Genomic DNA, 230,686 nt, shown 5'->3' on the forward strand with positions numbered 1-230,686 from the left:
GGTGCTGTTTACGCAGAACGGTTTGCCAGCCGGGGCCACGACCTGGTGCTGGTCGCGCGCGACAAAACGAAGTTAGAAACACTGGCCGCGCGTCTGCGACAGGAAAATGGCATTTCTGTCGACGTTCTGCCTGCCGACCTCACGCAAACGCGTGATTTAGCCGCGGTCGAATCCCGTCTGCGTGAAGACACACGGATTGGCACCCTTATCAATAACGCGGGTATCGCGCAGTCTGGCAGTTTTACAGAGCAGACGCCTGATTCGATAGAAAGCCTTATCGCGCTTAACGTCACCGCCCTGACCAGACTGGCCAGTGCCGTGGTGCCACGCTTTGTGCAAACGGGCGAAGGATCGATCGTCAATATCAGTTCCATCGTCGGACTCGCCCCGGAATTTGCCATGACGGTTTACGGAGCAACCAAAGCCTTTGTGCTTTTCCTGTCTCAGGGAATGAATGTCGAGCTGTCATCTAAAGGCATTTATATCCAGGCGGTGCTTCCTGCCGGCACTTATACGGAAATCTGGGACCGCGCAGGTATCGACATCAGTAACTCGGCAAATTTCATGGAAGTGGGCGAGTTAGTGGATGCCGCATTGGTGGGCTTTGACCGCCGTGAACTCGTCACCATCCCGCCTTTACGTAATGCTGCCCACTGGGACACCCTTGATGCTTCGCGTCAGGCGCTGCTTACAGACATCAAACAGGATGAAGCCGCTGAACGATATAAAACACGGTAATCAATGAGGTGCACTGTGCAGAACGGTCTTCCGGCTGTTCTGCGCAGCGGTAAATCCGACATAAATCCCTTACAGCCTGTCGTCTCATCCGCGATGAGAAACCTCAAACACATCATTAAGGTCTTATTCAGCATGATAAAAAAACGTGTTGCACTGGTTACCGGTGCGTCCTCGGGTATCGGCGAAGCGACTGCCCGTAAACTTTTAGCCGCTGGATTTACTGTATATGGCACAAGCCGGCGTGGTTCACAGGCGGGAAAACAATCGTTTCCGTTACTTACGCTGGATGTGACCGACGACGCCTCTGTCGGGGCCGCCATTGAGGAGTTACTGGGTCTGGAAGGGCGTATCGATGTTCTGGTGAACAATGCGGGCTTTGGGGTCGCTCCGGCGGCGGCGGAAGAAAGTTCTGTTGATCAGGCCAGGCACATTTTCGACACCAATTTTCTGGGCATCGTCAGGTTGAGCCGGGCAGTAATCCCTCATATGCGCCGTCAGGGCAGCGGGCGTATCATCAATATTGGTTCGATACTCGGCATCGTTCCGTTGCCGTATGTGGCACTTTATGCGGCCAGTAAGCATGCGGTCGAAGGGTATTCGGGCGCACTGGATCATGAACTGCGCACGCAGGGCATCAGAGTTTCTGTCATCGAACCGGCTTACATGAAAACACAGTTTGAAGCCAATAATATCGAGCCGGACGTCAGGCTTCAGGAGTATGACCAGATTCGGGCTAAGCTGACGAAAGTAGTGAACAAGGCAATGGCTGAGGCGGAAAGTCCAGAGGTGGTGGCTGACGTGGTGGTTAAAGCCGCACAGACTTCACGTCCAAAGATTCGCTATACGGCAGGAAAGCTGGCTGGTCAGTTGAATTTTATTCTCAGGTTCGCCCCTGCGTCATTCCTGGATAAGGTGGTGCGCAAAAGTCTTCAGCTTGATGCAAAACAATAAATGAAGAATAAGACGATGAAAGCATTTACGTTTAAACGCTACGGTAAATCCCCTGAGCTGGGATTTGAAAACATCGATTATCCAGCCCCTGCTGCTGATGAAATCCTGGTTAAAGTTTACGCCGTGGGTCTGAACCCGATTGATAACTTGATCCCAACCGGAATATTCAAGCCGGTTTTGCATTTCAAGCTCCCCGCCACATTGGGTAGCGACTTAGCTGGGGTTGTGATCGCAGCGGGGAGTCGCGTGACGCGTTTCAAGCCAGGCGACGAAATTTTCGCCAGCATTTTCGACACGGGAACGGGTTCTCTTGCTGAATTTGCTTTAGTGACTGAAAGCGCTGCGGCCATGAAACCCGTAAACCTGGATTTCGTCCAGGCGGCTTCGCTCCCGATGGTGAGCCTCACATCCTGGCAGGCGCTGACAGATCGAGCCGGGTTGCAGCCAGGCCAGAAGGTTTTCATCCCGGCAGGTTCCGGGGGGATTGGCAGTTTTGCTATCCAGCTGGCCAGACAATTTGGTGCAAAGGTGGGAACGACTACCAGTACAGACAATGTCGAATGGGTAAGTCATCTTGGCGCAGATGAAGTTGTTGATTATAAAAAACAAGATTTTGAAAAACAGTTGAGTGACTACGATGTGGTTCTCGGCACTATCAGAGGCGACTCAATTGAAAAGTCTGCCCAAATTCTCAGGCCGGGCGGGAAGATTGTTTCTCTTGTCGGCCCGTTAGATACTGCGTTCGCCCGGACTCGGGGACTAAACTTTCTCCTGCGTTTTGTGTTCGGGCTGATGAGCCGCAGGATTTTGCGTCTTACCAGAAAGCGAGGCCTGACCTATTCATTTCTTTTTGTCCGGCCTGATGGCGATCAGCTTACTCAAATCTGTAAACTCGTAGAAACTGAACAAATCAAGCCTGTGATCGACAAGGTATTTACTTTCGCGGAAACAAAAGAAGCTCTTGCCTACCTTGGGCAGGGACATGCGAAAGGCAAAGTCGTCGTTAAGATACCGAGTGACAGCAACTGAGGTCTGCATCTGCTTAAGGAAAATCGCCAGAGTCTCTTGCTTCGGACAAGAAGCGCAGCATGAGCGCATTTCTCTCACAGCGTACCTTGCCACGCGCGCACATAGGTTCTGTGTCAGAGGCATCAAAAACGAGGCGCAGGGGCTGCTTTTGCTGGATGCGTATAGTGCGACGCGCAAGTCCATTCTGTGCCAGAAGCGGACATTGGTCAGTCGGCATTGAAGTAAATACCCCACATTGCCCAGCCCTCTGTCCGGGCTGGCAGTCGTGAATCATCGAGCGCTTTAAAAACAGCGTCATCAAAGTCCGCGGATCGCTGAAGGTCATTTGTACCAATCGTGATATACGTCAGCACTTGATTACAACCTCTCGCCGTTTGTCTGAACAGATATTATACCGTTCATAGCAGCGATGAAGATTTACCTGATGCGCTAATTTCCGTTTCAAATCATCGCACCGGCCATCAAAAGCACCTTATTAATGGCTGCCGCTGGCATGCCTCTGTTAATCAATAAGCAACTTCGCTGACGGTTACGCTCTCTGCAGGGGAACAACGACCGAAGCCCGCTTCTCGATCAAAACAACCGTAACCGCTGGCACATTCTCCAGGCAAAAAGCCCGCTGTGTGAACACAGCTATTCAGCCACATTTTTCCCTTTCCCAAACCTGACACTATCCGCACCGAGGCGTCTTTTTAACATTCTGATACGTCTGTTCGATGGGAAAAATCACAGGAAATTTAAAAAACCGCCGGACTCTGCCGATAACCTCAGATATCGAAACTCTGTCCGCAGGAAAAACATTCATGTCACCATCCGACACCCATAGTAAGCAGCAGGAAATTAGCGAAATCACGGCGCGTGCTGGCTCCATCCTGCGGCAGCTTCGCGACAGTCTGCAACAGCTAGGGCTTGATAAAACCATTGCAGAGGTGGCGGGAAGTATCCCCAATGCCCGTGAAAGACTGGGTTATGTGGTCACTATGACCCGTGAAGCCGCAGAGGGCGTCATCAACAGCGTGGAGATCACGCAGCCTCTGCAAACCGAACTGGGCGAAAAAGCGGAGAAGCTCACTCAACGCTGGGATGCCACTTCCGGGAATCCGTCGGACAAAGAACAGGATCAGGCATTAGCTGCTGATACTGTTGCCTTACTGGATGAGGTCCCCCGCATCACGGGTCTGACACAACAGCAGTTGCACGCGATTATGATGTCACAGGGCTTCCAGGATCTTACCGGACAGATAGTCCAGGCGATGATGGCCGTGCTGAATCAGGCTGAGCAGCAGCTGATACAGGTCATCCGTGATAACACTGGTTCACATGGCACGACCGAGCGCGCAGCGCCGTCTAAACCCGCTTCCTCATCAGAAACCCCTGCCAGCCAGGATGATGTAGACGACCTGCTGGCCAGTCTGGGAATGTAAGCAGATATAAAAAAGCAAGGCTGAGAACGCATGATTGAGAAGAGGAAGGTCGGCGGCAAGTCAATCTGACTGAAAGCCAAAAATCCTCTTCATGCTCAACACCCGCTTATCTGCCATAAAACCGGCAACAGTTTTCACCCGGAATGACCTTATGCCTGAGCGGCTTTATAACGTTTTTCCAGCTTGTTCAGAAATTCAAAGAGTACCTGATTCCTTTCGCTGTAATCATGCGCCCGAAGTTTTTCCGGCGTATCAACGAAGCGGTATTCTGCAGCACGGCTCAGATCTTTGTCAGGATGCGCGATCAGCAGCTCAACAACATCCGGCGTCAGTTCCATATGGCACTGGAACCCAAACACATGGTCGTAATATGAAACGATCTGGCGCGGGCAGCCTTCGCTGAAAGCAATCATTTTTGCTTCCGGAGTAAGACCCGGCATGCCGTTATGCCAGTGGCGACATCAAGCGATTTCGTAAAATGAGAGAACAACGCATCCCTTCTGCCCTCTTCAGTCAGGGTAATCGGAAATTTGCCAATCTCTTTTTCCGGGCTATGGGCGAACGGCGCATCGAGCGCTTCACCGGTCAACTGTGATCCCAGGCAGATACCAATCACAGCCTTACCGGTTTTAACAGCGGAGGCAATCAGCGCCTGCTCACCTTTTGAATCGAAGTGCGGGCACGCTTCAGATGTTGTGGCTGGATCTTGTGGACCGCCCATAATGATTAGAAAATCGATGCCCTGAGCGTTGGCTGACAACGCATCACCTGCGTATCAGTGTGAGTAAGTCACATCATGACCCTGATTTCTCGCCCATGTTTCTTATGCCCTGGTGCTTCGAAACGTTCATGTAAGTAAAGTGTACCCGCATTAAGACAGGCTCCTGTTATACCTGGGATAATCTGGCGATAAACATTCTCTATCCCGTGAACTCGCACGCCGGATGATTCCGATTTAAGTATCATAGTGGCAGGGTCTGAATCTGAAATGCCAGGTAGTATAGATAAAGCGCCGGGACATGAAGACTTTACTGGCTGGTCTGGCACGGCTATAAGCTATCAACGTGGATAAATCGATCCTCCCCAACATCATCTTGAGTGGCAATAACGCTATGCCGTCAGGAGGTCATGCTGGTTGAAACGGAAAACAACCGATGGGTTATCCCCCTCAGCGTGCATTGTGGCTGCCACCTCTGCAGATCCATAGTTACAATTTGCTGTCTCATACCGATCTGAGGGCTGTCTGTTTTAGTTGCAGCCTTTTCGCAGAATGCACCAATTTTACGAAGAGTGACCCGGTACACGTCATTACGGCGCTGCCCCTGGTGAAAGAACTGATAACAGGTCTGTTCAGTGAGAACGACAACAGACCGAGTCAGCGCAATATGGCCCTGTTGCTTCTGGAAATACTCAGCGAAACTCAACCATTAACTGCAGTACTTCCAATGCCAAATGATGAGCGATTATTCTCTGCTGTCAGGGAACTACTGGTTAACCAACGCTGAGAAGCATCGATGAGTTTTCTCGCTTTTATAGCGGCGATGTCAGAGCGTACCTTTTCGCGATTGTTTATTAAAGGTACGGGCTGTAGTTTCAACACCTGAAAACAAAGAGCAATGATTTACGTTTCGCTGGATCAACTCGCGAATGGCATTCCAATCAAAAAGGCCGCTTATGAGCCTGGCATTTCATGTCCGGCGTCCTATAGCGCTGCTTTCCGTTCCATTCTGAGTTCAACACCGCGTGATTTTTTGCCTTAATCTGTGAATCAATTTCCGCCTTTCAATTAAAACAGACGCAGGTAAAAGACAGTCTGTTTACGCTGAAAATGCACTTCGGTTAAAACAGGGGCGTTCCTGAACGGCTCTCGCTTCACTGACGGTGAAGAGACGCACGCTGGCGCTTTTTTTGAATATCCTGATACGTCTGACAGAAGGAAATTACGCCGGGCTTCGCGACAGTCTGCAACACACGGGGCTTGATAAAACCCTTACTGATGTAGCCGGATGTACGTGAACGCCCGTGTAAGGCTGGGTAATATGATCGCTATAACCCGTGCAGCAGCAGCGTCATCAACAGCGTGGAGATCATGCAGCCCCCGCCACCAGGAATCTGCGCTGGGGGAACGGGTTGTTCTGGCTGTGAGCAAACCTATTATTCAAGGTCAGCTTTGTGCCAGTAGGAGGTGTAAAAAAACAGGATTGTTTTGAGCGGTCATAGAAGGTCACCGTATTACATTTTTATGTGGTGACGGAATGCCCCGCCTGAGTCCGATGGAATCATTGCTGCCTCACAGGGATTCTGCTTTTTTAACAGTTATTTTATTCATTCAGGCTAGCGAGTATCTGCAGATAAAGTGCGTGCTGTTCGGCAGGAACCGGAGTGATGAACTCTCTCAGCCATGTTCTGGCTACAAAAATTTTATTGAGGCGCTCGTCGTGGCAGTTATCTGTTGCCATGTGTCCCAGTTCAATCAAAAGGGAATTAATATTTATCTCTTTTTCAGCGAGGGCCAGACGTAGTGCGGCCTCGCTAATAATTGTCTGCCCTTTATCTTCATCTCGTAGTGGCATAGTCTCCTCCTCAGGTTAAATTCATTAATACATTTCCAATCCACATGCCACACAAAATATCATTTTACTAAACATTCAGAGATTGATTGAAGTTGAGGATTCCAGCATATTACCTGTCCTGTGTTTGCAGCTAATCTGTTTAGCTGATTTATTTCTTCAGGACTACTGCTGCAGGCCTGCCTGTGACAGTTTATCGTCATAATCGCACCATACTTTAAGATAAAACCGGCGTTTTTTAATTTTTACAATAAAATATTTATACGTTCTTAAAAAGCGAAATTATCACGGTAAAAGTGTGATTGAAGCCTTCACAGGTTTAATCTCATTCTGCTATCGATAATGGGTAGCCCAATACAAGATTTATGATATTTAGCTATATTTATCATAAGCTTGCGTGGTTTATTTTGGATGCACACTGTGGGTGAGCATGATGAATGCAAACGTGCGCATTTCTCTACACGCACTTATTTACATTTCCTTTCATGCACAAGTAAAGATGCTTATTAATTGTCTGTCCGCTAAAACAAGGTTGATACCAAACCATAACCGCAATGACAATCAATCCAGGTAGTGTCCAGCACTAACCAAAGCGGGATGACTCATTAAATCCTTCCTGAAAACATCTTTTTAAATGCATTCAAAAAAGGTGTAAACAAAGCATCTTTTTTACCGATACCGTATTGAAGCCTGAGGTTATTTCAGGAGCAGGGTATTATTTAACACTGGGATTATTAAAATGAATATTATAAAAAAAGTTACGGATTTAAAAATAGGGGGCAAACTGGCACTGGGATTCACACTGGTCATCCTGGCCTCTGTTATCATAGCGGCGCTCGCGTTTCGCTGTTTTTTAAGTATTCAGGAAAACTCAGCCAAGCGGGATGTTACCGTTCAGATGCTGGACACGCTGGCAAAAGCCAGGCTTAACCGCACGCTTTTTCAGTACACCCGGGATAAAAAGTTTATCGAGATTAACGGCGAGGCGATGAATCAGCTGTTTGCTTTACGAACCAGTCTCGATAAGTACTCGTGGTCAGCCGAAGGAAGTGAGAGGCTTTCTCTCCTGGGCGTGGTTCTGGCGCAGTATCAGGAAAAACGTCGGGCCTTTCTTGAGAGCAGTGACAGGGCTGCACTCGCGTTTAGTCAGATAAACACGATGGATCTGGCCTCACTGGCTGAAAAACTGGCTTCCAGTCAGGCTTCTGTCCCCGCAGGGATTGCTGCGCCCCTGCTTTCTCTCAGTTTCAAAACAGAGCAGGCAGCGTTTTATATCCAGGCCTTTATCAGAAAGCCAGAGTCTGTCGCGCTGGATAAATTCACTGGGATCAGGGACACGATTGCTCTGCTTGTTAACCAGCTCAAAGGCGATTCTGACAATGCGCTCGCTGAAATACTGGCGGAAGTGGACCAGAAAACTTTATCGGGTTCCGCCCTGTTAAATAATTATCTCCTTTCGGTGCGGGCAGAAAGCCTGGCTTCAGAGGAAATGACCGCAGCGGCAGGCAAACTGAATAGCGCCATCACAGGACTCGCGTTCTTTCAGTCAGAGATGGCTCAGAAGTATATCCACACCGCAATCTGGCAGATTGGTTTGGCTACCCTCGCCTGTATTATTCTCAGCCTCATTATTGCCTGGCGAATGACGCGGAGCATCACCATCCCGCTGAGAGAAACGCTGTCGTCTGCAAAACGTATTGCTGAAGGTGACCTGACGTCAGAAATAACCAGCTCCCGCACTGATGAGCTTGGCGAGCTGATGACTGCCGTGGGCACCATGAACCAGAGCCTGCGTAACATCATCTCGCGGGTCAGGGACGGCGTGAATAACGTTGCCCGCGCCTCCTCTGAAATTGCGGCCGGTAACACCGATTTGTCGTCACGTACCGAACAGCAGTCGGCTGCAGTGGTCGAGACGGCTGCCAGCATGGAAGAACTGACATCCACGGTTAAGCAAAATGCGGAGAACGCGCATCACGCCAGCCAGCTGGCTACCGACGCGTCACACAATGCCAGCCGCGGCGGGAATATCATCAGCGACGTGATTAGCACCATGGGGGGAATAAGTCAGAGTTCAGGCAAGATTGGGGAAATCATCTCCGTTATTAACGGCATCGCTTTCCAGACGAACATTCTTGCGCTAAACGCCGCAGTCGAGGCGGCCCGGGCTGGCGAGCAGGGGCGCGGATTCGCTGTGGTTGCCGGTGAAGTCCGCAACCTTGCGCAGCGCAGTTCGCTTGCTGCAAAAGAAATTGAGACGCTGATAAGTGAGTCTCTAAGCCGGGTAAGTAACGGTACCGAGCTGGTTAACCGTGCTGGCAATACGATGGAGGATATCGTCAGGTCTGTATCGCAGGTCAGGGACATCATGGGTGAAATTGCCGCTGCGTCGGACGAACAGAACCGCGGGATCACGCAGATTGCGCAGGCCATGACGGAAATGGATACAACTACTCAGCAGAACGCTGCGCTGGTTGAAGAGTCATCCGCAGCGGCCAGCAGCCTCGAAGAGCAGGCGCTCGAGCTTGAGAGAACCGTTGCCGTGTTCCGTGTGCCTTCTTCCGGATTGCTGACGCCGAAGGTTCAGGCGGTCACGCCTGTGTTAAAACCTCAGTCGTCCTTCAGGACATCAGAAACCAACTGGGAAACTTTCTGATATCCATCCGGCAGCCAGAGGTGGGTTTAACCTCATCTGGCTGTTTCCTTCCGTAAATTATATCGGTAAGGTGACAAGCCTTTTTATGACGCTGAGTCAGTCTGGGCTGCGCCCTGCTGACTAATACGCACTGATATCAGCCGACACATCTGCTTGTTACCTATGATTTCTTCCGAATGTTCGCTTCTGGCACGAAGCGGACGTTGTGCAGGCCAATGTCCGCTTTGAGCGAGGAGCGGACGTTTCACTTTTGACAGCTTAAGGTTTCCAATAGGTTGAACATAACTTCACATGTGCAACTTCCGCTTCTGGCACAAAACAAACTATGAGCAGACTGATGCCAGCTGAAAGTAAGAAGCTTATAAAGCCACTCCCGATATCACCTAAAGTGTTTACTTTACTTTCTGTATCGAAGCGCATCGATAAGTAGGGCGAACGCAGGCGTCTGCTGTCGCCGGCTGGGATAGTAGAGGTGATACCCGGGCCAAATGGGACACCAATCTTCCAGCACTCTGATAAGACGTCCTGTGACGATTTCTTCCTCGACCTCATCTTCAGGACAGTAACCCAAACCTAGTCCGCCCATTACCGCCTGGAGACCAAGGCTATTGGTATTGAAAATAAGCTGGCCTTCCGCGCTGATGCTAACTTCCTTCCCGCCCTTCTGAAATTCCCATGGGAGCAGGTTGCCGTAAGTGGGAAGGCGCAAAGTGATGCAATTGTGTCGGGCCAAATCGCTGGGCGTTTGTGGCTCTGGATGGGCAGCAAAATAGGAACGTGTACCGACCACCGCCATCCGCAGGCCGGGCGCGATAGGCACCGCGATCATGTCGGATGCGACCTGATCACCCAGGCGAATACCCGCGTCAAAGCGGTCGGCAACAATATCGATGAGCGCGTGATCAACACTGATTTCGACGCAAATGTCAGGATATTCGGAAACGACCCGAGCTACTGCTGCATAGACGATCGTGCGTGCCGCATGTTCAGGAGCGGACAATCGGATGGTGCCCGAAGGTTGATCTCGTGAAATGACGATTGATGCTACCTCCATTTCGATCTCTTCCAGTCGAGGGGCAAGCGAACGGAGTAGTCGTTCGCCAGCTTCAGTAGGCGATACGCTCCTGGTGCTTCGTGCAAGGAGGCGCACACCAAGCCGCTCCTCCAGTCCCCGCATCGCGTGACTCAAGGCCGATTGAGAAACCCCCAATTGGGCGCCTGCTTTCGTGAAGCTACGCGCCCGGGCGACGGCGACGAATAAGGCCAAATCGTTCAAATTCAGGCGAGGCATTAATGAGATTTCCTCATAGGTCTTAGCATATAACACCGTATTATAATGAACCCATTCGCGCCATATAATTAACGTGGACAGATACTTTCGTTGATTATAATAAGGTTTTAGAATGAAAAAGCCCTTACTTGGCCGAAATGGCCCTGAGGTTTCAGAACTGGGCTTTGGTTGTATGAACCTGAGCCGGGTATATGGTCCTGAGACTGATCGCAAAGAAGCGATAGCGTTAATCCGTGCCGCGCATGAGCATGGGATTACGCTCTTCGACACTGCCGAGTTCTATGGCCCATACACCAACGAGGAGGTCGTTGGCGAGGCGCTGGCACCAATCCGTGACAAAGTAGTGATCGCCACGAAATTCGGTTTCGATCTTGCACCCGATGGCTCTGTTCGAGGCCTCAATAGCCGTCCAGACCATATTCGGGAGGTCGCAGAAGCGTCGCTTCGTCGGTTAAAGACTGATCGTATTGACGTGTTTTACCAGCATCGGCTCGATCCTGCAGTCCCAATCGAAGAGGTCGCAGGAACACTCAAGGATCTCGTCGAGGAGGGCAAGATACTTCACTACGGGCTATCCGAAGTCGACGGCGAAACCATTCGCCGCGCGCATGCCGTTCATCCCCCTGCAGTCGTCCAAAACGAATATTCAATCTGGACCCGCGATCCTGAACCCGATGTGCTGCCGACCTGCGAAGAGCTCGGCATCGGATTCGTGCCCTGGAGCCCGCTGGGTATGGGCTTTTTTGGCGGTCAGATCAGCGAAGACACACCTACCAAAGAAGGCGACATGCGCGCAGGCTTTGCGCGATTCACTCCGGAAGCACGCTCACATAATCGTCAATTATTTGATGTCGTGCAGACTGTAGCGACACGAAAAGACGCAACGACAGCGCAGGTTGCGTTGGCATGGCTGCTGGCGCAGCGTCCCTGGATCGTGCCTATCCCCGGCACCACCAAGCTCAAGCACTTCCAGGATAATTTAGGCGCGATCCGGTTGACCCTGACCGATCAGGACATCCGTGAAATCGACGAGGGCTTCCATTCCCTTGGAGTACATGGCGAACGAACTGCGTAAGGATAAAACAATGCAAAAGCGTGTACTTGGATCAAGTGGCCTTGAGGTCAGCATCATTGGCTTCGGCTGCATGGGGCTGAGCCCTACCTATGCAGACTTTCTGCCGCTGGCGGCGGGAGTCTCGCTCATTCGTCAGGCGGTCGAACGGGGCGTCACTCTCTTTGATACAGCTGAGGTCTATGGTGGGTCCGAAAATGAGAAGATGGTGGGAAAAGCACTTGCTCCTGTTCGCGATCAGGTGGTTATCGCTACCAAGTTCGGGTTCGACATCGATCCTCATACCCGCCAGATCCAGGGCCTCAACAGCCGGCCAGATAATATCCGCAAGGTTGCGGAAGCCTCGCTGAAGCGACTCGGTGTCGATGTTATCGACCTGTTCTATCAGCATCGTGTTGATCCAAACGTTCCGATCGAGGAGGTAGCCGGCGCAGTCAGGGACCTCATCGCTGAAGGAAAAGTCAGGCATTTCGGTCTGTCTGAACCCAGCATTCAGACGCTTCGTCGCGCGCATGCAGTGCAGCCGATTACGGCGCTACAGAATGAGTTTTCGCTCTGGACTCGCGATCCAGAGACGAACGGTATTCTCGACGCTTGTGACGAGCTCGGCATCGGTTTTGTGCCCTACAGCCCATTAGGAAGAGGGTTCCTGACCGGCGCCATGGGGAAAGAAACGCAACTCGCTGACAGCGACTTCCGTAAAGCTCTGCCGCGTTTCACAGCAGAAGCAATGGAGAAAAATCAGGCTATTGTTGATCTACTCAAACGGATTGCTGCCGATAAAAACAGTACACCGGCACAGATAGCGCTCGCATGGCTCCTTGCCAGGCGGCCATATATCGTTCCGATCCCCGGTACGACCAAGCTGCACAGGCTGGAAGAAAATATTGCTGCCGCCGAGGTAAAACTGACGCAATCTGAGTTGACTGAGATCAAACGAGCGGCGGCTCTTGTTTCAGTTGAAGGCGAACGCTGGGCTCCGCTAATGATGGATTGGGTCGATAAGGATACGCCACTAACCAATGCAGATAAAAAAAACTGAGTAAGTAAGCTTCACTATTTTTTCACTGTGTAGCATGTCAACGTCCGCTTCTGGCACAAAGCGGACATTAACATGCGCATCTGTCCGCTTTGTGCCAAAAACGAACGTTAACGTTTTACTCCTTTGAATCTTATTTCAGCGATTCCGCCAGCGTAACAACCCACAACTCACTGTCCGACTCCGGTTTCTTCAGTGGCTTCAGGCTAATGGTCGTGGCAACCGGCTTGTCATCAACCTTAAGCGTCCCCTGCTCCGTCACCCGATAATCCTTACGCTTCTTACCTTCAACCGGATCCTGCATCACCGCTTTCACGCCAAAGTCATTATCATTAGTGATCGCCAGCGTTTTATCGTCGATCAGCGCCAGCCCTTCGGCTTTCTCCTGTTGCCAGCCGAGCTGACGTAAATCAACCACCCGCTTTTTAGCGGCAAACTTAATGCCGCGTTTCAGCAGCGTTTTCCCGTCGTCAAACTCCGGGTATTCACCGGGCTTATCAAATGCTGAAAGCTCGGTAGCCGGGCTAAGATCCACCTTATAGACAAGGTTGCGCATCGCATCGTTTTTATCGGTGCCCTGTTCTATCAGCAGGATATGCTGATTGTCGATCGCCACGATATCGCCAATTTTTGCGTCACTGTTTTTACTGTAAGCCTCGCTGTCGATAGGGTAACCATACATCGCGGTTTTCCCGGTCGCCGGATCGAAACTCACCAGGCGGGTAAAGCGCGCCTGCTTTTTGCTTTTACCGTCGATATTAAGCGTGCTCTGCACCGCGGCAATGATACGCCCATCGGGCATGCGGGTGATCCCCTCAAAGCCACGGTTTGGCTGACGCCATTTGAGTATGTTCGGCAGACCGCCTGCGATGGATTTCTCCCCTTCGGCTGCCTGCGGCCCGTGAATGGCCAGGATTTTACCGCGCTCATCTACGTTAATCAGGAACGGACCATACTCATCGCATAGCCAGTATCCGCCCTTGCCATCCGGCGTAATACCTTCTGTATCCAGACCACGGTTGTCACCCTGCAGCGCTTTCAGCGTATCGCTTAGCGCGACTTCATTAGTTGATCCAATGACGCCATCCTGCAACGGCAAGCCGTTTATATTGCCCTTATCGTCATGCAATGGTCGGGCATCCGTGGCCTCGGCTTTGCCGTTCTGCACCCGAATATTCATCAGCAGTGGAGCGAAGTCCGGCGTGACGAATATTTTTGATTCTTTCTTACCGACATCAGGTGAGTCGGCATTGGGTCCGCGATCGGTGACGGTAACAAAGGTCAGCGCCTCCCCCTGCTTACCGGTAAACAGCAAACCGGAACCAATACCCACCGGCAGACCCTGAGGAAATGCGCTGGCGAATGCCCCGTTGTAGCTCACGCGCGTTCCTTCAGGGAAACTGACGACGTAGCTTTCAACTTTCGGCTGTGCCGCTAATGTTGATAAAGAGAGTGCGCAACCGATAAGCAGAGAAATCGCTTTTATTTTCATATTTTTATATCCGTTAAGGAAAGCCACGAGCCTAAAGAATAAAAGTGACAGAAAAATGAAATCACCGGGAAACATTGGCGGTTAACAGAGTGATTATTTTCCCGTGAGCTCAGTGGGATGGACCTGTCTGTTCAGACAAAACGATCAGGATTATGACATCAGTAAACGCAGGTGCTCTGGTCAGCGATGCTCATATTCAAAAGAGTGTGGCGGATCGCGCAGCGTTCCCCCCTCGTATTAGATTGACACTGTTATATCCCGCAAAAGATGTTTACATTTGTTCAGCAAAATTATCGGCCGCTCAGCAAAGCGTGAGCGTAGGGAAGAATCGTGGTTATCGTCATCAAACTCACACCGCAAACAGAGGCAGAGATTGTATGAGGGAGATTGCACCTGATGGAATAACCGGGATGCCATCACGAACGGCAGCGTATCTTTGCCGTCAGATTGCTGGTCTGGTCAACGTCGGAAGACTGAGCCCGGAAACCTGCCAGCGCATCTTTGTTTTCTGTGGTATCAGGCCGTCACATGCGCAATGGCGTCAGTTTCTTATCCCGATGCTTAGCTTTCTGGGGTTGCTGTCACTGGTTGCCGGGTCGGTATTTTTTATTGCCTGGAACTGGGCCTGGCTGCCGAAGATGGCGAAATTCGCCCTGACCGAACTGCTGATCGTCGCGCTGGCGGTAGTGGTCTGGTGGCGCTGGTACAGCACGCTGGCACGCAGCGCATTGCTGGCAGCAGGATTAAGTTTCGGTGCTCTCTTTGCGCTTTACGGACAGATTTATCAGACGGGTGCGGATAGCTGGGAGCTATTCCGGGCCTGGTTATGCATTCTTCTGCCGCTGGCGCTGATTGCCCGGCAAAACAGCCTGTGGTTTTGCAGCTGGCTGGTCGCTAACCTGGCGTTCCAGCTCTATTACACCGCCACGTTGCCGACGTCACTGCTGGAGCTCGCCGTGTCTGACAGCTTCTTCTGGCTCCCGACGACAGTGCTGCACGTCTATCTGGCACTGCTGGCAGCCTGCCTGATTATCAGGGAATTTCTGGCCTGTCGGGCAATAACGCATCATCCTGAGAGCTGGCTGGCAAGCCGCTGGTTCTCACGCGTCATGGCCGGATTTTTACTGCTGCTGCTGACCGGCATCGTGGCCGGAAATATCTCTGACGGGCACGGTGCTAACCACTTTACGTTAGTCACGGGCGGCTGGGTGGCCACCCTGCTGGCAGGCTATTACCTGTACCATTATCGCCATGTTGATCTCTGTATGCTGACGCTGGGCATCGCCAGTCTGACGATTGTGGGCTGCGCACTGATCATGCAGTTATTCCTTGTGGCCTATGTTACGGCTGACCTGTATCTGACCGGCGTCCTGATGATTTTCTGGGTGGCGGCAAATGGTTCGATCCTGCTGAAGTGGCAGCGCAAACTGGCTGAAAAGGGACCGCTCGATCAGGCTCCGGCCAGGCTGACCTTCCTGGAAGATGCCCTGCGTCATCAGGGCCTGCTGAGCGACGCACAGATTAGGGAGATTCAGCAACGCGGTCACGCATCCAATCTGCCCTGGTATCTGAGGCTGGCGCTGAGCGTCGGAGGCTGGGTCGCCGCGCTCATCACTCTGTTACTGATGGCGCTGGTGCTCTATAGCACTGACCTGCTCGACGACCCGAATGCTGTGACCCTTATCGTGCCTTCACTGGTCCTCGCCGTGATTGCCCGCGGCCTGTTACGCAGCGATCGTGACGGTAAGTATCACCTTGGGCTGGCATGGGCCATTGCGGCGACGTGTGGGCTGGTTATCGGCGTTGTGTTACAAATCCAGAGCGATGACGTCAGCTTTATGATGCTGAGCTCACTGTGCGCATTACCGATTCTCGCGGCGATGGCGGTGGCGATGCCGGACCGCACTTACCGCTTTATGGCCATCACTGCCCTGACTTTTTTTCTGGTGCTGGCGGGCTATTTACTTTCCCTGCTCTACCTGTCGCCAACGGCAGGCCACGTTGCTGTTTCCCTGCTGGTGGCAGCGGTGATGTTTTTGTGGCTGTGGATTGTCAGTCATCAACTGAGATTACTGGCAGGACCCTATGCTGACGCCGTGCATCCCCTGCTGTATGGCATCCCGGCGGGTCTGATGGTGCTGAGTTCACTTGGCATAAACGCGGCGGTTCTCATGAATTTACTCTGGTCTTCTGCGCAGTTTTCTATGCTTCAGCCTGCGACAGGCACCGGTATTGCGGCAGGCTTAGTGCTGAGTGCGCTCAGTCAGAAAAAGAGCAGTCAGCCGCTGTTTTCGATCATCACGCTGCCCGCCGCCGTTATCTGCGGGGCTGCCGCCCTTTATGCGCCGGGTATCGGGCTGGGATTGTGGTTAATTCTGATGGCACGTTATCAGGGAAGTCCGGGATTGCTGGTGGTCAGTGGCGGGTTCATGGTGCTGTATGTCATTGGCTGGTATTACTTCCTGGAAGTGCTGCTGCTGCATAAAGCGCTGTTGCTGCTGGCTGGTGGTCTGATTTTGCTGGGGCTGGCGTGGGTCGTCACAAAAGTGTTACCCGCACAGATCGGAGGTACGAGTGAGAACGCGTAAAAAGAGCCGATGGCTGACAGGCGCGGTGATAGCGCTGGCGCTGGTGACCGTTAATGTCAGCATCTGGCAAAAAGAGCAGTTGCTGAAACAGGGCGCGGTCATGATATTACCCCTTGCGCCGGTTGACCCGCGCTCCCTGATGCAGGGTGATTACATGGCGCTGAATTATGCCCTCACCCGACCGCTGGAGCAGAACCTGTATCAACAGGCGGTGGCCTGCGGCGCAACCCGGTCAGCGCCATGCCTGCCCACCAGCGGAACTCTGATTGTGGACCTCGATGCGCAGCGTCATGCAACTCAGGCCCGGTTTGATCAGGGTGAGCCGCTACAGACGAATCAGCTACGGGTAAAATACCATCAACACGCCGGCTCGCTGACCGTCGGCACCAACGCTTATTTCTTTCAGGAAGGTCATGGCGAGCGTTTCACGCAGGCACGATACGGGGCATTTCGCGTGGGGAGCGACGGCACAGCACTTCTGACGGATCTGCTTGATGAACAGGGAAAGGTGATTCAGCCTTAGCTATGCAAGACGCTCACTGAACAGCACAAAACAGGCTGGCAGACGGCCTTGATAGCTTTTACTAAAAGGGTTTCTGTAACAGCGCATCACGATGCCTTCGCAGGTCTGCGGCCATCGGATTAATCAGGTAGCCTGAAACGTCAGTCAGAAATACCCTTAGCGATAAACAGATTTAAATGGCAAAAGGTCTGATATGAAGTCGATAAATCTGCACAACATTTACCGTTCTGCAAATGAGAATACCGTTGGGATGTGGCGGGAAAATGCAGGCATTGGCGATATCAGGCAAGGAAACTACTACGATCCGGTAAAACTCGCTCTCGCAGCAGGCAGTCAGCCGTCTGTATCCTCTGATGTCTCACGTCTGCTGCGTGAACTGCAGCAACTCACCCGAGATGATCAGCTTGCCGATGTTCTGCCAGCAGACGGTTTTCATTTTACCTTCTTACCTCTGACCCTGCCGCTCTATCACGAAAACGCGCCGTTGCCTGAAAAAGTGGATCAGCTGACGGCTATCTGGAGCGGATTTGAGGCGAAGAAAATCGTTATCAGGGATCTCCGGCTCGTTGCGTTGCCCGGTCAGTTGTTGCTCGCAGGGATCCCTGAACGTCCTGCCGTAGCCATGCGTCAGTCATTCTGCGAAAAGGTGCTCGATTCTGACTGGAAAAATGAGCTGATGATGCGTCATTCGGGCAGCCCATTACCGGCCCCCTTCTGGCATAGCACCCTGCTGCGCTACAACGCGGCTTTTTTACCCGCAACCTTACGTCACTATTTTCTGGAACGTCAGGCCGTTGATTTTGGGGAGGTAGCCGGAGAACTGACGCTGGCAAAGATCAACTACAACTGGACCAAATGTTATCCATTACGGGTTAACTGATGCGATGTGATTCCCTGTCAGAAACGATTTTTAGCCTGCATCTATGTGAGCTTACTTATAGCCGCATACGTTCAGGTCCGTTTTTCTCTCAAACCCTCCGTCAGCAGACTAAATCAGGATCTTTTCGTTTACCTGGCTGTTCCCGTAAACTACAGGACGCAGGTTTTAATTCATGAGCACGAAAAGAGGATGATAAAGCCTGCCAGGCAGAGCCGTTCCATTATTGTCTGTGACTACTCCTCGATTCTGTTCTCGCAACCAGGGCTGACGGCTCAGGAAAATACCCGCTTATCACACCAGGAAATAACATGCTTTTAGCGAATGTACCTTTTACTGCAATCCTGACTCAATCGTCATTCCGGGCATGAGTCGTCAGCTGTTTGTTTCTCTGGATGGCCCCAAGGGAGCCGGTAAAACCACGCTGCTGGAGGCCATCACGCAAGTGCTCAGGGCAGACAACCTGAAAGTGATCCGACTCAGCGAGAAAAAGAGCGATCCTTTCAGGTCGGAATCCATGGCGCTGGTTAACCGGCTCGCCAGAGATCCCTCGGCAGATCTGGAATGGGAAATCTGTCAGCGCTTTGCTGTCAGCCGCGCCTGGATTTCACAGAACGTACTGGCTAAACAGCCGCAGGACAGCGTTATCCTGATGGATCGCTGGTATCCATCGGATGCCGCGTTTCGCCGGATGGTTCCGTTTACAGAGATTCTGCAGCTAAACCGTGAGCACAACGTCCGCGCGCCAGATCTGCATGTCGGGGTGGTCACTGCGCCCGAGGTATCCTGGGAAAGAGCCGCAGCACGATCGCGTGGCCTGGGAAGTACGGTAATTCACCGGCTGGAAGAACATATCGCCTGCACCCGCGCGTTTGAGCAGGAAGTTGCGAATAACGGCTGGTTTTTATGCCGCAATGAAGGGAGCATTGATGAGGCAACGATGCAGGTGGTGGCTGAAATTAACAGCATGCTTTACCGCTCCTGAATAGCAAAACATAAAACTCTGTGGGCGCGTTATCCTCTTTCCTCCGCAAATCCGCGCGCATCGGGTTGTGCAGAAAAAACCCTTTATTTTACTTGTCTGTAATCAAGATAAGTCAGATTACCGCTGGCACTGGCATCCCGCTTTCCCCTATAAAATTGCTTTATTTTTTATATAAGGCACAGGGAATTGCGCTACGCATCAATACCATTCAATCATAATCAACCGGGCTGGCCTGCGGGTGAGCACAGTTTTTCGCCACAGCCAGCGTTGCAGGGCGATATCTCTGCAGACTGGGTCATCGTCGGGGCAGGATTTGCAGGCGTCGCCTTTGCGCGCCGTCTGGCAGAAATCAATCCGAACCTGAAAATCATTATCGTCGAAGCTCATAGCACGCAGCAAAGCGCATCGGCACGTAATTCCGGCTTCGTTATCGGCCTGCCGCATAATATTGGCAGTTCAACTGCTGAATTAAAGAAGGCAAACGCATACCGGAACTTGCTTCAGGAAGGCATTCGTCAGCTGGAGCAGGTTATTTCGCAGCATCATCTTCAGTGCGACTGGGAACGGGTCGGCAAATATCACTGTCAGGCTGAACATGGTAATGACGCTATTTTAAAGGAGTATGCCAGCCATCTCGATCTGATGAACGAGCCGTGGCAGATGTCAGACAGTGAGGAGCTGTATCATAAACTCGGTACGCGCTTTTACAGCAAAGGGATTTATACACCGGGCTGCGTGCTGGTTAATCCAGCACAGCTGATTGCTGGCCTGAACGCGTGTTTACCTGAGAATGTTCAGCGCTTCGATAACACACCCGTGCTGGGGATCCGTTACGGCAGCACGGCTGAAGTGCTGACACCTTTTGGGGTGATTAAATCGCCAAAAGTGATGCTGGCCACCAACGCACTATCACCGGAGCTGCGTCCGGGACTTTCGCGTCAGGCTGCCATGGCTACCTTCGCCAGCATCACCGATCCATTGACGGACGAACAACTGGTTACCCTGCCCCCCATGCAGAGCTGGGGACTCACGCCGGTTAACGCCATTGCCGGAGCGACCTTTCGTTTTACCTCAGATCGCCGTTTCCTGATTCGCCAGCATGTCATACCCGCGCTCAGGGGACAGGTAAATGCGGCCCGGACTTATGAGGCGACCCAACTGCATGAGCACTTATTTAAGAAAGTCTATCCAACGCTGGGCAGTGTGAAGATAACCCATACCTGGTCTGGCACCATCAGCGTCACGCGTAACGGCGCGCCGGAATGGGGTATGCTGAACAAATTTATTTGCACGGCGTGCGGCTGTAACGGCGCAGGCATTTCAAAGCAGACCGTGGCAGGCACGCTGCTGGCGGATTTCATGATGAAACAGGATAACCCGCATATTGCAGATATGCTGTCGCTGGGCAAAGCCAATGTCATGCCACCCTCGCCAGCGCTGGATATCGGCATTGCCCTGTCGCTGATGAAAGAGCGATATCTGGGCCGTAAGGAAGTTTGATTTTTATAAAAACGGGCCTGAACAGACCGCTTATGAGGATATTTATTCAGGCCCGCCTTTTCGTTAAACGGTAGAAGATCTGCAGCATCATCAGGCTATTAACTGGATTAATAGCAGCAGCCGACAAATTATGCCCTGGACATTCCCTATTCCCGGAGGTATCGCTGAAATCAGCCCATCGGGTAAGCTTGTTGTTGGTAACTCAGAAGCTTACGTTGCTGCAGGCCTTGCCGGCCTGGGAATCATGCAGGGAATGAATGTCTTCCTGCAACCTTATATCGACCGCGGGCTGTTAACAGAGGTGTTACCTGACAATCCTTCTCCTGAACGCAAATTGTCGCTTCTTTATCCGCATCGCCACCTCTCCCATAAAGTGCGTGTCTTTACCGAGTGGCTTGAAAACCTGTTGTAAGAGATCGCTTAAGGGGAAACGGCTGAAGTCTTTAGCAAACTGATACGCTGACCACAAAAGTGGCAGCCAGAGATAGTAATCACAGGTTTAAGCACAAGCCTGCTCATACTGAGGGGATTGTCAAATTCACTACTTTTAATCTGGCACACCCGCACGCATTGATTTTGCAAAAGAGAATAAACAAGCACTGACGCTATTTTTTCTATAAGTTCCGATTCACATCCATGGCAGCTATCCAATCGTTAAGTAACACGACCCAGTCAGGTTTAAAATCGCGTTTTCTTAAACGAACCGGCGTGATCGGCATCACAAATTAACCACATAAACCGCACAAAGTGTAGCAAAAAGTTCATTTTTACTTAACATTGTCAGGGGTGAAAATGAGCCTCTCGTAAAATAATCAGGTTATTAACGGTATTAGACAGATGTTTTAAAGCAGTTATTTACATTATCACGGTCATCAACTACTTAATTCAGAGTTGCTGGCATATAAATTTTATTAACGCTTACTGATTATTTCAGAAAGAACTTTTTTGGCTTATTCCCGCAAGGTTATGGAATACCTTTATGCCACGATTTAATGTCAGTCAGCCCGTATTGCCCCGCGCCGCGTTCATACTGCTATTCTCGCTTTATATCGCTGTTTTCCTCAATTTCCCTTTTTACAAACAGGCCTGGTCACTTATCGCGCCAGACAGGATAGGCAATATTCTGTTTTTCCTTTCCATGCCGATTGTCGCGTTGTGTGTGATAAATAGTGTGGTAACGCTGGCCTCCTTTTTCTGGCTGGACAGAATAACCCTTGCGTTATTTATCGTTGTCGCTGCCATAGCCCAGTACTTTATTCAGCACTATGGCATCGTTCTTGATCGTTCAATGATTACCAATATGGTGGACACCACACCCGCTGAAAGCCTGGCACTGCTGACGCCGAAGATGATATTAGTCATTTTCTTTACCGGCTTCTTTATGGCCGCACTCACCTTCTGGCCTGCTTTTAGAAAGTCGGTACCGGTGTGGAAGGGATTACTTCAGCGCGGATTAAGCCTGGTTATTTCAGTTGCATTAATAGCGCTGATAGCGATGTTTTTTTATAAAGACTATGCATCACTGATTCGCAATAACCACGAGCTGTTGAAATCCCTGAGCCCCTCTAATTTTATTGCTGCCTCGCTCTCTTACTATAATCATCGCGAGCGGGCGAATCTTCCTCTGGTGAAAATAGGTGAAGATGCGCATCAACGCCCCCAGATGCTTAACGGCCCGAAAAAGAACCTGACGATTCTGGTCGTAGGCGAAACGTCCCGCGCCGCTAATTTTTCTCTGGGCGGTTACCCGCGCCCTACCAACCCTTTGCTGACAGAAGAAGATGTTGTCTATTTTCCTGACGTCGCATCCTGTGGCACCTCTACGGCGGTCTCTGTCCCCTGCATGTTCTCAAATATGCCGCGCAGGCACTACGATGATGCGCTGGCCAGTCATCAGGAGGGATTACTGGATATTATTCAGCGAGCTGGCCTGAGCGTTTTGTGGCATGAGAACGATGCAGGATGTAAAGGTGCCTGCGACCGGGTGCCTAATCAGGATATGACAGCGCTCAATCTTCCGGAAATGTGCATCAAAGGCGAGTGCTATGATGAGGTGCTTTTTCATGGGCTGGAAGCCTATATCAATCAGCTTAAGGGTAATGGCGTGATTGTGCTGCATACGATTGGCAGCCATGGGCCGACCTATTATCACCGTTATCCGCCGGCGTTTCGCAAATTTACGCCGACCTGTGAGACGAAACAGATTCAGGAGTGCTCTCAGGAGCAACTGATTAATACGTACGACAATACCCTTCTCTATGCGGACTATATTGTCGATAAAGCGATTGAATTACTCAAAGCCCATCAGGAGAAGTTTACAACCAGTCTGGTTTATCTGTCAGATCATGGTGAGTCACTGGGCGAGAAAGGCGTCTATCTGCATGGCCTGCCCTATGCTATCGCACCTGAATTTCAGACTCGCGTGCCGCTGCTGATCTGGCTGTCACCCGATTACCAGCAGCGTTATGGCGTGGACTACACATGCCTGAACCGGCTGGCGACTTCGCAAAAACATTCTCAGGATAATCTTTTTTCAACCATGCTGGGCATGACCGGCGTTCAGACCCGCGAATATGTCGCAGCAGACGATATACTGGCGACATGCCGGAATCAGCTCGCCCAAAACAAAAGTGATAAAGCCCCTGACAGGGCGCTGAAACAATGATTATTTCCGTGATATCACCTCGCACTGAGCAGACGTTCCTGACTATCTCTGCCAGGCAAAAGAGCAGGATACGTAATGCCGTCATTCCTGTGCTTACAGCATGAGCGTCTCAGCGCAATGTCCGAACCGGCAGTCATGGCGGATAAGCGGCCCTGCATTAATGAATGTCAAGGCTATCCGGGCTATCCTGACGGCCGGACGGCCGGACGGACCACCATATTTCAGTCAGCTTTAGAGGCGGTGGTTCAGTCATAAAGTGATCACAATATGAAAACACGGCCCCAGGCCGGGGCACGCATGAATGGCCTTGCAGCAGGGGGTTACCCTGCTGATAAAGGTTAAAGCAGCGTGACTTTGCCCTGGAAAATCACCGGCCCGGACGGCCCGCTGAGTTTAGAACCACCCACCGGTTCCAGACTTACCGCCAGTATGGTCTTATTATCCAGCTCCCCGGAAGGCAACTTAAAGGCGTTACTGTCACGGTGATCGATCAGTCCCAGTGATTGTGGCGGAGCACTGCCCTCAATCAGCCACAGCTGTAAGTTTTTATTTTCGGGCAGCGTGACGTTCAGTGCAGAAACCTGAATTAATGACGCGCTCTTGTCCAGACTCACGACAAACTGTGTATCTGGCTGCGCGCCGCTGAGTACCGCAATCGGCTGCAGCGCGTGTGTGGCATCGGGCTTCGTCACCCAGCTAAAAACGAGGATGCCGGTCATTGCCGCGGCGAGGCCCCAGCCGAGCCATAATCCGGGATGCTGCTGTTTGCGTTTTTTTCCGGGGAGGCCAGGTTTCCGCTCAAGATCCTGCGCAATCTGCTGCCAGAGTTCAGAAGGCGGTGCGACCTCCTGAGTCGTCTGGTCAATGCCACTGAACGCGTTCTGCCAGCGCACCACCTCAGCGGCAAAGGCTGCATCGTCATTAAAGCGTTTATCCAGCCGTTGCCGGGTGTCAGCGTCCGTTAGCCCAAGCACATATTCCGCGGCAGTGAGATCATCATTTTCCTGACCAGTCATAAGCCTATGCACTCCCGAAGATGGGTTAACGCGCGACGGATCCAGCTTTTTACCGTGCCTTCGGGCTGGCTCATGGAGAGTGCGATCTCACTCTGTGACAGGCCACGATAATAGGCGAGCGAAAGGCTTTGTCGCTGTTCTGACGGTAACTGCGCCATACAGTGCTGAAGGCGGCGCGCCTCTGCAGGACTGTCGTCAGAGAGACGTGAACGCTCAAAGCCCGCTTCCGCTTCGCTGATTTCCTCTATCGAACAGCATCTGTTCTCGTGTTTACGCAGAAAATCGATCGCCTTGTTTCTTGCAATGTGACTGAGCCAGATGAGCGGTTCACTGCGCTTGTGGTCGTAGTCGTTTGCCGACTGCCAGATTTGAATAAAGGTGTCGTGGAGGATCTCTTCTGCCCAGTCGCGCCGTCTGACCATACGCAGAATAATGCCGTAAAGCCGGGGTGAGAGGACGTGATAGAGGTGCGCCAGCGCAGATTTATCGCCGCAGGCAATCTGGTTCATTAAGTCAGCCTGAATATGAGGCACAGTTTTTGTCATCGGCTTCCCTGTTAAAGGTGTAGCCACAGTATCAGTGGCTACACACAGTATAGGTAACGCTTTACGGCATCAGCACGGTATCGATAACGTCAATGACGCCGTTACTCTGATTCACATCATAAGTGGTAATGTTAGCGACATTGCCCTGAGCATCTTTAAGCTGAATGTTGTGCGGGCCGTTTGCCATCACCCACAGGGATGCGCCATTTACCGTTTTCAGCTCCGCTTTGCCTCCACCCGATTTGATTTTTTTCTCCAGTGCTTTCATATCCAGTTTTCCTGCGACCACGTGATAGGTCAGAACGCTGGTGAGCTTCTGTTTGTTCTCTGGCTTGAGCAGAGAGTCGACGGTGCCCTGCGGCAATTTTGCAAAGGCGGCATTGGTCGGCGCGAAAACGGTAAATGGCCCCTTCCCTTCAAGTGTCGGAACCAGACCGGCAGCCTTAACAGCTGCGACCAGCGTGGTGTGATCTTTCGAGTTAACAGCATTCTCAACAATATTTTTTGACGGGTACATGGCAGCGCCACCGACCATGACCGTATCGCTGTCCATGGATGCCGCATAGGTGGTACCGCTGAAAACTAATGCAGAAAAAAGCAGAGTTGGCAGGAATGGTTTCATTTTCACTTCCCTCATTGAGTTTGCAGACAGGGCCGATGTGCCCTTATCTGTTAATACGAATGAGTGAAGAAAACGGATGCAAAAATTTTTAATTATTTTCTTCCGGCATCCGTTTACGGCACGAACAGATTATTTTTGTTGTGGCGGAATGCGGGCAATCACCTTGATTTCAAAATCAAATCCCGCCAGCCAGGTGACCCCTACCGCTGTCCAGTTAGGATAAGGCGGCTGCGGAAAAATGCGCTGCTTCACCTGCATGATGGTTTCAAACTGGTTCTCCGGATCGGTGTGGAACGTGGTGACATCGACCAGGTCGTCAAAAGTGCAGCCTGCCGCAGCGAGCGTGGCCGCCAGATTTTCAAACGCCCGTTCAACCTGAGCAGCAAAATCGGGTTCGGGCGTGCCGTCAGCACGACTGCCCACCTGACCGGAGACAAACAGCAGATCGCCTGAGCGGATGGCAGCAGAATAACCATGCTGCTCATACAGGGCATGACGGTTAGCGGGGAAAACAGGTTCGCGCGTAATCATAGTGGTTCCTTTCATAGCGTCAGTCTGGAAAGCAGGATGCGGCGTACACAGGATTGATTTAATATACGCGGCGTATGTCACATTAATCATGCATACGCCTCGTATGTCAAATAATATACGAGGCGTATGTGAAAGGAGAGCTTATGGCCGCTAAACGTCGCGCTGAAACAATGGAAGAGAACCGTGCAAAGCTGATTGCAGCAGCACGCACCGCATTTGCTGAAAAAGGGTTTGTGGCGGCATCAATGGATGAACTGACGGCCAGCGTGGGCCTGACCCGTGGTGCGCTTTACCACAATTTCGGCGATAAAAAGGGACTGCTGGCGGCGGTCGTGGCACAGGTTGATGGTGAGATGGCGCAGCGGGCTAAAGCAGCCGCATCTGGCGTGGCAGATGAGTGGGAGAAGCTGGTGGCAGAAGGCATTGCCTATATTCAGTTAGCCATGGAGGCCGAAGTGCAGCGTATTGTGCTGCGCGATGGCCCGGCGTTTCTGGGCGATCCCGCGCATTGGCCCAGCCAGAACAGCTGTCTGGCAGCCACGCGCGAAACGATTGTGAAGCTGATCGAAAGCGGAACGATCAAGCCGGTAGACGCCGATGCCGCCGCGCATCTGCTGAACAGCGCAGCGCTGAATGCCGCACTCTGGGTCGGCTCCAGCCGTGACCCGGAAAAGGCACTGCCGAAGATGATCGAGGTGTTTATCCAGCTGACGGGCGGCCTGCGCCAGAGTGATTAATCCTGAACATGGCTTCAAACAATAGCCATCAGTGCTGAAGCCAGATTGCATCATCCCGGTTGCTTTAGCCTGCATTGCGCTCAAAGTGGCTGTTCACAAAGGCACGACAGCGCGGCGAGATCGGATCGAGGAACACCTGTTCCGGTGAGCCCGACTCCTCAATCATCCCCTGATGCAGAAACACCGCTTTGTTCGATACGTCACGCGCAAAGCCCATTTCATGAGTCACGATAATCATGGTGCGCCCTTCTTCTGCCAGACTGCGGATCACCCGCAGTACTTCACCCACCAGCTCCGGATCCAGCGCAGAGGTCGGCTCATCAAACAGGATCGCTTTCGGCTGCTGCGCCAGCGCCCGGGCAATCGCCACGCGCTGCTGCTGTCCGCCGGAAAGCTGCGACGGCCAGGCGTCGCGTTTTGCATAGAGTCCCACTTTATGGAGCAGCGCTTCTGCTTCTTCAATCGCCTCTTTATGGCTGCGCTTCTGCACATGAACCGGTGCTTCAATGATGTTCTGCATCACCGTTTTATGCGGCCACAGGTTGAAGCTCTGAAATACAAAGCCGAGCTGCATTCGCATCAGCTTGATGCGACGGCGCTGCTCGCGGCTCAGTTTTTCGTCGGCGTTATCCAGCGTGACGTTCACCTCGCCGACCGCAATTTCGCCTGCCTGTGGCACTTCAAGAAACGGAATGCAGCGTAGCAGCGTACTTTTGCCTGAGCCGCTGGCACCGATCAGCGAAATCACATCGCCATCCTGCGCAGTCAGGCTGATGTCGTGCAGCACTTCGTGTCCCGCATAACTCTTTCTGAGATGACTCAGCATGATGGTGGGTGCGGTCATGAGCGTGCTCCAAAATAGTAAGGTGATAAGCGTCGTTCCAGCATCGATACGCCTTTGCTGACCAGCATGGTGAGTATCAGATAGATCACCGCTGCGCTCAGGAACACCTCCAGCGCCCGGAAAGTGGAAGAGACTATCGAGTCGGCAATGCCAGTCATCTCCATCAGGCTGATAGTGCTGACCAGCGACGTCGCTTTGATCATCGAGATGATCTCATTGCTGTAAGCCGGCAATGCCTGCCGAATCGCAATCGGTAAAGTGATGCGAGTAAAGATTTTATACGACGACATGCCCGAGACTTTAGCGGCCTCCAGCGACTGCTGACTGACGGCACGCAGCCCGCCGCGCAGGATCTCCGAGGTGTAGGCGGCATCATTCAGAATCAGCGCCAGCAAGCCGCACCAGTAGGGATCGCGCAGCAGCGGCCAGAACAGGCTTTCCCGCACCGCCGGTAAACTGCCAAGACCGTAATAGACCATAAAGATCTGTATCAGCAGCGGCGTACCACGAAACAGCCAGACGTAGAAGCGACAGAAAACGCTGCCGACACGCGTCATGCGCAGCAGGTTAAGCAGCAGCGCCAGCACGCCGCCGCCAGACAGTGAGAGCAGCGCCAGGTTGATGGTCAGCGGCAATCCTTTCAGCAGCGCCAGCAGCGTCTGCTGTAAAAACATGATATCCACGTGGACTCCTTATCCCTTCACGCGCTGTTGACCGCGCATCGCAAACTTTTCCACGTAGCGGAAAACCATATCGGAACAGGTGGTGATAATCAGGTAGATCACCGCACCCACGCTGTAGAAGAAAAAGGACATCTGGGTGGAGTTGGCTGCGGTGGAGACCTGGTTCATCGTTTCCACCAGTCCGGTGACCGAGACCAGCGCCGACTCTTTGATCACCGATTGCCACTGGTTGCCCATGCCGGGCAGCGCAGTGCGTAACGCCTGCGGCACGATAATGCGGCGAAACATCATCAGCCGCCCCATGCCGGTCACGGTCGCCGCTTCCAGCGTTCCGCCGGGAATGGCGTAGAAGGCGCCACGGAATACCCCGCTCTGATAGGCACCAGAGATCAGCCCGATGGCAATCGCGCCCGCCACAAAGCCGTTCACATCGAACGGTCCCTGGAAGCCCAGCGCGGTGCCCACGGTTGAGACCACCTGTCGTCCACCGAAGTAGAAGAGGTAGATCACCAGCAGTTCCGGCACGCCGCGAAACAGTGTGATATAGCCTGCCGCCAGTCGCTGCTGCCAGCGCGAACCGGCAATCTGTATCCAGCAGAGCACGCTGCCCAGCAACGCACCCAGCAGCCAGGCGCATATCGATACGCTGACGGTAACGGCGGCGGCATTAAGCAGCACGCCACCCCAGCCCTCATCCCCGAAGCCCAGTATCTGCCAGTCAATATTCATCAGCATCAGCGGTTACGCTTTCGGCGCGACATCTTCGCCAAACCATTTGATCGACAGTTTGCTCAGCGTCCCATCTTTGATCATGGCGTCCAGCGCCTGATTCAGCACCTGCTGCAGCTCACTGTTGCCTTTACGCAGACCAATCGCCGAGCCTGCGCCCAGCACGCCACCGGAGAAGCCATAGCCGCTGCTGCTGATCGACTCAGCATGTTTTTTCACAAAGGCGTTGAGGTTGGTACGAGACGCCATGACGGCATCCACCCGGCCATTCATCAGGTCGGCGAAGGTTTCAGGACCCGCCTGATAGGTGCGGATAGTGGCAACATCGCCCAGGTATTTTTGAAGGAAATCCGCCTGAATGGTGGCGACCTGCACCGCAATGGTTTTGCCTTTGAACGTGGTTTTCAGATCGTCGATTGCTTTTTTCATGCCGGCGTCATCATTCGCCGTCACAATCGTGCCGCTGCCTGGCAGCGTGGCCAGCGGGCTTTTTTTCGCAGTCACAAAGCTGGAGACGCTGACGGTGTACTGATGGGTAAAATCGATCGCTTCAGCACGTTTTGGCGTTACGGTCACCGCATCGATCACCGCATCATATTTACCGTCGATAAGACCTGGGATCATGCCCGACCATTTCTGGGCGATGATTTCATATTTAAAGCCAGCACGTTTAGCCAGTTCCGCCACCATATCCGGCTCATAGCCGACGATTTTGCCGCTCGGTGTGGTCTGGTTGAACGGAGGATAAGCCGCTTCAGTCGCAAACTTAAGGGTGCCGAAATCTTTCGCCTGGCTGAACGCGGAAGTGGCGAGCAGCGCCACGGTCAGAGAAGCCGTGAACAGGCGGTTACGCATCATCATATAAACCTCATTTATTTATTATTAAGAGAGTAAATCAATTGCAAGGCGGGTCAGCGCCTGCGTCCCGGCGGTAATGCTGCGTTCGTCCGGCTGATAGTCGGAGTTATGCAGGTGATCGTCACGGCCCGGCGTGGCCGATCCAATATGAATCTGGCAGCCCGGTACCCGTTCCGTGAACAGTGAAAAATCTTCGGCACCAAAGCTGGCGCTGGGCTGCGCAATGATGGGCTTATCAAACTGATGCGACAGAATCTGTTCCAGTGAATCGATCAAACGATCGTCATTCATCAGAGGCGGCACGCCGCGCTGGAAGTTAACCTCCACCCGTACGTTTTGCGCCAGCGCCACCCCTTCGCACATCCGTTTAAACGAGGCTTCCATAGCAGCGCGTACTTCCGGCGACTTAGTCCGGATGGTGCCCTGAAACAGGCAGCTATCGGGAATGATATTGTGGGTGGTACCACCCTGAATGTGCCCGATGGTTAGTACGGCGGAGTAAGCGGGATCGCGTTCACGTGAGATGAGGGTCTGTAGCTGGCTGATGAGATGCACGGTCGCGATAATCGGATCGGTGCCCATGTGAGGACGTGCCGCGTGGGTCGATACGCCATGTACCGTAACGTCGAATTCATCACTGGAGGCGGTGCTGGCCCCGCGCGTCAGGGCGACTTCCCCCGCAGCCAGTTCAGGCTTGTTATGCAGGGTCACGGCCCAGTCGATGCCATCTGCCGCGCCGTCCGCAATCATCGCCTCAGCGCCACTTTCTGGCGTCTCCTCCGCGGGCTGGAATATCAGCCGGACCCGGCCTTTGAGCTGCTGACGATAGTGCGGCAGGATCGTTGCCACACCCAGCATCGTTGCGGTGTGAATATCATGCCCACAGGCATGCATTTTTCCGGGATAGCGGCTGGCAAACGGTAAACCGGTCTGCTCATGGATTGGCAACGCGTCCATGTCGGCGCGCAACAGCAGCGTCTTACCCGGCTCTGCGCCGTCGATATCCACCACAACACCGCTGCGACCAACGCCGGTGCGGGGATTGAGTCCCAGCGCCTGCAGATACTCTGTGACCAGGCTGGCGGTACGCAGCGTATCAAAGCCTAATTCCGGATGCGCATGGATATCACGTCGAATCGCCACTAACTGCGATTCAAGTTCATTAACTCTGGCTTTTATTTCCCCGGCCAGTCGTGCTTTTTCCTGATTCATAGCAGCCCCGGCAATATGCGAGCGGCACTTTGCTGCCGACCGCTATTTTAATCTTATCCTGATGGCGGACGTTGATGACCGTTTATTTATTCACAGCACGCGACAGAAAGCAACGCGCAACAGCCTGCTCTACATGCTTAAAAAATCAATAAGATAGTGTTATTTATTGGAAACCTGTATGAGATAATAGCGGAGCAGCAATAATATTAATAATCCGCCACACGACATTACTTTCCCTACTGTCACTGAGGTGATATTGCGCTTTTATCCGGAGAGGGAACAAAGAAGTCTGCCAGTATTTCCGCTAATTTCTCGGGTTGTTCGTCGGGAATAAAATGGCCGCAGTTGAGAACAGTTTCACTGCTTACCTGATGCGCTACGGTGCGCAGCGGGGTGGCCATATCGGGTATCGATCCCTGGTCGGCACTGACAGCCAGCAGCGGTAAAGCCAGTTTGCCTGTTAACGCGCGCTGTCGATTCTGTTCTGCCGACTGTGCAAAAGCGCGGTAAAAAGCCAGTCCGGCCCGCAAGGCTCCGGGCTGCTGAAAAACGCGCAGATATTCACGACGGGCTGCCGCATCGATGCGATGTGGATTAGCTGACTTACGGTTAAAAAACCAGTCCAGGTAGATCGCCTCTCTGCCAGTGATCAGCGCTTCCGGTAAATCATCCACACAGTGAAATCCAAAATGCCAGGTTTTCCAGGCGCTATCACCCACCATTGGCAGTAAGTCAGGCAGTGTGATGCCGGGAATGCCGCCATCCAGCAGCGCGAGACGCCTGACCTTTTCGGGATGGCCTGCCGCCAGTGACCAGGCTACCCACGCCCCGATATCATGCCCGGCCAGATGAAAGCGTTCGATACCCAGCAGGTCCAGCAGCGCCAGTATGCGCTCTGCCACGCTGTCAGTGTCGTAACCACTGGCTGGAAAGTCAGAATCACCCTGCCCTGGCAGGTCGGGTGCGATCACGTGAAAGCGGCTGGCAAGCAAGGGAATAACCTCCCGCCAGGCATAACTGCTTTGCGGGAAACCCGCGAGCAAAACCACAGTCTCAGCGTGTTCACTGCCTGAGCTGAGGTAGTGCAGCCGCTGCGCGTCAATATTAATGAAGTGGTGCTGGTAGAGTGGATATACGTGCATAAAACCTCCGGAAAATAAGGAAACGATCACTTCCTTAATGAATAAAAAATTTAGTCGAGTAATTTCAGCGCCAGGGGGATGATGCTGACATCGGGCCGGGTCGCAGCAACTTTACCGGCTACCCGCATCCCCAGCACGATGCAAAGCATTAACGAAGCGGTGGCCTCTCTGTCCAGTGCGGGATTGATCGAACCATCCTGCTGACCCAGGCTGATTATCTGCTGCAGATTCTGCTGGTTGCGTATTAGCGCCGCGCTGACGGCTCCGGCAAGTTTCTCATCCAGAGTTTGCAGCTCCACGGCGCTGACAGCGACCAGACAGCCGCGCTCACCTTCGACATCGCGCACTGAATCCACATAAAAATTGAGTAGCGCCGCCAGTTTCTCACGGCCATTTTCACATTGCGCCAGCCGCGCGGCTAAACTGCTGTTACGCATTGAGAGATAGCGAGCAAAGACGCTTGCAAACAGCGTGCGCTTGTCGGTAAAAGCTTTATAGATGCTGCCGGTAGTGAGTTGCATTGCCTGGCCCAAATCGCCTATCGAGGTGGCGTGATAGCCCTTTTGCCGGAATACCAGCATTGCGCTGTCCAGTGCCGCATCGGTATCAAACGCCCGCGGTCGTCCCCGTTCTTTAAAACGGTTATCGTTCATCGCAAACACCATTAGAGAATGATCATTTCCTTTAAGATAGACTGATTTGTCCCGCAATGAAAATCTTTTTCCCAGCCGCTAAACAATGCATTATGACGCTGATACGCATTTCATAACCTTTCTCCAGCCCTTCCCCCCTCTGACCTGACGCAAGGCACTGAAGCTTAAGCCTCATCTATACTGCAGCTTATCTTTGCTGAAGGAGCCCAATCATGGGACTGAGCTGGTTTACCCTGTGGCCGCCACTGGCACGCGTGCTGTTTATCCTCGCCTGTCTGACCATTATTCTCACCGGCCTTTATCTGGCAGCACCGCTGATCAATCAGGTTCTGCTGGCGATGTTACTGGCCATCATGCTTGATCCCCTGATTACCCGGCTGGAAAACAAACGCATACCGCGCATCGTCTCGTCACTACTGGTGATTATGCTGATGCTGTTGATCATGGTGGTCACTATCCTCAAGTTAACCGTGCTGACCCCCGATTTGATGCAGCTCAGCCGCCAGGCGCCCGTGCTGCTGGCGGCCCGGCTTGAACAGCTGACGCTGGCCTTTGCCCGCCTCGATATCGGTATGACGCCCGACCAGTTGCTGACCTTTGTGGATGCGGGGGCAATAGTGCGCATCGTCACTGCATTTCTGACGCAAATTCCCGGCGTCATCTCCTGGTGGATCATGGTGTTCCTGATGCTGTTGTTCATGCTCTATGAGATGCCGCTGCTGAAAGCGGCGCTTCAGCAGCGGGTCAGCGGAAAAAATCAGGCCTTTTATCTGGCGCTGCAGGAGGGAATTGAGAGCGTTATTGTTTATGCCAGGGTGAAAACATTGACCAGTATTCTTGGCGGGATCATCGTGGGTTTAGGTGCACACCTGATCGGACTGAAGTTTGCCTTTTTCTGGGGCGTGTTAATGTTTATTTTTAACTACGTGCCGGTGCTGGGTTCTTTCCTGGCCGCAATTCCGCCAGTGATCCAGAGCTACATCATGTTTGATTTACAGGTTGCGCTGGCGGTCTCAGGCTTCTTTATGGTGCTGAACCTCTGCCTGAGTTCGGTGATTGAACCTCTGCTGATTGGTAAACGACTCAATCTGGCGCTCACCACACAGCTGCTGGCGTTTCTCTTCTGGCAGGCATTACTGGGGATTACGGGCGGGATACTGGCTATTCCTCTGACCTATCTGATTAAGAAGGTCCTGCTGGCGAGCAATCCGCAGCAGGACCCGGAGTCAGAGTTAACTCAGTGACGCCGTCTTCACCCGCCATGCGCGGGTGAGGCGTTTCTCAATCTCAACCACAATGAAGATCGCGATGCTGACAATTAGCGAAATCAGCCAGTAGTTAATTGACAGTGGGCGCGTACCAAACAGCGTATTCATTAATGGCACATAGATAATGATCGCCTGAAGAACAATCAGTACCAGCGTCACCAGCCAGATTCCGCGGTTTTTCAGCAGACCGCGATCCAGTGAGAAGCCATCAGAATTACGGCAGTTAAGCATGTAAGCCCATTGCGCGGTGACCAGCATCTGCAGGAGGACGGTGCGGATAAACTCAGCGCTGTAGCCGCGCGGTTGCAGCCAGGCCTCCAGCACAAAGGCACTGATGGAGATTAGCAGGCCGACAAACACCACGCGCCAGATAGCATAAGCATCCATTACATGCGCTTTCACATTACGCGGTGGCCGGCGCATCGCATTGGCTTCAGCAGGTTCAAACGCCAGACCAAACGACAGCGTGGCCGACGTCGCCATGTTCATCCACAGGATCTGTACCGGAGTCAACGGCAGCAGATTGCCCATCAGAATCGCGATAATAATCAGCAGGCCCTGCGCCAGGTTTGTTGGCATGATAAACAGAATGGTTTTCCTGAGGTTGTCGTAAACGCGACGTCCTTCTTTCACCGCCGCAGCGATAGTGGCGAAGTTATCGTCGGCCAGAATCATATCGGCCGCCTCTTTTGTCACCTCGGTGCCTTTGATGCCCATCGCAATGCCGACGTTGGCCTGTTTCAGCGCCGGTGCGTCATTCACACCGTCGCCGGTCATGCCGACGATCTCACCGCTCGCTTCCAGCGCTTTCACCAGACGCAGTTTATGTTCCGGGCTGGTTCGGGCGAAGATGTCATAGGTTTTTGCGGCGTCGGCCAGTTCGGCATCGCTCATGTGTTCAAGCTGGTAGCCGGTGATGGCGGCCTGACTGTTGCCAATACCCAGCATCTGACCAATCGCCATCGCGGTTTCCTGATGGTCGCCGGTGATCATTTTGACGCGAATACCCGCTTTCTGACACTCGTCGATGGCGGCAATCGCTTCCGGGCGTGGGGGATCCATCATGCAGGCAAGACCCAGCAGCACCATGTCACTTTTCAGATCGGCATGGTCCAGCGCGGTAACGGGTGCAGATGTTCGCTTCCAGGCGGCGGCTACGGTGCGCAGCCCTTCGCTGGCGTAAGTGGTGATGGCGGCATCCCAGTAAGCGCGATCAATCGGCTCGGCGCCCTCCGGTGTTTGCTGCTGCTGACACAGCGTCAGCAGTACATCTGGCGCACCGGTCAGCAGCACATAAGATTCGCCGCTGGCATCACAACTGACCGCCATATATTTATAGAGGGAATCGAACGGCAGCTTGCTCACCACCTCAACCGGCTGAGGTGTCGTCTGGCCCTTCGCCGCCAGCACCTTCAGCGCGCCTTCAGTCGGGCCGCCAACAATCGTCCAGTGACCCTGACTTTCCTGACGCAGCTGGCTTTCATTACAGGTGTCTACCGCATGCAGGAACTGCTGAAACAGCGGATCCTGGGCCGCAGAGAGTCCACTTGCGTCGCCCTGCTCAGCAACAATCTCCCCTTTGGGTTCATAGCTGTTTCCGCTGACGCGCCAGCGGCTCTTCGCCAGCACTACGGCTTTCACCGTCATCTCATTCATGGTGAGCGTGCCGGTTTTATCGGAACAGATCACGGACATCGCGCCCAGTGTTTCGACAGTCGGCAGCTTACGGATAATCGCTTTAGTGCGCGCCATCGACTGCACGCCCAGCGACAGGATGATGGAGATGATAGCGGGAAGACCTTCCGGCACGGCCGCAACCGCCAGGCTGATCACGGAAAGAGACAGCTCACCCAATGGAATGTCACGCAGCAGGTAACCGAAGATAAACAGAGCGACCATCATCAGCAGGATGATGAAAAAGATCGCTTTACCCAGTTTGTCGATCTGCACCAGCAGCGGGGTTTTAGCCTCTTTTATGCCGCTGATCATTTCGTTGATATGGCCCAGTTCCGTGTCACCCCCACTGGCGATGACCACACCTGAGGCGGTGCCGGAACTGACTGTGGTGCCGGAAAACGCCAGATTCAGACGGTCCCCCAGCGATTTTTCACCGCTCAGCGTGTCGATTTTCTTCGACACCACCGTTGATTCGCCGGTAAGTATCGCCTCTTCAACCCGCAGGTTATTAACTTCAAACAGTCTCAGGTCAGCCGGGATTTTGTCGCCGGGTCGTAACATCACCACGTCACCGACCACAATATCGCGTGTTGCGACGGTGACCTGTTTGCCGTCCCGCACCAGCATCGCTTCACTGGCGAGCATGTTCTGAATGCTTTTCAGCGATTTCTCGGCATTGCTCTCCTGAATAAAGCCGATTAGGGCATTGATAACGGCCACGCCGATAATGACAAAGGTATCAACCCAGTGGCCCATAAGCGCGGTGATCACCGCTGCGGCCAGCAGAATATAAATCAGCACATCTTTAAAATGGGCGATAAATTTGAGCAGCGCTGATTTATCCGCTTTTTGCGGCAGCGCGTTTGGCCCCTGTTTATGCAGACGTTCCTGTGCGTCAGCAGTCGATAATCCTGCTGGAGAGCTTTGCAGGTCAGAAAATATCTCGACTACACTACGCTGATACCAGGGGCGCTCAGATAAAGCTAACGCTTTATCCTGCTTATCATTATTTAGCATATATAAACCTCGTGCCATTTAGCGATGAATTAAAGGCGCAATTAAAAGACATGCATTTTGCGGGGAGCCGCTCCCGCAGGTAATGACCGATATCATATTTAGGTAAGAAACGTCTGATGAATAACATAAAATGGCTAAATTAAATCTAACCTATATTATGAGAATAACAACGTTGTTTTTGTTTAGGTAAGGTTTAAGTATGCTGATGCAGTGTGCTTCGGCTTGTACTCTGGCTCGCAAAAGGAAACTCTGATGAAAAAACAGAGCATTATCATGCTTTGCGGTTTCGTTATTCTCGCGGTCACCGCAACCACATTAGTCGGCTTACTGACCTGGCTGGTGGTCTCTCATATGGCAGCGTAACCCGATCCAGGCGAAGCGGCCCTGCCGTCTCGTTAAAATAAGATTACGAATATTAAAAAATATTTTTATCCCGGTGGCGATAAGCACCAGGCTAATGACGCCTTAACGCTTATTAAACCGCAGTGAAATAGCTGATGTTAAGGCGAATAAAATGATTAAACGCAAGGTTATTCCTGTTTTTCTCTGTTGCTTATTTATGACAGCATGCGATGAAAAAAAAGAACCGGACGTGCCACCACCCCGCGTAATAAAAGTTTTTACCCTTGAGCCGGACATTGCGCAGAATATCCGGGTATTTCCTGCCCGTATTCAGGCTGGAGATAATACCGACCTGGCTTTCAAAAGGGCGGGCCAGCTGGTACAGCTCGACATCCGTGACGGAACGCCCGTGAAAGCGGGTCAAATTCTTGCCACCCTGAACGACACGGATGCGACACTGCGGGTGCGCGATCGTCAGACCGCGCTACAGCTGGCGGAGCGGCAATTTCAGCGCTTTAACACGCTGGCCCAGCGCAGCGCCGTTTCAAAATCGGAAATGGATGTGCAGCGTGCTAACCGTGATGCCGCCGCTACCGCACTGAAAATCGCGCAGGAAGAGTTACAGTTCCTGACCCTGCGCGCGCCGTTTGATGGGGTGATTGCCAGAGTACAGGCGCGTAATCATCAGGTCGTAGCCGCCGGACAGCCGATTGCGCTGCTGACCCGGGCCGATCTGCTCGATGTTATCTTCACGCTGCCTGAAACCCTCTTTACCAGCCTGGACATCCAGAATATTCACTATCAGCCGGAGGTGCAGTTTAACGCCCTGCCAGGCCGCTTTTTCAACGCGCAATATAAAGAGCACACCAGCCAGACCGACGCTGCCACGCTGACGTACCAGGTGGTGCTGACCATGCTGCGTCCCGATGATCTGCCTGGCGTTGCCGGCCTTAGCGGCTCAGTGCGCGTTAAGCTGCATAACCTGCCGAATGCCCCAGCGCAGCCGCGGCTGGTGGTACCGGCGGCTGCGGTGTTCAATCCCGATCGCAGCCCCACTAATCAGCCGCACGTCTGGCTGGTTGAGCAGGATGGCGAGGCTCTGCGCATTAAAGATCGCCCTGTCGAAGTAGGTCGTCTTACCGCGCAGGGCATTGAAATTATCAGCGGGCTGCAGCCGGGCGACCGCATTGTTGCTGCCGGTGTGGGTGAGCTGCGTGACGGTGAGGCGGTGCGCATCTGGCAGCGTGAGCGGGGGTTATAATGCGTATTCAGGAGCACTTTCTTGATAAACCCATTCGCATCTGGATGGTTATTCTGCTGCTGGGCGTGGGCGGCATTTATGCCCTGCTGAACATTGGCCGCCTTGAGGATCCGCTGTTTACCATCAAGTCGGCGGTGATTGTCACCCACTATCCTGGCGCGTCAGCCCAGCAGGTCGAAGAAGAGGTGACCCTGCCGCTGGAGAATGCGCTGCAGCGCCTGCCATCACTGGACAATGTCACGTCTATTTCAGGCAACGGCTTGTCGCAGATTACCGTCAATATCCACACCCGCTATCTTGCCGATCAGCTGCCGCAAATCTGGGATGAGCTACGTCGCCGCGTCGGCGATGCGGCCCGGCAGTTTCCTCCAGGCGTGCAGGCTCCACTGGTGAACGACGACTTCGGCGATGTGTATGGCTATTTCTTCGTTATCCACGGCAAAGACTTTACGAACAGCGAACTGCGTAACTATGCCGATCAGCTGCGGCGCGATCTCGTACTGGTGCCGGGCGTGGCGAAAGTCGCGGTAGCGGGCGTTGAGCAGGAGGAGGTCCGCATTGCCCTTTCCGCCAGCAAAATGACCGCCTATGGTATGACGCCGCAGCGCATCGCCGATCTGCTGAACCGGAATAACAGTGTTGCCAGTGCCGGCACGCTGCGGGTCGATAGCGAATCCATCCGTTTTCACCCTACCGGCGAGCTAAAGACACTCGACGACCTGGCGAATCTGCCCATTCTGCCTGCGGGCAGCGCGCAGAACGTGCATCTGCGCGATATCGCCACCCTGACACGTGGCGTGACCGATAATCCGGCCAATATCTACTTTGCCGATGGTGAAGCGGCACTGGCAATCGGCATTTCGTTTGCGCCTGGCGTCAACGTGATTGATGTTGGCGACGCGCTCTCCGCCCGGATAGCGCACTATCAGCAGGATACCCCCGCCGGGATCAGCCTGAAGGTGTTCTACAATCAGGCGCACGAGGTGAAACAGTCTGTTGATGGCTTTATCCTCAACTTTCTGATGGCGTTGGCAATTGTAGTGGGAACGCTGCTGCTGTTTATGGGCCTGCGCAGCGGCATGGTGATTGCCGCATCACTGGCGCTTAACGTGCTCGGCACACTACTGATCATGTACCTGTTTAAACTGGAACTGCAGCGGGTATCGCTGGGCGCGCTGATTATTTCGCTCAGCATGCTGGTGGATAATGCCATCGTCGTCGTCGAAGGGGTGAAGATCGATCATCAGCGCGGACATCCTTTGCAGCAGGCGATTTCCCGCATGGTACGCCGTACAGCCCTGCCCCTGCTGGGTGCCACGATTATCGCGATACTTGCCTTCGCACCGATTGGCCTGTCGCAGGACTCAACCGGCGAATATTGTAAATCGCTGTTCCAGGTGCTGCTGATTTCGCTGATGCTGAGCTGGGTAACCGCGCTGACACTGACCCCGGTATTTATTAACTGGAGCGAGAAACGTCGTGGCGCAGCAAAGCCCGCCAAAACTGACCTCTCCGATCCTTACCAGGGCATCGTTTTTCGGCTCTACCGCCAGGCGCTGGGCGGCCTTTTGCGTTTTCGCTTGATCACGCTGGCGACGATGGTCGCGCTGCTGGCACTGTCGCTGTATGGCTTTACTCTGGTGAAGCAGAACTTTTTCCCCTCATCCAGCACGCCGGTCTTTTTTACCGATCTCTGGCTGCCCTATGGCACCGATATTCACTACACCGCAGATACTGCGGGGGAAATAGCCCGGTTTATTAATCAGGATCCGGCTGTTACGGCAACGGTGACCACAGTGGGTCAGGGTGCACTGCGTTTTACCCTGACGTATGACGCGGCGCGCCAGTACAGCAACTTCGCACAGATTATGGTGCGGGTTAAGGATGCCCGGCAGCTGGATGCACTGGCGCTGAAGACCGAGCATTATATTCAGCAGAACTTCCCGCAGGTGAATCAGCGCATCAAGCGCATTCAGTTTGGCAGCGCCAGTGACAGCGCGATTGCCCTGAGAGTAACCGGCCCGGATCCGGAAGTGCTGCGTCACATCGGCAGCCAGCTGGATGCGATTTTTCTGGCGGATGGATCGACGTTCCCGGTACGTAATGACTGGCAGGAGCGCAGCAAAGTGATCCGCCCGGTCTATTCGGCACTGCGTGGTCAGGAGCTGGGCATTGATAAGCGCGATATCGATCAGGCGCTGAGAATGAATTTCAGCGGCGATGCCGTGGGCATTTTCCGGGACGGATCGCGGCTGATGCCGGTGATGCTCTATCCGGCTGATGAAGAGCGGCAGAGTGTTGATCACATCGAAAACATTCAGCTCTGGAGCGCTGCCCTGCAGCACTTTGTGCCGCTGAGCAATGTGATTTCTGACTTCCGGCTGGAGTGGGAAAACCCGCTGATTATGCGTCGTGACCGTACGCGCGTGCTGACGGTGCAGACGGATCCCGATCCCGCCTCAGGCTTAACATCCGCGCAGGTAGTGGCACGGGTTCAGCCGCAGATCGATCAGCTTAAACTCCCGGCGGGCTATCGACTGGATTGGGGTGGCGAACTTGAGAGCTCACGAGAAGCACAAAGTGGTCTGCTGAGTTCGCTGCCGGTAGGCTTTCTGGCCATGTTCATCATTACCGTGCTGATGTTCAACTCGCTGCGTGACGCCGTCGCAATCTGGATCACCGTGCCGCTGGCGATGATTGGTGTGACCTGTGGCTTTTTGATCACCGGTATTCCCTTTGGCTTTATGGCGCTGATCGGGCTGCTCAGCCTGTCAGGGATGTTGCTCCGCAACGGGATCGTGCTGATTGAGGAGATCCGGCTGTTCCGGCAGGAGAAGCCGTTGCAGCTCGCGATTATTGATGCGGCGACGTCGCGCCTCCGCCCTATCCTGCTGACGGCCTTTACTACCGTACTTGGCCTGCTGCCGCTGTTGCGCGACGTTTTCTTCCAGAGCATGGCGGTGGTGATTATTTTTGGTCTGGGATTTGCAACGGTGCTGACCCTGCTGGTGCTGCCGGTGATCTATCGCTGCTTCCACGGACGGGAGGCGCACGGTGAATAAGACCGGGCTGGCAATGCTGAAGACGCTGGCCTGCATCACCGCCGTGTCGTTTTTCACGCTGTATCAGAGTTACGACAGCTACCATTACGACGTTAATCTGACGCTGAATGTGCTGAGTTTTATCTCGACCATTGCTACGCCGCTCTATTTTCTGCTGAGCGGCTATCTCGACGCGGGCGAGCTGCACACACCCGCATGGCAGCTTGGCAAAATTCGCCGCATTATGCTGATTTTTATCTTCTGGTTCAGCTTTTTCTGGTTTGCCGGGATGCACCACAAAGGCTACCTGATCCAGCCGTGGTTTGTGATTGCACTGATTGTCATTTACATCTCGCATCCGCTAATCGACTGGCTGATTCAGCGGCCTGGCGCAATGGCAGCAGGGATTTTATTGTTGCTGGTGCTGGCCTTTGCTTATGACCTGCTCGCCAGCCTCTATCCGGACCAGCGGGCCTTTTCGCTGCTGCCACAGTACCGAATCTGGACCTGGGTACTTTATTACCTTACGGGCCGACTGATGGCTGCGCCACGGGTGATGCAGTTACTGACATCACCCAGAGTCATAAAGGTGAGCCTTCTACTGCTGCCCGCGGTGTATCTCTTTACCTGGCTGTATGAGCGCTATTACTTTATCGCGCGCTTTCTGGCGACCCACAATGATGTGGTGCTGACCGGCTCACAGGTTTATCTGCTGGTGGTGCTGATCGTGATCAGCGTTAACGCTATCCGGCTGCCGGATAAAGCCCAATGGCTGACCTCATTTCTGACCACACTCGGCAAGACCATGACCGGTGTTTATATCCTGCATTACCTGATTTTTGGTGTGCTGGCAGCCGCTATCCGCATTCAGACTCTGGGCGATAAACTGCTGGTCATCGCCCTGACGCTGATCATCTCGATGGCGCTGTCACTTCTGCTGTTGCGCATCCCCGGCGTCCGTAAGCTGATCAGCCTGTAGTCGCCGCGCGGCCCGCTCAGTTGCTGCACGGCGCGTAGCAATGAACTCAGCCATTTTCGCCCGTGCCTGCGCCACCTCCGCGGTCTGCGCGGTCTGCGGCGAGCCGGAGGAAAACGGTGGTTCGGGGTCATATTCCATCTGCAGCTGAACGGCTCTGGCGACGGCGTCTCCTGCGATTTCCGCCACCAGCGTCAGGGCAAAATCGATGCCGGAGGTGACGCCTGCGCCGCTGATACGGTTGCGGTCACGCACCACCCGCTGATTCACTGGCTCCGCGCCCAGCAAAGCTAGTTGATCGATGGAACTCCAGTGTGAGGTCGCTCGGTATCCTTTCAGCAATCCGGCAGCGCCCAGCATCAGCGAACCGGTACAGACCGAAGTGACCCATTGCGCCTGGTCAGCCTGCCGTCGCAGAAAATTCAGCGTTTCATCATCCGACATCAGGGCAATCTGTCCTGGCCCGCCCGGTACGCAGATCACATTCAGTAATGGACAATCGTCCAAGGTGGTAGTCGGTAATATCGACAGGCCGCGATCGGAGCGTACCGGCTGACGATTTTTCCAGATCAGATGGCACTCCACGCCGGGCGTGCGTGCAAATACCTCCCACGGGCCGGTTAAATCGAGCTGGGTAACATCAGGGAAAAGTAACAGACCAATCTGTAGCGGACGATTCATGCGTAAACTCCGGCGGGTGATGAGTGACCATCATGCCGTGATGCCCGGTCAGATAGCAATCCTGGGCGCTGGAGGCGCTTTACAGTGATGTCCGGGGAAGTCGTGTAAAGCAGCATCAGGCCACGCCGAGAAAACGCAACAGCGCGGTCATCGCTGCCGCCCCCAGAATAATGACAATCAGTGGAGCCCGACGCCAGGCCAGCAACAGGGCAAACCCCACGCCCGCCACCCGTGCCACACCGGCAAAATGCTGGCCTTCAAACAGCGTGGTGGTCGCCGCGACGGCCAGCAGTAACACCGTGGCAGCGTCGGAGAGCATCTGCTGAGTGCGCTCGCTGATAGGCAGACGATTTCCCAGCCTGACACCGGCAAAGCGCATCAGATACGTTCCGGCGGCCAGCATGGCGATGCCGGCAATGATCATTCCCTGATGCGTCATTTGCGCGATCTCCATGTCAGCAGGCCAAGCAGCGAGAACAGTACTGGCATGCCCGCCGGAACCAGCGGCGTCGCCAGTAAGGAGAGCAGCGCGCCGACGGTGGCGGGGATTCTGGTTCGCCGCTGGCGCAGCGCCGGGAAGATCAGAGCAATCAGGATCGCCGGAAACACCGCATCCAGCCCAATCATTGAGACATCAGGAATAAACTGACCAATCGCCGCCCCGGTCATAACACTCACCGGCCAGATTAAGCCGATACCGAGGCCGCACAGCCAGTACGCGCTGCGACGCTGGGCAAGCTGTGGTTGTGAGATACCAAACACCACGCTTTCATCATTCATAATGTGACAGCCAAACCAGCCCAGGGAACCCTTTCCCACCAGATCTTTGACCGCAATGCCAAAAGGGAGATGACGTGCATTCACCAGCAGGCCCGCAGCGGCCGCGGTAAAGGGACTGCCGCCGCCAGCCACAATGCCGATAAACAGAAACTCAGACGCACCTGCCAGCACCAGCGTTGACAGTGCCAGCGGTACCCAGAGCGGAAACCCGTCGGCGGAGGCCAGCGAGCCATAGGATAAACCGACAATTCCATCAGCCAGGCAGACCAGAAAAATCGCTTTGATCACCCCTTTGTCCAGCAACTGCATTTGCGGAAAAAGCATTTCTCTGTCTCATAATGAACGTATAATCCGATATAATGAACACTGCAGCGGCGTTTTACAAGCCGAACAATTCGTTCGTTATAAAAAACTTTTCGTTTATCAGGAGTGCGTTTGAATACCCCTATCAGCATCATTGCCAATGCCTTAGTGCGTGAACGTCAGCGAGCCGGCCTGTCACTGGCCGAAGTCGCGCGCCGCGCCGGTATCGCCAAATCAACGCTCTCACAGCTGGAGGCGGGTAATGGCAATCCGGGCATTGAGACGCTGTGGTCACTGTGCGTAACGCTGAATATTCCGTTTTCACGGCTGCTGGAGCCGGATGCGCGTCGTCTGCAGGTGATCCGCCGTGGAGAGGGCCTGACAGTAACCGCCGATCTGGCAGACTATCAGGCGGTTCTGCTGGCATCCTGCCCGCCTGGCGTCCGGCGTGATATCTATCTGCTGGAGGTTCAGCCTGGCAGTGAGCGCATATCGCAGCCCCATATTCCCAATACTATAGAGCATATTATTATTGCTAAAGGTCGGGCGCTGGTGGGGCCGGTGGAAAGCGCCGTAGAGCTGGATGTGGGTGATTACATTACCTATCCGGGCGACGAGCTGCATATCTTTCGGGCGCTGGAAGCCGATACGATGGCGCTGCTGGTGATTGAGCACAGCTGATCACTATTCAGGGAGCTTCTGCAGGGTTTCTGCGGGCGTGAGGTGAGTGATTAGCTGCACCTCACTGCTCAGCCTGATCTCCGGATAGTGCTCGCGCATCCCTTCCAGCAGCACCTCATCAGGCCATTTCTCCTGTTTTCCCAGCATTGCGGCGACTTCGCTTAAGCGCAGCGTGTCGACCTGCGTCACCGACACGATTACCGCGTCATTTTCATCCTGCTGATTCACCAGTCTCAGCGGGCCAATGGTGATATGGCCCTCCTGCCAGCGAATCGTCGAGGTTTTCTCTCCGCACCTGACGGCTGGCATCAGACGCGGAACAAGCGTGAGTTGTTGCATTTCCGCTCCTTTTAAACGCTCTTTGATACCCGAAACAAAAGCACAAATCCGGGTTGAAAACAAATATATTAATGTTATGTTATAACATATCTTTAATTGCGTTCTTACAGGTAACACCATGACACTCTCTGCTCTGCCATCAGACGATCCCCGTCTGCCGGTTGCCGTTCTCTCTGGCTTTCTCGGTGCCGGTAAAACTACCCTGCTTAATCATATTCTGAACAACCGCGAAGGACGTCGCATCGCGGTGATCGTCAATGATATGTCTGAAATTAATATTGATGCTGCGCTGGTGCGCGATGGCGGTGCGCAGCTCTCCCGCACCGACGAAAAGCTGGTCGAAATGAGTAACGGCTGCATCTGCTGCACGTTGCGAGAAGATCTGCTGCTGGAGGTAAAACGTCTGGCTCAGGCCGGGCGTTTCGATCACCTGGTGATTGAGTCTACCGGTATTTCTGAACCGCTGCCGGTCGCCGAAACCTTTACGTTTGAAGATGAAGCGGGTGAAAGTCTTTCAGCCTATGCCCGGCTGGATAGCATGATTACCGTGGTGGATGGCTTTAACTTCCTGCGCGATTACCGTTCAGTCGATGATCTTCAGTCGCGCGGTGAGTCGCTGGGCGAGCAGGATGAGCGATCCGTGGTTGATCTGCTGGTGGATCAGATTGAGTTTTGTGATTTGCTGGTGCTGAACAAAACGGACCTGCTCAGCCCGGCGCAGCTGCACCAGTTGAAGGGCATGCTGCAGGCGCTTAATCCGCATGCGCTTATTGTGAACAGTGAGTTTGGGCAGGTTCCGCTGGATTGCCTGCTGAATACCGGCCGGTTTGATTTTGACCGGGCAGCGCAGGCACCCGGCTGGCTGCAGACCCTGCGCGGTGAGCATCAGCCGGAATCGGAGGAGTATGGCATTCGTAACTTTGTCTATCGCGCCCGTCGTCCGTTCCATCCGCAGCGTTTCTGGCATGCAGTAAACCACCAGCTTGATGGCGTTATCCGCTCTAAAGGCTACTTCTGGCTGGCCAGTCGGCCGGAATATGCCGCGATGTGGTCGCAGGCGGGCGCAGTGGCACGTCAGGGTTATGCCGGGCGCTGGTGGGTCAGCGTGCCGAGAACTGAATGGCCACAGGATGCGGATTCGCTCAACTTTATCGCTGAACAGTGGCAGGAAGGTACCGGCGACGCGCGCCAGGAGCTGGTCTTTATCGGCATTGAGATGGACGAGAAGAGCGTCCGTGCCGCGCTGGATCATGCGTTGCTGACACCACAGGAGATGGCTGCGGGGCCTGAACAGTGGATCACTCTGGCCGATCCGGTGCCCGCGTGGTTCGATGAAACCACCGCCTGACGTAGCGGTTGACGTACTTCTTTGACTTCGCAATAGTAAGCGAACCGGCGGGTAGCAGTTTTTCACTAATCCCTGTTCAGGAGAGACCAGATATGCCACAACGTATTGCTGTAATCGGTGCAGGCGTGCTGGGTTTAGCCGTCGCGCAGTCATTGTCGCGACGGGGCGCACAGGTCACCGTCTTCGATAAAAACTATCCTGGCAACGGAACCAGTCAGATCAGCTACGCCTGGGTCAATGCCAACGGCAAAGAACCCACCAGCTACCATGATCTTAATGCCCATGCGATAGAAGAGCATAAGCGCTGGCAGGCCAGTCATCCTGCATCGCCCCGATGGCTGCTGGAAACCGGCACGCTGGAGTGGGCAGCCGATGAATTATCTCTGCGTCAGCTGGCGCAGCGCGCAGCAAAGCTTACGACGCTCGATTATCCCGTAGAGAAACGTAGCCGCGCCGCACTTTTGGGAGCAATGCCTGAGTTGCGGCTCGATCCCCGCGTTCAGCACGCCTGGTCTTTCCCTTCGGAGTGCCTGCTCTATCCCAGCCTGTTTATCGCCTCTCTGCTGGCTGATCTGCGTACCAGTGGCGGGCAGCTGGTCTGCAATAATGAAGTGACGACGCTGACTGAATCGGCGCAGGATGTCCATCTTACGCTGGCCAGTGGGGATGAATGGCGCGGCGATCAGTTGGTGCTGGCAACCGGCCGTTGGGCGCCGGAACTGATAAGTCAGTGCGGGCTTGAACTGGCGATGACCGATGCGAACCGCGCCGATCCTGTTGCCTGCAGTTTTCTGGCGCAGACGCAGCCTTTGCCGATCCCACTTAGATGCAATCTGATTACCCCGGAACTGAATGTGCGGCCGGATGGCGGTGGTCGCCTGATGCTGCAGGCGCTGGATCTGGATCAGCACGCCGATCCGGCGCGGCCGGTCTCGCCGGATGGACTGATTGGCAAAGAGATGTTGCGTCGGTTGCGGCGGCTGTTTAAAAACACCGAAGGCGCGAGAATTGAGCGGATTGAAACAGGACAGCGATCGCGCCCGGCAGATGGATTGCCCGCACTGGGCTACATCAGTGAGTCAGCACGCGTTTATCTGATGGTCAGTCATAGTGGCATGACCCTTGCCCCCTTACTGGGCAGACTGGTGGCTGAGGAGATGCTGAGCGGTACACCTTCACCGATGCTGAGTGGGTTTGCCCCGCATCGGTTGCTGCGTCCGCTCAGTGAGGTCGCTAAAACTGCGCCTGCCTATCTTCCGGCAGCGCAGTAAAAACTAGCGGCGGTTTTTCCACACGGTCTGCACGTTACAGAATTCGTGCACACCAAAGTGTGACAGCTCACGACCATAGCCACTCTTCTTGACGCCACCAATGGTAACGCGCGGATCGGACGCGCCGTTGCCATTAATAAACACGGCACCGACTTCCAGCTGCAGTGCCAGCCGATCGGCAGCTTCTTCGTTACCGCTCCAGACGGTAGCACTGAGGCCAAATTCGCTGTCATTGGCAATCTCCAGCGCATGCTGAGGATCCCGTGCTACGGCAATGGCCGCGACCGGACCAAACAGCTCCTGCCTGAACGCGGTCATGGTGCTGGTAACATCAGCGAGAATGGTTGGCGCATAGTAATTACCCTGCCCTGCCACCTTCTCGCCACCCAGCACCAGACGCGCACCTTCACGTAGTGTTGCTTTCACCTGTCCATCCAGTTCATCGCGGAGATCGGCGCGTGCCATCGGACCCAGAAAAGTGCTTTCATCCAGCGGATCGCCCATGGTGAGTACCTGGACCGCGGCAGTGAAGCGTTTTTCAAATTCTTCAGCGATTGGAGCTTCAACAATAAAGCGTTTGGCAGCCATACACACCTGCCCGGTATTCTGGAAACGTCCAATAACGGCAGATTTAACCGCTTCATCAAGATCGGCATCCGCCAGCACGATAAAGGGATCGGATCCACCCAGTTCCAGTACCGTTTTCTTGAGCGCTGCACCTGCCTGAGCCGCGATGGCTGCACCTGCCCGTACGCTGCCGGTAACCGCGACGGCAGCAATGCGGTCATCTTTAATCGCGACGGAGACACCGTCGTTGTCGACGTTTATCAGGTTAAAGCCGCCAGCAGGCAGATCGGTTGCCCTGAACAGTTCAGCCATCAGTGTGGCGCTTCCCATGACGTTAGGCGCGTGTTTAAGCAGATAGGTGTTGCCAGCCAGCAACATACTGACTGCGCCCCGCAGAACCTGCCACAGGGGGAAATTCCATGGCATGACAGCCAGGATCACCCCAATGGGACGGAATCGCTGCCACGCATCGGTAATCTGAGTGGGCTGATCGGCCAGCATTGCCGGGCCATATTCTGCATACCAGTCGCACAAATTTGCACATTTCAGTACTTCAGCGCGAGCCTGTGCAATGGGTTTACCCATTTCCAGCGTAATCATGCGAGAAAGATCCTGTTCTCTCAGACGGATCTGTTCGCCGAGCTGACGTAATACGCGCACCCGGTCACTCATACTGCTGTGCTGCCATGCTGCAAAAGCGGAAGTGCTTTCTGTCAGTGTCTGTTCCAGTTCGGTGCTGTTCTGCAGAGGATAGCGTGCCAGAATTTCACCTGTTGCCGGGTTACGTGATAGAGCATGTTCAGTCATGGTGCTGTATTCCTCATTCGTTCAGTAATTGAGAAACGATACACGCTGTAGTTAATGATGAAAAATGAATAATAGTGAGGAAGTTGTTTATCGATTGAGAATGTTGGAATTGCACAGGCGATGTTCAGGAAGTGTGAAGGGGTTGCGAAGATGGGGCTATTACGCAACCTGTCTGTGAGTCTGAAAATCATACCTGCCAGTCAGTTATCCACTTATACACTGACCCGATCCTAAAAAACGATCCTTAATAGATCATAGAGAGATCCTAAGAGATCCCCGATCGTCGCAGGCCGCACCCCGCAAGGGCTCAAAGGGTGATCGCGTTCACTATAATCAGTAAAGTGTTCACTGTAATCAGTACTTTATTCACTGTACCAGGTAGAATGTTCACTGTAAACAGTGCTAATGTTCACTGTAGTCAGAAAACGATCCCTTTCATCCACAGAATGAAGATCCTAAGCCATGGCAGATAAAGACAACGAAAACAAAGCGTTACTTGAACCTTTTCTGTCAGTGACCAAAAACAGTGGCGAAGTTATTCAGCTTCATCCCAACAAGAATAATACCGTTCAGCCGGTGGCATTGATGCGTCTTGGACTGTTCGTGCCGACGCTGAAATCAACCGCACGTGGTAAATCCGGCGCTATGGCATCAACGGATGCGACGAAAGAGCTGAAGAATCTGACGCTGGTGAAAGCGGAAGGCTACGAAAAGATTACCATTACCGGCGCACGGCTGGATATGGATAACGATTTCAAAACCTGGGCAGGCATTATTCAGTCCTTTTCGCGCTATCCGACCAAAGGCGATACCGTCACACTGCCGTTTATCGACTTTGTGAAGATGTGCGGCATTCCCTCTGCCAACTCGTCTGCCGCGCTGCGTAAGCGCCTGGATGCCTCTCTGCGCCGCATTGCGACCAATACGCTCTCATTTGAAGGCAACGGCAAGGCGTATCATACCCACCTTGTTCAGTCTGCTTATTATGACCGTGAAAAAGATATTGTGCGGATTCAGGCCGACCCTAAGTTGTTCGAACTCTACAACTTCGACCACAAGGTGCTGCTTCAGCTCCGGGCAATCTCCCGCCTCAAGCGTAAAGAGTCTGCACAGGCGCTCTACACCTTCCTTGAGAGCCTGCCGACCAATCCGGCACCGATATCGTTGGCACGCTTGCGTATGCGTCTTAATCTCGGCTCAAAGACCACCACGCAGAATCATGTGGTGCGGCGTGCGATGGAGCAACTGAAAGAGATTGGTTATCTGGATTATTCAGAAGTGAAGCGTGGCCGCTCAGTCTTTTTCATTATTCATAGCCGCACACCTAAACTTGATGGCATCGGTAATCTGGAGAGCATCGATTCACTGGATGAGATTGAGTTTGAGGATTAATTCCTGACGTTCACTGTAATCAGCATTTCTGCGTGGCAGTGTCACTTTTATCGTGGCCGGTGACATTGCATCCTTCCTCTCACATTCACTGTAATCAGTACTCCACTTCTGTTCACTGCAATCAGTAACGTTCACTGTAATCAGTAAAACGGGCACGTTTCAAATCATGTCCTCCTCCCCTCTTTTCCTGTCGTGCTTTGCCATAAGGTTTAAGAAGTAAGTGTGTGCTTACATACTAATCGATTAGTTCCTTCCTGAATCGGCTTTGCTGATTACAGTGAACGTTCTGATTCAGGCAGGACAGCGCCTCTTTTTGCTGATTCCCGTTGAGCAGCTTACTGATTACAGTGAATGTCAGCACTCATGTTCATCACGGCTGACGTGCGTCCTGTATGGAGGGCTTTAACTTATCGTTACTGCAAGCGTGACACTGTTACTGATTACAGTGAATGTTTGCCGACTGGCATCGTCGTAGCACCGACGTGCTGCGTATTCCCCTGTCGGTTACTCATTACAGTGAATGTTGTAGCGCGGAGCTGTCTTCTCCACGATTAAACTCAGGAATGCTGCTTTACTGATTACAGTGAATACTTTGCTGAATATAGTGAATGTTAGCTTAAATTTGACGCAACGCTTTGCTGTTTCTACTGTTTATAGTGAATATTTGTGGGATAGCAGTGATGACATAATCAAGTGCAGGTGTTGATGTCTGCTGGCCTGAGCGTTACCAGAAGCAATGTCCACGGAGGTATCCATTTCCGAATCGCAGCCTTACTATCCTCAATTCCGGTCGAACTGAACTGACGCTTCTGCTGATTACAGTGAATGTACGGTGGCAAGGTTCCTTTTCTACTGATTATAGTGAATGTTCGCTATCCCCTGGGTTACTGATTACAGTGAACGTTATCGTACAGACTTTTACATCCCCGCTGATCCATTGGGGCTCCCGGACTGCAGTTGTCTGTTATCTCATCAGCTTCCGATGCTTTAATGAACCAGACAGAATTTACCCGCTCCCCACCCCTGACTACAGTGAACGTTTATTCGGTTCAGCTTCCTGTCCTGCTATTTCATGCGCAACTTTACTGATTACAGTGAATGTGATTTCTGCATGGGTATTTGAAATGACCCTACTGATTACAGTGAACGTTTGGCTCGTTCAGCGCCAGGCATCAGCCCGGCTTTACCGCATGGGCTTTTGAATGCGGTTTGTCTTTTACACCACTACCATAAGTCCTCCGGTAAGCCACCTGATACAGAACTGACTTTACTGATTACAGTGAACATTCAGACGCATCAATGCGCTTTGTACAATCCATTTTCCCTGCTCTCTCTGCGGATCGATTTCTACTGATTACAGTGAATGTTCTGCTGATTATAGTGAACGCTGTTCGCATTTGAATTGCGTAAATTGGCAGGCCAGAAGTAATAGTGTGATGAACCGCAACAAAAACCGTGGTGTTACATAAAAACGAAGATTATGTGGAAAAGATAATTTATTGCCTCACGTGCAGGAATTCTGTATAAAGTCATAAATCCTACATGTTTGGAGCAACGATGGCTAACGATGACAAGCAGGTGATGAAAGTTGCACAGCGTTCTGAACGCATGCTACTAAGCCTTACCGACCAGATTCAGGCGCAAAAGCAGGAATTGCATGAAAATACGTACTATCAGGTTTACGCCAAAGCGGCGTTAGCAAAGTTGCCCAAACTGACACGAGCCAGCGTTGATTATGCTGTAAATGAGATGGAAGAAAGTGGTTATCAGTTTGATAAACGTGCGGCCGGATCTTCTGTTAAATATGCGATGTCGATTCAGAACATTATTGATATCTATCATCATCGAGGCGTGCCGAAATATCGCGATCGCCACAGTGATGCTTACACCATTTTTGTTGGTAATCTGAAGGGCGGCGTGTCTAAAACGGTTTCTACCGTTTCGCTGGCTCATGCACTTCGTGCCCATCCTCATCTGCTGTTTGAAGATTTACGTATTTTAGTGATTGACCTTGATCCACAGTCCTCAGCAACCATGTTTTTAAACCATGAACGTTCAGTAGGGCTGGTGGAAGCGACAGCGGCACAGGCAATGCTGCAGAATGTCACCCGTGATGAGCTTGTGAACGAATTTATCGTTCCGTCGATTATTCCGGGTGTCGATGTGCTGCCTGCCTCAATTGATGACGCCTTTATCGCCTCAAGCTGGGACCAGCTTTGCGCTGAACATTTGCCGCAGCAAAATGTTCATGCCGTGCTGTATGACAACGTCATTGCCAAACTGAAGAAAGATTATGACTTTATCTTTATCGACAGCGGCCCGCATCTTGATGCTTTCCTGAAGAACGCCATTGCGGCCTCTGATCTGCTGATGACGCCGGTACCACCGGCTCAGGTCGACTTTCATTCCACGCTTAAATACCTGACGCGTCTGCCGGAACTGATTGCGATCATTGAGGATTCCGGCGCCACCTGTCGCCTGCAGGGCAACATTGGCTTCATGTCTAAGCTATCGAATAAAGCAGACCATAAGCTCTGTCATAGCCTGGCAAAAGAGATTTTTGGTGGTGACATGCTTGATGCAGCCCTTCCCCGCCTTGATGGCTTCGAACGTTGCGGCGAATCCTTTGATACGGTCATCTCCGCGAATCCTTCGACTTACGTCGGCAGCAGTGAAGCGTTGAAAAATGCAAGATCTGCTGCAGAGGACTTTGCAAAAGCCGTCTTTGACCGTATCGAATTTATTCGCCTGAACTGAGGTTTGTATGAGCGCAAAAAGAATCACGATTGGCAGAACCTTCAGCCAGACTCCGCTGGAAAAAGAGACGCCAGATAGTCAGCATAATCAGACATTCGTTCTGGCTACGGGCAAGCGCGCCCTGTTTCGTTTTGAACGCATTCCCGCCAGTGATATTGAAAACAAGACATTCGTCACAATGGAAACCAATGGTCGCGATCAGGCCGGGCTGACACCCGATTCACTGCGGGATATTATCCGCACCATTAAGCTTCAGCAGTTCTTCCCGGCCATTGGCGTAATGCGCGATGACCGCATTGAGATTCTTGACGGTTCACGTCGGCGTGCGGCTGCGCTTTACTGCAAAACCGGGCTGGACGTACTGGTCACTGATGCCGCTATTACTGCCGATGAAGCCCGCAGACTGGCGCAGGATATTCAGACGGCACGCGAACACAATCTGCGGGAAGTAGGAATGCGCCTGCTGGCGTTAAAAGATGGTGGTCTGTCGCAAAAAGAGATCGCTGAAAATCAGGGATTATCGCAGGCGAAGGTCACACGTGCTCTTCAGGCAGCCAGCGTTCCGTCCGATTTGATTTCACTTTTCCCTAATCACGCTGAGCTGACTTATCCTGATTACAAAGCGCTGTTACAGGCGGCTGACAAATTGAGTGAATCTGGGCAAAGCGTTGAAGCTCTGATTAATTCTATCTCGCGGGAGATAGATGTGGTTTGCGCCCGCGAAGGGCTTGCCGAGGATGAGCTGAAAAATCACATTCTGCGTCTGATTCGACAGGGTAGCCAGACGTTGATGAAAGAGCCTGAGAAAGATAAAACACAGGCGACTGCGCTCTGGTCTTTTGCTGATAAAGATCGTTTTGCACGTAAGAAGGTACGCGGTCGGATGTTCAGCTATGAATTTAACCGGCAGTCGAAAGAGTTGCAGGAAGAGCTGGATAAAGTCATTGCTGAGACCCTGAAGAAATATCTCAATCGTTGATTTACATGCATCCAAAAAAGCCAGCGTCTGACGCTGGCTTTTTTATTGCCCGATTAACTCAATATGCTGGAAGATGCATAAAACCCGAATTTCAGGCTGAAATCGCCAGGTTTTCAATAGTAATTTTAAATGTAAATAACTGAATTCATTGAAATTATATAAGCTGGTATTTAATCTGATTCCTGTGAAATCGCCATTACCCTGAAACATGTCGCCAGCGTTACTGGCAGCCTTTGAATCCATGAATTGCCTGTAATGGCAAAAGCGGATTCAAATTCTGTTGTCACCCCTAAAGGGTTCTGATGCTGCCTGTGCGTATTCAGCCATCACGAATTGCAAGCAAAGATTTTCAGGTGCTGGTTCATTAGTGACCAGTTACTTCTCACCAGACCTTAGTTCCTGCACAACTGCTTCATATCGGCTGATGCTTTCTCTGCAAGCCCTTTTACAACTATGCTATCCGCCAGCGAAATTTAACCATTAACTCACTGTTTATAATGGGAAATAACTATAAATTTCAGCCTGAAATCGCCACGCAACCTGCTAAAAATCATCCTGGTTACCGCTTATAACTGCTTTATTGAGATCTTAATTGCAGTGCAGCCTGCTAACAGCAAAGGCATCTTCTCAGAGTGAAAAAAGATACTCAGAAAATATCCCTCACTTATCCACAGAAAAAGTGGATAACTTTCTCATCCGGCTAAAATTATTTTTCTGTTGATGCGAACGACATGAGCAGGATTGGACGTGATCGCGCCAGCTATCTGAAATCGGCTACTTCAGACAGATTCACTGTATTGAGTAAACCCGATGAAAGCATGTGCTCAACGGTAGAAATAGATAACCGTGCCACTCAGGAAAGGGACATGGCCTACCGGAAAGCTGTTTACAGTGAATGGGGAGTCAAAGAGGATGATCGGCATAGATAAATGGCTGGCGAATCCATGAGAACCTGTTGATGCGCAGCCAGCGTTGATCACGGCAATCGTCACATTGCCTGCGGAATGCGTACGATGAGGGCGATAACAGGATAGGTATCTGGTGCGGCAAAAACGATACAAAACCGGGCCAGGCCCGGTTTTGCTATGAATCAGGCTTCAAGCCAGGCTGTTATTTGCCTGACCATCGCATCGGCAGAGATGCCATAACGGTCATGCAACGTCGGTAAAGCGCCTGCAGCCAGGAATGCGTCCGGCAGGGCAATCTGCTTAAAGCGTGGCGTCACATGATTCCGCATTAGCAGACCCGCAATTGCCTCGCCTAACCCGCCCGTGATTGAATGATTCTCTGCTGTAATAACCAGCTGGTTATGATGCAGCGCTTCCCCTGCTTCTCGCAGGATGGTCTCTTCATCCAGAGGCTTAATCACAGGAGAGTGAACTACACCAACCTCAATGCCCTGCTTTTCCAGCACCTCAGCGGCTTCAAGTGCCCGCATGGTCATTAATCCGCTGCTGATAATAACTGCATCTTTGCCCGCTCGCAGACGCTGAGCCTTACCGTGCTTATAGCGATAATCATATTTATCCAGTACCAGCGGAACCTTACCGCGCAACAGGCGCAGGTAAACCGGCCCCTGATGTTCGGCAATCGCCGGGATGACCTGGCTAATCTCCAGCGCATCGCAGGGATCGATGATTGTCAGGTTTGGCATACCCCGAAAAATAGCCAGATCGTCAGTCGCCTGATGGCTTGGCCCATAGCCGGTGGTCAGGCCCGGTAGCGCACAGGCGATTTTTACGTTCAGATTCTCTTCGGCGATGGCCATGCAGATAAAATCATAGGCGCGGCGGGAAGCAAATACAGCATAGGTGGTGACAAAAGGCATAAAGCCCTCGCGTGCCATGCCCGCTGCGGCACTCATCAGTAACTGTTCCGCCATTCCCATCTGGTAAAAGCGCTGCGGAAAAGCTTCTGCAAACAGGTGCAGATCGGTGTATTTACTTAAATCTGCTGTCAGGCCCACCACATCTGAGCGCTGCTCTGCCAGAGCGACAAGAGCATGCCCGAAGGGAGCAGAAACCGTGGGCTGACCCTCAGCAGCAATCGAGGCGATCATGGCGGAAGTGGTCAGCCGTTTTTTTTGCGGTTGTGAACTCATATCAGACTCCTTGCTCAAGTGCGGTCAGGGCTTTGTCCCACTCATCGGCATCAACACGGATGAAGTGGGTTTTCTCCCGGCTCTCAAGAAACGGCACGCCTTTACCCATTCGGGTATCGCAGATGATGACGCGCGGCTGCGGTTCAGGCCAACTGCGTGCTGCGTCAAAGGCATTCTGCAAAGCAGCAATATCGTTGCCATCAACGCGCTGGGTATACCAGCCAAAAGCCTGCCAGCGGTCCACTATCGGTTCGAACGCGAGAATCTCGCTGCTGTGACCGTCGGCCTGCTGATTGTTGACGTCGATAATGGCGATCAGGTTATCAAGCTGCCAGTGTGAGGCTGACATGGCCGCTTCCCATGTTGAACCTTCATTCAGCTCGCCATCAGAAAGCAGGTTATAGATTCGCGCCTGTGAGCCTTTTTGCTTTAGCCCCATACAGGCACCCACGGCAATACCTAGTCCCTGACCTAATGAACCACCGGTGATCTCCATGCCTGGGGTATAGGCGGCCATGCCGGACATCGGCAGGCGGCTCTCATCGGTGCCATAGGTTTCCCGTTCCTTCTCCGGTATGACGCCCGCTTCCAGCAGCGCGGCATAAAGCGCAATGGCGTAGTGACCAATCGACAGGTAGAAGCGATCGCGCTCTTCCCACTCAGGCTCATCGGCGCGGTAATTCATAGCGTGAAAATAGCTGACAGCGAGTAAATCGGCTGCACCCAGTGCCTGACCGATATAGCCCTGTCCCTGAATCTGCCCCATTAATAAGGCATGACGGCGAATATTCATGGCACGCTGCGGTAATGAGAGCGTGTGTGAACTGTGACGAGAGTCAGTCATATAACCTCCAGATTAACGATTAACATCCGCAGCCCGAATGCGCAGTACGCATAGCGCACCACCCAGCAGAACGGCAGCAATAAAATACATTCCCGACGCGGGGGAACCGGTTGCAGTGGTGATTGAGCCAATCAGCCACGGCGAGAAAAAACCGGCCAGATTGGCAATGCAGTTCACCGCAGCGATGCCTGCGGCAGCAGAGACGCCACCCAGCAGGTTGGTCGGCAGCATCCAGAACAGTGATGAGGCGGAAAGAATGCCCGCAGCGGCAATACAGAGGGAGAGTAATGACAGGGAGACGTTATGGCTGAGCAGCGTTGCCAGCGTGAGTCCGGAGAGGCCGACCAGCATCGGAACAATCAGGTGCCAGCGACGTTCACGATGACGATCGCCACTGCGTCCGGCCAGTAGCATAAAGATAATGGCGCACAGGTAAGGCAGACTGGTCAGTAATCCGATATGCAGAGGCTCGCTGACGCCTGAATTTTTTACCAGCGTCGGTAGCCAGAACGTTAATGCATACTGGCCCATCACCACACAGAAATAGATCAGCGCCAGCAGCCACAGACGACGGTCAGCAATAAAGGCTCTCACCGTGCCATGACAGGCTTTCTGCTGATTATCTTCGTCGAGATCGGCACGCACCCGGCGTTTTTCATCGTCATCCAGCCACTCTGCCTGTTCCACCCGATCCTTCAGAACCAGCAGCACGACAAATCCCATAACAAGGGTAGGGATAGCTTCCAGCATAAACATCCATTGCCAGCCCGCCCATCCGTGAAAGCCTGAGAAGGTCGCCATGATCCAGCCAGAGAGTGGGCCGCCAATCATCCCGGAAAGTGGGATCGCGACAAACCACAAAACCGTCATGCGAGCGCGACGGTGAGAGGGAAACCAGTAGGTCAGGTAGAGCAGTAAACCGGGTGCAAGTCCGGCCTCTGCCACACCAAGAAGAAAGCGCAGCAGGTAGAACTGCCATGCGGTTTCAACAAAGGCGAAAAGAGCTGAGATAACACCCCAGGTAATCATAATGCGGGCAATCCAGCGACGTGCACCGACCCGATGCAGAATCAGATTACTGGGCACTTCAAAAAAGAAGTAACCGATGAAAAAGATCCCGGCACCCAGTCCGTAGACCGTTTCGCTGAGTGACAAATCATCCATCATCTGTAATTTTGCGAAGCCAACGTTTACACGATCAAGATAAGCGCAGAGATAACAGAGCATCAGCCAGGGCATCAGTCGCCAGGCAATTTTGCGATAGGTGATATCGCGCGCAGCAGAGGCTGCGCTCAGATTAAGCGTGGTCATGGTGTTCACTCCCGAAGTTAGCCCGCAAGGCGTGCGGGCGGGGCAGGGCGCTGATTAATGGATCAGCATGCCGCCGTTCACATCCAGCGTGATGCCGGTGAGATAACCGGAGAGATCGCTGGCGAGGAAGAGCGCCGCATTCGCGACGTCGCTGGCGGTTCCGAGGCGGCCGAGAGGTATGCCGTCGAGAATGGCATGGCGGCGTTCATCCTGTAACAGGCCTCCGGTGATATCGGTCTGGATAAGACCGGGCGTGAGGGCATTGATACGAATCTGGTCCGGGCCGAATTCGCGCGCCATCGCTTTTGTCAGGCCAAGCACGCCTGCTTTCGCTGCGCTGTAGTGCGGGCCGCCGAAAATGCCGCCGCCACGCTGAGCTGATACAGATGACAGACAGACAATACTGCCGTTTTTTTGCTGCTGCATCGTTGGGATAACCGCCTGAGACATCAGAAGCGTACCGCGCAGATTGACATCCAGAATGCGGTTGTAATCTTCGATGCCGATTTCCAGTGTTTTAACCGGCTGAGTGATCCCGGCATTGTTGACCAGCACATCAATACGGCCGTAGTGCTCAAGTACCTGATCGATAGCACGATGAACAGAAAGCGGATCGGTCACATCGGTGGCCAGGCCGAGATGCCCGTCGCCACACGAAAGCGCGCTGGCCTGGGCCGCCTGTAAATCTAAATCGAGTATCACCACGCGCGCGCCATGCTGAGCAAAACAGGCGGCTGTGGCTCGTCCAATGCCGCGCTGAGAAGCGGCACCCGTGATAATCGCAACTTTGTTTTCAAGTAACATTATCGACTCCAGAAGAATAATTATTAGTGGTTCGGTATCGCTACCGGCAGGGTCACAATCAGAATTGATAAAGCGATTAATATTGGCAATGCAGAAAAATTCATTTGATGCTGAATGAATTTGTTGGTTTGATGCAGTTAACAAATCTGCGATTTAAAAATGGGCACACATCACATAATTTCTGTGTGGAGAGGCGGATGGAAAAGCAGCCGGAGCACTTACCTTCAATTAAATCACTGCGGGTTTTTGAGCAGGTGGCCCATTTTGGTAATGTCGCGCGGGCGGCTGAAGAATTAAATATTACCCCCTCGGCAGCCAGTCATCAGCTGGCTAAACTGGAGCGGGAACTGGGCTGTATTCTGTTTAATCGTTCGGCAAAAGGCGTAGCGCTCACGCTGTCGGGAGAACATTACCTCAGGGAGATCGGCCCGATATTGCTGGGCCTGGCGCAGGCCACGGCGCGCATCAGTAATGAGAAAGCGCGCAGTAACCTCAGGATCCACTGCGCACCCAGCTTCGGTCTGCTCTGGCTGTTGCCACGCATCCATAAATTCCGCAACAGCTATCCAGAGTTTCAGCTTACCCTCTCCTGCTCATATGAAAATCTCTCTTTCAGCCGGGACAATATTGATATTGCGATACGTCACGGCTTCCCGGACTGGAACGCGTTTGAGATTAAAACTCTCCGCCATGAAAAAATGTCGGTGCTGGCCTCACCGGCATATCTGAAACAGCATCCTGTCAGTCAGGCCGCGGATTTGATGCATCACGCGCTGATATTATCGGAGTCACCGCTTATTCAATGGCCGCAGTGGTTTGCGTCGCAGCAACTTCCTCAGCCGGATAAGGAGTGGTTATTTCGCTTTGACCGCTCTTATATGAGTCTTGAGGCAGCAATGTTAGGCCACGGTCTGATTTTTGAGAGTGAGTTGCTGGCAGAGGATTATCTGCGCAGCGGGAAACTGGTCAGAGTGCTGACTGAGCAGCATAGCCTGCCCGTCAGCGCCCACCATCTGGTCTATCCGCGTGGATTTGCGCAGTTTCCTCGTGTTGCACATTTCCTGAGCTGGATACAGGAAGAACTCAGAACGTTAAGCTGATGTTAAAATAAATTCCGCCCCGTCACTATGACGCGGGTTTATTTCTGCTGGTAATTATTCATACCTTAAAAGTCGCATTGCCAAAGCTAACTTTTAAATACCGTCTACACTTCTTTACCCAATCGGTAAATATGTTCCATTTCTATTCCGTATGAAATTTAATCAAACGGATGTTTAACTTCTTAATGGCAGGAATATTATGAGTACAAATACACCAGACGCTGGGGAAGCGGGCGATCACGCGCCTGCGGATACGGTACGCCAGCGCATTTTTTTAGTGGTGCTGGTTGCCACCATGGGCGCGCTGGCTTTTGGCTATGACACCGGAATTATCTCGGGTGCATTACCTTACATGACGTCACCACCTGACCAGGGGGGGCTTGGACTGAACTCATTCACGGAAGGGCTTGTTGCCTCTTCGCTGGTGTTCGGTGCCGCTATCGGCTCTTTCCTCAGTGGTTTCTTCTCGGACCGTTTTGGCCGTCGTATTACCCTTCGCACCCTGGCGGTCATTTTTGTACTGGGTTCGCTCGGTACGGCACTGGCACCTTCCGTCAATGTGATGGTGGCCATGCGCTTCCTGCTGGGCATCGCTGTCGGCGGTGGCTCATCAACCGTGCCGGTGTTTATTGCGGAAATTGCCGGGCCACGTCTTCGTGCGCCGCTGGTAAGCCGCAATGAGCTGATGATTGTCACCGGACAGCTCATCGCCTATGTCGCCAGTACGCTTCTGAGCTATCTCCTGCATGATGAGCATCTGTGGCGCTACATGCTGGCCATTGCAATGGTGCCTGGTTTTCTGCTGTTTGTTGGCACGTTCTTCGTTCCGGCATCGCCACACTGGCTGGTGGCTGAAGGGCGTCTGAAAGAGGCAAAAAAGATTCTGAAGTATCTGCGTGAAACGCCGCGTGAAGTACGTCATGAAATGGCGCAGATGAAGAAGCAGGCGAAGGCAGCTGAACGCGGGCCGGAAGCGAAAACCCTGATTCGTGAGAAATGGGTTATCCGCCTGATGATTATTGGTGTCGGTCTCGGCTTTGTCGCGCAGTTTACCGGTGTTAATGGTTTCATGTATTACACGCCGATCATCCTGAAGTCGACCGGCCTGGGCACCAGCGCCTCCATTGCTGCGACTATCGGTAACGGTGTGGTTTCTGTTCTGGCGACCTTTGTCGGTATCTGGGCGATTAGCCGTTTCCCGCGTCGTACCATGCTTATTACCGGTCTGTGTCTGGTGATTACGGCACAGATCCTGTTGGGCAGCGTGATGACCTTTATGAGTTCGAGCCTGATGCAGAGTTATCTCGCCCTGGGCTGTATTCTGCTGTTCCTGTTCTGCATGCAGATGTGCATCTCGCCGGTCTACTGGCTGATGATGTCCGAGCTGTTCCCGATGCAGTTGCGTGGTGTGTTAACCGGTGGCGCAGTTTCATTACAGTGGATTTTCAATGCTGTGGTCGCGTTCGGCTTCCCACCGATCATGGAGTATGCCGGCAGCACGACCTTCTTTATCTTTGCCGCGATTAACGTTGGCTCGCTAATTTTCGTGATGGCGATGGTGCCCGAGACCCGCGGTAAAAGTCTGGAAGAGATTGAGTCACACATGAAAGAGAAGTTTGGTGAAAAGCCGAAGGAGGCTGAAGCCTGTTAACCCCTCTACCGGATTCGGCCCGTCGGCTGAATCCGGTTTCCTCCCTTATCTGTACTCCCTCACGTCGTATCCCTTTCTGTCAGTTAAGCAGGCGTCATTCACTGTAATCAGCACAGTTCTGGAGATGGTTTCCGGACATCGCTGGCGATTTCAGGCTGAAATCGCCAGAATCTGGCTTAACCCTCAGATGTCGCTGACGGTTGAAACAGCCGTTTAAGCGAACCATGACCGTTGACAAAGATTGAATCTGGCTCTGCGCTATACTCACTTTTCATCTGCTCCGCATGCTGACCGGGATGCACCATGAACATATCAAACTCTGTGGCAGTGGTGGCTGCTCTGCTGATTGCCACGCCATTGCATGCTGAAAATGCGCCGGTTTCATCCTGGTGGAATGCGTTCACTGACGATGTTGCACAAACCTGGAATGCGCCTCAGCACACCGATCTCTACCTGCCGTTTATTAGCTGGCACGCTCGCTTCATGTATGACAAAGAAAAAACCGATAACTATAACGAAAATCCCTGGGGCGGTGGTCTGGGGGTTTCCCGCTATAGCGACAGCGGCAACTGGAGTGCACTTTACGCGATGGCATTTAAAGATTCGCACAATGAGTGGCAGCCTATTATCGGTTATGGCTGGGAGAAGGGATGGTATCCAGGCTCCGGTCAGGACTTCCGGCTCGGTGCCGGATTAACAGCGGGTATCACCGCGCGTGATGACTTTGGCAACTACATTCCGCTGCCGATTATTTTGCCGCTGTTCTCTGCGGGTTACAAAGCGGTGAACGTCCAGTTCACTTACATTCCCGGCACCTACAATAATGGCAATGTGCTGTTCGCGTGGTTTCGCTTAGCCTTTTAATTTTTCAGGAAAGGATTTATGGCCCGGAAGTTTAAAACTGCCACGCGCAGACTCTGGCGTTCAATGCTTATCGTGGGTTTGCTGTTATTGCTGCTACTGATTATTCGCATCTATGAGGCGGAACGTGGCCCGGAATTACATCGCTGGCACACCTGGATTCCACATGAGCTGACAGTTGAACAGCTCGATAAAGCCGGTTACACCGATTATCTTAACGCTGAACATCATCTGTTTGATGAGATGAAGCACCAGGTCACTGACAAACTGGATGCGGATGAGAAAACTCCGCTCAACCGATATTTCTCCGGCAGCATGATCTATCCGGGCCATTTCACCCAGGACTGGAACCGTTCCTATATTCTGCAACCAGAGGGCAGGCCGCGCGGTGCTGTGGTGCTGTTACATGGTCTGACCGACAGTCCTTACAGTCTGCGTCATATCGCAGAAACCTATCGCCAGCAGGGTTATGTGGCCGTAGCGATAAGGTTACCGGGTCACGGGACGGTGCCTGCTGGCCTGACTGATGTTGACTGGCAGGACTGGATGGCGGCTACACGCTTAGCGGTGCGCGAAGCAACCCGTCTGGCGGGCACTCAGACGCCGCTGCATCTGGTGGGATTCTCTAACGGTGGGGCGCTGGCGGTAAAATATGCGCTCGACAGTCTGGGCGACGCCACGTTGCGTCGTCCGCAGCAGCTGATTCTGTTATCACCGATGATCGGTGTCACCCGTTTTGCGCGGTTTGCCGGGATTGCCGGATTGCCCTCTGTTTTCCCGGCCTTCTCGAAAACAGCCTGGCTGAATATCGTGCCGGAGTTTAATCCGTTTAAATATAACTCTTTTCCGGTGCACGCTGCCCGGCAGACCTATTTGCTGACGCAGGCGCTGCAGAAAGAGATCCAGCACTACGCGCGTAATCAGCAGCTCTCAGGTTTCCCGCCCGTGCTGACCTTTCAGTCGGTGATGGATTCCACCGTCAGTACGCCGTCGGTCATCCGCTCGCTCTATAACTATCTGCCAGTGAACGGCAGCGAACTGGTGCTGTTCGATATCAATCAGGCGGTCAGCGTCAGCCCGTTATTCCGCCACTCCTCTTACACGGCAGTTAACCAGCTCTTACCCGCGGCCCGTCGGCATTATTCCTCCACGGTGATAACCAATGCTGCCGCCACGTCGCTGGAAATGGTGACCAAAAGCGTGCCTGCCGGTGAGATTCAGGAGCGGATTCAGCCACTGGCCATCAACTATCCGGCCGGGCTTTACTCGCTGTCGCACGTGGCGATCCCGTTCCCGGCTGAGGATGGTCTTTACGGCAGTGCGCCTGCGAAGAAAAATGAGTTTGGTATCAGTTTTGGTACGTTGTCACTGCGCGGCGAGAGTGCAGTGCTGATTGTGGGGCTGGACTCGATTATGCGCGCGACCTCTAACCCGTTTTACCCTTACATGATTAACCGAATCGATCACCACATCGGTTGCAGTGATAAGCCGCAACTGGCCACCTGCCTCAGCAGTTTCTGAATCAATAAAGCCACAGGCCCGCAACATGCGGGCCTGTGATTATATCGCGTTCAGCTTTTCCATTACCTCATCCGACAGTTGCAGGCTGCCACTGGCCAGATTCTCTTTGAGGTGTTGAGATGAGGAAGTGCCGGGAATCAACAGAATATTGGGCGAGCGCCTCAGCAGCCAGGCCAGCGCGACCTGCATCGGGGTCGCATTCAGTGACGCAGCAACATCATTGAGCCGATCCGACTGTAATGGGGAGAAGCCGCCGAGCGGAAAAAACGGCACATAAGCGATGCCCTGCTGCGCCAGCTGATCCACTAGCCCGTCATCCTGTCGATGCGCCAGGTTATACATATTCTGCACGCAGACAATGGGCGTCATCGCCTGGGCTTCGGCAATTTGCGTGGCAGTGACGTTGCTCAGGCCAATATGCCGAATCAGCCCGCGCGTCTGTAACGCCAGCAGCGACTCCAGCTGGGGTGCCAGAGAACCCTCTTTGGGCTTCGCCGGATGCAGCATACTGCGCAGGTTCACCACTTCAATCACGTCCAGCCCCAGATTGCGCAGGTTATCTTCCACCGCCTGAGTCAGCGCTTCAGGTTCCATCGCCGCCAGCCAGCCGCCTTTTGCATCGCGGCGTGCACCCACCTTGGTCACAATTGTCAGATTCTGCGGATAAGGATGGAGCGCCTTTTTGATTAACTGATTGGTTTCGTGCGGGCCATAAAAGTCGCTGGTGTCGATATGATTAACACCTGCCGCAATGGCGTCGCGTAAAACCTGAATTGCCTTTGCTTCATCTTTTACCGGCCCGAATACGCCTGGCCCGGCCAGCTGCATTGCGCCGTAGCCGAGACGGTTAACTTCACGATCGCCTAACGGATAAGTCATGGTGATGTCTGACATGAAAACCTCCTGCGTGAATGTAGATCAATTGTAACGGTGATTTAGCTGTGCAACTATCCGGTGAAATCAGGACAGACTGTACGGGATGATGCACAATGGCAATCGATATGGCGCTGCTGGATGCTGTCGTGGCGGTGGCAAAAGCGGGAGGATTTCGGGAAGCCGCTCGTATTACAGGCAGCAACGCGTCGCGCCTGAGCGATGCGGTGCGGCGGGCAGAACAGCAGCTAGGTATCCGACTGTTTCACCGGACGACACGCACGGTAGTATTAACTGAAGCGGGCAGGGCGCTGATGGAACGTCTGTTGCCCGCCATGAATGAAGTTAATGCCGCGCTCGATGCGGTGAATCGCTATCGCAACATGCCAGGCGGCACGCTGCGGCTGAATGTCCCGGTTAGCGCCACCCGGCTGGTCTTGCCCGGGCTGGTACCGGAATTTCTGCGGCGCTATCCCGATATTCAGCTGGAAATCGTGGCTGAGAGCAGCGTGCAGGATGTCTTTCGTGACGGCTGCGACGCCGGGATTCGTTATGATGAGCGGCTGGAGCAGGATATGGTGGCGATGCCCATTGGCCCCCGTCAGCAGCGGTTCGCGCTGGCCGCCTCTCCGGCTTATCTTGCGGAACATGGCCGACCGGCTCACCCTCGCGATCTGATCCATCATCGTTGTCTGCGTGGCCGTTATGCCAGCGGCATCATGGCTGACTGGACATTCAGCCGCGAAGGGAAAGAGATCAGCGTTGAAACTCGCGGGCCGCTGGTGGTGTCCGTCGGCGGGGCAATGGATCTGGCTGTAGAGGCCGCGATTGCCGGAAGTGGTGTGATCTATCTGTTTGATGAGTGGCTCAGACCGGCCCTGGACAACGGCAGGCTGGAACCGCTACTGCAACCCTGGTGGCTGACCTTTTCCGGTCCGTGGCTTTACTACAACGATCGCCGTCTGATTCCGGCTCCGCTTCAGGCGTTTATCGATTTTGTGCGCGAAATAAATGCGCGCGAAAAACCTGTCAGCTATACCAGCTAAATCCCTGCGGCACCCGTGAAAAACCGGCGTGTCGCAATGCGTTAAGCAGCGGTGACTGCGATACCGCTTTACCATCTACCGTCTCCAGCGTAAAACTTGCGGGCTTTTCACGTTTCAGCGCCACGCCCAGCGCCGCGACTGCGGTCTCAAGCTGTGCGAGGTCGTCGCTGAACGTCAGCAACTCTTTTCCTCCTGGTGCCAGAAAGAGCATCAGCGCGCCGCCGGCGATCACGACCCGCGCGCCCTGACGACGCGTCGGGCGTATGCCGCTGGCATGAAGCGGCCAGCTCAGCATCGCGCCAAACGGATTGGCGGGGTCGAGTGCAGCCAGCGCCACCGCCTCAGTACCACTGGCCGGGGCTTCGGCCAGCGCCCGAAGCTGCTCAATGGTCTGGTGGTCAGCAAACTGCGCACCACCTGACCCGGCAACAAACTGTCCGCGCAGCAGTCGCCCGGCATCTTCCATGCTGCGCAGTACGGGCTGCAATGCCGGAAACCCACCGGGGATCTGCTCTGAAACTGCACTGCCTCGCGTGATCACCCCATAACGATCAAGCAGATTTTCTGCCAGCGAGAGAGCCAGTCGGGCAGGCGCAATTTCCTGCCGGTTAATCTTTGACCAGCGCCCGGCCAGCGTATTGACCGCTGGCCGCCGTGCGGGCAAAGCACCAGGCGTAAAGCGCTGTCCAAAGCGGGTGCGCAGAGTGCGTGCTGGTCGTGAACGCGTCACGCCGGGCGTGGTCAGCAGCCCACGTACCGCAATCCAGCTATCTGCCGTGACATAGCCCCGCCACACCAGTTGCCACAGGGCGTCATAGACGTCGGTGGGTTGTGTCTCTGGTGTGCCCATCTGCGCCATAATCTCATGAACAAACCATGCGCCGCCGCGGCTCAGTGCGTCGAGCATCGCCTGCTGGATTGGCGTAAGAGGGAGTGTGGCGTCTGCCTCCGGCAGCGTCTCAGCAGCGAATTCGGTGAGGTGAAGCGAGATCAGACCATCATTCTGTCCCTGCGCTCTATGTCCGCACCAGACCACCTCGCCACTGGCTAACAGTTCGTCGAGCATCGCAGGCTGATAGTCGGCAATCCTGGCGCGCAGGATTTGTGACTCCCACAGAGAAGCAGGTAATGGCACGCCCGCCAGTTGCTCTATCACCCGCAGCAGCCCGCTGACACCCTGATGCGCGTGGTTAATCAGGCCATGCCGCGTCAGCAACAGGCTGACCCAGGCGGCGGGTGAAACCGGCCGGGTTGCTTCGCGTGCTGATTGCAGTGAACGTAAGCGCAACTTTTTGAAGATCTCTGAGGAAACCCACTCCGTTTCCGATGTGTCCGCTGCCGTATCTGTGTTCAGCAGGCTACCTTGTTGATACAGGCGTAGCAGTACCGCATTCACTACGGCTACACCCAGTCCCAAATGAGTTGCCAACTGTCGGGCGGTGAACAGCGTATGGGTGCGAGCGTAGCGGTTCGCCAGATCGCGTAGTGGATCGGTCTGCGTCTCCAGAAATGTGTCGGGCAGATCGTCAGGCAGCTCAGTGCCCAGCGCATCGCGCAGGCGAGCCGCATCTTCAATTACGGCCCAGCGAGCTTCACCAGCGACCGTCACCGGGATCACGCGCCGGGCGGCAGCAAACTGCGACACGGCTTCTGCGATTTGCTGGTGATTGCCACTGAACCGCGCCGAAATACCGGCAACGGAGAGTGGACCGAGATCGCGCAGCAGATCGATAATGCCTTCGGCGTGCTGTGCCTGATAGCGGGAATCAATGCGCTGCAGTTCCTTTCCGATCTGCTCAACCACGTCAGGTGCCAGCAAATCACGCCTGCTGGTCTGGCCGAGCAGTTCACCCAGCAGATTACTGTCGAGCGCCAGCAGTGAGGCTCGTCGTTCAGCCTGTGGAGCATCGCTGGCGTAGATAAATTCTGCGACATAGCCAAACAACAGTGGAGCGGCGAAAGGAGAGGGCTGTTCGGTCATCACCTCAACCAGCTTTACGTCTCCCTGTGCCAGCTGTTCCATCAGCTGGTGCAGGGCAGGCAGATCGTACACATCCTGCAGGCATTCGCGTGCGGTTTCGATCAGGATAGGGAAATCATCATACTGTCGGGCGACGGCTAGCAACTGACCGGCGCGCAGCCGCTGCTGCCAGAGTGGTGAGCGCTTACCCGGATTGCGCCTCGGCAGCAGCAGTGCGCGAGAGGCACACTCCCGGAAGCGGGCAGCGAACAGTGCTGATTGCCCGACACTCTCCGTAACGTCCTGAGTGAGCTGGTCGGCGTCGAATATAAACAGGTCAGCGCCGGGCAGATGCCCTTCGCTGGCGGGAAAGCGGGCTACGATGCCGTCATCGCTGGCTGCGACGGAAGCATCAATACCCAGGCGGTGCTGGATCCGGGCGGCAATTGCCAGCGCCCAGGGCGCATTGACCCGCTTTCCCCATGGCGAGTGCAGAATCACCCGCCAGTCGCCAGTTTCGTCCCGGCAGCGTTCAATCAGTAACGTGCGATCGTCGGGCAGTACGCCGGTCGCGACACGTTGTTCAGCCAGCAAAGCCAGCAGATTTGTCACTGCACGGGCATTCAGCCCCAGCGCGTGCAGCTGCTGTTGCGCAGCATCCGGTGAAGCACTGTTCAGGTGACGCAGAAACATCCCGAGGCTGGCACCTGAATCGGCAGAACGGCCAATGCCCTCACCGCGCCAGAAGGGCAAACGGGCGGGACGGCCTGGCGCGGGAATCACCAGCACCTGATCGTGCGTGATCTGCTGAATGCGCCACGACGTTGCCCCCAGAGTAATGATGTCGTTGACCCGCGACTCATAGACCATCTCTTCATCCAGCTCGCCGACCCGACGAGAGCCCGCCTGCTCTTCGCCTTCGGGCAGGATGACGCTGAACATGCCGCGATCAGGAATGGTACCGCCGCTGGTCACGGTCAGATTCTGAGCACCAGGTCGCGCCGTCAGCAGTCCGCTCTGGCGATCCCATACCAGCTGTGGCCGCAGCTGAGCAAAGGCATCTGACGGAAATTTACCCGCCAGCATATCCAGCGTGGCATCAAACAGCCGACGGGAGAGAGAGCGAAATGGATCGGCCCGGCAGACCTGCGCATACCAATCATCGGCCTGCAAAGGATCCATTGCCACCGCCGCCAGCGTTTGCTGCGCCAGAATATCGAGCGGGTTACGGGGCGGAGCCAGCGCATCGAGGTGACCCGCCCGCATCGACTGTAATATCACGGCTGAATCCAGCAGATCACGCCGGGTGCGGGGAAACAGGATGCCGGTGGAGATGCCGCCAACCTGATGTCCGGCGCGACCCACACGCTGCAGGGCGCTGGCGACTGACAGCGGCGCGCCGACCTGAATCACCAGATCCACCGGCCCCATATCAATGCCCAGTTCCAGGCTGGAGGTCGCCACCACGCAGCGCAGTCTGCCCTGCTTCAGGGCAGCTTCAATCTCGCCTCGCTGTTCTTTTGAGACGGAACCGTGGTGTGATCGGACTATAATTTCGTCGGCGCGCTCTGTATCCCGTTCATCAGCGGTTTGCTTCGCCAGGTAACGCGCATTGAGCCGCGCCGTCAGCTTTTCTGCCAGGCCGCGCGAATTCACAAACACCAGCGTGGCGCGATGGGCCATTACCTGCTGCAGAATGCGCGCTTCGATATGTGGCCAGATCGATCCGCTTGCAGTGCTCGCTTCACCGGTCAGGTCATCGGCGCTGGCAATATCGGTCATATCCTCAACCGGCACTTCGATCGTCAGGTGCAGCGTGCGATCGGCGGCAGGATTAACCACCTGAACCGGCTGACAGCCGCCGAGAAAGGCCGCTACCCGTTCAACCGGTCGCACCGTGGCAGAAAGCCCGATGCGCTGGGCGGGCTGTGGCAGCAGCGCGTCCAGCCGCTCCAGGCTCAGCGCCAGCTGGGAACCGCGCTTTGAACCCGCCACCGCATGCACCTCATCAACAATAACCGTGGTGACGCCCTGTAGCGTGGTGCGTGCTTTGGAAGTCAGCATCAGAAACAGCGATTCGGGTGTGGTGATCAGGATATCGGGCGGGCGACGTAACAACCTGGCGCGCTCCGCGCTGGGGGTATCACCGGATCGCATCCCGATATTCAGCGTGATTTCTGGCTCATTCAGCGCCTGCCGCTCGGCGTAAACGCCTGTCAGCGGCAGATTCAGGTTGCGCTGCACGTCGGCTGCCAGCGCTTTGACCGGTGAAATATAGAGAATGCGGGTGGTCGTTTCGCGTGTGGGAGCAGGCTGGTCAGTTCTGACCTGAAACAGCGTGTCGATGGCAGTCAAAAAGGCCGCCAGTGTTTTTCCGGAACCGGTAGGCGCGATCACCAGCGCATGCTCTCCACTGGCAATCGCCTGCCAGGCCGCCTTTTGCACCGGCGTCGGCGCAGCAAAGGCAGCAGAAAACCAGCGTCGGATGGCGGGTGAAAAACGGGCCAGGACCGTATCAGACTGGGATTTCGACATCATACTCACGGCATCGCGCAGTGACTGCGCCTGGAATTAATCCGTTGAGTGTAAGTGAAAATCGCCGTTTGTGGATGACGCGGCCGATCTCTGGCCGTATCAGTGGTGTTTAAGAACAGGCCGTGCCAGCTAAAGCGCGACCTCTGACCGCCAGGAGTGACACCAGCGCCAGCATAATAATGGTCATGCCATAGAGCCAGGCGGTGTTGGTCAGCCCGATATGGGGTGCGGCAATACCGGCCGCAATCGCGGGCAGGGCAAAGGCGAGATAGCTTTTGATCAAAAAAGCGGAGAACAACCCGGCCCGTTCATGACTCTCTGCTAACGGCATAATGATCTTCAGCACGCTGGAGAAAATCGATCCAAACCCCTGACCCGCAATGGCGGTGCCGATATAGAGCAGGGCCACGCTGTGCAGGGAAAGGCCTGTCAGTGTGACACCGACACCCGCCATCAGCATAAGGGTTCCAATAACTAATGCCCGCGCGGGTGGCAACGGACGAAAGAGTAATACGGCTGCCGTTGCACTTAGCATCAGCGTTGCCACAATCGAGCCGCCGATAAACGGCGATGTCAGGCCGGTTGCATTTGCCACCATCGTGGGCATCAGTGACAGATAAAATCCGCCCAGCATCCATGTTGCGATGTTCACCGGCGTCACCTTCAGCAACGGACCCAGTGCGCGTCGCGGAATGCTCACCTGAGGCCGCAGCGCGGCCAGTACTCCAGGCTGAGGCGCAATCGTTTCAGGTATCAGTGGCAGAAGCGCCATCGCGACTACCATCAGCACCATCAGCAGCGCGTAAACCGTGACCGTAGGGAAAGGGGCAAAGCTAACCAGAATGCCACCTGTCAGCGTGCCGAGCGTCATCCCGAGAAACGCGGTGAACGAATTGAGCAGGGGTCCTCGGGTTTTACTGGCGTCAATCAGGCTGGCACCGAAGGTCGGCAGTGCAATACCCGTAGCAAAGCCCTGTACCAGTCGGGCGGCAATCAGGGTTGGGGCCGAACTGGCCACCATAAAGATCATCAGCGCGACCACGTTAATCGCCAGTGCCAGCAGCATCAGCGGACGTCGGCCAGTATAATCCGACACTTTACCCACCGTCAGCAGCGCGGCCAGCAACGCGAAAGCATAAGCACCAAAGATCAGCGTCAGCATGGTCGGCGTCAGATGAAACAGGCTGCGATAAAGCGGGTAGAGCGGCGTTGGCGCACTGCTGGTGGCTGAGATCAGCGCCGCACCGGTAAAGCTAAAAAGCGTGGTGCGGGTAGCCGCCTGCGCTGTCAGGATTGGGTTCATGGGAGTCGCCTTAATGCAAAGGATTAGCTTTTAATAAGGTATACGGTGATTCTGAGCTTAATGCAATATCTTTGCTTTAACGTTTATTGCGATGTGACTTAGTGTCACCTTATGCTAAGCTATGTGTTACTAAGTTACACACCGGAGGACGCATGGCATCAACAAAACTTCGTCAGCAGGGCGGAGCTGTCGTGCTGACTATCCCCAGTGAGATTGCTGCCAGAGCAGGCTGGACCGTCGGCATTGAGCTGGACGTGACCACTGAGGGCGAATCCGTGAATATAGTGCCGGTTACGCGTGTACCACGCGGACGCCGGACCGTTGCTCAGTTGCTGGCCGGTATTGATCAGCTGGAAATCCAGAGTTATAACGACGAGGCCGTCGACGGACTGAATGACGCGCCGCAGGGAAGGGAGCATATCTGATGGTTTCAAGGAGGGTGCCGCAGAAGGGCGAAATCTGGCACGTTAATGGTGATCCGGTTGAAGGGCGTGAGTTTAAAGGGCCGCATTATTATCTTGTTATCTCTCAGCGCGAGTTAGTTGCAGCTCTGGGGACGGCAGTTTGTGTGCCGGTAACAAGCGGCGGCGTTGCGTCGCGCTCACAGGGAGTCACTGTGTTTCTGGACGGTAACAGCACAGATACCGGCAAGGTGACCGGCGTGGCGCTGTGTTATCAGGTGCGTTCGCTTGACCTGACAGCGAGTAAGGCAAGCTATGCTGCCAGGGTAGAGCCATATGTTATGGATGAAATATTGTCTCTGGTTATAGACCTTATCGACCCGCGATAAATAAAACTCTGCGACAGCAAGATTTTAATAAATTACTGATTTATTCAATCCGGGAAGGCATACAGGCCTCATTTAAACTGTAAGTGTGTGACCTGATGAAAGCGTCATAGCCACTAAAGCGTGATGCTCCTCAATTGCCTCCTTCGCCTGTGTTTTTTCTCGTCAGGCCATTGTCCTTTATTCTTCTCTGTCTCTTTCCTGCAACGTGTTTTATGTGCTCTGCGGGTTGTCTATCAATACTGTTTCGACCAGTCTCACTGTTAAAAACAATCATGGAGCCAGATGATGAAGATAGCTGAGATCGATCATATCCATCTTTATGTTGAAAATATTGAGCAGGCAGAGCAATGGTATAACGAAATCCTGGGCTTTTCCCGCGATGATGCACTGTACTTCTGGTTTGAGCAGGGCGGTCCACTTGTCATCAGGAATAACAGTGCATCCCTCTCTCTTTTCCTCAGAAAATCCCAGCCACCTGGTCACACGGTAGCTTTCGGGGTGGCCGCGTCATCCTTTAACGAACTCCTGCCTGTACTCAGTAAGAATAAAATCCCTTTCAGCGTCAGTGACCACGACGTGTCGATGTCCGTCTATTTCAGCGATCTCAGTGATAATAAGATTGAAGTGACCTCTTACGACTACCTTCAGGCAAAGCAGATACTGGAGAGCATTGCGTAACACTCTCGCAAGGGCAGGATCGGCTGGTCACCAACGGCGATCAGTAAAGCGAGTTCTTTAATCGCTCTGGCAGCGCTTTGTCATAGGCATCGCCATCGATTTCCGCAATCTGTTTCAGAATCGAGCCGGTGCTGGGCAGCGACTGCCGCGCAATCTGCGTTTCAGCATTCCATAACCCGGAGCGGATAATCGCCCGGCTGCACTGAAAGAAAACGCTCTCCACGTGGATGCGCAGCACGGTTTTGGGCTGCTGATTGTTGACCGCAAAGCGCTCAAGCAGCGCCGGGTCGGTACTGATCGCCGCCGTACCGTTCACACGTAGCGTTTCGCCGATGCCGGGGATGAGAAAAAGTAGCGCAACCCGATTGTCATTTAAAATATTACGCAGGCTGTCGATGCGATTATTGCCACGTCTGTCCGGCAGCAGCAGGGTGTAATCATCTTCGATTTCGATAAATCCGGCCGGATCGCCGCGCGGTGAAACATCCAGCCCCTCCGGTCCCGATGTTGCCAGCGCCACAAAAGGCGAGGCGGCTATAAACGGACGATAGGCGGGATGAATATGATCGGTCACCTTAGCCACAGAAGGCCGGGCGACAGTGCCGTAAAGACGTTCAAGTTCGGTCAGTTCCGTCACTAAGCTGTTCTGTTCAGGCATGTTTGCACTTTCCTTTTATTGATCAGATCCTCAGGACGCTGACGATAAGACACCACAGATCCGACGCGCAGGTTTAACCAGGACTTTAACACCAATAACTGCAGAGTCAGAGCCACTGCGTCGTCCTTTGTGATCACTATTCACTGTGATCCGTCAATCCCGGCTAGACAGAAAGGGATTACCGGGCCAGACCTGTTAAACCCAGGTGTTGGTATCAGAACAACCTGCTGATATAAAGGATTAACCTGATCAGTATCCAAAAGGAGCAAAGGATGTTTTGGGAATCAGAGCGGTTGCTCTACAGATTTACCCTTCGTGAGGATCTTGACGACCTTTTCAGAATTTATGGCGACCCGGAAACGCATAAATTTAACCCGCGAGGCCCGTGGCCTGACAGGGAATATGCTGTTCAGGCCATGGAGCGCATACAGGATAGCTACCGGAATCAGGGTTTCGGCGACTGGACAATATTCGAGAAAGCCCATCCGGAAAAAATTATCGGCTTTGGTGGCGTCTTCAGAAGCCAGTTTGACGGCCGTCAGACTAATAATCTCGGCTACCGGTTTGAGCCAGATGCCTGGAGTAAAGGATATGCCACTGAGCTTTCACGCAGAGCCATTCGCTACGGATTTGAGGAGGCCGGACTCAGCGTCATCACGGGCGTGGTGCGTGAAAACCATCTGGCTTCGCGCCGGGTGCTGGAAAAAGCAGGCTTAACGTTTTTGAAAAAGGTTAACGATCTCGAAGGGCTGCCTCCCAGCCTGATGTATGCCCTCAGCCGACGTGAATGGCTTGACGCTGGTAACGCGCTTAACGTCTGATTTTCCTCTTTGCGAGTCGGGCGCAGTTTTGTCTGCGTCCTCTTACTGCCTTAAACCTCTGAGAAACCCTCTCTTATCCCGCGATTACTTTCCTGCTCACTGGATTACCTTAACCGCCTTACTCAGGGGAGGATTTATGGATATTCGTACGATTTTTATTTCAGCGGTAATGGCAGTCAGTTTGTTGTGGATAGGCGCATCAGACAACCGTTCGTCTCATTTCAGCGGAGAGCCGGTCAAAGCAGGCCTGAGTAAACTTCAGCCCTGAGTGTCACACGCCCGATCGCACACTTTAGCGCCTGCTCAGCCAGAGATGCGGTACACTGCCGCTATCTGTTAATGCAACATCGTTGCGTTAACCAAAACGTTGACGCTGAAAAAGCAGGAGAACGAGATGGCGAGGGAGATGATTCGGCAGGGTGGGCGCAGCGCCCGTATTCAGGCGGAAGTGCATGATACCGTTAACCGGCTACTGGAAACGCGGGATCGTTCCGCCATTACCGTACCGATGATCGCCGAACAGGCAGGCGTAACACCCTCCACGATTTATCGACGCTGGGGCGATCTGGCCCAGTTGCTGGCGGATGTGGCCGTGGCGAGGATGCGACCGATTGCCGATCCGGAAGATACCGGCTCGATGATCGGCGATCTCACCGCGTTCCTTCAGCAGTATGCTGAAGAGATGTCCTCGAAAGTGGGTCGTGAACTGCTTGCCGATGTGATTGGCAGTCATGCTGAAGCGGCCAGCCATAAATGCTGTGGATTCACCTATCAGCATCTTGAAACCCTGAATAACCGGGCCATCGCGCGCGACGAAGCGGGTTTTGACGTTGATCGCCTCGTCGATGTCGCTGTCGCGCCCGTGATGTTCCACATACTGTTTGGTGATCGTGACGTTTCAGCGGAATACTGTTCGTTGCTGATTCAGCAGGCATTTTAACTCAGCCCTGAACGTAGGGCAGGGCGGCTTCGGTGATCAGGTGCTGCAACAGCGCACGAGCGGGATCGTCACTCTGGTCTGAGCGGGCCAGCGCAATACCCAGATGGCCAGGCTGCGGCAGTCGCTGTGATTCTGTCACCAGCCCCTCCGGCAACCCCGCGCGGGTGCGCAGGGTGATACCCAGCCCGGCCTGCAGCGCGGCCCAGATGCCGCTAAGACTGTGACTGGTAAACACCACGCGCCACGGAATGCCTGCCTTATCCAGCGCCCCGGTAGCGCGGGTTCGCATCACACAAGGCGCCTCAAATGCCACCAGCGGCAGCGGTTCGCCACGCTGCAGAATCCCCGCCAGATCAAATGCCGGATGCTGTATCCAGACTAACGGACACTGACCGATCACCTGCGTGCCGGATTGCTGTTCCGCCTGCCACAGGAGCGCTAAATCCAGCTCATGACGAGCCAGTGCCGTTAAGAGCGCCAGATTTCTGTCGACGCGAGCGGTCAGCATCACGCCCGGATGCTGCCGGTTAAACGCGCCGAGAATGGCAGGCATCAGCGCCTCGCCAAAATCCTCCTGCATGCCGATGCGAATTTCGCCCTGCAATGCTTCGCCTTTCACGGCCCGCAAGGTCTCATCGTTCAGTGACAACAGACGTCTTGCGTAACTCATCAACTGCTCGCCACTGCGGGTTAATTGCAGATGCCGCCCTTTTTTCATCACCAGCGCGGTACCGCATTGCTGCTCGAGTTTTTTAAGCTGCGCACTGACGGCTGAGGTTGACCGGCAGAGGTGCTGTGCCGCAAGAGCAAAGCTGCCCGCATCAATACCCGCCACGAAACTGCGCAGCGCATCCATATCGAGCGATTCCGGTACTTTGTTCATCATTGTCCTTAAAATGAGGATAGTGGATGCTGATTAATTTGATTTTCAGGATTAACGGGCTGAGTGACACTCTCTCTGACCAACGAGGAGCGTGCAATGAAAAAATCACTGGATCGGGAAACACTGGCGCAGCGCGCGCCAAAACTGGCTGAACTGACGCAGCAGGTGCTGTTTGATGATATCTGGCAGCGCGGCCTGCTGTCATCACGTGAGCGCAGCCTGCTGACGCTGGCAACCCTAACTGCGCTGGGACGCGTCCAGCAGTTGCCGTGGCACATTAACTACGCCCGGCAAAATGGACTGACGCTGGATGAACTGGTGGAGAGCTTCACGCATCTGGCATTTTATGCAGGCTGGCCTGCTGCCGTTACCGCGCTGAGCTATCTGGAGGATAATCACTGATGCCCTTCACCCGGATCACCTTGCGGCAAGGTTACAGCGATGCAGATCTTCATCTTCTCTCCACGCTGCTGCAGCAGGCGCTGGTCGCAGAATTTGACGTTCCAGAGCAGGACTGTTTTCAGATCATTGAGATGCTGCCTGGCTCTCAGCGTGTGTTTGATCGCCGTTATCTCAGCGGAGGCCGCAGCGAAAATTTCGTGCTATTTCAGATAACGGCAGGCCGTTCGCGTTCCCGGCAACAGAAGCAACGCTTTTATCACGCACTTTGCGCGGCACTTCAGACAAAGATGGCAATCGATCCTGATGATGTGATGATCATCATTCAGTTTAACAGCACCGAAGAGTGGAGCTTTAGCGGCGGCCGGATGCTGGCACAGGCGGCGTTATGATTATCATGCACTATCGCTTTACGCTGCCCGCTGACTATGACATGGGCATCATCGAACAGCGCATCAGTCTGAACGGAGCCCGGCTGGATGGCTTTCCAGGGCTGGTGGCAAAAGCGTATCTTTACGCCTGCCGTGAGGATGGAGTACTCAATGAAAATCGCTATGCGCCGCTCTATTTCTGGCGGGAGGCGAGTGGCATGCAGCGTTTCCTGCAAAGCCCGGGCTTTGCGACGCTGGTCAGGGATTTTGGCTGGCCGATCATCGAAAGCTGGCTGGCGTTTGAGGAACCGACTTTCACCACTAATCTGGCTGAAGCCCGTTTTATGACACTGAACCGCTGGACGATTTCGCCACATACGAACCTGGCAGCACTGCCGGTGAAAGCAGGCTTCAGCGCCTGGGATGTGACCCGCTGGCAGGGATTAACGGTTAACGTATCTCAGCAGCGACCAGCGTCCGGTCCGGAGGTCTATCGCATCGGTTATCTGGCGCGAGGCGCTGCCGCTGCAGATCTGCGGCTGTAGCAGCGGCGTTGATGCGGAGTGCCATTCAGAGGGCAAAAATGGCTTCAATCTCTATGCGCAGGTCAGCGGAGAACAGTCCGCTGACCTGTACCAGCGAGCTGGCGGGCAGATGTTCGCCGTAGTTGCGATAAAGCACTTCCCGCAGCGCGGTGATCTCTGTGAAAGAGGTGATAAATATCGTGACTTTCAGCAGCGCTGCGAGCGACGTATTCTCAGCTACGGCAACTGCCCTGAGTTGATCAAAAATGGCTTCTGCCTGTTCAACCATATCTCCCTGCTGAGCCGCCGTACCGAAAGCGGTCAGCCCTGAGACATACAGCGTCTCACCATGTTTCACTGCGTGGACATAAGGCGCTTTTACTTCGTCCAGTGGCGGGTAATTTTTGCGTTCTGGCAGGGTCATATTTTCTCCTTCATCATGTGAATCATCAGACATTACTCTCCGCCACCACTTAGCGCATCAGCAGTTGCTGGCAGACAACATTATCCTGCGCGGCGCGCTGTTGCTCATCGGCTTTCAGTTGCTCCCAGCGGCCAATCACGCTGCGTCCCAGCCGCGGTTTATAGGCTATTTTCTGCAGCGCATAGTCAGAATTGCCGCCTTCAATAACATTTCGCATCTGCTGGTCGAACGGCTGCTGACCTTGGTGATCAATTGCGCAGAACACCGCGACGTAATACGCTTTGTCTTCCTCACTGTCGTGCGGGATTAAAAGCCAGCCAGGGCGAGCATAAGCAGCAGCGGAAGAATATATTTTAGCCATTTATAACACTTGTTTTCGTATGATTAACAGCCTCATACCCTTTTCAGTATGGCGATAGTATCTGAACCTGCACCCTGCACCCTGCACCCTGCACCCTGCACCCTGCCGCCAACGCAAATACCTTCTTATAGACATTTGTCGAATTAACGCTTTTGTGCCACATCATGCTCTGCAGCATCCTCATTGGAATGTCCGCATAGAGCATATGTATGGCGTAGCTACTGCTGAAAAGTAATCAAAATGTAATCCCGTCCAGCCTCGTTCAGCCAGATGCACACTGTGATGTCTGTCACGGCCCAGAGCCTGACTTTTCTCGGTACGGTCGGTCTCAGCATGACAGCGCCTAAGCAAAAATTTCGGTGTGGAGACCATCAGCTCTTGCTGGTCCACGTACTGCGGGTCGGACAGCGAAATCAGACGATGCAATACTATACCGGCAGGCGCTCGGTCAGGCCGCCGGTAGTGCCGTCAAAATAGCCCTGCAGAACGTCAATGCCATGCGCAAACGTGTCCAGATCGCACTCGTGGTCACCGAGTTCACCTGCGTCGCTCAGCACCTGACGGAACTCCGCATATTTTCTGCTGAATATTTTCAGCGCGGTTCCGTTCGCGAAGTCTGCGTCTCTCTTTTCAGAGGAAGTAATTCCGTACAGGATTTTCTCGAAGGCGTAGCTGTAATTATCATGGGCTTTCATGGATTCGAACGTAACAGTTTTCCGGAGGATTCATAGCGTTCTTACAGAAGGGCTGATTTACTCAATATGTAAAAATTAATCAAAGATAATATGAGTGTGCTTATTTTATTCCTGGTTACCAATAGTTTGCTTAAATAAACCACTCGAAATTACCTGATGCCCATCCTGTCATGATCCGACTTTTTCAATTTATAGCATTAACCGGAAGCGTAACACGACGGCGGGGCGGGGAAAAGCCCGGCGCAGACGGCCCTGGCTCGCGTCATTACACCATATGTAGAGGTTAATGCAGATGACAGAGACACGATATGTAGTGCCATGCGCAAAAAACCGCCACCAGGGAAGAAAGATCCGGTTCTGCCCTTATTCGGATCTTCTGAATCAGGAGAAAGAGACGTGAGCAGCATACAGTGAATAGGCAGCCAGAATGGCGCATCTGATATAAAATAGAACTTATGCTGAATTATTGACTGAAAGTGGAAATTATTGCTTTTAAGATTAAAAGCTGCGTCATGAGTAAAATTCGCTCAGCCTGAGTGTCTGAGAGGCGACATCAATCAGAAGACAGGATCAGACCGGCCCGCACCACAACGTTCCATACCGTCCCGCCTTATCCTCTTTACCTCACCATCACCAAAAGTAAAATTTTAGTTAAAAACGCTTTACGAAAGCATTAAACGGATTGTAGATTAAGTAATCCACAATAAAGGTTTATGATCCATGAAAAGAAACGCTGGCAGACCAAGAGAATTTAACCCTACTGACTTTCTGAACGTTGCTCAGGCACTGTTCTGGGAGAAGGGCTACAGAGCGACATCTCTTGCCGATCTCAGAGAAAAATCGGGGCTGGCCAGCGCAAGCATCTATAAACTTTATCCCGACAAACATGCCATCTTCCTTGCTGCGCTTCGTCAGTACATGGATGGCGGCCTGCGGCGCCTCACGCAGCGTGAAAACGAACTTGAACCCGAAACAGCCCTGACCCAGACGCTCGATTTTTTTGCACAGCTCACCGCCGGTCCTGATGGATCACGGGGATGCTTTTCCATTGCGGCGGCCAGTGAACTGCTTCCTGGTGATGAGGCTGTCCGGGAGCTGATTGAATATATGTTTTCAGGCCTGATTTCCCGGCTGACGCGCATTCTGCAAAAGGGCCAGAAGAAAGGCGTATTCCGGAATGACTATGATGCCGGCGTTATGGCTGAAGGCCTTTTTATGATGCTGGAAGGTATGAGGTTATACGGGAAAGTGAAACCAAAAATTGAAAATCTGCGAAGATCAAATGCGTTTTTTATCAATTCTGTTCTCGCATTGCCTGTCAGTAACGATAAGTAACCGGGATAACGTGATGCTGATGGCAGGAATGACCGTCCGGAGAAAAAAAAGGAACAGGCTCCTGACTGTTCTGCATGCGTCAGGTAAAAATGTTATCTGCGGCTGGAGCGAAAAAGGAAGGTTCTATAAAAGAATATTTGATGAAAGCACGCTGATTATACTTACACCATCATCTGCAATAATTACAGTAATGTAGTTATTAACTCTTACATATAAACACTGAGCTCGTTGCCTCAGGGTATTCTCATGCCATCAATAAAAATGAAACTGTTTCACATCCGTTGACAGTGAAAAAATGATCCATAGGCGGAAAATCTATTGATTCTATCTTTCATTGCTTATGCATAATTGTCACTAATAATTCATCAAACAGGTTTGACTCAGATAATTTCGGGGAGTAGTTTTTATATAGTTTTGTAAAGACCCCCTATATAACACTGGATGAGGATTTATAAATGAAGCCGAATGTAGACCAGAATATTGTTCTCAGTACGGAAGAATCAGAATATATCCGATCAGTTCTTGAAAAAATTGACTATGATCCTTCAGGCTCAGACGTTTATTTAAATAAAATCAGAAAGGTTGCCTATACGGTATTTCCTGAAAGGGTGATCACGGCAATCAATAAGGTTAAAGGCTTTTCAGCGAGCGCGCTCGGTTCATTGCAGATTGATAATCTGCCGGTAGATAAGTCAGTCACCGGCAGTCCACGTCATAATGAATCAGGCAGCGCATTCAAAAGTGGCGTATTGACTGAAAATATACTGGTGACAATGGGTGTGCTTACGGGTGAACCCTATTCCATTGCTCATGAAGGCCATGAGCTGGTAAATAATCTTACACCGCATAAAGAGGCAGCCAAAGAGTTTACCGGTCTCGGGTCTGAAGTTGAGCTCGATTTTCATATTGAAAATGCTGCTCAGGCATATATGCCGGAAGGCGATACGTCACCGCTTGCACTCATATTACTGGGCGTCAGAGGGGAACCGCTTGGCGGGCCGCAGACCCGCATTTCCGACTGCCGCCGGGCGCTGGAAAAACTTTCAGAAGAAGATATCAAGCATCTGTACGGCAAAAATTTCATTATCCGCGTGCCTTACCGCTGGCGCGGCGCGTCTGCTGAACCACGTGATAATACTGACCTGAGTCCGATTCTGTCAGGCCCTATCTCTGCCCCGCGTGTGACCGTAGCCTTCTACCCGGATATGGTACTGGCCGTGAATCCGCGTGCAAAACAGGCTCTGGAAAATCTTTATCAGGCAGTACGCGAAGTTTCATTCGGCGTTCAGATCAGCCCCGGCAGGCTGATCCTCATTAATAACAGTTTTACCCTGCATTCCCGTGACAGCTTCAAGCCCGCTTTTGATGAAAACGATCGTGCGCTCCGCTGGGTACAGCGCATTTTTGTAGCCCGCAACCTCTGGAACTTCAGGTCGTTCGTACCCGTTAAAGACCGCGTGTTTGATCCCAACGTGAAAACCGCAGCATCCGAAATACCGGGGCGCGAGAAAACGCCGTCGGCTGCCTGAAGCCACACCGCCACCGGCAGCCTGCTGGCCGGTGGCCTCGACAAGCCCGCCTTGCCTCCGTACGTCAAAGGCGAAGCAGGCGCAACAGAGTCAGCTGGCTTACTGTCAGTTGCCATGCCAGAAAGGAACATTATGAACCCAGCCAGCCGGACATCTCATCGATCAGCCATGACGGGAGGCCAGGGCAATACCGTGACGGGAACTCTGCTTGCAACCAGCTTTGGATTTATTGTGGTTCAGCTGGACGTGACTATCGTGAATGTTGCGCTTCCGGAAATTGGCAGCAGCCTTGAAACAGGGGTTTCAGGACTTCAGTGGGTGGTTGACGCTTATACACTGTCCTTTGCCGCTCTGTTACTGACGGCGGGCGCAGCCGGAGACCGCTTTGGCTGCCGCCGGGTTTTTAACAGCGGACTTTTTCTTTTCTGCCTGGCTTCCCTGACGTGTGCCCTTACGCATTCCGTGGATGTCCTGATCGCGGCCCGATGCATTCAGGGTGCCGGTGCGGCGCTGATCCTCCCGACGTCACTGGCGCTGCTGTCCCACGCCTGCGCGGGCGATCCGGTAGTGCGAAGCCATGCCATAGGATGGTGGAGTGCCATCGGGGGAGCAGTAAGCGCTATGGGGCCGGTCGCCGGTGGTCTTCTTACGACCGCCTTCGGATGGCGCGCCATTTTCCTCGTCAACCTTCCCGTGTGCCTGCTCAGCCTGTGGGCAACTTACCGGTTTGTGGCGGAAACGCCGGCGGAGAAGAGTAAAAGCTTTGATATGCCCGGTCAGGTCCTGGCCATACTGTTTCTGTTCCTGCTCACGTATTCCGTGATTGAGGCAGGAGCAGAGGGATGGCTATCACCAGAAATATGGACCGGACTGGCTCTGGCTCTTGCTGCAGCCCTGCTGTTTGTGGCCCGTGAGACGCGGGCAGCAGAGCCGATGATCCCGTTATCTCTGTTCCGGAACTCCGTGCTGACCATTGCCGTTCTTCTGGGACTGCTTTCCAATCTCACCTTCTATGCTCTGATATTCATTCTGAGCATTTTCTTCCAGAGTGTAAAAGGGTACTCCCCAACGCAGACGGGGCTGGCCCTGCTGCCATTTACAGTGATCATGATTGCCAATGTGGCAAGCAGCCGTCTTACCCGATATTTCACGCCCCGACTCACAGTTGCTGGCGGCGGAATTTTATGTGTACTGAGCTTTCTGCTGTTGCATGACCTCGACAGGGATACGCCGTATTACGTTGTCATGGTGAGCATGATTTTCCTGGCGATCGGTTCCGGAATAAGCACCCCGGCTCTCACATCAGCCATTCTCGGCAACGTGCCGTCAACGCGTTCTGCAACTGCATCAGCCATTTTTAACGTATCCCGGCAGGTTGGCAGCGCGCTGGGCGTCGCGCTGCTGGGCGCACTGATAGTGGGTGCTGCTGAGAGCATGACCGCTGGCGCAAGGCTTGCCTTTGATATCTCAGTGGTGCTCCGGGTGGCCGGAGTCATTCTGGCCGCATTATTTCTTTAAATAAATATATTGTCAGGAAAGGGGAGCATGATGAGGCTTGTAATTATAGGCACCCGGAAAACAGGCACAAGCCTGGCACTGGTCAGCACCGCACTGAAAAGAGGAATGCCCGTCACAATTATCAGCAATCCTGAAGACAGATTAGAGGAAGTTTTCCCTCCGGAAGTGGAAATAAAATATCTGCCTGCTGATGTCAGCATTATTTCCGGGTGGATTAGAAAAGAATACCTCAGGCCGGAAGCTGACCTGAGGATCACCACGATTAATGATGTGTACGCGAGCGTTGCTGCACAGGTCAATTCGGCACTTGACCTTCCGGGACCCGATGCCGCAGCCGTTACCCGTGCGGTATCAAAATTACAGCAGAAAAGGATACTCACCGATAACAATATCCCGACATCCGGCTATTCGGAATTCCGCCTTTCAGATCATAAAGCCCGGGGGGAAGCGCTCCACAGGCTGCAGCTGCCGGTAGTAATAAAACCCTCAGAAGGAACTGCGAGTAATGGCGTGAAACTCTGCTGTCAGCATTCCGAGGTAATCAGCCATCTCGACTATCTGGTTAATCAGAAAGAGCAGCGGCCGGACCTGGTCCCCAGCGATACGGTACTGCTGGAAGAATACCTGCCCGGAACAGAGTACTGCGTTGAGTATTTCGACGGGCATTACGTTGGCGCCATGCGCAAGTCCAAACGGTACGGCACCGAATTTCTGGAACGCGGCTATACGTCAGAACTGGATATTGATGAAAAGACCCTTCGTAACCTTATCGGAACAGGCGCCCGGGCAGTACAGGCGGCGGGGCTCGATTGGGGGCCGGTACATGTTGACTGCATCGTTCATAATGGTTTCGCCAGCATCATTGAATTAAATCCCAGGATTGCCGGCAGCTTCATTTGCGATATTGTCCGGGATGCCTATGGCTTTGATATGGTTGAACACCTCGTTGATAAGCTTCAGGGCAAAAAGGTCACGGTGCCTGCAGGCTTCCTGCCTGCCGCTTACGCCTGCGTTAATTTTTTCCTCGAAAGCGACCCGTTACCCTGGTCATTTACTGAAAAGGGTGAACTCAGTAACCCCTTTATGCACATCAGCTACGGTCCACAGCACCTGAGTAACCGCAGGCGCAGGGCGTTCGTTTACGTCAGAAACCTTATACAGAATTTCCAGCCGGAGACTAACTAAATGAAACTAATCAGTACTGTCGTGATTGTGGATGGTGCATCAACCAGCGCGTATCTGGCGCCGGCATTCCGTTCTTATGGTATTCAGTGTGTTCACGTTCTCAGCAGTGAGACACTGCCGGAACGCCTCAGGGCGCAGATCAATCATTCTGACTTTATACGCAGCCTCGTATATCAGGGTGATATCCGCGTGCTGGCAGAAAACCTGAAGGATCTGCAGATTGACGTGGTATTACCGGGTGGGGGAAGCGGTATCGAGCTTGCGGCCGAGCTTGCCGAAGCGCTTGATGTTCCTTACAAAAATCCCGTCCATCTTGCCAAGGCACGCCGCCATAAGTTTGAGCAGATAGAAGTCCTGAGCCGTAGCGGACTTCTCACGCCCAGGCAGTATCAGTCAGAACAGGCAGACGAGATCGTTGAATGGACGCAGGCTCATCTTACCCTGCCGGTTGTGGTGAAGCCTACCCGGGGAGCCGGTGTGAGTGGCGTGAAAGTGTGCCACACCCTTTCTCAGGTCAGGGAAGCAGCCGAAAATATTCTCAATTCAAAATCTTATTATGATGAAGATCAGAACGAAATCCTGGTTCAGTCCTGCACGCAGGGGCAGGAGTACATTGTTGATATTGTTTCTTTCGATGGCCATCACAAAGTTGTCAGCGTATGGGAAGTGGATCGCGATCGCCGGGAATCACCGCGCCTTGAAAAAATGATGGTGGTTGACCATACCCAGCACAGATTCTCGGCACTGATTGATTATGCCAAAAAAGTACTGGATGCAGTCGGCCTTAAATTCGGACCGTCCCATATGGAAGTGATGCTAACCGTCGACGGGCCGGTAATCGTTGAGCTGAATTCCCGTCTGCATGGAAGCCTCGATCCCTTACTGACGACGGCGGTGACGGGGGAAAATCATGTGTCCGCTACCGTCAACGCGTTTGTCAATAATGCGCACTTTATTGACAGCATCGGTAAGGCCCCGGGATTCAGCGGCTACTGCGGACATGTCCTGCTGGTTTCTCCGGTTTCAGGCCGTCAGTTACAGAATTTCCCCTGGGACAGAATTGAAAGCCTCCCTTCATTTGTAAGCGTAAAGCGGTGGGTGAAACCGGACGGTCAGCTCCAGGTCACTACGGGCCTGCAGACGGCTATTGGCATGGTCGGGTTGTTTCATGAAAATTTTGAACAGCTGAACATGGACTGGAAAACGATCAGGGCAATCGAAAATGAATACTTTATGGTTCCTCAGGCGTCAGCCGAGCCCGCATAAGAGATCTGAAAAGGCCGCACAGGCGGCCTTACTCACAGCTGACAGCCAGTATCATCTGCCCGTGCCGATTCCTGCATACGGGCAATGAGCTATCCGGGAAAACGAGGAACTTATGCATCTTGTTATTATCGGTGCCAGGAATACGGGGACCAGCCTGAATCTTGTGGACCAGGCGCTGGCCAGGGGGCTGCACGTAACGGTGATCACTGCTGAACATGATGACCTGACCCATGTTTTTAAAGAAGAAGTGAATGTCGTTACTCTGACTGTTACGGCAGATAATGTCGCTGGCTATATTCAGAATGTCATCCGTAAAGACAGCGAGTATATCCGGGTTACAACAGCACATGATATGTATGCTTCGGTGGCGGCACAGGTTTCGAATCGTCTGGGCATTCCGGGACCGGATGCTGAGGCTGTCTCTCGATGTGTTTCAAAAAAGTACCAGGACGTAATTCTGAACAGCCTGGGCTGCAGGCTGGGTGCATCATGCCAGTACAACCTTGACAATGAGTTATATCAATCCCGGTTTGAACATTTAACCTTTCCCGTTGTTTTAAAGCCAGTTAAAGGGTCGGCGAGTCATGGAATAAGAAAGTGTCACACCCCGGCTGAAGTTTCAGACCACATGCAATGCCTCAGGGAAATGTATAAAGCTCTGCCTGAAATTATACCCTCCGGAGATATAATGATAGAGAGCTTTATAAACGGCCCCGAATACTGCGTTGAAATATTCGATGGCCAGTTCGCAGGTATTATGGCGAAGAAAAAAAAGGCCGGTGATTTATTTATTGAGCGGGGGTACACCTCTGAAACCGACCTCAGTGTAAAGGCCATCAGGAATATTGCTGCGCTTTGTGAGCACGTCGTAGCCACAATGAATCTCTGCTGGGGACCTGTTCATATTGACTGCATTACTGAATCCGATAATGTTCATATTATTGAAGTTAACCCCCGCATTGCGGGAAGTTTCATTACGGATATTATCCGTGATGCATGGGGTTTCGATATGGTTAACGCGCTACTTAATAAACTGAATGGTTCAGATGTGTTCTTACCAGAGAGAGCAGAACCTTCAGGATTTGCTCAGGTTATTTTTTTCCTGGACTCCGATCCTGAAATACTAAAATTTAAAGAAACCGGCTTTCTGTCTGCCGAAGATGTCAGGCTGTCATTCTCCCCACAGATTTTAACCGGCAGGGATCGACGGTCTTACCTGTACCTGACCGTGCGTTAAATTATTTTTCCGGATTCTTCTGGGCGGTAACTGCAGAACGCGTGAGACCTTTTTTAAAATGCGATCACTCCATATGGTGCGACCATTCCCGGATCTTTGCGTCTGAATATTATTGCGCCATATATTCAGCATAAGTAAGGAAAACATTGATGAATAATGTTAAGACACACTCGAACATCAGCAAGGTTCATGAAACTTCATCCCCTCACTGGAATACAGCACGTCGCTCCAGAACTAGTCAACTGAGCGTCACGGTAAACGGAGATAACAGCCTGACGGATCAGTATGGACGTGATTTCATCCACTTCTGCACTACGTCCTATCTTGGCCTGGACTACGCGCAGGAAATTCAGCAAGGTGCCATAAAGGCTATCCAGGAACAGGCAACGCTGCGGATAGCCTGCTCAAGGAACCGCTGCCGTCTCGCTCTGCTGGATAACTATCAGAATGCGCTCAGCGATCATTTCAACGCGCAGGCCCTGGTAACGCTTTCCTGCAGCAGTGCATCAGCAGCAATGTTACCTTTACTGGCATCAGGTATTTTTAACGGCGGTATAAAGCCGTTAATGGTGTTCGACCGGTTCGCGCATTATTCAATGAATCATCTCAAAGCATTGTGCGCAGAAGAAACGTCTGTAATGACTATCGGACATAATGACGTCACCGCTTTAGAGGACATCTGTAAGACTAATCAGCATGTTATTTACGTCGCTGATTCCTTTTACAGCATGGGAGGTATATCGCCCATCACTGAAATCGTGAGCCTTCAGAGTAAGTACGGGCTTGGCCTGTTCTACGATGATTCTCATGCAATGAGCATTTCTGGCACCTGCGGTACCGGTTATGCCCGCTCTTTCTTTACTGAACTCCCTGAAAACACCTTTATTGTTGCTTCCCTGGCCAAGGCATTTGGCGCTTCGGGTGGCGTTATACTGTACGGAGATAAAAATATCACCCCGGTAATTGAGCAGTACGGCGGCCCGGTTAACTGGTCCCAGAGCCTGAATGCGGCCGGCATAGGCGCCGGAATGGCTTCACTGGCGATACATCACTCGGCATTGTTGCCCCGGCTGCAAAAAAAGCTGTCTGATAACATCCATCATTTTGATCAACTCCGCGGCACAAGAGGTGATTCGAGCCCCAGTCCGGTAAGGTTAATTCGGTGTTTGAGCGCAGAAGAATGCATCTGGCTCAGCACAAAGCTGGCAGAGGAGGGCTTCCTTACCTCTCCGGTATTTTTCCCCGTTGTACCTAAATCAAGCCCGGCAATACGGATCACCTTAAGGGCTGATATGAAGAAGGAGCAGATCAGCGTCTTTCTGACAAAGCTGAACTCTTTGATGACAGAAAGAGAGGTGCTTAATGAAAAGCCCGTTAATTTTTAATGCCTTTGTCCTTAACTCCCTTACCCATCTTAATCCGGGCCAGTGGAAAAATCCGGACAATCACTGTGCCGGTTTTATGACTCCGGATTACTGGGAAAAGCTGGCCAGCACGCTGGAGGACGCTCTGTTCGATGGGGTTTTTTTTGCTGATGTTTTAGGCCTCCATACTCAGAAAGATGATGAGTCAGAATATTGCATGTCCAGGGGCATTCAGTTCCCTCTTCACGATCCAGCCCCGGCGGTCGCGCTTATGGCATCCGTGACGCGTAACTTATGCTTCGGCATGACCTCGTCAGTTTTTGCTGACACACCTTATCTGTTTACCAGAAAGATGAGTACGCTGGATCATCTTACCCGGGGCAGAATGGCCTGGAACATCGTCACGTCTTATCTGCCATCGGCCATGCAGGCAATGGGGTTCATCGCTCCTCTGAATCATAAAGAAAGGTACCTTTATGCAGAGGAGTACGTCTCGCTGTGCATGGAAATGTGGGCCGCCGCCCCCCGGATGAACACCATCCCGGATGACACTTTCTTTTCATCTGCAAAAAAAGTGAGATTTGAGGGGGATTATATAAAATTCTCCGGATACGGTCTGTCAGCGTACTCTCCGCAGGGCTACCCCGTTCTCTACCAGGCCGGAGCATCTGATACAGGACTCGCTTTTGCCGCTAAAAATGCAGAGTGCGTTTTCCTGGCCGGTAAGTCGGTAGAAAATACTAACCGTCTCATGTCCGGCATAATCCATAAGTTCTCAGAACGGAAGAGGCCGCGCACGTCCTACCGTATCATCCCTCAGGTAACTTTTATCACGGCAGAAAATAACAGAGTCGCTCAGCAGAAGTATGAACATATGCTGCATTTTGCAGATATAAAGGGTGCGGAGATTTTAGCTTCTGCCTGGCTGGGTATTGATCTGACCGACCAGGATCCACTCCGCCCGCTGGCTTCCTTTCAGTCAGAGGCCATTCAGTCATTTGCTGAGCAGTTTACAGTATCAGGTCACAGTAAATGTCCCGAAACTGTCGGCGAGCTGATCCGGCGTGCGGCTGTCGGAGGACTGGGGTGCGTTATGGTGGGCGGTCCTTCAGAACTGGCTGATAAAATTGTTACTTTACAGCAAAACGGCGCGGACGGGTTTAACCTGCCCAGCATAGTGAACTCCGGAACTTATGAGGATTTTATAGGCTATTTAATCCCGGAACTGAAGAACAGAGGCGTGTATAAAACTGAATATTCAGAAGGAACGTATCGGGAAAAAATATTCGGCGCTTAAAAATTAATATATTCATCAAGTTAACGCCTGAGATTCAGAACTTGCAGTTCTGATCTGAGACGAAAAATACTTTCGGACCCCATCAGGACAACAAACTCTACAATTCGAACAGTAAAAACGCCGCTTATGCGGCTTTTCCTGTCCTGATCATTTCTCATGCATAGTGAGCCTCCGTATATCCGGGGTTGCCTTGGCTGTTCATGCCGCACTGGCAAAGCATTCACTCCCTAAAGTTACCTTCAATTTTACTAAAACGACCCTCAGCAAAAAATATCTCTCGGGATCCGCTTCTGCCTTTTTTCGGATCTTCGATAAAAAGAGACAAATCAGAATATGTGATGCATATACATATGTCCTGCATCTGCATATACTTAACAGATGCATATGCTTTACATCTGCATATACATTGCATATGCTTTATCTATGCAGCGCTGTTCTGCCACAAAAAATAGCCGGTATCGGCACAGTGTCGGAAATCCGACCGGAAGGAGTAACCATGAGAACCGTATCCATTTTTAAAAACGGCAACAATCGCGCCATTCGTCTTCCTCGTGACATGGATTTTGAAGGAGTGAGCGAACTCGAAATCATCCGGGAAGGGGACAGCATCATCCTGCGTCCCGCCCGGCCGACCTGGGGCTCATACCTTGAACTCGAAAAGGCCGATCCGGACTTTATGGCAGAGCGCGAAGACGTTGTCAGCGACGAAGGACGATTTAACCTGTGAACACAACCTATATGCTGGATACCTGTATCTGCTCGTTCATCATGCGCGAGCAGCCGGAAGCCGTACTGAAGCGCCTGGAGCAGGCAGTGATGCGCGGCCACCGCATCGTGGTGTCGGCCATCACCTACTCAGAGATGCGCTTCGGCGCCACCGGCCCGAAGGCCTCGCCGCGACACGCACAGCTGGTTGACGCGTTCTGCGCCCGGCTCGATGCCGTCCTGCCCTGGGATCGCGCCGCGGTGGATGCCACCACGGAGATTAAAGTGGCGCTGCGCCAGGCCGGGACATCGATCGGCCCGAACGATACGGCGATTGCCGGGCACGCCATCTCGGCTGGCGCCGTGCTGGTGACGAACAATACGCGGGAATTTGCGCGTGTTCCGGATCTGGCTCTGGAAGACTGGGTATATTAAACCCGGGTATGAATTGCAGGATATTAAAAGAATGAATGAACTGAAAATTGACAATCCGGCTCAACGATTACTGGATATTCTTTAAGCAGGAAAAACACAAAAACGGGACCAAAACTGTCGCTTGGTATGGGTCTTTCTGCTGCAGGCTCAGAAAAATAATGAGCAGCATCTTCTTTCCCGCCTGGCTATGCTCTGCCTAATCACATCTGTCAGGTCGATAACCTTCCGTTAAACCCGAACGGAAAGACTGATGAGCATGCACTACGTAAGCATTATGAATTTGCGCTCGAAGAGAAAAACCTGCGCCTGCTGGCCAGACGCATCAAAGCTTACGCGTTTCCGTCACACTACACACTTGGAGACCTGCATCTCACATCCCTGGAAATTGTTGAACTGATAATTGAGCTCGAAATGGCCTATGCGGTCAGGTTACCTGCACCGGATAAAAAACAATTGCTGCATACCCTGGCTAAAGAGTGTGAAACATTACCCACCACTGCCGTTGCGCACTCTGCAGGAAGCCCTCTATTACCGACTTTCAGCCGCACACTACCCTCGCAGGGATACTACTGTGACAATTATTTCAGATACCAGATACGTCGGGATGCGGTGTCCGTGACGCTACAGTTTCCAGAGGGATATCTCATAGAATCGCTGAGAAAAGGCATAAGGGACCTGCTCTGCTTTGTTCCTTCACTGTATCTCAAAATCCGGGAGCAGGATGGTGAATTCTGGCAATACGATGCCCCCGCTCTGGACGAAGTAGATCACTATGAATTGGAAGATTCTTCAACAAGTATACTGTCGAAGGATTTTGATTTTGAAGCGGGCAAGCTGTTCTATTTCCAGCTAAAAAGTGGAAATAAGGGCCCTCAACTCACGTTGCACTTCGCGCACGTAATTGTGGATGGTTATTGCTCCTTAACAATGATAACTGTCGCTGACATCTTATGTATCAGTCATAGCACCATATCCTGGCCCGGACTGACTCGATCAACATTTCGATAGTAAGAGGGATGGCCTCGCGCGGGTTTTCTGGATAGTAGAGGCTGAAAGTCACCTGGTCAGAATCCATTGCAAACGCATCGAAGACGTTCTGAAGGCATTCCGCAGCATCTTCAGGGTCCAGCTTCATGTCCAGATTGAGCGACGTCTCTGGCGTGAGTGTTTTTTCCGGAACGTCAGCAGTGAGCGACCGTTCCACGGCTCAATGAGTGCCATTACGCGTGTCTGGGTGTCATCTACCATAACTTATCCTCCCCGCGGGCGATGGCATTATTCAGTCTGACTGAATTGAAACTGATATTGGCAACGTCTTTGGCCAGAATCACCCAGCCCACTACGTGTATCGCCCGTCCGACAAAGGTGCTGAGCTTATGCGTAAAAAGAATACGCGCGGTCCGGGGCGGGTATCCCCCTACGATGGTTGGCAGCTGAATGCCGAAGGGAAACTTGGCTTTAGGGAACACCCTGCGTGCTGCCCGTGAGGCATAGGAGGTTCCCTTGAGAGCATCGCGCGGTTTGGTGCGGGTAGTCAGGACATTACGTCCGGACAGAATGGCCACGATCGCGCCGAAATCATCAATCCTCAGCTGTTCGGCGACTTCTTCACAGAAAATCATGATAAATAGCTCACCGGCGGTGAGGTTGGGTCTGCCTGCGTAGAAATAGGTGTTATTGAGTTCTTCAGTCGTGTCCATTGCCAGCTCCTGCAGGTTCAGCTTCATTTATCGTCCTGACGCTTCTTGAACAATACCTTCCGCGTTCAGGCCTGACAACCAGTCAGGCACAGGATAAACAGATACGGTACTTCAGCCATATCTCCCTGCAGTTAAAAGACACCAGTGTCAGGCGCAGGGAAATGCAGGCATGTCTGACTTCGCAGCAGCATCCCAGTACCACCAACGGCCGGGCCCAAATTCCGCATCATAGTGAGAGGTTTTTACCTGCCTGCGCTGCAGGTACTCTGGCAAGTTCATGCCGAACACTTCCATCGGAAGCGCATCCACGCCAGGAACGTCCTTGAGCACAAAATCCGGAAACACATCTTCTTCACCGTCGTAGCGCAGAGGCTTGATAAAGGCGCGTTTTTCCTGCCACAGTTTTTCTTCCACAGCCCCCTCATAGCCGGAATCCAGCTGAATAAAGCGTGGGCTGACCGTCATCAGCGCCACATCAATCACGATAATGCAGCTGGTCGGCCGGCTACGCCCGTCTGTTTGCCTGAACGATGTTTCCGGCGGCTCTGTTTCAGCGATAATCACGACTTTCATCCCCCTGCGCCAGTCGCCAGGCTCGCGGCTAAAGCTACGCTCCAGGCGGTGACGAACGTCTTCAGGCAGAACCAAATCTGGAAAACCAGAAAACAGTCCCAGCGGCAGTATAGTCTTCCGTCGTGCTTCACCGGCTTCACTCCAGCCTGCACAGAAACGATGATACGTCGCCATTTGTTCTTTCCGGCCGCTCTCAGGTGTTCCCGGTTAGCGATAACCTGCGGCGTATCTTTCATGACCATGAGCAGCAGAGATTCTTCCAGCTGAACGCGACCAATGCGAATCCGGGCAGCCGTCTGCTGCAGGCGCCAGCTCACCCAGCCAGTGCCGCCGCAGTCGGCTTATTGGTGAAACTGTATGCTGTCATAATGAGACTTCTTTCAGCACCATCAATAGGTTCAGACACTATTTTTAATGCATCTCTTTCAGCCGTAAACGGTAAACCACGCTGATTTCAGGTGCTGAGGAATAAGGCAAGGCGGGCGCAGCAATAATGATGACCAGCGCGAAATTATTCGAATAATAAGATAAACACGCTCACCAGAAATCAGCGTTTCAGCAACTGCTGGCAGAGAAGATTATCCTGCGCGGCGCGCTGTTGCTCATCGGCCTTCAGTTGCTCCCAGCGAGCAATCACACTGCGCCCCAGCCGCGGTTTATAGGCTATTTTCTGCAGCGCATAGTCAGAATTACCGCCTTCAATAACATTTCGCATCTGCTGGTCGAGGGGCTGCTTACTATCATGATCAATCGCGCACAACACCGCGACGTAATACGCCTTATCTTCCTCGCTGTCGTGTGGGATAAACCACCAGGCGGCCAGGGCGAGGATCAGCAGCAGGGGCAGGATATATTTTACTTTAGCCATTTTAGTTACCGGTTGAGTGCCGTTAAGTCAGCCGGGTATGGCCAGACGCAGGGCGCGTATCCTGCCACAATTTCTGCTCACCGTTAACCTTGTTCAGCCCCTGTTGAGGCAATGTTCAGTTTGCTGGCGCTTCAATCAGCGTCGTACTGATTTGCGCACCCGGCATCATCTGCTGTAATCCCGAAACCAGATCGTCGCTGGCCTGTTGCAGCGCGGAAAGCGGCATAGCGGGCAGACTTTCCAGAATGAACCACATCTGCTGCGCGCTGGCATCCAGTCGGGTGCGCACGCCCTGACGCCAGTTCCAGCGGCGACAGGTTACACCCTGATCGTCGCGCCAGATTACTTCGCCTGGTTCCGGTAACTCATAAACGACTTCGCCCTCTTTAACGGTATCGAAACGTTCACTGCCGTCAGCAATCACCAGACGTGGCTTGCCAGCATAGGCCGCGATATTTTCACCCCCGACCGGCAGCGCATAACGAATGCTGATGGCGTTATAGAGATCGACAACCGGATCGATAGCGGGCAGTGTGCCATCCCGCAGCACGCGCTTACGCAATGCTTCAGCCGAACAGGGCGTACGTTTCGCTTTGGCACCAAAGGCTTTAAACACCTCAGCCCAGGCGGCGAGATGTGCGTCTGCCCACGGCGCATCATCATTTAATACCTGCTGGCATGCGCTCCTCAGTGCTTCGCTGGCAACTTCTGGTCGGGTAATCGGTGTGGCTTCCACCGCAATGCTCATGGCACGAAAGCCAGGAGCGAGTGTGAAAATAGCCGGATCGATTGACGGATGAACAGATAACATTGAATACTCTATCAGTGACTAATTTATTTCATAGTAATGACCGATGACCAAAAAAGTCAATATAACGACCGATGCCGGAGCTGATGTCGCCACTGTCAATCAGGCTGTTTCAGACCGCATAAAAAGCTGGCGCAAAAGCCAGAAACTCTCGCTGGATGAGTTATCCCGCCGGGCAGGCGTCAGTAAAGGGATGCTGGTGGAGATCGAAAAGGGTGCCGCCAATCCCAGCATCGCCATTCTGTGTAAAGTGGCTGCCGCACTGGGCGTCTCGGTAGCGGATATCGTTAGTATCTCGCATGCACCTGACGTCTGGCTGATTGAAAACAGCGAAATGCCCGTGCTGTGGCACGGTGAGCAGGGCGGGAGTGCGCAGCTGCTGGCCGGCACCCGTGGGCCGGATATGATCGAGCTATGGCGCTGGCAGATGTTTGCAGACGAGGTGTTCAGTTCCACCGGGCACTCGTCGGGCACGCTGGAATTGCTGCACGTCGAGCAGGGCATGCTGGCTCTAACCGTGGGAGAGCAGACGCTGATGGTTCAGCAGGGCTGTGCGGCGGTGGCCCGTACCGATATGCCCCATGCCTATGCCAGTGCCGATGACCAGCCCGTTATCTTCACCATGACGGTGGCGGAACTGCAGCGCTGACGGCGTTTTTATTCGGCTATCGCTTCGCCGGGAAAGGCAAGCAGCAGCGTTTTCAGCAACCCCTCCAGTTCGGCGCGCTCTGATGCGGCCAGCGGTGCCAGCACCGCCTCCTGAATTGCGGTATGTGCACGAAGTGCCTGCTCAATCTGTTGCTGCCCGTGTGGTGTCAGCCCGACCAGCATGCTGCGCTTATCCTCTGGCGCAGCAACACGTTCAATCAGGTGCTGCTGCTCCAGCCGGTTCAGGCGATTTGTCATTGCGCCGGAGGTCACCAGCAGTGACTGGTAGAGCTGCGTGGGTGACAGCCGATAAGGGGATCCCGCCCGTCGCAGTGTCGCCAGCACATCAAATTCCCCCTCCTGAAAACCAAACGGCGCCAGTGCCTCACTGCGCGCTTTAGCCAGATGTTTCATCAGCCGCAGCACTCTGCCGAAAATACGCATGGAAGCGGTATCCAGGTCGGGCATCGCGTCGTCCCACTGGCTGACAACGAAATCAATATGGTCATGCATAAATCACCTTTAAATACTGTGGTTATTTTGTCGGGTTGTGCGCAGCCTCTTAACACCAGGGGAAATTTATCTTAACGTTAAGATAAATGATGACAGCCCGTTGCTGTCGTCGTCAATCCTCTGTTAAGGCGTCAATGATGAAAAATAAGGTGTTGTTCCCCATTCTGTTTGCCGTGATCGCTTTTCTTATCGGGCTGAACCTGCGCCCAATGCTGGCGATTATCGGCCCGCTGTTCCCGGTGTTGCAACTGCAGGCCGGGCTGTCGGCGACGACGTTCAGTCTGCTGACCACGTTGCCGGTGGCGATGATGGGTCTGGCCGCACTCTCTGGCCCGTGGCTGATTGCCCGCATCGGGCCGGTAAGGGGAATCGCCGCCGGTTTGCTCTGTCTGACTGTCGCTTGCCTGTGGCGCGGCGTTACGCTTACTCCCTCTCAACTGCTGCTCACCGCGCTGGCGGGGGGCGCAGGCATTGGCGTGATACAGGCGCTGATGCCCGCTCTTATCCGGCAACGCTTTGCTGAAGCAGCGGCGACGCTGATGGCGCTGTTCAGCACGGGCATTATGGCGGGCGCGGCACTGACTGCAGCCGGTGCTGACCCGCTGTTTTCATGGCTGGGCCTGCAACCCGCGCTGGCCCTTTCCGGCGGATTAACGCTGGCAACACTGCTGATCTGGCTGACTTTAGTCAGGCGATCGCCGCAGGTGAGCGTGGCCTCTGATGCAGCGACGATGTCCGTGCGGCTTACCCTGTTGCTGATGCTCTTTTTCGGCATTGGCACGGGTGCTTATACGTTAGTGCTGGCCTGGCTGCCGCCATTCTATATTCAACTGGGCTGGAGTGCTCGCCACAGTGGCTATCTGCTCGCGGCCCTGACGTTAACCGAAGTGGTGGCAGGATTCATCATCTCGGCGATGTTACATCGCTTTCCCGATCGCCGTCCGCTGCTGCTCGGCGTGCTGGGCCTGTTGTTGCTGGGGCTGCTGAGTCTGGTCTTTTACCCGGGTACGATGCCGATACTCTCTTCACTGTTACTGGGTACGGGCATCGGTGCGCTCTTTCCGCTGTCGCTGATCGTTACGCTGGATCATGCACGCAGTGCCAGAGAAGCGGGCATTCTGCTGTCACGTGTACAGGGTGGCGGATACCTGATTGCGGCTCTGATGCCGCTGCTGGCAGGCTGGGTGCGTGATAGCGGAACGTCAATGACTCAGGCCTGGCTGATCATGAGCGCTGGCGTGGTGGTACTGATGGTGATTGCCTGGCGCTTCAGACCGCAGAACCGCGCAGCCTGAATAAAGCCGTTGCCGATCAATGGCGATCTGGCATGCTGGAATAAAATCCCTGAACCCGGAGTGCATTGTGAAAGTGATTGGTCTGTTAGGCGGCATGTCGTGGGAGTCTACCGCGCTCTATTACCGCATTCTCAATCAGCAGGTTAAACAGCAATTGGGTGGCCTGCACTCAGCGGAGCTGGTGCTCTGGAGCGTCGACTTTCAGCGCATAGAGCAACTTCAGACTGCGGGCGAATGGCAGCAGGCGGGCGAGATTCTGGCTGAAGCGGCTCGTAATCTGGAACGCGCTGGTGCGCAGTTCATCGTGCTCTGTACCAACACCATGCATAAAGTGGCGGCGCAAATCAGTGCCGCAACAGATATACCGCTGCTGCATATTGCCGATGCCACCGGACGTCGCATTCAGCAGGCCGGTATACGTAAGGTCGGATTACTGGCGACGCGCTTCACTATGGAGCAGGATTTTTATCGCGGGCGTCTTCAACAGCAGTTCGGTCTTGAGGTGATGACACCCAATGAAGCGGATCGTCTGTTTGTGCATAAGGTGATCTACCATGAGCTGTGCCTGGGCGAAATCAATCCCTCGTCGCGTCGTCGCTACAGGGAGATTATGCAGTCACTGGTGGCGCAGGGGGCTGAGGCCATTATTCTGGGCTGCACTGAAATTACTCTGCTGGTTGATGCCACCGATGCCAGCGTGCCGCTGTTTGATACCACCCTAATCCACGCGGAAGAGGCCGTTATCCAGGCTCTGACTTAACGCTTATCCTCAATAGGGGAATCGTATGAAAATAGACAATCTGCCGTTTGGCCTGACGCAGTGGGATCAGGTGGAAGAGACAATTCATCCCGGCGAACAGGGACAGGCGACGTGGCGAACCATGAAATTTAACGACATCCGGGTTCGCATGGTCGACTACTCGCCAGGTTATGTCGCCGACCACTGGTGCACCAAAGGTCATATTCTGCTCTGCATGGCGGGTGAGTTGCATACTGAACTGGCTGATGGCCGCCGTTTCGTGCTGACTCCGGGCGTCAGCTATCAGGTCGCGGATGAGGCTGAACCGCATCGTTCTTTTACAACGACAGGTGCGCAACTCTTTATCGTCGACTGAATTAGCAATCCGCTTTTGCAAGGCTTGCCCGCTGGTGGATCATCGCGCCGTTGACACTTTTAAAAGTAAACTGAATCTGCTTTATAAAAATCAGCAAAATTAATGGCTTATTTCATCAGAGTTATCTGGTTCTGACAGGAATTATTTCCATCAGGTTGTATGCTTGAAGCCTTATAAGAACGTTTTGCATTCACCTGATGTGGGGAAGCCTGTGCTGATAAAAAAGAAGAAAGTTCGTTCACATACTGAAGACCGACTGCTGGCGCTGGTGCTGGCGACCACCGCCGGCATCCTTAATGCCATGGCGCTGGGGGCGTTTGGATTTTTCCCATCGCATATGACCGGTAACACTTCGCAGATATCTCAGGAAGTCACCACCAGCGATCTTCACACTATGCTGTTTTTGATGGCGCTGATTATTGCCTTTGTACTGGGCTGTACCGTTGCCCGGCTGGCGGTAGTGGTGGGGATCAGGCATAAGTTACGCACCATTTTCTGTCTGATTATTCTGGCGGAAGGTGCGGCGCTGACGGCGGCGTCGATCTTTGAGCTGATGTTCTACCGGCCAAGCTTTAACGGGGAAGTTTTGATAATGCTGGGCTTTTTGATGGGAGTGCATAATGCAACCTCGACACAGCTCTCCAATGGCCGCGTCAGATCGACCCACATTACCGGTACGCTGACCGATGCAGGCATAGCGCTGGGGTCGTGGATTTTTGCGCATACGTCTCATGCTGTGCATCTGGAAACCGACGACCGTCGCTTCTTCCAGAAGGTTCTTCACACCCATCTGACGACGGTGTTCTCCTTCCTTAGCGGCTGTATTGCCGGATTGCTGCTGTTTAAAAGCTATGGGTTTAACGCGATGGTGGGACTGGGCGTATTTCTGATGCTGGTAGCACTGACGGCTATCGCCGTCACCGTCCAGCGCACCCGCAGAAGCCTTTACTGATATTCCGGCCCGCTGCACATCGCGCAGCGGGCCGGTTGTTTACTGCTGTGTGCGGGTTGGCCGCACGACAATCTCGTTTACATCCACCTCTTCAGGTTGCTCAATCGCATAGCGCACGGCGCGGCCAATGGCATCCGGTTGTAGCGCGATAGCGCGATAATGCTGCATCGCCTCGGCAGCTGTCGGGTCGGTAATGGTTGAGGTCAGCTCGCTCTCGACCACACCGGGATGGACACAGGTCACCCGCAGCTGACTATTCTCCTGCCGTAAACCGTCAGAAATCGCCCGCACCGCAAACTTGGTGGCACAGTAAACTGCCGCAGTAGGTGACACGGCCAGCGCACCAATTGATGCGATATTGATGATGTGTCCGCGCTGGTGGCCCAGCATGGTCGGCAGCACCGCCGCGATGCCATAGAGTACCCCTTTGATGTTTACATCGATCATCTGATCCCACTCTTCGACCCTGAGCGATGCCATCGGTGATAGCGGCATAATACCGGCATTATTGATCATCACATCAACCCGTCCCCACTTCTCCAGCGCAAACGCCACAAACTGCGCCACCTGTTCGCGGCGCGTAACGTCCAGCGCTTTGATCGCCACCTCTGAACCACTAAACCGCAGCTCCTCAGCCAGGGCGGCCAGACGGCTTTCGCGCCGCGCGCCCAGTAACAAAATGGCATCGGTTTTTGCCAGTTCACGCGCGATGCCTGCACCGATGCCGCTTGAGGCACCGGTAATTAAAATCACTTTCTTCGTCATTTTGTCTCTCCAGTGAGGTTGTCACTGGCGATCATACGGCGGCTGCATTATAAAGATAATCCACCAAACGTTTTACAGACTGGTAACTAAATCTGACCAATGAATGCGGACAAGAATGCCCTCGAAGTTTTTGTGATTGTGGCACAGACCCGAAATTTCCGGCTGGCAGCGGAACAGCTAGGCGTGACCCGTCCGGCGATTAGCCAGAGTCTGCGGCGTCTGGAAAACCGGCTCAACATTACGCTGATGCAGCGCACCACGCGTTCAGTTCAGCTAACAGAAGCCGGACAGCGGCTCTATGCGGAGGTGGCTCCGGCGATTAACCAGCTTAACCGCGCCGTCACTGATATTGCCGAACTGGCGGCTGAGCCACGTGGCCAGTTACGGCTGGCGATCTCCTCAATTGCTGAACGGATGCTGGGAGGCGAACTGCTGGCGAGCTTTATTACTGCTTACCCGCAGATTGAGCTGGATATTACCGTGACCGATGACGAGTTTGATATTGTCGGGCAGGGCTATGATGCAGGCGTGCGGCTGGGAGAAGTGATCGCGCAGGATATGATTGCGGTGCCGGTTTCCACTGCGCAGCGTCAGGTAGCAGTAGCGTCACCCTCTTATCTGGCGCGTGCAGGCACGCCGCAACATCCCGAAGAACTGGTCAGTCATCGCTGCATCGGCTGGCGTAAAGGACCAGGCATGGCGCCTTATCGCTGGGAGTTTGCTGAGCAGGGACGGGAGTTTGATGTCGCCGTCAATCCGCAGCTCACAACCAATGATATGGGGGTGATGATCCGCACCGCCCGCGCCGGGGGCGGCATCAGCTTTGGCATGGAGGAGACCTTTCAGCCTTACATTGCATGCGGTGAACTGGTGACGATACTCGATGGGTGGTTACCTGCCTTTGCGGGGTTCTATCTCTATTTTCCCAGCCGTAAAAATCTGGCCCCTAAACTCAGGGCATTGATCGATCATGTCAGGCTATGAAGAGAGCAGAAATGCCTGTTAAGCAGCGCTAAAATTGCAGACACTGACCGGCTCCAGCCAGTCAAACGGTGAGCCATTCAGAGAGCCCGAAATTGCAATGCACGTCTTGACGTTATACGGGGTTACGGCGTGTCAGTGCTTCAGGCTGTCATGTTGTATCGGGTGATGATATTGATTTTAGAGTAGGGCACGGGCGGTTCAGACGCGGGCAGGAAACCGTGGAACTCCAGCAACGTTCTGAAGGCGTGCAATGCGTCGAGCTGTAAATTGTGCTCAATCAGCGCATCTATTTTACCGGCCTGCAGCAGGGCACAATTCTCCTGATCGAGATCGTGACCGATACAGGCGTTCACATGCCGCTTTTGTTCGGCAAACGCACGCAGGATGCCGGGATTGCCGCCTCCGACCGTATAGACCGCATCCGTGTCCGGATGGCTCTGCAAGAATTGCGTCATCGACTGATGCATCCGTGCATCGATGCCATACCCGCCCGCCACCACGCTAACCTGATGCTGAGGCGCAAACTGCTGCATCGCACGCTGAAACCCCTGGATTCTCTCCTGTTCACCCATGAAATCGCGACTGCCTGTCACCGCCACAATATGTGAACGGCTGACTCGCAGCCATTTTGACATCAGAAAAGCCGCCAACTTACCGGCATCAAAGTTATCCATGCCGATATAGCGCAGGCGCGCGCTGTCGGGTAAATCGCTCATCATGGTGACCACCGGAACGCGATGTTTCAGCAGCGATTCAATAGTGGGATTCAGCTCATCGTAGCAGGCCGCTTTCAGAATGACACCGTGACTGTGAAGCGCCTTTTTGTTCAGCAGCGCGTTAATGGCTTCTGCTGTGAGATTCGCGCCAAAGTGGAAACGCAGTTGAAGTCTGAAAGCGGCAAAGCTGGCGATTTGACTGCTGAGCGCCTCACGAATCAGTGGCTGAAAGCGGTCAGGGGTATGCATGATGACGTCGAAGTAGATCGTTCTGCCTTTGGCGAGCCCGGCTTTTTGCATCAGTTCCAGGTCCGCTATCGCCTGCTGAATCCGATGCTGAGTGCGCGCATGAACGTTGCCACGCTGATGCAGGGCACGATCAATGGTGGCAAGGCTAAGCCCCGACTGGACAGCGATTTGTTTGAGGGTGTATTTAGCCATGCAGGACTCACGACAGCAGAGGATAACCAGAGTTTTATCATAATACCGGCTAACAACTGGGGTTCAACTGAAACACGTTCTTCAAAGTATGACTGGTCGGCAGAGAGAAAATGCGGCATCGGGGACAGGAATAACAGTTTGTATAAACCTGAAACTCAGCGTTACGCTCAAACGACATATTTAATCGCCCCACTTCCGGTATTGGTAAAGTCAGATCCAGGCAGTGATGACACTCTTTTGACTATTTACTGGCAAGGGCATAGTGCTGGCTTAGATAATTCCAGAGCAAGTCTTAAGCTGGATGATTTATAACCGGTTTACCGCTTCGCTTATATTTCCGTTAAAATGGCTTTTTTGTTTTTTGACACCCGATAATGTTAGACTGTATATGCATACACCATCGGGAGGTCGTGTGAAGTACGATAATGAAAAAGAGATCCGTGCGCTGGTTGGCGCGGTCGTCAGTGATTTGATCAAGGCGGGGGAGCCTGTTCATTTTCACGACATTACGGACGCTCTGTTTCGCCTGAGCGAAGAGACGCGTGACAGTAAACTGAAAGCATTGTGCCAGGAAGCGATTGGCTTTTTTACCCGCAAGATGCATTAAGGTTGATGGCGTCGATGGCGGGCGCCATCCAGAACCTTCCCTTCCTGCCATAACTCCGCAGCACCACTTTAACTGAGAATAAGACGCAGTAAACAGCGCTGATAAAATATGCGAATTAAAGAAATTCATTTTAAGCCCTGTTATATTTTTGGTTTGTCAGTTCAGTCAGAATAATCTTGTGTTGGCCTGAAATGAAAACATAATAATTAATTTCATCGGCTGCAATCATTATTCACAAAAAAGCGTTTGGGAAGTTTTTATTCTATAACTTTCCAGGAAAAATATTTTTAATTTCAGCGGGCTGTGGCAGCGTTTTCTTCTGTTTCAAGTGTTACTCATACTGTTCTGACTATGTATGATTTGAGAAATGATTATGACCGGGAGAATGTCCTGCGTAATCGGCGGAATGGCAAAGACGAACATAACCAGTCGCTCAGGCAGCGTTTTGTAGGTCACTTTGATATCTGTAAACGGCAAAGGCCTGTTGTGGGTGAGCACTTTTCATCAGACTTGCAACAAGAGCACCGCAGGTTAAAAAAAGGAAGACATTCCTTTAACTCGCCTGTCTACCTACTAGTAGATTCAGTGGAAGTGTCAGTCGTAATTATAAATGCTTTTCTGTTATCGCAGGCAAAGGGTACGGAATGCGCGTGGACTTCAGCTTCTGCAATATAGAGTGTATTGATGAATAAACCTTCTCTTGCTGCACGTCAGAAAATCATGCGACTGGCGCTTATTGCGGGGGTCCCTTTGCTGCTGACCGCACTGATCCTGTGGGCAGGCGAGTGGCTGGAGACCAGCAGGCTGACATCGGACAAGCTGGTGGCGGCTCTGGAAAAATCTGGCGGTTACCACCCTGGCTATCGCCGTAATCATGCTAAAGGCGTCTGTATCATAGGCGACTTTTCGGCTAACGGTAACGCCAGTAGCCTGTCACGCGCGGCGCTGTTCGCCCCCGGCGTTACGCCGGTGGTGGGCCGTTTCGCTATCGCAGGCGGTAATCCGAATGCGCCTGATTATGCGGTACCGGTTCGCAGTATGGCGCTGGCGTTTAATCAGAAAAATGGTGAGCAGTGGCGCACCGGCATGAATGCAATGCCGTTTTTCCCGGTGAAAAGCGTTCAGGGCTTTTACGATCTGCAAAGCGCCACGTTGCCGGATGCTAAAACCGGTAAACCTGACCCCGCCAAAATGCAGGCTTTTGTACGGCAGCAACGTGAGATCAAACCCTTTTTTGCCTGGGCTAAACAATATATGCCCGCTTCCAGCTGGACCCGCGATCGATTTAACAGCCTGAACGCCTTTGATTTCATTGATTCACAAGGTCATCCACACCTGGTGCGCTGGAGTATGGTGCCGCACGCTGACTATCAGCCGATGGATGAAAAAGAAAAAGAAAATACTGATTTCCTGCAACGCGATCTGCAGCAGCGGCTGGCGCAGGGGCCGCAGAAATGGGACGTGATTATTACCGTCGCGGGGGTGGGTGATAAAAGCAATGACGCAACGACTGACTGGCCTGCCGATCGTCAGAAGATCAATGCCGGAACGCTGACCATCACTAAAATGACGCCACAGCAGCAGGGTGCCTGTAACGACATTAATTATGACCCGCTGATTTTGCCGGATGGCATAACCGCATCGGACGATCCGCTTCTGAATGCCCGTTCGTCAGCGCACGCCAAATCTTATAATGCACGCACCCATGAACAGTCAGGGGCCCCTTGATGAAACAGATCACCACTTTTCACCCTGCACTGCGCATCATCCACTGGCTGATGGCGGCGGCGATTATGGCCATGCTGTTTATTGGCGTCGCGATGGTATCCACGGTTTCGACATTGCACGGCCTGCTGGTGGCCATCCATAAGCCGATGGGTCTGATGATTCTGTTGCTGGTCATTGTGCGGCTCTGGCTGCGCTTCACCACCGCTACACCAGCACTGCCGGCCACGCTCCCTGCCTGGCAGAAATTGTCAGCACATCTTTCACACTGGGCACTGTATGCCATGATGCTGGCTCAGCCGCTCATCGGCTGGGCGATGCTGTCGGCGGGCGGCTATCCCGTTACGCTGGGTCATCTGGTACTGCCGCCCATTGTTCCGGTCAGCAACGACGCGTTTGCGGTTTTGCGACCGCTTCACAGCTGGGTGGCCCTGGCGTTGTTCATGACCGTCATGTTGCATCTTGCCGCAGCCTTGTTCCATGCGTTGATTCTGCGCGATGGTGTGTTCAGCAGTATGACGGTTTCACGCAAACGCCTCGCCCCTGGTGCGCTTGACAACCCGGCTACCGGTCAGTAGGTTCAGGGCCGTTTACAGATTTGACGTTATTTAATTGTTGCTGCCGGGAGCATGCATGAGTACAGAACGTTCACAGAAAGCCGAAGAAATTATGCATCACACCCGCGTGCTGCTCACCTCTGGCGGTTACAACAGCTTCAGCTATGCCGATTTAGCCGAGCGGGTGCAGATTCGCAAGTCCAGTATTCACCACCATTTCCCTGGCAAAGCGGATCTGGTTCAGGCGGTTGTGAGTGATTATCGTCATCAAGCGCGCGCAGGAATGGCGGCCACCAGCCAGCACTTCGCCGGTGATGTACTGGGCGAAATTAATAGCTATGTGAACTTCTGGGCGACCTGCATAAAAGAGAACAATTCGCCTTTCTGTATTTGCGTGATGCTGGCGGTCGAATTGCCAGTATTACCCAAAGAAGTGGCTCAGGAAGTCAGTGCTCATATTTCCGATCTCACTGACTGGCTCACTGACGTGCTGGTCAGGGGCGAGAAGAACGGCGTCTTTTCCCTGCGAGAAAGTGCCGCTACAGAGGCAAAATCACTAATGGCAACGGTGCATGGTGCGATTATTTCTGCGCGTGCTTTTAATAACGCTGATGTATTCCTGCAAATTGTTGAACCTGTCATCGGACGATTAGTGAAAGCCCCATGATGCCTTGAAGATGATAAGTTTTATGTGATTTTTTGCCTGTTACCAGCAAATAAATAAAATTGGCGCGGATTATCACCCAGCAGAGTGATACGAGTGTTTTGGGAAAACAGAGAGGGATATTTTGCGCGAGAAAGCACAACTACGTCAGGGCTGTCTATGACCTATGGCCGTTGCGGTCTGCTTTACGATTTGCAGCTACGGTTGGGCGTTTTGTACATAGTAGGTGGATTGGTTTTAGTTATTCGTCAAAAAGTGCCTCAAAAGCGGAGTATTAATCTCACTGAACCTGCGTTATCGCCGACAACGCAGGACAGGTAATCAGATATCAGTATCGTCAGGTGTACGGCCAACCACAATTTCCAGCGTTCTGCGCAACACATCCAGTCTGATAACGTCGGAAGTACATTCCAGTTCGGCAATCAGATAAAGAATTATCGCTTTGTTGGTCACACGTCCCTGATCAGCCACAATGTCACGAATCACTGCGCCCAGCAGTTCGGTTTCCGGTGCCAGCAAATCGCCTTCACTACGAAAATAGTCAATAATGGATAAATCTGATGAAGAGTGTTGCATGATTTTTCTTTCTCTGAGGAAAATTCGTTATACGCAATGGGTGAAAACAAAACGAGTGTAGACGCTGTATTCGTTTTGCCCAGCCAGCCAATAAAAATTTCGCTTAAAGGCTGCCGCTTCGCTTATCGCTAGCCGTGTGTATCAGGCACACAATACCCTTTATCAGTGCTTTTTAGACCCATCAGGTGGGCCATCGCTGTTCATATGATGCGTGGTCTTATCACGTTCAGCACCGTCGCCCTGCACACGTTTACGCGCGGTAACCATACCGTTTCGAACTTCAGTGATAGCTTTGCGAATCACAGACACTTTAGTGTCGTCATCGGCATTAGCAGCCATGAATTCAAGCTGCGCGATTAAGGCGTTACTCGACACCGGTTTGTCTGACTTAAGTAATGTCAGGACGGCTTCGCCGATCATGACATCTGTCAGTTTCTCATCTTCACTTCTGTACATACTGGCTTCTCTGATTACGAATCAATGGCCATGCTGCGGGTCCGTATACGTCAGCGGGTGCAACTTGTTGCACCAGATACGGCTAAGCAGTACTGGGCTTCGGTCCTATGGGTAAATCTTCCTGAATGTTGGCTAAGAGCAGGCGACGATAGAAATATCTGAAGCCGTAAGCGGGTATTAATCTTCGCGACGAAAGAGCATCGCGATTAATTCATGCAAATGGCTCTCTTCTTCTGGCGTCGCAGCCAGTTCAAGGCGGCTCAATAATTTACTGCAAATTGCTTTACGGCTGAGGCTATGACCTGCGCGCAGAATTTCGACTACAACCGAACCCAATGTTTCCTGTTGCGAAGGTGAGCTGGCCTGATTGAAGTAACGGGCAATATCGCTGATCGTTTCCGGGCCTTGTCCGTTCTGACGCATGATGATTTCCTCAGATGGTGAAAATGTATAGCATTCCTGATGCGCAAGTTATACATCTTTTTAAAACTTGTACAGGATTTTGGATTTTTGGAATGATTTTTTTTGTGCAAAAAGTGCTATTTCTTTAAAAACAGGGTTTTGCGAGGAGGTGGTGAAGAAGTGAAAATTGTACCATATTCTTGTACAGGAACAAGCCCTCTGGTGTTCCGACCTGATTGTTCAGGCCGGCAGAAGGTAAGAAAGAGTGTTAATGCTTAAAGAAGATGTCATCAGCAGAGGCGTTGATAGCCGGTTCGATACCCGCATTTCTGGATAACCAGTTTGCCGGACGGGTAGTGCGTGAACCAATTGTTTTGAATCCCGTCAGCCATTGACGCGCAGTTTGCATCTGCTCAAGGCGATACTCATTCACTTCTGAGTCAGCCATTACCTGGAGTTCTTGAATCAGCAGTTCAACGTTCACTTCCTGACCAGCATTAAACAGGTTCATTGCGGCTTCGCCAATGATGACATTCGCTTTTTCGTCGCTGGAAAAATACAAAATATCCTCCTGGGTGATTGCGGTAAGTAATATTAACTGTAGCAAAAAAATTCATCAGGCTTAATCAATTCGGCCTATCAATTAGATTATTTTAATTGTGGAATTGCTGCGTCTGTTGCGAGCATGTCATCCGGTAATGCGACTTCATTTTGTGAATGGCAAAGCGTAGTTGAACGCTTTTTCTATGCCATTACCTCTTTTCTCATTTTGTGGCACGGAATCAGGCAGAAGAGAAATCCGCCCGTCCCGAAACTATAAGCCTGCTGAATGCCACGCATTATCAAAAATATTCCTATTTATATCAGAGACTAACCGATCTGCTTTACAAAAGCTGACACCTGAACCTGAATGCTGAAGAAACTTCACATCTCACTGCTGGTCGAGAGTTATAGCCTGTGCTATAAAAAATAGCCTATGCTAATTATGTTCTGTTTTTAATCACCTCTGGAGCCCGCCTAATGGTCCCGATAAAAAAGATCACCACGCTGTTACTGAGTGCGCTGCTCTCAACCCTGATGGTGAGCAGCAGCTATGCAGCAGAAAAATTTAAGATAGTCACCACGTTTACGGTGATAGCTGACATGGCTGAGAACGTGGCTGGCGATGCCGCGGAGGTCACCTCTATTACTAAGCCCGGTGCTGAAATACACGAATATCAGCCCACTCCCGGCGACATCAGGCGGGCGCAGGGTGCGCAGTTGATTATGGCGAACGGGCTTAATCTCGAACGCTGGTTTCAGCGCTTTTATCAGCATCTGGACGGCGTCCCGGAAGTGGTCGTTTCAGCTGGTGTCACGCCGATGGGTATTGGCGAAGGGCCTTATAACGGTAAACCAAATCCGCATGCCTGGATGTCACCGGACAATGCGCTGATCTATGTTGATAACATCCGCGATGCGCTGGTGAAATATGACCCGGTCAACGCAGAGACCTACCGTCAGAACGCTGCCGCCTATAAGCAAAAAATTACCGCTGCACTGGATCCGCTGCGCCAGCAGATTGCCGCTATTCCCGAGCAGAAACGCTGGATGGTGACCAGTGAGGGTGCGTTCTCCTATCTGGCGCGTGACCTGGGCATGAAAGAGCTCTACCTGTGGCCGATCAATGCTGACCAGCAGGGTACGCCGCAGCAGGTGAGAAGAGTGATTGACCAGGTGAAGAAAAATGCCATTCCGGCGGTGTTCAGTGAAAGCACCGTGTCAGATAAGCCCGCCCGCCAGGTCGCGCGGGAAACCGGTTCCCATTACGGTGGTGTGCTTTACGTCGACTCCTTAAGTAACGCGCAGGGACCGGTGCCAACTTACCTCGATCTGCTCAAAGTCACCACGAAGACACTGGTGCAGGGCATTAAAGCGGGAGAGAAAGTGCAATGACAGACACCATTGTGGTTTCAGGCGTCACGGTAACTTATCGCAACGGACATACTGCACTGCATGATGCCAGCTTCAGCGTGCCGGGCGGATCGATCGCCGCGCTGGTGGGCGTTAATGGTTCCGGCAAGTCAACCCTGTTTAAAGCGCTGATGGGATTTGTGCGGCTCGCCAGCGGCAGCATCTCGGTGCTGGGGATGCCAACCCGCCAGGCGCTGCGCCAGAGTCTTGTCGCCTACGTGCCGCAGTCGGAAGAGGTGGACTGGTCGTTTCCGGTGCTGGTGGAAGATGTGGTGATGATGGGGCGCTACGGGCATATGGGGCTGCTGCGGCGGCCAAAGTTGCATGACCAGCAGATAGTCAGTGAGGCGCTGGCGCGGGTCGATATGCTGGATTATCGCCATCGTCAGATTGGCGAACTCTCTGGCGGGCAGAAGAAAAGGGTATTTCTGGCACGCGCGATTGCGCAGCAGGGCAGCGTGATCCTGCTGGACGAGCCGTTTACTGGCGTGGATGTTCAGACCGAGGCCAGAATCATCAGCCTGCTGGGGGAATTGCGCGATGAAGGTAAAACCATGCTGGTCTCCACCCATAATCTGGGATCGGTCACGGCGTTCTGTGATTACACGGTAATGATAAAAGGCACGGTTCTGGCCAGCGGCCCAACCCGGACTACGTTTACTACCGCTAATCTTGAGCGCGCGTTCAGCGGGGTATTGCGTCATGTGATGGTGAAGGGGCTGGACGATCAGATCATCACCGATGATGAACGCCCCTTTATCGCACCTCATGCCGCACGGGAAGAGGGGAGCTGAACATGGCGCTGTTACTGGAACCTTTTGGTTATCACTACATGCTTAACGCGATGTGGGTATCCGCGATGGTAGGCGGACTCTGCGCGTTTCTCTCCTGCTATCTGATGCTCAAGGGCTGGTCGCTGATAGGTGACGCGCTTTCACACTCTATTGTTCCTGGCGTCGCGGGCGCTTATATGCTGGGACTGCCGTTTGCGCTGGGAGCATTTCTCTCCGGCGGGCTGGCAGCGGGCAGTATGCTGTTACTTAATCAGCGCACACGTTTAAAAGAAGATGCGATTATTGGTCTGATATTTTCCTCTTTCTTTGGTCTGGGTCTGTTTATGGTGTCGCTCAATCCGACAGCCGTGAACATACAGACCATTGTGCTGGGCAACATACTGGCGATTGCGCCAGCCGATATTCTCCAGCTGGCGCTGATTGGCGGGCTGTCGATTATCATTCTGCTGTTTAAGTGGAAAGATCTGATGGTCACCTTCTTTGATGAGAACCACGCGCGCGCCATTGGTCTGCGCCCTGAACGACTGAAAATCCTCTTCTTTACTCTGCTCGCAGTTTCAACCGTGGCGGCGCTGCAAACTGTTGGCGCCTTTCTGGTGATCTGTCTGGTGGTGACGCCCGGCGCAACCGCCTGGCTGCTCACCGATCGCTTTCCACGTCTGCTGATGATTGCTGTCTCGATTGGCAGCATCACCAGTTTTCTTGGTGCCTGGGCGAGTTACTACCTGGATGGCGCAACGGGCGGCATCATCGTGGTCGCGCAGACATTGCTGTTCCTGCTGGCGTTTGTCTTTGCGCCGAAACATGGTCTGCTGGCTAACCGGCGTCGTGGCCGCCAGCAACCCAAAAGGGAGCCTGTCTGATGTGGATCCTTGAACCCTTCCAGTTTGCATTTATGAATAGCGCTTTGCTTATCGCGTTTGTCGTAGCGATCCCCTGTGCGCTGCTGTCGGTGTTTCTGGTGCTGAAAGGCTGGGCGCTGATGGGCGATGCCATGAGCCATGCGGTATTCCCTGGCATCGTGCTCGCGTGGATGGCAGGACTGCCGCTGGCGGTGGGCGCGTTTGTTGCAGGGCTGTTCTGTGCCGTTGCCAGTGGATTTCTGCAGGACAACAGCCGTATTAAGCAGGACACCGTGCTGGGCATTGTCTTCTCCGGCATGTTTGCGGTGGGGCTAATCCTCTACATCGCCATGAAACCCGAAGTGCACCTCGATCATATTCTGTTTGGTGACATGCTTGGCATAACCGGCGCAGATATCATTCAGACCGCGATTATCGCGTTGATCATCGTTATGGTGATTGTCGTGAAGTGGCGTGATTTTATGTTGTTCAGCTTCGACCCTCAGCAGGCGCAGGTCTCTGGCTTACCCGCCCGTCTGCTGCATTACGGGCTGCTCTGCATGGTCTCGCTGACAATTGTAGCCACGCTAAAGGCGGTGGGGATCATCCTGTCAATCTCCCTGCTAATCGCGCCCGGCGCAATCGCGGTGCTGATCACCCGTCGTTTTTCACATGCGCTGCTGGCGGCGGTTGTTGTAGCGGTGATCGTGTCACTGAGCGGCGTTTATCTTTCGTTCTTTATCGACAGTGCGCCTGCGCCGACGATCGTGGTGTTGTTTGCAGTGGTATTTATTGTCGCGATGGTCATTGCGGGGCGGAAAACCCGGCAGCTGGAAAGGTTGAAACATCGTTATAACGACAAGAGCGTCTGCGGTGATAAACAATCCTGATGCAATAATACGGCGTGGTGAAATTCAGATTTCAGAGTGGCTGGCGTCTAATCAGGCTTATTCTCATGCCTGAACGTTGACGTTTTAAACGGCGAATGATTCATCTTGTCGGGTCTGGCAGTGATATCCGCTCTGTGCCCGGAGCGAATAATTTAATCACTCAATAATTATTAATGGTGGTGTCAGCACCGATTTAGATAATTATGCGAAAAACTAAAGTAGCGCACTTCCTTAGAAAGGTATGATTCCGGCAATCCATTCAATCGCGTTGAACAAAAAATACACTTAGAAATAATTTGTAGCGTGAAATGATTTTTAACACTAATTAATCTGCTGATAGTTATTGTTTTAATTGATAATTATCAATGGGTTGTGTTTTTCCATGCGTGTTTCTCTCTTTCTGATTTCTTAGTTTCCTCTCCCATCGTCTATATATATTTTCTGTCGCGCCGTTATTGATGGCGCAACCAGAAAAAGTTTTAATGATTTTTTTATTCAACCTCATTTCTTAACACCAGAGCAACATAGCAATCTCAAAAGTATAACGGAAAATAATATGAAAATAGCCACGCGTCTTGTCGCAGGATATAGCCTGCTAATCATCCTTTTTCTTCTCTGCACCGGGACGGCACTCCATGCACTCTGGCAGGCAAGGGACGATATGGAAAACGCTGTAAATAATAAAATTTACCGCTATGAACTGATTCAGAACATGCGAAATGCGGCCAGAGATATGGCGATCGCAGTCAGGAATATTGCATTACTGAATGAACAGAATGACAGACAGCCTGAATGGGACAGGATGGTCGCTCAGAAAGCCATCTACATTCAGAACAGGGACAAACTCACTGCCAGTATGTCGCAAAACGTCTCAGAGGAAGGTAAAAGTGCGCTGGAAAATCTGACCTCCACGGATGAATCCGCACTTAGCCTGCTTATGACGGCGGGCAGGAAAGCGATGGCGGCACCTCAGTCTGAAACCGTTGATTACCTGCTAAAAACCGTAAGGCCAGGACAGCGAACAATGCTGAATGCCCTTGATCGGCTTTCAACTATTCAGATGCAGGTAAGCAGGAAAACCGTTCTGGATGCCAGGGAAGCCGCTGCGCAAACGGCTATGCTGATGTCGGTGATGGTGTTGATTTCTTTCCTCATCGCTATCGCAGCCTGTTACTCCATCATTCGGACGCTCATGCGCCAGCTGGGCGGTGAGCCCGCGCAGGCACAGGCGCTGGCCGCGGCGATTGCGTCGGGTAATCTGACATCGCCTGTCCTGTTACGACATAACGATACCTCCAGCCTGCTGGCCTCGCTGGATGTTATGCAGGCCAACCTGCGCAGTATGGTGGCAAATATCAGAGATACATCTGCATCCGTTGCACTGGCCGCAGATGAAATCTCACAGGGTAATACAGAACTCTCCTCCCGAACCGAACAGCAGGCTGCCGCCCTGCAGGAAACGGCGGCAAGCATGGAACAGCTCACCGCTACCGTAAAAAACAATGCAAGCGGGGCGCATCAGACCGCCAACTCAGCCCGTGAAACCGCGCGCCTTACCCGCGCCGGGGAAGCAGATGTCAAACGTATGGCAGAGACTATGCAAGCCATATCAATGAGCGCGACTAAAGTCCGGGACATCACCTCTGTGATTGAAAGTATTGCGTTTCAGACCAACATCCTGGCGCTGAATGCAGCCGTTGAGGCGGCTCGTGCAGGAGAAGAAGGACGCGGCTTTGCTGTTGTAGCGGGTGAGGTCAGGACGCTGGCGCAGCGCAGTGCCTCCGCCGCACGGGATATAAAGTTGCTTATCGAAGAAGCGGTAACCCAGGTGGAAAGCGGCGTTACAGTCGCCTCGTCAACCGGCGACAGCATTATGCAAATTGTTGGCATGGTGAATGAACTGGCTGTGTCGATGGATACGATTTCCCTTGCCTCATCAGAGCAGATGCAGGGCATATCTCAGGTCAGTGTCGCCGTGACGCAGATGGACAGCGTGACGCAGAATAACGCTGCGCTGGTGGAAGAATCGTCTTCAGCCTCACAGTCGCTCTCTGAACAGGCTCACGCGCTGCGGGGCATGGTAGCCGCGTTTCAGGTGTGACGACCTCTGGCGATAGCGTTTGTCTGTTGAAGGCGCTGCAGTATCCACATCTCCGATGCTCTGCTTTTCCGGCAGATAAGGATGGGTGACAGGCACCTGTCTGTCACTCCTCGCTAAGACAATATTCGTTTTTTTCACTTTCTGACTACAGAAAAACGAGCATGAAAGGGAACAGGGGGAGAGTAAAGATACCCCTGTTGCCGCCTAATCCCGCCTGAATTCAGCCATGCCGCCCTGATGCGCTTTACCGCCAGGCTTGCGCCTGAAAAAGAGTGCCGCAGCCTGAGCTGGAACGCTGAAAAAATCCAACTATCGCGCTAACCTTTTTGATTACTCTTCGGGTGGAAGGGCAGATGACAGCATTGTGAATGCTGCGCTCAGTGGTAAGGCCTGAGCAAACCTGCCTGTACTTCGCGGCACTATTGGTTAAGCTATTGCATAGAAGCGTTGACCTGCCGTTTACGCTGGCAGACCGTACAGAATGCAAAACAGCACCTGTGATGTGCCCTGTGCGGCGTGGTGTTACAAACCTCACTTCAGAAAACATCTCTCCTTATTGTCGTCATCGTCTCATTGGTCTTTTTCCCATAAAGCGGATATTTGCCAGCCGCAGCAGTTGCTCGCCTGAAAACAAATTTCTGACTGGCCAAAAGAAGGGCTGGTGAATGACGCACAGTGAAATAACAAAAATAATTAATGTTTTTCAGAAAGCAGCCGATTAAGGAATTTGCCTTAACGGTTCAAAGCTGCGAGCAAAAAGGGGTAAGAAACCCGCGGCTTCGCATGAGCCGCCGCGCAGGCTTTCGCCAGTGTTCCGGGGCTTGTACCCCGCAGGTGAGTATAGAAGCGCAGCAGCCGTGCTACGAAAAGAACGGCGCTGCTGTACAGGGATTACCTTTATGGATATGGAACTGAAATGAAAAAAAGCACCGTTGCAGTAATGATGATGGCGACTCTGTCAGGCGGAGCCTGTGCAGATGCAGGTCGATTTTCACCGAATTTTTCTCCGGAAAGCTTTACTGTGTCGACGTCAGCCGGGATGCTGAGTGGCAAATCTCATGAGATGGTTTACGACACCGAAACAGGCCGCAAAGTCAGTCAGCTGGACTGGAAAATAAAGAATGTTGCTATTCTCAAAGGCGAGTTATCCTGGGATGCATACTCATTTCTGACGCTGAATGCGCGAGGCTGGACTTCACTGGCTTCTGGTTCGGGTCACATGGATGACTATGACTGGCTCGATGACAACCAGTCTGACTGGACGGACCATTCATCCCATCCCCGCACAGATGTTAATTACGCCAATGAATACGATCTCAATGTAAAAGGCTGGGCATTACAGGGCGATAACTATAAAGCCGGACTGACAGCTGGTTATCAGGAAACCCGTTTAAGCTGGACAGCTTTTGGCGGTTCATACAATTACGATAACGGCGCTTCTACGGGTGATTTCCCAAGAGGCGAGCGCGGTATTGGCTATAGCCAGCGCTTTTCCATGCCGTATATTGGTCTTGCGGGCCAGTATCGTATAAACGACTTTGAATTTAACGCCTTATTTAAATTCAGTGACTGGGTGCGGGCACACGATAATGACGAGCATTACATGCGCGATCTTACCTTCCGTGAGAAAGCGACTAATTCGCGGTACTACGGAACATCAGTAGACGCTGGCTATTATGTAACGCCAAATGCCAAAGTATTTGCCGAATTCACTTACAGCAAATATGAAGAAGGCAAAGGCAGCACTCAGATTATTGACAGAGTCTCAGGTGAATCAGCATCCATTGGTGGAGATGCGGCTGGTATATCGAATAAAAACTATACCATTACAGCCGGTCTGCAATATCGCTTCTGATTCGATCCTGTACGCCAGATGATTATGTAACGTTAAGCCCCTTTGGGGCTTTTTGATAGTGTTAGCAAAAAAATATCAATGCTACATCTGTATATAAATTCATAATTAAATCAATACTATAAATTTTTTAAATAATATTCAGCCCGGCAGTTCTGCCTTTTTTAAAAGTAATTACAAATCTTATTAATCAGATAAATATCGTTAAATGTCATTCCCGTTTGCTGATAGCGTCCAGCATAACGCATCTTAGGAAGAGAAAAAAATGCCGGTCATCCCGAAAGTTATGAAAATTGCTACGTTTTTCACCGTTATTTTCCTCACTGGCTGTTCCACGCTGTTACCCCTTAATTACACAGATTACGAAGGTCAAGATGCAGCGACGGTGGTGGCCATCAATCCAGAGGGATTTGTGGGTACATTTTATCTTTCGGTCTATGAGAAGAAAGGCACCTGTTATGACAGGGTTGATCGCCATCAGCTGGAATCAAATCTTATCCCCTCCGCAGGGCACGTTATGACCGCAAAGGTCAAGCCTGGCAGGCTCATGGCTTTTCAGCAGCTCAACACGATAATGAGCCATTACGATGCACACGGAAAAAAAACGAAATTCCCGGAAAGCTATTTGCTCTCACAATGGGTTCCATTTATTCCACAGCCAGGCAAACGCTACTTTCTTGATACTAAATATGGTCCCCGGGAGATTTCGTCGGATTATACCATTACTGTTAATTCAGACCCGGCCAGAATTGCGTCTGATTTCAAAACGCTACCTCAGAATAACTGGGACGCCAGAAATCGTTGTCAGCATCTTATAGGCGGCAGCTAATCATGATTCAACTATCGCTGTAACATCGTCACACTGAAGACATGATATGTAATCGGCCAGTATCGCTGACCAGGGAAGGGTTTGAGCATTTCTGCCACTTTCGCAGAGGATATGGATAGCCTTTAGAAAAGACGGGCGTATGAATCCGCCAGGGACCACCTTTCTGACCAGACTCCTCATCTGAAACGTGTCTGATTAAGCACACCTGAACGCGCCAGTTCTTCTGTCAGAGCTGGCGCCATCAGGTGATCAGCCTTTTCATTCCGCCTGCTATCAGCTCTGCCACTGCGACTGGCGGATGATGTCAGGGCTACAATTTGCGGAAAAATTAGTGAGGTGGCTGCATCAATCCTGTAAGCGAGACAGGCTGGAAAACTCCAGAAATATATCTTTTAAATTCAATAATATGAATTCGCTATAATAAACATTATACAGCGATTTGCTTTCCTTTTTGCCTCGGAAAACGCTGACTTTTTCCCGACATGCCTGCCAGATTGCTAAAAAGCTGCTAAACCTTAAGACACAGATACGCGCGTAAAGATTAGGGTTATCACGATTTTCCCCGATTTAACTCCCGTCAGAACTAAACCTATAAAAAAACCATCTTTTGGCCCCCAACAATGGGAAGCAGACAATGTCGGAAAAAATATCGCTAACAATGCAGGTTAATGGTCAGTCGCAACAGATGCAGGTCGATTCACGGGTCACATTGCTCGACGCACTGCGTGAGCATCTTAATCTGACCGGCACCAAAAAAGGGTGCGATCAGGGACAGTGCGGTGCCTGCACCGTACTGATTAATGGTCAGCGGGTGCTGAGCTGCCTGACGCTGGCGGCCCAGGCGGATGGTGCTGACGTCACCAGCATTGAAGGGCTGGCCTCCACTGACGGTGACCTGCATCCGGTGCAGCGCTGCTTTATGGAGAATGATGCCTTCCAGTGTGGCTACTGCACGCCGGGTCAGATCATGTCCGCCGTCGCCTGCATCAAAGAGGGCCATGCCGGTTCGGACGATGAGATCCGTGAATATATGAGCGGCAACCTCTGCCGTTGCGGTGCTTATCCACACATTGTCGATGCGATTAAACAGGCCGCTGCTGAGATGGCGAAGGAGTCCGCATGAATGAATTCAGCTGGAAAATTGCGCAGTCTCCCCAGGAAGCCGCAGCCCTGAAACAGCAATCCGGTAGCCAGTTGCTGGCGGGCGGCACCACACAGCTCGATCTGATGAAGTGTGGAGTCTTCACGCCACCGCAGTTAATCGGCATCAGCGGGATAACGGCGCTGAAAAACCTGCAATTTGACGACGAAAAAATCACTGCCGGTGCACTGGTGACCATGAGCCAATTGGCCGACCATCCCGCCTGCCAGCAGAATGCGCCTGCCATCTATGGCAGCCTGTGGCAGGCTGCATCCCCGCAGATTCGTAATATGGCGTCGCTGGGTGGAAATTTACGTCAGCGCACCCGATGTAACTACTACCGTGACCCGGCAACGTTCCCGGCCTGCAACAAACGCAATCCCGGTTCCGGCTGCGCCGCACTGGATGGCGTTAACAGCAATCATGCGATTCTGGGTGCCAGCGACAGCTGCATTGCGGTCTATCCCGGCGATCTGGCGGTTGCGCTGGTGGCGTTTGACGCCATCGTCGTTCTGCAGAATCAGCGGGGGGACATCCGTCGCATCCCAATTGATGACTTTTTCCTGCTGCCGGGTGATACGCCTGACCGTGAGCACGATCTGCGCGATGACGAGATCATTGTGGCCATTGACGTGCCGCAAACCGAGTCACTCCGCCACTCACACTACCTCAAAGTGCGTGACCGCAGCTCCTATGAGTTTGCAGCAGCCAGCGCGGCCGCAGGCTTTACCCTGGAAAACGGCGTGATGCGTGACGTGCATATCGCGCTCGGCGGCGTTGCGACCAAACCCTGGCGCGTCCGATCGGTAGAGCAGGCGCTGGAAGGCCAGCCGTTTAATGAAGAGACGGTGTTTCAGGCAGCAGAGCAGATTACTCAGGAGACGCAGGCGCTGACCCACAACGCCTATAAAGTAAAACTGGCGCCACGAGTGATTGCACGCGCGCTGATGGCAGCAGGAGAAACCTCATGAGTGAAGTAAACGACAAAGCGCGTCCGGATGTGATCAACGCCAGCTCAGCGACAGACACCCAGATTGAAGGCTTGGGCGCTCCCCGCGCGCGTGGCGATGGCAAAGTAAAAGTCACCGGTGAGGCGCGTTATGCGGTTGAATATCAGCCGGAAAATCCACTTTACGGCGTGGTAATCCAGTCTACCGTCGCCAGCGGTCGCATCAGCCGTATGGCGACGGAAAAGGCGCAGCAGGCCGCAGGTGTGCTGGCGGTCTATACCCATCTGAACACGCTGAAAATCAACAAGCCCACGGCGATTGCCGATGGCGGCGCGGCGCAGTCAACCTACACCCCGATTCAGGACGATGTGATTATTCACAACGGTCAGAACATTGGTCTGGTTGTCGCCGAAACGTTTGAACAGGCGACCTATGCCGCCTCGCTGGTGGAGATTGAGTATGAAACGTCTGATGCACTGATTTTTGCCACCGATGAGGGCGTTGAACCTAAACCGCTCCCGAAGCAGGATATCGATATGGGCGATGCCCAGGCGGCGATGCAGCAGGCCGAGGTGCGTCTGAGCCAGCGTTACACCACCCCGCGTGAATACAACATGCCAATGGAGCCGCACGCCTGTGTGGCGGAGTGGCAGGATGGGCGCATTACCGTCTGGGAGCCGAGCCAGTGGGTCGCCGGCGCGCAGGTGGAGATTGCCGAGTGGATGGGCATTGAGGTGGAAAACGTGCGGATCATCTCACCGTATGTCGGTGGGGGATTTGGCTCTAAGCCGGTGCCTTACACCCACGTTGCACTGGCGACAGTCGCCTCGCGGGCACTGAAGCGCCCAGTCAAAGTGTCACTGACCCGTCCGCAGACTTTCACCGGTCTTGGCGGGCGTCCGGCGACCTCGCAGCAGCTGGAACTGGGCGCATCGCGCGACGGCAAAATCCAGGCGATTATCCAGCGCAGCTTCAGTGAAACGTCACTCATCGACGTTTTTGCCGAGAACTGCAGCAAAGTTACCGCCCGCATGTATGCGGCAGGCAATGTCTCCGCCCGGCATCAGGTCAGGCCAATCAATACCGTAACGCCAGGCTGGATGCGCGCGCCTGGTGAAAACCCAAGCGCCTTTGGACTGGAAGTGGCGATGGATGAGATGGCCTATGCCCTGAACATCGATCCGCTGGAACTGCGTCTGCGTAACTGGGCAGATAAAGATTATCAGCTCAATCTGCCGTGGAGCTCGCGCCGTCTGAAAGAAGCCTATCAGAAAGGTGCTGAAGCTTTTGGCTGGGACAAGCGCATCATGGCGCCGCGTTCAATGCGTGAAGGGCGTGAACTGATTGGCTGGGGCATGGCCTCCGGCACCTATCCGGTCAACAAACTGCCCGCCGAGGCGAAAATCATCCTGACGCCGCAGGGAACATTTGTGGTGCAGTGCGGCGGCGCAGATATCGGCACCGGAACCTATACCATCCTGGCGCAGACCGCTGCCGATATTCTGGGTGTCGCCTCCACCACCATAGAAGTGCAGCTGGGTGACACCGAGCTGCCGCGCGCAGGTGTAGCGGGCGGATCGCAGCTGGCAGGTAACGTAACCGCCGCGGTGGACGACACCGCTAAACGGATGCGCGACCAGCTGCTGAAGCTGGCCAGCGAACTACCACAGTCGCCATTAAAAGGCACACCTGCGTCTCAGCTCACGCTGAAAGGCGATGGGGTGCAGCACATGCAGCGCAGCGACCGGGTCGTGTCATACGCGGAACTGGCCAGCCTGGCACCGGCAGAGAGTCTGGCGGTGAAAGGCGGCACGTTCCCGGATGATATGTCAGAAAGTGACCGCGACAAGATGGTGCGTAATCTTAATGACGGCACCCGTCCTGAAAAATTCTCTGCTCACAGCTGGAGTGCGCAATTTGTTGAGGTCCGGGTCGATGAGGATTTCGGTACCATCCGGGTTAAACGGATGGTGGCAGCGCTCGACAGCGGTCGTCTCTATAACCCGAAACTGGCGCGTAGCCAGTGGATTGGCGGCATGATCATGGGTGTGGGTCAGGCGCTAATGGAGGAGGGCATCATCGATCCGCGTAACGGTCGGGTAATCAACAATAACCTCGCAGACTACTTAGTGCCGGTTAATGGCGACATCCCGAGCATTACCACCATCAACGTCGGCGAACCCGACTTTGAGGCGACCACGATGGGCGGTAAACCGGTGGGTGAACTGGGTATCGTCGGCGTTGCAGCAGCGATCAGTAATGCGGTATTCCATGCCACCGGCAAGCGCGTACGCGACCTGCCGATAACGCTCGACAAGCTTATCTGAACCGGTTCCTGACCTGCTGCCAGCAGGTCAGACTCAGGTCATGCGGGCGCGGGCTAAAGCCTGCGCCCGTTTTTCACGTATAGCGGAGAACGAGAGTGAAGATAGCGCTGATTGTACTGGCCGCCGGGCTGAGTCAACGTTTTCGCCAGCAGGGGGGCGAGCATAAGCTGCTGGCTGACCTTGAAGGCAAACCGGTGCTGCAGCGCACGCTGGATCAGGCCGCTGCCAGCGGGCTTGACCTGTTCGTGGTGACCCGTCCCGACGCCCTGGCAATCCAGGCATTCTGTACGCGGGCGACTGTCGTGCTGTGCGACAGCGGTGGGCTGGGCGAGTCCATCGCGGCGGGCGTTAACGCCAGCCGTGACTACGACGGCTGGCTGATTGCGCTGGGCGATATGCCGTTTGTGACGCCTGAAAGTTACCGTGCCATCAGTGCTGCGCTGGTGGATTCGCCCATCGTCAGGCCAGTCATTGAGGGAAAACCGGGCCATCCGGTGGGTTTTCAGAATCACTCTTTTCCCATGCTGAGCACATTACAGGGCGATGCCGGACCACAGGCGATAGTGAGGTCACAGGCTGTCCGGCTGCCGCTTCACGATCGCGGCTGCCTCTGTGATATCGATTTCCCTGCCGATCTGCAGCTGATAAAGGAATTTTCATGATAACGCTGGATCAACGCGTGATTAATGCGGCACTGAGCAGTTGCCAGGCGGGCCAGCAGGTCTGGCTCTGCACGGTGCTGCGCACCTATGGCTCTTCGCCCCGCGCACCCGGGACACTCATGACGGTTAACGAAACCGGCGCATACTGCGGATCGCTGTCGGGCGGCTGCATCGAAGAGGACTTTCTGGCACAGCTGGCGGCAGGGGCGTATCGCGCCAGCAGTCAGCGGGTACGCTATGGCGAGGGCGGGATGCGTCCTGACGTCAGCCTGCCGTGCGGCGGCAGTCTGGAAATCGTCATAGAATTTCTGCCGCCTGATGACGCCACGCTGGCGCTGCTGACGGCGATGCAGCGCGCGCTGAGCGGGCAACAGCCGCTGGTAAAACTGATACGCCCGGGCGCGCGTGCGCAGTGGGAGGCGATTGCCGCCGACAGGAGGCTGCCCGCACTGGATGCCAGCGAGCAACAGTTGTTACTGCCGGTGGGCGCGATACCGGAACTCCTGATCGCGGGCTACTCCAGCGTGGCACATGAGTGCATCCGGCTGGGACAGATACTGGGCTTTCACGTGCGGGTCTGTGAGCACCGGCCGGAAGTGCGGACGGAGCTGGAAAGTCACTTCAGCGACGCGGATAACGTGACGCTGGTATCACAGCATCCGGCGCGCTGGCTGGAACTGAACGGGGCGCACGCCGCGGTAGCCATTGTGGCACTGACCCACGATCCCCGCATTGATGATCTGACGATGATGGAGGCGATTGCCACACCCGCGTTCTACATCGGCATCATGGGTTCGGCGAAAAACAGCGAGAAACGGCGGGCGCGACTGCAACAGATCGCCGGAATGGATCGGGCCGAACTGGACCGCATCCATGCGCCCATCGGCCTGCCCATCGGCAGCAAGACTCCGGCAGAGATTGCGCTGTCGATCATGGCCGATATCGTCCGGGTGAAGAATAGCGCGCAGTCAGCCGTCTGATCCCGGCGTCTTCTCGGGCGCCAGCCGATAAAGATAGCTGCCTGAAAAGGGTATCGGCAGGAAATCACGGAACAGCTGCTGTAACGTCTGTTCAGGATCGACGTCGCGGAACAGTTGCGGGTAGAGCGTGGCAGCAAAGAATTCGGTCGCTACGACGTGCCACGGGCTGAGATAAAAATTGTGCCAGATGGCTCCGGCATGACCGTCGCGCAGCGCGGTGAGCTGCTTCAGCGCATTCTGCTGACTGGTCAGTGCGAGCAGGCTTTGCCGGGTCTGCGCCGTTGTGACGGCGGGGCCGAGTTTTAAGGCTCCCGCTTCATCGGCGCTGCCGGTGCCGGTGGCAAAATAGTAATCCGGCTGTGCCGCAATCACACTCTCCTCACTCAGCCGTCCGAATACGCCTTTGATCTGCTGGCTGGCGATGTTATTGCCACCAGCAAATGTCAGTAGCTCACCCAGATTGCCATTCACCGAGGTGACGCAGCACTCGCTGCGTCGTCCAAGATGTAACTGCAACAGCACGGACGGTTTCGGACCGTGATAATCCGCCAGCCGACTCGAAATGCGCTGCATGTGGCTGCGGTAGAAGTGATTAAACTGAGCCGCGCGCTGTGGCTGATTGAGCACCTCACCCAGCAAAGTGATGCTGCGCTCAGTGTTTTTCAGCAGATTAACCCGCAGATCGATTTTCACCACCGGAATATGCGCCGCAGCGAGCATCTTCTCCAGCACGGCAACGTTTTCACTGTCGCGCGCCAGCTGCGGCAGGATCACCACATCCGGCTTAAGTGCGACCACCTGTTCGGGATTCACATCGTTAACGCCATCCAGCCCCACGACCGGAATCGTCTCCATCTGCGGGAACTGGCGCGCAAAAACCTGCCAGGTCTGAGGATCGTACTTTTTCAGATCCTGCGGCCAGCCAGCAATATGCTGCAGCGGATTACCGGGCATCAGAAGTGCGACGCTGTAGAGCATCCGGCTTTCACCCAGCATAATGCGCTGCGGATGGTCGGGAATCGTGACCTGGCGACCGGTGATGTCGGTCAGCGTGCGGGAATGAGCACACGCGCTGACCAGCATCACAGTGATCGTCAGCAGCACTGAGCGTAGCGAGTTAAAATTCCACACGGGCCTGTACCATCAGATTACGGGTTTCGCCTTCACGGACGCGCAGATTGCCGCCGCTTGAACTGTAGTAGTGCTGATTAAACAGATTATTGATATTCAGACGCAGCTGGGTTTTTTCACCAAACAGCCGGTTGTTCCACGCCACGAAGCTGTCTGCCACTACATAGTCGGGCAGGGTGAAACTGTTATCGGGATCGCCCGCACGGCTGCCGACATAGCGCGCACCGCCGCCGAGCCGGAACGTGCCGGGCAGGCCACTGACCTGCAGCTCATGACTCAGGTAAAGCGCACCGGCATGACGCGGCGCATTCTGCAGCCGATTGCCATTGTTATCCGGATTCACCCGATCGCTGACGATCTCTGCCTGATCATAGCTGTAGTTCGCACTCAAATCCCAGCCGGGTGCAATTTCGCCATTCAGCTCAAACTCAGCGCCGGTCGATCGGGCTTTATCAATGGCCCGCGTGCTGCCATTAATATTCAGCGACATCGCTTTTTCATCAATCCGGTAGAGCGCCACTGTTGCCAGCAGTTTTGGCGATAGCTGCCATTTGCTGCCGACTTCCCAGCTGGTGCCCTGTTCCGGCTTGCCGACATTGCCATCATCATCCACGTCGGTTGACGGCGTGAACGACTTGCTGACGCTGGTGTAGAAAGAGAGGTCAGGCGTGAGTTTGTAGATCACCCCGGCCTGCGGCAGAAACTTATTGCCCTCATCGTTCAGGATTTCTGACTGGGGATTAACGCCGCGGGAGGCGCGCTGTTCATAATGCTGATAACGGCCGCCCATCACCACAATCCAGTCCTGTGTGAGTGAAATAGTGTCTTTGGCGTAGAGCGATCGGCTATGAATACGGTTCAGGTTATTGGCTGCTGCGCTATTTTCGGTGCTGGTGTCCGTGACCGGTGACAGGATGTCATAGTCGGGATTGAAGTAGTTGAACTGGCGGTTAACCTTGCCCTGATACTGATGGGCGCGATAAGTCTGATTCATCTCATAGTCGGTGCCTGCCACCAGCGCGTGCTGCATGCCCAGAATCTCCGGATTGCCCAGCAGATCCCAGCTCACATATTTGGTTTTGTGGTTAAACCCACGGTTGGCATCGGCACGACGTGTTACTACGCCAGTGCTGGCATTGACCGCCGTTACGCGCACCTCATCGTTGTCATAACGCCGCTGATTCCAGCCCAGGGTGAGCCGGGTGCGCCACTCATCATTAAACTGCCAGTCATAGTGGGCATTCAGGGTTTTGTTGTGACCCCAGGCGTGATTAGCTTTGTCATCCAGACGATCTTTGTAAGCAATATCGATCGGCTTGCCGTCGATAAAGGCCGTGCCGCGGTCGTAGGGAATGTCATAACGGTAGTCGGCATAGCTGATCAGAAAGCTGGCCTGCTCGCCAAACCATTGCAGAGAGGGTGCCAGCAGCGTGTGTTCTTCGCTGCCAAAGTTGCGCCAGTAATCCTGATTCTGCTTTTCGGCGATCAGCCGGAAGGCAAAGCCATTGCCCAGCGGGCCGGTGACATCCAGCGTGCCTGCACCGCCGCCTTCACTGGCGTTGCGTCCGCTAACGCTGGAGTGCCAGCTGTATTGCGGCTTTTTGCTGACCACATTGATAATGCCACCCGGATTCTGAATGCCGTAGAGCAGCGAAGAGGAGCCTTTCAGCACCTCAACTCGTTCGGTTGTGGCATCAAAATTGAGTCCCTGACTGCTGCGAATGCCATCCCGGTAGACCGACCCATCGGCATTACTGCCAAAACCGCGTCGAACGAAGCCATCTTCGGTGCCAGCCAGCGTGTTAGCTTCTGAAACGCCGCTGACAAAGCGCATCGCATCCGCCAGTGAGCTTGCCTGGTAATCGTCCAGTTGCTGCTGCGTGACCACGCTGACCGACTGCACCTCATCAAGCCGCGCGGTTGGCATTTTACTGGCGACGCTGCTCTCGCTGGCGCTGTAATTTCCCTCTGAGTCAGCATCGGCGGTCACGGTCATATCCGGTGCTGTGTTGGCTGCTGCGCTGACCTGTGGCAGCATCATGCTGCCGCAAATTGCCACGACCAGAGCGGGGTGTCGGGCCGGATATCGTGAGTCTTTGTTTTTCATTTTTCTTTTCGTATCTGTTACTGGCAGTTTCTGAAGCAAATTCGCTCTGATGACTGGCTGTCATACAGGGCTTCCCTGGAGGTGGTCTGCAATATGCAGCGCTTTAAGCAGAAGAGAACGGCATTCGGGTTCAGACATCATTGCGCTGACCGGACGACAATGCTTCTCATCTGTAATTGAGAATCATTCAAACATCCAACAAAGTAGTAGTAAACATAATTTGAACAGAATTTACTACATTTCTGCTGTATCGATTTTACTGACTTACAGTCCAGGTGATGAGTTTATTTCGTTGAAAATAATGATTATTATTTCATGGCGAGATGACAGGATACGCTTAAATCCCTATCATTTGCAGGTCAAACTCAGAATAGAATTACGCTTTCACTACAATTTCTGACCGTGGAATATCCTCCATTAATCAGATCGGTAATCAGCCTTTCGGACCTTAAACACCAGCAGCAGGAACAGCATGAAACAGAACCGGCCAGTTAAAAACAGAGTGGATGTGGTGGCAGAGCGTCTGCGCGCCCGCGAAAAGCAGCTTTCTCCTCGTCTGCTGGCTGTGGCACGTTATATCGATCAACAGCGCGAAACGGTGCTCGAAAGTACTGCGATGGAGATCGCCGTCGCGAATCACACGTCTGATGCCACCGTGATCCGCGCCATTCAGGCGCTCGGATTCAGCGGACTGCGCGATCTCAAACAGACGCTCAGAGCCTGGTTTGGTCCCTCGCTGACCTCGGAAGATAAGATGTTCACTACTGTCAGTGAGGTGACCAGTGACGTAAACAGTGCCATCGACTTTGTACTGGCGGGCCACCGGCACGCCTGTGAGGTGCTGTCGCAGCCGCAGAACCGGGTGGCGGTGGCAGACGCCGTGGCGCTGCTGAGTGAAGCGCGGGAAGTGGCTATTTTTGGCATTAACGCCTCAGGGATTCTGGCGGACTACAGCGTGCGGCTGCTGAACCGTATCGGTCTGCCCGCCTTTTCGCTTAATCGCGCCGGCATTGCGCTGGCAGAGCAGATGCTGGCGCTGCAGCGTGGCGACGTGCTGATAATGATGGCGCAGCAATCGGCGCACCGGGAAGGGACCACCGTGGTGCGCGAAGCGAAACGGCTGAATATCCCGATTATCCTGCTGACCAACGCCACCGACTCTTTTTTTGCGCGTGAGGCGGATGTGGTGATCAACGTGCCTCGCGGTGGTGAGAAGGGGCGCATTCCGCTGCACGGCACCATAATGGTCTGTCTGGAGATGCTAATCCTGTCAGTTGCTTCGACGCTGCCGCAGCGCACCGTTAAAACCATGAAACGGCTACAGGATCTCTATCGCGGGCTGAAACCCGCCAGCAAAAAGTAATCTGCAGGATTAAGCCGTGACCGGAATTTTCCGGTAAAAACGGGCTCACCTTTAAGTCAAATTTTCCCGCTTTGCGAGCGCGATCGCGTCTTTTCATCAGCCCGTTTATCAGGGCGACTACGCTTACAGCGTGCTGCGCCTCCGGGTGCGGCTTTTACTCTTTCTCACTTTACTTTTTTTGTGCGGAGCTGCTGATGAAACCCCTTCACGCGCAATACCTTTTCTGTTGTGCCACCCTGAGCCTCCTGTCGCCGCTGCCTGCGATGGCATGGAGTGACCTTACCGTATTTGGTGACAGCCTGAGTGATGGCGGCAACGTAGGACGCTTTACTTATGATGGTGCGACCCATCCGCTCTATGACGAGATCGTAGCGCAGTCGCTGGGTGACACTCTGCGCCCCTCATCCCAGGGCGGAAGCAACTATGCCGAAGGTGGCGCCGTTGCGGTACCGGCGATAAATCCCATGTTTAATACGCAGGAACAGCTGGATAATTACCTTGCGACGCGCGACGGACGAGCCGATTCTGACGGACTCTATATTCACTGGATTGGCGGCAATGACTTAGCGGCGGCAGCCCTTGCGCCGCTCGCTGCACAGCAGATCGTGGATAACAGTGCCAGTGCCGCGGCCTCACAGGTCAGTCGTTTGCTGGATGCCGGGGCCGGCACGGTCATCGTTCCGACGGTGCCAAACGTCGGAGCGACGCCCGCGCTGCTTCAGGCGATTCTGCAGGTGCTGGGGCCGGCCGCCCAGCCTGCCACGGCGGCGCTGTTTCAGTCGCTGAGTACCACCGCCACGCCTGACCGCGCCGCCAGAGAGCAGGCAATTGAAACCGCGCTTAACGAAGCAGCTGGTCAGGTCACTTCTATTCCGCTGATCCGCGATGCGCTTGCACAACAGCTGTTTGCCGCCTGGCAGTTGCTGAGTCAGGAGGCGGCAGCCCTCACCGACCGTTACAACCAGGCTGAAGAGCAGGGGCTGGTGGCGGCACGCGGCAATATCGCGCGGGTGGATATCAATGGCCTGTTTAATGAGGTGATCGATAACCCGCGCCTGTATGGACTCAGCAACACGGCAGGCATGGCCTGTCCGCCCGGCGTCTCATCAATGGACTGCACCGCCTCAACGCCAGGATTTTCACAATCGCAACAGTATCTGTTTGCCGACCGGTTGCATCCCAGCCCGGCAGTGCATGCGCTGATCGCCGATTATATTGAGTCGGTGCTGAGTGCGCCGCTGCAGGTGGCCGTGCTGAGTCAGGCACCATCGATGCTGGTGGGGGATGCGCAGAATACGCTGGATGGACATCTGCAACAGCAGCGTCAGCAGCCCGCCAGCGCCGGAGAGTTTACGGTTTTCGGTGGCTATGCCGGACAGCAGCGAGATTTCCGCGGCGACAGCCTGCTGGACGGTGATGCAACAAGCGCTACCGGCACCGTAGGAGTGGGCTATCAGCTGTCCGATAGCTGGCAGGCCGGTGCGATGCTCTCCACTACCTCGCAACGACAGGATCCCTCGCAGCGCTTTGATTATCGTTTACGCGGCAATCTGGTGGCGCTGTGGAGCCAATTAAATTATCTGGATCGGGGATGGATTAATGCAGATGCCCATTATGCCGATCTGAACTTTGATGATATTGAGCGTAAGGTCAGGCTGGGACCGGCGACCCGTACGGAGAAGGGCAGCAGCGACGGCAAAGTGCTGGGGATGCGGGTGCAGACCGGCTGGGACTTACCGCTGGGCCGCTATGTCTCCACCGGCCCGATGGCCAGCTATGCGCTCGACTACACCCAGATTGATGGCTACAGAGAAGAAGGGAACAGCAGTACCTCGATGCGCTTTGGCGACCAGACACTGCATTCTCAAATCGGGTCAGTTGGCTGGCGTATCGACAGTAAAGATTTAGTGAGTAATCCCTGGGCGCAGGTCAGTTACAACCATCAGTTCGGCGACAGCGACTCTGCTGTTACCGCCGGACTGAAATCGACCCGCACTGCCTTTACCCGCAGCAGTGGCTCACGGGATGATAACTGGATCAATATGGCTCTGGGCGCAAGCGTGCCCATTGGCACATCGGTGAACGCATTTGCTGGCGTTTCATCGGTGACAGGTAACAGCGATCATCACCAGGTGACATGGAACGTCGGACTTAACGCCCGTTTTTAAATGATAAGCTGTATCAAAAGGCCGTGCAGAGATCGTCTGCCGCTGTCTGAAATGGTGCGGCAGACGATGTTGCGCGTTATTCATTACGCCGCGGCGACGGAGCGTTAAACTCGCCCTGGCGTGTGGTTTTCACGCTTCGATCAGTGCCGCCTGCGCCTCCAGCTCACGAACGCGCGGTATTACTTCGCGACCAAAGAACTCCACCTCTTCGTGAAAGTGCAGAAACGCCAGCAGCAGCAGATCGACACCGGCCTGCTTAAGTTCGATAATCCGTTCAGCAATCTGCTGGGGGGGGCCAATCAGATTGGTTTTGAAGCCGTCGTTGTACTGCACCAGATCCTCAAACGACGATTTCGCCCAGTTTCCCTCTCCTTCAGGTGAGGCACTGCCTGCATTTTTGACCTCATGCTGGAAGCCTTTCACCGCATCCGGGTTGGCTTTGCTGATGATCTCCTGAAGCACCGCCTGTGCCTGCTGTTCACTTTCACGCGCAATCACAAATCCATTCAGTCCGACTCTGACCTGATGTTGATTGCGTGCTGCTTTTTCACGGATATCCGCGATCTGCAGACGGACACCGTCCGGCGTATTCCCATTAGTGAAATACCAGTCTGACACCCGGGAAGCCATGTCACGCGCCGCACGTGAGCTGCCACCCTGGAAAATTTCCGGTAACGGAGACAGTGGCTTAGGTTTCATGGCGTAATCGCGAAAGCGATAAAAATCACCTGCAAAGGTAAAGTTCTCTTCGCGCCAGATGCCTTGCAGGCAGCGAATAAACTCTTCGGAACGCAGATAGCGCTCTTCGTGATCGAGCCAGGGTTCACCAATCGCTTTGAATTCGCCCCGGAACCAGCCGCTGACAATGTTAACGGCGATACGTGGCCCATAGAGATGGCTGATGGTGGCGATCTGCTTTGCGGCTAATACCGGATTCCACGGGCCAGGCAGCAGCGCGGCGATCACTTTTAACTTCGAGGTGTGACTGAGCAGATCCTGCGAGAAGGTGACGGATTCATGCTGATTGTCTGCGCCATACCCGGCAGTAAACCGGATCTGCGTCAGCGCGTAATCAAAACCCGCCTGTTCGGCGATCTGCGCCAGTTTACGGTTGTAGGCAGCATCCCAGCGGGTTCGCTGTTCTATCTGACTGATCACCAGTCCGCCCGAGACATTCGGCACCCAGTAGGCGAACTGTAAAGGTTGGTTCAGTGACATGGTTTTCTCCTGGCATATAGCTGGATTAATGGAATAGTTAATTTTTCCAAACTTTAAGATATAAAAGAAAAGGCCAAGCACTAACCGTGCCATAAAATAAGCTACTGTTTTTATGGAAGTAAACGGCTAAAGGCGAGCTGGGCGTGTTGCAAATGCGGCACGGTTGAAACAACCGGGTTGCTAATGCAGCAGCAATGCCTGGACAAATCGGTGAACGGTAAATGACTGCCATCACGCTATTGACATCAACAGTGCCAGAATGTCAGTTACCGGGAACGGGCTGTGATAACGTAGCGAAGCGCGACGCGATGAGAACCGGAGGGGATCATGATAGTCAGACAGGCATCGCCTGAAGAGGCGTATCGTTTATGGAATATCCGAAATCAGGCACTCCGTCATGGCTGCCAGCATGCTTATCCACCCGACGTGCTCGCCGCCTGGACGCCGGACCGCATGCCCGCCAGCTTTCCTGCGATGATCCGCGCCAATCCCTTCTTCGTGATTGATGGCCCGGACGGCGTGCCGGTTGCTACCGGATCGCTGGACCTTGCCGCCGCCAGCGTGGAAGCCATTTTTACCCTGCCCGCATTTACCGGACAGGGAATGGCTGGGCTGATCATCGACACCATCAAAGCGGAGGCGCTGCAGCGTGGCTACCACCGGTTGACACTCGCTTCGACGCCGAACGCCGTGGGCTTTTACCAGCAGCATGGCTTCCACCCGCTGGGCGAAAGTTTCTATCCGTCAAAGCTGGCGGGCAGCGATTTGCGCTGTACTGAGATGGCGATTGATCTGTGAATGCCCGCTGCCTTCAGGCTGGCAAAGCTGAGCAAAAGTTTCCGGTGCAAAGACTTCGCAAGCCCCCGCCGGTAAGGTATAGTCCGCGTTTTTTGGAGGAATCATGCTGACTGAATCATCAACTCGTCTTAATAAATACATCAGCGAGAGCGGCATCTGCTCCCGTCGTGACGCCGATCGTTACATCGAGCAGGGCAACGTTTTTATTAACGGCAAACGCGCCACTGTAGGCGCGCAGGTATTTGCAGGCGATGTGGTGAAGGTCAATGGTCAGCTTATCGAGCCGCGCGATGAAGACGATCTGGTGCTGATTGCCCTGAATAAGCCGGTGGGGATTATCACCACCATGGAAGAGGGCGAGCGCGATAACATCAGCGATTTCGTCAATCACAGCAAGCGCGTCTTCCCGATTGGTCGCCTCGACAAAGATTCTCAGGGCCTGATTTTCCTTACCAACCACGGTGATCTGGTCAACAAGATCCTGCGGGCCGGTAACAACCACGAAAAAGAGTATGTCGTTACGGTCGACAAGCCAATCACCGATGAGTTTATTGCCGGAATGAGCGCAGGCGTGCCGATGCTGGGCACGGTGACCAAAAAGTGCAAAGTGAAAAAGGAAGCGCCATTTGTCTTCCGTATTACGCTGGTCCAGGGTCTGAATCGCCAGATCCGTCGCATGTGTAAGCATTTCGGCTTTGAAGTCACGAAGCTTGAGCGCACCCGTATCATGAACGTCAATCTCAAGGGATTACCGCTCGGGGAATGGCGCGACCTCACCGATGACGAACTCGTTGAGCTGTTTAAACTGCTGGAGAACTCCTCTTCAGAAGATAAACCCGCGAAGAAAGCTAAAGCTCCGGCTAAAACGTCGGCCGCAAAAAAACCGCAGAAGAGCGGTGCGAAACCTGCTGAAAAAGCGGATGCGGCTGGCGCCTCGCGCAAGCGCTTTGTCCAGCCGGGACGGAAGAAGAAAGGGCGCTAAACCCAGTCCGATGCAGAGAGCGATATTCTCGCCCTCTGTGCTTTCACGGGCGCATCACGGAATAACGCGCGCCGCCCGAAAGCGGGCAAACAGATCGCAGAACATCTCATCCGTCGCGCGATAACCGTGAAAGCCCGCCCGCCGCAGTTTGCTGCCGTCGCCAAACATGTCGTAGTTCCAGCCAAAAATAAAATCAGCGAAAGCGCCGTCACTCAGTGCCAGAATATCTGCTTCAACTAAGGTGTTATCCCCGGCGATTTCCCGCCACAGCGCACGATAATCCTGAAATAGTTGCCGGAACGACAGCGAAACCGGCGGCGCGATCTCCAGTTCAAACCAGGCTGCAATGACCGGCCATAGCTCACTCCAGCGCCAGAGATCGCCATTATTGATATTAAAGGCCTGATTGCGTGCGTCAGAAGTGCGTGCGGCCCAGATCGTCGCGTCGGCCAGCAGAGTGGCATCGGTAAAATCGACCATACTCTGCCAGGTTTCTGGCGAACCGGGAAAGCGTAAGGGCAGCCGCGCCGCGCGACAGATTGAAGCGTAGAGCGCCAGGCTCAGCGCCAGGTTCATGCTGTTGCCCGGCCTGTCACTGCCGACCACACCGGGCCGCAGCGCACTCCAGTGCCAGGCTTTACCATGCTGTTGTGCGCTCAGCCAGTTCAGCTGCGCGGCGTTAAACTCAGCACCCGGTACACCAGGATCGCTTTCCCGCGCCGGCGTTTTAAAGCGTCCGAGATGGGCGCCATACACCTTGTATCCCTGCATCAGACTGACATGCTCAAGTGGGGCGACATCCTCCATGGTCTGAACCAGATTTTGCAGCATGGCAAGATTTGGTCCGACCATCGTTCCCCAGTCAGAAGCGTTCAGCCAGGCGCTGTAAAAGATATGCGTGACGTCGGTGAGTGATGCCAGCCGTTGCTGGCACTGCTGACTATCGCGCAGATCGACCGCTATAATCTCTGTTCCGCTGACTGCAAAGTCTGACCGATGCGTCAGTGCCTTGACCTGCCAGTGGTCTGCTACCAGTGCCTGACTCAGTTGCTGACCCACAATCCCGCTGGCACCCGCCACCAGCGCAACCTTTTTACCCTGTGTCGTTTTCATGATCGCTATCCGATTAAGAAAGAAGCCGCATTCTCACCTGTGTAAAATTCTGATTAAATCCCCGTAACCGGATATCACTTATCAGGAAAATCTATAAATGCAGAACAAACTGACTGCGATGCAGACCTTCATCCGGGTGGCGGAAGCGGGCTCCTTTTCGGCGGCAGCACGGCAAAACGGCATGAAGCAGTCGGCTGTTAGCCAGCAGATCGCCGCACTGGAGGAGGCACTGGGCGTGGTGCTCCTGCATCGCACCACGCGAACCATGGCGTTAACTGAGCCGGGTCACCATTATCTGCAACAGGTCAGGCAGCTGCTTGGTGCGATGGACGAACTGGAGCAGCAACTACGGCCTGAATCGCAGCCGCTTCATGGCAGAGTGCATATTCAGTTGCCGAGCGGCATCGGGCAGCGGCTGATGCCGCATCTGATCGCTTTCCAGCAGGTGCATCCTGCGCTGCGTCTGAATATTGCGCTGGAGGATCGCCTGTCGGACCTCATCGTGGAAGGCGTTGACGTGGCGGTTCGTGTCAGCGAGTCGCCACCTGCCACGCTGGCTGCCCGTTCGCTCGCCACGATTGAAACCGTGCTGGTGGCTTCCCCTGAGTGGATAGCGCGCAACGGCCCGCCGCAGACGCCCGATGACCTTATGCGCTATCCGCATATACGTTTTAGTGGTATAGCGACTGATGCGCCGCTGCAGCTGGTTTCTGCGACCGCGAAAGTCTCTGTTCCGGTAGAAAGCGTGTTTCGGTCTAATAACAGCGATGCCTTGATGCAGGCCCTTGAAGCAGGCCTCGGTATCGGCGGCTTACAGACGCTGCCTGGCGCAGACGCGCTGGCCTCCGGCCGACTGGTGCGGGTGTTACCGGACTGGCGAATGCCCGACCGTTATCTCTATGCCCTATTCCCGGATGCCCGTTTTATTCCTTATAAGGTCCGTAAGCTGGTCGGACGGTTAAGTGAGGTGTTGATGCAGGGATCAGGGCAGAGCCAGATCTGATGCCCAGGCGATTTTATTAATTCGCAGGGTGCAGCAAAACCCGGAAACGCTTAAAACCCTCGCAAAGCTCTGATATGACCGTCCGGATGGTGTGCAGCGCATTCTTTCACACATGCGCCTGGTATCCGATGCCCGGCGGGTTAACTCAGCCTTCTCTTACGCCTAATCAGACAGTGCTTTTGCCACCATAAGCCAGATTTTTTAAAAGGTTCACATTCAGACCAACGACACTTTTCACCCTCATCAGGGCGTGGCAGGATAAGCGCAATCTATCAAGGAGTGTGCCTGATGTTACTGAAAGGTATGAACGATCCGCTGCTGAAAGCGTATCAGCATCCCAAATCACGGATGATGATCAGCCGTTTCAGGGGGCTGGCGGGCGACAGAAGACTCAGTGACTGGCAGGCATTCTGTATTCTGGTAACCGGCTTTACAAATTACTGGTATGTGCAGGCTGGTCACTACAGCATTAATATCACGCTCACCAAAACTCGTCAGTTCGACTTCCTGCAGGACTTCCTTCATTTCACAGTCACCCTGGATGGATTGATCGGCGATGAACATTTTCGCAGCCCGGACTTTGTACTGCCACATTACGATGTGCCTTATGAATTCTGTCGCTGGCGCAACAAGCGCAGCTATGACGCCTTAACCACCTATGTGAGTAAACAGGGGGTGAAATCTCATAAAGGGATGTTTGTCGCCTCGGAAGGCGCGTCTCCGGAAGAGCAGGTGATGAAATGGGAAGGGGTGGTCAACGTCTATGACAAAACCTTTTTCAGTGTGACTAACTTCAATACAACTCAGGAATTCCTGATTAAAGACCTTCGTAAATCCATTCAGGATGGATTACTGAAGCACCTGAGTTTTTACCGCGATCTGTTTCACTATATTTTTCCCACACCGGCAGAGGCACGATTGCAGGCGCGTGACGACAGGCGCTATCTGATGAAAAGATAGCGCCCGGTCATTTTACTTTCAGTCACTGGCATCCGCACAGAATGGTCGCTGTAAGGCGGATCAATCTGTTATGAGCGAACCGCTCTGAAAGTTTACCACTTCATCTCGCCGGTATTCACTTTCGCGCTGAGTTCAAGTGACGCCGGCTCAGCCAGTTTTGGCCAGGCGGTGTTCATGGCGGCAATTACCGCTGCTGAGGTTTTATGTTCTGACAGCGCCGCTTCAAAACTCTTCAGATAATTCAGGGTGAAATCCACAGCCTGCGAGCCGGCTGGACGCTCACCCAGATAGTGGCCCGGAATAACATTTTTCGCGTTGAGCGTCTGCATCTCAGTGAGGATATGGCGCCACTCATTGCGGCTCTTAACGGTCTGAGTGTCAGCCGTCCAGACGTGGATGCCAGAGGAAAGGGCTGTACCGCCCAGAATGGTGCTCACAGAGGGGATCCAGATGTATGCAGCATATTGATCAGGATGACGCAGTTCCAGCGCCTCGCCATCCACGCTGAAGCGGGTCTGATGCGTAACGTCTGGCACAAAGACTTTATCCGGTGCACCCTGTTTCATCTGAGGGCCCCAGTATTTCAGCTTGGCGTCATGAGTCTGCTGGATATGCTTTACCACCGCAGGTGCGGCAACGATTTTGACGTCCGGCCAGGCTTTAACAATCGGCTCCAGACCGAAGTAGAAATCGGGATCGCCCGAGGTGATCACAATCTTCTTCAGCTTTTTACCACGCTTTTTAATCATCTCCACCAGCTTCTCACCATCCTGGATGCTGAACTGGGCATCAAACAGAATTGCTTCGGTTGGCCCGGAGACCAGGGTTGAGGAGACGGCAAAAATACCTTTCTCCTGCGGATTATAGGTTTCCAGTTGCAGCGTGGCCGCGCTGGCGGAGGCGGAAGCCAGAACGAGTATCACAGGCAACAGAGCAGTTTTCATTAATATTCCTCAGAGATATATGCCCGACTCAGGCAGGTGTATCGGGCGATGTGCAGAATCAGTAGCGCTATTCTACGCATCTTGCTATCTGTTAGAATTCCCGGAATCAGAGATGCTGAGTTTCATAATCCGAACAGGTGAGTGGGATGGACAGAGTGACGGCAGCTGCCGTTTTTAACCGGATATGTGAGCTGGGTAGCCTGAGTGCTGCTTCGCGTGCGCTGGGGATCTCGCGGCCGATGGTCAGCCGTTATCTGGAAGAGATGGAAAAGTGGGCGGGAACGCGTCTGCTGCATCGCTCGTCGCGCCGGCTGACCCTGACGCCTGCCGGTGAGGCGATTCTGCAAAAGACCCGCCAGCTGGCTCTGCTGTCAGAAGCGATCCAGCAGGAAACCACCCAGAGTGTTCCAGCCGGAACGCTACGCATCGCCTGTGCCCATTTTACGGCGCTTCATCTTGTCGGCCCGGTCGTCCCCGATTTTCTTGATCGTTATCCGGCGCTGCGCATCGAACTGGATATTAACAATCAGCCGGTAAGCCTGATCAGCGAGCGCATCGACCTCGCCATCCGTATCACCGATGCGCCAGAGCCGGGAGCAATCGCACGCCGTCTCGGTGAATGTCACTCTGTACTCTGCGCCTCCCCCGTCTATCTGCAGAAGCGAGGCATTCCGCAAACGCCTGGCGATCTGGCGCAGCACAACTGCCTCTACTACAGTCGTTTTGCCGGTCAGAGCTGGCATTTCACGGCGGCTGGTGGCGAGAAAATCTCTGTCGCCGTTAAAGGGAATTTCAGTGCGGGCATTTCGTCACTGTTATGTGACGCAGCGATTGCAGATTGTGGGATAGCGATGGTGCCTGAACTGGAAGCACGCCCTGCGCTTGAAGCGGGAAAGCTGGTTGAGTTATTGCCCGATTATGCGCCGCAGCGCATCGGTATCTGGGGGCTTTACCTGTCGCGTGAGCACCAGTCTGCCGCGCTGCGTCTGATGCTGGATGAACTGCAAAACAGCATTCAGAGCCGGTGATGAGAGGAAATCGAACTGAGAATGATGGGGACATTTATGAATGATGATCAACAACTGTACTGGAACCCTATGGTGCCAGAACTGACCGTTACTGACTTTGCCGTTTCGCTGCATTTTTACACCGATGTGCTGGGCTTTGAGGTGCGGATCCAGCGTCAGAATCCTGACTTCGCATACCTCTGCTTTGGTGAGGCGCAATTGATGATTGAACAGTGCCATCCGCAGGGGTGGAACACAGCTGAACTGGAGAGGCCGCTGGGGCGGGGCATTAATTTTCAGATCGAAGTCGATGACATTCAAGCTGTAATGACAGGTTTGCAACAGCATGCCGTGCCACTTTTTCGTGCGTTGAGTGATAACTACTATGACACCGGCGAGACAACCGCCTGCCAGCGGGAGTTTCTGGTACAGGATCCAGATGGTTATCTGCTGCGCTTTAGCCAGTATCTGGAATAAGCTGAAAGCGTTTTCGACACTACCAGTGATGACTTAAATAGCGTAAAAAACGCGCCTGTATTCTGCATTTTATTTTGAATGTTCAGTCATAATAAATATATGTTTTAACTTTACCGGCTTTATTTCAGTCGTAGAGGAAATTCAGCCTGCCATTTACAGCAGGACAATTAATGATTACCCGATCCGCTAACAAAAAATCCATGCGTAGCATGGTAATGAGTGTAAAGATTAAATAAAGGGGCTGAAGGTGTGGCTTCTTTCTGAAAAGGTCATCAGGAAAAAGAACCCAGGCGAAAAAATCTTTCACGCTATGGTCTACACTCACGTTACTTAGCTGGATTAGATAATTCTTAACATTGTCTTTGTAATGAATTTCATTTGGGTAAGTGTTTAAAATTTACATTTATTTTTTCACTCAGCACTTAATCTTTGGGCATGTATGCCGATAACAGGTGATACATACTCAGGAGGACGCACTATGAAATTATTTTTATCTCTCTGCTTTACCACGTTGCTGATCACCCTGGCTGGTCCAGCGAGTGCAGATCCAAATTCAGGTACTATCATCTTCAGGGGAGCCATAACGAACGGTTCGTGTAATATGAATATCGGGCAGAATCCTGTTGTGTTTGACTGCTATGATCCCGCTCGTGGCAAGGCTGTCGTTACAACTGCTGACCTGATGAACCCCAAATCCCTGACTGGCTTGCCTGTAGAAGTAAAAATGCACTGGTTTAACCCTGCGAAATCGAAAGGGATTATTGAGGTCAGCTATCTCTGATTCCCATAACGGATTTTAGTGTTTACCTGAAAACCCCAGTGCGATCTGCAGGTCATAACTCGCAGAGAGTGAATAAAGCATAAAGTCCCTGACATAATAAGGTCTAATCTTCCGTATACCTGTTCAGCAAGAAACAATGTGCTGCACCTTCACCTGGAGATTCAGGTGAGTGAATTCCAGGTGCAGGCTGATGATGCTGACAATTTATTAAAACTCTTTTATTTTATGTGTTCTCAAGCGCTATACCGGTTCCCGAATGGATAAAGATAAAAACCCACCTTTATAGCTAAAGGTGGGTTTTTAATGGTTTTATAAAAAACATCCGGGGATCACGAAGGATCAGAAGAGCGCTGAGTAAAGTACTTCGTACTTTGACGCTTCTCCTTTTTACGACGCAGAACCAGACTGGTGGTAATGATCAACAGTGTTAATCCGCAGGTTGCCAGTAATTCAGCCTGATGCTTCGCGTCAAACAACATGATCACAAGTACGGTCGTGATAAACAGAATCGTTACCCACGTCAGGCCTGGGAATAGCCACATCCGGTAATTCAGGACTTCACCCGCCTTTTCGCGCTTTTTACGCAGCACAAGATGCGATACGGCAATCACCAGATAGACCAGCAGCGCAATCGCCCCCGACGTCGCCAGTAAAAACTCAAACACGACACTTGGCGCAAGGTAATTCGCAATTACTGCCAGAAACGCAGCAGCGGTCGAGAGCAATACCGCAACCCACGGCGTGCCGCTGCGATTAGTGCGTGAAGCAGCAGCAGGCGCATCTTTGCGGCGGGAGAGGGAGTAAAGCATGCGCGATGAGGTATATAGTGCAGAGTTAAGACAGCTGCACACCGCCATCAGCACCACCAGGTCGACAATCAGCCGGGCATGCGGAATGTTCATCGCCGTTAATACCGTCTGCCATGAGCCCTGTTCAACCAGGCCAGGCGTGTTCCACGGCACCAGTGCGACCACAAAGAAAATCGACAGCAGATAAAACAGCGCAATGCGCCAGATAACCGAGTTAGTTGCCTGGGTAATCTGCTTGCCAGGGTTTTTAGACTCGGCAGCGGCAATAGTGACGATTTCGGTACCCATAAAAGAGAACATCGTGGTCAGGATGGCCGCTACAACCGCACTCATACCATTCGGCATAAACCCGTGCGTGTCATAAAGATGCGACAGGCCACTGGTGTTGCTGTCAGGCAGCAGACCCAATACTGCCGCCCCCGCCACACCCAGAAACAGGATAATGGCCACGACCTTGATCAGCGCAAACCAGAACTCAAATTCCCCATAATTTTTAACGCTGAGCAGGTTGGTAATGGTCAGCAGTAACGTGATGGCAAAGGTATATTGCCAGATGGCGACCTCGGGGAACCAGGCGTGCAGAATCGTCCCCGCTGCATTGGCTTCAAGTGGGATCACCAGCACCCAGAACCACCAGTAGAGCCAGCCGATGGTAAAACCGGCCCAGCGACCCAGCGCTTTGTCCGCATAGGTTGAGAAAGAGCCTGAATCGGGTGAAGCGACGGCCATCTCGGCCAGCATCCGCATAATTAACACCACCAGCGCACCGGCAGCCGCGTAAGAGATCAGCACCGCAGGACCGGCTTCAGAAATAGCGTGGCCGGAGCCGACAAACAGCCCTGCGCCAATCACACCCGCAATTGAGAGCATACGCACGTGGCGCGGTTTCAGGTTTTGAGCCAGCGAATCTTCATTCGCACTCTGATTCATCGTCATGTAAACGTCTCCAGGCGACGTCCGGCCTGAATAGCCGGACGAAAGGGGAACAGGCTTGCGTGAACGCACAGCGAAATCAGGCCGGGACGACGGGATGTCCGGCAGAAGCAACACAGTGATTAATTACCGTGGAGAGAATGGTCAGCGCCTGGCTGAACTGGGCATCAGGAATGGTGAGCGGGTAGAGGAAGCGGATGACGTTGCCTTTAGCTCCACAGGTCAGCAGCAGCAGGCCCTGTTCCATTGCCATCTTCTGAACCGCCTGCGCGGTGCTGGCCTGATAGAACTCCATCGCCACCATGGAACCCAGCGCACGTACGTCAGCAATGTCCGGATGTTTGCGTTGATGCTCCAGCAGTTCAGCTTCAAGCCTGACACCGAGATCGACGGCGCGCTGGCAGAGCTGCTCCTCTTCAATCACATCCAGCACCGCATGGGCTGAGGCGATAGCCAGTGGGTTACCGGCATAGGTTCCGCCCAGGCCCCCAGGCGCAGGTGCGTCCATGACCTCTGCACGACCGGCGATGGCGGAAAGCGGCATGCCGCCTGCCAGGCTTTTTGCCATGGTGATAATATCGGCCTTCACCGGATAGTGCTCCATGGCGAACAGCTTGCCGGTCCGGGCAAATCCACTCTGGACTTCATCCGCAATCAGCAGAATGCCGTGGCGATCGGCCAGCTCCCGCAACTGCACCATAAACTCTGCCGGTGCGGCATGGAATCCGCCTTCCCCCTGCACCGGCTCCAGCACGATCGCGGCCACATCATGCGGTGCAATGTCCTGGGTAAAGATTTCGTCGAGGCTGATCAGTGACGCCTCAATGCTGATCCCCTGAACTGCGCTGGGGTAGCGTGCATGGAAGACAGAAGGTGGCATCGGGCCGAAGTCCCGCTTGTAGGGCGCCACTTTACCGGTCATCGCCATCGTCATGAAAGTACGACCATGGAAAGCGTTACCAAAGGTGATGATGCCGTGACGGCGGGTATAGGCACGAGCCACTTTGACCGCATTTTCCACCGCTTCCGCGCCAGTCGTGAAGAAGGCCGTTTTGGCCGATCCGGCAATGGGCACGCGCTGATTAATGCGCTCGGCCAGGGAGATATAACTTTCGTAAGGGGTTATCTGAAACGCTGTATGGGTAAACTTTGTTAACTGATCGGCAATGGCCTGTTCAATACGTGGATGGCGGTGGCCCGTGTTCAGCACCGCGATGCCGCCAGCGAAATCGATCCAGCTTTTACCGGCCTGATCCCATAAGGTGGCGTTTTCTGCCCGGGCAACGTACCAGTCGCACAGCGTACCGATGCCTTTAGGGAGAGCCTGTGCTTTGCGCTGCTGCATCAGGTTATTATTTTCGCTCATTTCATCCACCTCGTTAATATGCGTGTTTACAATTCCCGACAAACACGTTTATTTATGCCTGAGGCGTGGTGAGTTGCCAGAGCCAATTCTCAGAGGAAAGGTGGAGCCAATTGCGACTCTTGTACGCAGATCATCTATTAGCACGGTTACAGTTTTTAAGAACCGGCTCATTACATCAGCGGCTGCTGAATTGTATGCAGGCCGCAATCGCGGAAGAGGTGTTTCCCCGCGGAAGCCGTCTGCCGCCAACCCGCGATCTGGCGCGCGAACTCGGCGTGTCGCGAAACACGGTAATGCATGTTTATGAAAGTCTGATGGCGCAGGGGTATGTCACCGCGCGCACCGGCAGCGGGACATGGATTGCCGAGACGTTGCCGGAGAATTCTCTGCAAAGTGATGCGATTGCCGATCTTCAGGCGGTGAGGGCGCAACGACCCGCGACGCTGTCAAAGCGGGGTGCCAGTCTGCTGGGGCATGCAACTGCCTCGCCCTATCAGTGGGGCGCGTTTGTGCCCGGCGCACCCGATGTCACCGAATTTCCTCACAAGCTGTTCAGCCAGATTCAGGCGCGGCTGAACCGCGAACCTGACGTACATCGCCTGGTCTACAGCAGCGGCGGCGGCTGTCCCGATCTTCGCCATGCGCTGGTGGATTATCTGCGGGTGGCGCGTTCCGTACGGGCCGATGCTGACCAGATCCTGATTACCGAAGGGGTTCACCAGGCGGTTGATCTGGTGACGCGGGTGTTATGTGATCCCGGCGATCGGGTCTGGATGGAGGAACCGGGCTACTGGGGAACACGTAATTTGCTGCGCATGAATGGTCTGAAGATTCGCGCGATGACGGTGGATGAGCAGGGACTGGTACCGGACAGCGGCCCGGCCCCTAAAATGGTGTTTGTAACGCCTTCCCATCAGTATCCGCTGGGGGTGCACCTGAGCCTGGCGCGTCGTCAGGCATTGATCGCCCTGGCACGCCGTCATCAAAGCTGGATTGTTGAAGATGACTACGACAGCGAATTTCGCTTTTCCGGTCAGCCTCATCCCTCACTTCAGGGGCTGGAAGCCGATGCACCGGTCATCTACATGGGCACATTCAGCAAGACACTCTATCCCGCTCTGCGTATTGGCTACATGGTGGTGCCGAAATCGCTGGCACAGCCGTTGCGCATCGCGGCGGCGGAACTCTATCGCGGCGGACACCTGCTGATTCAGCGGGCGCTGGCTGAGTTTATCCGACTGGGCCACTACATGGAGCATATTCGCCGGATGCGCCTGCTTTATCGTCAGCGGCGGCAGTTTCTCTGCAGGCTGATTGAGCGCTATCTGGGGCCAGCATTTTTACCGGCATTCAATCATGAGGCGGGACTGCATCTGGTGATGCCGCTGCCAGCGGGCGCGGATGACGTTGCGATAGCTGCAGAGGCGCTGAAACGCGGGGTCAAAGTGCGACCGCTTTCGCAATACTATATGCATCCGCAGGAGGCGCGCGGATTGCTGTTGGGTTATGCCTGCGTCAATGAGCGGCAGTGTCAGGACGCCTTTGGCACACTCAAAGCCTGTCTTATGTCCGCAGGGATGGTCTTTAGTCCGCCGCGTTAGCGGTTCATAGGTTTTAAAAGGCAGCAGTTTCAGGGCTGGAGCTGTGCTAACGCATTGACATTTCATCAGCGTCACCGAGAATACAGCTCTTTGCGTTTCGACCAGAAAATACTGGAGTTTATCATCGCCCTTAATCCCTTTTCTGCACAGGCCAGAGCGGCTATTAAGCGAGGCGCTGCGCTGGCTGCGGCGTTATTGCTGGTCAGTTGCGCATCCGAACCGCCGAAATCGCTGGTGACCCCTTTTCCGCCGGTAACGAAACAGCCATTACCTGTGCCCGGCAAGCCAGCACAGCCTCAGGCTAGTCAACCGATGCGGGGTGTCTGGTTAGCCACGGTGTCACGTCTCGACTGGCCGCCCGTGGCGTCGGTGAACGGCACCAGTCCGGCGCAGCGTATCCGCCTGCAGCAGCAATCCCTGACCAACAAACTGGATAAGCTGAAAAGCCTGGGCATTAACACGGTGTTTTTCCAGGTGAAGCCGGATGCCACGGCGCTCTGGCCCTCAAAAATCCTCCCCTGGTCGGATATGCTGACTGGCAAAATCGGTGAAGATCCAGGATATGATCCGCTGCAGTTTATGCTGGATGAGGCGCACAAGCGCGGCATCAAAGTTCATGCCTGGTTCAACCCTTACCGGGTATCGGTCAATACTAAACCTTCGACCGTCAGCGAACTGAACCGCACGCTGTCACTGCATCCGGCCAGTGTTTTTGTGCTGCACCGCGACTGGATCCGCACCGCAGGGGATCGCTACGTGCTCGATCCGGGCATTCCTGAGGCGCGTGACTGGATCACCAGCATTGTGGCCGAGGTGGTGGCGCGTTATCCCATCGACGGTGTCCAGTTCGATGACTACTTCTATGCCGAATCAGCAGGTTCGCTGCTCAACGATAATCAGACCTTCAGTCGCTATGGGCAGGGTTTTGCCGGTAAAGCGGACTGGCGACGTCACAATACTCAGCAACTGATTGAGCAGGTGTCACGCACTATCAAACAGCTGAAGCCAGACGTTGAATTTGGTGTCAGTCCGGCGGGCGTCTGGCGCAATCTGTCGCACGATCCTGCTGGTTCCGATACCCGAGGCGCGGCAGCGTACGACGAAGCCTTTGCGGATACCCGTCACTGGGTGCAGCAGGGTCTGCTGGATTACATCGCCCCGCAGCTCTACTGGCCTTTTTCCCGTCAGGCTGCCCGATATGACGTGCTGGCAAACTGGTGGGCAGAAGTGGTGAAACCGACTAAAACCCGGCTCTACATCGGTCTTGCGCTTTATAAAGTCGGCGAGCCATCAAAAATTGAACCTGACTGGACGCTCCAGGGTGGTGTGCCTGAACTGAAAAAGCAGCTCGACCTGAATGAATCTAACCCCAATATTGATGGCACCATTCTGTTCAGAGAGAACTATCTGAATCAGCCGCAGACTCAGCAGGCGGTGAGCTACCTTAAAAGCCGCTGGGGAGGCTGAAATGCCCGAACAGCATGACCAGTGCGGTTAAGTTTTTCCCTGTGACTTACTGCTATTCTTGCGCTTTATGTGGGAGGAACCATGAGCGAACTGATTAATATTTTTACAAGTCATAAAAGTGAACGCAGTTTCACTGAGCAACCTGTCGATGAAGCGGTGCTGGATCGTATTATCAGTACTGCATACCGCGCACCGACATCAGTAAACTCACAGCAGGTTTCTGTGGTGATCACGCGTGATGCCGGACGTCGCGCAGAGATCGCCGCCATCGCGGGCGGTCAGCCGTGGATTGCCAAAGCACCCGTCTTCATCACTTTCGTGCTGGACATGCATAAATCGGCGGTGGGAATGGCCGCTGTCGATCAGCAGCAGATTGCCCATCAGAGCATTGAGAGCATCGTGTCGGGTTCTACCGATATTGGTATTGCCCTGGGCTCAGTCATGGCCGCTGCGCGTGCAGAAGGTCTGGGCATTGTGCCGATTGGCGGAATCCGTCGCGATCCACAGGCGATGATTTCACTGCTGGAGCTGCCGCCGCTGACCTTCCCGGTTGCGGGTGTGGTCATCGGTCACGTGGACGAGCCTGCTCATCAGAAACCGCGTCTGCCTCTGGCTACTTTCCGCCATGATGAGACCTATCAGACGCAGGGGCTGGAGCAGCAGATTGCAGCTTACAACGATGAAATGGTTCAGCACTGGAAAAACATCGGTCGTCACGACGGTGAGAGCTGGAGCGAAAGCGTCAGCGGTTACTATAAAAATATCTACTTCCCGGCTGTATTGCCCGCACTGCTGAAACAGGGTTTCGGCACGGATAAATAATTCCTTCTGCGCGAAGTGAAAAGTATCAGGCCATCCGTCCATTGTGACGGGTGGCCTTTTTCATTTTGTTACTATAACGAAATGTGACTTTCTTCTTTGTAACACATAATTTCCCTGTTAACCGAAGCGCTACTGCCTTTAACACTTACTTTCCAGGGAAATAACATGTCTCAGCGTTCACTCTATGCGCTCTGTTTAATGAGCTTTTTTCTGGCTGATGTCCGCGACGGGTTGGGACCTTTTCTGGGCATATTTCTGACGGAACGGCACTGGCGTCCTGATGAAATCGGACTGGTGATGACCTGTGGCGGCATCGCCGGACTACTTGCCACGCTGCCTGCTGGGATAGCTGCCGATGCGACCCGCCATAAAAAAATGATTGTGCTGCTGGGTTGTCTGGTGATCACCGTTGCTACGCTGCTGCTGTGGTACAGCAATCAGACCTGGACGGCGATGGTCTCGCAAATTGTGGCGGGAATTGCTGCGGCGTTTATCGGTCCGACCGTGGCGGGGATCACCCTGGGGCTGACCGGTCAGCGCGGCTTCAACCAGCAGATGGGACGCAATGAAGCCTTCAATCATGGCGGTAACACCATTGCGGCGTTGCTGGCGGGTTTTTCAGCCTGGTACTGGGGCATGGGTGCTGTCTTTATTCTGATGACGGTGATGGCGATTTTTGCTGCCTTCGCCACACTTGCGATTCGCGGTGAAGAGATTGATAACGAGGTGGCGCGAGGCTTTGAACAGAATGAAGAGCGTCAGCCAGCGCTGAGCTTATCGATGCTGATGCGTAAACCGGCGCTGATGATAGCGGGCGTGACGCTGCTGCTGTTTCACCTTGCCAATGCCGCGCTATTACCGATGCTGAGCATGCGCGTCGCCTCCGCAGGCGGACAGGCGGCGGTTAGTCCCGGTCTGTACGCTGCGGCAACGGTGGTGATTTCCCAGCTGGTGATGATCCCGGTCGCGCTGTGGGTCTCGAAACGGGTGGAAACGCACGGCTATCGCCTGTTCATCATGGTCGCCCTGATGATTTTACCGCTGCGCGCGGTTATTGCAGCAGGCTTTGCCGAACCGCTCTTTGTCATTCCGGTTCAGATTCTGGATGGTATTGCGGCAGGGATTCTGGGCGTGGCGGTGCCGGGCTATATTGTGTCTCTGATGCGGGGGACCGGCCATGTTAATGCCGGGCAGAGCGTCATTATGCTGATGCAGGGCGCAGGCGCTGCGCTGAGCCCGGCCATGACCGGAGCTATCGCCGCGCGTTATTCTTACAGCACTGCGTTTGCAGTTCTCGGGGCGATAGCCCTGCTGGCGCTGATTTTATGGTGGCGAACCGGTAGCTCGCCTGCCACCCGCCTTGCCTGAACAGGCATAAAAAAGGCTGCCCATTGGGCAGCCTCTTCTGGCAAATCCATTTGCGACCATCCGTTATTTATACAGTTCTGGGGTCATGTGAACACGGTTATGGGTGTTCGCTTCCGTAATTTTGTACTGCGCACCCTGCTCCTGAGCCTGAGCGGCGATTTTCGATTCTGCCTCATCCTCTAACTACGACCTATTTGGGAATTGGATTAGCCACACTAAATGTATGGGTTAAAGGTTGTTATGTAAACTGACCCGCTCCCCGTATGTGATCCATCCATAATCAGGCATATCCGGGTAACGGATTCATCGTTATGTAAATGGGCCTCAGTGGTGGGGGCCGCCTCCTGCAAAATCGCCTGTGCGGCCTGCATGGCGGACATTTCGCCGTTTACCATCACAATATGGCAGGCAAGATCGTTCAGCAGAGGGCTGACCGTGAGGCGCGTCAGGTTCCTGCGACTCTCCTTGCTGCCGTCGTATGCAAACATCACTCGTGCGGGCGGCGTAAACGTCTCCGGCACAACCATCACCGGCCGTTTCTGCAGGCGAATGATGCTCTCAAGGTGGCTGCCCACCGGGTTATGCGCACCACGGCGACCCAGCACCATTAGCCGTGTTCAGCCCGGTTTCGCGAGAATTTCATCCAGGGCACTCGGTTAGTGGCCGCCCATCAGCTTGTCCACTTCTTCGGGCTTATCGTGTACACCGAAGCGGTCAACGAGGGTGCGTGTTGCCTCATTCATGCCGCGGATATCCACTTCTGTGCCTTCGCGGCGGAACTTAATCACCACTTTGTCGAGCGCGCTTATCGATGTGATGTCCCAGAAGTGCGCGTGTGTGACGTCAATCACCACGTGTTCAGCCGCCTCGCGAAAGTCAAAGTGGCTCATAAAGCGATCGGCTGAGGCAAAAAATACCTGCCCGGTGACGATGTAGGTACGGGTCCCATTGTTCAGCCTGGAGTTCACCACCATAAAGCGTGCCACCTTGGTGGCGAAGTTCAGCGAGGCTATCAGCACGCCGGTCAGCACGCCAAAAGCAAGGTTATCTGTCGCCACCACCACCACGACCGTTGCCAGCATTACCACGCTGGTTGAAAGGGGATAGCTGCGCAGATGGGTAATGGATCGCCAGGAGAAGGTGCCGATGGAGACCATGATCATCACGGCCACCAGAGCTGCCATCGGTATCCGGGATACCCAGTCGCGCAGGAATACCACCATCAGCAGCAGCACCACGCCTGCAGTGAGCGTTGAAAGACGCCCGCGTCCGCCCGACTTCACGTTAATCACCGACTGACCGATCATCGCGCATCCCGCCATGCCACTAATAAATGAGGTACAGATATTGGCCGCACCCTGCGCCTTGCACTCGCGGTTTTTATCGCTGGGCGTGTCGGTCATGTCATCGACAATGGTGGCGGTCATCATCGATTCCAGCAGTCCCACCACGGCCAGGCCCGCAGAGTACGGCAGGATGATCATCAGTGTGTCCAGGTTCAGTGGAACATCGGGGATCAGAAAAACCGGCAGGCTGTCAGGCAGTTTGCCCATGTCGCCGACGGTGCGCACGTCCAGGTGGAGCCACATGGAAATGGCCGTCAGCACGATAATACAGACCAGCGGTGAGGGGATGGTTTTGTTGATATACGGGAACAGATAGATAATGGCCAGGCCCGCTGCGGTCAGGGCATATACGTGCCAGGTCACATCGGTGAGTTCCGGCAGTTGCGCCATGAAAATCAGAATGGCCAGCGCGTTAACGAAGCCGGTAACTACCGAGCGCGAAACATAGCGCATCAGGCTACCCAACTTCAGGTAACCGGCCGCCAGTTGCAGGACGCCGGTGAGCGCCGATGCGGCCAGCAGATACTGCAGGCCGTGATCTTTTACAAGCGTGACCATCAGCAGGGCCATAGCGCCAGTAGCCGACGAAATCATCGCCGGACGGCCACCGAGGAAGGCCATAACCAGGGGAATACAGAATGCAGAGTAGAGTCCGACCTGCGGATCCACACCGGCAATAATGGAAAAGGCGATCGCTTCAGGTATAAGCGCGAGCGCGACCACAATACCGGCAAGAACGTCACCACGGACATTACCCAGCCAGTCCTTATGTGTCGAGGACAGCAACATAGTCATTTCTCAGTTTTTGATTGCGGTTAGCCCGTGAGGGCAAAAAATTTACAGACGAAAAAGCACATCCGCAGACGGGATGTTTTTGAGTGCGCGCCGAAGTTTATTCAGTGCGACGGAGAGGGGATGAAACTCAGGGTGGCGTAAGACGCATGGCGGTGTTTATCACTCCTTCACGGCTGACAGAGCAGCGCGAGTAACCAGAAAGACCGTCTGAAGAGCTGTTCAGTACCGGTCATGAATGCCAGCCGTGCAGCTGACGCACGGCAAAAAGCGTTTTTTACTCTACACCAATTGTTAACAGGGTCAACGCAGAGGACGAAAATGCCGTTTGCAGAATGGGGGGCGGCGGCACTCTGACAGCCGGTTATTCTGCAGGCCTTTGTAATCAGGAAATGGATATACAAATATGGTTTATTGAATATATTATTAACATACAGAGCTTCTCTGGGAGACTCAGTCAGTAACCATCAGGAGTGACCATGTTGTCAGTAAACCCCCTGCAGCTTTTTAAAAACCTTTCAGATGACACGCGGCTCAGCCTTGTGCTTCTGCTGCGCGAAAAAGGTGAGCTCTGCGTCTGCGAACTCTCAGACATCCTGAAACAAACGCAGCCTAAAATCTCACGACATCTGGCTCTTCTCAGAGCAGGCGGACTGCTTATCGACCGGCGGGATGGAAAATGGATCTATTACCGTTTGTCTCCGCACATGCCAGCCTGGGCAGCAGCAGTGATTGAACAGGCTTACCTTTGCCAGCGGGATGACATTATGCAACTCAGCCAGCAGGCTGAACGCAATAATGCGACAACTAACGGCAAGCCGGTCTGCATGTAAAAATTTTATCGAAACATATCCGAATTTTCGAATATGTTATAAGCAGCACGGATCAATGGGCCATTTTATTCAAAAAGGAGAAGATATGTTTCTGGCGGGTGCGATTTTCGTCCTGACCCTGATACTGGTTATCTGGCAGCCAAAAGGACTCAGTATCGGCTGGAGTGCCGTTATCGGCGCTGCGCTGGCACTGCTGACCGGCGTAGTACACATCGGAGACATCCCTGTGGTCTGGCAGATTGTCTGGAACGCCACGGCCACGTTTATTGCGGTCATAATCATCAGTCTGCTGCTCGATGAGTCAGGCTTTTTTGAATGGGCCGCGCTGCACGTCTCCCGCTGGGGAGGCGGTAAAGGCAGGCTGCTTTTCACGTATATCGTTCTGCTGGGGGCGGCGGTGGCGGCCCTGTTCGCCAATGACGGGGCGGCGCTCATTCTGACGCCGATCGTTATCGCTATGCTGCTGGCGCTGGGCTTCAGCCCCGGTGCCACGCTGGCATTTGTGATGGCGGCGGGCTTTATCGCCGATACCTCCAGCCTGCCGCTCATCGTATCGAACCTGGTCAACATCGTCACGGCGGACTTCTTTAAGCTGGGTTTCAGCGAATATGCCTCGGTGATGGTGCCGGTGAATATAGCCTCAGTTGCCGCCACGCTGGTCATGCTGCACCTGTTTTTCCGCAGGGATATCCCCGCCACTTACGACCTTGCGAAGCTTAAATCACCGCGTGAGGCTATTCGCGATGCGCGCACCTTTAAAACCGGCTGGATTGTTCTCATTCTGCTGCTGGTCGGCTTCTTTGCCCTCGAACCACTCGGCGTGCCGATCAGCCTGGTGGCAGCGGTGGCGGCTTTTATTCTCTGGCTGGTAGCCCGTAAAGGCCATGTGATTGATACCGGAAAGATACTGAAAGGTGCGCCCTGGCAGATCGTTATCTTTTCGCTGGGCATGTATCTGGTGGTATACGGACTACGCAATGCCGGGCTGACTGATTACCTTTCCGCCGCGCTGAACCGGTTTGCAGAGCATGGTGTCTGGGGCGCAACGCTCGGCACCGGCTTTCTGACGGCGGCGCTTTCCTCGGTGATGAACAACATGCCTGCCGTGCTGGTTGGGGCGCTTTCGATTGACGGCAGCACCGCGCAGGGCATGGTGAAGGAGGCGATGATTTACGCCAACATCATCGGCTGCGACCTCGGCCCGAAAATCACCCCTATCGGCAGCCTCGCTACCCTGCTGTGGCTGCACGTCCTGGCACAGAAAAACATTACCGTCAGCTGGGGTTACTACTTCCGCGTGGGCATTGTGATGACCCTGCCGGTACTGTTTGTGACGCTGTCGGCGCTTGCTCTGCGCCTGTCTGTTTAACACTGGCAACGGTGCTGTGACTATGCAGCGCCATAACGGAGTACCACTTATGACTGACATTACCATTTACCACAACCCGGCCTGCGGGACATCCCGTAACACCCTCGCGCTTATCCGTAACAGCGGCGCCGAACCCACGGTTATTTTGTATCTGAAATCGCCACCGTCGCGCGATGAGCTGAAGAAGCTGATTGCGGACATGGGCATCGGCGTGCGTGCCCTGCTGCGCAAAAATACCGAACCTTACGAACAGCTCTGCCTGGCAGAAGACCGCTTCAGCAATGAAGAATTGCTCGATGCCATGCTGGCTCATCCGATCCTCATTAATCGCCCGGTGGTGGTGACGCCGCTCGGAACGAAGCTGTGCCGTCCCTCCGAAGAGGTTCTGGACATCCTGCCGGACCCGCAGAAGGGCGCATTTACCAAAGAGCAGGGTGAAACAGTTATTGATGAGCACGGGAACCGTATCAGCCTCTGATTTTTACCAGGCTGCGGGCATAACAGTGTGAAAAAGCCGGCATCAGCCGACTTTTTATATGCTGCGCTGGTTTACCCGCTCAGGGAGCTGCGCGGCGAGTCATGTCTGGCGCTTGAGGAATTTGCACCCACAAGACAGCAGGTTGTCTGCTCACGCTCATTCGGTTCACGTATCCCTGAGTACATGGATATGCGGCAGGCGGTATGCGCATTTGCTGAGCATACCGCCGAAGAGCTGAGAAAAGAAAGGCAGTACTGCAGGCAGATAACCGTTTTTGTGCCGACCAGCCGGCATGCTGACGGTGGGGTGTCTTACGGTAATCAGGCAACCGGCAAACTGCTGACCCCGTCGAACGACACCCGCGATATTATCCAGGTCGCCATAGATGCGCTTTAACGGATATAGGTAGACGGGCATCGTTATATGAATGCGGGCGTAATGCTGGGCGACTTCTATAGCCAGGACGTGGCTCAGCTCAGTCTGTTTGATGAATACTGTCCACAGGCTAACAATGAGGTTCTGATGCGGGTGGTTGACGGACTTAACCAGAGCGGCAAGGCCAGCCTGTTATTTGCAGGGCAGGGGATCCAGAAATCCCGGTCGATGAAGAGAGACATGCTGTCGCCAGCCTATACAAAGCCGGTATGGGACCCGCCCCGGGCAAGATAAGACTCCAGTCAGGCTGTAGCAATACTCCTGCCGGATGGATACTCTCCCGGCCTCTGTCCTTGTCAGTAGCTGTTATAAGCGAAACGGAAATATCTGTACAAAGCCATGTTTTTTGTATAATTTGCGCAAAAAAGGTCATTTTCGAATCATACAGTGGGGTCAGTCATGCAACTCAAGCTGAACAGCACAGGTTTCAACAGCGATATCGCTGACTATTTCAGCCGCGCAAAATTACCTTCGCAGCAGGAAATTCTCGGTGCAGTTGTTGCTGAGATTCTCCGCTCAGGTCAGATACTGAACCGCAAAGCTATCTGCTTAAGGCTGATTGTACGTCTTGATAAGGCTTCATCTGATGCAGAAGAGCAGCAGTTGCATGCGCTGATAGAGCTTTTGTTCAGTAAATGAGTTTTACTACGCTGCCGTCTTTTCGGTGTTGTGAGACAGGAGACCAGTTGCGGTAATGACAGAACAGGATATGCAATTGTTGCGTGATGTGTTCATCGGGGAGGCGACCCTTGCCATACTTAATGACAACACACGCGTCTCATGGCCGGGCATACTGAACAAGCTGAACAGTTTTCTCAAAACAGAGAGCGATACTTACAGGATTAATGCCCTGAAACGGGCAATCAATGATGTCAGCGACGAAATCAAAAGGCGCGATGCACTACAGAGAAGTTGCATGGGAGAATTCACCATGAACTCAACCGACAATTACGATGATCTGACCTGGCATTGATCGTCTTTTCATATCCCTTTTTTCCGGATGACAGGGCAGTGCCCTGCGTGCGGTCTCTGCAGAGGTATCCCGACAGGGGCATGTTCTCTCTGATTACTCAAAGGGAGATGTGTATTGACCTTCTCAGTCCTGGTGTACTGCGCGGCTGTAGGGTAATTCTGATGGGCCTCAAAGAGGCAACGGGATCATCCTGATCGGCTTCCGGCGTTCGCCAGATCGGTTTTAATTAATTCACTTCATCTGCTGCTCAATAAATTTCAGACAACTGAAGCGGACTTTACTGTGAATGGTGCTATCACGCAGTCACTGAAATGCACGCGTAATGGTGTCAGCTGTTTCAGTATTGTTCCGCGTCGGCACCCTCGTTCATGCCAGCCATCTCATCTGAAGTAATATGCGCTTTGTTTTTTCAATTTGTCTCAGGATGGTTTTAAGATACCCCGTAGCATCATGTAATACTTCCTTTCCGGGAGTGGAAAAACAGTACTCCTCTCATTATCTTCCCTATTTTTTCATGACTGAAAAGGTGATTTTCAGGATGTGAATTTAACCAATAGGTGAGTGTCTGTATGAAAATATAAATCCGCCTCACCCGAAATCCCACATGAAAGCCTCAACCCTCAGTGCCGGGGGCTTCAACCTCATCGTGCTGATGTCCGGCCGCGCCAGAAGCGGAGTTGGATGACCTCACCGCGCATGCATTAACGAAATAAATGAATCTCACTGCCCCTGACCGCACCGGTGTGGAGGAAGAGATGGCATCGGGTCACGCCCGGTTTATCCCGGCCGTTCAGCATTACCCTCCGGGGATATGCCCTTCATGTGATAAGCTTATTCATAAATTATGTTTCAGTTTCAGACTGGATGAGGATATGAATACCTTGGATAACAAAACCGGCAGCTCCGTGCCACCTTATGTACGCAATTCGCTGGGCCGGACCATGGCCTTTTTCCTGCTGCTGACCGTGCTTGCCGTCGTGGGTGTTAATATATGGACGCTGTGGAACTCCTGGCAGCACAATCAGAAGTTACGCGAGGACGATGCCCGCAACCTGTCGGTTTCGCTGGCAAAACAGGCGGAAGACGCCTTCCTTCAGGTGGATATTACGCTGGCTGACGCGGTCAGGCAGCTCACCCTTAACGGGCTTAACTATGCGGCAACACCCGCCTTTGCCTCGCAGCTTAAAGAGAAGCAGGAGAGGCTGCGTCAGCTGCACGGCCTGTTTATTTATGACGCGCAGGGTAAGTGGATTGCCACATCGGGTAATTACACGCCTGCAAAAGGGAACAATGCTGACAGAGAGTATTTTGCCTGGCACCGCACACACACCGGGACCGGCGTGCACGTGGGGCGTGTTATCCGCAGCCGCTCGACGGGCGACCTGGTCATTCCCGTATCGGTGCGCCTGAATGATGAGGTAGGTCGCTTCGCCGGCATCGCGCTGGCTACGGTAAAGGTTGACTACTTCCGGCAGTTCTACAGCTACTATACGCTGGGTGAACGCGACGTCCTGGCGCTGATACTGGCTGACACTTCTGTGTTGTATATCCGGCCTTTTCCGGACACGGCCATTAACCGCAGTCTTTCATCCAGCCCACTGTTTACAACGGTCCTGAAAACGTCTGCCAGCGGCAGCGCAACGTGGCGTTCAGCTCTGGATGGCGTCGAGCGGGTATATGGCTACGCTCGTCTTGAACAGTATCCCCTGATAGTCACAGCGGGATATGACCGTGATGCAATCAGGACAGCGTGGCTTTCTGCCAATGCTGCCGACGTTGTGCTGAACCTGGTGTTGCTTATGATGATTACCGGCATGGGTATGTTTGTGCTCAGACAGGTAAAGGCTAACGTCAGAAACCAGATTGAACTGACGCAGGTTAGGGATGAACTTACCACCATCAACCACACGCTGCAGACTCTGGCGCTGATTGACGGACTGACCGGGCTGGCGAATCGCCGTCAGTTTGACGCTATGCTGGAAAAGGCCCTGCAGCGCTCGTACACGTCAGGCGAACCTGTATCCCTGATTATGTTTGATATTGATTTCTTCAAGCGTTACAACGACACGTACGGACACGTGGGAGGGGATGCGTGCCTGCAAAAGGTGGGCGTCATTCTGAAGGGGCTCACTCACCGCAGTGGCGACGTGGTGGCACGCTACGGCGGCGAGGAGTTTGCCATTATTCTGCCTTTCACCGGTAAAGCCGATGCAGAAAAAGTGGCACGGCGGGCGGTAGCGGCCGTTATGAGTGCCGGAATAGTTCATGAAAGCTCCGGGCTTCCGGAAGGGGTCGTTACCCTCAGCGCCGGTTACTGCGCTCTGATTTCTGACGGCCAGGCGGATCAGGCTGAGCGTCTGAAGCAGCAGGCTGACAGAGCACTTTATGAGGCGAAAAGCAGCGGTCGCAACCGCGTTCATGGCATGAGGTAATATGGTTTTCCGGGACGAGGCATGTTGTCCGGTACTGGGAGATTTTAGCCCCCACTTATTGATACCGGACTTTCATTGCTGCTGATTTTGTACGCATACTTATCGCCGGTAAATGCGCTACTGGCACAGAACTGACTGCTGCATAAGTCGATGTCCGCTTCTGGCTCATAGCGGACTTTGTCCCGCGCGCATGTCCGCGCTGTGCCAGAAGCGGACATTACCTAATTAAGTACCGGCAGCCGATGGCCAGCACGGAGCGTTTGACGAGGCAGGCGTCGTCAAAGCTGCTATCACCGCGCATCAGATAAGTAGCGACCATCAATACGGATTCTGAAAAAAGTGTCACTGTCTGCGGCCGCACAGAACGCCTGGTAAACCTTTGCCGGTACGGCAAGCTAGCGCCTGCAAGCGCCGTTCCGGTACTCCAGCTCCAGCACGCCTGTAGTCGCGTCGTATCCCGCGCTTCTGAAAAGCGCAGATGTAACTTCATGTCTGTTCATAGTGTTCTTCCGGGCAGGTCCCTGATGAAGAGAATATTTGATCGTAAAAGCGCGGGGCACCCGTGCAGAATACCTGTACAGGGTAAAATACAATGGCATACAGCATGCTGTTTACTTGCGGCTAATCCACTGCGTGTCCTTGACTATGAACGCCCCGGGCGTTTACTGAAAACTTTATAAAGTAGTGATTTTATTTGTTATAGGTCTTAACCGGTTTACACGTCGGCGTGCTTACGGTTGGTTCCTGTAACGGAAGGCCAGGAATCACGTGGGCTTCACAGTCTAAAATACGCCCCTTATCAGTAGTTGCGCGATACGATATCACCTGAGACCCGAGCGCGTCAGGCTTAGACATGGAAACATTAGTCACAGTTATCTCATCGGAAGACCCCAGGCCTAACATTTTGGAAGTATCAGCCTGTAGTATCGGGATTGCGAGATCAGGAGACATCGTAGTACACGCACTTAAAAGAAAAGAAATAGCTGAAATACAGATAATTTTTTTCATGATTTTAACTCCAGATTATTCATGTTAAATTTTATTTGCTAATTACCAATGGTCTACCAGCAACATATTTAGCTCATCGTTAAATGGTCAAGATTATTGATATAAGTATTCCTTTTAAGTAATGGTTTTTATTTGAAGTCTAGCAGGTATTCAGGTCAGTTTATTCCCCAATAATGTAATATGCCGGTTGTACCGAATCCCCAGCCTCCTAATCCACAGTTACCTTTGACTTCGTAGTAATCGATTATGTTCGTTTTGGGATCAGCCCAGAATCCAACTCTACATGACTCCTGCACATGTTGTGTTTCGAACTGATTAACCAGAATCGGACGGCCTTGTGACGTATCCATATAAGAACCGTTGAACTTTTCCTGATCGTATTCAAGTCCCTTAAAATAAAACTGATAAAAATTATGTCCGTAAAATTTACTTTCCGTACTGACACTTGTTTCTGTACTAACAAACAATGGATTACCGAAAACCCTGTAGGCTTCATTGATGTTTTTTCCCATAAGATTTGCTGCTGCCGTCCGCTCCGGAGCCAGGGTAGAGCATCCTGCTAGCAGCCAGGCAGCTGAAATAGTAACAGCTATTTTATTAATCCGTTCACACATTTTTTAAGGCCTTCTTAAAGGTAAATTCACTCAAGAAACAGCACCATATATTACATAGTGGTAATAAATTCTTGATTAATGCCCTACCAGGTGCCTTTATTTCATTTCCCTTATATTCAGGATTGCCACCTAGCGAAAACCATTCTATTAATGTGCGCTGTTAGAAAAAAACTTATGACAGGTGAATTTATAATCCTGAACCCAGAAGTTATGCAGAATATTTTATTCCCAGTCATGACGCATACCATCCATACCGAATCCCTACATCGCCAGCCAAAGTTAACTTTACTATTTTCGCTCCCGCCAGCTAACGGTAAGATGCCAGGCGGAAGAGCGGGCGGATACGAGCGACTGAGATAAAAAAAATAAAAATAATGAGTCAGGAATGATTTTTATTTTCTCAATTAGCTCATAATTTAATTACATAATCCAGTCAGAAACAACTTTGTTTTTGGTAAAGTAAATTGTCAAAGAGTCGCTACGATGCTCTGAATTTCCGGTTACTTTATCAGAAACAGAAGTTATATCATCCTTGGTGTTCTGTGCTATAGTGGCACTAGTCATGGCGCCGCTTAGTGCTGAGGTTCCGGGAATGTATGAAAGCGCTTTTGAAAGCGAACTCATGTTACCATCCTTATTAAACGACCATACGTAACTACCGTCTGAATGTGATGTCTGTCTGTCTGGTGTGCCATAGAGAGCCTTAACCTCAGATTCTGTCGTTTTATTAGGCGTGATGTGAGCTGAAACATAACTCCGGGTAAACTTATCCTCACCGCTGAAGGAGCTGCATCCTGAAACAAGTAGCATAAATGAAATTGCTGCCGCATAAATCTTCATAATATTGACCTTATGATATTTCCTGAGTTGATTGAATTTTTATGACAAATTACCACCGAAGTTTTGTCAAAGTTTTTTCTTATACTGAAAAGCCCGTTTTAACTGATGTTCTCCCAGTAATTGCCGGATTATGTAAGCTTTCTCCATATTAAATCCAGATAAGAGCAAGACTTACTAAAGAGTTGGTTTTGGTACCGGTATACTTCCATCAATCAATTTTGCCCCTTCAGGTCTTTTTGGGCAGCCACCTGATGAATACCATCTTGTTATTATCCCTTGCTCAACCAGAAATCGCTTATCACAGTTTGCATATTCAGGAATATAGTTCCACATACTTGAATCGTATCCATTTACAATCCAGTTATACTGGTAATCCAGTATGCTGCTTCCGTTACTCAGAGCCTGGCTGTTTTGAGGCGGTCCCCACGCCATTACCAGTTCATCTGCCGACGACCCTACCCATGATGCAGCGATATCTGAACTGGTCTGATAACGCTTATTAAAAATCAGGTTGCCGAGTGGAGAGCCTGCACATCCAGTCAGTATTAATAAAGGAATAATTAAATAAATGCACCGCATATGATTTCCCTTAAATCATTATTTATAAATTAAGATATTTTATTTTCATAGCTTCAGTTACTTTTCAACATAACACCCCTTTAACCAGAGGATTTAATATTGCTCAGGCTGAATCTAATAAAATAAAAAGCTTCTTAGTATCTTTAATACTCCACATCTCTACATGCATTTTTCTATGGCGCCGCGCAGCTTTGTGACGGCTCAATGTTAAAATCGTTGAGCGGCCCCTTAATTAAAGACGAAATTTTTCAGTAATACATCGACAGATTTGCAAAGTATAAAATGAATCGCTGATTCATATACTTGCTGTATTACTGCAGTTCAATTTTCTGCCTTTTGTTAGAAAGACCACCTGTCGAAAGCCATTTTGTTAGTATGCCCTGCTCGACAAAAAAAACATGAGCACAGGTTTCATAATCCGGCATATGATTGCGCGTTGTTAAACCATATTCATTTACAGGCCTGTTATACAGGTAAGTCAGTGTGCTACATCCGGCACTCCGATTCAGGCTATATTGCGGCGTACCCCATGCAATCAGCAGTTCATCCTGCGATATCCCTACCCATGATGCAGCAATATCTGAAGCAATCTGATCACATTTATTAAGTATAAGATTACAGGATGGAGAGCCTGCACTCCCCGACAAAATCAAGACAGGCCTGATTAAAGAAAGCCACCTCATTTATTTCTCCTTCCCAGAAAACCTTAATTTTGCAAAAGCGACATTGAAAGTTATTCTTCATTTTTTCAACAGGGTATCTCTTTTTCAGATCATCTTAAGGCTGTACTGTCAGAGAATTAATAAAAGTACTAGATTGTGCAAATTCTTCGGAATGAATACATGTCCCGTAAGGTACAGAACTCAAATTCCCGAATGGTAATGTTACCAGCCTTCGCAATCATTTCTCTCCACTCCATACTTTTTTCCCTATACTCCAACATTTCCGCTCCATCAAGCGTCTGCAGAAGATACCCGAGCGTAATATGGTACTGATAGGAGCAATGATCGTCGCGACGAATACCCGTTATTTCTGACAACTCATCTCTTATTTTCTGAAGACGGTTGTGTGTGGTTTGATCGGCCGGTTTTAGCGGGATGAAAAAATTATCATTTCTTCCCGGTAATGGTGCGTCTGAGTCCACTATGAAATCAAAGCGTTCAGACAGGCCTGGCTGACGTAAATTAAGTTTATCCAGAAAACATCTGTTAAGCTCCTCCAGCGCCAGCTCACGAGATATACCGGCTGGCCATGGGCCTGAATGACGATCGCACTCGTTTACACCGGTAAAAAGCGTAATGTGGTAACTGCTGGATGGAAGGGCCGTCATTTTCCTGAAAAAACGGGTTTCCGGCAGTTCTCTGTATACATTAAGAATTGTATCAAAAGTCTCAAATCCTTCCCCCTGCTGTTCAAGGTGGCCAAGAAATGTATTACCCGCAAAAGGTAAAGGACACCCGGAGGATGAAAATTTTCTTCCCACATCCGGGGCGTAACTGACAAAATCACGTGACATATCCCATCCTCTTTTACTGATATACGGGCCGGCGTACCCTTTACACCAGAGTAAAACTAATCCGGCACTGCTACTTTTTTATATTCAGTGTGTAATATAAAGGCAGCATTGCTGCCCCGCGTGACGCACCCTCTTTACTGAAAGCAGAAGCTTCAATTTGTGCTGATGGCCGTAACGGCTCTAATCGTCCGCTGACTCTCAGCCTGAGCTCCTTCACCAGCCGGCCAACGATTTTTTTAGGCATCGCGCCACCCAGCGTGATGACTTCAGGGTCCAGCCATTGGATACAGCTGAATATAATGGGTTCCAGTTGTTCACTGACACGCGCTATCCAGCACTCAATAACCTTATTCCCGCTGCAAGCAAGGCCATCAAGTTCATCGGGATCCAGACCGGCCTTCTCCAGAGTGATAAGCAAATCTTTATAAGAAGGCCTTGGCAGTTCGAGTGGGAAACTCATTCCAAGTTCTCCGGCATTCGAAAACCCCCCACTCAGAAGCTTATTGTCAGCAATAATGCCTGCAGCAATTCCGTAACCCAGATCAATAAGGACCAGGTCAGAAATGTTACTGTGATTACCGGAGTAATATTCGGCAATGACAGAAGCATTTACGATGTTTTCTACCCAGGTCGGGTAAGGTAACGCTGCAGCAAAAACTGCCTGAAGGTCAACCTCCCTCCAGGTATCAAGCCATGCTACTGTCTGTCTTTTACGGCCGTCTTTTTTCAGGAATCCCGGAACGGCATATCCAATGCCCAGTATTCGTGAGTTACTTAAACGTTTCTTTTTAAGTGCACCGGCAACCATCTGTATGACCTGATTGACCGTATGGGCTATTTCACGGTTTTCAGTATGTTTTTCTGAAACCTGTATGAGCGGTTTTCCGCTTAGGTCAACGACGGCAATGTCAATAAACCCAGGACTGAAGGAAACGCCTACAGAGCAGGCCCCTCCTGGGTTCAGGCGCAGGGGTAAAGAAGGCTGACCACGCTTGCCATCATGTACAGGCTCACCCTCGATAATCAGCCCGGTAAAAATCAGTTCACGACACTGCTGTGTTATAGCTCCCGGAGTCAGTCCTGAGAGGCGACTGAGTTCGGCACGTGTAACGGTGCCATGATTCCTGATCAGGTCGAGCAGGTTACGCTGCGTCGCGCTCAGTTCTAAAGGTGCACTGACTAAAGTCATGATAATTCCTATATGCGGGTATCAAATGGTTAAGCACATTTTAACCCGGCATCTTTGATGAGTCTTTTGACATACAGGACGTCATCATGGCTGACCATGTCAATCAGACCTTCCTTCATCCAGAACAGTATCTCGCTGCGGACATCATGCCCGAACTTAAAACGGTAGTACTCCAGCGTATCAAGACCGAGCTTGCCCGGAGTAAGGTAAAGGCGTACACCTAATCCCGCCTGCTTATAGGCCTTCAGATCGTCTATATGTGTATGTTCATATTCAAGACAAACACAATCAGCACCCGAACCGAGAATAGCTTCAAGCTGATTCTTATAACGTTCAAGTGAGACTGTCTGAATCTTCAGACCCGGAACACTGTCCCTGACCTGATTAAGCAGTACATGGTTAAACCCCAGTAACTGCATTCTTTCGATAATGCCGGTTCTGGTGTTCACCAGTTGGGTGAATCTTTCAATAAAGCGGTCAAGACGACAGCGCTGTTTTATCTCTACGACAAGACCCATATCGTGCCTGATCGCCCAGTCAAAGATGTCATCCAGTAGCGGTATAGCAGCCTTTCCTTCTTCGGAGGAAACGCTGACGCCAAAGTCATACGTTCTCAGTTCGTCGAGAGTCATATTTGCCACATAACCAGAGCCATCCGATACTCTGTCAATGCGGTAATCATGAATAACCACCATTTTCTCATCCTTAGTCATGTGCACATCGAGTTCAATACTCGACATTCCAGCCAGGCGTGCGCCATCAAATGCCAAAAGCGTATTTTCAGGATACTTACTGGAGTATCCACGATGGCCGTTCGCCAGTACGACCCCTTTACTGGCCTGATGGAAGTTGAACACGTTCAGCACCTTTGAGAAAAAGTATTATTCTTCACTATTAAGTATGTTATCTAAACTTAATAAAAAAAGCAGCGAAAATCTAATTTATTTTTTTATTTAATAAAATCATATATATACAGTTTTCTTAATGAGGGTTATCCTCACGTAATTCACTGTCACAAAATTTTAATGTTTAATCATTAAAGTTAATCGTGATGATAATTAGGGACTGCATGATGGCTAAACTGAGACTTGAAAAAATTACAAAGCGTTTTGACGAGTACTATGCAGCGAGAGAGATCTCTTTCGATGTTGAAGAAGGGGAGTTTGTCACCCTGCTGGGACCCAGCGGATGCGGTAAAACAACCCTTCTGAAGATGATTGCGGGATTCGTTACCCCAGACAGTGGAAACATCATTCTGAACGGTCAGGCAATTAATACACTACCCCCGGAGAAGCGAAGCACTGCGATGTGTTTCCAGTCTTACGCTTTATTCCCTCATCTGAATGTTGTTCACAATATTGCTTATGGGCTGAAGCAGAAGAGGATCCCCCCTGGCGAACAGAAAGCTACGGTGAATACCGTGCTGAAACAGATGGGCCTCGGATCACAAAGACACAAAATGCCTTCTCAGCTTTCAGGCGGGCAACAGCAAAGAGTTGCGATCGCGAGAGCCATGGTAACAAAGCCTCACGTCATGCTTTTTGATGAACCTCTTTCCAATCTGGATGCAAAGCTGCGTGAAAGTGTGAGATATGAAATCAAGCAGCTTCAGGAGCGCCACAACCTTACATCAGTTTATGTGACGCATGACCAGAGTGAAGCGCTCTCCATGTCAGACAAAATTGTGGTACTTAATGCAGGGAACATTGCGCAGGCAGGCACACCTGAAGAAATATACTATCAGCCGGCAAACCGCTTTATTGCCGATTTTATTGGTGCGGCAAATATTATGCAGGCAACCATATGCAGGGCAGAACAACCCGGCTATTACAGGGTATCCACTTCAATGGGGGGCTTCTACGTCAGCTCTTCCAGAGTACCTGAAAGCGATCATTGCTGGATATGCTGGCGACCCGAAGATGCTGTATACATTCCGGAAAGCAGAAAAGACTCTAATCACTTTACCATCACCGTTGAAAGTATGGCTTTTATGGGAAACCATACCGAGGCTTTGGGGCACACAAGCGATGGAACCGGCGTGCGGCTGCAACTTATAAAAAAACCTTACTTTAAAACCGGTGAGCAGGCATGTTTCTATTTGCCTGAAAATGCCATCGTATTTCTGGAGCCTGTGATATGAAAACTAATGTCCGGCAGGAGTTATTTGCCTGGCTTCTTATGATAAGCGGGCTTGGTACTATCCTTATGCTTATGGGCTCAACATTCTATGTTCTGATAGCGCAGAGTATTGGCTATTTTAATCTGACGGGTGAAAGTTATTTTACACTTCAGTACTGGTCCGGGATGCTTCGCGATCCCGTACTGGTGAGCTCACTTCTTTATTCATTGAAAGTTTCACTTCTCGGAGCCCTGGGGGCCGTTATTCTCGCCTACCCCATCGCTTTATGGCTGAGAAAGCCGCTGCCCATGAAAGAAAGTATCATTGCCATACTGCGTATACCTATGTTTATTCCTGGCCTTGTTGCAGCCTTTTTATTTATTAACATCATTTCATTCCATGGTGTTATTAATGAATTCCTTCTGGCCGCAAAAGTTATCGGTGCGCCGCTGCGTATGCAGAATGACAGTTTCGGCACGGGAGTCATTGTCCTGCAGATATGGAAGAATATGCCCTTTGCGCTGATTCTGATAAGCAGCTCAGTGAATACTGTGAAAAATGATCTTTTAAACGCATCGGTAAATTTAGGCGCTAATAAGTGGCAGCGGTTTATCACTATTGTACTGCCACTTACCCTGCCCGCAGTGCAGGTGGCATTGATTATTGTATTCATTGATGCGATCGGTGACTTTGCTTTTTATTCAGTCGCCGGGCCTCATGATGTTTATTCACTTGCGCGACTGATGCAGTCAACGGCTATGGAGTACGGAGAATGGAATAACGCTGCCGTGATTGCCATGATCATCATGATAACCTCACTATTATTCAGTATAGCAGTTAAGTTAATGATAACACCTTTCATGACATGCAAAGGCGACCTGAAATGAACGTGAACAGTCCAGAAAAGACCAGTGTAGTCATGAGAGTTTCGGTAGCTTTTTTTCTCATTGCTAATTTTATATGGCTTGGGCTGCCCGTGGGCATGGCGGTAATATGGTCGATGGTTGACCCTGCACATCCCTGGAGTTTCCCTGACATATTTCCGGACAGCCTCTCTTTCACAAGATGGGTAAATATGTGGCAGACGACATCGCTTCCTGACGCTATGTTCAACAGTTATTCGATAGCGTTAACAGTAGCTCCCCTGAGTCTGTTACTGGCTCTTCCTACTGCTTATGCTTTCGGACGCATACCTTTCAGAGGAAAAGGGATAGCTGAAATCCTGACACTGATCCCCCTCGTTATGCCGGGTATGTTGATCGGCATATTTTTCAGCGCCATGATCTTGCAACTCGATATCGAAAATCCTTTTATCAGCATCGTTACGGGACATACTGTCCTCGCACTGCCTTATGCAATAAGAATACTTTCCGCCGGTTTCCGGGCTGTACCGCAGGAGATGATTGACGCCAGCCGCGATCTGGGTTCGGACAGGTGGGCAACATTCAGGAATGCTTATCTGCCTTTTCTGAAGAGTGCCATTCTTGCTACTCTGATACTGTGTTTCGTCAGGAGTCTTGAGGAATTTTCCGTTTCATATGTACTGGGTTCACCGGATTTTATTACCATTCCGACAATACTTTATTCTTTCCTTGGATACACGTTTGTAAGACCAGACGCAGCAGTTGTATCAATGATACTCATCATTCCTAACATCTTCCTTATGATCATCATTGAAAGAGCGCTGAAGGATAATTATGCGGCTGAGGCAACTGGCAAATATTAATATGAAGAGGTTAATATGAAACGCTTTTTAACTTTAACTACCGTTATAACGGTTACTTGTCTCTCTTTTTCCGCGGCAAAGGGAGCGCAGCTTTCAGAAATGACGTGGAGCGAGGTTGTCTCCCAGGCAAAAAACGAAGGGACAGTTAACTTTAATGTCTGGTATCTCAAGCCACAATGGCGAAATTTTGTAAAAGAATTTGAACATGAGTACGGTATTAAAGTAATCATTCCTGAATCGACCATAGACGGGAATCTGAATAAAATTCTTGCTGAAAAAAATAAAGAAACCGGGAAGCTTGATGTAGTAGGCTTTACGATGAGCCAGATGCCACTTGTCCTAAACTCTCATACCGTTTCGCCAGTAGCATGGCTTCCTGAATACCAGAATGGCTATAGTCAAGTCAATGGTACCGACTTCCTGGGATATGGCCTTGCATTCTGGGGAAGCCAGACCGGGTTTGCGTATGACCCGCTGCAAATGCAGGACAAAAAACTGCCTCAGACTCTGGAGGAGCTTCAGGGCTTCATCGACAACAATCTAAATTTATTTGGATACAATGATCCGCAAAATGGCGGGGCGGGTGAAGCTTTTATACAGAGAGTACTGACACTCCACGGACAGGGAGAGCATAAGTTAGCTGATAAAGCAGACCCGGCCGTTCTCCAGCAGTGGGATAAAGGATGGGAATGGTTTATTAAAAATAAAAGTAAGATCACGCTCACAAAATCGCAGGCAGACAGTCTTACCCGTATCAATGATGGCGAGCTTATTCTGGCACCTGCGTGGGAAGATCACCTGCTGACTCTTAAAAAAACAGGTGCAGTGACATCACGCATAAAATTTTATGTACCCGGGTTTGATATGCCTGCCGGTGCCAACGCTGTAGTAATAGCTAAAAATTCAGCACACCCCGCTGCATCTGCTCTGTTTGTCAACTGGCTGATCAGTGAAAAAACGCAAAGCGAACTCCATAACGTTTTTGGCTCAATTCCTGTCAATAAACATCTGAATAAGGAATTCGATGAGAAATTTCAGAAGGTAAGCTTTTATAACGCCCCATACAGCGTTGAGCTCAAAAAAGAATTTTCAAGGCGGGTATTGCTGAGACGATAAAATTTACCGTTAAACATTTTCCGCAGAATAAATGATTTTTATCAGGTTACACATCCTGTCTCTCATCAATAAGGTGCTATATCAGCTCTGGTATATGCACCTTTTGTCCTGTTCACGATGCGCGCGACTCACGCTCGCTTTCTGTGACCGCATTAAAAGTTATATGTGGCACACAGGTCAGGTGCCAGTAAGAGGTAATTCCCAGGGGAAATTTCGTGTATTAAGTTAAAAATCATTAACTGCGCATTATCTGGACTGACAAGATGGATTCTGCTTTTCGCTCATAGCGGACACTCATCACCTGTAATCTCTTCACGTATTCAAACACTCTCCTTGATTGACATTAAACACAACTGCTCACCCGTTCCCCGCCGTGCGCGGGACATTCAGTCCGCTCCGGCGGCGCGTGCGGCTTGCGCGTCCGCCCCTGCCTGCTCCGCTTTACGCCCGTCTTTGTGGTGGTCACGGCACCACAGGGGTGCCCCCTGACACTGAGGAGCAGAAATATGTCCCGATTCATGCGTGGCGACAGCGTAGAGATCATGGCCGGCTTTCCGGACGACAGCATCGACTTCATTCTGACCGATCCACCATACCTCGTTGGCTTTAAGGACCGCTCCGGCCGCTCAATCGCTAATGACGTGAGCGACGATTGGGTGCTGCCGGCCAGCCATGAAATGTATCGCGTGCTCAAAAACAACAGCCTGGCGGTGAGTTTCTACGGCTGGAACCGCGTGGACGTCTTCATGCAGGCATGGAAATCGGCGGGCTTTCGTGTCGTCGGGCACCTTGTATTCACCAAAACCTACGCATCGAAATCGGCATTTGTCGGGTATCAGCATGAAAGCGCCTACCTGCTGGCCAAAGGGCGCCCACCGCTGCCGGCTAAGCCCTTACCTGACGTGATGCCCTGGCAGTACACGGGCAACCGGCACCACCCGACCGAAAAGCCGGTGAGCGTGTTACAGCCGCTGATCGAAACCTTCACGAAACCCGGAGATTTAATTCTGGACCCGTTTGCAGGCTCCGGCTCGACCTGCGTTGCCGCAGACCAGTGTGGCCGCCGCTGGATCGGTATCGAACTGCTTGAGCAATACCATACCGCCGGCCTGCGCCGCCTGGGAGAACTGCGCGCCGCCCGTTCTGCCCATGCCGCATAACATTTTCCGTAACCAGACCAAGAGGACAGCACCATGACAGACCAGATAATGACAACTGACAACACCGAGCTTACCGACGACATTAACGATCTGGAAGAATCACTTTACGAGTTTCACCTGCGGTTACGGGATATGACTAAGCGGCATCTGTTCCGCGGCGCGGCGCCGGCACAGAAAATGGCCGGAATGCTGATCGAGCAGATCGATACCGAACTTGTGGCGCTGTACAGGCGCGCTGCCGAGATGCGCGGGCACCTGAAATAACAGACAGCAGGCGGTCATTTTATGACCGCCTGCTGTCTGTGCGCGGATACTGCCGCTGCTGCGCTTTTGTCCACAGGGTTATAGCCAGGGTATGCACCCGGGCTGTGGACAGAATGAAATAAGGAAGTTGCTGCGCGCCGCTATATTCCGCCTTGCGGCGGGACAGGGCAGAAAACCGGGTCCGTGCGGACTGCGGCCGGTGCCGTGACTTCACTTTAGCCCGGCCGCTCGTGTTCAAGAGATCGCTTCGCTCGCCATCCTTGTATGTTTAAAGCAGAACCGGGATGGGTCTAAACTTATCCTGTGTTTTTACTGATGCTGCAGCACGATCGACATCCAGGGATTAACAAGCCCGCGGGTGAGCACTAAGCGCAGCATCACTTTCAGCTATAGCCCGAACAATTGCCTGGTGCATCAGAAGCCCGTATCTGCAAGGCAGGGAGAACTGAAATGAGCGATAAAACAACTGTTGGTATTGACGTCTCAAAGTTCGCTTTAGATGTCTTTATTGATACCTGCGAGCGACTGATTCATGTGGACAATTCCGCATCCGGCATCATGCAGCTGCTGACGGAGCTGGAAGACCTTCATGTATCAGGCGTTATCATGGAGGCTACAAGCCGGTATCACTCTCTTGCTGAATCAATGCTGATTTCAGCTGGTCTGTCTGTTGCTGTCATTAACCCGCGACAGATAAAGAATTTTGCCCGGGCAATGGGAAAGGTGGCAAAAAGTGATTCTATCGATGCCAGGATAATCTGCGAATATGGTCGTCGTATGAAACCGGAATTCAGACCTGCCAAGGAAAAAGAGCTACAGGATCTGGCACTGCTTCTTACCCGGCGGCGTCAACTGGTACAGAATCGTGTCATGGAAGCTAACAGGCTGCAGGAAAAAAACGGGGCATATATTGAGATGGGTATTGCAGAGCACATTGCCTTGCTTAACTCACAGATTGATACTCTGGACCAGGAAATAAAATACCAGCTTAATCAGAACACTGCACTTTCTACAAAACGAAAAATGCTTGAAAAAGTTAAGGGTATTGGGCCAGTAACTCAGGCGGCTATCCTGAGCCAACTTCCTGAGCTGGGAGCGCTGACGCGCAGGCAGATATCGGCGCTGGTTGGTGTATGCCCGTATGACAGAGACAGCGGGCAACTTCGCGGGAAAAGGGCTATCTGGGGAGGCAGGGCTGGCCAGCGGGCAACACTATATATGGCGATGCTTTCAGCGGTTCGATATAACCCTCAGATTAAAGACTTCTATACATCACTCATTGCACGTGGAAAAGTAAAAAAAGTCGCGATCACAGCCTGTATCAGAAAATTCATAACGATACTCAATGCTATGTTCAGGGACCAAAAGGATTGGGTATACAGCTGAAAAGATAATTTACGACTCTGGATAAATCTGGATAAAGCAGATGATACGTAACACTATTCAATCCGAACGAATACATGGTCCGCTTTGTGCCAGAAGCGGACACTACTGAACTGAACAGGTCAACTCTTGCGGCAGCAGCGCCGCCACGTATAGTGATCTAATGAAAATCAGGAATACTGCCAGATTTATGGCCGCCCCTCATTGCTGCGGCTTTCAGCCGCAATTTCTTCGCGCAACACATCAATGAGCTCTCTTAGCCCCTGAGGAATGCGTCGGTGTCCAGGGTAATACAGATGCATAGCCGGTTCTATTGGAGCCCAGTCAGGCAACACGATCCTCAGACTGCCTTCCCGGATATAATGTGATACCCGGTTTTCCAGACAATACGCAATGCCGGTTCCTGCAAGGGCAAGCTCAATGGCTAACGCTGTCTCACTGACACAAATCTGTCCAGGGACATCGATTGCACGATAATCATCCCCCTTGCTGAATTCCCATTTATAGATTATCCCCTGGCCCGTTCGCAGCTGAATACAGGAGTGAGCGCGCAAATCATCCGGCGTGGCAGGAAGGGAACGATGATAGAGGTAACGCGGAGACGCGACGGCAACCCATTTCAATTCAGGGCCCAGTTTGACGGCAACTAAATCCTCAGGAACTGTCCCGCCAAATCGAATGCCAGCATCAAACCCCTCAGAAACAATATCCACCATTCGATCATCAACGCTGACTTCTACTTCAACTTCTGGATACTGACTCAGAAATTTCGGCAGGTGACGAGCCATAATTAACCTTGCCCCGTCACTCAGGACGTTCATTCGTAACCGCCCGACTGGCCGATCACGCATCCGGTTAATTTCGTCTAAAGCGTCCCCTATTTCACGAAAGCCTGCATCCAGCCGCAGGGCCAGGCTTGCACCCGCTTCGGTCGGAGCAACCGTACGGCTCGTACGGTTCAGCAACCGAACACCCAGGCGCGTTTCAAGATTACGCACTGCGTGGCTGAGAGCAGAGGTGGTGATCCCAAGCTCAACGGCAGCTTTGGTGAAGCTGCGTAATCGTTCAACAACGCGAAAAGCATTCAAATCTGCCAGATCGCTACGTGAAAGACGGGGAGTAGGTGTGACTGACATAAAAGCGCCTTCTATACGTGAGAAAAATTCAACGCCCCATTGCAGGACACTAAATATAACCCGATCTCAAAGGTAATAAGTTTAGTTAAATTCACAAATTATATGCAACCAGTACAATGTCTCTGTGACAGTCGGACGGTTACATTTCAGTCTGGAGATGAAAGGATGTTTCACGTATGGACACTGCTCCCGGCAGTGTATGTATACCTGCGCTTTATAAAGAAGCTGAAATGCAGTAATAAAATCCAGATGTTACTGGTCCTTTTTATAGCGGTAGTATGTGAATTTCATTTACTGAGCCGTCTCGTCTTTGGCACGATGTTTTCTCCCGAACTGCCCCAACCGATCATGATCGTTCTTGGATGGATTTTGGCAGCGTTATATTTTTAGCCATCATGCTGTTGCTTCAGGACAGCTGTTTTATTTTTTGTCGTGTCTTTCTACATCGTTCCGTTACAGGCAGAGCGGGTGGAAGGATGCTAATGCTGGTTGCTTCATGTCTGCTTGCCGCAGCGGGTGTGCATAACGCCGTAAAAACGCCTGGTGTACAACGTTCTGAACTTACGCTCAGGAAGCTGCCGCGTGAATTTGATGGCTTTACCATTGTGCAACTGACCGATCTTCATGCCAGCCGCCTCCTGCCTCATTCATGGATGCAGAGCGTGATGGATAAGGCCAATGCACTTCATCCTGATCTGATTGTAGTTACCGGTGATATAGCTGACGGGACGGTCAGGAACCGCCGGGCTGATGTATCCCCCCTGTCCTCTTTGAAGGCGCCTTATGGGGTATATGCCATTACGGGTAATCATGAATATTACTTCAACGCTGCCGCCTGGACGGAGGAATACACACGGCTTGGCCTGCGTTTCCTCAACAACTCACATGTCCGTCTGTCAAAAGGTGGCACCTCGATTGTTCTGGCTGGCGTAACTGATGAAGTAGCGCCTGAGTATGGCGGCGAGGGACCTGACCTTATGAAAGCACTAAGTGGAGAGTCCGTAGAAGACACTGTAATCCTGCTGAATCATCGGCCAGGCTCTGCTGCATACAGCGCGATCACCGGCGTAAGTCTTCAGCTCTCAGGTCACACTCACGGCGGCATGATTAGTGGACTTGATACAGTCGCAGCACCTGCGAATAACGGTTTTGTGTCAGGCCTCTATCAGGTCGGGGATATGGCACTTTACGTCAGTAATGGTGCCGGACTGTGGAATGGGTTCCCGCTGCGACTGGGAAAACCTTCTGAAATTACCTTCATTACATTACACGCACCGTAACCTGGCCACTATGGTTGAATATAAGTCAATGAATCAAGGTATCTCTTTCAACAATATCGGCCTGGAGCTGAGTTATAGTTTACTTAGTTTCAACTATATCACTGCATTTTCTCAGCTTAACCGCTAACAGAGATAATATCAGCCCTTTTGGCTGAGAACTGCTGTTCTTCAAAGAGCAGCGGTTCCCTTTCAGGATTCCTGACTAACTGAAGTGACAATCTTTCAGCTTCTGGAGGCGCTCAGGTTATGACCGAACACACTTACAGCGACGGGCAGAGTCGGGTGAAAGCCCCTTCTGGCCTGCTCCCTGCCATGCTTGCTCTTGGCTCCGGTGGACTGTGTATAGGAACCGGTGAATTTGCGCCGATGAGTCTGCTTCCCGCCCTTGCTAAAGGAACCGGTGTTTCAGTGCCTGCTGCCGGAGCCTATATCAGTGCCTATGCTGCAGGCGTGGTTATTGGTGCACCGGCTATCGCTGTACTGGCTGCGCGCTTACCACGAAAGGCGCTGCTGCTGCTGCTGCTTGTTATTGCGCTTATCGGCTACGGCTGTAGTGCTGCAGCCTGGAGCTATTCATCTATGCTCTCAGCGCGTTTTATTGCCGGGCTACCTCACGGCGCGTGGTATGGCGTTGCTGCCCTCGTTGCTGCATCCATGGTGCCTGCAGAACAAAAAGCGCGTTATATCGGTTATGTCATGCTCGGCCTTGCCATTGCGAATGTTGCAGGTGTGCCGCTGGTAACCTGGGCAGGACAATCGCTCGGATGGCGGATGTCGTTTTCGGTGGTCACTGCCGGTCTGGTGCTGACCGGCGTTATGGTCTCGCTTTTTGTTCCAGCGGTGCCGGCCGATCGCAAAGCCTCCCCCCTGAAAGAGCTGAGTGCTTTGCGCAGCCCCCAAGTACTTATGACGTTTGCTGTAGCGTCTGTAGGCTTTGCTGGCATGTTCGCCGTATACAGTTTTATTACGCCAGCTCTGACAGAGGTGAGCGGATTTAAGCTTTCGTCAGTTCCGTGGATTCTGGTGCTCTGGGGCGTGGGAATGGCAACGGGCAATATTATTGGTGGACGGGTGGCCGACAAGGCTCCTGTACCGGCCATTTACGGCATGTTGTTCTGGAATCTGATTACGCTTGCTCTGTTCGCCCTGGTATCCCAATGGAAAGTACCTGCGCTCATTACGCTCTTTTTACTGGGTAACGGGTTCTCGCTGGTGCCTGCACTGCAGTCACACATGATGAACATTGCCGGTGACGCACAGACACTTGCCTCATCGCTCACGCACAGCGCGTTTAATATTTCTAATGCGCTGGGTGCGGCATTTGGCGGGCTGGCCATCGCGTCCGGCGGATCGTGGATTTCAACGGGCTGGGTTGGCGCAGCTTTTGCCGTCATTGCACTTGTCCTGATGTTTCTCTCAGTACACATCACCAGAAGGAGTCAGTCATGACTGAATCAGTAATTAAGGCTGGCCGCGTTGCGGTCATTACCGGTGCGGCAAAAGGAATAGGCGCCGCCGCCGCACGTCGCTTTGCGCAGGAAGGTATGCGCCTGAGTTTGTTTGATCGTGATTGCGCTGCGCTGGAGGCTCTGGCAAAGACACTGAACACTGAATACCGGCTGGTCACAGGGGACGTCACGAACGAACAGGATCTGATGCGTCTGCGGGACATTACCTTGAATGAGTTCGGCGAGGTGGCACTGCTGATGAACAACGCCGGCATAAAGCAGGGCGGCGGGCCATGGGATGCACCTGCGGACTGGCGCATTCAGATAGAGTCGAACCTCCTCTCCATGGTTACAGTGCAGCACCTTTTTGTACCCGCCATGCTGGGTATGAACAAAAGGGCGGCTATTGTGAACCTGGGCTCAAAAGAAGGTATCACTACACCACCTGGAAACGCGGCTTACAGCGCAGCGAAGGCTGGTATCAAGGTGCTGACTGAACAGCTGGCGCATGAGCTGAGAAACGTAGCCGGAGACAGGATAACCGCGCACCTGCTGGTTCCTGGCTTTACCTGGACTGATATGAACTTTCCGGGTATGCAGCCGGATAAAGACAGTAAGCCGGCTGAGGCGTGGACGCCTGACCAGGTAATCGAACACTTTGTAGAGCGCTATGAGCAGGGCGATTTTTATATTATCTGTCCGGATAACGCTGTCAGCCCCGAAATGGATGCAAAGCGTATTACCTGGTCCTTTCAGGACATTATCGAAAACCGGCCTGCGTTGTCCCGCTGGCATTTCCAGTGGAAAGGCGCATTCAGCCAGTGGATGAATAAATAAACTACGGTTGCCAGTAATGTCGGGCGCTGGCCCGGTTTTGACGATCGCGTTTATCTGAGGGCAGGAAGGACAAATGAGTATTATACAAAAAGAGACTTTTTACTGTTGTGGCGAAACACGACTTAGGGGCGTTCTTGTCTATGACGCCGACAGTCAGCGGCAACGTCCGGGTATCGTTCTTGCGCCAAACATGATGGGCATTACTGAGTCGAACAGAGAGCATGCGGTAAGAGTGGCACAGGAAGGCTATATTGTCCTGATTGCCGATTTATATGGCTCTCTGCCTGCCACCGCGGAAAAGGCTTCAGCTGAAATGAATGCGCTCAAGGATACGGCTGAAGAACGAAACAGGATGAAAGCCGCACTCCAGGCCCTGGCTGCAAATCCCCTGACAGATGCGTCCAGACTCGGAGCCATAGGCTTTTGTTACGGTGGCCACTGTGTGCTGGAACTTGCCCGCAGTGGGGCGCCGTTGCGCGTTACTGTCTGTATTCATGGGACACTCAGTACGCAACAGCCGGCCGTCAGAGGGGATATCAGAGGACAGGTTTTAGTTCTTAACGGGGCGGGCGACCCCTTCGTTTCTCCGGATCAGATTGCGCAGTTCAGTCATGAAATGGCTTCTGCAGGTGCAGGCTTTCAGCTGGTAAATTACGCAGGGGCGGTGCATTCATTTACCTATCCGCGTGCGGATATTCCGGGGAAAATGCAATATAACGAGAACGTCAGCAACCGTGCGTTTCGGATGGCGTTTTATGTGCTTGCCGATGCCTTCTTATAATGCTCTTGCGAATATATCATCTGCTACTGGCAGGAGATGAGTTTTAAAATGGCTGTATTTACGCCTCATTAAAAATGGAGTGGTAACACTTTGATGATGAGAACCCGGAAAAAGCTGGAGAAATGTACAGATTGAATCTGTAATCTATACACCATGATGCCGCCTTATTTTTTTATTTATGTCATTGCAGATTAAGTATCGGCCGATCTTCAGACCGGCCGATACAATGTTCATTTACCGGTAAAATAACTTATTTTTTACTGGCTGAACCCGGTTCAGAAATAATGCGATGACGCTGCGCTTTTTGCGACTCGCTTTGCAGACGATTCAGCACATCTCCCTCATGCTCAGCCTCATCATTACCGTATACATACTCATGCCCACTCATCAGGGCATACCAGGCCCGTTCTGCCACTTCCGCTGGCTTGGTCGTCTGAGCGGCGCCAACGCTGGTATCGGACTGGCCAGCGTTTTTAAAGAAGTTAGTCTCAGTAGCGCCAGGCATCAGGAGAGTCATGTTCAGGCCTGCGCCCTTTAGCTCATTACGGATCGCCCAGTAAAATGAGTTAACAAAGGCTTTTGACGCCCCGTAAACAGCCTCAAAAGGGATAGGCGCCGTACCTGAAACAGAAGAGGTCATGAGAACATGTCCCCCGCCCCGCTTAATCATGTCCGGCAAGAAAATTTTGGACATATGTACGTAAGAATCAACATTCAAGCGGATGAGCTGAAGCTCTTTTTCAAGTTCGGTGCCGCCGATAAAACAGCCACCCAGTCCCTGCCCAGCGTTAATAACCAGAGCGTCAATGTGGTGCCCGCCGTCATCGATTTTCTTTTTAAGCAACTCAACTTCTTCAAAGCGGCTGAGATCGGCTGAGAAGGCGTGCACGGTGCCCCCAGACTGACGAAACTCATTACATGCATTGTTCAGCTTCTCTTCATTTCTTGCCACAGCAATAATATCGTAACCATTTTTGGCAAAGATTTTTGCCAGCTCAAACCCAATTCCGTTAGATGCCCCGGTAATAAAAGCCAGTTTCTTGCTCATTTCTCTTTCCTTTATTTGTGAATTCACGGTAAGCCTGGCAGGTAAAATGAGAAGTTGAAGCCGGAAAAGGACTAAGAAATACCTCTGACAGAGATTTAAATAAAAAACTCAATAAAATCAATATACTGCAATAGTTGATTTTTATTCAATGCTATATTGAGTGGATTAAAATGGTTTTTCTGAAATTAATGCCACACTTTGTGCGTTGCTTTTCCATATTTCATAACAAACATATGCATTCATTTTTTTAGTCAACTTAAAGCCAGGAGTGTTTTATATATGTCGTTGAATAAAGAGACCGTCACTGTCATTACCGGTGCATCGTCAGGTATTGGAGCGGCTACCGCTCGCAGGCTTGCGCAGTCCGGCACCCGTATTGTCCTTGCTGCGCGAAGTGAAGAAAAACTGAAAAAAATAACAGATGAGATTAACGAAAAGGGTGGGCATGCAGAGTTTCGCATTACAGACGTAACGGACAAGCAGGATGTATTTAACCTGATTAGTGGCGTGACAGACAAATACGGACGTATTGATCATCTCATCAATAATGCGGGGCTGATGCTTTTTTCCGACTGGGCAGATGTGGCAGTAGAAGACTGGAATAAGATGATTGACACCAATATTCACGGCTATCTGAATGCCATAGCAGCCACGCTGCCGGTGTTTCTGGAACAGAAACGCGGTCATATTCTCAATATGAGCTCCGTCGCGGGCCTGCACACTGGTGCATCCAGCGGCGTTTACAGCGCAACCAAATTTTTTATCCGCGGCGTCACCGAAAGCCTGAGAAAAGAAGTTGGCGTGACGAACGGCATTCAGGTGTCTATGGTCAGTCCGGGCGTTATCGATACGGGCTGGGCCGACAAAGTAAATAACAGCAAAGGCAAAGAAGCTGCTCAAAAACTCAATGAAATTGCCATTACACCTGAGCAGGTGGCTGATGCCGTCGCTTTCGTGCTCGATAAGCCGAAAGATCTTACCATTAACGATATCGTGATCCATCCCACGCGTCAGGACTGGTAATTTTGCATTCAACAACCGTAAGCCGTCTCTGCGCGGTAAAGCGGACAAGTTACTCTGGCTGTTCTGATCCAGATAAAAGGATTGTATGCATTTTACTCTGGATGCACAGCCAGCTTTCCGATAATTCGTTACGGTCGTTTATGCGCCCCTACGACCGGAGTTTTTTATAAGGAGATCTGACAATGCCTGATGTGTTCTCACTTGAGACAGAACAGAATGTAAAAATCGGTTACTCAACTGAAGGTCACGGGGAAAAAATCTTGCTCCTGATCCACGGCTATCCCCAGACCTCGCTGGCCTGGCGCCGTATGATTCAACCCCTGACAGAGGCAGGGTTTAAACTGATAATTCCTGACATGCGTGGAGCAGGACGTTCATCCCGCCCCGTCTGTGGCTACGATAAAAAGACACTGGCGTCTGATATGGTCAGCATACTGAACGAGCAACAAATATCAGGGCCAGTATACGTTGCAGGCCATGATATTGGCATGATGGTTGCATTTGCTATGGGGGCTTTTTTCCCGGAGCGTGTTAAAAAGCTGGTTCTTATGGAGGCGCCAATTCCGGGTACGGCTGGTTTTGATACTGCGAATGCGGATGATACACGTTGCTGGCACTTCCATTTCCATCAGGCAAGAGATGTTCCGGAGGCATTGACGCGTGGAAATGAGGCCTTCTATCTGGAGCGTTTTTTTCACGATCTGGCATGGGACTATCAGGCAATCGACAGAGCTGCTTTTGAACATTACGTCCGGGCTTTCAGCCAGCCCGGCGCAATGCGTGCAGGCTTTGAGCTTTATCGCGCCTTTAGAAAGGATGCAGAAGATAACAGAGCTGTCATCAGCCAAGGCAAACTGCAGATGCCCTTACTGGCAGCGACTGGAGAGGGAAGTGACTTCACCAGAATAATGCCAGGAATGATGGCAGAAGTTGCAGAAAACTGGGAGCATGTGGTGATAGAACACAGCGGGCACTGGATCCCTGAGGAAAATCCTCAGGAACTGGCTAAACACATGATTACGTTTTTGAACGACCAGGACATTCCAGTCTGATTAAAGACTGGCAATACTCAGCCGGAGCGATTGCAGAAAACCTGTCTGCAACCGGCTGAAGGTGAAGGCGCTGATCACAGGCTTATTATTATCCTGAAGAGCGCCTTCCAGATGCCTTTACGCCTTATCCATCCAGCGATGTTGAGGCTTGTAGCCCAGCACGCGCATCGCTTTTTCGCTGGAAAGCACCGACTCATTTCCTTCAAATTGTTTGCGGCATTCAGTATGAGGATAATATCTCTCCAGCAGCTCCTGGGTAGGTGTACGCATGCAAGTTACGTCGCTGGGAATAAAAAATTCATCCTTACCCCGCGCATCATATTCAATGGCAATCTCAATGGACTGCGCAACGTCACGCACATGCACGTATGTCCACATATTCCACAGTCGTTGTGTAGGGTCGTCCTGCCATTCCTCAAATTTTGCATATTCTTCAGGGTTCATGACCGCTTTTCGCTCATAGCGGACTACGCACTTACCGTTGTCAGCGTTGTCTTCAGTTTAATGCCAGGCTGGTGCAGTCAGGTTGATAGGTTTAATTGAACAAGTTGGCAGTGTGTGAAGTTCGTTCGGCAGACATTCGGGAAAAAGACTGCAAAGGCGGTTAACTCAGCATACTGAGCCAGATTTTATGACCAGAGCCAGCGAGAAAAAGAGAAATCACATCAATCAGCTTTCGGGCTCTGGCATTTAAATCGATATGGCGTCATCTGAGCACAGAGCACGATTTACATTCAGCGTAATGTGTCGCAAACCGAAGGGGTGATGCTGGAAGCCCTGGAATGAAGGTTGCGGCAAAGCTATACGGTGGCACATTAACAGGAGCTAATAACAGCAAAGTACGCAAAATAATCTACAGTTCGCTCGCTGAGTAAAAATTTGCCTCCTGCAATAGCAGGAGGCATCGGATTAGTGGCTAAAGTGTTGATCAAGCGGTGCGCTGAACCAGCGATTGTTCAGCACGTTTTTGATAACAAAGTTTTTGTCTACAGCTGACAAGGAGTTGTCCTGCTCAATGCGGGTGAGAATATCTTTATAACTATAGGTCTTGTTGCTCATGTAGATGATGGCTTTCTGCCTGTTGGCATCCATCATCAGAAGTGATTCCCCCGCAGCTGCATTTTCCGGAGTCCATTTCTTCCATTCCGGAAGGGTCTGATCGTTTGGTGACCCTGTTGCCAGGAAGTTTTTAATGTAGGTATTAAAAGATTCTCCTAGTGCCCTGGAGCCTTTTAGCTTCAGCGCATCCTGCGTAAATTCAGCATACTTATCTTTATCCCAAAAAGGCATAAACACGCCGTGGAAAGAACCAATGGCGGATAATTTGTCACCAGTAACAAACGCATCCGTGCCATAGCGGAACTCCATGCCATACAGCGGCGCGTGATAATTTTTATACATCACCTCAGCAGACTGATTAACATTAAACAGGCTGTATAGCAGCCCGCCATAGTGATTTGCAAAGGTGTATTTATTCAGCAGGGTGGTGTTGTTTTCAAGCGTACCGTCTTTCACCTGTGTGGCAAACATAGGGTCGTTACGGGCGAAGAAAGAAAACTCCTGTTGCCCTGTGGCCATAATGGCTGGGACGGCATTATATTTTTTGGTCTCAAAGCCATCCTTCGGGATCACCACACCATCGCGGTAGAGATGGGGAAATTGATTCATGCGAATCCCCGCATCGCCAAACAGCATTGCCAGTTCTGCGGCGGGGAGCTGATAGAGAAAATGACGGACCTCTGGCGAGCCTGACAGGAGCCAGATTTTCGCCGCTCCGGCATCTGGTTTAATGCCATGTTTGACTACCAGAGGTGCTAGTCTTTGCGCGAACACGCTTTCCGCTTCATGTCTGTCAGAGGTGGTCATGCCGCCACTGAAAACAATGGCTTTGTCGAAGGTATTTTTAAAATAGGGTGATATAAGCATCGCCATCACGTCTCTGCCGCCAGCCGAAAATCCGGAGACGGTAATATTATTTGTGTCACCACCAAAAGCCTGAATATTATCTTTGATCCACTCCAGTGATTTTTTGATGTCGAGTAAGCTGTAGTTTCCGGAATCATTCAGCGGGTTGCCATCGTTAAGGGCTTTTAATGGATTAAAGCCGAGTGCGCCCAGACGATAATTTACGGTAACAATCACAGCATTGTATTTTTCAGCGATAAACGCCGGAGCAAACTCACTGGAACTGCCCAGCTGATTATTGCCGCCGTGTATATAAACCAGCACCGGAAGCGGGGTGCTGGTCCCAGTTGGGCGATAGATATTGAGATTCAGGCAATCCTCATTACCTTTGACTCCGTTAGGGGATACCTGGATACAGTCGGCGGCGGGCCGGGTCGCATCGAAGACGGTGTTTGATGCGTCCGGAGAAACCGGTTTTTTCCAGCGCAGTTCTCCGACCGGGGCTTTCGCATAAGGAATACCGGTCCATGACAGCGTATTGTGATGGTCTTCGCCTTTGACCTTACCAAATTGCGTCGTAATTTCGGGGGAGATATTTTGTGCGGTGGCTGAAGAGGCAAGCAAAAAGAGTAAAAATGTCGGGGAAAATCTGAACATAGAATTTTTCATGCGTACCGTGCTCTGGGGAAATATTTCTTATACATGAAATGTCGTAATGCCCGGTAATGTCAGGCTCACAAAACAAGATAAAGCCAGCCCCATTATCGCGTGTTGCTGTTCTTTTGCACTCAATGTCCGTTCCTCGCTCATAGCGGACCTGACATGCGCGTCCGCTTTGTGCCAGAAGCGGACCTGTTTGAATAGCCTGGAACGATAGTACCCGTCAGTCTAGAGACTTCTCAGCCTGCTTTGTTGTCATTGTCATACCGCACGAATTACTCATTCATCACTCTTTAACTGATTAAAAGTTTGTTATATGGTTTTATCTAGTGCACTATATAATCATCTACAAGATAACGGATTGGCATATGAGCATGCAGTCACGACAGGAAATAGGGACACAACTTTCGTTTGCCCTCTATGGTGCGGCGAGCCGCATGAACCGGTTACATAAGCCGTTGCTGGACCCGCTGGGGCTAACCTTTCCCCAGTATCTGGTCATGCTGGAGTTGTTTAACGGAACCCCACGCACCGTGGGTGATATCGGGAATAAGCTCGGCATGGATACCGGCACCATTACCCCCCTTCTCAAACGGCTTGAGGCTGCCGGACGCATAGTTCGCATGCGGGATCGCGCTGACGAAAGGCGAGTCCTCATTACTCTTACGGATGACGGGCTCGCTTTGCAAAGCGAGCTGTGGCACGTAACCGAAAAAATCAAATCAGCCTGTCAGTTATCGGATGCGAAGCTCGAGGAGTTACGAGATACCCTCAATAACTTTGCCCATCCCGCTGATAACTGATCATCCTCCACTCAGACAAAAGGTACTGGTATGAAAATAGGCATTATTGGCGCTGGAAACATTGGTGCGACTCTGGCACATAAGCTCTCTGTGCAGGGCCATGAGGTCAAACTGGCTAACTCAAGGGGACCGGAAACAATTGCAGAGATTGCGCGAAGAGCTGGTGCACTGGCGGTTGAGCGTCAGGAAGCCGTACGAGATGTGGATGTCATCATCCTCTCTACGCCCTTTGATAAGCATGCTGAACTGGCTGAACTCTTGCGTGATGTTCCGGAGAGCGTGATCGTCATTGATACGTCTAACTACTATCCCTTCCGCGACGGGGACATTGAAGAGATCCGTGAAGGCAAACCTGAAAGCGTGTACGCCAGTGAAATAGTCAAACGCCCTCTTGTCAAAGCCTGGAACGCTGTTCTGGCCGAGACGCTTAAAGATAAAGGGCTGGTTGCCGGTTCACCCTCACGTATCGCTATTCCGGTTGCCGGCGACAGTACGGTAGCAAAATCTGTTGCACTTGAACTGGTCAGTCAGACCGGTTTCGATGCAGTTGATGCCGGTACGCTTAGCGAATCATGGCGGCAACAGCCCGGCACGCCAGCCTACTGTACTGAGCTAAAAACCGGAGAGCTTGAAGCAGCCCTTAAGGCAGCGGATAAAACTCGCGCTCTACTAAACAGAGATGCGTTGATCAAGGAGTTTATGTCTGCAGGCGAACAACTCACTCATGATGCCATCGTTAAACGTAACCGTGCAGTAACGGCCTGAGCCAAAAAGGGGATGTTATGATTAATTATGAAAAGTACGGATTGCTGTTCTGGGAACCGGCCATATCGGTAAAACGCTTGCTCGCAGTCTCGCCTCTGCCGGTCACTCCGTTAAGGTTGCAAATTCACGTGGGCCTGAAACGATAGCCCCCGACGTGCTTGAAACGGGCGCTGAAGCAGCCGATGCAGCCAGTGCAGTACAGGATGCACAGGTTGTCATCCTGTCCATACCTATGGCAAAGGTTGCGGATATCGCGCCTCTGATCCGGACATTACCCAGTCATGTTATCGTTGCTGACACGTCGAACTATTACCCACATCGCGACGGAATCATCGATGGGTTCTCAGATGGTCAGGTCGAAAGCGCGTGGGTAGCGCATCTCCTGAACCGTCCACTGGTGAAGGCCTGGAATGCAATAGGTTCAGATTCTCTCGCTACAAAAGGTAAAGCAGAGGGTACAGCAGGACGTATTTCAATTCCGGTGGCAGGGAATATCGTAGAGCACAAAAAATTGATTATGCGTTTTGTCAGTGATACGGGGTTTGACGCCTTCGATGCAGGTACAGTTGAGGAGTCATGGCGTCAACAACCGGGTGCACCTTGCTACTGTACTGACCTCACATTTGATGAAATGATGTCAGCGATCGCCGCAACGGAAAAAACACGGCTGCCTGCGCGTCGGGATATTGCTGTTCAGGCAATTCAGGAGCGAATGGGCGATAAGCAATCCAATCCGACTGCAGATTATATTGTTCGATTACACCGGGCTCTTTTTATGTAATCCGTAAGCCATATTTCATTTATCGATGTATGAGCGAAAATGCAAACATCTGCTCTTCGCTCATAAGAGACAACCATACTCAAATCTCCCACATTGCAGGAGATTTGAGTATGAACACGTCACCGTGGAATAAAGACCGTATCATAGGCCAAAAAAGACCACTTCAGATATCTCATATCTGGGGGATCCGAATCCGGCTTGAACTGGAAGGTAAAACGCGTGATTTAGCTCTGTTCAATATGGCCTTAGACAGTAAGCTACGAGGCTGCGATCTGGTGAACCTCAAAGTATCTGATGTTGCATATGGTAGCTCGGTTTCAAGCAGAGCAACGGTGCTGCAACAGAAAACCGGTAGCCCTGTGCAATTTGAGATAACCAAAGGGACAAGAGAAGCTGTTGCTGCATTGATAAAGCTTGGCAATTTGCACAGTAAAGACTTCTTGTTTCGGTCTCGGATCGGAACTAACCGGCATATATCAACCCGACAATACAGCCGAATTTTTCATGGGTTGGTAGAAAAGCTTGGTCTCGAAGCTTCGCTTTACAGCACACATTCCATGAGAAGAACAAAACCTTACCTGATATACAAGAAAACCAAGAATCTCCGGGTGATCCAACTTCTGTTGGGCCATAAGAAACTGGAAAGCACTGTCCGTTATCTAGGCATCGAAGTCGATGATGCGTTAGAGATCTATGAATCGATTGAAGTCTAAGGTTGTCAGGGCTGCAACAGCAGCCCTGTGCCAGGAGCGGACGTTGTTTTTCAACTATTACCCAGGCCTGCGAACCACCTCATCTTTATCCCTTAAATTCTCAATGTATCGATAACCGCTCTTAGAGCGGGTGACACATTGCGGTGCGGATAATAGATATATGAACCTTCCAGGCGCTGACTGTAGCATTGCAAAACTCTGATCAGCGCCCCCTGTTCTATATCATCAGAAACTAATTCCTCCGGAACATAAGCCAGTCCCAGGCCTAGCCGGGCGGCTTTGGCTTCCATATAGCTGTCAGCAAAGGCCCATTGTCCCTTAGGTTGATGGGTTATCTTTTTACCGTCTTGATTGAGTTCCCATGCATACAGGCTGCCGTCTCCAAACTGGTAAGCGATGCAGGGATGAATAACTAAATCGGAGGGAGTTTGCGGAAATCCGTAGCGACGAAAGTGCTCGGGCGTGCCGACAACGGCCATCTCCATATCGGGCGAAATGCGCACAGCGACCATACCGCTACCTACTTCCGAGCCCAGACGTATACCGGCATCGAAGCGCTCAGCAATAATATCGACAAACCGGCTTTCGCTGATGAGCTCCAGCCGAATATCTGGGTAGCGTTGTTTAAACACCGCCAGCTTCGGCAGCAGCACTTTATCAATGGCGTGCTGACTGGCATTAATACGGACCGTACCCGATGGGGTATGGCGATAATGGGCCAGCGTGGCAAGCCCCATATCTAAAGCGTCAAATCCAGATTCGACGGTTCGATAGAGCAACTCGCCGGCATGGGTGAGCGATAACTTGCGCGTGGTACGCACCAGAAGCTGCACGCCCAGTCGTTCTTCCAGCTCGCGCACTGCACGACTAATTCCTGACTGCGCCAGGCCAAGCCTCTGCGCGGCGGCAGTAAAACTCCCTTCTCGCACGACCTGCATAAACAGATAGAGATCGTTATAGTTTTCCCGTTTCGCCATCATCCTTCCCCTGCTGCCGCATCACAATTCAGAACAATATGTTATCAATCTTAGCATTTTTTACCCTCTAATCAGTACTATTTCTGCTAACTATAATGTGCGCATTGCAACAAAGCACAGCAGCGTTGTCCGTAGGAAACCTGTTTCTGGCACGTTTTATGAAGGGGATTTTGATGACTGCTTTCACCCAAAAATTGACAACTGCGATACCCGCCCTGTTGTTATGCGCATCATTAAGTGGAGTCACAAATATGAGTTACGCTGATACAGCCAATACGAACGCGCCCGTTTCGCTGGTCGAGAAATGGGATAAAACTTTTGCTGAGAGCACGCAAGTTGATCACCGTAAGGTGACCTTTCCGAACCGATACGGGATCACCTTAGTCGGGGATCTCTACATCCCGAAGGATCGTGGGGATCGCAAGCTGGCAGCTATTGCTGTTAGCGGCCCCTTCGGGGCGGTGAAAGAGCAATCCAGCGGCCTGTATGCGCAGACGCTGGCTGAACAGGGATTTGTCACTCTGGCTTTCGACCCTTCATACACGGGCGAAAGCGGCGGCTACCCGCGCAACGTCGCATCTCCGGATATCAACACCGAGGATTTCAGCGCGGCGGTTGATTTCTTAGGCCTGCAAAAAGAGGTGGATCGCAACCGTATCGGGCTGCTCGGTATCTGCGGATGGGGCGGCATGGCCTTAAACGACGCCGCGATGGACACGCGTGTCAAGGCGGTGGCGACCAGCGTGATGTATGACATGAGCCGTGCGATGGGGCATGGCGTGGGCGATGGCAAAGACCGCTATACCACTGCCGATCGTCGTGCCGTATTGCAGTATCTGAACACGCAGCGCTGGAAGGATGCGGAAAATGGCGCTTTCGCGCCAGGCGGGCATGACATTTATGTTGATGAGAAGGGCAACGTCACCGCTTCCGATCGTATTCTGCCGGAAACTCTGCCCGCGAATCCTAACCCAGTATTGAAAGAGTTCTTTGATTATTACCGCATGCCGCGTGGTTTCCATGAGCGTTCGGTCAACTCAACCGGTGCCTGGAATGCAACCATGCCGCTGTCATTTATGAATATGCCGCTGCTGAGTTACGCCAATGAAGTTACTATCCCTACACTCATCGTGACCGGCGAAAAAGCCCATTCACGCTATTTTGCTGAAGATGCCTTTAAGGCAATCGGCAGCAAAGAGAAAGAGTTAGTGATTGTCCCTGGGGCAAACCATGTTGATCTGTACGACAACGTTGCGGGTAAGATCCCATTTGCCAAATTTGAGCAATTTTTCAAAGCAAACTTAAGGTAACCCGAAAGGTTTACCAGGCCACCTGTCATAAACGGGTGGCTTTTACCTGCCTGGTGTGACGCAGAATATGTCACATCGCCCCATATTCTCACCCACCTATTATGTCGTTATTCCCTGAATAACTTCTGACCCGACTGCGCCTGAATCTGGCTGGTTCGATATTAAGGGATGCTAATAATGTCCACTGTAAGTCTAAAACCATCATACGAAAAAAAGCATGCATACTGGAGCGGCGTATTTGCCATGACGCTTTGCGTGTTTGTGCTGATCGCTTCTGAGTTTATGCCAGTCAGCCTGCTTACGCTCATTGCCCGCGATTTGCACGTTACCGAAGGGTTGGCAGGGCAAGGAATTGCCGTTTCTGGCGCACTGGCAGTGCTGACCAGTCTGACTATCTCCCATATTGCCGGAGACCTGAATCGTAAATATCTTCTGCTTGGGCTAACGGTCTTAATGGCCATATCAGGGTTAGTTATCACCATGGCGCCTGACTATCCGATTTATATGCTGGGGAGGGCTCTGATTGGCGTCGTCATCGGAGGGTTCTGGTCAATGTCGGCTGCAACCGCCATTCGGCTCGTGCCACAGCACCAGGTTCCCCGCGCACTGGCAATTTTTAACGGCGGTAACGCGCTGGCCACCGTTGTGGCTGCGCCGCTTGGTAGTTATCTGGGGACAACGGTCGGTTGGCGTGGGGCCTTTTTATGTCTCGTCCCTCTTGCGATAGCTGCGTTCATCTGGCAATGGTTCAGCCTGCCTTCGATGGAAAGCGATAAAACACAAAAACCACAGGGGTCTGTGCTTCGTCTGTTCAGCGTTGCCATCGTACCAACGGGAATGCTTGCCTGCGGGCTCTTCTTTATGGGACAGTTTGCTTTGTTTACCTACGTGCGCCCCTTTCTGGAGAGCGTCACCAGAGTGGGACCTTCTAACCTTTCTCTGATTTTGCTTGCAATAGGCATAGCAGGTTTTGTCGGCACAACGATCGTCTCAACATTCCTGAACGCCAAATTTTACAAGACCTTAATCATGATCCCGTTGCTTATGGCCGCGATTACTGGTGCGTTACTGCTGGTCGGACACCACATCTGGGCCGTTGCCGTATTATTAAGCCTGTGGGGGCTACTTGCGACGGCTGCGCCAACAGGATGGTGGACATGGATAGCACGAGCGTTACCCGAAGATGCAGAGAGGGGTGGTGGCCTCATGGTTGCGGTGATCCAGCTATCGATTGCGCTTGGTTCAACGGCTGGAGGTCTGGCATTCGACAGTCTGGGATGGAGAAGTGCATTTGGTTTAAGTGGTTTGTTACTACTGGGGGCGGTAGTGATGACATATGCAACATCCCGTCAAAATAGGAAGGTACACTAACGCAATTCTTTTATATCTGGTGTGCGCTCTTTAAGGACATACGACAGAGGGGCGAATGTCCGCTCCTCGCTCATAGCGGACGTTTATCTGATTCCATCCGCTTTGTACCAAAAGCGGACGTTGCAACTTTCATGTTACGTTAATTGCTGAGCAGTCCTGGCTTCTTTCACCCGCTCATCCAGAAAGGCAATCAAAGCTTATAATTCGCAGCACGGTTGACGCTTTATTACCCACACAGCCGACTACAACACTTGAAATTATTTCAAGCTGGTTTAATCTAGTGCACTAGAAGATATCAGGCGAATTAATGATGACACAATCCCGCAGCGTTGGTATGGAGCTCTCTTTTGCTCTCTATGGAGCGGCTAACCGTATGGCCAGGATGCACAAGCCCTTCCTGGAGCCGTTAGGCCTGACGTTCCCGCAATACCTGGTGATGCTCAGACTGCTGAACGGATCGCCCTTATCTGTGGGCACGCTTGGTGCCTGTCTCGACATGGACACGGGGACGATCACGCCTCTTGTCAAACGCCTTGAAAGTGCAGGATTTGTTACTCGTACTCGTGACCCAAACGATGAACGACGTGTGCTGGTCGATCTGACCCCTCGCGTCGAGAGCATCCGGGAAGAAATCCTGAGCGTTAGTCAGAAGATCAAGAGCGCCTGTAAACTGGACGAAGCGGGAATGATCGAGCTTCGCGACACCTTGCGCGATCTCAGTAGACCACGACAGGATTAAAGAGACTGTACATGCCCTTTTTGCACCATTTTATCTAGTGCGCTATGGTCTAGTAAGCAAGAGATGTTTGTGCGAAGTGGTAATCACCACTAACTCTCATACAAAGGAAACCTTTATGACTATGACTCCAGTCCATCTCCGAACCGAAACATCATCAGATGAGACACTGCCATTTAGCGAGGCAGCCCACGCGCGTCACTCTATCCGTGGCTTTCTCGACAAGCCCGTGCCGTTAAGCCTTATCCGCGAGGTGCTGGAGGATGCCCAGTGCGCGCCGTCCAACTGCAATACGCAGCCCTGGAATACTCACATTGTCCGCGGCGAAAAGCTTAAGCAGCTATCTCAAATCCTGCACGCCAAAAACGACGCCGGAGAATTCACGCCGGACTTCTCTTTCGACCAGAACGACTACTACGGCGAATATCGTAAGCGTAACGACGCGCTGGGCAAGGCCTATTATGAAGCCATGAACGTGATGCGCGAGGACAAGGAGGGGCGGCGTCGCGTGGGCGCGATGAACTACTCGTTCTTTAATGCTCCCCAGGTCGCGTTCCTGTTTATGCCCTCATTTGGTGACAATGTCCGTGTTGCAGGTGACATAGGTATGTATGGCCAAACCTTCCTGCTGTCGCTCGCGGCGCGCGGTCTCGGTGGTATTCCCCAAACTGCGCTTGGTTTTTTTGCCGGGACAATCCGTGAATTCCTCGGCATTCCCGATGAGTTGAAATTGCTCTTTGGCATCTCTTTCGGCTACCCGGACGAAGCGGCACCCGGCAACCGGATCCGTATGGATCGCGTACCGGTGGACACCAGCGTGACTTTCCACGACTGAAACACCAGGGCGGCATCATTTTGCCCGCCCCCAAACGGCAATTGCTCATTACGAGGATGACATCATGAAGATTGGCATACTGGGCACAGGTAACATTGGCATAACGCTGGTTATGAAACTCAGCGCTGCTGGTCATGACGTAAAGGTTGCCAATTCGCGCGGCCCTGACACGATCGAAGGCGACATCCTGACCTACGGCGCTCAGGCCGTTACGTCCACTGAAGCAGTGACGGGGGTCGACGTGGTAATCCTGTCGACGCCGCTCAGCGCCATTACGAAGATCGCTCCGCTGTTCGCGAGCGTGCCTGCCAGCACCGTTGTCATCGACACATCGAACTACTATCCCAAACGTGACGGCGAAATCGCTGACATCGAAGCCGGACAAACCGAGAGTGAGTGGGTTGCAGGGCAGCTGGGTCGTCCCATTGCCAAAGCGTGGAACGCCATCACCTCCGCCTCCTTCGCACAGAAGGGTGTCCCTGCAGGATCGACCGGGCGGATCGCCATTCCCGTTGCAGCCAACGGCGAGCGGGAACGTGATGTGGCGATGAGACTGGTCGACGAGACCGGGCTCGACGCGGTTTATTCGGGACCGCTCAGCGAATCATGGCGCCAGCAGCCCGGCGCACCAGTTTACTGTACGGATCTGGCGCGCGATGAGGTGCCCGATGCCCTGGCCGCAGCCGAGCGGGGCCGCCTGCCGAAACGCCGCGACCTCGCGATCGAGGCGATCATGGAACGGGTTGGCGACAGCACTACCAACCCCGACGCGGACTACGCCGTGCGTCTGACGCGCGCGCTCTTTATGTAGCTGACGTAGCGGGCAAAGTATGCAGCCCGTTGTGGGGGATTCAGACATCTCCTTTCCTGAAACGTGGCGTTGCTCTGACGCTCTATCAACCAACTGAATAAGGTATTGTACTCATGACAATACATCAGAAGCCCGTTGTCCTTGTTCTGGGCGCTACCGGAACTATCGGTAGCCATATCGTCAAAGAACTTGACGACAAAGATGTTCATCTGCGCATCGCTTCACGCAAGCAAGACACGGTAAACCAGCTGCGCAGGGAAGGAAAAGATGGCGTTTATCTCGATCTCGATAAACCGGAGACCTTCGCGCTCGCGATGGCGGGCGTTGATCGCGTCTTCCTCTTAACCGGCTACAGCGTTGCCATGCTCACGCAGAGTAAAACCCTGGTGGATGCAGCCAAGAAGTCAGGTGTGAGCCATATCGTTCATGTGGGTGTGTTCGCTGAATGGGATACCACGGATGCCCACTTTGTATGGCACCAGATGATTGAAAAATATATTGAGGCGAGTGGCATTGCCTGGACGCATCTCCATCCAAATATGTTTATGAATGTATTCACCGGCCTTTACATCCCCAAAAATTTCACCTACACAACTTACTGGGGCGATCGGAGAGTCGGCTATATCGCGCCCGAGGACATTGCCGCCGTCGCTGCAAAAGTGCTCTTCGATGGGCCTGCGCGTCATGCCGGACAGCATTACTGGCTGAGCGTGGAAAGTTTGAACGGTGAAGAAATAGCCGTGCTGATGAGTGAGGTGACCGGGCTTGAAATCAGGTGCGAAGACAAAGGACTGGAAGGCTTCCGTCAGCTGATCGATTCACTTATTTCTCAAGGTGCTGACAGCTGGTATGCCAGTGCAAACATTGATTTCGTTACCCAGATGCTTGATGGCAGGATGTCCTATATGTCGATGGTGCAAAACGATCTTCCTTATATTCTCGGCAGGCCAGCGAAAACGGTGCGGGAATACTTGACTGAAAATAAAAGTGCGCTGATTGCTTCAGCAAAGAACCCCCAATAAAAAAGAATCAAGGCTCTTGAGATGCTGACATTTTCTTCACGAGCACGCTTTTACCCGCCTTACTGATATAAAGATTTTTTGCAGCAGGTTCGCTGCCCTGACACACGTGACTTAACGTGTGTCAGGGCCTTTAAGGCTTTACGTAAAACGTTTCGATGAATAATACCCATCGGCTTTCCTGTCTCAGGCATTCAACAATAGATATGTAATTTTATGATGCTCCGGGGCCAATACAAATGAAAAGTTTTACCCACGATCTCATTGTCTGGATTGAAGAGAATCTTGATAAAAAAATCATCCTCGACGAAGTGGCAGAGAAGTCCGGTTACAGCAAGTGGCATCTCCAGCGACTGTTTCGCCAGGAAACTGGCATGAAACTGGCCACCTACATTCGCGAACGCAGACTGTCTGAATCGGCTATCCTGCTGAAAATGACCGGCGCACCTGTCATCCATGCGGCTGAACAGTTCGGCTTTACCAATCAGCAAGCTTTCACCCGGACCTTTACAAAATATTTTTGTCTGCCCCCGGCGCGTTACAGGCAGACGAAAGAGTGGCATTTTCACGGCCTGCAGCCCAGCCTCTTATCATCCGCTCGCACCATGCCGGAACCGGAAACAGCATGGCTCAGCGCGCCCTCGCATTCTGATGTGACCTTTAGCTAACAGTGTGAAAGCGCCGACCTCTACTCTATTGCTTTCCACACGGAGCAGCGTGAGCAGGGCCTTAAAAAGGCGGCGCGCCTCCTTCGCGGAGAATCACCCACCTGGTTCGCAGAACGGTTTGAACCTGACAGCTCCTCCGGCAACATCCGACTGATACTGACCTTTGGCTGTCGCGAGGATAAAGATGAGCATGGCGGGCAGAATGCATCCAGTCCGGGCATGTTCCTGCGCTTTCCGTTTGAAGGTAGTGCGGCAGAGTTGACTGAAATGCAGATGAATGTTTATCGGCACATTCTGCCGCGCCGTGCTGAAGCCCGGCGTGAAGGTGACGACCTGTTTATTGTGGGGCCGGACCACGAGGCAAACCTCATGTCATCCCATTTTTGGGGGGATTATTATATACCGGTGACAGCAGGCAAAATGCGTTTTGAACGGTTTCCTGACATCCTTAAGGATATCTAACGTACCTGTGGATAAGTTCTCCAGATGAAGTAATAACAGGCCTTGAAAACTTCATTTCCGGCAAAATGACAGGTAGAAATATTGCTCTGTGCACGCATTTTGTTCCAGCAGATGCGCGGATTGCATGTCGATTTTTTCTGATAAACGTGCCGGTAGCAGCATATAGAGTGGCAAAAATTGAGTATATGCAGGTTAACGTTGGTAAACGTCCGCTCCTCGCTCATAGCGTACCTGTCAGCACGCATTTCCACTTTGTGCGAGAAGCTGACGTTCCCTCATCCTGCTATGCTAAATCGCGGGGAGCAGTTCAGCAGGTCATAAAAAGCGCTATGTCATGCCTCATTTTTTGCAATATTTCTGTGAATTTATAAATCTGAATTATTCAGACAGTGCCGACTTCACTCCTTTTTTATCCTTATAAATATCGCGCAGATAATGCTCAATTTGCTCCAGACTTCGGCCGCGGGTTTCCGGGATGAATTTCAGAACAAAAGCGCTGCCTAAAACTCCTACGATGCCATAGATGCCAAATGTGCAGGCAAGCCCGAATGAGGAAAGAAGTACCGGAAAAGACATAGTGATTATGACATTAGAGCACCAGAGCGCACATACTGCGCCGCCCATACATATACCGCGAATTTTACTCGGAAACATTTCTGACAACATTAGCCAGATAACAGGTGAGTAGAAGCCCTGCATGAAGCAGAGGAACAGTAACATTGCCCCAAGAATGAAATAACTGCGTAACAGATTGACATCGTTACCCATATGTTCCGGCATAAAAGCCGATATGGCGGCGAGAAGAAACAGGCAGCAGGTGCACCCTATCTGGCCCATCGCAGCCATGGTCCGACGACCGATATAACCCAGCAAAACAATGCCGATCAGAACCATGATGACTGACACCACACCGTTAGCTATGGTCGCAAACAGTGAGGCATTCGTGCTCATACCGGTATTCTGTAGGATAATGGGGGCATAATACATGATGCTGTTAACGGCCGTTGCTGCGTGGAAAAAGGCAAAGGTGAGACCGATAAAAAAAACTTTGCACATCCAGGGCGTACGTAAATCCTGCAACGAACCTTTTTGCTGCGCTTCTTCCGACAAATTTTCTTCGATTTCCATCATTTCCCAATCTACATCTTCTTTTGCTCGTGTCCGGCTCAGAATACGGCGAGCCTCAGCAAAGCGCCCTTTAAGCGCATACCAGCGGGGAGAGTCAGGCATAAAAAGCATACCCAAAAAGAGAACGACTGCCGGTAGCGTGGCAATGCCCAGCATCCAGCGCCAGGTGTTTTCGCCACCCCAGAGTGCATTGAGCGCGAAATTCGAGATGTAAGCCAGCATCTGACCGGAGACAATCATTAATTCGCTGATGGTGACAAGCTGTCCGCGCCTGTTTGCTGGTGCAATTTCTGCCAGGTAAACAGGCACGGTACTTCCAGCGCCACCGACTGCCAGTCCGAGAACCACGCGGGAAATGAGCATAACTTCCAGGTTAGGCGCAACGGCTGTTCCCAGCGCTCCCAGAGCAAAAATGACAGCAAGGATAAGGATGATATTACGACGGCCAAGGCGATCTGCCAGTCCACCTGAAATCAGCGCGCCTGTAGCCGCGCCCACTAACAGTGAACTGGTTACCAGACCTGTGGTGAAGGGGGTTAGCTGTAGTTCAGGCCCCATAAAAAGTAATGCACCTGAAATCACGCCGGTATCATAACCGAACAACAAACCGCCTAAAGTAGCAATGGCGGTAATGACCTTCACGAGAGGTTCAGTTCGTACTTTACTGTTGGGGCCGGAGGCAGGATTTTTCGAAATATAATGTTCCATCAGGCTACTCCATCTGAAGATTAGGCTATGTGGGGTACATTTTTTAATGGTCTGTTCAGGCATGAACATATTTTTGATAAGGCTGCCGCTTTACGGCAGCCTTAAGGGGAAAAACTACTGACTGATAGTCTGCTGTAACGCAGCAACTGATGAGGTAACACCTGCCTCAACGGACATGGTTAAATCCTCCATCTCCAGTGAAACCCAGCCGTTGTAGCCCATCATGCGTACGACCGAGAAGAACTCTTTCCACCATTGAAGGTCCTGACCACAACCTACAGCCACATAGTTCCAGGCGCGGTTTGCGACGTCCTCAACCGGTTTGGTTTCGAGCAGACCGTTGATGTTAACCAGTCCACGCTCAAGGCGTACGTCTTTACCGTGACAGTGATGTATGGCCGGTCCAAGTGCGCGGGCGGCAGCGATAGGGTCGGCACCCATCCAGATAAGATGACTGGGGTCAAGGTTCAGTCCAACCATAGGTCCCACGGCGTCACGCAGCCGGAACAGGGTTTCCGGATTCCAGACAAGCATTGAACTGAAGTTCTCCAGCGCAAATTTTTCTACGCCGCTGGTCTTCGCCTGCTCGACCAGATCCCGCCAGTATGGAATAGCAACCTCATTCCACTGATAGTCCAGACAGTTTTTCAGCGTGGGTGGCCAGCTGACGGTATAGGTGATCCAGTTCGGGATGGTGTCATGCGGACTGGCCGGAGGCAGGCCGCTCATCATTACAATTTTTTTTACACCCAGTTCCCCGGCCAGCCGCAGTGCATTTTCAGTATCCTGTCTGTGGCATTTCCCCAAATCTCCCGGATCCAGAGGGTTCCCGGAAACGTTCAGAGCCGCGATGGTCATGCCGCGGCTTTCAAGCGCGTGAAGAAACTGCTGACGCTTTGATGCGCTTTCCAGAAGCTCAGCCGTTGGGACATGCGGTGCTGAAGACCAGCCTCCGGTAGTCATTTCAACGCCGTTAACACCCAGCTCAAGCAGCTTGTCCAGCATCTGCTCATAAGGCAGGTGGCCGAGACTGTCCGTACAGAAAGAGAGTTTCATCGTCATTCCTTATTCGTAGTTAACCCAGCTGGAACCGCTATCTGCCGAGCGCACACAGTTTTCAATCCAGCGCACGCCTTCGGCGCCCGCGTTGATGTCCGGATAAACCAGCCCCTCAAGAGTTTTACTGTCGCCGCGCTGAGTCGCGCTGATGGCAATGGCGAACTTGAGATAGATGTTGGCCCATGATTCAGCCAGCCCTTCGGTATGCAATGCCCCAAGGCGCTCATCGGCCAGGGCACTTTCATCAAGGTAGGGCATACCATGATGCAGCATCTGGTTAGGCTGGCCCTGAACCTCAAATTTCAGTTCTCCCGGGTTATAATCGCTCCATTCCAGGCTGGCCCGGGAGCCGATAACGCGAATACTCTGGCTGTCCATTGAGCCTGCATTTATTGCAGAGGCCCACATGCGTCCTACGGCACCGTTTTCATAATGCATCAGCACCATAGCGTTATCTTCCAGTGGTGCCCGGGACGGAATGAAGCTCTGACGATCGCATAACAGACTTTTGATTTTCAGGTCAGGAAGTACAAGCTGAGAGATGTAAAAGGTATGCGTTGAGATGTCACCCAGCACAAATGACGGACCGGCAATTTTAGGGTCTACGCGCCATTTCTGCGCATCGCTGAACTTGTCCGCGTTATCAGTTGCGCTAAATCCATGTGTGTACTGCAGTTCAACCATGCGTACATCACCAATTTCGCCCTTAGCAATCATGGCGCGCATCTGCATCAGTAATGGATGGCCTGAAAAGCCATAGGTAACGCCCACGATCAGGCCTTTTTCCGCCGCCAGTGCTTTAATTTCCTGCGCTTCAGCCGAGGTAAAAAACAGCGGTTTTTCACAGATAACATGAATCCCGGCATTAAGCGCAGCTCTGGTGATTTCAAAATGCGTGCCATTAGGCGTGGCAACAGTAACAACTTCAACACCATCTTCACGCTTAGCTTCTTCAGATAGCAGCTGTCAATAATTCTCATAACAACGTTCGGCCGGTAAGCCAAGGTTGATGCCGAACTCACGGCCTCGGGTGGCATCGACGTCAAATGCGCCAGCAACAAGCCGGAAGGCAGTGTTATCGCGCAGTGCACCCGAACGATGTTTATAGCCAACCTGACTGAGCCGGCCGCCGCCAATCATGGCCCAGCGTAGTGGGCGGGAAATACTTTTTTCACCGTTTAGCATAAATACTCCGAATTAACGCTTTGCACCCGGGTGCAAAGATGGGTTTAATAAAAATCACTTCTGGTTCTGCTGGATAAATTGTTCGTAGTTGGCTCTGGTAACAGTCTGGTAGGGGATCCAGTGGTAATTATCTGTCTTCTGCTTATTAATCAGCGCATTTGCCACTCTTACGGCACCGGTAGCCTGTGCTTTAGCATCCTGGAAAACAGTTACAACCATCTCACCGTTTTTAATAAACTGCAGTCCGTCAGGTGTGCCGTCAATGCCAGCAACCATCACGTCTTTTTTCTTCGCCTGGTTCAGGGCCATAATGGCACCGATGGCCATTTCGTCGTTATTGGCGACGATCGCATTGATTGACCTGCCGTTAAGCAGCCATGAAGAGACCACGTCTACCGCCTCATTTCGCTGCCATTTTGCGGTTTGTTTCTCAATCACCTTCATATTTTTATGCTGCGCAACAAACTCTTCAACAGCGCGGGTACGTTCGCGTGCCTCCTCATTCGAAAGTGCACCCATCAGAATGGCGATGTTGCCTCGGTAATTCATTAGCTTAGCCAGTTCTTCGATCTGCATTTTGCCACTCAGGGCAGAGTCCGATCCCACATAACTCATTGCCCCTGTCAGCGGCACTTCTGGTTTACGATTCACGAAAATCAGCGGGATTCCGGCATTTTTAGCCGCCTGGATCATTGGAAGTACACCCTGAGTGTCGACCGGATTAAGTATGATGGCGTCTACCCCCTGATTAATAAAATCATCAATCTGCTGTACCTGGAGCGCAACATCGCCTTTGGCATCAGAAAACTGGCCTTTCATGCCCTGCGTATCCAGCTCATGCATCATTTGTGTGCGAAGGATCGACACAAAGTTAAGGTCGAAATTTGCCAGCGCGACGCCAACCTGCGCCGTTCTTGCCTGAACCGCCGTAGCCAGTGTCAGGCTTATCAGCATCAGTAAACCGAGAGTCTTTTTCATGATTGAATCCTGTAGCAAATTAGTATGTTCGGTCCCTGACGTGAAGAGCGACAGCTTTATGCTCAGGTTAATTTCCGCTCCTGCGTATGCCGTCTGATAAAGCCATAATCATTTTGCTCTCGGGTGCAAAAATGCATCCAGATGCAAAATCTTTTCACCCTGGCATGATGGCTGAAGAAGATGTAGCGAATGTGTAAGAGCCTGAAAATTTAGTCAACAAGCTTTTAAAAAACACTCACACGGGATCACATTTTTTTTGCAATCGGGTGCATTAAGTTTGATTACGGTGTAATTTCTAGCCAGACTCTGGATAAACCACACGTCTTTGAAAAAGATTAAATTCTCCTTAATCTCTAAATTGCATGCATGCATTTAACAACCGGATTTTTATGACAAATAAGGCAGCAAAGCGTCAGAAGGTAACGGCACGGGACGTAGCATCCCGCGCTGGAGTGTCTAAATGGACGGTTTCCCGTGCTTTCACACCGGGTGCCTCCATTTCTGATAAGGCCCGCGGAAGAATTCTGGAGATTGCGCAGGAACTGGGATACCGCCCGAATTTACTTGCCAGGGGGTTATCGCAAAAGCGTACGCACATCGTAGGCGTGGCGATCGATGAATTAAAAAATCCTCACTCAATGCTATTGCTGGACGAGGTGACACGGCAGCTTCAGAGCTTTGGATACATGGCTTTGCTTCTGAATATCACCGGCAATAATTACAGTGCCGTAATGTCGCTGGCCGATCAGCTCCAGGTTGATGGGATTCTTTTTATGGGTACAGCACTGACGCCCGAATTCATTGCCATCGCCCTGGATATGCATTCTATACCGCTGGTGCAGGTAGGCCGCAATACTGAGGGTCAGGGAATAGACGTCGTGAATATTGACGACTACCAGGCCGGACGGGTCATTGCCCGCTTACTTATGGAGCAGGGTCATAAGAAATTTGGCTATATGGCCGGGCCGGGCAGTAATGAGGGGCATCTGCAGCGTAAGGAGGGGTTTCATGATGCATTATCCTCACAGGGATTTGGACTGACACTCGAATTCAGCGCCGAGCATTACGATCGTCGGCTGGGTTATGACCTGATGAAGCATTATTTGCTTGAAACGCCAGTACATGAACGCATTGAGGCACTGTTCTGCGAGAATGACATACTCGCCCTGGGAGCGATGGAGGCGTTGCGCGGTGTTTCGGGAAAAGATTCTGTTGCAGTCGTTGGTTTTGATGACATTGATGAAGCTGCGGCCCCTGCCTGGCAACTTACTACATACAGTCAGCGTCTTGACCTGCTTGTAAAGGAGGCGCTGAACCGGCTTCTGTTGGGAAAATCGGATCCGGACGGTCTCTGGAAAAAAGGAGAGCTTCGCGTTCGCCGTTCACATCTTCATATTTCTGATTGAGGAGATGCAATGAAACTGTCATTACATGGAGTTTCTGTATGGTACAGCAACGCAGTGACGCAATTACGTATTGCTCGTGAGGCCGGTTTTACCGGGCTGGAATTACTGCCTGAACATATATTTCGTTATCTGGAAAATGGTGGCAGCTATGCAGAATATCGTCAGCTGATGCAGGATAACGGTATTGATATTACCTGTATTAACGCTCTCAAACGTATCGGTCGCTATCAACCACAGCCTCGTGCTGAACTTATACAGGAGGCCAGGATGATTTGTCATGCTGCTGCTGAGCTTGCCTGTCCTGTCGTTCAGATCATGGCGCTTGATGAAATCAATGAACTTACTGAAACAAACCGCAACACCATCCTGCACGATAACATCTGTGCCATAGCCGATATTGGTAAACCTCTTGGCATCAGATTTCAGATTGAAGTTGTTGCCTTCACACCCTTTAATTCATTACAGCAAGGTCTGGACATAATTGCCGCATGCGGCAGGGATAATGTGGGGCTGGTTATTGACTTCTGGCACTTGCACGCAGGCGGTAAGACTCATCCGGACGAAGTTGCCAAAATGGATCCCAGCCTGATTTACGGTGTCCATTTCTGCGATGGTCGCGCTGCTCGTAAGGACGAGGCATGGGATGAGTGGGTACTTCGTGATTACGCACCGGGCCAGGGTGAAGTGAACATTGATAGCTGGGTCAGAGCCTTACGTAAAACGGGCTACAACGGTGTATGGTCTCCTGAATGGCTCAGCCCACATGCCTGGGAACACGACGTATTTGAAGCAGGAAAGCTGAGCATGCAAAGCCTGAAGCACTATGGCATAAGTGATTGAATCCGGCCTGACTGAATTCTAAACGTTTACGCCTGAGCTTCTGCTTTCACGCATAGCGGACTTTAAAGCACCAATAATTTCAGTAGATTTCCCGTTCCACATAAACGGCGACATGTCAGCACGCATGATGGCCATACTGGGGTAGATGGCTGCGGGTCAGGACGTTTACTCCATTGATGAGTCTTTTCTGGACGTTATTGGGATTGGCGGCATTATCCCGCTCGAGACATTCGGCCAGCAGATGCGCGAGCGTATCTGAAAGGAAACCGGGCTGATAATCGGCGTGGGATTTGCACCGACGCTGGCCAGACTTGCCAATCACGCGGCCAGGAAGTTGACACAGACGAACGGCGTTGTGGACCTGTCTGACAGAATACGCGTGACCTGCACGCCTGAAATCCGGAAGGCAACAGTGACCGTCAGGCATTCCTTTGTGAAATCGTCCACCCAGGTCAGGCACTTGTTCCTGCGACCGGTGGCGAGCGCGTCCATGACAAAATCCATCGACCAGGTCAGGTTGGGCGCCGCCGGGCGGAGCAGCGGCAGATGTTCTGTTGCCAGCCCTTTACGACGTTGTCTGCGTTTTACGCCCAGCCCTCTCAGATGATAAAGGCGGTACACGCGCTTGTGATTAACCAGAAGCCCTTCACGGCGCAGTAACTGCCATATGCGGCGGTAGCCAAAACGCCTGCGCTCCAGTGCCAGTTCAGTAATGCGCCCTGATAAATGCGCATCAGCCGCCGGACGCTGGGATGAATAACGGCAGGTCAACAGGGATAAACCTGTCAGCCTGCAGGCACGACGTTGCGACAGACCGGTCGCATCACACATAAACTCAACGGCTTCCCGTTTCTGATCTGTCGTCAGTACTTTCGCCCCAGAGCCACCTGAAGCGCCTCCTTATCCAGCATGGCTTGGGCAAGCCGCTTCTTTAGGCGGGCGTTCTCGTCTTCAGGTGACTAAGCCGCTTAACCCCGGGCACTTCAATACCGCCATACTTCCTGAGTCAGGTATAAAAGGTGGCGTCGGAAATGGCGTGCTTGCGGCATAGCTCACGGGCAGAAACCCCGGCTTCAGCTTCGCGGAGGATACTGATGATCTGTTCGCAGGAAAAACGCTTCTTCATGGGGATGTCCTCATGTGGCTTATGAAGACATTACTGACATTGGTGTGTACTCATCAACGGGGAGCAGGTCAAGGGTATTAGCCTCCGATGGGGACAGTAGTAACCCCTGTTAACCCTATCAAAATTAACTATTAGTCAGGAAGCGGTGAGCGTGCTAACTCTTTATTTGAGGGTAGGCCAGCGCGTGGGCTGTTTCTGCAATTAAACCCCTGAACCAGCGATGTGCAGGATCGTCGCGATAGCGCGCATGCCACCCCATTTCAACCGGAAAAATGCCGAGATCAACAGGCGCGGGAACAATTCTGAGCCGCTGATCTCGGGAAAGATGCTGACAGATCAGGCGAGGCAGGGTCGCGCAGTAGTCCGTGACCGCAATCATCTCCGGTACAGCCAGAAAATGTGTCACTGACACGGCAACCTGCCGACGCAGGCCGCGCTTTTCAAGTGCCTGATATAAACCTGCGCGCATGCGGCCAGGCGGCAGGACATTAACGTGTTTGAGCTGCTCATACTGTTCTGCGCTGAGGTTTTCGCCTACCAGCGGATGATCTGCGCGTATCACACATGCCAGACCTTCATTCATCAGGTGCTGCACAACCAGATTATCAGGAGGTTCAACGATACGACCCAGCACCATATCAGTATTGCCTGAAATTACGCCGGTTTCCGTTACGTCGTTGCCAAAAGGGGTAAGGCGAAGCCTGATACCGGGTGCGCAGTCATGAAGACGCGCCACAATGGCAGGCATCATGATGAATTCAACATAGCTGTTAGGTGCGAGGGTAAAGAGTCGGGTGGCGTGCAGCGGATCAAAGTCCTGCTGACCAAGGATCACCTTGTCGATGGATGACAGGGCAGTACCGACCACCTGGGCCAGCTGTTCCGCTTTCGGTGTCGGGCGCATACCGTAGCGCTCGCGGATAAACAGGGGATCGTTGAGCGTTTCCCGCAGCCGGTTTAATGCATTAGAAAGTGCCGGCTGGGTAATACCCAGCCGCTCTGCGGCGCGAGTGACGTTGCGCTCTTCTATCATAACCAGCAAAACTGGCAGTAAATTCAGATCATATTTCATTAAGTTATAATTCTATGTGAATATCTAAAATTAAAGAAATAAATTTCATAAATATTCTGAAACGCGCCATGATTAACGGGTCAACACAGAAGATAGCGGTTCACGCGCTGGTTCTGACTATCCTTACACGTGAGACCGACTGACTGTTATACGGAGCATAAATGAAAATTTTAATGGTTTTGACCTCGCATGATGAGTTGGGCACCACTGGCAAGAAGACCGGTTTCTGGCTGGAAGAACTTGCGGCACCTTATTATGCATTCCTGGATGCGGGCGCTGAAATTACCCTGGCTTCACCGAAGGGCGGACAGCCGCCACTCGATCCAAAAAGTGATGAGCCGGATTCTCAGACTGATGAAACTCGCCGTTTTCATGCGGACTCTGCAGCTCAGGCCGCGCTGGCTTCGACCGTGAGGCTTGATACGGTTAATCAGGAAACGTTTGATGCCGTTTTCTATCCGGGCGGTCATGGTCCTTTATGGGATCTGGCAAACGACAAACACTCCATTTCGCTGATTGAGCAAACCCTGCAGGCTGGTAAGCCGGTGGCGCTGGTTTGTCACGCGCCAGGTGTTCTGCGTGATGTGAATAACGCCGATGGCACACCGCTGGTAAAAGGCAGGAAAGTAACCGGGTTTACTAATAGCGAAGAAGAGGGCGTTGGCCTGACTGACGTCGTGCCTTTCCTGGTGGAAGATGTGCTGAAACAGAATGGCGGTCTTTACTCACGTGGTGATGACTGGCAATCCTACACTGTGCAGGACGGTTTGCTGATTACCGGACAGAACCCAGGTTCTTCAGCCGAGACTGCCAAAGTTTTACTGGCAAAACTGGCGAAATAAGCGTTTTACAGCATGCTGTGTTCTGAGGGCGCCTGCGGGCGCCTTTCTTTATTGCGGGTATTAAGTGAGAAGATTGATAGTGACGGTGTAAATTATTTGTATTTAATAAATCAGGGTTTTATTTTTCTTAACATTGATAATAAATTTGAGATGTGTTTTCAGACGAAAATATAAGTCCTCGAGTTCCACTGAAAATATAAACATGTTTTTAAAACCAGTGTTGACATCATTTTTCATATCCGTAAAGTAGGACTCATCAGCGGCAAGCAGTTGCCCTGATAGACTGAAAAACCAAAGGCGTTATGAGTAAAGGTGCCGACAAATGTTTCAGTTGAAGTTGTCGGTGGTTCTGTTAAACACTGTTCTTTGAAACTGTTCGTTAGTTAATGATAACCCTGTTAAATGGAGTCCAAGTAAGTCTTTAAGAAGTCTGTAGTTGGATGTTAGTAGCAAAAAGCATGCAACAGGACGCTTGTAGTATCGCGTCGCGATGATGTAAGGCCTCGTAGTTCTGAACGTTACGTTACGACAGGATACGATTGCGGTTTAAACGTCGTAATGAAAGTAAGGCAACGCATCAAAGAGTCTATATCGCGATGGGGGTGTGCAGATTTATACGGGCCTGACCTGTCTTTGTCTCCTGAAAGACTATCAGGTGGTTGAAACCGCTAATAATAGTGACATTTCTGTATCGTGATCATTATTATCCGCAGGATCTGTTCATAAATAGCAGTACCGAAGCAGTACCTATCAATTAAGTTAGTTAATGTTAAATGCTAAATCTGTAGTACCTTAAAAGCCCTGACTATTTCAGTCAGGGCTTTTATCATTTGAGCCTGTCTGTCAGATTTTTCAGGGGTCTCATTATTCGTTGTCATTTTCGAATTCTTTCCCGTTAACCACTACCTGCCGCATTCGCGCAAACTTAATTTTTCTCCAATTCATGCATCCTCTCCATCGCTTCGCATCAGGGTTCCTTGCTCTGCTGAGAGTATTCACAAGGTGTGGCTTTAGCACTGTCATCTGGAATGACTGCGGGCATTTACTCGGCGCAACACCCTCATCGCTGAGATCAGCAATGAACATCACGTTGACTCATCACAAGACGTATCCACTATATGGCAGAGCAGATGCGGCTGTACCATCGCAAGGCGTTCTTTGACGAATACCGTCCAGCGCTGATCCGTAAAAATCAAAAATAATTAACAACATTAATAATTCAGTCAGTAAATGGAATGTACTCGCTTCTGATCCCGGTTCTGCTCATCACTCAATGTTTAAAATCAGAAATGTTTCATGGCAGGGTAAGCCATTTTCAACATTTCCCACTGACAGTGACGTCAGCGAACCTGGTGATACCCCCGATAGCGTCTCTCCGGCGGGCATGGCGGACTTTCGCTGCGGGTATGCTGACCATGCTGGTTCTGGGTGCGGGCGGTCTGTGGAGCTGCTAAAAGTCGCCCCGCAGCCGCTCAGCCCCGTACCGGCTATCGTCGATGCGCACGTACTGACAACGCTGGCGCAGCTGCCGCCATTGTGGCAACAGGTGTATGGCTTTGTGCTCGCCGCCAGAGCTGGACCTGTCCAAACAGAGACGCTTAAAGCGCAGTGGCAGCAGCACCTTATGGGAAATGCACACCCACAGAATCATTATCCGGCTGGCATCAGGGGATGGAAGATTGCAGGCACTGACATACCGCCTGAATATGCTTGATGAGCGCAAAGGCAGGTATCCACCGGCTCGGAACTGAAATCGATGGTGTTCACGATAACACAGGACTTCAGCCGTTCAGTTCCACTCGAAGAGCAGCTTTATCAGCTGGGGCAGTCAGAAAGTACGACATCAGGAAGAGCAGCACAGCTGGCGCAGGTCGATATGCAGTTTACTCAGTTGCAGAACTGCTATGCGCTGATTAAAAACCAGTCAGAGTGATGACGGACAGCGATAAGCACTGGGACGATCAAATGTCTGCCGGGTCGCTTATGGCAAAATCGATAATCTGCGCCATAGTCAATATTCACCGATTAATTGCGCTTTAGCTTTTATTAAATCCATCGGCGCATAGGTTATGCGCTATTTAACAGAGGTTAAAATGTCTACAGAATCTTTAGAAGATATCTCCGGCGATCTCTCCCAGTTCGTTGGCACACATTTTGTCTATACCTACGATAATGGCTGGAAATATGAGTGGTACGCCCGCAATGAAACGACCTGCGACTATCGTATTCATCAGGGGCTGGTGGGCGGTCGTTGGGTGACTAACCAGAAAATGCACGCAGTGCAGTTTGCACCCGGCATTTATAAAGTAGACTGGCATGAACCCACCGGCACCTGCGTCAGCCTGCTGTTTGATCTCAATCGTACCCTGCTTCACGGGACAATTTTCTTCCCGCAGTGGATTGCCGGAGAAGGTCAGCATCCGGAAAAAACCATCTGCTATCAGAATGACTTCATTGAAGATATGCACCGATTCCGCGACGAAGGCCCGGCCTATCCTTATGTGATCATTCCTGAGTTTGCGAAAGTGACTTACATGAAAAACGAAGGGCCGGATAATGATGAAGTCATTAATCAGGCACCGGGGCAGATGCCTGCTGACTATTTTGATGGTAAGTAACTGATAGCACGGCCCGCCGCTATGGGCGGGTCGCTTCTGCCTGGCGTGCCAGCGTGCGGGCCAGTATGGATGAATAGAGTGGTTTCCCCCCCAGAAACTGCGCCAGCAGCGTAGCCCCAAGGCAGGTAATAATCATCGGCAATATCAGCTGATAGTTATCGGTCATCTCCAGCACCAGCACAATCCCGGTTAGCGGTGCCCTTACCGAAGCCGCAAACAGTGCGCCCATCCCGGCGATAGCAAAGGTTCCCGCGTCCAGATGATATAACGGGAACAGATCCGTCATCGCTACCCCAAAAGCTGTCCCGAGCAGCGTTCCCAGTGCCAGCATCGGCGCAAAGATACCGCCCGGCGCACCTGAGCCAAAACAGAGCAGGGTAGTGACCAGCCTGACCATGAAGATGAGCAGCAGCAGGGTGAACGGAAATACACCATGAACCGCCTGTGGAATCAGTTCTGAGCCGCCGCCTGCGCCAGGCGCGAACAGCAGCGCCAGAACACCGCAGCCACCACCCAGTAATGCACCCGCCAGCACTACGCGTGCCGTTTTGCCGGCATAAAAGCGAGCAAAGAGGTCCTGCGTAATAAATATCAGGCGGTTAAACAGCACGCCTACCATGCCGATGATCATACCCAGCACCAGATACATCCACAGCGTCTGTACTGGCGCATCAGCCAGTTTGCCAACGGAGATCACCGCCTGTTCGCCGTTGAAACAGCGAAACACGATGCTTGCCATAATCACACCGGTAAACACCGCTTTAATCGAAATCAGGTTATAACGAAACTGAGGACGCATCTCCTCGATGATAAACAGTATGCCTGCCAGCGGCGCATTAAACGCGGCGGCCAGGCCTGCTGCCGCACCCGTCGCCAGCAACGTATGACGCGCTTCGTTGCTGCGCATCCCCAGAACATCAATCACCATGCGGCCGATATTGCCACCCAGTTGCACTGTCGGGCCTTCACGTCCCAGTACCATCCCGGCACCCAGCGTGCCCATGCCGCCAAAAAATTTTACCGGAATCACCCGCCACCAGCGCACAGGTCTTAGCTCTTCCAGCGCCCCTTCAATTTCAGGAATGCCGGAACCACCCGCTTCGGGCGCAAAACGTCTGACGAGAAAATAGCCGACCATCGCGAGCAAGGCCGAAATGGCAAAAGCGGCGGCGTAGAGCATCCAGCCCTGAAACTGTGCGGGGATAAGCGTAGCGGCGCGCCACTGCTGTATTGTTTCAACGGCCCGGGCAAACGCCACGCCCGCCAGACCGACCAGCGTACCGACCAGCGCGGCGCAAAACAGCATCGCCAGCGGCGTTTTGTCACGATAGAGCAGGGCGCGAAACATCCGGCTGCGCGCCGCGATAGAACGGGGAACGTAAACCGGCTGCGGTGATTCTTCATTCATTGAGAGGCATCTTTGTTCAATCAGACCAGCGTGCCAGTTTACTGAGTGATAAGGTGAAAACAAACGTCAGGATCAATTTCAGCCGGAAAATGAGTTAATCGGTCTGCGGTGGACAAACCACTTGTGCCATGCGTTCGCGGTAGGCTGGATTGTCCTGGTTTTTCAGCGCCTGAGCCGCGGCGGTCAGCGTGAGCTGATTTTGTTTCAGGTTATGCTTGTCATTGAGAAATGTCTGGCGCAGTTTTTCATCGGAGAAGGCTGGCGGTAGCTGACACGTCTGGCGCAGATCGTCGGTTATCTGCTACTGACGCAGTGTAAACTGCAGCCTTTGATAAGGCCCGGCGGACACAAGCATGGGACAGACTGAAAGCAGTATAAATAACGTATTGCGAATCACGTTCATGATGATCTCCTGACTGCTGAGGACAGGAAAGGCTCTTCGGCAGTTTTCAGTTGAGTGTAATCGCATTGAGTGATTAGCCTGAGCACAGCACCATCGACCGGGTGCAGCAATGTCGCCACGGTTGACGCAATAATCATAGTAATACTGGCGCGACAGGGAGCTGACATGCAGCCACATTCCACTGAAATTCTTACCGCTGACTGCTGTATCGTCGGCGGTGGCCCGGCCGGGTTAATGCTGGGTTATCTGTTTGCCCGCGCGGGAGTGCGTGTAGTCGTCATCGAAAAGCATGCTGACTTTCTTCACGACTTTCGCGGAGACACCATCCACCCTTCGACGCTGGAAATCATGCATCAGCTCGGACTGCTGGAATCTTTCCTGACGCTGCCGCATCAGCGTGCCGAAAAGCTGGAAGCGGAAATTGCAGGACAAAGCATTACGATGGCCGATTTCTCACGTCTGCCTGTTCAGTGTCGTTTTATTGCCTTCATGCCGCAGTGGGATTTCCTGAACTATATGGCAGAGCAGAGTGCCCGCTATCCGGGCTTCAGTCTGCTGCAGTCGACTGCCTTCGGGTCGCTGATTGAAGAAAATGGCACGGTCATCGGCGTGACGGCTTCACGCGGCAATCAGCAGTTGCATATCCGCTGCAAACTGGTGGTCGGTGCTGACGGTCGCCATTCGCGCGTACGCGACGCGGCCGGGCTGATCGGACAGGAATTTGGCGCCGCGCGCGATGTCATCTGGTTCCGCTTAAGTAAGCAGGCGCAGGATCCCGATTTGGGCATGGGGCATAAAGGGCCGAAGCAGAACTTTATTGTTATCGATCGTGGCGATTACTGGCAGTGCGGTCTGACCATTCCGAAAGGGGAGTTTGAGGCGAAACAGTCCGCCGGTCTCGACGCGTTTAAAGCAGAGGTGGCGGCGGTGTCGCCTTTTGAGGCGGCGCGCATGACGGAAATCGAGAGCTGGGAGGCGTTCAAACTGTTGTCGATACGTATCGACCGCCTGAACAAGTGGGCGAAACCTGGTGTGCTCTGCATTGGTGATGCGGCGCATGCCATGTCGCCGATTGGCGGGGTTGGCGTCAATCTGGCGATTCAGGATGCGGTGGCGACGGCGAATCTTTTGACCGATCCTCTGAAGCGGGGAGAACTGCAGCTGCGCGACCTGGAAAAAGTGCAGAAGCGCCGTCAGTTCCCTACCGTTGCCACGCAGTTTTTGCAGATCAAGATGAGCCGTAATAAAGCCAGAAGAAAACCTGCGGGAAGCAGCAAGGTTCCCGCGATTATCCAACGCCTGCCGTTTCTGCGTTTTGTGCTGGGCCGCCTGATTGGTCTGGGCTTCCGAACGGAGTCGCCACAGGTTGCGCGTATGAAGTAAGTGCGTTAAATGATTTCGACAGCAATCAGATATCGTGCGACACTGTTTCACTGTGAAAGTACTGTCAGATTGAGCCGCTATTTATCTGATAATTGGGCGCTAATTGAGCATTATTAAGCTAAATTATTTTCGATTTTTGCGCCTGCAAAGGAGAGGTTTCAGTGCATAACGAGCAAAACGGCAGCGACGTAAAACGCCTGAGTACAATTAAGGCACTTTTGTCGCCGGATGAAACCCGGGATAAGGTGCTGGAGAGATTCGTGAATCTCGCCAGTCAGGTGCTGGGTATTTCAGGCAGCTTCATTTCGATTATTGACGATAATAATCAATACATAAGAGCGTCACGGAACTTCGATCTTAAACAATCGACCCGTGATGAATCTCTTTGCCGCCACGTCGTTGATGGTGAGGGACATCTGGTGGTGGTTGACACCTTACTGGATGAGCGCTTTGTCACGCACCCGTTTGTGAAAGGCGATCCGCATATTCGTTTCTATGCCGGTGTCTCGCTGCAGAACCTCGACGGTGCTGTGCTGGGCACGCTCTGCGTCACCGATACCCAGCCACATCCCTTTACGGATGAGAAACTCGCCACGCTGCGCTCACTGGCTACGCTGGTCACCTCTTTTCTGGATGCCTGGAACAACGCGGGTTTTGCCGACGTCATTACGCACCTGCCGAATCGCCCACGCCTGATTCGTGATATTCAGCAACTTACCCTTGTCGCACCGCAGAGCCGCTTTCGCCTGATTCTTATCGACTGCCTCGACATCATTCGTGCCTATGAGCTTTCCCGTGCGGTGGGTATTGCGCCGATGGAGAAATTGCTCAGGCAGATGGCGCAGGATGTGGCACACCGGCTCAATCTTCCGGAGAATGAGACGCTCTATACTTTCGCTCCAGGCCGTTTCGCCCTTGTTCAGCCCTACTCAGGCCGTTATTCAGCGCATAACATAAGCGATCTGTTCAAAGGCATGCGGGCCGATCTGGCGGAAAATATCACGCTCGATCTGGATGTCTTTACCGGCGAAACAGAGTTTGTACCGGGACAGATGGATGCCAACGAAACGGTACGTCAGGCCGTTAGCGCGCTACATGAAGCGATTGATGAGAACATCAGTGCGATGTCGTTTGATGAGAGTTACGACTCGCGGCGCACCGAAGACTTTTTGATCATGAATGATCTGGCTCAGGCGCTGAATAAAAATGAAGAGTTGTATCTCGCCTGGCAGCCTAAAGTGTGTCTCAAAACCGGTAAAACGGTCGGGCTGGAGGCCCTGATCCGCTGGAATCACCCTGAGCGGGGTGAGCTTTTCCCATCAGAATTTATTCCGTTAGCCGGTAAAACCAACCTGATCTCCGATCTGACCAACTGGGTTATCGATCACGCTGTTGAGCAGCTGGCGCGCTGGAATCGCGAGTACGACCTGATTCCGGTCTCGATCAACGTCAGTGAACGCGACTTTGCCAGGCCTGATTTTGCCGATCAGCTGGTGGCGAAATTAGCGGCAGCGCAGTTACCTAACTCGATTATGGGTATTGAGTGTCTTGAGAATGAGCTGATCACCAAAAGTGATGTGGCGATCAAAGGGCTGGAAGCGCTGAAGTCGCACGGCTTTATGGTCTCTCTGGATGATTTCGGCACCGGCTACAGCAATATCAGCTACCTGCAGGATATCCCGCTGGATGTGATTAAGATCGACCGATCGCTGATCTCGCGTATGGGCGAAGACGACGCATCTAAAATCATCGTCAGATGCATTATCCAAATGCTGAAAGAGCTGAATTACACCGTGCTGGCCGAGGGTGTGGAAGCAGAAGCTACGCTGGGACTGCTGAAAACCTACGGCTGCGATCAGATTCAGGGCTACTTCTTTTCAAAACCGCTGCCAGCCAGCGACATTGAACACTGGCTTTATCAGAAGTCACGCTAGTCAACCCGCCCGCAGCACTCGCTGCGGGCGCGCTTATCACTCACTGCCGATAGCGTAACGCTCAACCGGAGTGATGTGTTTAATCAGCTTATTATCAAACAAAAACTGCTCATAAGTCTGATAGCGTGCGCGATCCAGTTTTGCCGGATCGGCGGCGAACAGCGGCAGCGTAGCCTGCCATGCCTGATGGTTTAGCGGTGTATTCAGCTCAGGATGCGCCTGTGCAAATGCCTGCCAGCTCTCTTCAGGGTGAGCCTGCAACTGTGCATTCCCCTTTTTCAGTGCCCGCAGAAACTTTTTAATTTTTTCTGCATGCGCCTCATCACGGTTAGCAACGATAATCAGCTCATCATAGGCCGGCACGCCGTAATCCTCGACGTTTAACACCACCGGATCTTTGCCAGCAAGTTTCATCTCCAGAGCTTCGATATTGCGATAGCCACCTATCACCGCATCAACCTGCCCGGTCATCAGGGCGCTGGTGAGCTGAAAATTGACGTTAACCCGCTTTACCTGATCGGCCTTAATGCCGTCATGGCTCAGCATGGTCGCCAGCGTTGCTTCTTCAATGCCGCTGACGGAATAACCGATACGTTTTCCTTTCAAATCCGCTGGTTTTTTCACCGTTTTGTCCAGCGTCATCAGCGTATTCAGTGGCGTATTAATCAGCGTGCCCACACGCATCAGCGGCAGGCCCTGGTCGGCGAAAAATTGCAGCTGCGTCTGATACGTTATCGCTAAGTCCGCCTGCTTAGCGGCGACCAGACGCGGCGGCAGCGCAGGGTCGGAAGGCGGCACAATGTTAACCTCCAGACCCTCTGCCGCAAACGCACCGGTTTGCTGAGCCACCATAATGGGTGCATGGTCGGGGTTGATATACCAGTCGAGCACCAGCGTCAGTTTTTCCATCGCCTGAACCTGCGAGGCTAAGGAGGCGCTGAACAGCAGGACAAACAGGGGCATTTTAGTCATAGGTTGTCTCATCAGTAGGGTCGTCAGTGTGGCTCGGGAATCCAGGTAATCAGGCGGCGAAGCAGAAGGTCGATGATCAGCCAGAGGGTCAGCGTCATCAGCACCAGAATAAACAGGGCAGCGAAACAGAGGTCGCTCTGCATCCGGGCGTTGGCATTCAGCATCACGTAGCCCAGCCCTTCAGCCGATCCGACCCATTCACCAATGATGGCACCGATCGGCGCGACGGCCGCTGCCATCCGTAAGCCCGAACCCAGGGCGGGCAGTGCGGCTAACAGCCGGACATGACGCAGTTGTGCTATGTGTGAAGCGCCCATCGTGCGAGCCAGATCGAGATAGCCAGGCGTGACGCGACGCAGGCCATCAAAAAAAGCGGAGGTAACAGGAAAGAAGATCACCAGTACCGCCATCACGACTTTGGCGCTCATGCCAAAGCCAAACCAGAGCACCAATAGCGGTGCCAGGGCAAATACCGGAATCGCCTGGCTGGTGATCACCAGCGGCATCATCCAGCGCTGTAACCACGGCGAAAAGGTCATGCCCAGTGCCAGCACCGCGCCCAGCAGCACGCCGAGCGCCATACCGATGAGGATTTCAGTCAGGGTGATCAGGCTGTGATGGCCGAGATAGCCAGCGTTGTCCCACAGTGCGGTAGCAACCGCAGCGGGCGAGGGCAGCAGAAAGGCCGGAACGGAAGTGAGTGTGGCGAGCCACCACAGCGTAATCAATCCGGCAGAGAGCATGACTCCACGGCGAAGCGCGGCGAAACGTAATCTCATCCGCCCAGCCTGCTTAGCTGTTTCAGCAAGGTGGCCTGACTCTGGATCACGCTGGTATCGTCTGCTGCCCGTGGTGGCTGGCCCTGGAGTGGCGGGCAGGTTTCAATGCCTGCTGAACCCATTACCAGCAGGTGATGACCGAGGCGACAGGCTTCCGCGGCATCATGAGTGATCAGCAGCACGGTATGTCCGGCCAGCACTTCTGCCGCCAGAGTCTGAATCTGTGTCCGGGTCAGTGCATCCAGCGCCGAGAAGGGCTCATCCATCAGTACAATGGGCTGACGGGTATAGAGGGTACGCGCCAGCGCTACCCGCTGACGCATACCGCCCGAAAGTGTCGCAGGTCGCGCACGGGCACAGTGGCTCAGGCCAACCCGCGCCAGCAGATGCTGCACCAGATCACGATCGGCTTTCTCACCTTTCAAGCGGCTGGCGAGGCAGACGTTCTGTTCCACCGTCAGCCAGGGATAGAGCAAATCCTGTTGCCCCATCCAGGCGATGCGCCCGGCCAGCGGCAGACCATCGCTGCCCTTAATTTGTCCCGAAGTGGGCGGCGTCAGACCGGCAATCACTCGCATCAGGCTGCTTTTACCTACGCCGCTGGCACCCAGCAAAGCGGTAAATGCACCACCCGCGATCTCCAGATTAAGCTCGCTGAACAATGGCTGCTGATCCAGCGTCAGGCAGAGCTGGCGAACGGAAATACCCGGCGGCACGGCATCGTTCAGCGGCTTCATGAGCTGCCCCGCAGACCGTCAGCATGATTAAGACCCATCTGCCAGAACGCCGCTTCCAGCCGGGTTGCGGTCGTAAAAATCTCCGACAGTGAGTTAATACGTTGTTCACCGGCGCGCTGCTGAGCCAAAGTTTCAAACAGCAACAGTGAGGAACCGACGCCCGTCAGGTAGGACTCATCGCCGTAATTCTCAATCCATGCCGCGTAAGGATTCCCCTCAAAGCAGGTCGCAGGATCGTCCAGCAGCCTCAGGCCGATTTCCGCATAACCGGCGACGCAGGGCATCAGCGCCGTCATCAGCGCCAGCGCATCTCCGGTGTGACCCACGTCCAGCACGTAGCGGGTATAATTGATTGTTTCCATTGCCTCAGGTTCGCTCGCCACCGCCTCTTCGCTGATGCCCCATTGCTGGCAGTAAGCCAGATGCAGCGGCAGTTCGCTGATAATGGCGTTCAGCGATGCCGTCGCGCTGCGTAACGCAGCCGGTTCAGAGAGCTTACTGATCAACAGGCCCCACGCACGGGCGAACTGCAGCAGGAACAAATAATCCTGGGTGAGATAGTGGCGGAAAGCGGCGGGTGGCAGCGTACCCTGACCGAGCTGCTGCACAAAATTGTGCCTGACATAATCGTGCCATTGCGTGCCCGCCTGCTGGCGCAGACGACCATAAAAACCGGTTTCTAAAAGCGGATGTGACATAGGATCTCCAGTAACAGGGAGATCCGGGCATAAGGTCTGGAACAGGGGATGAAGCAGGAGATGAGGCAGAACATCTGCCGACCCGTCCCTTCGCTGGCATGACCCAGATCAGGTTCAAAGGGTTCGGCTTGCGCCATCTCAGCCCATTACAGGACACCCCTCGGAGACATTCGTTATACGATATTTATTGCTGGAGTACAACGACACCAGTACGCGTTATTCAGTGACAATGTCACTCAAGATTGGCCCCGTTGCTGGCAATCACTTTCTTATACCACCAGAAAGACTTTTTGCGCGTGCGCGCCAGCGTGCCGTTACCCAGGTCGTCGCGGTCAACGTAGACGAAACCGTAGCGCTTGCTCATTTCACCGGTTGAGGCGGCAACCAGATCGATGCAGCCCCAGCTGGTGTAACCCATCACCGGCACGCCATCTTCAATGGCATCGCCCATGGCGCGGATGTGTTCACGCAGATAGCTGATACGATAATCATCATTGATCTCGCCATTCGCGTCGATTTCATCGCGCGCCCCCAGGCCATTCTCTACCAGGAAAAGTGGCTTCTGGTAACGGTCATACATCATATTCATAGTAATGCGTAAGCCCAGTGGATCGATGCCCCAGCCCCACTCACTGCGTGGCACATGGGGGTTGGTCAGGGATTTCACCACATTGGCTGCGCTGCTGTTCTGTTCGTTCATTTCCGCCGAGGCGCAGCGAGAGGCGTAATAACTGAACGAAACAAAGTCGACGCTATTTTTCAGGATATCGGCATCGCCATCAGCGATCTCAAGCGTAACGCCTTTTTCCCGGAACACGCGGGCGGCGTAAGCCGGATAGGCACCGCGTGCCTGCACATCAATGAAGAACAGGTTTTCACGATCCTTCTCCAGCGCCGCCCAGACATCCTCTGGTTTACTGGACCACGGATAAAAGTTGCCGCCTGCCAGCATACAGCCGATCTGATTCGCTGGATTCACTTCATGCGCGATCCGCGTAACCAGCGCGCTGGCAACCAGTTCGTGATGCGCCGCCTGATACTTCACCTGCTCCTTATTCTCACCCGGTTCGAACACCAGACCCGCACCGGAAAATGGGCTGTGCAGCAGGATATTGATCTCGTTAAAGGTTAGCCAGTATTTCACCAGGCCATCAAATGCCTCGAAACAGCTGCGGGCATAGCGGGCAAAGAAGTCGACCATTTTGCGATTGCGCCATGAGCCATATTCGGTCACCAGATGCATCGGCACATCGAAATGACAGAGCGTAACCAGCGGTTCGATATTATATTTCCGGCACTCCTCAAAGACGGCACGGTAAAAAGCGATGCCCTCCGGATTAGGCGTCAGTTCATCACCGTTTGGATAGAGGCGGCTCCAGGCAATTGACGTGCGAAATACGCTGAATCCCATTTCCGCCATCAGCGCAATATCTTCCGGATAGCGATGATAGAAATCAATGGCATCATGGCTGGGATAAAATTCATCATCCCGCAGCGTAAAGCGCTTTTCCAGACCCAGTTTGACCGCCAGTCGGTGTGGGCCATGCGGGATCATATCGACGGTGGTTGCGCCCTTTCCGCCCTCACGAAAACCGCCTTCACTCTGATTGGCGGCTAACGCGCCGCCCCATAAAAATCCTTGCGGGAACCTTGAATCAGACATGCAATCCTCTTTTCCGGGTCAGAATGACCCTTTCCTTTAGTGGCTATTAATCGCGTTGGTGCGTTCGGTAAGCGGCGCGGGATGCGCGGCGGTAGCGGATTCGGATTTCGTTTCAGTTTCCGCTTCAGGAATATCTTCAAACCCTAACAGCAGCGTCAGCACAAACGACAGCACCACCGACAACACCATAACCGCACCGACCCAGACGATACTGATGGGATTGCTGGGGTCAAAAAACTGAACGCTGGTGAAAAGACCCGGTGAGGCCATTGAGTGGCTGGCCAGCCCGCCAATGCCCGCGACCGCGCCGCAGATAAAACCGCTGATCAGACAGGCGATCAGCGGACGTTTCAGACGAACCGCCACACCATACAGCGCCGGTTCAGAAATGCCGGCAATGATGGCAGACGCTGCTGCTGCCAGTGCCGTCTGACGCAGTTCGCGGTTTTTGGTGCGGAACGCCACTGCCAGCGACGATCCGCCCAGCGAGAGATTGGCACCAATTTCTGACGGCATCACCATGCCCTCTTTGCCGGTTTCAGCAATGGTCTGGATGATGGTCGGTGTGAACACACGATGCATCCCGGTCATCACCAGCAGCGGCCAGATGGCACCCATAATCGCGACGGAAAGCCAGCCAAGATAGCCATGCACGGTGTAAACCAGCGCAGAGATGCCGCTGCCGATCCAGATGCCAATCGGGCCAATCAGCACAATCGCGATAGGGGCAGCAATCAGCACAATCAACATCGGTTTCAGAAAGTTTTTGGTAACGGCCGGGGTAATACGGTCCACGCCGCGCTCGATGTGCGACAGAATCCAGGTCATCACCAGTGCCGGGATCACCGTGTAGGTATATTTCACCGCCGTCACCGGAATGAAAGCGAATTCAACGTGCTGACCCTGCGCCGCTTTTGCCATCAGCTCAACAAAATTGGGATGCACCAGTACGCCAGCAATCGCGATCGCCAGCGACATATTGGTTTTGAATTTCAGCGCCGCAGAGGCTGCCACCATGACAGGCAGAAAGAAGAATGCGCCGTCGCCAATCACGTTGAGGATCACCAGCGTTGACGAACCTTTCTCAAACACGCCAGCCATATCCAGAATCATCGCCAGCAGCTTAACCATCGACCCGCCAATAATCGCCGGGATGAGTGGTGACATGGTGCCCACCAGCGCATCCAGAATGCCCGCGCCGATGCTTCGCAGGGTGATTTTGCGCTTCACCGGTTCAGGGGCTACCGCACCGGGCGATCCCAGTGCCAGTACCGCCTGGTAAGCCTGAGAGACGTTATTGCCAATGATCACCTGGCACTGCGTGTCGTTGTGCACCACACCCATGACACCTTTAATCGCTTTGAGGCGGGGATAGTCGACCCGAGTTTCATCTTTCACCACAAACCGCAGACGCGTCATGCAGTGAGTGACAGCTTCGATATTGGTGAGGCCGCCTAGCGCATCGACAATGGCGCGTGACACCTCGGCATAGTTCATGGGCATGATCGTTCTTCTCTGTAGGGTAAATCGGTTAGCATTTTTATGTTTTTAGCGGCTGCTATCAGGTAAATAGGAAACCGGTTTCACAAAATCATGAAGTGCTTTCCTTGAGCCGACAAGGTGATAAATCAGCCAGATTTCTTTTTTGTGAACTTCATCACTCCCAGCGAATCAGGTATTTGCGCCAGCGGACAGGGTAAATATTTCCAATATTGAGAGGCTTGGGTAGACTGCAGAGCGACGCAGCGAGGGAAATTCACCATGGCAACGATTCAGGAAGTGGCAGAGAGAGCAGGCGTCTCAAAAGCGACAGTGTCACGTGTGCTTTCTGGCAATGGCTATGTCGGGCAGGAGAAGCGTGAAAGGGTGTTAAAAGCGATTGCCGAAACCGGCTACCGTCCCAATCTGCTGGCCCGCAACCTGGCGACTAAAACGTCTCAGACCATCGGACTGGTGATCACCAATACGCTCTATAGCGGCAGCTATTTCACTGAATTGATGGCGCACTCCGCACGCATCATGGAGCAGCAGGGCCGCCAGCTGATTCTGGCAGATGGTAAACACACCGCTGAGCAGGAAGAAGCGGCGATTCAGTTTTTGCTCGACCTGCGCTGTGACGGCATCATTATCTACCCGCGCTTTCTGAGTATCGACGCGCTGGATGCGATTATCTCCCGCCATAAACAGCCGATACTGGTCATTAACCGGCGGCTACGCGTCAACCAGAGCTACTGCATTTACAGCGATCAGCATACCAGCAGCGCGAAAGCGGTGAGCCATCTGCTGAGTCAGGGACATCGCGATATCGCGTTTATCACCGGTTCGCTGGATTCCCCGACCGGCGTCGAGCGTCTTTCCGGCTATCGCGCTGCGCTGGCGGCTAAAGGTATTGAAGCCGACGACCGCCGTATTGTGGCTGGGAAATGGACGGCGCAAAGCGGCATGGCGGCAATGGACTGTCTGCTGGACCGCAACGTCCCCTTTACTGCGCTGGTGGCGAGTAATGATGAGATGGCGATTGGTGCCATCAAGCGGTTGACCGAATGTGGCATCGCGGTGCCCGATCGGGTATCGGTGATAGGCTTCGATGATATTCCGCTGGCACCTTATATCACGCCGTCTTTATCCAGTATGAAGCTGCCGGTGACGGAGATGATCGATGAAACGATTAACCGCCTGCTGACCATGCTGGATGGCGGTGACTGGCACAGTCAGGCGCCTTTTACGGCCAGCCTGATGCTGCGCGATTCCGTTACTAAAGGCCCCTGGTCCGCTTAATTTGACGCGATTTGTATCACCTCAATGGCCTGTTCCCTGAGGTGTGCGATGGTTCCGGCATCCAGCGTCTCATCGGTAATCACATGGCCGACCTGGTAACCGGATGAGAGCGGATAAGGGCGAATCTGCCCGAATTTAGAGGAATCGGTCAGGGCATAGCTTTCAGCACCTTTCGCCAGCACGGCATCCACCACATCACAGCGCAGCATATTGCGGCCGGTGAAACCGGTCTCCGGGTGCCAGCCATCCACCCCCACAAACGCTCTGTGAAAATGGACCTGCTGAATAGAGTAACGCGTCAGCGGGCCTACCACCGACTCACTGCTTTTCTGCAGCAATCCACCCAGCACAATCACTTCACAGGCGGCGTCCCGCAGAAGCTGGGCGATATAGTGGCTGACGGTAATCAGTGTGAGATCGGCACGGTCAGCCAGCGCACGTGCCAGCAGCGCATTGGTACTGCCCCCTTCGATGAACACCGATTCACCCGGCTGCACCAGGCTGGCGGCGTGTTGCGCCAGCGCCTGCTTAGTGGCATAGCGGGTATTCATGCGGGTGCCGACATTGTCACTGTCCAGCGCCAGCGCGGAGCCATGCACCCGGCGCAGCAGCCGGTCGCGTTCCAGCAGCGTGAGATCCTGGCGCACCGTCACTTCAGAAACACCGGTCAGCTGCGCCAGTTCACTAACCGTTACGCTGCCCCGGCTGTTAACCATTTGAATAATCTGGTGATGTCGCGGATTCATAATTGGGTTTCGTCAGGAATAAAATGAGCAGTGTATCAGGGAATCTCCCGCGCCGGTGCACAACGCGGGCTCAGGGTCAGTCTAAATCCAGTGAACAACGTCCGTTACTATTCAGATCTTCCGGCTTAAAACGTTGCTTCCACCCGGCTTCATAATCTTCCGGCGGAAAATCATCCGGCGAACGTCCCTGTTCCAGTGCCTGCGCAACCCGCCGGGCATAGGCGCGGTTTTTATCGCACATCGGCGCAGCGGGGATATACATCACATTGCCCCAGCCCTGCTGATCCTTCACCGGTGCAACAGAATGGATCACATCACAGTGCCACCATACTGAATCGCCCGCCTCCAGAGCCGGGATTGAACAGAGTCCGGCGATCAGGTGCGGATGCCACTGCGCATTGACAGGTAATACCCGACCCGGCGCGACGCCACAGAGTTCATCTTCAGGTACATCGGAAAGCAGCGGTCGCAGCAGAATATACGCCATCGCCTGGGGCACCGGCACCACATGCAGCAGACCCTGACCGGGGATCATATCGGAGAGTGCGGTCCAGCCCTGAAACGTGCGGAACACAGAACACTTAGTCGTGCCAGGCAGATCATACTCATCAACGTCGGTACGATGTGCCGCATCCCAGGGATCGTAAGCGGCAAAATCACCGTGAAACAGCTTGCTGAAAACCTGCTGATAAGCCGGCAGTAACCAGCGTTCCAGCGCACCGGAGTCGGTATGGGCACCTAATCCTTTCGACGTGGTGCCCGGCAAACGGCGACGGATGCGATCGGGATAGATGACGCTGACATTGGGATCAAACCACTGTTTGCCCTGAGAGTTAACTGTCCATAACCGGTTCAGAAAAGATTGCGCATCAGCCATTGCCGCACTCTGCCGCGCTTCCATCTGCGCCTGTGACCAGTAAATCGGATAGATTTCGGGACGTGAGGCAGCGAGCGTGCCGAAAAAGTCATCACCGGGACCGCGGTACTGCTCATCAAAACGGTTGTGATCCAGATAGTCGAGCATCGACTTATCCCACGCCAGCGCCTGGTCACGATCGAAGTGCTGCCTGATCACGACACAGCCGCGACGTTTAATCAGTGAACGGGTTTCATCCGAAACCTTTCCTTCTGTAATGTCCTGCATCGGCACGATCGGCCAGGCAGTGCCGGTTCGCGTCTCGTCCGCTTTTGCTTCAGCAATTGCAGCAGTGATGTTATCGCACACCTGCTGGAAAAGGGCGTCCACGTCACCGATTTGCTGGCGTAGCTGCTGTTTTATTTCGCGGATAGCGCGCTTAACGTCATCAGGCAAAGGTGTTGCTCGGGATTCATTACGCATTTCACACTCCTCACAATTTGGGGTTGAGTTACGAATGTAATTAAAATAACCTTCATTCGTAATTTGCGGTCGAGGTTAACATCCTTTTAACGATAAAAAACGTGCGTTGTAACACAACTTCTTAACCGGAACGCTCTGAAAGCCGTTAGCAAAGTCACTATTTGCATTCTCATTAATCCACACAGCGAGTAAGCTTTATGAATCAAATCAATCAGCCGACAGGACAGAACGGCGAACGTAAAGGGGCAGGCGAGATGGCGGTTAAGATGATTGCGGTGGATATGGATGGCACCTTTCTGGACGATAATAAGCAGTACAACGTTCAGCGGTTTTCACGTCAGTATGCGCTGCTGAAGCAGAAGGGCATCCGTTTTGTGGTGGCCAGTGGTAATCAGTATTACCAGCTGCAGCGCTATTTTCCCGACATCAAAGATGAGATCGCTTTCGTGGCAGAAAATGGCGCCTGGGTCTCTGACTGCAATGAAGAGATTTTCTGTGGTGAGTTAGCGCAGGAGAAGGTGCACAAGATTCTCGATATTCTGGCACATGAACCGGACATCGCGGTGGTGGTGTGTGGACGGAAGGGTGCCTATATGCATTCTTCTGCCTCTGACGAGGTGATGGACCAGCTGGCAAACCACTATCATCGTCTGGAAAAGCGGGATGACCTCTATGCCATTGACGACACCATCTTCAAGTTTTCGCTTAAGCTGGAACATGAAGGGGTAGAGGCACTGCTGCAACGCCTGCATGCCCGTCTGGGCGAGCTGGAAAATATCATGCATCCGGTTTCCAGCGGCTTTGGTTTTATTGACCTCATCATTCCCGGTTGCCATAAAGCCCACGGCATCGCGCTGTTACAGGAAAAATGGGGCATCAGTGATTGTGAAGTGCTGGCGATTGGTGACAGCGCGAATGATATCGAGATGCTGCGCCAGGCCTGCTTCAGTTTCTCAATGGCCAATGCGGCCGACGCTGTCGCCGCCGTGGCACGCTACCAGACGCAGAGCAACAATGATGAAGGCGCGCTGAATGTGATTGCGCGCGTGCTGGCGCGTGAATTCCCGTTCGACTAAGAGGCGTTAACCTGCATAACGGACGGCGTGTTATCCGCCACTCTCCTGATGGCTGCGCGCATGATTTTCCATTTCATCCAGCGCAGCCTGATTCTCCAGTCCCCACTGATACATCTGCTCAATCGGCTGTGCGAAGGTATGGCCCAGCGCGGTGAGGCTGTATTCCACCTTTGGCGGCACCACCTGCCAGACATGGCGTGACACGAGGCCGCGTTGTTCCAGTTCACGCAGCGTCTGAATCAGCATCTTCTTCGAGATGCCCTGCAGACTACGCTCCAGTTCGCCCGTGCGCGCCCGATTGTCCGGCCAGTGAAAAAGCGCATGCAGCACCATTGTGCTCCACTTCACCGAAAACAGTTCCAGCAGGCGGCGCGGCGGTGAGTCCGCGTAAAAACAGAGTTTCCCGTCAACCCAGACCGGCATAATCGCCATCCCATTTCATGGTAACCAAAAGGTAACTACTATCAAAAGCGGTTCCGTGTGTCTATAGTGTGCCGCTTTCTTTACGACCATCAGGTAAGAAGAGGCAACAGATGAAAATTAACGCGCTGGTCGCTACTCAGGCAGATCAACCGCTCCGGACAGGTGAGGTTGAGTTACGCGATCTGCAGGCTGATGATGTAAAAATTGAGATTCTCTACTGCGGCGTCTGCCACTCTGACCTGCATATGGCGCGCAATGAATGGGGCGTCAGCCGTTATCCGCTGGTGCCCGGTCACGAGATTGTGGGTCGTGTGGTAGCAATAGGTGACAACGTCACTAAATTCTCTGTTGGAGAGACGGTTGGCGTTGGCGTGATGGTCGATTCCTGCCGGACGTGTCACTTTTGCCAGCAGCACGAAGAGCAGTACTGCGAGGCGGGTTTCACGCCGACCTACAACGGCACCGATAAATATACCGGCAACACGACGTTTGGCGGCTATGCGCAGCACGTTATCGCCGACCAGCATTTTGTGGTCACAGTGCCGGATAATCTGGCGCTGAACGCGGTGGCTCCACTGCTGTGCGCTGGCGTGACCGTCTGGTCACCCTTACAGCACTTCAATGTTAAAGCAGGCGATCGTGTAGGGGTGGTCGGTCTGGGCGGACTGGGCCATATGGCGGTTAAGCTGGCCAGCGCGCTGGGTGCAGAAGTGACCCTGTTTACGACCTCTCCGGCGAAAGGGGCAGATGCGCGTCGGCTGGGTGCCAAAAACGTCGTGATCTCGCGAGACGCAGCCCAGATGGCAGGATGTCAGGCGTCGCTGGATATTATCCTCGACTGTGTTGCTGCCCCTCATGACCTCGATCCTTATCTCAGCACGCTGAAAACCAACGGTCAGTTAGTGCTGGTGGGGATACCCGATCAACCGCATCCGTCACCCAATGTCACGCCAATGGTGTTCCGCCGACTGAGTATTACGGGAACCTCGATCGGCAGCATTCAGGAGACACAGCAGATGCTCGACTTCTGTGGCATACACAACATCACGGCTGACGTAGAGATGATCACCGGTGAAGAGGTGGAGTCTGCTTTTGAACGTATGCTGACCAGCGATGTGAAATATCGTTTCGTTATCGATATGCAGAAAACCCGCTGGTGATTCGCCTGGCCCGCCGTAAAGGCGGGTCATTTTCCCTCCGTCGGCAGAGGTGAACACGAAAAAAGTAAGGTTTATAGTTACAACATACTTTTAATTGTAAGCTTAACAGCGTGCCTGCATCAGCCCCGATACTCAGTTAGTCTGACAGCAAAAGCCGGGCAAAAAAATACCCGGCTCGATGACCGGGTATCTGCATTGCTACCTGACGCTGTCAGCTAATCCTGCTTTTTATCCGCGTTACTCTTTTCGGGTTCATCCTGCTCAACTACATGAATAAACGGCTTGAGCAGCTGGATATCCAGAATGACATAAACCATCGTGCTGATGAAAAGCGAAATCACACTGCCAAAAACGCCGCTGGTGGTAAACGTCAGATAGTTATAAATCACCAGCCAGGTCACACAGATAAACAGTGCGAGCGAAATTGAAAGACTGGACACAGAGTAATTGCTGGTGCCGCCACCCTGAGTATGCGTTGCTTTAAACAGGTTACCGATGGCGTACTTCTCCAGCACCAGAATACTTTTTTCCCAGTTACGCTGCTTCCGCGCGCTGGCGCGAGTGAGGAAGAGATAAAGAATGGAGATGAAGAAGCCCGAGAAGGCGATGAGCACCGGAATGGCTTCCAGCGCATATTCGATACTCTTATGCGCAGCGCCTCTGGTGCTAAGATCCAGCGTCAGCGAGGCACCCAGCGCAGCATATAAAAAGAGAAACAACAGCAGAAAAGTCAGGCTGCGCTTCCAGTCGCTGTCTGCCTCTGCATTCTTCTGCTGGATGGCCAGCTGAAGCGATTGCTGAATGTGTTGTGCCTCAAGTGAGTCTGTATCAAAGGTATCGCAGGGTGCAGCAAAGAAGTTGTGCATAAACAGCTCATCTTCTTTGTGAATAGTGATTTTCATCAGAAACCTGTGTACGGGAAATTTTCTCTATTCTAATCAGCACAGCATGAATTAACAGTAACTTCGCCCGTAAACCTGCAGCCCCATGCTGACTTAGCGGGATATCAGACCCAGAAGAGAGCTGAACAGCGAATCCGTTGCAAAGTTCTGCGCAGCGTTACCCTCATCGTGACGCAACTGCTGATAGCGCAAAAGCGCCGCATCAGCGTTATCAGCATTGACCACGTCCCATACTTCTTTATAGCCTTCCGCTACTAACCGGTCCTGCTGATCCTGGCTGACATGATTCACGGCCCTGACTGTCTGGTTTTTCTGGAACAGACGGTAAGCTGGCATGCTTATTTCTCCGCAGGGTTGTCCAGCGCTTTAAACTGCTTAATCGCGTCATTGATATTATTCGTTTCAACGGTCGCGATACAGCGATCGCCATTGAAAACTTCATAGCGGGCATTATGCAGTTGAAACAATAAATCCCTGCCACGAAAGTGTATACGTTTCTGCTTAACGCCAATCCCATGCCGCCGTAATAACGCCTGTGACAGACGATCGGTCTCTTTAATCATTCCTTCAGCTCCTCGGCAGTACGTGGTCACTACCAGTAAACCTGATGAACATTAGTTTTATATTAAGAGATAACCTTATTTTTAACAGGGCTAAGGCGCGCCTTTCAGAGAAATTACCTGATAGCAGGGACGTGAGGGAATATGAGCCTGCCATTTGCTGCGTTAATGGGGCCTGGATGCGGTACACTTGAGCGGACAATTTGCCACAGGACACGCCGCTATGAGCGATAAGAAGATGATTTCCATTGATCAGTTCAATGCTGATGAACGTCTGGCCGTCGAACAAACCTATAAAGGGCTGGCTGAAAAGTACCGTCAGCGAACCGGTAAAGAACCGGATAGTAAAAAAGAGAAAGAATTCAACAGCGAAGCCCGGCAGATGGTGATGACCAGCAAGCTGGAAAAGGAGAGAGCAAAGGCAGAAAAGGAGAAGAAAAAACCGGTTCGCAAAAAGAAACCTGAGTCACTCACCGCCAGTGAAGTCAGTGATTTCAGCTGGTCTGCCTCGATTGTCAAAGGCCGCAGATAGTCTGCTACCGCGCGCAACAAGTCGCGCGGCATTTTTTCGCCACAACTTCGCTCCAAAGAAATATGATTACGATCTGGTAATTTAACAGACAGGCAATAAGAACATTCTGTAAAAAGGTTTATCTTATTTTACTTAATGCCGATAAAATGCCTTACCTGTCGCTGCTTCAGTTCACCTATGAATTATTACACTCCTGATGATGTTCAACTGAAGCACCGCTCGATGCGATTTGTGCGTCGTATGTTCATGATGCGCCAGCTCGGCACCGTTCTCTGTTTTTTGCCTATTCTGTCTGTTCTGATGGAGATGGGAAAAAGCACGGCACTTTGTGCTCTTCTGTGTACCAATGCCTTTATCTGGCCGTATATCGCTTACAGAATGGCGTTACGATCACGCGACTCTACCGGCTTTGAGCGTAAGAATCTGACACTGGATGCCGCTTTTGGCGGCGTCTGGGTTGCTGCGATGGCCCTGAGTCCATTGCCCTCAATTATTATCATGGCGGTGCTGATCTCCGATCGTTACTCGGCAGGCGGCTGGGTTCAACTGAAATCTGCGCTGCAGGCCTTTCTGTTTGCCTTTGTGCTGGTCTGGTCAGCGGAAAAGGCTCCGCTGGTGCTGACGTTCAGTACCCGAACCGTCTGGCTGACACTGCCGCTGGCCAGCCTGTATCTGCTGGCACTCAGCGTGGTGTCATATAATCTGACGCTGAGTCTGCGCCAGAAGAACCGCGAGCTGGAACGCATTGCGCTAATGGATCCGGGCCTGAAAATCCCTAATCGTCGGCTGTTTGAGCGCCGGCTTGAAAGTGAGTTTTTGCGCACGCAGCGAGGCGAGGGCAAAGCCTGGTTAATGCTGCTGGATGTCGACCACTTCAAACAGGTTAATGATACCTATGGGCATGAAGCGGGTGACTTTCTGCTGACAGAGATTTCGGCACTGCTGCGTGACAGCGTCGGCCTGAAAGATGTGCCCGCCCGCTTTGGCGGTGATGAGTTGTGTGTGATCGTACGGGATGCGGATGAAACCAGCATCCTGCTGCTGGCAGAGCAGATCAGGCAGGGGATTGCCCTGTTGCGGCTGCCAGCGTCATCCACATTTCAGTGTTCGGTGAGTATTGGGATTGCAGCAGCACATGATGCGGCATCGATTCATGAGTGGCTGAGATGTGCTGATGAGGTGCTTTATCAGGTTAAGCGCGCCGGCCGCAACAATGTGAAGATATGGCATTCAGACTCGCTGAACATACTCAGTGCAGTCAGGAGCAAATGAAGAAGTCAGCCTGGGACGCGTCCTCAGGCTGAGTGATCAAATTGTCGGGTAGTCGCCAGTGCCTTCAGGCCACGGCGTCAGCAGATCGAAACCCTCTTCAGTGACGGCGATGGTATGTTCCCACTGCGCCGAGAGCGAGCGATCCCTGGTAACGACCGTCCAGCCATCTGACAGCACGCTGGTTCCGGCTTTACCGGCATTAATCATCGGTTCAATGGTAAAGATCATTCCTGCCTTCAGTGGCAGCCCTTCGCCTGGCGTGCCGTAATGCAGCACCTGTGGATCAGTGTGATAAATCTCACCCACGCCGTGACCGCAATATTCTCGCACTACAGAGAAACCAGCAGCTTCTGCAACACGCTGGATTGCCGCACCTACATCACCCAGTGTCGCGCCTGGACGGACCGTTTTGATCCCCGCAACCATCGATTGATAGGTAATCTCTACCAGACGTTTTGCACGTACTGACGGCGTGCCGACAAAATACATCCGGCTGGTATCGCCATACCAGCCATCTTTAATAACCGCCACATCGATATTAACGATATCGCCATCCTTAAGCTTTTTGCTGGCTGGTATACCGTGGCACACCACGTGATTGACCGACGTGCAGGTCGTGCGGGTATAGCCGTGGTAGCCGATGTTCGCGGGTGTCACCTTCAGTTCATTCACAATGAAGTCGTGACAGATATCATCCAGCTCTTCGGTGGTAATGCCGGGTCGAACGTGCGATGTAATCATCGCCAGTACCTGAGCGGCAGCCTGTCCGGCTGCCCGCGCCATCTCAATCTCTGCGGCGGTATGAATTTTAACGGTGTTCATAACACGTCTCCTTGTGTGGTGAGGCGCTCTTTTTGGAGCATAGTGCGGATATCAGCGCCGCCGTCCAGTTCAAGCCGGACCAGCATCTGTGCCAGCTGGTGTTGGGTCTGCTGAGGATAGAGTTCAGCCAGCATACCGAGTTTGAGCCAGTGTTCTGCCTGTGCATTGATCGAACGGCTCATCGCCTGACTGGCGATGCGCAAATTTTCATGCATCAGGTCGGAGATCTTTACGATACCCATATGAGCCTTATATGAAACGTATATGTTTCGTATATAGTAACGCTAACGCAGTGGTTTGAAAAGAGTGGAAGATTCTCGCTCGCAGGAAATGTGGTACAACGTTTTTAACTACGACCGCTTATTTGATTTTAGGATAGAAAAATTTACTGTTTATACAGAGATGCGTTTGATTGGGTAACCGCAGTGCAGGCGCTCGACAAACTTTGTCTTTTCTTGAAGGTTCGCAGATGACTGATTAGATGAAATCAGCATTTTTATCAGCCGGTTGTGGATATAAAGTCTTTAGCCTTGATGGGACAAAATTTGATCAAACAACAGGGATGTAATGATGAAAAAAATAATTGCGTTGACTGCGGTATTAGCAGTTTCCGGATGCCACATGAGTACAAATCACATCCGACAGCAGGGAATCAAGACTCCAGATGCGTCAGAGATTAAAAGTCAGTGCGAAGCTCAGACACCACAGCATATTCAGGAGCGTGAAACGCAGCTCTGGCTCTGCCAGGCTGTAACAGCCATACAATATCGTTTTTTTGATGCAGATTCTTATCGCGGTAAAACATGTGATGTAAGGATCAGGCAGCCGGCAGGCGAGCCTCCGGTAAGCATCGACGTTCAGGCCGGAGATCCCGCTCTGTGTACGGCTGCTATTGAATCAATTAAACAAGCTGTAGAGGCTCAGACTTTTCCAATGAGACTCGCCTTTCTGAAAGACGAATTTCCGATACATTTCGCCCCGCAGTAAGCCTATACGACTATCGAAAGCGTTGAATATCAGATCGATATGCAGTAAGCCGTCGGCCAGCCAGAACTGATGCTATCACTATGTCGATCTCTGAAGTACTGCGATCAGATGCGGACCCGTAAAACGTGAGGTGCAGAGGTTTACCGCGATGCAGTTATCATTTGTCGCCAGTAGAATCTAAACCCTTCTTCCTGAACACTCGCCATTCATCCCAGCATTTTTCAGGGTTGATATCAAAATATCCGCGGCATTCTGCCATTGTAAAAGCAATATCGCTTGCCACTTCGATACAGGTGGCGCTATCCCTGATACTGCTGACTTCCTCTTCTGTAAGCGGGCTTCCTTTCTCATTCTCTTTTTTTAATAAGAGTGGAATGAGAGCAGGTATATAAACGAGGCTCATTTGTTATTTTCCTGATGGTTAAATATCACGCTGTGACTAAGAGCTGAAATCACACAGCGCCTTAATGATGTGCTGTACAGTGCAGTCGCCGGGTAACATCGATTCAGCGCCCTTCTTCTGTCGGCAGGGTCAGCAATCAATAATTATGTCCGGGGCAGAGAGGCAAGTTTGCTTAACCTGGCTTGCCATCAGAAAAGGTGAACACGGATCCGCTCAGGTTATTCCGTTCTCTGCATTCCCTTTACTATATTCTCGACAGCTGGCGCGATATCTTCAGCCAGAAAGTTGATATTTTGATCATGACTTAATCAACACCGGTCTATCCTTATGCCAGGAGGTACCTATGTGTGGACGGTTTGCGCAGTACAGTAGCAGAGACGATTACTTTGACTCTCTGGGACTGAAGCCCGATGAAATCATTTATGATCCGGAACCTATAGGGCGTTTCAATGTTGCGCCAGGCACCAACGTGCTGCTGCTCAATGAGCGGGATGATGAACTTCACCTGGACCCGGTTTACTGGGGCTACGATCCTGAGTGGTGGAATAAGCAGCCGCTAATCAATGCCCGGAGTGAAACAGCCCCAACCGGCCGTATGTTTAAGCCGTTATGGGAGCAGGGACGAGCCATTGTACCTGCCGATGGCTGGTACGAGTGGAAGCGTGAGGGTGACAGGAAACAGCCATATTTTATCCACCACAAAGCGAAGGAACCGCTGTTTTTCGCCGCGATCGGCAGGGCGCCTTACGGTAAAGACCATGGACATGAGGGATTTGTTATCGTCACAGCGGCGAGCAACAAAGGCATGGTCGATATTCATGACCGCCGTCCACTGGTTTTACGGGCGGACGCGGTACGCGAATGGCTCGGTGCTGAAACCACACCCGGTCGGGCACAGGACATTGCACATGAGGCCGCCTTACCCGAGCAGGATTTCACCTGGCACCCTGTTTCAGCCAAAGTCGGTAATATCCATAATCAGGGCGAGATGCTTATTGAAGAGATAAATCCTGAAGGCACATGAAGCGCAGGTGAGATAGGCACACCGCAATCTGCCATGTTGATCGTTAATGAGTGTCATCACGCTGAAAAAAACGTTCAGCTTAATGGCGCTTGCGGTCACTCATTTTCACACCAAATACACAAAAGCCCAGTAAATCCTTGGCCTCATCTTCCACCCGGGTCACCATGACCAGATCGGACGAACCGTCAGGCAGCACAACCTCATAAGGGGGATAGGGAAGTCCTTTCAATCGGAATTCCTGCAGCCAGAGTAGTTTTTCAGCCTGAGACGGAATAACTTCATAAATATATTTATGGATAAGATCCTGCGGAGCCCAGCCGACCCGTTCGGCAAACGTGTCACTTGCATCAACGATCACCAGTTCCGGATTAAGAAAACAAATAGACGTGCCGGGAATCGCATACATGGATGAAATCTGATGCGCTCGCTGATCGAGGGAAAGGCGCGCAACCCGCCGCAGCGATCCTTTATCTGGTACTGCATTAAGCATCCGGCAGCTTTCCGCTCCTGAGACAGGTTTCCCGAACAAATAGCCCTGCGCATAGAGGCAACCTATACCCCGGAGCATTTCAGCCTGTTCTTCGGTTTCAACGCCCTCCGCGATCACATCCATATCAAGGCTTCGGCCCAGACCGGCGACGCTGGAAATGATCTTGCGGCTGTCTTTTTTGTGCAGCATGGAGCGAATAAAACTGCTGTCAATTTTAAGCGTGTTAACCGGTAACTGAATCAGCCAGGCGAGGCTGGAATAGCCTGTTCCAAAATCATCCATTGCAATCTTACAACCCATACGTGACAGGGCTTCAATCTCTGTCCGGGCGGTATTGATATCATTTAACAGGGCTGTTTCAGTTATCTCAATCTTCAACCTTGCAAGATCGAGCTGAAATTCACTGGCTGTATTCCTTATAATTTCAGTAAGATACCTGCCATCAAGCTGCGAAGGAGAAACATTCATCGATATAAACTGCTGTTCTGGCCATGTGGCAGCAACTTTGAAACCCTGTGCCATAAGGCTGAGCATCAGCTCGTCGAGCAGACCACTTCGCTCCATAGCCGGAATGAAGTCTGAAGGAGGCGTTGCGATACCCTCCGGGGATATGTGCCGCGCGAGCATCTCAAACCCCATCACGCGCAAATCTTCCAGAGAAACTATCGGCTGAAAAAACGGGCGAAACTCGCCCAGCTTAATACGCTGTTGCAAACGTTCGCGCGTTTCATCATTTTCTACACCAGGTTTCA

At 52.6% G+C, this 230,686-nt stretch carries 214 protein-coding genes, 9 pseudogenes and 1 riboswitch (2 of these 224 running past the window's edge); of the genes and pseudogenes, 132 read left to right on the forward strand and 91 right to left on the reverse strand.

Going from position 1 to position 230,686, the window contains the following annotated elements:
* The 4 genes from NIM72_RS00530 to NIM72_RS00545 form a co-directional block, all read left to right on the forward strand.
* Nucleotides 1-738, forward strand: the 3' portion of a protein-coding gene (locus tag NIM72_RS00530; protein WP_253417809.1) for an SDR family oxidoreductase. It extends 45 nt beyond the left edge of the window; 738 of the gene's 783 nt are visible here — the last part of the coding sequence; its start codon lies beyond the left edge, outside the window; it ends in the stop codon at nt 736-738.
* Nucleotides 739-870: 132 nt separating this feature from the next.
* On the forward strand, nt 871-1,689 hold the full coding sequence (locus tag NIM72_RS00535) for an oxidoreductase (RefSeq protein ID WP_253418316.1): 819 nt from the start codon (nt 871-873) through the stop codon (nt 1,687-1,689).
* The gene (locus NIM72_RS00540) at nt 1,690-2,718 is read left to right on the forward strand and encodes an NADP-dependent oxidoreductase (protein ID WP_161736720.1); all 1,029 of its coding nucleotides are present in this window, start codon (nt 1,690-1,692) and stop codon (nt 2,716-2,718) included.
* An 803-nt stretch (nt 2,719-3,521) separates the two neighbouring features.
* On the forward strand, nt 3,522-4,142 hold the full coding sequence (locus tag NIM72_RS00545) for a protein phosphatase CheZ (protein ID WP_253417811.1): 621 nt from the start codon (nt 3,522-3,524) through the stop codon (nt 4,140-4,142).
* Nucleotides 4,143-4,291: 149 nt separating this feature from the next.
* Here the strand turns inward: NIM72_RS00545 and NIM72_RS00550 are convergent.
* Nucleotides 4,292-5,014: pseudogene (locus NIM72_RS00550) on the reverse strand (glutamine amidotransferase).
* A 116-nt stretch (nt 5,015-5,130) separates the two neighbouring features.
* Between NIM72_RS00550 and NIM72_RS00555 the strand changes: the two are divergent.
* A pseudogene (locus NIM72_RS00555) lies at nt 5,131-5,902 on the forward strand (helix-turn-helix transcriptional regulator).
* A gap of 561 nt (nt 5,903-6,463) precedes the next feature.
* On the opposite strand, the gene NIM72_RS00560 reads toward NIM72_RS00555, so the two are convergent.
* Nucleotides 6,464-6,715 carry a hypothetical protein gene (locus tag NIM72_RS00560; RefSeq protein WP_161736722.1) on the reverse strand — a complete coding sequence of 84 codons (252 nt, stop codon included), beginning with the start codon at nt 6,713-6,715 and terminating at the stop codon, nt 6,464-6,466.
* Nucleotides 6,716-7,451: 736 nt separating this feature from the next.
* Here NIM72_RS00560 and NIM72_RS00565 point away from each other — a divergent pair.
* On the forward strand, nt 7,452-9,368 hold the full coding sequence (locus tag NIM72_RS00565; RefSeq protein WP_161736122.1) for a methyl-accepting chemotaxis protein: 1,917 nt from the start codon (nt 7,452-7,454) through the stop codon (nt 9,366-9,368).
* A gap of 397 nt (nt 9,369-9,765) precedes the next feature.
* On the opposite strand, the gene NIM72_RS00570 is transcribed toward NIM72_RS00565, so the two are convergent.
* Nucleotides 9,766-10,659 (reverse strand): LysR family transcriptional regulator, encoded by an 894-nt coding sequence (locus tag NIM72_RS00570; protein ID WP_253417813.1) that lies wholly within the window; start codon nt 10,657-10,659, stop codon nt 9,766-9,768.
* Nucleotides 10,660-10,771: 112 nt separating this feature from the next.
* Here NIM72_RS00570 and NIM72_RS00575 point away from each other — a divergent pair, with 112 nt between their 5' ends.
* Nucleotides 10,772-11,734 (forward strand): aldo/keto reductase, encoded by a 963-nt coding sequence (locus NIM72_RS00575; protein WP_253417814.1) that lies wholly within the window; start codon nt 10,772-10,774, stop codon nt 11,732-11,734.
* Nucleotides 11,735-11,744: 10 nt separating this feature from the next.
* Entirely contained in the window at nt 11,745-12,773 is a 1,029-nt protein-coding gene (locus NIM72_RS00580) for an aldo/keto reductase (RefSeq protein WP_253418319.1), read from the forward strand.
* Between the two features lie 130 nt (nt 12,774-12,903).
* Here NIM72_RS00580 and NIM72_RS00585 read toward each other — a convergent pair whose 3' ends face one another.
* A complete protein-coding gene (locus NIM72_RS00585) occupies nt 12,904-14,262 on the reverse strand; it encodes an esterase-like activity of phytase family protein (protein WP_253417816.1) in 1,359 nt (452 codons plus the stop codon).
* A gap of 377 nt (nt 14,263-14,639) precedes the next feature.
* On the opposite strand from NIM72_RS00585, the gene NIM72_RS00590 reads away from it, so the two are divergent.
* The 7 genes and pseudogenes from NIM72_RS00590 (at nt 14,640) to eptA (ending at nt 23,400) form a co-directional block, all read left to right on the forward strand.
* Entirely contained in the window at nt 14,640-16,850 is a 2,211-nt protein-coding gene (locus NIM72_RS00590; protein ID WP_253417817.1) for a DUF4401 domain-containing protein, read from the forward strand.
* Complete coding sequence (locus NIM72_RS00595) at nt 16,837-17,373, forward strand: GDYXXLXY domain-containing protein (protein ID WP_253417819.1); 537 nt, start codon at nt 16,837-16,839, stop codon at nt 17,371-17,373. Before NIM72_RS00590 ends, NIM72_RS00595 begins: the two co-directional genes overlap by 14 nt.
* A 193-nt stretch (nt 17,374-17,566) precedes the next feature.
* Nucleotides 17,567-18,253, forward strand: a complete 687-nt coding sequence (locus NIM72_RS00600; RefSeq protein WP_253417820.1) for a hypothetical protein — start codon at nt 17,567-17,569, stop codon at nt 18,251-18,253.
* A 364-nt stretch (nt 18,254-18,617) separates the two neighbouring features.
* The gene (locus NIM72_RS00605) at nt 18,618-19,235 is read left to right on the forward strand and encodes a dTMP kinase (RefSeq protein ID WP_253417822.1); all 618 of its coding nucleotides are present in this window, start codon (nt 18,618-18,620) and stop codon (nt 19,233-19,235) included.
* A gap of 186 nt (nt 19,236-19,421) precedes the next feature.
* Complete coding sequence (locus NIM72_RS00610) at nt 19,422-20,735, forward strand: FAD-binding oxidoreductase (protein ID WP_253417824.1); 1,314 nt, start codon at nt 19,422-19,424, stop codon at nt 20,733-20,735.
* 67 nt (nt 20,736-20,802) lie between these two features.
* Nucleotides 20,803-21,147 (forward strand): annotated as a pseudogene (locus NIM72_RS00615) (LysR substrate-binding domain-containing protein); the annotation flags it as partial.
* Between the two features lie 567 nt (nt 21,148-21,714).
* A complete protein-coding gene (gene eptA / locus NIM72_RS00620) occupies nt 21,715-23,400 on the forward strand; it encodes a phosphoethanolamine transferase EptA (protein ID WP_253417826.1) in 1,686 nt (561 codons plus the stop codon).
* Between the two features lie 338 nt (nt 23,401-23,738).
* Here the strand turns inward: eptA and NIM72_RS00625 are convergent, their stop codons facing one another.
* The 4 genes from NIM72_RS00625 to NIM72_RS00640 all read right to left on the reverse strand — a co-directional run bounded on the left by NIM72_RS00625 (nt 23,739) and on the right by NIM72_RS00640 (nt 26,114).
* Nucleotides 23,739-24,416 (reverse strand): anti-sigma factor domain-containing protein, encoded by a 678-nt coding sequence (locus NIM72_RS00625; protein WP_253417833.1) that lies wholly within the window; start codon nt 24,414-24,416, stop codon nt 23,739-23,741.
* Complete coding sequence (locus NIM72_RS00630) at nt 24,413-24,961, reverse strand: sigma-70 family RNA polymerase sigma factor (RefSeq protein ID WP_253417835.1); 549 nt, start codon at nt 24,959-24,961, stop codon at nt 24,413-24,415. The genes NIM72_RS00625 and NIM72_RS00630 overlap by 4 nt, the downstream gene beginning before the upstream one ends.
* Before the next feature lie 61 nt (nt 24,962-25,022).
* On the reverse strand, nt 25,023-25,583 hold the full coding sequence (locus NIM72_RS00635) for a fasciclin domain-containing protein (RefSeq protein WP_253417836.1): 561 nt from the start codon (nt 25,581-25,583) through the stop codon (nt 25,023-25,025).
* 129 nt (nt 25,584-25,712) lie between these two features.
* Entirely contained in the window at nt 25,713-26,114 is a 402-nt protein-coding gene (locus NIM72_RS00640) for a RidA family protein (RefSeq protein ID WP_253417844.1), read from the reverse strand.
* 143 nt (nt 26,115-26,257) lie between these two features.
* On the opposite strand from NIM72_RS00640, the gene NIM72_RS00645 reads away from it, so the two are divergent.
* Complete coding sequence (locus NIM72_RS00645; protein ID WP_253417846.1) at nt 26,258-26,851, forward strand: TetR/AcrR family transcriptional regulator; 594 nt, start codon at nt 26,258-26,260, stop codon at nt 26,849-26,851.
* A gap of 64 nt (nt 26,852-26,915) precedes the next feature.
* Here the strand turns inward: NIM72_RS00645 and NIM72_RS00650 are convergent, their stop codons facing one another.
* From NIM72_RS00650 to NIM72_RS00680, 7 genes are all read right to left on the reverse strand, one after another.
* Nucleotides 26,916-27,695, reverse strand: coding sequence for an ABC transporter ATP-binding protein (locus NIM72_RS00650; RefSeq protein WP_010246775.1), 780 nt, complete (start codon nt 27,693-27,695; stop codon nt 26,916-26,918).
* The gene (locus NIM72_RS00655; RefSeq protein ID WP_161736099.1) at nt 27,692-28,378 is read right to left on the reverse strand and encodes an ABC transporter permease; all 687 of its coding nucleotides are present in this window, start codon (nt 28,376-28,378) and stop codon (nt 27,692-27,694) included. The genes NIM72_RS00650 and NIM72_RS00655 overlap by 4 nt, the downstream gene beginning before the upstream one ends.
* 9 nt (nt 28,379-28,387) lie before the next feature.
* Entirely contained in the window at nt 28,388-29,113 is a 726-nt protein-coding gene (locus NIM72_RS00660) for an ABC transporter permease (protein WP_202605044.1), read from the reverse strand.
* A gap of 6 nt (nt 29,114-29,119) precedes the next feature.
* The gene (locus tag NIM72_RS00665) at nt 29,120-29,968 is read right to left on the reverse strand and encodes a transporter substrate-binding domain-containing protein (RefSeq protein WP_222925522.1); all 849 of its coding nucleotides are present in this window, start codon (nt 29,966-29,968) and stop codon (nt 29,120-29,122) included.
* 21 nt (nt 29,969-29,989) lie between these two features.
* Nucleotides 29,990-31,177, reverse strand: coding sequence for a M20 family metallopeptidase (locus tag NIM72_RS00670; RefSeq protein ID WP_253417848.1), 1,188 nt, complete (start codon nt 31,175-31,177; stop codon nt 29,990-29,992).
* Nucleotides 31,178-31,419: 242 nt separating this feature from the next.
* Nucleotides 31,420-32,319, reverse strand: coding sequence for an alpha/beta fold hydrolase (locus NIM72_RS00675; RefSeq protein WP_253417851.1), 900 nt, complete (start codon nt 32,317-32,319; stop codon nt 31,420-31,422).
* A gap of 50 nt (nt 32,320-32,369) precedes the next feature.
* A complete protein-coding gene (locus tag NIM72_RS00680; protein ID WP_253417853.1) occupies nt 32,370-32,984 on the reverse strand; it encodes a TetR/AcrR family transcriptional regulator in 615 nt (204 codons plus the stop codon).
* A gap of 200 nt (nt 32,985-33,184) precedes the next feature.
* Between NIM72_RS00680 and NIM72_RS00685 the strand changes: the two genes are divergently transcribed.
* Nucleotides 33,185-34,216, forward strand: coding sequence for an AI-2E family transporter (locus tag NIM72_RS00685; RefSeq protein WP_253417855.1), 1,032 nt, complete (start codon nt 33,185-33,187; stop codon nt 34,214-34,216).
* Here the strand turns inward: NIM72_RS00685 and NIM72_RS00690 are convergent.
* On the reverse strand, nt 34,205-36,934 hold the full coding sequence (locus NIM72_RS00690; protein WP_253417857.1) for a cation-transporting P-type ATPase: 2,730 nt from the start codon (nt 36,932-36,934) through the stop codon (nt 34,205-34,207). The genes NIM72_RS00685 and NIM72_RS00690 overlap by 12 nt on opposite strands.
* A gap of 514 nt (nt 36,935-37,448) precedes the next feature.
* On the opposite strand from NIM72_RS00690, the gene NIM72_RS00695 reads away from it, so the two are divergent.
* Genes NIM72_RS00695 through NIM72_RS00705 form a run of 3 tightly spaced genes read left to right on the forward strand, consistent with a single transcriptional unit; the run spans nt 37,449 to nt 42,557 of the window.
* Nucleotides 37,449-38,537, forward strand: coding sequence for an efflux RND transporter periplasmic adaptor subunit (locus NIM72_RS00695; protein ID WP_253417859.1), 1,089 nt, complete (start codon nt 37,449-37,451; stop codon nt 38,535-38,537).
* Nucleotides 38,537-41,599, forward strand: a complete 3,063-nt coding sequence (locus tag NIM72_RS00700; RefSeq protein ID WP_253417861.1) for an efflux RND transporter permease subunit — start codon at nt 38,537-38,539, stop codon at nt 41,597-41,599. The genes NIM72_RS00695 and NIM72_RS00700 overlap by 1 nt, the downstream gene beginning before the upstream one ends.
* On the forward strand, nt 41,592-42,557 hold the full coding sequence (locus NIM72_RS00705; protein ID WP_161736387.1) for an acyltransferase family protein: 966 nt from the start codon (nt 41,592-41,594) through the stop codon (nt 42,555-42,557). The genes NIM72_RS00700 and NIM72_RS00705 overlap by 8 nt, the downstream gene beginning before the upstream one ends.
* On the opposite strand, the gene NIM72_RS00710 is transcribed toward NIM72_RS00705, so the two are convergent.
* The 3 genes from NIM72_RS00710 to NIM72_RS00720 form a co-directional block, all read right to left on the reverse strand.
* Nucleotides 42,507-43,235 (reverse strand): DJ-1/PfpI family protein, encoded by a 729-nt coding sequence (locus NIM72_RS00710; RefSeq protein WP_253417863.1) that lies wholly within the window; start codon nt 43,233-43,235, stop codon nt 42,507-42,509. The two genes, NIM72_RS00705 and NIM72_RS00710, sit on opposite strands and share 51 nt — an antisense overlap.
* Nucleotides 43,236-43,350: 115 nt before the next feature.
* Nucleotides 43,351-43,674, reverse strand: a complete 324-nt coding sequence (locus NIM72_RS00715) for an AzlD domain-containing protein (RefSeq protein WP_033784885.1) — start codon at nt 43,672-43,674, stop codon at nt 43,351-43,353.
* The gene (locus tag NIM72_RS00720; RefSeq protein WP_202605068.1) at nt 43,671-44,339 is read right to left on the reverse strand and encodes an AzlC family ABC transporter permease; all 669 of its coding nucleotides are present in this window, start codon (nt 44,337-44,339) and stop codon (nt 43,671-43,673) included. The genes NIM72_RS00715 and NIM72_RS00720 overlap by 4 nt, the downstream gene beginning before the upstream one ends.
* A 111-nt stretch (nt 44,340-44,450) precedes the next feature.
* Between NIM72_RS00720 and NIM72_RS00725 the strand changes: the two genes are divergently transcribed.
* The gene (locus tag NIM72_RS00725) at nt 44,451-44,999 is read left to right on the forward strand and encodes a helix-turn-helix domain-containing protein (RefSeq protein WP_253417865.1); all 549 of its coding nucleotides are present in this window, start codon (nt 44,451-44,453) and stop codon (nt 44,997-44,999) included.
* Between the two features lie 3 nt (nt 45,000-45,002).
* Here the strand turns inward: NIM72_RS00725 and NIM72_RS00730 are convergent, their stop codons facing one another.
* Nucleotides 45,003-45,338: an ASCH domain-containing protein gene (locus tag NIM72_RS00730; RefSeq protein ID WP_253417867.1), complete on the reverse strand. Its 336-nt coding sequence runs from the start codon at nt 45,336-45,338 to the stop codon at nt 45,003-45,005.
* A gap of 118 nt (nt 45,339-45,456) precedes the next feature.
* On the opposite strand from NIM72_RS00730, the gene zigA reads away from it, so the two are divergent.
* Nucleotides 45,457-46,686: a zinc metallochaperone GTPase ZigA gene (gene zigA, locus NIM72_RS00735; protein WP_253417877.1), complete on the forward strand. Its 1,230-nt coding sequence runs from the start codon at nt 45,457-45,459 to the stop codon at nt 46,684-46,686.
* Between the two features lie 92 nt (nt 46,687-46,778).
* A complete protein-coding gene (locus NIM72_RS00740) occupies nt 46,779-47,957 on the forward strand; it encodes an FAD-binding oxidoreductase (protein WP_253417879.1) in 1,179 nt (392 codons plus the stop codon).
* Between the two features lie 3 nt (nt 47,958-47,960).
* Here the strand turns inward: NIM72_RS00740 and NIM72_RS00745 are convergent, their stop codons facing one another.
* On the reverse strand, nt 47,961-49,331 hold the full coding sequence (locus tag NIM72_RS00745; RefSeq protein ID WP_253417881.1) for an aldehyde dehydrogenase family protein: 1,371 nt from the start codon (nt 49,329-49,331) through the stop codon (nt 47,961-47,963).
* A 462-nt stretch (nt 49,332-49,793) separates the two neighbouring features.
* On the opposite strand from NIM72_RS00745, the gene NIM72_RS00750 reads away from it, so the two are divergent.
* From NIM72_RS00750 to NIM72_RS00760, 3 genes are all read left to right on the forward strand, one after another.
* Nucleotides 49,794-50,723, forward strand: a complete 930-nt coding sequence (locus tag NIM72_RS00750; protein ID WP_003855845.1) for a RepB family plasmid replication initiator protein — start codon at nt 49,794-49,796, stop codon at nt 50,721-50,723.
* 1,557 nt (nt 50,724-52,280) lie between these two features.
* The gene (locus tag NIM72_RS00755) at nt 52,281-53,480 is read left to right on the forward strand and encodes an AAA family ATPase (RefSeq protein ID WP_033735792.1); all 1,200 of its coding nucleotides are present in this window, start codon (nt 52,281-52,283) and stop codon (nt 53,478-53,480) included.
* A gap of 7 nt (nt 53,481-53,487) precedes the next feature.
* Nucleotides 53,488-54,459: a ParB family protein gene (locus NIM72_RS00760; RefSeq protein ID WP_253417890.1), complete on the forward strand. Its 972-nt coding sequence runs from the start codon at nt 53,488-53,490 to the stop codon at nt 54,457-54,459.
* A gap of 1,090 nt (nt 54,460-55,549) precedes the next feature.
* Here NIM72_RS00760 and NIM72_RS00765 read toward each other — a convergent pair.
* The 4 genes from NIM72_RS00765 to NIM72_RS00780 are packed head-to-tail and all read right to left on the reverse strand — an operon-like array spanning nt 55,550 to nt 59,519.
* Nucleotides 55,550-56,560, reverse strand: coding sequence for a transketolase family protein (locus NIM72_RS00765; protein ID WP_222925635.1), 1,011 nt, complete (start codon nt 56,558-56,560; stop codon nt 55,550-55,552).
* 1 nt (nt 56,561) lies between these two features.
* Nucleotides 56,562-57,404, reverse strand: a complete 843-nt coding sequence (locus tag NIM72_RS00770) for a transketolase (protein WP_253417892.1) — start codon at nt 57,402-57,404, stop codon at nt 56,562-56,564.
* 12 nt (nt 57,405-57,416) lie between these two features.
* Nucleotides 57,417-58,715 (reverse strand): MFS transporter, encoded by a 1,299-nt coding sequence (locus NIM72_RS00775; protein ID WP_161736870.1) that lies wholly within the window; start codon nt 58,713-58,715, stop codon nt 57,417-57,419.
* 54 nt (nt 58,716-58,769) lie between these two features.
* Nucleotides 58,770-59,519, reverse strand: coding sequence for an SDR family NAD(P)-dependent oxidoreductase (locus NIM72_RS00780; protein WP_253417894.1), 750 nt, complete (start codon nt 59,517-59,519; stop codon nt 58,770-58,772).
* Nucleotides 59,520-59,716: 197 nt separating this feature from the next.
* Here NIM72_RS00780 and NIM72_RS00785 point away from each other — a divergent pair, with 197 nt between their 5' ends.
* The 4 genes from NIM72_RS00785 to NIM72_RS00800 all read left to right on the forward strand — a co-directional run bounded on the left by NIM72_RS00785 (nt 59,717) and on the right by NIM72_RS00800 (nt 64,652).
* Nucleotides 59,717-60,619 (forward strand): LysR substrate-binding domain-containing protein, encoded by a 903-nt coding sequence (locus NIM72_RS00785; RefSeq protein ID WP_161736872.1) that lies wholly within the window; start codon nt 59,717-59,719, stop codon nt 60,617-60,619.
* Nucleotides 60,620-60,818: 199 nt separating this feature from the next.
* Nucleotides 60,819-62,270: a sugar porter family MFS transporter gene (locus NIM72_RS00790; protein ID WP_253417897.1), complete on the forward strand. Its 1,452-nt coding sequence runs from the start codon at nt 60,819-60,821 to the stop codon at nt 62,268-62,270.
* A gap of 303 nt (nt 62,271-62,573) precedes the next feature.
* On the forward strand, nt 62,574-63,134 hold the full coding sequence (gene pagP / locus NIM72_RS00795; RefSeq protein WP_222925633.1) for a lipid IV(A) palmitoyltransferase PagP: 561 nt from the start codon (nt 62,574-62,576) through the stop codon (nt 63,132-63,134).
* Between the two features lie 18 nt (nt 63,135-63,152).
* A complete protein-coding gene (locus tag NIM72_RS00800) occupies nt 63,153-64,652 on the forward strand; it encodes a carboxylesterase (RefSeq protein WP_253417900.1) in 1,500 nt (499 codons plus the stop codon).
* 39 nt (nt 64,653-64,691) lie between these two features.
* Here NIM72_RS00800 and NIM72_RS00805 read toward each other — a convergent pair whose 3' ends face one another.
* Entirely contained in the window at nt 64,692-65,546 is an 855-nt protein-coding gene (locus tag NIM72_RS00805; protein ID WP_253417902.1) for an aldo/keto reductase family oxidoreductase, read from the reverse strand.
* Nucleotides 65,547-65,641: 95 nt separating this feature from the next.
* Here NIM72_RS00805 and NIM72_RS00810 point away from each other — a divergent pair, with 95 nt between their 5' ends.
* Complete coding sequence (locus NIM72_RS00810) at nt 65,642-66,571, forward strand: LysR family transcriptional regulator (RefSeq protein WP_253417904.1); 930 nt, start codon at nt 65,642-65,644, stop codon at nt 66,569-66,571.
* Here the strand turns inward: NIM72_RS00810 and NIM72_RS00815 are convergent.
* Both NIM72_RS00815 and NIM72_RS00820 read right to left on the reverse strand, forming a co-directional pair.
* On the reverse strand, nt 66,555-71,069 hold the full coding sequence (locus tag NIM72_RS00815; RefSeq protein WP_253417912.1) for an ATP-dependent helicase: 4,515 nt from the start codon (nt 71,067-71,069) through the stop codon (nt 66,555-66,557). The genes NIM72_RS00810 and NIM72_RS00815 overlap by 17 nt on opposite strands.
* A gap of 106 nt (nt 71,070-71,175) precedes the next feature.
* On the reverse strand, nt 71,176-72,369 hold the full coding sequence (locus NIM72_RS00820) for an MFS transporter (protein WP_253417914.1): 1,194 nt from the start codon (nt 72,367-72,369) through the stop codon (nt 71,176-71,178).
* Between the two features lie 152 nt (nt 72,370-72,521).
* Between NIM72_RS00820 and NIM72_RS00825 the strand changes: the two genes are divergently transcribed.
* From NIM72_RS00825 to NIM72_RS00835, 3 genes are all read left to right on the forward strand, one after another.
* The gene (locus NIM72_RS00825; RefSeq protein ID WP_161736856.1) at nt 72,522-72,794 is read left to right on the forward strand and encodes an antitoxin; all 273 of its coding nucleotides are present in this window, start codon (nt 72,522-72,524) and stop codon (nt 72,792-72,794) included.
* Nucleotides 72,794-73,159: a type II toxin-antitoxin system PemK/MazF family toxin gene (locus NIM72_RS00830; protein ID WP_253417922.1), complete on the forward strand. Its 366-nt coding sequence runs from the start codon at nt 72,794-72,796 to the stop codon at nt 73,157-73,159. Before NIM72_RS00825 ends, NIM72_RS00830 begins: the two co-directional genes overlap by 1 nt.
* A 285-nt stretch (nt 73,160-73,444) precedes the next feature.
* Nucleotides 73,445-73,837: a VOC family protein gene (locus NIM72_RS00835; protein WP_253418323.1), complete on the forward strand. Its 393-nt coding sequence runs from the start codon at nt 73,445-73,447 to the stop codon at nt 73,835-73,837.
* Between the two features lie 40 nt (nt 73,838-73,877).
* Here NIM72_RS00835 and NIM72_RS00840 read toward each other — a convergent pair whose 3' ends face one another.
* Complete coding sequence (locus NIM72_RS00840) at nt 73,878-74,495, reverse strand: pyridoxamine 5'-phosphate oxidase family protein (RefSeq protein WP_222925626.1); 618 nt, start codon at nt 74,493-74,495, stop codon at nt 73,878-73,880.
* A 272-nt stretch (nt 74,496-74,767) separates the two neighbouring features.
* On the opposite strand from NIM72_RS00840, the gene NIM72_RS00845 reads away from it, so the two are divergent.
* Nucleotides 74,768-75,316 (forward strand): GNAT family N-acetyltransferase, encoded by a 549-nt coding sequence (locus NIM72_RS00845; RefSeq protein WP_253417924.1) that lies wholly within the window; start codon nt 74,768-74,770, stop codon nt 75,314-75,316.
* A 394-nt stretch (nt 75,317-75,710) separates the two neighbouring features.
* Nucleotides 75,711-76,256, forward strand: a complete 546-nt coding sequence (locus NIM72_RS00850) for a TetR/AcrR family transcriptional regulator (RefSeq protein WP_253417926.1) — start codon at nt 75,711-75,713, stop codon at nt 76,254-76,256.
* Nucleotide 76,257: 1 nt separating this feature from the next.
* On the opposite strand, the gene NIM72_RS00855 is transcribed toward NIM72_RS00850, so the two are convergent.
* A complete protein-coding gene (locus tag NIM72_RS00855) occupies nt 76,258-77,139 on the reverse strand; it encodes a LysR substrate-binding domain-containing protein (protein WP_253418327.1) in 882 nt (293 codons plus the stop codon).
* A 96-nt stretch (nt 77,140-77,235) separates the two neighbouring features.
* Here NIM72_RS00855 and NIM72_RS00860 point away from each other — a divergent pair, with 96 nt between their 5' ends.
* Genes NIM72_RS00860 through NIM72_RS00870 form a run of 3 tightly spaced genes read left to right on the forward strand, consistent with a single transcriptional unit; the run spans nt 77,236 to nt 78,454 of the window.
* The gene (locus tag NIM72_RS00860; protein ID WP_161736861.1) at nt 77,236-77,541 is read left to right on the forward strand and encodes a carboxymuconolactone decarboxylase family protein; all 306 of its coding nucleotides are present in this window, start codon (nt 77,236-77,238) and stop codon (nt 77,539-77,541) included.
* Nucleotides 77,541-77,930 (forward strand): tautomerase family protein, encoded by a 390-nt coding sequence (locus tag NIM72_RS00865; RefSeq protein WP_253417929.1) that lies wholly within the window; start codon nt 77,541-77,543, stop codon nt 77,928-77,930. Before NIM72_RS00860 ends, NIM72_RS00865 begins: the two co-directional genes overlap by 1 nt.
* Nucleotides 77,927-78,454, forward strand: coding sequence for a DUF4865 family protein (locus NIM72_RS00870; protein WP_253417931.1), 528 nt, complete (start codon nt 77,927-77,929; stop codon nt 78,452-78,454). Before NIM72_RS00865 ends, NIM72_RS00870 begins: the two co-directional genes overlap by 4 nt.
* Before the next feature lie 25 nt (nt 78,455-78,479).
* Here the strand turns inward: NIM72_RS00870 and NIM72_RS00875 are convergent, their stop codons facing one another.
* The 3 genes from NIM72_RS00875 to NIM72_RS21465 form a co-directional block, all read right to left on the reverse strand.
* Nucleotides 78,480-78,857 carry a RidA family protein gene (locus tag NIM72_RS00875; protein WP_253418330.1) on the reverse strand — a complete coding sequence of 126 codons (378 nt, stop codon included), beginning with the start codon at nt 78,855-78,857 and terminating at the stop codon, nt 78,480-78,482.
* A 49-nt stretch (nt 78,858-78,906) separates the two neighbouring features.
* Nucleotides 78,907-79,218, reverse strand: coding sequence for a hypothetical protein (locus tag NIM72_RS00880; RefSeq protein WP_253417933.1), 312 nt, complete (start codon nt 79,216-79,218; stop codon nt 78,907-78,909).
* Between the two features lie 428 nt (nt 79,219-79,646).
* The gene (locus NIM72_RS21465) at nt 79,647-79,775 is read right to left on the reverse strand and encodes a hypothetical protein (protein WP_256497356.1); all 129 of its coding nucleotides are present in this window, start codon (nt 79,773-79,775) and stop codon (nt 79,647-79,649) included.
* A gap of 858 nt (nt 79,776-80,633) precedes the next feature.
* Between NIM72_RS21465 and NIM72_RS00890 the strand changes: the two genes are divergently transcribed.
* The 11 genes from NIM72_RS00890 to NIM72_RS00940 all read left to right on the forward strand — a co-directional run bounded on the left by NIM72_RS00890 (nt 80,634) and on the right by NIM72_RS00940 (nt 92,792).
* Nucleotides 80,634-81,248, forward strand: a complete 615-nt coding sequence (locus NIM72_RS00890; RefSeq protein ID WP_161736864.1) for a TetR/AcrR family transcriptional regulator — start codon at nt 80,634-80,636, stop codon at nt 81,246-81,248.
* Nucleotides 81,249-81,703: 455 nt separating this feature from the next.
* Entirely contained in the window at nt 81,704-82,777 is a 1,074-nt protein-coding gene (locus NIM72_RS00895) for a TauD/TfdA family dioxygenase (RefSeq protein WP_095707936.1), read from the forward strand.
* Nucleotides 82,778-82,909: 132 nt separating this feature from the next.
* Nucleotides 82,910-84,295 carry an MFS transporter gene (locus tag NIM72_RS00900; protein WP_222925619.1) on the forward strand — a complete coding sequence of 462 codons (1,386 nt, stop codon included), beginning with the start codon at nt 82,910-82,912 and terminating at the stop codon, nt 84,293-84,295.
* Between the two features lie 27 nt (nt 84,296-84,322).
* Complete coding sequence (locus tag NIM72_RS00905; protein WP_253417935.1) at nt 84,323-85,480, forward strand: acetyl-CoA carboxylase biotin carboxylase subunit family protein; 1,158 nt, start codon at nt 84,323-84,325, stop codon at nt 85,478-85,480.
* Nucleotides 85,481-86,746 carry an ATP-grasp domain-containing protein gene (locus NIM72_RS00910; RefSeq protein ID WP_253417937.1) on the forward strand — a complete coding sequence of 422 codons (1,266 nt, stop codon included), beginning with the start codon at nt 85,481-85,483 and terminating at the stop codon, nt 86,744-86,746. It abuts the gene before it with no gap.
* A gap of 112 nt (nt 86,747-86,858) precedes the next feature.
* Entirely contained in the window at nt 86,859-87,983 is a 1,125-nt protein-coding gene (locus tag NIM72_RS00915; protein WP_253417939.1) for an ATP-grasp domain-containing protein, read from the forward strand.
* 149 nt (nt 87,984-88,132) lie between these two features.
* Nucleotides 88,133-89,368 (forward strand): aminotransferase class I/II-fold pyridoxal phosphate-dependent enzyme, encoded by a 1,236-nt coding sequence (locus tag NIM72_RS00920; RefSeq protein ID WP_253417946.1) that lies wholly within the window; start codon nt 88,133-88,135, stop codon nt 89,366-89,368.
* Complete coding sequence (locus NIM72_RS00925; RefSeq protein ID WP_161736536.1) at nt 89,346-90,644, forward strand: NtaA/DmoA family FMN-dependent monooxygenase; 1,299 nt, start codon at nt 89,346-89,348, stop codon at nt 90,642-90,644. The genes NIM72_RS00920 and NIM72_RS00925 overlap by 23 nt, the downstream gene beginning before the upstream one ends.
* Nucleotides 90,645-91,140: 496 nt before the next feature.
* Nucleotides 91,141-91,371 carry a type II toxin-antitoxin system VapB family antitoxin gene (gene vapB, locus NIM72_RS00930; RefSeq protein WP_110332107.1) on the forward strand — a complete coding sequence of 77 codons (231 nt, stop codon included), beginning with the start codon at nt 91,141-91,143 and terminating at the stop codon, nt 91,369-91,371.
* Entirely contained in the window at nt 91,368-91,784 is a 417-nt protein-coding gene (locus NIM72_RS00935; RefSeq protein ID WP_161736537.1) for a type II toxin-antitoxin system VapC family toxin, read from the forward strand. The genes vapB and NIM72_RS00935 overlap by 4 nt, the downstream gene beginning before the upstream one ends.
* A 411-nt stretch (nt 91,785-92,195) precedes the next feature.
* Entirely contained in the window at nt 92,196-92,792 is a 597-nt protein-coding gene (locus tag NIM72_RS00940) for a hypothetical protein (protein ID WP_253418392.1), read from the forward strand.
* Here NIM72_RS00940 and NIM72_RS00945 read toward each other — a convergent pair.
* From NIM72_RS00945 to NIM72_RS00965, 5 genes are all read right to left on the reverse strand, one after another.
* Nucleotides 92,740-92,919, reverse strand: coding sequence for a DUF1493 family protein (locus NIM72_RS00945; protein ID WP_253418333.1), 180 nt, complete (start codon nt 92,917-92,919; stop codon nt 92,740-92,742). The two genes, NIM72_RS00940 and NIM72_RS00945, sit on opposite strands and share 53 nt — an antisense overlap.
* Nucleotides 92,920-93,025: 106 nt before the next feature.
* A complete protein-coding gene (locus tag NIM72_RS00950; RefSeq protein WP_253418335.1) occupies nt 93,026-93,484 on the reverse strand; it encodes an STM2901 family protein in 459 nt (152 codons plus the stop codon).
* Nucleotides 93,485-93,631: 147 nt separating this feature from the next.
* Nucleotides 93,632-94,231, reverse strand: coding sequence for a DUF1173 family protein (locus NIM72_RS00955; protein ID WP_161736539.1), 600 nt, complete (start codon nt 94,229-94,231; stop codon nt 93,632-93,634).
* A gap of 373 nt (nt 94,232-94,604) precedes the next feature.
* Complete coding sequence (locus NIM72_RS00960) at nt 94,605-94,925, reverse strand: hypothetical protein (protein WP_222925612.1); 321 nt, start codon at nt 94,923-94,925, stop codon at nt 94,605-94,607.
* A 115-nt stretch (nt 94,926-95,040) separates the two neighbouring features.
* Complete coding sequence (locus NIM72_RS00965) at nt 95,041-95,736, reverse strand: B3/4 domain-containing protein (protein ID WP_253417948.1); 696 nt, start codon at nt 95,734-95,736, stop codon at nt 95,041-95,043.
* Nucleotides 95,737-95,779: 43 nt separating this feature from the next.
* Here NIM72_RS00965 and NIM72_RS00970 point away from each other — a divergent pair, with 43 nt between their 5' ends.
* Complete coding sequence (locus NIM72_RS00970; protein ID WP_161736542.1) at nt 95,780-96,382, forward strand: helix-turn-helix transcriptional regulator; 603 nt, start codon at nt 95,780-95,782, stop codon at nt 96,380-96,382.
* A gap of 8 nt (nt 96,383-96,390) precedes the next feature.
* On the opposite strand, the gene NIM72_RS00975 is transcribed toward NIM72_RS00970, so the two are convergent.
* A complete protein-coding gene (locus tag NIM72_RS00975; protein ID WP_253417950.1) occupies nt 96,391-96,894 on the reverse strand; it encodes a MarR family winged helix-turn-helix transcriptional regulator in 504 nt (167 codons plus the stop codon).
* Between the two features lie 137 nt (nt 96,895-97,031).
* On the opposite strand from NIM72_RS00975, the gene NIM72_RS00980 reads away from it, so the two are divergent.
* From NIM72_RS00980 to NIM72_RS00995, 4 genes are all read left to right on the forward strand, one after another.
* The gene (locus tag NIM72_RS00980) at nt 97,032-98,189 is read left to right on the forward strand and encodes an MFS transporter (RefSeq protein ID WP_161736551.1); all 1,158 of its coding nucleotides are present in this window, start codon (nt 97,032-97,034) and stop codon (nt 98,187-98,189) included.
* Nucleotides 98,190-98,256: 67 nt separating this feature from the next.
* Nucleotides 98,257-98,949, forward strand: coding sequence for an aspartate/glutamate racemase family protein (locus NIM72_RS00985; protein ID WP_161736544.1), 693 nt, complete (start codon nt 98,257-98,259; stop codon nt 98,947-98,949).
* 25 nt (nt 98,950-98,974) lie between these two features.
* On the forward strand, nt 98,975-99,304 hold the full coding sequence (locus NIM72_RS00990) for a DHCW motif cupin fold protein (RefSeq protein ID WP_135911024.1): 330 nt from the start codon (nt 98,975-98,977) through the stop codon (nt 99,302-99,304).
* Between the two features lie 211 nt (nt 99,305-99,515).
* Nucleotides 99,516-100,256, forward strand: a complete 741-nt coding sequence (locus NIM72_RS00995; protein ID WP_161736545.1) for a YoaK family protein — start codon at nt 99,516-99,518, stop codon at nt 100,254-100,256.
* A 39-nt stretch (nt 100,257-100,295) separates the two neighbouring features.
* Here NIM72_RS00995 and NIM72_RS01000 read toward each other — a convergent pair whose 3' ends face one another.
* Nucleotides 100,296-101,021: an SDR family oxidoreductase gene (locus NIM72_RS01000; RefSeq protein WP_161736546.1), complete on the reverse strand. Its 726-nt coding sequence runs from the start codon at nt 101,019-101,021 to the stop codon at nt 100,296-100,298.
* 99 nt (nt 101,022-101,120) lie between these two features.
* Here NIM72_RS01000 and NIM72_RS01005 point away from each other — a divergent pair, with 99 nt between their 5' ends.
* Nucleotides 101,121-102,005, forward strand: coding sequence for a LysR family transcriptional regulator (locus NIM72_RS01005; RefSeq protein ID WP_253417952.1), 885 nt, complete (start codon nt 101,121-101,123; stop codon nt 102,003-102,005).
* 140 nt (nt 102,006-102,145) lie between these two features.
* Here the strand turns inward: NIM72_RS01005 and NIM72_RS01010 are convergent, their stop codons facing one another.
* A complete protein-coding gene (locus tag NIM72_RS01010) occupies nt 102,146-103,162 on the reverse strand; it encodes a substrate-binding domain-containing protein (protein ID WP_253417955.1) in 1,017 nt (338 codons plus the stop codon).
* Nucleotides 103,163-103,463: 301 nt separating this feature from the next.
* Here NIM72_RS01010 and NIM72_RS01015 point away from each other — a divergent pair, with 301 nt between their 5' ends.
* From NIM72_RS01015 to NIM72_RS01030, 4 genes are all read left to right on the forward strand, one after another.
* Nucleotides 103,464-103,769 carry an SAF domain-containing protein gene (locus NIM72_RS01015; protein WP_371876256.1) on the forward strand — a complete coding sequence of 102 codons (306 nt, stop codon included), beginning with the start codon at nt 103,464-103,466 and terminating at the stop codon, nt 103,767-103,769.
* Between the two features lie 684 nt (nt 103,770-104,453).
* Nucleotides 104,454-105,497, forward strand: a complete 1,044-nt coding sequence (locus NIM72_RS01020) for a catalase family peroxidase (protein ID WP_253417962.1) — start codon at nt 104,454-104,456, stop codon at nt 105,495-105,497.
* Nucleotides 105,497-106,072: a cytochrome b gene (locus tag NIM72_RS01025; protein ID WP_253417964.1), complete on the forward strand. Its 576-nt coding sequence runs from the start codon at nt 105,497-105,499 to the stop codon at nt 106,070-106,072. Before NIM72_RS01020 ends, NIM72_RS01025 begins: the two co-directional genes overlap by 1 nt.
* Nucleotides 106,073-106,127: 55 nt before the next feature.
* Entirely contained in the window at nt 106,128-106,718 is a 591-nt protein-coding gene (locus tag NIM72_RS01030) for a TetR/AcrR family transcriptional regulator (RefSeq protein ID WP_222925606.1), read from the forward strand.
* Between the two features lie 318 nt (nt 106,719-107,036).
* On the opposite strand, the gene NIM72_RS01035 is transcribed toward NIM72_RS01030, so the two are convergent.
* From NIM72_RS01035 to NIM72_RS01050, 4 genes are all read right to left on the reverse strand, one after another.
* Nucleotides 107,037-107,291 carry a biofilm/acid-resistance regulator YmgB/AriR gene (locus NIM72_RS01035; protein ID WP_061060655.1) on the reverse strand — a complete coding sequence of 85 codons (255 nt, stop codon included), beginning with the start codon at nt 107,289-107,291 and terminating at the stop codon, nt 107,037-107,039.
* 162 nt (nt 107,292-107,453) lie between these two features.
* The gene (locus NIM72_RS01040) at nt 107,454-107,747 is read right to left on the reverse strand and encodes a hypothetical protein (RefSeq protein WP_253417966.1); all 294 of its coding nucleotides are present in this window, start codon (nt 107,745-107,747) and stop codon (nt 107,454-107,456) included.
* Nucleotides 107,748-107,924: 177 nt separating this feature from the next.
* Nucleotides 107,925-108,170 (reverse strand): regulatory protein YcgZ, encoded by a 246-nt coding sequence (ycgZ, locus tag NIM72_RS01045; protein WP_033735314.1) that lies wholly within the window; start codon nt 108,168-108,170, stop codon nt 107,925-107,927.
* Between the two features lie 247 nt (nt 108,171-108,417).
* Nucleotides 108,418-108,711, reverse strand: coding sequence for a hypothetical protein (locus NIM72_RS01050; protein WP_253417968.1), 294 nt, complete (start codon nt 108,709-108,711; stop codon nt 108,418-108,420).
* A 458-nt stretch (nt 108,712-109,169) separates the two neighbouring features.
* Between NIM72_RS01050 and NIM72_RS01055 the strand changes: the two genes are divergently transcribed.
* From NIM72_RS01055 to NIM72_RS01110, 12 genes are all read left to right on the forward strand, one after another.
* Nucleotides 109,170-110,084: a metal ABC transporter substrate-binding protein gene (locus tag NIM72_RS01055; RefSeq protein WP_253417970.1), complete on the forward strand. Its 915-nt coding sequence runs from the start codon at nt 109,170-109,172 to the stop codon at nt 110,082-110,084.
* On the forward strand, nt 110,081-110,896 hold the full coding sequence (locus tag NIM72_RS01060; RefSeq protein ID WP_161736758.1) for a manganese/iron ABC transporter ATP-binding protein: 816 nt from the start codon (nt 110,081-110,083) through the stop codon (nt 110,894-110,896). Before NIM72_RS01055 ends, NIM72_RS01060 begins: the two co-directional genes overlap by 4 nt.
* A gap of 2 nt (nt 110,897-110,898) precedes the next feature.
* Entirely contained in the window at nt 110,899-111,759 is an 861-nt protein-coding gene (gene sitC, locus NIM72_RS01065) for an iron/manganese ABC transporter permease subunit SitC (protein ID WP_253417977.1), read from the forward strand.
* Nucleotides 111,759-112,628, forward strand: a complete 870-nt coding sequence (locus NIM72_RS01070; protein WP_222925604.1) for a metal ABC transporter permease — start codon at nt 111,759-111,761, stop codon at nt 112,626-112,628. Before sitC ends, NIM72_RS01070 begins: the two co-directional genes overlap by 1 nt.
* A 556-nt stretch (nt 112,629-113,184) precedes the next feature.
* Nucleotides 113,185-114,729: a methyl-accepting chemotaxis protein gene (locus tag NIM72_RS01075; protein WP_253417979.1), complete on the forward strand. Its 1,545-nt coding sequence runs from the start codon at nt 113,185-113,187 to the stop codon at nt 114,727-114,729.
* Between the two features lie 916 nt (nt 114,730-115,645).
* Entirely contained in the window at nt 115,646-116,584 is a 939-nt protein-coding gene (locus tag NIM72_RS01080) for an omptin family outer membrane protease (protein ID WP_161736754.1), read from the forward strand.
* A 262-nt stretch (nt 116,585-116,846) separates the two neighbouring features.
* Complete coding sequence (locus tag NIM72_RS01085) at nt 116,847-117,410, forward strand: hypothetical protein (RefSeq protein ID WP_222925602.1); 564 nt, start codon at nt 116,847-116,849, stop codon at nt 117,408-117,410.
* A 658-nt stretch (nt 117,411-118,068) separates the two neighbouring features.
* Nucleotides 118,069-118,533, forward strand: coding sequence for a (2Fe-2S)-binding protein (locus tag NIM72_RS01090; RefSeq protein WP_161735753.1), 465 nt, complete (start codon nt 118,069-118,071; stop codon nt 118,531-118,533).
* Nucleotides 118,530-119,522, forward strand: a complete 993-nt coding sequence (locus NIM72_RS01095) for a xanthine dehydrogenase family protein subunit M (RefSeq protein ID WP_253417981.1) — start codon at nt 118,530-118,532, stop codon at nt 119,520-119,522. The genes NIM72_RS01090 and NIM72_RS01095 overlap by 4 nt, the downstream gene beginning before the upstream one ends.
* Nucleotides 119,519-121,828 (forward strand): xanthine dehydrogenase family protein molybdopterin-binding subunit, encoded by a 2,310-nt coding sequence (locus tag NIM72_RS01100; protein WP_253417983.1) that lies wholly within the window; start codon nt 119,519-119,521, stop codon nt 121,826-121,828. The genes NIM72_RS01095 and NIM72_RS01100 overlap by 4 nt, the downstream gene beginning before the upstream one ends.
* Nucleotides 121,829-121,923: 95 nt before the next feature.
* Entirely contained in the window at nt 121,924-122,490 is a 567-nt protein-coding gene (locus tag NIM72_RS01105; protein WP_161735700.1) for an NTP transferase domain-containing protein, read from the forward strand.
* On the forward strand, nt 122,487-123,470 hold the full coding sequence (locus tag NIM72_RS01110; protein WP_253417985.1) for an XdhC family protein: 984 nt from the start codon (nt 122,487-122,489) through the stop codon (nt 123,468-123,470). Before NIM72_RS01105 ends, NIM72_RS01110 begins: the two co-directional genes overlap by 4 nt.
* Here the strand turns inward: NIM72_RS01110 and NIM72_RS01115 are convergent.
* On the reverse strand, nt 123,459-124,553 hold the full coding sequence (locus NIM72_RS01115) for an ABC transporter substrate-binding protein (RefSeq protein WP_253418337.1): 1,095 nt from the start codon (nt 124,551-124,553) through the stop codon (nt 123,459-123,461). The genes NIM72_RS01110 and NIM72_RS01115 overlap by 12 nt on opposite strands.
* A 34-nt stretch (nt 124,554-124,587) precedes the next feature.
* Nucleotides 124,588-126,708, reverse strand: coding sequence for a TonB-dependent siderophore receptor (locus tag NIM72_RS01120; RefSeq protein ID WP_253417987.1), 2,121 nt, complete (start codon nt 126,706-126,708; stop codon nt 124,588-124,590).
* Between the two features lie 472 nt (nt 126,709-127,180).
* On the opposite strand from NIM72_RS01120, the gene NIM72_RS01125 reads away from it, so the two are divergent.
* Both NIM72_RS01125 and NIM72_RS01130 read left to right on the forward strand, forming a co-directional pair.
* Complete coding sequence (locus NIM72_RS01125) at nt 127,181-128,071, forward strand: MurR/RpiR family transcriptional regulator (protein WP_253417989.1); 891 nt, start codon at nt 127,181-127,183, stop codon at nt 128,069-128,071.
* Nucleotides 128,072-128,265: 194 nt separating this feature from the next.
* Nucleotides 128,266-130,239 carry an autotransporter outer membrane beta-barrel domain-containing protein gene (locus tag NIM72_RS01130; protein WP_253417991.1) on the forward strand — a complete coding sequence of 658 codons (1,974 nt, stop codon included), beginning with the start codon at nt 128,266-128,268 and terminating at the stop codon, nt 130,237-130,239.
* A 129-nt stretch (nt 130,240-130,368) separates the two neighbouring features.
* Here NIM72_RS01130 and sfnG read toward each other — a convergent pair whose 3' ends face one another.
* The gene (gene sfnG, locus NIM72_RS01135; protein WP_253417993.1) at nt 130,369-131,457 is read right to left on the reverse strand and encodes a dimethylsulfone monooxygenase SfnG; all 1,089 of its coding nucleotides are present in this window, start codon (nt 131,455-131,457) and stop codon (nt 130,369-130,371) included.
* 327 nt (nt 131,458-131,784) lie between these two features.
* Here sfnG and NIM72_RS01140 point away from each other — a divergent pair, with 327 nt between their 5' ends.
* Both NIM72_RS01140 and rluF read left to right on the forward strand, forming a co-directional pair.
* Nucleotides 131,785-132,255, forward strand: a complete 471-nt coding sequence (locus tag NIM72_RS01140) for a GNAT family N-acetyltransferase (protein WP_161735712.1) — start codon at nt 131,785-131,787, stop codon at nt 132,253-132,255.
* 103 nt (nt 132,256-132,358) lie between these two features.
* Nucleotides 132,359-133,237: a 23S rRNA pseudouridine(2604) synthase RluF gene (rluF, locus tag NIM72_RS01145; RefSeq protein WP_253417995.1), complete on the forward strand. Its 879-nt coding sequence runs from the start codon at nt 132,359-132,361 to the stop codon at nt 133,235-133,237.
* A 54-nt stretch (nt 133,238-133,291) separates the two neighbouring features.
* On the opposite strand, the gene NIM72_RS01150 is transcribed toward rluF, so the two are convergent.
* Complete coding sequence (locus tag NIM72_RS01150) at nt 133,292-134,350, reverse strand: SDR family oxidoreductase (protein ID WP_253417997.1); 1,059 nt, start codon at nt 134,348-134,350, stop codon at nt 133,292-133,294.
* A gap of 97 nt (nt 134,351-134,447) precedes the next feature.
* On the opposite strand from NIM72_RS01150, the gene NIM72_RS01155 reads away from it, so the two are divergent.
* Nucleotides 134,448-135,353: a LysR family transcriptional regulator gene (locus NIM72_RS01155; RefSeq protein WP_161735717.1), complete on the forward strand. Its 906-nt coding sequence runs from the start codon at nt 134,448-134,450 to the stop codon at nt 135,351-135,353.
* Between the two features lie 288 nt (nt 135,354-135,641).
* Nucleotides 135,642-136,313: a hypothetical protein gene (locus NIM72_RS01160; protein WP_161735719.1), complete on the forward strand. Its 672-nt coding sequence runs from the start codon at nt 135,642-135,644 to the stop codon at nt 136,311-136,313.
* A gap of 92 nt (nt 136,314-136,405) precedes the next feature.
* On the opposite strand, the gene NIM72_RS01165 is transcribed toward NIM72_RS01160, so the two are convergent.
* On the reverse strand, nt 136,406-137,257 hold the full coding sequence (locus NIM72_RS01165) for a Vmh family MBL fold metallo-hydrolase (protein WP_253417999.1): 852 nt from the start codon (nt 137,255-137,257) through the stop codon (nt 136,406-136,408).
* A gap of 146 nt (nt 137,258-137,403) precedes the next feature.
* Here NIM72_RS01165 and NIM72_RS01170 point away from each other — a divergent pair, with 146 nt between their 5' ends.
* The 3 genes from NIM72_RS01170 (at nt 137,404) to NIM72_RS01180 (ending at nt 139,522) form a co-directional block, all read left to right on the forward strand.
* On the forward strand, nt 137,404-138,285 hold the full coding sequence (locus NIM72_RS01170; RefSeq protein ID WP_161735723.1) for a LysR family transcriptional regulator: 882 nt from the start codon (nt 137,404-137,406) through the stop codon (nt 138,283-138,285).
* Between the two features lie 36 nt (nt 138,286-138,321).
* Nucleotides 138,322-138,741, forward strand: coding sequence for a VOC family protein (locus tag NIM72_RS01175; RefSeq protein WP_253418000.1), 420 nt, complete (start codon nt 138,322-138,324; stop codon nt 138,739-138,741).
* Between the two features lie 478 nt (nt 138,742-139,219).
* A complete protein-coding gene (locus NIM72_RS01180) occupies nt 139,220-139,522 on the forward strand; it encodes a type 1 fimbrial protein (protein WP_161735727.1) in 303 nt (100 codons plus the stop codon).
* Nucleotides 139,523-139,851: 329 nt separating this feature from the next.
* On the opposite strand, the gene gabP is transcribed toward NIM72_RS01180, so the two are convergent.
* Complete coding sequence (gene gabP, locus NIM72_RS01185) at nt 139,852-141,267, reverse strand: GABA permease (RefSeq protein WP_161735729.1); 1,416 nt, start codon at nt 141,265-141,267, stop codon at nt 139,852-139,854.
* A gap of 76 nt (nt 141,268-141,343) precedes the next feature.
* On the reverse strand, nt 141,344-142,630 hold the full coding sequence (gabT, locus tag NIM72_RS01190; RefSeq protein ID WP_253418002.1) for a 4-aminobutyrate--2-oxoglutarate transaminase: 1,287 nt from the start codon (nt 142,628-142,630) through the stop codon (nt 141,344-141,346).
* Nucleotides 142,631-142,740: 110 nt separating this feature from the next.
* Here gabT and NIM72_RS01195 point away from each other — a divergent pair, with 110 nt between their 5' ends.
* The 4 genes from NIM72_RS01195 to NIM72_RS01210 all read left to right on the forward strand — a co-directional run bounded on the left by NIM72_RS01195 (nt 142,741) and on the right by NIM72_RS01210 (nt 147,888).
* Complete coding sequence (locus tag NIM72_RS01195) at nt 142,741-144,231, forward strand: PLP-dependent aminotransferase family protein (RefSeq protein WP_253418004.1); 1,491 nt, start codon at nt 142,741-142,743, stop codon at nt 144,229-144,231.
* A gap of 90 nt (nt 144,232-144,321) precedes the next feature.
* Complete coding sequence (locus tag NIM72_RS01200) at nt 144,322-145,698, forward strand: glycoside hydrolase family 10 protein (RefSeq protein ID WP_256497358.1); 1,377 nt, start codon at nt 144,322-144,324, stop codon at nt 145,696-145,698.
* 81 nt (nt 145,699-145,779) lie between these two features.
* Nucleotides 145,780-146,520, forward strand: a complete 741-nt coding sequence (locus tag NIM72_RS01205) for a nitroreductase family protein (RefSeq protein ID WP_222925572.1) — start codon at nt 145,780-145,782, stop codon at nt 146,518-146,520.
* 165 nt (nt 146,521-146,685) lie between these two features.
* Complete coding sequence (locus NIM72_RS01210) at nt 146,686-147,888, forward strand: MFS transporter (protein WP_253418006.1); 1,203 nt, start codon at nt 146,686-146,688, stop codon at nt 147,886-147,888.
* Nucleotides 147,889-147,951: 63 nt separating this feature from the next.
* Here NIM72_RS01210 and NIM72_RS01215 read toward each other — a convergent pair.
* The 3 genes and pseudogenes from NIM72_RS01215 to NIM72_RS01225 form a co-directional block, all read right to left on the reverse strand.
* Nucleotides 147,952-148,065 (reverse strand): annotated as a pseudogene (locus NIM72_RS01215) (YdgH/BhsA/McbA-like domain containing protein); the annotation flags it as partial.
* Between the two features lie 119 nt (nt 148,066-148,184).
* Nucleotides 148,185-148,538 (reverse strand): annotated as a pseudogene (locus NIM72_RS01220) (universal stress protein); the annotation flags it as partial.
* Between the two features lie 6 nt (nt 148,539-148,544).
* Nucleotides 148,545-150,023, reverse strand: coding sequence for a SulP family inorganic anion transporter (locus NIM72_RS01225; RefSeq protein WP_253418343.1), 1,479 nt, complete (start codon nt 150,021-150,023; stop codon nt 148,545-148,547).
* Nucleotides 150,024-150,505: 482 nt separating this feature from the next.
* On the opposite strand from NIM72_RS01225, the gene NIM72_RS01230 reads away from it, so the two are divergent.
* The 7 genes and pseudogenes from NIM72_RS01230 to NIM72_RS01260 all read left to right on the forward strand — a co-directional run bounded on the left by NIM72_RS01230 (nt 150,506) and on the right by NIM72_RS01260 (nt 156,546).
* Nucleotides 150,506-150,859 carry a metalloregulator ArsR/SmtB family transcription factor gene (locus NIM72_RS01230; RefSeq protein WP_161735738.1) on the forward strand — a complete coding sequence of 118 codons (354 nt, stop codon included), beginning with the start codon at nt 150,506-150,508 and terminating at the stop codon, nt 150,857-150,859.
* A gap of 85 nt (nt 150,860-150,944) precedes the next feature.
* On the forward strand, nt 150,945-152,228 hold the full coding sequence (locus NIM72_RS01235; protein ID WP_253418010.1) for an arsenical efflux pump membrane protein ArsB: 1,284 nt from the start codon (nt 150,945-150,947) through the stop codon (nt 152,226-152,228).
* A 49-nt stretch (nt 152,229-152,277) separates the two neighbouring features.
* Complete coding sequence (gene arsC / locus NIM72_RS01240; protein ID WP_253418012.1) at nt 152,278-152,706, forward strand: glutaredoxin-dependent arsenate reductase; 429 nt, start codon at nt 152,278-152,280, stop codon at nt 152,704-152,706.
* Nucleotides 152,707-152,784: 78 nt separating this feature from the next.
* Nucleotides 152,785-153,375 (forward strand): annotated as a pseudogene (locus NIM72_RS01245) (DUF4113 domain-containing protein); the annotation flags it as partial.
* 165 nt (nt 153,376-153,540) lie between these two features.
* The gene (gene ycgZ / locus NIM72_RS01250) at nt 153,541-153,780 is read left to right on the forward strand and encodes a regulatory protein YcgZ (protein WP_253418014.1); all 240 of its coding nucleotides are present in this window, start codon (nt 153,541-153,543) and stop codon (nt 153,778-153,780) included.
* A 55-nt stretch (nt 153,781-153,835) separates the two neighbouring features.
* Entirely contained in the window at nt 153,836-154,114 is a 279-nt protein-coding gene (locus NIM72_RS01255) for a hypothetical protein (RefSeq protein ID WP_253418017.1), read from the forward strand.
* Nucleotides 154,115-154,986: 872 nt separating this feature from the next.
* Nucleotides 154,987-156,546: a sensor domain-containing diguanylate cyclase gene (locus tag NIM72_RS01260; RefSeq protein WP_161735752.1), complete on the forward strand. Its 1,560-nt coding sequence runs from the start codon at nt 154,987-154,989 to the stop codon at nt 156,544-156,546.
* A gap of 1,163 nt (nt 156,547-157,709) precedes the next feature.
* Here NIM72_RS01260 and NIM72_RS01265 read toward each other — a convergent pair.
* The 7 genes from NIM72_RS01265 to NIM72_RS01295 all read right to left on the reverse strand — a co-directional run bounded on the left by NIM72_RS01265 (nt 157,710) and on the right by NIM72_RS01295 (nt 163,149).
* Nucleotides 157,710-158,168 carry a hypothetical protein gene (locus NIM72_RS01265; protein WP_253418019.1) on the reverse strand — a complete coding sequence of 153 codons (459 nt, stop codon included), beginning with the start codon at nt 158,166-158,168 and terminating at the stop codon, nt 157,710-157,712.
* A gap of 420 nt (nt 158,169-158,588) precedes the next feature.
* A complete protein-coding gene (locus NIM72_RS01270; protein ID WP_253418021.1) occupies nt 158,589-159,008 on the reverse strand; it encodes a hypothetical protein in 420 nt (139 codons plus the stop codon).
* 174 nt (nt 159,009-159,182) lie between these two features.
* Nucleotides 159,183-159,587 carry a hypothetical protein gene (locus tag NIM72_RS01275; RefSeq protein WP_253418023.1) on the reverse strand — a complete coding sequence of 135 codons (405 nt, stop codon included), beginning with the start codon at nt 159,585-159,587 and terminating at the stop codon, nt 159,183-159,185.
* A gap of 311 nt (nt 159,588-159,898) precedes the next feature.
* Nucleotides 159,899-160,270, reverse strand: coding sequence for a hypothetical protein (locus tag NIM72_RS01280; RefSeq protein WP_253418025.1), 372 nt, complete (start codon nt 160,268-160,270; stop codon nt 159,899-159,901).
* Between the two features lie 128 nt (nt 160,271-160,398).
* Nucleotides 160,399-161,103, reverse strand: coding sequence for a DUF1868 domain-containing protein (locus NIM72_RS01285; RefSeq protein ID WP_253418027.1), 705 nt, complete (start codon nt 161,101-161,103; stop codon nt 160,399-160,401).
* 70 nt (nt 161,104-161,173) lie between these two features.
* A complete protein-coding gene (locus NIM72_RS01290; protein ID WP_253418029.1) occupies nt 161,174-162,292 on the reverse strand; it encodes an ROK family transcriptional regulator in 1,119 nt (372 codons plus the stop codon).
* Nucleotides 162,293-162,321: 29 nt separating this feature from the next.
* Nucleotides 162,322-163,149, reverse strand: coding sequence for a glycerophosphodiester phosphodiesterase family protein (locus NIM72_RS01295; RefSeq protein WP_223812725.1), 828 nt, complete (start codon nt 163,147-163,149; stop codon nt 162,322-162,324).
* Between the two features lie 215 nt (nt 163,150-163,364).
* Here NIM72_RS01295 and NIM72_RS01300 point away from each other — a divergent pair, with 215 nt between their 5' ends.
* The 7 genes from NIM72_RS01300 to NIM72_RS01330 all read left to right on the forward strand — a co-directional run bounded on the left by NIM72_RS01300 (nt 163,365) and on the right by NIM72_RS01330 (nt 170,063).
* Nucleotides 163,365-164,432: an ABC transporter ATP-binding protein gene (locus NIM72_RS01300; RefSeq protein WP_046102998.1), complete on the forward strand. Its 1,068-nt coding sequence runs from the start codon at nt 163,365-163,367 to the stop codon at nt 164,430-164,432.
* Nucleotides 164,429-165,298 (forward strand): ABC transporter permease, encoded by an 870-nt coding sequence (locus NIM72_RS01305; protein ID WP_046102942.1) that lies wholly within the window; start codon nt 164,429-164,431, stop codon nt 165,296-165,298. Before NIM72_RS01300 ends, NIM72_RS01305 begins: the two co-directional genes overlap by 4 nt.
* Nucleotides 165,295-166,137 (forward strand): ABC transporter permease, encoded by an 843-nt coding sequence (locus NIM72_RS01310; RefSeq protein ID WP_253418031.1) that lies wholly within the window; start codon nt 165,295-165,297, stop codon nt 166,135-166,137. The genes NIM72_RS01305 and NIM72_RS01310 overlap by 4 nt, the downstream gene beginning before the upstream one ends.
* A gap of 15 nt (nt 166,138-166,152) precedes the next feature.
* The gene (locus NIM72_RS01315; RefSeq protein ID WP_150029134.1) at nt 166,153-167,253 is read left to right on the forward strand and encodes an ABC transporter substrate-binding protein; all 1,101 of its coding nucleotides are present in this window, start codon (nt 166,153-166,155) and stop codon (nt 167,251-167,253) included.
* 506 nt (nt 167,254-167,759) lie between these two features.
* The gene (locus NIM72_RS01320; RefSeq protein WP_222925800.1) at nt 167,760-168,413 is read left to right on the forward strand and encodes a DNA methyltransferase; all 654 of its coding nucleotides are present in this window, start codon (nt 167,760-167,762) and stop codon (nt 168,411-168,413) included.
* A gap of 33 nt (nt 168,414-168,446) precedes the next feature.
* Complete coding sequence (locus NIM72_RS01325; RefSeq protein WP_222925752.1) at nt 168,447-168,677, forward strand: hypothetical protein; 231 nt, start codon at nt 168,447-168,449, stop codon at nt 168,675-168,677.
* A gap of 450 nt (nt 168,678-169,127) precedes the next feature.
* Nucleotides 169,128-170,063, forward strand: a complete 936-nt coding sequence (locus tag NIM72_RS01330; RefSeq protein ID WP_253418033.1) for an IS110 family transposase — start codon at nt 169,128-169,130, stop codon at nt 170,061-170,063.
* Nucleotides 170,064-170,248: 185 nt separating this feature from the next.
* On the opposite strand, the gene NIM72_RS01335 is transcribed toward NIM72_RS01330, so the two are convergent.
* On the reverse strand, nt 170,249-171,196 hold the full coding sequence (locus tag NIM72_RS01335) for a LysR family transcriptional regulator (RefSeq protein ID WP_253418035.1): 948 nt from the start codon (nt 171,194-171,196) through the stop codon (nt 170,249-170,251).
* Between the two features lie 362 nt (nt 171,197-171,558).
* Between NIM72_RS01335 and NIM72_RS01340 the strand changes: the two genes are divergently transcribed.
* The 4 genes from NIM72_RS01340 to NIM72_RS01355 all read left to right on the forward strand — a co-directional run bounded on the left by NIM72_RS01340 (nt 171,559) and on the right by NIM72_RS01355 (nt 175,542).
* Complete coding sequence (locus NIM72_RS01340) at nt 171,559-172,476, forward strand: metallophosphoesterase (RefSeq protein ID WP_253418037.1); 918 nt, start codon at nt 171,559-171,561, stop codon at nt 172,474-172,476.
* 282 nt (nt 172,477-172,758) lie between these two features.
* Nucleotides 172,759-173,925 (forward strand): MFS transporter, encoded by a 1,167-nt coding sequence (locus NIM72_RS01345; RefSeq protein WP_253418039.1) that lies wholly within the window; start codon nt 172,759-172,761, stop codon nt 173,923-173,925.
* Nucleotides 173,922-174,761, forward strand: coding sequence for an SDR family oxidoreductase (locus NIM72_RS01350; protein WP_222925757.1), 840 nt, complete (start codon nt 173,922-173,924; stop codon nt 174,759-174,761). Before NIM72_RS01345 ends, NIM72_RS01350 begins: the two co-directional genes overlap by 4 nt.
* Nucleotides 174,762-174,834: 73 nt before the next feature.
* Nucleotides 174,835-175,542 (forward strand): dienelactone hydrolase family protein, encoded by a 708-nt coding sequence (locus tag NIM72_RS01355; RefSeq protein WP_222925758.1) that lies wholly within the window; start codon nt 174,835-174,837, stop codon nt 175,540-175,542.
* Between the two features lie 250 nt (nt 175,543-175,792).
* Here NIM72_RS01355 and NIM72_RS01360 read toward each other — a convergent pair whose 3' ends face one another.
* On the reverse strand, nt 175,793-176,590 hold the full coding sequence (locus NIM72_RS01360) for an SDR family oxidoreductase (protein ID WP_222925759.1): 798 nt from the start codon (nt 176,588-176,590) through the stop codon (nt 175,793-175,795).
* A 279-nt stretch (nt 176,591-176,869) separates the two neighbouring features.
* On the opposite strand from NIM72_RS01360, the gene NIM72_RS01365 reads away from it, so the two are divergent.
* The gene (locus NIM72_RS01365; protein WP_222925760.1) at nt 176,870-177,613 is read left to right on the forward strand and encodes an SDR family oxidoreductase; all 744 of its coding nucleotides are present in this window, start codon (nt 176,870-176,872) and stop codon (nt 177,611-177,613) included.
* A 182-nt stretch (nt 177,614-177,795) separates the two neighbouring features.
* On the forward strand, nt 177,796-178,665 hold the full coding sequence (locus tag NIM72_RS01370; RefSeq protein ID WP_222925761.1) for an alpha/beta fold hydrolase: 870 nt from the start codon (nt 177,796-177,798) through the stop codon (nt 178,663-178,665).
* Between the two features lie 117 nt (nt 178,666-178,782).
* Here the strand turns inward: NIM72_RS01370 and NIM72_RS01375 are convergent, their stop codons facing one another.
* Together NIM72_RS01375 and NIM72_RS01385 are read right to left on the reverse strand one after the other, a co-directional pair.
* Nucleotides 178,783-179,109, reverse strand: a complete 327-nt coding sequence (locus NIM72_RS01375) for a hypothetical protein (RefSeq protein WP_253418041.1) — start codon at nt 179,107-179,109, stop codon at nt 178,783-178,785.
* Between the two features lie 465 nt (nt 179,110-179,574).
* Nucleotides 179,575-181,239 carry a carboxylesterase family protein gene (locus NIM72_RS01385; protein WP_253418043.1) on the reverse strand — a complete coding sequence of 555 codons (1,665 nt, stop codon included), beginning with the start codon at nt 181,237-181,239 and terminating at the stop codon, nt 179,575-179,577.
* Nucleotides 181,240-181,598: 359 nt separating this feature from the next.
* Here NIM72_RS01385 and NIM72_RS01390 point away from each other — a divergent pair, with 359 nt between their 5' ends.
* The 4 genes from NIM72_RS01390 (at nt 181,599) to NIM72_RS01405 (ending at nt 184,292) form a co-directional block, all read left to right on the forward strand.
* The gene (locus tag NIM72_RS01390) at nt 181,599-182,033 is read left to right on the forward strand and encodes a MarR family winged helix-turn-helix transcriptional regulator (RefSeq protein WP_174592426.1); all 435 of its coding nucleotides are present in this window, start codon (nt 181,599-181,601) and stop codon (nt 182,031-182,033) included.
* A gap of 30 nt (nt 182,034-182,063) precedes the next feature.
* Nucleotides 182,064-182,798, forward strand: coding sequence for an NAD(P)-binding domain-containing protein (locus tag NIM72_RS01395; protein ID WP_253418045.1), 735 nt, complete (start codon nt 182,064-182,066; stop codon nt 182,796-182,798).
* A 49-nt stretch (nt 182,799-182,847) separates the two neighbouring features.
* Nucleotides 182,848-183,579, forward strand: a complete 732-nt coding sequence (locus tag NIM72_RS01400; protein WP_256497375.1) for an NADPH-dependent F420 reductase — start codon at nt 182,848-182,850, stop codon at nt 183,577-183,579.
* Between the two features lie 110 nt (nt 183,580-183,689).
* A complete protein-coding gene (locus NIM72_RS01405) occupies nt 183,690-184,292 on the forward strand; it encodes a site-specific integrase (RefSeq protein ID WP_253418054.1) in 603 nt (200 codons plus the stop codon).
* 92 nt (nt 184,293-184,384) lie between these two features.
* Here NIM72_RS01405 and NIM72_RS01410 read toward each other — a convergent pair whose 3' ends face one another.
* Nucleotides 184,385-185,269, reverse strand: coding sequence for a LysR family transcriptional regulator (locus NIM72_RS01410; RefSeq protein WP_253418349.1), 885 nt, complete (start codon nt 185,267-185,269; stop codon nt 184,385-184,387).
* 173 nt (nt 185,270-185,442) lie between these two features.
* On the opposite strand from NIM72_RS01410, the gene NIM72_RS01415 reads away from it, so the two are divergent.
* From NIM72_RS01415 to NIM72_RS01450, 8 genes are all read left to right on the forward strand, one after another.
* Nucleotides 185,443-186,579 carry an alpha/beta hydrolase gene (locus NIM72_RS01415; RefSeq protein ID WP_253418056.1) on the forward strand — a complete coding sequence of 379 codons (1,137 nt, stop codon included), beginning with the start codon at nt 185,443-185,445 and terminating at the stop codon, nt 186,577-186,579.
* 177 nt (nt 186,580-186,756) lie between these two features.
* Complete coding sequence (locus NIM72_RS01420) at nt 186,757-187,950, forward strand: MFS transporter (RefSeq protein WP_253418057.1); 1,194 nt, start codon at nt 186,757-186,759, stop codon at nt 187,948-187,950.
* A 307-nt stretch (nt 187,951-188,257) separates the two neighbouring features.
* Nucleotides 188,258-188,689 (forward strand): MarR family winged helix-turn-helix transcriptional regulator, encoded by a 432-nt coding sequence (locus NIM72_RS01425; RefSeq protein WP_161736038.1) that lies wholly within the window; start codon nt 188,258-188,260, stop codon nt 188,687-188,689.
* A gap of 115 nt (nt 188,690-188,804) precedes the next feature.
* A complete protein-coding gene (locus NIM72_RS01430; protein WP_253418059.1) occupies nt 188,805-189,521 on the forward strand; it encodes a nitroreductase in 717 nt (238 codons plus the stop codon).
* A 64-nt stretch (nt 189,522-189,585) separates the two neighbouring features.
* Nucleotides 189,586-190,332 carry an NADPH-dependent F420 reductase gene (locus NIM72_RS01435; RefSeq protein ID WP_253418061.1) on the forward strand — a complete coding sequence of 249 codons (747 nt, stop codon included), beginning with the start codon at nt 189,586-189,588 and terminating at the stop codon, nt 190,330-190,332.
* Between the two features lie 113 nt (nt 190,333-190,445).
* Nucleotides 190,446-191,354: an NmrA family NAD(P)-binding protein gene (locus NIM72_RS01440; protein WP_253418063.1), complete on the forward strand. Its 909-nt coding sequence runs from the start codon at nt 190,446-190,448 to the stop codon at nt 191,352-191,354.
* Between the two features lie 236 nt (nt 191,355-191,590).
* The gene (locus tag NIM72_RS01445) at nt 191,591-192,019 is read left to right on the forward strand and encodes a helix-turn-helix domain-containing protein (protein ID WP_253418066.1); all 429 of its coding nucleotides are present in this window, start codon (nt 191,591-191,593) and stop codon (nt 192,017-192,019) included.
* Nucleotides 192,020-192,238: 219 nt separating this feature from the next.
* Nucleotides 192,239-192,481, forward strand: coding sequence for a hypothetical protein (locus NIM72_RS01450; protein WP_253418068.1), 243 nt, complete (start codon nt 192,239-192,241; stop codon nt 192,479-192,481).
* A gap of 378 nt (nt 192,482-192,859) precedes the next feature.
* Here the strand turns inward: NIM72_RS01450 and NIM72_RS01455 are convergent, their stop codons facing one another.
* The 4 genes and pseudogenes from NIM72_RS01455 to NIM72_RS01470 form a co-directional block, all read right to left on the reverse strand.
* Complete coding sequence (locus NIM72_RS01455; protein ID WP_161736042.1) at nt 192,860-194,317, reverse strand: sugar porter family MFS transporter; 1,458 nt, start codon at nt 194,315-194,317, stop codon at nt 192,860-192,862.
* A gap of 114 nt (nt 194,318-194,431) precedes the next feature.
* A complete protein-coding gene (locus NIM72_RS01460; RefSeq protein ID WP_253418070.1) occupies nt 194,432-195,373 on the reverse strand; it encodes a sugar phosphate isomerase/epimerase in 942 nt (313 codons plus the stop codon).
* Between the two features lie 9 nt (nt 195,374-195,382).
* A pseudogene (locus NIM72_RS01465) lies at nt 195,383-196,561 on the reverse strand (Gfo/Idh/MocA family protein).
* A 54-nt stretch (nt 196,562-196,615) separates the two neighbouring features.
* On the reverse strand, nt 196,616-197,539 hold the full coding sequence (locus NIM72_RS01470; RefSeq protein ID WP_122889438.1) for a substrate-binding domain-containing protein: 924 nt from the start codon (nt 197,537-197,539) through the stop codon (nt 196,616-196,618).
* 389 nt (nt 197,540-197,928) lie between these two features.
* On the opposite strand from NIM72_RS01470, the gene NIM72_RS01475 reads away from it, so the two are divergent.
* Together NIM72_RS01475 and NIM72_RS01480 are read left to right on the forward strand one after the other, a co-directional pair.
* The gene (locus NIM72_RS01475) at nt 197,929-198,945 is read left to right on the forward strand and encodes a LacI family DNA-binding transcriptional regulator (RefSeq protein WP_161736044.1); all 1,017 of its coding nucleotides are present in this window, start codon (nt 197,929-197,931) and stop codon (nt 198,943-198,945) included.
* A 9-nt stretch (nt 198,946-198,954) separates the two neighbouring features.
* A complete protein-coding gene (locus tag NIM72_RS01480; RefSeq protein ID WP_253418072.1) occupies nt 198,955-199,785 on the forward strand; it encodes a sugar phosphate isomerase/epimerase in 831 nt (276 codons plus the stop codon).
* Between the two features lie 369 nt (nt 199,786-200,154).
* Here the strand turns inward: NIM72_RS01480 and NIM72_RS01485 are convergent.
* Together NIM72_RS01485 and NIM72_RS01490 are read right to left on the reverse strand one after the other, a co-directional pair.
* Nucleotides 200,155-200,911, reverse strand: a pseudogene (locus NIM72_RS01485) (IS3 family transposase); the annotation flags it as partial.
* Nucleotides 200,912-201,065: 154 nt separating this feature from the next.
* A complete protein-coding gene (locus NIM72_RS01490; protein ID WP_253418074.1) occupies nt 201,066-201,983 on the reverse strand; it encodes a LysR substrate-binding domain-containing protein in 918 nt (305 codons plus the stop codon).
* 161 nt (nt 201,984-202,144) lie between these two features.
* Between NIM72_RS01490 and NIM72_RS01495 the strand changes: the two genes are divergently transcribed.
* The 4 genes and pseudogenes from NIM72_RS01495 (at nt 202,145) to NIM72_RS01510 (ending at nt 205,443) form a co-directional block, all read left to right on the forward strand.
* On the forward strand, nt 202,145-202,825 hold the full coding sequence (locus NIM72_RS01495; protein ID WP_253418076.1) for a type 1 glutamine amidotransferase domain-containing protein: 681 nt from the start codon (nt 202,145-202,147) through the stop codon (nt 202,823-202,825).
* A gap of 1,441 nt (nt 202,826-204,266) precedes the next feature.
* Entirely contained in the window at nt 204,267-204,539 is a 273-nt protein-coding gene (locus NIM72_RS01500) for a hypothetical protein (protein WP_253418078.1), read from the forward strand.
* An 18-nt stretch (nt 204,540-204,557) separates the two neighbouring features.
* Nucleotides 204,558-204,758: pseudogene (locus tag NIM72_RS01505) on the forward strand (VasL domain-containing protein); the annotation flags it as partial.
* Between the two features lie 160 nt (nt 204,759-204,918).
* Entirely contained in the window at nt 204,919-205,443 is a 525-nt protein-coding gene (locus NIM72_RS01510; RefSeq protein WP_161736048.1) for a phenolic acid decarboxylase, read from the forward strand.
* 19 nt (nt 205,444-205,462) lie between these two features.
* Here NIM72_RS01510 and clcA read toward each other — a convergent pair whose 3' ends face one another.
* Both clcA and NIM72_RS21525 read right to left on the reverse strand, forming a co-directional pair.
* Nucleotides 205,463-206,791 carry a H(+)/Cl(-) exchange transporter ClcA gene (clcA, locus tag NIM72_RS01515; RefSeq protein ID WP_253418353.1) on the reverse strand — a complete coding sequence of 443 codons (1,329 nt, stop codon included), beginning with the start codon at nt 206,789-206,791 and terminating at the stop codon, nt 205,463-205,465.
* 154 nt (nt 206,792-206,945) lie between these two features.
* On the reverse strand, nt 206,946-207,149 hold the full coding sequence (locus NIM72_RS21525) for a YicS family protein (protein ID WP_311202147.1): 204 nt from the start codon (nt 207,147-207,149) through the stop codon (nt 206,946-206,948).
* Nucleotides 207,150-207,419: 270 nt separating this feature from the next.
* Between NIM72_RS21525 and NIM72_RS01520 the strand changes: the two genes are divergently transcribed.
* Complete coding sequence (locus tag NIM72_RS01520) at nt 207,420-208,637, forward strand: FAD-dependent oxidoreductase (protein WP_253418082.1); 1,218 nt, start codon at nt 207,420-207,422, stop codon at nt 208,635-208,637.
* A gap of 161 nt (nt 208,638-208,798) precedes the next feature.
* Nucleotides 208,799-210,571, forward strand: coding sequence for an EAL domain-containing protein (locus tag NIM72_RS01525; RefSeq protein ID WP_253418084.1), 1,773 nt, complete (start codon nt 208,799-208,801; stop codon nt 210,569-210,571).
* Nucleotides 210,572-210,607: 36 nt separating this feature from the next.
* On the opposite strand, the gene NIM72_RS01530 is transcribed toward NIM72_RS01525, so the two are convergent.
* The 6 genes from NIM72_RS01530 to ascF form a co-directional block, all read right to left on the reverse strand.
* A complete protein-coding gene (locus NIM72_RS01530; protein ID WP_253418086.1) occupies nt 210,608-211,543 on the reverse strand; it encodes an ABC transporter substrate-binding protein in 936 nt (311 codons plus the stop codon).
* Between the two features lie 23 nt (nt 211,544-211,566).
* On the reverse strand, nt 211,567-212,322 hold the full coding sequence (locus NIM72_RS01535) for an ABC transporter permease (protein ID WP_161736053.1): 756 nt from the start codon (nt 212,320-212,322) through the stop codon (nt 211,567-211,569).
* Nucleotides 212,319-213,059, reverse strand: coding sequence for an ABC transporter ATP-binding protein (locus NIM72_RS01540; RefSeq protein ID WP_161736054.1), 741 nt, complete (start codon nt 213,057-213,059; stop codon nt 212,319-212,321). The genes NIM72_RS01535 and NIM72_RS01540 overlap by 4 nt, the downstream gene beginning before the upstream one ends.
* On the reverse strand, nt 213,056-213,757 hold the full coding sequence (locus tag NIM72_RS01545; protein ID WP_253418088.1) for a TenA family protein: 702 nt from the start codon (nt 213,755-213,757) through the stop codon (nt 213,056-213,058). Before NIM72_RS01545 ends, NIM72_RS01540 begins: the two co-directional genes overlap by 4 nt.
* Before the next feature lie 68 nt (nt 213,758-213,825).
* Nucleotides 213,826-213,928, reverse strand: a riboswitch (TPP riboswitch).
* 61 nt (nt 213,929-213,989) lie between these two features.
* Nucleotides 213,990-215,420, reverse strand: a complete 1,431-nt coding sequence (locus tag NIM72_RS01550) for a 6-phospho-beta-glucosidase (protein ID WP_222925768.1) — start codon at nt 215,418-215,420, stop codon at nt 213,990-213,992.
* A 36-nt stretch (nt 215,421-215,456) separates the two neighbouring features.
* Complete coding sequence (gene ascF / locus NIM72_RS01555) at nt 215,457-216,923, reverse strand: PTS cellobiose/arbutin/salicin transporter subunit IIBC (RefSeq protein ID WP_161736710.1); 1,467 nt, start codon at nt 216,921-216,923, stop codon at nt 215,457-215,459.
* Nucleotides 216,924-217,181: 258 nt separating this feature from the next.
* On the opposite strand from ascF, the gene NIM72_RS01560 reads away from it, so the two are divergent.
* Nucleotides 217,182-218,198 (forward strand): LacI family DNA-binding transcriptional regulator, encoded by a 1,017-nt coding sequence (locus tag NIM72_RS01560; RefSeq protein WP_222925769.1) that lies wholly within the window; start codon nt 217,182-217,184, stop codon nt 218,196-218,198.
* Here NIM72_RS01560 and NIM72_RS01565 read toward each other — a convergent pair.
* Both NIM72_RS01565 and NIM72_RS01570 read right to left on the reverse strand, forming a co-directional pair.
* Nucleotides 218,195-218,944: a DNA-binding transcriptional regulator YciT gene (locus NIM72_RS01565; protein ID WP_253418090.1), complete on the reverse strand. Its 750-nt coding sequence runs from the start codon at nt 218,942-218,944 to the stop codon at nt 218,195-218,197. The genes NIM72_RS01560 and NIM72_RS01565 overlap by 4 nt on opposite strands.
* Before the next feature lie 76 nt (nt 218,945-219,020).
* Nucleotides 219,021-220,283 carry a DUF1479 domain-containing protein gene (locus tag NIM72_RS01570; protein ID WP_161736707.1) on the reverse strand — a complete coding sequence of 421 codons (1,263 nt, stop codon included), beginning with the start codon at nt 220,281-220,283 and terminating at the stop codon, nt 219,021-219,023.
* A 254-nt stretch (nt 220,284-220,537) separates the two neighbouring features.
* Between NIM72_RS01570 and NIM72_RS01575 the strand changes: the two genes are divergently transcribed.
* Entirely contained in the window at nt 220,538-221,359 is an 822-nt protein-coding gene (locus NIM72_RS01575; RefSeq protein WP_222925796.1) for a Cof-type HAD-IIB family hydrolase, read from the forward strand.
* 30 nt (nt 221,360-221,389) lie between these two features.
* Here the strand turns inward: NIM72_RS01575 and NIM72_RS01580 are convergent, their stop codons facing one another.
* Complete coding sequence (locus tag NIM72_RS01580) at nt 221,390-221,782, reverse strand: helix-turn-helix domain-containing protein (RefSeq protein ID WP_150037431.1); 393 nt, start codon at nt 221,780-221,782, stop codon at nt 221,390-221,392.
* Between the two features lie 110 nt (nt 221,783-221,892).
* Between NIM72_RS01580 and NIM72_RS01585 the strand changes: the two genes are divergently transcribed.
* Nucleotides 221,893-222,942 (forward strand): NAD(P)-dependent alcohol dehydrogenase, encoded by a 1,050-nt coding sequence (locus NIM72_RS01585; protein ID WP_253418092.1) that lies wholly within the window; start codon nt 221,893-221,895, stop codon nt 222,940-222,942.
* Between the two features lie 215 nt (nt 222,943-223,157).
* Here NIM72_RS01585 and NIM72_RS01590 read toward each other — a convergent pair whose 3' ends face one another.
* The 3 genes from NIM72_RS01590 to NIM72_RS01600 form a co-directional block, all read right to left on the reverse strand.
* The gene (locus NIM72_RS01590; RefSeq protein WP_222925772.1) at nt 223,158-223,844 is read right to left on the reverse strand and encodes a hypothetical protein; all 687 of its coding nucleotides are present in this window, start codon (nt 223,842-223,844) and stop codon (nt 223,158-223,160) included.
* A 93-nt stretch (nt 223,845-223,937) separates the two neighbouring features.
* The gene (locus NIM72_RS01595; protein WP_161736704.1) at nt 223,938-224,180 is read right to left on the reverse strand and encodes a hypothetical protein; all 243 of its coding nucleotides are present in this window, start codon (nt 224,178-224,180) and stop codon (nt 223,938-223,940) included.
* Nucleotides 224,181-224,182: 2 nt separating this feature from the next.
* Nucleotides 224,183-224,407 carry a hypothetical protein gene (locus tag NIM72_RS01600; RefSeq protein WP_161736703.1) on the reverse strand — a complete coding sequence of 75 codons (225 nt, stop codon included), beginning with the start codon at nt 224,405-224,407 and terminating at the stop codon, nt 224,183-224,185.
* A 220-nt stretch (nt 224,408-224,627) separates the two neighbouring features.
* Here NIM72_RS01600 and NIM72_RS01605 point away from each other — a divergent pair, with 220 nt between their 5' ends.
* Together NIM72_RS01605 and NIM72_RS01610 are read left to right on the forward strand one after the other, a co-directional pair.
* Nucleotides 224,628-224,936: a hypothetical protein gene (locus NIM72_RS01605; protein WP_161736702.1), complete on the forward strand. Its 309-nt coding sequence runs from the start codon at nt 224,628-224,630 to the stop codon at nt 224,934-224,936.
* A 177-nt stretch (nt 224,937-225,113) separates the two neighbouring features.
* Nucleotides 225,114-226,208, forward strand: coding sequence for a sensor domain-containing diguanylate cyclase (locus NIM72_RS01610; protein WP_161736701.1), 1,095 nt, complete (start codon nt 225,114-225,116; stop codon nt 226,206-226,208).
* 36 nt (nt 226,209-226,244) lie between these two features.
* Here NIM72_RS01610 and map read toward each other — a convergent pair whose 3' ends face one another.
* Complete coding sequence (gene map, locus NIM72_RS01615; protein ID WP_222925773.1) at nt 226,245-227,030, reverse strand: type I methionyl aminopeptidase; 786 nt, start codon at nt 227,028-227,030, stop codon at nt 226,245-226,247.
* Entirely contained in the window at nt 227,027-227,272 is a 246-nt protein-coding gene (locus NIM72_RS01620; protein ID WP_161736699.1) for a ParD-like family protein, read from the reverse strand. Before NIM72_RS01620 ends, map begins: the two co-directional genes overlap by 4 nt.
* A gap of 325 nt (nt 227,273-227,597) precedes the next feature.
* Here NIM72_RS01620 and NIM72_RS01625 point away from each other — a divergent pair, with 325 nt between their 5' ends.
* Nucleotides 227,598-228,017, forward strand: coding sequence for a cell envelope integrity TolA C-terminal domain-containing protein (locus NIM72_RS01625; RefSeq protein WP_237566769.1), 420 nt, complete (start codon nt 227,598-227,600; stop codon nt 228,015-228,017).
* Between the two features lie 157 nt (nt 228,018-228,174).
* On the opposite strand, the gene NIM72_RS01630 is transcribed toward NIM72_RS01625, so the two are convergent.
* Complete coding sequence (locus NIM72_RS01630) at nt 228,175-228,420, reverse strand: hypothetical protein (RefSeq protein ID WP_161736698.1); 246 nt, start codon at nt 228,418-228,420, stop codon at nt 228,175-228,177.
* Between the two features lie 343 nt (nt 228,421-228,763).
* On the opposite strand from NIM72_RS01630, the gene NIM72_RS01635 reads away from it, so the two are divergent.
* Complete coding sequence (locus NIM72_RS01635) at nt 228,764-229,444, forward strand: SOS response-associated peptidase family protein (RefSeq protein ID WP_161736697.1); 681 nt, start codon at nt 228,764-228,766, stop codon at nt 229,442-229,444.
* A gap of 79 nt (nt 229,445-229,523) precedes the next feature.
* Here NIM72_RS01635 and NIM72_RS01640 read toward each other — a convergent pair whose 3' ends face one another.
* On the reverse strand, nt 229,524-230,686 hold the 3' portion of the coding sequence (locus NIM72_RS01640) for an EAL domain-containing protein (RefSeq protein WP_253418094.1). 1 nt of this gene lie beyond the right edge of the window; only the last 1,163 of its 1,164 coding nucleotides appear in the window; its start codon straddles the right edge of the window (only 2 of its three bases are visible, at nt 230,685-230,686); it ends in the stop codon at nt 229,524-229,526.

Origin of the sequence: Pantoea sp. B550, assembly GCF_024158165.1 — a bacterium.
GTDB lineage: Bacteria > Pseudomonadota > Gammaproteobacteria > Enterobacterales > Enterobacteriaceae > Pantoea > Pantoea alfalfae.

Coding starts and splice junctions, on each gene's coding strand:
- NIM72_RS00875 (WP_253418330.1), bottom strand. CDS start 78,857: ATGACCCTGCCAGAACGCAAAAATTACCCGCCACTGGACGAAGTAAAA.
- NIM72_RS00650 (WP_010246775.1), bottom strand. CDS start 27,695: ATGACCGCACCCACCATCATGCTGAGTCATCTCAGAAAGAGTTATGCG.
- NIM72_RS01610 (WP_161736701.1), top strand. CDS start 225,114: ATGAATTATTACACTCCTGATGATGTTCAACTGAAGCACCGCTCGATG.
- NIM72_RS00695 (WP_253417859.1), top strand. CDS start 37,449: ATGATTAAACGCAAGGTTATTCCTGTTTTTCTCTGTTGCTTATTTATG.
- vapB (WP_110332107.1), top strand. CDS start 91,141: ATGAGAACCGTATCCATTTTTAAAAACGGCAACAATCGCGCCATTCGT.
- NIM72_RS01155 (WP_161735717.1), top strand. CDS start 134,448: ATGCAGAACAAACTGACTGCGATGCAGACCTTCATCCGGGTGGCGGAA.
- NIM72_RS00820 (WP_253417914.1), bottom strand. CDS start 72,369: ATGAACCCAATCCTGACAGCGCAGGCGGCTACCCGCACCACGCTTTTT.
- NIM72_RS01115 (WP_253418337.1), bottom strand. CDS start 124,553: ATGCTGGTCAGCGCGTGTGCTCATTCCCGCACGCTGACCGACATCACC.
- NIM72_RS00890 (WP_161736864.1), top strand. CDS start 80,634: ATGAAAAGAAACGCTGGCAGACCAAGAGAATTTAACCCTACTGACTTT.
- gabT (WP_253418002.1), bottom strand. CDS start 142,630: ATGAGCGAAAATAATAACCTGATGCAGCAGCGCAAAGCACAGGCTCTC.
- NIM72_RS01625 (WP_237566769.1), top strand. CDS start 227,598: ATGATGAAAAAAATAATTGCGTTGACTGCGGTATTAGCAGTTTCCGGA.
- NIM72_RS01350 (WP_222925757.1), top strand. CDS start 173,922: ATGACTGAATCAGTAATTAAGGCTGGCCGCGTTGCGGTCATTACCGGT.
- NIM72_RS01010 (WP_253417955.1), bottom strand. CDS start 103,162: ATGGCTAAATACACCCTCAAACAAATCGCTGTCCAGTCGGGGCTTAGC.
- NIM72_RS01510 (WP_161736048.1), top strand. CDS start 204,919: ATGTCTACAGAATCTTTAGAAGATATCTCCGGCGATCTCTCCCAGTTC.
- NIM72_RS00765 (WP_222925635.1), bottom strand. CDS start 56,560: ATGAGTTCACAACCGCAAAAAAAACGGCTGACCACTTCCGCCATGATC.
- NIM72_RS00915 (WP_253417939.1), top strand. CDS start 86,859: ATGCATCTTGTTATTATCGGTGCCAGGAATACGGGGACCAGCCTGAAT.
- NIM72_RS01440 (WP_253418063.1), top strand. CDS start 190,446: ATGACAATACATCAGAAGCCCGTTGTCCTTGTTCTGGGCGCTACCGGA.
- NIM72_RS00870 (WP_253417931.1), top strand. CDS start 77,927: ATGATTATCATGCACTATCGCTTTACGCTGCCCGCTGACTATGACATG.
- NIM72_RS00675 (WP_253417851.1), bottom strand. CDS start 32,319: ATGCACGTATATCCACTCTACCAGCACCACTTCATTAATATTGACGCG.
- gabP (WP_161735729.1), bottom strand. CDS start 141,267: ATGACGATGAATCAGAGTGCGAATGAAGATTCGCTGGCTCAAAACCTG.
- NIM72_RS01060 (WP_161736758.1), top strand. CDS start 110,081: ATGACAGACACCATTGTGGTTTCAGGCGTCACGGTAACTTATCGCAAC.
- NIM72_RS00755 (WP_033735792.1), top strand. CDS start 52,281: ATGGCTAACGATGACAAGCAGGTGATGAAAGTTGCACAGCGTTCTGAA.
- NIM72_RS01475 (WP_161736044.1), top strand. CDS start 197,929: ATGACAAATAAGGCAGCAAAGCGTCAGAAGGTAACGGCACGGGACGTA.
- NIM72_RS01565 (WP_253418090.1), bottom strand. CDS start 218,944: ATGAATCCGCGACATCACCAGATTATTCAAATGGTTAACAGCCGGGGC.
- NIM72_RS01590 (WP_222925772.1), bottom strand. CDS start 223,844: ATGAAAATCACTATTCACAAAGAAGATGAGCTGTTTATGCACAACTTC.
- zigA (WP_253417877.1), top strand. CDS start 45,457: ATGACACTCTCTGCTCTGCCATCAGACGATCCCCGTCTGCCGGTTGCC.
- NIM72_RS00905 (WP_253417935.1), top strand. CDS start 84,323: ATGATGAGGCTTGTAATTATAGGCACCCGGAAAACAGGCACAAGCCTG.
- NIM72_RS01280 (WP_253418025.1), bottom strand. CDS start 160,270: ATGAGGTGGCTTTCTTTAATCAGGCCTGTCTTGATTTTGTCGGGGAGT.
- NIM72_RS01540 (WP_161736054.1), bottom strand. CDS start 213,059: ATGAAGCCGCTGAACGATGCCGTGCCGCCGGGTATTTCCGTTCGCCAG.
- NIM72_RS01325 (WP_222925752.1), top strand. CDS start 168,447: ATGACAGACCAGATAATGACAACTGACAACACCGAGCTTACCGACGAC.
- NIM72_RS01435 (WP_253418061.1), top strand. CDS start 189,586: ATGAAGATTGGCATACTGGGCACAGGTAACATTGGCATAACGCTGGTT.
- NIM72_RS00940 (WP_253418392.1), top strand. CDS start 92,196: ATGGCCTATGCGGTCAGGTTACCTGCACCGGATAAAAAACAATTGCTG.
- NIM72_RS00805 (WP_253417902.1), bottom strand. CDS start 65,546: ATGTCAGACATCACCATGACTTATCCGTTAGGCGATCGTGAAGTTAAC.
- NIM72_RS01235 (WP_253418010.1), top strand. CDS start 150,945: ATGTTTCTGGCGGGTGCGATTTTCGTCCTGACCCTGATACTGGTTATC.
- NIM72_RS00680 (WP_253417853.1), bottom strand. CDS start 32,984: ATGGTGTTTGCGATGAACGATAACCGTTTTAAAGAACGGGGACGACCG.
- NIM72_RS00640 (WP_253417844.1), bottom strand. CDS start 26,114: ATGATTACGCGCGAACCTGTTTTCCCCGCTAACCGTCATGCCCTGTAT.
- NIM72_RS01310 (WP_253418031.1), top strand. CDS start 165,295: ATGAACGTGAACAGTCCAGAAAAGACCAGTGTAGTCATGAGAGTTTCG.
- NIM72_RS01445 (WP_253418066.1), top strand. CDS start 191,591: ATGAAAAGTTTTACCCACGATCTCATTGTCTGGATTGAAGAGAATCTT.
- NIM72_RS01255 (WP_253418017.1), top strand. CDS start 153,836: ATGACAGAACAGGATATGCAATTGTTGCGTGATGTGTTCATCGGGGAG.
- NIM72_RS00700 (WP_253417861.1), top strand. CDS start 38,537: ATGCGTATTCAGGAGCACTTTCTTGATAAACCCATTCGCATCTGGATG.
- NIM72_RS01265 (WP_253418019.1), bottom strand. CDS start 158,168: ATGTGTGAACGGATTAATAAAATAGCTGTTACTATTTCAGCTGCCTGG.
- NIM72_RS01225 (WP_253418343.1), bottom strand. CDS start 150,023: ATGTTGCTGTCCTCGACACATAAGGACTGGCTGGGTAATGTCCGTGGT.
- NIM72_RS01130 (WP_253417991.1), top strand. CDS start 128,266: ATGAAACCCCTTCACGCGCAATACCTTTTCTGTTGTGCCACCCTGAGC.
- NIM72_RS01460 (WP_253418070.1), bottom strand. CDS start 195,373: ATGAAACTCTCTTTCTGTACGGACAGTCTCGGCCACCTGCCTTATGAG.
- NIM72_RS01330 (WP_253418033.1), top strand. CDS start 169,128: ATGAGCGATAAAACAACTGTTGGTATTGACGTCTCAAAGTTCGCTTTA.
- NIM72_RS01290 (WP_253418029.1), bottom strand. CDS start 162,292: ATGACTTTAGTCAGTGCACCTTTAGAACTGAGCGCGACGCAGCGTAAC.
- NIM72_RS01595 (WP_161736704.1), bottom strand. CDS start 224,180: ATGCCAGCTTACCGTCTGTTCCAGAAAAACCAGACAGTCAGGGCCGTG.
- NIM72_RS00540 (WP_161736720.1), top strand. CDS start 1,690: ATGAAGAATAAGACGATGAAAGCATTTACGTTTAAACGCTACGGTAAA.
- NIM72_RS01270 (WP_253418021.1), bottom strand. CDS start 159,008: ATGAAGATTTATGCGGCAGCAATTTCATTTATGCTACTTGTTTCAGGA.
- NIM72_RS01470 (WP_122889438.1), bottom strand. CDS start 197,539: ATGAAAAAGACTCTCGGTTTACTGATGCTGATAAGCCTGACACTGGCT.
- NIM72_RS01570 (WP_161736707.1), bottom strand. CDS start 220,283: ATGCGTAATGAATCCCGAGCAACACCTTTGCCTGATGACGTTAAGCGC.
- NIM72_RS00835 (WP_253418323.1), top strand. CDS start 73,445: ATGAAGATAGCTGAGATCGATCATATCCATCTTTATGTTGAAAATATT.
- NIM72_RS00730 (WP_253417867.1), bottom strand. CDS start 45,338: ATGCAACAACTCACGCTTGTTCCGCGTCTGATGCCAGCCGTCAGGTGC.
- NIM72_RS00630 (WP_253417835.1), bottom strand. CDS start 24,961: ATGACAAAAACTGTGCCTCATATTCAGGCTGACTTAATGAACCAGATT.
- NIM72_RS00565 (WP_161736122.1), top strand. CDS start 7,452: ATGAATATTATAAAAAAAGTTACGGATTTAAAAATAGGGGGCAAACTG.
- map (WP_222925773.1), bottom strand. CDS start 227,030: ATGAACACCGTTAAAATTCATACCGCCGCAGAGATTGAGATGGCGCGG.
- NIM72_RS00570 (WP_253417813.1), bottom strand. CDS start 10,659: ATGCCTCGCCTGAATTTGAACGATTTGGCCTTATTCGTCGCCGTCGCC.
- NIM72_RS01035 (WP_061060655.1), bottom strand. CDS start 107,291: ATGCAACACTCTTCATCAGATTTATCCATTATTGACTATTTTCGTAGT.
- NIM72_RS00665 (WP_222925522.1), bottom strand. CDS start 29,968: ATGATGATGCGTAACCGCCTGTTCACGGCTTCTCTGACCGTGGCGCTG.
- NIM72_RS01405 (WP_253418054.1), top strand. CDS start 183,690: ATGAACACGTCACCGTGGAATAAAGACCGTATCATAGGCCAAAAAAGA.
- NIM72_RS01305 (WP_046102942.1), top strand. CDS start 164,429: ATGAAAACTAATGTCCGGCAGGAGTTATTTGCCTGGCTTCTTATGATA.
- NIM72_RS01275 (WP_253418023.1), bottom strand. CDS start 159,587: ATGCGGTGCATTTATTTAATTATTCCTTTATTAATACTGACTGGATGT.
- NIM72_RS00810 (WP_253417904.1), top strand. CDS start 65,642: ATGGCAATCGATATGGCGCTGCTGGATGCTGTCGTGGCGGTGGCAAAA.
- NIM72_RS01040 (WP_253417966.1), bottom strand. CDS start 107,747: ATGTACAGAAGTGAAGATGAGAAACTGACAGATGTCATGATCGGCGAA.
- NIM72_RS01480 (WP_253418072.1), top strand. CDS start 198,955: ATGAAACTGTCATTACATGGAGTTTCTGTATGGTACAGCAACGCAGTG.
- NIM72_RS00635 (WP_253417836.1), bottom strand. CDS start 25,583: ATGAAACCATTCCTGCCAACTCTGCTTTTTTCTGCATTAGTTTTCAGC.
- NIM72_RS01095 (WP_253417981.1), top strand. CDS start 118,530: ATGAATGAATTCAGCTGGAAAATTGCGCAGTCTCCCCAGGAAGCCGCA.
- NIM72_RS01025 (WP_253417964.1), top strand. CDS start 105,497: ATGAAACAGATCACCACTTTTCACCCTGCACTGCGCATCATCCACTGG.
- NIM72_RS01520 (WP_253418082.1), top strand. CDS start 207,420: ATGCAGCCACATTCCACTGAAATTCTTACCGCTGACTGCTGTATCGTC.
- NIM72_RS00785 (WP_161736872.1), top strand. CDS start 59,717: ATGGAAAAGCAGCCGGAGCACTTACCTTCAATTAAATCACTGCGGGTT.
- NIM72_RS01100 (WP_253417983.1), top strand. CDS start 119,519: ATGAGTGAAGTAAACGACAAAGCGCGTCCGGATGTGATCAACGCCAGC.
- NIM72_RS00685 (WP_253417855.1), top strand. CDS start 33,185: ATGGGACTGAGCTGGTTTACCCTGTGGCCGCCACTGGCACGCGTGCTG.
- NIM72_RS01585 (WP_253418092.1), top strand. CDS start 221,893: ATGAAAATTAACGCGCTGGTCGCTACTCAGGCAGATCAACCGCTCCGG.
- NIM72_RS01425 (WP_161736038.1), top strand. CDS start 188,258: ATGATGACACAATCCCGCAGCGTTGGTATGGAGCTCTCTTTTGCTCTC.
- NIM72_RS00575 (WP_253417814.1), top strand. CDS start 10,772: ATGAAAAAGCCCTTACTTGGCCGAAATGGCCCTGAGGTTTCAGAACTG.
- NIM72_RS00920 (WP_253417946.1), top strand. CDS start 88,133: ATGAATAATGTTAAGACACACTCGAACATCAGCAAGGTTCATGAAACT.
- NIM72_RS01260 (WP_161735752.1), top strand. CDS start 154,987: ATGAATACCTTGGATAACAAAACCGGCAGCTCCGTGCCACCTTATGTA.
- NIM72_RS01140 (WP_161735712.1), top strand. CDS start 131,785: ATGATAGTCAGACAGGCATCGCCTGAAGAGGCGTATCGTTTATGGAAT.
- NIM72_RS01455 (WP_161736042.1), bottom strand. CDS start 194,317: ATGGAACATTATATTTCGAAAAATCCTGCCTCCGGCCCCAACAGTAAA.
- NIM72_RS01285 (WP_253418027.1), bottom strand. CDS start 161,103: ATGTCACGTGATTTTGTCAGTTACGCCCCGGATGTGGGAAGAAAATTT.
- NIM72_RS00710 (WP_253417863.1), bottom strand. CDS start 43,235: ATGAATCGTCCGCTACAGATTGGTCTGTTACTTTTCCCTGATGTTACC.
- NIM72_RS01320 (WP_222925800.1), top strand. CDS start 167,760: ATGTCCCGATTCATGCGTGGCGACAGCGTAGAGATCATGGCCGGCTTT.
- NIM72_RS00590 (WP_253417817.1), top strand. CDS start 14,640: ATGAGGGAGATTGCACCTGATGGAATAACCGGGATGCCATCACGAACG.
- NIM72_RS01055 (WP_253417970.1), top strand. CDS start 109,170: ATGGTCCCGATAAAAAAGATCACCACGCTGTTACTGAGTGCGCTGCTC.
- NIM72_RS01620 (WP_161736699.1), bottom strand. CDS start 227,272: ATGGGTATCGTAAAGATCTCCGACCTGATGCATGAAAATTTGCGCATC.
- NIM72_RS01410 (WP_253418349.1), bottom strand. CDS start 185,269: ATGGCGAAACGGGAAAACTATAACGATCTCTATCTGTTTATGCAGGTC.
- pagP (WP_222925633.1), top strand. CDS start 62,574: ATGAACATATCAAACTCTGTGGCAGTGGTGGCTGCTCTGCTGATTGCC.
- sfnG (WP_253417993.1), bottom strand. CDS start 131,457: ATGTCACTGAACCAACCTTTACAGTTCGCCTACTGGGTGCCGAATGTC.
- NIM72_RS01230 (WP_161735738.1), top strand. CDS start 150,506: ATGTTGTCAGTAAACCCCCTGCAGCTTTTTAAAAACCTTTCAGATGAC.
- NIM72_RS01340 (WP_253418037.1), top strand. CDS start 171,559: ATGGATTTTGGCAGCGTTATATTTTTAGCCATCATGCTGTTGCTTCAG.
- NIM72_RS00720 (WP_202605068.1), bottom strand. CDS start 44,339: ATGCTTTTTCCGCAAATGCAGTTGCTGGACAAAGGGGTGATCAAAGCG.
- NIM72_RS01210 (WP_253418006.1), top strand. CDS start 146,686: ATGTCTCAGCGTTCACTCTATGCGCTCTGTTTAATGAGCTTTTTTCTG.
- NIM72_RS00830 (WP_253417922.1), top strand. CDS start 72,794: ATGGTTTCAAGGAGGGTGCCGCAGAAGGGCGAAATCTGGCACGTTAAT.
- eptA (WP_253417826.1), top strand. CDS start 21,715: ATGCCACGATTTAATGTCAGTCAGCCCGTATTGCCCCGCGCCGCGTTC.
- sitC (WP_253417977.1), top strand. CDS start 110,899: ATGGCGCTGTTACTGGAACCTTTTGGTTATCACTACATGCTTAACGCG.
- NIM72_RS00560 (WP_161736722.1), bottom strand. CDS start 6,715: ATGCCACTACGAGATGAAGATAAAGGGCAGACAATTATTAGCGAGGCC.
- NIM72_RS00965 (WP_253417948.1), bottom strand. CDS start 95,736: ATGTTATCTGTTCATCCGTCAATCGATCCGGCTATTTTCACACTCGCT.
- NIM72_RS01015 (WP_371876256.1), top strand. CDS start 103,464: ATGATTTATAACCGGTTTACCGCTTCGCTTATATTTCCGTTAAAATGG.
- ycgZ (WP_253418014.1), top strand. CDS start 153,541: ATGCAACTCAAGCTGAACAGCACAGGTTTCAACAGCGATATCGCTGAC.
- arsC (WP_253418012.1), top strand. CDS start 152,278: ATGACTGACATTACCATTTACCACAACCCGGCCTGCGGGACATCCCGT.
- NIM72_RS00980 (WP_161736551.1), top strand. CDS start 97,032: ATGAAAAATAAGGTGTTGTTCCCCATTCTGTTTGCCGTGATCGCTTTT.
- NIM72_RS00850 (WP_253417926.1), top strand. CDS start 75,711: ATGGCGAGGGAGATGATTCGGCAGGGTGGGCGCAGCGCCCGTATTCAG.
- NIM72_RS01315 (WP_150029134.1), top strand. CDS start 166,153: ATGAAACGCTTTTTAACTTTAACTACCGTTATAACGGTTACTTGTCTC.
- NIM72_RS01415 (WP_253418056.1), top strand. CDS start 185,443: ATGACTGCTTTCACCCAAAAATTGACAACTGCGATACCCGCCCTGTTG.
- NIM72_RS01170 (WP_161735723.1), top strand. CDS start 137,404: ATGGACAGAGTGACGGCAGCTGCCGTTTTTAACCGGATATGTGAGCTG.
- NIM72_RS01550 (WP_222925768.1), bottom strand. CDS start 215,420: ATGTCTGATTCAAGGTTCCCGCAAGGATTTTTATGGGGCGGCGCGTTA.
- NIM72_RS00585 (WP_253417816.1), bottom strand. CDS start 14,262: ATGAAAATAAAAGCGATTTCTCTGCTTATCGGTTGCGCACTCTCTTTA.
- rluF (WP_253417995.1), top strand. CDS start 132,359: ATGCTGACTGAATCATCAACTCGTCTTAATAAATACATCAGCGAGAGC.
- NIM72_RS00605 (WP_253417822.1), top strand. CDS start 18,618: ATGAGTCGTCAGCTGTTTGTTTCTCTGGATGGCCCCAAGGGAGCCGGT.
- NIM72_RS01070 (WP_222925604.1), top strand. CDS start 111,759: ATGTGGATCCTTGAACCCTTCCAGTTTGCATTTATGAATAGCGCTTTG.
- NIM72_RS01110 (WP_253417985.1), top strand. CDS start 122,487: ATGATAACGCTGGATCAACGCGTGATTAATGCGGCACTGAGCAGTTGC.
- NIM72_RS00825 (WP_161736856.1), top strand. CDS start 72,522: ATGGCATCAACAAAACTTCGTCAGCAGGGCGGAGCTGTCGTGCTGACT.
- NIM72_RS00770 (WP_253417892.1), bottom strand. CDS start 57,404: ATGACTGACTCTCGTCACAGTTCACACACGCTCTCATTACCGCAGCGT.
- NIM72_RS01580 (WP_150037431.1), bottom strand. CDS start 221,782: ATGCCGGTCTGGGTTGACGGGAAACTCTGTTTTTACGCGGACTCACCG.
- NIM72_RS01495 (WP_253418076.1), top strand. CDS start 202,145: ATGAAAATTTTAATGGTTTTGACCTCGCATGATGAGTTGGGCACCACT.
- NIM72_RS01530 (WP_253418086.1), bottom strand. CDS start 211,543: ATGACTAAAATGCCCCTGTTTGTCCTGCTGTTCAGCGCCTCCTTAGCC.
- NIM72_RS00625 (WP_253417833.1), bottom strand. CDS start 24,416: ATGACTGGTCAGGAAAATGATGATCTCACTGCCGCGGAATATGTGCTT.
- NIM72_RS01125 (WP_253417989.1), top strand. CDS start 127,181: ATGAAACAGAACCGGCCAGTTAAAAACAGAGTGGATGTGGTGGCAGAG.
- NIM72_RS00855 (WP_253418327.1), bottom strand. CDS start 77,139: ATGAACAAAGTACCGGAATCGCTCGATATGGATGCGCTGCGCAGTTTC.
- NIM72_RS00815 (WP_253417912.1), bottom strand. CDS start 71,069: ATGATGTCGAAATCCCAGTCTGATACGGTCCTGGCCCGTTTTTCACCC.
- NIM72_RS00925 (WP_161736536.1), top strand. CDS start 89,346: ATGAAAAGCCCGTTAATTTTTAATGCCTTTGTCCTTAACTCCCTTACC.
- NIM72_RS01545 (WP_253418088.1), bottom strand. CDS start 213,757: ATGTCACATCCGCTTTTAGAAACCGGTTTTTATGGTCGTCTGCGCCAG.
- NIM72_RS01360 (WP_222925759.1), bottom strand. CDS start 176,590: ATGAGCAAGAAACTGGCTTTTATTACCGGGGCATCTAACGGAATTGGG.
- NIM72_RS01085 (WP_222925602.1), top strand. CDS start 116,847: ATGCCGGTCATCCCGAAAGTTATGAAAATTGCTACGTTTTTCACCGTT.
- NIM72_RS00845 (WP_253417924.1), top strand. CDS start 74,768: ATGTTTTGGGAATCAGAGCGGTTGCTCTACAGATTTACCCTTCGTGAG.
- NIM72_RS01120 (WP_253417987.1), bottom strand. CDS start 126,708: ATGAAAAACAAAGACTCACGATATCCGGCCCGACACCCCGCTCTGGTC.
- NIM72_RS00895 (WP_095707936.1), top strand. CDS start 81,704: ATGAAGCCGAATGTAGACCAGAATATTGTTCTCAGTACGGAAGAATCA.
- NIM72_RS00945 (WP_253418333.1), bottom strand. CDS start 92,919: ATGAAGCTGGACCCTGAAGATGCTGCGGAATGCCTTCAGAACGTCTTC.
- NIM72_RS01575 (WP_222925796.1), top strand. CDS start 220,538: ATGGCGGTTAAGATGATTGCGGTGGATATGGATGGCACCTTTCTGGAC.
- NIM72_RS00645 (WP_253417846.1), top strand. CDS start 26,258: ATGGCCGCTAAACGTCGCGCTGAAACAATGGAAGAGAACCGTGCAAAG.
- NIM72_RS01300 (WP_046102998.1), top strand. CDS start 163,365: ATGGCTAAACTGAGACTTGAAAAAATTACAAAGCGTTTTGACGAGTAC.
- NIM72_RS01385 (WP_253418043.1), bottom strand. CDS start 181,239: ATGAAAAATTCTATGTTCAGATTTTCCCCGACATTTTTACTCTTTTTG.
- NIM72_RS00910 (WP_253417937.1), top strand. CDS start 85,481: ATGAAACTAATCAGTACTGTCGTGATTGTGGATGGTGCATCAACCAGC.
- NIM72_RS00545 (WP_253417811.1), top strand. CDS start 3,522: ATGTCACCATCCGACACCCATAGTAAGCAGCAGGAAATTAGCGAAATC.
- ascF (WP_161736710.1), bottom strand. CDS start 216,923: ATGCCCATGAACTATGCCGAGGTGTCACGCGCCATTGTCGATGCGCTA.
- NIM72_RS01630 (WP_161736698.1), bottom strand. CDS start 228,420: ATGAGCCTCGTTTATATACCTGCTCTCATTCCACTCTTATTAAAAAAA.
- NIM72_RS01430 (WP_253418059.1), top strand. CDS start 188,805: ATGACTATGACTCCAGTCCATCTCCGAACCGAAACATCATCAGATGAG.
- NIM72_RS01490 (WP_253418074.1), bottom strand. CDS start 201,983: ATGAAATATGATCTGAATTTACTGCCAGTTTTGCTGGTTATGATAGAA.
- NIM72_RS01150 (WP_253417997.1), bottom strand. CDS start 134,350: ATGAAAACGACACAGGGTAAAAAGGTTGCGCTGGTGGCGGGTGCCAGC.
- NIM72_RS00760 (WP_253417890.1), top strand. CDS start 53,488: ATGAGCGCAAAAAGAATCACGATTGGCAGAACCTTCAGCCAGACTCCG.
- NIM72_RS01390 (WP_174592426.1), top strand. CDS start 181,599: ATGAGCATGCAGTCACGACAGGAAATAGGGACACAACTTTCGTTTGCC.
- NIM72_RS00600 (WP_253417820.1), top strand. CDS start 17,567: ATGAAGTCGATAAATCTGCACAACATTTACCGTTCTGCAAATGAGAAT.
- NIM72_RS00745 (WP_253417881.1), bottom strand. CDS start 49,331: ATGACTGAACATGCTCTATCACGTAACCCGGCAACAGGTGAAATTCTG.
- NIM72_RS01335 (WP_253418035.1), bottom strand. CDS start 171,196: ATGTCAGTCACACCTACTCCCCGTCTTTCACGTAGCGATCTGGCAGAT.
- NIM72_RS01535 (WP_161736053.1), bottom strand. CDS start 212,322: ATGAGATTACGTTTCGCCGCGCTTCGCCGTGGAGTCATGCTCTCTGCC.
- NIM72_RS00880 (WP_253417933.1), bottom strand. CDS start 79,218: ATGGCTAAAATATATTCTTCCGCTGCTGCTTATGCTCGCCCTGGCTGG.
- NIM72_RS01075 (WP_253417979.1), top strand. CDS start 113,185: ATGAAAATAGCCACGCGTCTTGTCGCAGGATATAGCCTGCTAATCATC.
- NIM72_RS00970 (WP_161736542.1), top strand. CDS start 95,780: ATGACCAAAAAAGTCAATATAACGACCGATGCCGGAGCTGATGTCGCC.
- NIM72_RS00740 (WP_253417879.1), top strand. CDS start 46,779: ATGCCACAACGTATTGCTGTAATCGGTGCAGGCGTGCTGGGTTTAGCC.
- NIM72_RS01005 (WP_253417952.1), top strand. CDS start 101,121: ATGAATGCGGACAAGAATGCCCTCGAAGTTTTTGTGATTGTGGCACAG.
- NIM72_RS01180 (WP_161735727.1), top strand. CDS start 139,220: ATGAAATTATTTTTATCTCTCTGCTTTACCACGTTGCTGATCACCCTG.
- NIM72_RS00780 (WP_253417894.1), bottom strand. CDS start 59,519: ATGTTACTTGAAAACAAAGTTGCGATTATCACGGGTGCCGCTTCTCAG.
- NIM72_RS01175 (WP_253418000.1), top strand. CDS start 138,322: ATGAATGATGATCAACAACTGTACTGGAACCCTATGGTGCCAGAACTG.
- NIM72_RS00975 (WP_253417950.1), bottom strand. CDS start 96,894: ATGCATGACCATATTGATTTCGTTGTCAGCCAGTGGGACGACGCGATG.
- NIM72_RS01020 (WP_253417962.1), top strand. CDS start 104,454: ATGAATAAACCTTCTCTTGCTGCACGTCAGAAAATCATGCGACTGGCG.
- NIM72_RS00690 (WP_253417857.1), bottom strand. CDS start 36,934: ATGCTAAATAATGATAAGCAGGATAAAGCGTTAGCTTTATCTGAGCGC.
- NIM72_RS01605 (WP_161736702.1), top strand. CDS start 224,628: ATGAGCGATAAGAAGATGATTTCCATTGATCAGTTCAATGCTGATGAA.
- NIM72_RS01030 (WP_222925606.1), top strand. CDS start 106,128: ATGAGTACAGAACGTTCACAGAAAGCCGAAGAAATTATGCATCACACC.
- NIM72_RS00955 (WP_161736539.1), bottom strand. CDS start 94,231: ATGGCGACGTATCATCGTTTCTGTGCAGGCTGGAGTGAAGCCGGTGAA.
- NIM72_RS00960 (WP_222925612.1), bottom strand. CDS start 94,925: ATGGCTAAAGTAAAATATATCCTGCCCCTGCTGCTGATCCTCGCCCTG.
- NIM72_RS01375 (WP_253418041.1), bottom strand. CDS start 179,109: ATGAACCCTGAAGAATATGCAAAATTTGAGGAATGGCAGGACGACCCT.
- NIM72_RS00865 (WP_253417929.1), top strand. CDS start 77,541: ATGCCCTTCACCCGGATCACCTTGCGGCAAGGTTACAGCGATGCAGAT.
- NIM72_RS01165 (WP_253417999.1), bottom strand. CDS start 137,257: ATGAAAACTGCTCTGTTGCCTGTGATACTCGTTCTGGCTTCCGCCTCC.
- NIM72_RS01355 (WP_222925758.1), top strand. CDS start 174,835: ATGAGTATTATACAAAAAGAGACTTTTTACTGTTGTGGCGAAACACGA.
- NIM72_RS00840 (WP_222925626.1), bottom strand. CDS start 74,495: ATGCCTGAACAGAACAGCTTAGTGACGGAACTGACCGAACTTGAACGT.
- NIM72_RS00660 (WP_202605044.1), bottom strand. CDS start 29,113: ATGCTGATGAATATTGACTGGCAGATACTGGGCTTCGGGGATGAGGGC.
- NIM72_RS00990 (WP_135911024.1), top strand. CDS start 98,975: ATGAAAATAGACAATCTGCCGTTTGGCCTGACGCAGTGGGATCAGGTG.
- NIM72_RS00715 (WP_033784885.1), bottom strand. CDS start 43,674: ATGACGCATCAGGGAATGATCATTGCCGGCATCGCCATGCTGGCCGCC.
- NIM72_RS01395 (WP_253418045.1), top strand. CDS start 182,064: ATGAAAATAGGCATTATTGGCGCTGGAAACATTGGTGCGACTCTGGCA.
- NIM72_RS01160 (WP_161735719.1), top strand. CDS start 135,642: ATGTTACTGAAAGGTATGAACGATCCGCTGCTGAAAGCGTATCAGCAT.
- NIM72_RS01420 (WP_253418057.1), top strand. CDS start 186,757: ATGTCCACTGTAAGTCTAAAACCATCATACGAAAAAAAGCATGCATAC.
- NIM72_RS01365 (WP_222925760.1), top strand. CDS start 176,870: ATGTCGTTGAATAAAGAGACCGTCACTGTCATTACCGGTGCATCGTCA.
- NIM72_RS00750 (WP_003855845.1), top strand. CDS start 49,794: ATGGCAGATAAAGACAACGAAAACAAAGCGTTACTTGAACCTTTTCTG.
- NIM72_RS01205 (WP_222925572.1), top strand. CDS start 145,780: ATGAGCGAACTGATTAATATTTTTACAAGTCATAAAAGTGAACGCAGT.
- NIM72_RS00800 (WP_253417900.1), top strand. CDS start 63,153: ATGGCCCGGAAGTTTAAAACTGCCACGCGCAGACTCTGGCGTTCAATG.
- NIM72_RS01600 (WP_161736703.1), bottom strand. CDS start 224,407: ATGATTAAAGAGACCGATCGTCTGTCACAGGCGTTATTACGGCGGCAT.
- clcA (WP_253418353.1), bottom strand. CDS start 206,791: ATGTTTCGCGCCCTGCTCTATCGTGACAAAACGCCGCTGGCGATGCTG.
- NIM72_RS00950 (WP_253418335.1), bottom strand. CDS start 93,484: ATGGACACGACTGAAGAACTCAATAACACCTATTTCTACGCAGGCAGA.
- NIM72_RS01090 (WP_161735753.1), top strand. CDS start 118,069: ATGCAGGTTAATGGTCAGTCGCAACAGATGCAGGTCGATTCACGGGTC.
- NIM72_RS00580 (WP_253418319.1), top strand. CDS start 11,745: ATGCAAAAGCGTGTACTTGGATCAAGTGGCCTTGAGGTCAGCATCATT.
- NIM72_RS01080 (WP_161736754.1), top strand. CDS start 115,646: ATGAAAAAAAGCACCGTTGCAGTAATGATGATGGCGACTCTGTCAGGC.
- NIM72_RS01000 (WP_161736546.1), bottom strand. CDS start 101,021: ATGACGAAGAAAGTGATTTTAATTACCGGTGCCTCAAGCGGCATCGGT.
- NIM72_RS00535 (WP_253418316.1), top strand. CDS start 871: ATGATAAAAAAACGTGTTGCACTGGTTACCGGTGCGTCCTCGGGTATC.
- NIM72_RS00860 (WP_161736861.1), top strand. CDS start 77,236: ATGAAAAAATCACTGGATCGGGAAACACTGGCGCAGCGCGCGCCAAAA.
- NIM72_RS01635 (WP_161736697.1), top strand. CDS start 228,764: ATGTGTGGACGGTTTGCGCAGTACAGTAGCAGAGACGATTACTTTGAC.
- NIM72_RS01450 (WP_253418068.1), top strand. CDS start 192,239: ATGTTCCTGCGCTTTCCGTTTGAAGGTAGTGCGGCAGAGTTGACTGAA.
- NIM72_RS00790 (WP_253417897.1), top strand. CDS start 60,819: ATGAGTACAAATACACCAGACGCTGGGGAAGCGGGCGATCACGCGCCT.
- NIM72_RS00670 (WP_253417848.1), bottom strand. CDS start 31,177: ATGAATCAGGAAAAAGCACGACTGGCCGGGGAAATAAAAGCCAGAGTT.
- NIM72_RS00900 (WP_222925619.1), top strand. CDS start 82,910: ATGAACCCAGCCAGCCGGACATCTCATCGATCAGCCATGACGGGAGGC.
- NIM72_RS01370 (WP_222925761.1), top strand. CDS start 177,796: ATGCCTGATGTGTTCTCACTTGAGACAGAACAGAATGTAAAAATCGGT.
- ycgZ (WP_033735314.1), bottom strand. CDS start 108,170: ATGCGTCAGAACGGACAAGGCCCGGAAACGATCAGCGATATTGCCCGT.
- NIM72_RS00775 (WP_161736870.1), bottom strand. CDS start 58,715: ATGACCACGCTTAATCTGAGCGCAGCCTCTGCTGCGCGCGATATCACC.
- NIM72_RS01560 (WP_222925769.1), top strand. CDS start 217,182: ATGGCAACGATTCAGGAAGTGGCAGAGAGAGCAGGCGTCTCAAAAGCG.